Origin of the sequence: Microbacterium galbinum, assembly GCF_023091225.1 — a bacterium.
In the GTDB taxonomy this organism is placed as follows: Bacteria; Actinomycetota; Actinomycetes; order Actinomycetales; family Microbacteriaceae; genus Microbacterium; species Microbacterium galbinum.
In genome coordinates, this window is the sequence record NZ_JAHWXM010000001.1 from 114487 (window position 1) to 338948 (window position 224462).

Genomic DNA, 224462 nt, shown 5'->3' on the forward strand with positions numbered 1-224462 from the left:
CCCGTCGGGACGCCGTTGTCCACGCTTCTCTAGTAGAAACCGCGCGCAAGCGCACGAGAAATCAGGAGACCTGAGTGTCTGTCAAGATCGGTATCAACGGCTTCGGCCGTATCGGACGCAACTACTTCCGCGCGGCTCTCGCGCAGGGAGCAGACATCGAAATCGTCGCGGTCAACGACCTCACCGACAACAAGACCCTGGCGCACCTGCTGAAGTACGACTCGATCACCGGTCGCCTCGACGCCGAGGTGAGCTACGACGAGAACAGCATCACCGTCAACGGCAACGTCATCAAGGCTTTCGCCGAGCGCGACCCCGCCAACCTCCCGTGGGGCGAGCTGGGTGTCGACATCGTCATCGAGTCGACCGGCTTCTTCACCAAGGCGGAGCTCGCGAAGAAGCACATCGACGCCGGCGCCAAGAAGGTTCTCATCTCGGCTCCCGCCACGGGCGACGACGCGACCATCGTGATGGGCGTGAACGAGGACACCTACAACCCGGCGACCGACCACATCATCTCGAACGCCTCCTGCACCACGAACTGCCTCGCGCCGCTCGCCAAGGTGTTCAACGACGCGTTCGGCATCGAGACCGGCCTCATGACGACGGTCCACGCCTACACGGCCGACCAGAACCTGCAGGACGGCCCGCACAGCGACCTGCGCCGTGCTCGCGCGGCAGCGATCAACATCGTCCCGACCTCCACGGGTGCGGCGAAGGCCATCGGCCTGGTCCTCCCGGAGCTCAAGGGCAAGCTCGACGGCTTCGCGCTGCGCGTGCCGGTGCCGACCGGCTCGATCACCGACCTCACGATCACGACCAAGACCCCGGTCACGGTCGACGAGATCAAGGCCGCGTACAAGGCTGCCGCCGAGGGCCCCCTCAAGGGCATCCTCAAGTACACGGAGGACGAGATCGTCTCGAGCGACATCGTCACCGACCCGCACTCGTCGATCTTCGACGCCGGCCTGCTCCGCGTCATCGGCAACCAGGTCAAGCTCTCCAGCTGGTACGACAACGAGTGGGGCTACTCCAACCGTCTCGTCGACCTGACCGAGTACGTGGCAGAGCGTCTCTGAGCATCGCCCCGTGACTCTGCGCACCCTGGACTCACTGGGTTCGCTCGAGGGCAAGCGCGTCATCGTCCGTTGTGACCTGAACGTCCCCCTGCGGGACGGGGTCATAACGGACGATGGCCGTGTACGCGCCTCGTTGCCGACCCTCAACGCCCTCATCAACGCCGGCGCCCGCGTCGTCGTGTGCTCGCACCTCGGACGCCCCGACGGCGCGCCCGACCCCCAGTACAGCCTCGAGCCGGTCGCTCAGCGACTGTCCGAGCTGCTCGGCAAGCCGGTCGCCTTCGCGCGTGACACGGTCGGCGAGTCCGCGAAGGATGCCGTGGAGTCGCTCGAGAACGGCGACGTCGTCGTGATCGAGAACCTGCGTTTCAACCCGGGGGAGACCTCGAAGGACGACGCGACCCGTGCTGCGTTCGCGGCCGAGCTGGCGGAGCTGGGCGACGTCCTCGTCTCCGACGGCTTCGGTGTCGTGCACCGCAAGCAGGCGAGCGTCTACGACCTCGCAGAGATCCTGCCCTCGGCCGCCGGTCTGCTGATCGCGACCGAGCTCGACGTGCTCGATCGCCTCACGGAAAACCCCGAGCGCCCGTACGCGGTCGTGCTCGGCGGGTCGAAGGTCAGCGACAAGCTGGGCGTCATCTCGCACCTGCTGCCGCGCGTCGATCGGATCCTCGTCGGTGGCGGCATGCTGTTCACCTTCCTCAAGGCGCAGGGCCACGACGTGGCCTCGAGTCTTCTGGAAGAAGATCAGCTCGATACCGTACGCGGCTACATCGCCGAGGCCGAGAAGCGCGGCGTGGAGCTCGTGCTCCCGACCGACGTGGTCGTGGCTGCCTCGTTCTCCGCAGACGCGGCGCACGAGATCACGGCCGCCGATGCGATCGAGTCGACGGCGTTCGGTTCGTCGGGCATCGGCCTCGACATCGGTCCCGAGACCGCCGCACGGTTCGCGGAGGTCATCCGGGGATCGAAGACGGTGTTCTGGAACGGCCCGATGGGCGTGTTCGAGTTCCCCGCTTTCGCGAACGGTACGAAGACCGTCGCGCAGGCGTTGACCGAGGTGGACGGACTCAGCGTGGTCGGTGGGGGAGACTCCGCCGCGGCCGTGCGGCAGCTCGGATTCGCCGATGACCGCTTCGGCCACATCTCGACCGGCGGCGGCGCCAGCCTCGAGTTCCTCGAGGGAAAGAAACTACCCGGCCTGGAGGTGCTCGGATGGGCCTGAACGCCCGTACCCCGCTGATCGCGGGAAACTGGAAGATGAACCTCGACCACCTGCAGGCGGTCGCGTTCGTGCAGAAGCTGCACTGGACGCTGAAGGACGCCAAGCACGAGGATGGCTCCGTGGAGGTCGCGGTGTTCCCGCCCTTCACCGACATCCGCAGCGTGCAGACGCTGATCGACGCCGACAAGATCCCGTTCGCCCTGGGTGCGCAGGACGTCTCGGCTCACGACTCGGGTGCGTACACCGGTGAGATCTCCGGTGCGTTCCTCGCCAAGCTGGATGCGAAGTACGTCATCCTCGGCCACTCGGAGCGTCGTGAGTACCACGCTGAGACCGACGAGGTCGTCGCGGCCAAGGTGCAGGCGACGCTCAAGCACGGTCTGGTGCCGGTGATCTGCGTCGGCGAGACCGCGGAGGACCTCGAGAAGTTCGGGGCCAGCGCCGTTCCGGCCGGTCAGCTCGAGGTCGCGCTGCAGAACGTGCCGGCATCCGCCGACATCGTCGTGGCATATGAGCCCGTCTGGGCCATCGGCTCCGGACAGGCCGCGACGCCGCAGCAGGCGCAGGATGTCTGCGCCGCGCTGCGCGGTGTCATCGCGAAGGTCCTCGGCGACGATGCGGCCGCCCGCACGCGCATCCTCTACGGCGGTTCGGTGAAGTCCGCGAACATCGCGAGCTTCATGCGCGAGCCCGACGTCGATGGTGCACTGGTCGGCGGCGCGAGCCTCGTCGTGGACGAGTTCGCTGCGATCATCCGCTTCGAGAAGCACGTCGGAGTGTGAGTGCAGCGGGGCTTCGGCCCCGCTGCACCGTATACTTGACCGTTACGGGGGCACTCCTGCCCCAGCGAAAGGCTCTTCCTCGTGGCAATTCTCGAGTTCGTCCTGCAGGTCGTGCTGGGCATCACCAGCGTTCTGCTGACCCTTCTCATCCTTCTTCACAAGGGTCGCGGTGGCGGCCTCTCCGACATGTTCGGGGGAGGGATGTCCTCGGCTGTCGGCTCGTCCGGTCTCGCCGAGCGCAACCTGAACCGCTTCACGGTCGTTCTGGCATTGGCCTGGTTCGTGGCGATCGTCGCGCTGGGACTCATCACGAAGTTCGAGGTGATCTGATGGCTACCGGTGGCAACGCCATTCGTGGCACCCGCGTCGGCTCCGGCCCCATGGGCGAGCAGGACCACGGTTACCACGCCGACCGCATCGCGGTCTCGTACTGGGACGGCCTCGGCAACGAGACGGTTCGCTACTTCGCGGCTGGCCTGCCCGAAGAGGAGATTCCTGACACGATCGATCACCCGCAGTCCGGTCTGCCGGCCGGTCGCGATCGTGAGAACCCGCCTGCGCTGGCGAAGACGGAGCCGTACAAGACGCACCTCGCCTACGTGAAGGAGCGTCGCACCGACGAGGAGGCCGTCCAGCTCCTCGACGATGCGCTCACTCAGCTGCGCGAGCGTCGCGGGCAGTAGTTCCGCAGACAGACATCACGAAGCCCCCGCGATCGAATCGCGGGGGCTTCGTCGTCTCTCGCCCCGCGCCGCAGCGTCAGCGGCAACCGGCGGCCGCGGCGATGTAGCTCTCCGGCGGGTAGCCATAGGCCCAGACGCCGTTCGCATCATCGGAGAATCCCATGCTGATCGCCCAGGCGGTCGCCCACTTCTCGATGCTGTCCTGGGTGGAGGAGTCGTACATGTCCTCGCACTTCACGCTGATCGCGTGGCCGACCTCATGCGCGACGAGCGCCTTGCTCCGATCGGCAGGCCACTGCTCGGCGACCGAGTTCGACAGCAGGATCACGGAGCGGTCGGGCTCGTCCCACCACCAGGTCGTGTAGCCGCCCATGCTCCCGTTGTCGCCCGCGCCGTTCACGATCGGGGCCCAGTCGAACTCGAGCAGCACGCCCGGGGCGAGCGAACGAGCGAACGCCTCGATCTCGAGCCGGGCGCCGAGCAGCGGGCCGGCCTTCTCCGCCATCTCCGCATCCTGAGAGACGACGACCTGGGCGGCGGACGCCTGGAGAGCGGTGAAGCGAGCCACGGCATCCTCGTCGAGCGTCGTGAGCGGAGCGATGTCCTCGGCGGCCGTGCGCATCGAGATGATGTCGAGGTTCTTCGCGGAGAGGTGCGCGGCTTCGAAAGCGGGAACGGCGGCGGCGGCACCGGTGACGATCGTGCTGGCGGCGTCGACCATCGCGGCGTCGGCCTGCTCCACCACGGGGAGCTGCGCGTCGAGGTCGGTCAGGAGCGCGTCGGCGTCGTCGGCCTGCGAATCGAGAAGATCCGCGGTGCCGAACAGCTCCCAGAACCACCCCGGCTTCTCGCCGAGTCGCGGCGGGTCCTGCGCCGTCAGCTCCTGGGCGGTCGCGGTCTCGTCCTTCGCGTCGGCGATCGCCGTGGTGAGATCGTCGAGCGGGATGCCGTCCATCAACACGCCGGTGTCGGCAGCGATCAGCTGATCGGCGGAGGTGGTGGTCGCGGTCAGCCCGTCGACACCGGAGTCGAGCGCCGTGCGCGCAGAGATCGTGTCGGTGCGGATCGCCTGGTACGAATCGGCCGCATCATCGAAGCGGAGATTGGCGCCGATGTGAACCGTCGTGAACGCCCCGACGGCGAGGGCTGCTCCGACGATTCCGAAGACGAGGGCCTTCGGTGCGGAGCGGCGGCGACGGACGGCCGCCTCGGTTCGGCCGGAGAACCGGAACGGGAGATGGTGGTGGCCGTTCAGGGGGACAAGCCCGTTCGGAGGTCGATTCCCGTCGCTCACCGGCATCCCCCTCGTCGTGGCACCACGTGGATATGCCCTCGAGTCTAGGAGATGCCGCGGACGACGAAGGCCCTCGTCTCGCGACGAGGGCCTTCGTGATGTGGAGGGGCTGACGGGAATCGAACCCGCATCATTAGTTTGGAAGACTAAGGCTTTACCACTAAGCTACAGCCCCGGAAAACGAGCCCGGAAGCTCGGTTGCCGACTCATCGACTATACCGGACTCTGAGGCATGCTCCTGTCCGTTAGACTCGGTGGGGCTGAATCTGCGTGCGGATTCCCCGGGGCGTAGCTCAGTTTGGTAGAGCGCCCGCTTTGGGAGCGGGAGGTCGCAGGTTCAACTCCTGTCGCCCCGACACGGCCCCCAAGGCTCACGGCCGCGGTGCACCGCGGAAATCACAAGGAGACACACAAGCATGGCGAACAGCACCGTCGAGAAGCTGACCCCGACCCGGGTCAAGCTCACCATCACGGTCACCCCGGACGACCTCAAGCCGAGCATCGCTCACGCCTACGAGCACATCGCTCAGGACGTCCAGATCCCCGGCTTCCGCAAGGGCAAGGTCCCTGCTCCCATCATCGACCAGCGCGTCGGACGCGGTGCCGTCATCGAGCACGCGGTCAACGAGGGTCTCGACAAGTTCTTCCGCGAGGCGAGCGCCGAGCACAAGCTGCGCATCGTCGGTCGTCCGTCGGCCGACATCACCCAGTGGCCGAGCGAGAAGGACTTCTCCGGCGACCTGCTCGTCGACGTCGAGGTCGACGTGCGCCCCGAGATCGAGCTCCCCTCCTACGAGGGCATCACCCTCACGGTCGACGCCGTCGAGGCGGATGACGCCGCTCTCGATGCCGAGCTCGAGAACATGCGCGCGCGCTTCGGCACGCTGGTCCCCGTGGACCGCCCCGCAGCGAAGGGCGACTTCGTCGAGCTCGACCTGGTCGCCACCATCGACGGTGCCGAGATCGACCGCGCCGAGGGCGTGTCCTACGAGGTCGGCTCGGGCGAGCTGCTCGAGGGCATCGACGACGCGATCGAGTCGCTCACCGCCGGTGAGGACACCACCTTCCGTTCGGCTCTCGTGGGCGGCGACCACGCCGGTTCCGAGGCAGAGGTCGCCGTGACCGTCAAGGCCGTCAAGGAGCGCGAGCTCCCCGAGGCCGACGACGACTTCGCGCAGATCGCGAGCGAGTTCGACACGATCGCCGAGCTGCGTGCGAGCCTCGCCGAGCGCGTGTCGCAGCAGGGCGTCTTCACCCAGGGGTCGGCCGCGCGCGACAAGCTCGTCGAGACGCTGCTCGAGCAGATCGAGATTCCCGTTCCGCCGCAGCTCATCGAGGACGAGGTGCACAACCACCTCGAGGGCGAGAACCGCCTCGAGGACGACGTCCACCGTGCCGAGGTCACCGAGGCGAGCGAGAAGCAGTTCCGCACGCAGGTGCTGCTCGACACGATCGCCGAGCAGGCCGACGTGCAGGTCTCGCAGGAGGAGCTCAGCCAGTACCTCGTGCAGTCCGCTGCGCAGTACGGCATGGCCCCGCAGGAGTTCGTCGAGGCTCTGCAGTCGTCGAACCAGCTCCCCGCCCTCGTCGGAGAGGTCGCGCGCAACAAGGCGCTGGCGGTCGCCCTGGGCAAGGTCAAGGTCGTCGACACCAACGGCAAGCCGGTCGATCTGTCGGACTTCATCGTGACCGATGACGAGGCAGAAGCAGCGGAGGCCGAGGAGGCCCCCGCCGAGAAGAAGGCTCCGGCCAAGAAGGCTCCGGCGAAGAAGGCTCCCGCCAAGAAGGCGGCCGACGCCGACGCCGACGAGAAGCCGGCTGCGAAGAAGCCCGCCGCCAAGAAGGCTCCGGCCAAGAAGGCGGCCGACAAGGCCGAGTGATCTCACGATCACGATGAAAGGGGCGGATGCTGCGGCATCCGCCCCTTTCTCATCAGCGAAGGAGTAACCGATGGATGACTGGGACACGCGGATCGATGCCGTGTGGGCGGACGACGCCCTGACCGATGCGGAGCGAATCACGCGTATCGACGCCCTCGCGGCGGAGCGGAGCGACGACGATGCCCGTGCTCTGTTCGAGCGGGCGGGGGCCCGTGACTCCGCCGGTATCGAGGCGGAGGCCGAGGTGCTCTACCGACGTGCTCTCGCCGAAGGTCTCGACGAGGAGCATCGGCCCCAGGCCGTCATCCAGCTCGCGAGCACGCTGCGGAACCTCGGGCACACCGACGAGGCGCTGGACATGCTCCGGGCCGAGCGGGAGCGAGGCGGCGCGTTCGGCGATGCGGCGTCGGCCTTCTACGCCCTCGCACTGGTGTCGAGCGGCGATCCCGTGCGCGGCGCCGCCATCGCGCTGGAGGCGCTCGCGCCGCACCTGCCGCGGTACACGCGCTCGGTCACCGGATACGCACGCGAACTGGTCGATCCGCCACGCTGATATGCCGACGGCGAACAACGGCCTGGAGGCTGCGCGGTCGCCGGTAGATTCGAAGCACGAACACGGAAACAGGAGCTGAAATGGCTGCAGAACCCCTTGTCGCGACGAGCGTCTTCGACAGGCTGCTGAAGGATCGCATCATCTGGCTGGGCTCAGAGGTGCGTGACCAGAACGCCAACGAGATCTGCGCGAAGATCCTTCTTCTCGCCGCAGAGGACTCGGAAAAGGACATCTACCTCTACATCAACTCGCCCGGTGGCTCGATCACCGCGGGAATGGCGATCTACGACACGATGCAGTTCGTGCCGAACGACATCGTCACCGTCGGCATCGGCATGGCCGCTTCCATGGGGCAGCTGCTGCTCACCAGCGGCACCAAGGGCAAGCGCTACATCACCCCGAACGCACGTGTGCTGCTGCACCAGCCCCACGGCGGCTTCGGCGGAACCTCGAGCGACATCCAGACCCAGGCGCAGCTCATCCTCTCGATGAAGAAGCGCCTCGCCGAGATCACCGCCGGCCAGACGGGCAAGTCGGTCGAGCAGATCAACGCCGATGGCGACCGGGACCGCTGGTTCACGGCCGAGGAGGCGCTCGAGTACGGCTTCGTCGATCACATCCGCGAGCACGCCAGCGACGTCACCGGTGGCGGCGGCACGGCCGACGACGCCGCGTAATCCGGATTCGAAAGGACACCATGTACACGCCCACTTTCCAATCCGCAGGCAACCTGCCCTCCAGCCGCTACGTGCTCCCGCAGTTCGAGGAGCGCACGGCCTACGGCTTCAAGCGCCAGGACCCGTACAACAAGCTGTTCGAAGATCGCGTGATCTTCCTCGGCGTGCAGGTCGACGACGCATCCGCCGATGACGTGATGGCCCAGCTCCTCGTGCTCGAGAGCCAGGACTCCGAGCGCGACATCACGATGTACATCAACTCGCCCGGTGGCTCGTTCACCGCGATGACGGCGATCTACGACACGATGCAGTACGTCGCGCCGCAGATCCAGACCGTCGTCCTCGGCCAGGCGGCTTCCGCGGCATCCGTGCTGCTCGCGGCCGGCGCGCCGGGCAAGCGTCTCGCGCTTCCGAACGCTCGCGTTCTGATCCACCAGCCCGCGATGGGCGAGGCGGGCCAGGGGCAGGCGTCCGACATCGAGATCCAGGCGGCGGAGATCCTCCGCATGCGCACCTGGCTCGAAGAGACCATGGCGAAGCACACCGGCAAGCCGGTCGAGCAGATCAACCGCGACATCGATCGCGACAACATCCTCTCGGCCGAGCAGGCTCGGGAGTACGGGATCGTCGATCAGGTGCTCACCTCGCGCAAGCGCGCCTGAGTCACTCTCTTCGAAGGGGTGTCGGTCATCTGACCGACACCCCTTCGTCGTACCCGGCAGATGTGCGGACGGATGCCTCTCACTGCTCATATGAGCATGAGCGTGCACCAACGCGGGAAGCGTCGTACGCTGGATCACGGAAGGAGGATGCCGTGGAAGACGAACTGCTCATGGTCCGGGTCGCCGAGCTGTACTACGACGAGGACAAGACGCAAGACGAGATCGGCGGACTCCTCAAGATCTCGCGCTGGAAGGTCGGCCGTCTTCTGACCCAGGCGCGCGAGCGCGGCATCGTCCGCATCGAGATCATCCACCCGCGCGCCCGGCGTCTCGGCCTCGAGCGGGAAGTCGTCGAGCGCTTCGGATTGAGCGACGCGGTCGTGGTGCCCGCCCCCGAGGGCGATGACGGCACGCTGGAACGCGTCGCCCAAGCAGCGGCAGACTTCCTCACCGCGCTCCGTCCCGTTCCCCGCACGCTCGGAGTGAGCTGGGGGCGCACTCTCCGCGCGGTGGCCGAAGCTCTTCCCGACGGGTGGGCGAACGGCGTCACCGTCGTCCAGCTCAACGGGGGAGTGAGCCTGAACCGCCGCTCGGGCGGGGCCGCAGGGCTCGCCGTGACGATCGCGCAGCGCGCGAACGGGCAGGTGTCGCTGCTGCCGAGCCCCGCCATCCTCGAGCGCGTCGAGACCAAACAGGCGATCGAGTCCGATCGCACCGTCGCCGGCATCCTGGAGGAGGCCGCCGACGCGCAGGCCTTCCTGTTCACGGCCGGTCCGTGCGACGCCTCCTCGGCGCACGTCGAGAACGGCTACCTCAGCGCCGAAGACGTCGATGAGCTCGCCCGACGCGGAGCCGTCGGAGACGTGCTCGGCCGCTACGTCGATGCCGAGGGCAACATCGTCGACGCGAAGCTCGACGCCCGTACGGTCGGCGTGAGCCTCGACCGCCTGCGCGGAGCGAAGAAGGCGATCTTCGTCACCGCCGGCCCCGCGAAGCATGACATCGCCCGCACCGTCGTCACCAGCGGCCTGTGCGGGGTACTGGTGACAGATGAGACCACAGCACGAGCATTGTTGGAGGAACGATGACGACCAATGAACTGACCCGCAGAACGGCGGTGGACGTGCTCGGCGGAGATCCCGACGACGCGACGCTCCGCCGCTTCCTGCACGGCCTCCCCGGCGTCGACGCCGTCGGCCTCGAGCAGCGCGCCGCGGGCCTGGGCACGCGATCGATCAAGACGACGTCGAAGGCGTGGGCTCTCGACACGATCATCAAGCTGATCGACCTCACCACTCTCGAGGGGGCCGACACCCCCGGCAAGGTGCGTTCTCTGGTCGCCAAGGCCAAGAACCCGGATGCTGCGGACCCCACGACCCCGAAGGTCGCCGCGGTGTGCGTCTACGGCGACATGGTCGGAGACGCGGTGACCGCACTCGGTGCCCTGCACGGCGATCCCGACGAGGGGCTGATCTCGGTCGCCGCCGTCGCGACGGCGTTCCCGAGCGGCCGTTCGTCGCTCGAGATCAAGCTCGCCGACACGGCCGAGGCCGTCGCCGCCGGAGCCGACGAGATCGACATGGTCATCGACCGGGGAGCATTCCTCTCCGGGCGCTACGGGATCGTGTTCGACCAGATCGCGCGCGTGAAGGAAGCCTGCCGCCGCGAGGACGGCAGCTACGCCTCGCTCAAGGTCATCCTCGAGACCGGTGAGCTGAACACCTACGACAACATCAAGCGGGCGTCGTGGCTCGGCATCCTCGCGGGTGGCGACTTCATCAAAACCTCGACCGGAAAGGTGCAGCCGGCGGCGACTCTCCCGACGACGCTACTCATGCTCGAGACGGTGCGCGACTGGCACCGCGCGACCGGCGAGAGGATCGGTGTGAAGCCCGCCGGCGGCATCCGCTCCTCGAAGGACGCGATCAAGTATCTCGTCACCGTCGCCGAGACCGTGGGGGAGGAGTGGCTCCAGCCGCACCTGTTCCGCTTCGGCGCCTCGAGCCTCCTCAACGACGTGCTGCTGCAGCGTCAGAAGCTCACCACCGGCCACTACTCCGGCCCCGACTACGTCACGATCGACTGACTGGGATACGCAAAATGTCATTTCTGGAATACGCCCCCGCGCCGGAATCCACGGCGCTGCTGAACCTCAAGGACAGCTACGGCCTCTTCATCGACGGTGAGTTCGTCGACGGATCCGGCAACAGCTTCACCACCATCTCGCCCGCGACCGAGAAGCGCATCGCCGAGATCGCGACCGCGAGCGATGACGACGTCGACCGCGCCGTCGCCGCTGCACGCCGTGCCTACGAGAAGACGTGGTCGCGGATGAGCGGTCGCGACCGCGGCAAGTACCTCTTCCGCATCGCCCGCCTCGTGCAGGAGCGCGCCCGCGAGCTCGCCGTGGCCGAGAGCCTCGACAACGGCAAGCCGATCAAGGAGAGCCGTGACGTCGACGTGCCCCTGGTCGCCGCCTGGTTCTTCTACTACGCCGGGTGGGCCGACAAGCTCGATCACGCCGGCCTCGGCGCGAACCCGCGTGCGCTTGGCGTGGCCGGTCAGGTCATCCCGTGGAACTTCCCGCTGCTGATGCTCGCGTGGAAGCTCGCCCCTGCTCTCGCGGCAGGCAACACGGTCGTGCTGAAGCCCGCCGAGACGACGCCGCTCACCGCGCTGATCTTCGCGGAGATCCTGCAGCAGGCGGACCTGCCCGCCGGTGTCGTCAACATCATCACCGGTGCCGGGCCGACGGGCGCGGCCCTCGTGCGCCACCCCGACGTCGACAAGGTCGCCTTCACCGGTTCGACCGGCGTCGGCCGCGACATCGCGAAGGCGGTGGCCGGCACGAACAAGAAGCTCACGCTCGAACTCGGCGGCAAGGCCGCGAACATCGTGTTCGACGACGCGCCGATCGACCAGGCGGTCGAGGGGATCGTCAACGGCATCTTCTTCAACCAGGGGCACGTGTGCTGCGCCGGAAGCCGCCTGCTCGTGCAGGAGTCGATCCACGACGAGGTCATCGACCGGCTCAAGACGCGCCTGTCGACGCTGCGTCTGGGCGACCCGCTCGACAAGAACACCGACATCGGCGCCATCAACTCCGCAGCCCAGCTGGCACGCATCCGCGAGCTCAGCGACATCGGCGAGGCGGAGGGCGCCGAGCGCTGGACCGCGGACTGCGCGATCCCGGAGAAGGGCTTCTGGTTCGCCCCGACGATCTTCACCGGCGTCGAGGCCTCGCACCGCATCGCGCGTGACGAGGTGTTCGGCCCGGTGCTCTCGGTGCTGACCTTCCGCACGCCGGCCGAGGCGATCGCCAAGGCCAACAACACCCCTTACGGCCTCTCCGCGGGCATCTGGTCGGACAAGGGATCGCGCATCCTCGCCGTCGCCGACCGCCTGCGCGCGGGCGTGGTGTGGGCGAACACGTTCAACCGTTTCGACCCGTCGAGCCCGTTCGGCGGATACAAGGAGTCCGGTTACGGCCGCGAGGGCGGCCGCCAGGGTCTCACCGCCTACCTGAAGGGATCGGCAGCATGAGCAAGCGACTGACCGTGCCGAAGACGTACAAGCTGGCGATCGGCGGCGCCTTCCCGCGCAGCGAGTCGGGACGCACCTACGAGGTCGTCTCACCGAAGGGAGCCTTCCTCGCGAACGCGGCGCAGGGTTCGCGTAAGGACGCCAGGGATGCCGTCGTCGCGGCGCGTTCCGCGGTGAAGGGCTGGTCGGGCGCCACCGCGTACAACCGCGGCCAGGTGCTCTACCGCGTCGCAGAGGTGCTCGAGGGCCGTCGCGCGCAGTTCATCGATGAGATCGTCGCCCAGGAAGGGCTGTCGGCATCGGCCGCAGCCTCGCAGGTCGACGAGGCGATCGACCTCTGGGTCTGGTACGCGGGATGGTGCGACAAGTACGCGCAGGTCGCCGGCAACGCGAACCCCGTGGCGGGTCCGTACTTCAACATCACCGTTCCCGAGCCGACGGGTGTCGTCGCGATCGTCGCACCGCAGGACTCGGCGCTGCTCGGTCTCGTCTCGGTCGTGGCACCGGCGCTCGTCGCGGGCAACACGGTCGTCGTGATCGCGAGTGAGCGGCATCCGCTGTCGGCCATCAGCCTCGCCGAGGTGCTCGCGACCAGCGACGTGCCCGGCGGCGTGGTGAACGTGCTCACCGGCTCGCCGGCCGAGATCGCGCCGTGGCTCGCCTCGCATCAGGACGTGAACGCGCTCGACCTCGCGGGTGCCGGTGCGCTCGAGTGGGTCGACCTGCAGATCGCGGCCGCCGAGACGCTCAAGCGCGTGGTCGCGCCGGGTGAGGTCGTCGCCTCGCCCGAACGCATCGCGGCGTTCACCGAGGTCAAGACCGTGTGGCACACCAAGAGCATGATCTGATCCGACCTGATCCGATTTCTCGACGAAGGGCCGGTTCGCAGGATGCTGCGGGCCGGCCCTTCGTCGTGTCGAGCGCTCCGAACCGAGGCTCTCTGACACGGCCCCTGTCCCAATGCGTCCCGGTGTCCGATGCAGAGGTTAGGCTCGAAGCACGATCTCTGGATCCCCCATAGGAGGACGCGCATGGCCCGTATCGGTGAAAGCGCTGACCTGTTCAAGTGCTCGTTCTGCGGAAAGAGCCAGAAGCAGGTGCAGCAGCTCATCGCTGGCCCCGGTGTGTACATCTGCGACGAGTGCGTCGAGCTGTGCAACGAGATCATCGAGGAGCGGATGGCCGAGTCCTCCGCCGAGGGAGTGACGGACTTCGATCTGCCCAAGCCCCGCGAGATCTTCTCCTTCCTCGAGGAGTACGTCGTCGGTCAGGAGCCCGCTAAGAAGGCGCTCGCCGTCGCCGTCTACAACCACTACAAGCGCACCCGAGCGCACAGCACGCTGCAGCCGGCGGAGCAGAAGGCCGACGAGGTCGAGATCGCGAAGAGCAACATCATGCTCATCGGGCCGACCGGGTGCGGCAAGACCTATCTCGCGCAGACGCTCGCTAAGCGGCTCAACGTGCCGTTCGCCGTCGCCGATGCGACCGCGTTGACCGAGGCCGGCTACGTCGGTGAAGACGTCGAGAACATCCTCCTCAAGCTCATCCAGGCGGCGGACTACGACGTCAAGCGCGCCGAGCAGGGCATCATCTACATCGACGAGATCGACAAGGTGGCCCGCAAGGCCGAGAACCCGTCGATCACACGCGACGTCTCGGGCGAGGGCGTGCAGCAGGCGCTGCTCAAGATCCTCGAGGGCACGGTCGCCTCGGTCCCACCGCAGGGTGGACGCAAGCATCCGCACCAGGAGTTCCTGCAGATCGACACCACGAACGTCCTGTTCATCGTCGCCGGAGCGTTCGCGGGTCTCGAAGACATCGTCTCGGCACGCGTCGGCAAGCACGGCATCGGCTTCGGCGCCCCGCTGCATGACAAGGGCAAGGATCTCGATCTCTTCAGCGAGGTGCTGCCCGACGACCTGCACAAGTTCGGTCTGATCCCCGAGTTCATCGGCCGTCTGCCCGTGATCGCCTCGGTGTCTCCGCTCGACCAGGATGCCCTGATCGACATCCTCACCGGCCCGCGCAACGCGCTCGTGAAGCAGTACCAGCGCATGTTCGAGCTCGACGGCGTGCAGCTCGAATTCGAAGACGACGCGCTCCGCTCGATCGCCGACCTCGCCGTCGAGCGCAAGACCGGCGCTCGGGGCCTTCGCGCGATCCTCGAAGACGTGCTCGGTCCGATCATGTTCGAGATCCCCTCGGCCGAAGACGTCGCCAAGGTGATCGTGACCCGCGCCGCCGTCGATGAAGGCGCGCCTCCCACCATCGTGATGGAGCGCAAGCGCAAGAGCGCGTGACCTCGGACCGGGCGTCGTCGCCCGAACCCTGGGAGACCCGCCGGTCCGAAACCATCGTCTCCGATCGGTGGATCTCGGTGCGTGCCGATGACTGCGTCGATGCCCGAGGGCGGACGATCGCGCCGTACTACGTTCTCGAATACGGCGATTGGGTGTCCGTGCTCGCCATCGACACCGCCGGCGACGCCGTCATCGTCGAGGAGTATCGTCACGGGGCCGGCATCGTCGCGTGGGGCACGATCGGCGGTGGCGTAGCCGAGGGTGAAGACGTGGCCGTCGCAGCCGCCCGCGAACTCCGAGAGGAGACCGGATACGAGGCGGCGTCGATGATCGCGCTCGGTGCGACGTGGGCGAACTTCGGCAACCACACGAACCGCGTCCATCATTTCGTGGCGCTCGGCTGTCAACCGACGTCCGAGCAGTCGCTCGACGAGAACGAGGACATCAGAGTCCATGTGGTTCCGTTCGAGGGCCTCGCCGAGCACCTGCATCAGAGCTATCACCAGCTCACCTGGTACAAGGCGGAGGAGTTCCTCCGGACGACGGGACCTCAGGCGACCGGCAGGATGAGGTCGGTGCGCAGCTCTTCGGGATCCTCGGTCGGGTCGGAGACGTAGACCTCGATCCAGATCCCCCGGTGGTGCAGGCCCTCTGCGCCGGCTCTCTCGGCGAGGCCCATCCACGCCCGCCCGAGACCGTCGTACGATCCGATGTGCGTCGTCGCGGCGGCGTCGCCGGATGGAAGGGTGGACGCCTGCACCGACGCGCCGCTCGCGGTGATCAGTGGATCCGTCGGCGCTGTCGTGACGGGGAAGCCGAGTTCCAGGTCGAAAACGCCCATGGGGTCCCCGTGGTAGATCGCCACGGCGGGCCCCGCCGGCACGAGCGTGCCGTCGTGGAAGAAGGCGGCGATCGCGCCGTAGCCGGTGTCGAAGGCGTTGCGCAGGTCTGCGATGCGGATGCTCTCGTGCCGGATCACCGCCAGAGGAGCGGGATCGAGAGTGAGGCGCTCCATCGCGCCGAACGGGCTGTCGGGAAAGGCGTTCATGCCCACATCGTCGGGGCTTCCCGCGGAAACCGCAAGAGGCCCCTCCGCCGGTGGGCGGAGGGGCCTCTCACGATGACTGCAGGGCGTCAGTCCTCGAACGGGCGGGCGATGACCTCACCCGTCGCGGACTGCAGGACCTCCCAGCCGGCGTCGAGCTCGGCGATCGCACGCCCCTCGAGCCAGGTGAGTGTCCAGTGACCGGTGACTCCGCGCGACTCGACCTCGGCGATCGCGGGGCGGAGAGCCGCGGGAACCGATGCGGGAGCCTCGGAACCGGTGGCCCAGCGCGTGCCCAGCTGCATCAGGAAGCCTCGGTCGGTGCGAGCTCGATGGCGGTGACGGCGAAGGCATCCGCCTCCACGAACTCCAGCTCGGCGATCCGGCCCACGGCCCGCAGGTCGTCGGCGGCGGCTTCGAGAGCAACGAGCGTCGTGGCGGGCGCGGCGATCACCGCACGTGACACCGGAGTCTTCTGCGACGCCTTGGCCTCGGTCTTCGCACGGCGGATACCGATCAGCGCCTCGCTCGCGGCCGACAATACGGCGGTGTCGCCCTCGATGCCGAGAGCCTCGGGCCAGGCTGCGGTGTGCACCGAGCCCTCCTCGAACCACGACCAGGCCTCCTCGGTCGCGAACGACAGCACGGGCGCGAGCAGCCGCAGCAGGGTCGACAGGGCGAGGCGCAGCGCGAGGGCGGCGGATGCCTGCCCCACGTCGTTCTGGTTGTAGGCACGTTCCTTCACCAGCTCGAGGTAGTCATCGCAGAACGTCCAGAAGAACGCCTCGGTGATCTCGAGCGCACGGGCCTGGTCGTAGTTCTCGAACGCGGCGGTGGCCTCGGCGATCACTCCGTCGAGCGCGCTGAGCATCGAAGCGTCGAGGGCGTGCGTGACCTGAGCGCCCTCGGGCACCGGGAACGATAGCACGAACTTCGCCGCGTTCAGCACCTTGATCGCGAGACGACGACCGATCTTCACCTGCGTCGGGCTTTGCGGGTCGAAGGCGGCATCGGCGCCGAGGCGGCTCGATGCGGACCAGTAGCGCACGGCATCCGATCCGTGCGTCTCGAGGATGTCGGCGGGCGTGACCACATTGCCCTTGGACTTCGACATCTTCTTGCGGTCGGGGTCGACGATGAAACCGCTGATCGCGGCGTTGCGCCACGGCGAGCGGCCGTCTTCGAGCACGGATCGCAGCATGGTCGAGAAGAGCCAGGTGCGGATGATGTCCTGGCCCTGCGGGCGCAGGTCGAACGGGGCCGTGAGGTTCCACAGCTCCTCGTCGCGCTGCCAGCCGCCGGCGAGCTGCGGGGTGAGCGACGAGGTCGCCCAGGTGTCGAAGATGTCGGCCTCGGCGTCGAAGCCCCCCGCGACGCCGCGCTGGTCCTCGGTGTAACCGTCGGGCACGTCAGTGGTCGGGTCGATCGGAAGCGACGCGGCATCCGGCACGATCACGCGCTCGTAGTCGCGTTCGCCGTTCTCGTCGAGTCCGTACCAGAGCGGGATCGGCACGCCGAAGAAGCGCTGACGCGAAACGAGCCAGTCGCCCGTGAGTCCGCCGACCCAGTTCTCGTAGCGCACGCGCATGAAGTCCGGGTACCAGTTCAGCTCGGTGCCGTGCGAGAGCAGCTGCTCGCGCAGGTTGCCGTCGCGGGCGCCGTTGCGGATGTACCACTGGCGCGTCGACACGATCTCGAGCGGGCGGTCGCCCTTCTCGAAGAACTTCACCGCGTGGCTGAACGGCTTGCCGACCGCGGTCATGTCGCCGGTCTCCTGCAGCTTCTCGACGATCGCCTTGCGGGCGCTGAAGACCGTCTTGCCGGCGACCTCCTCGGCGTACCAGGCGCGGGCGTCGGCGTCGGCGACGGTCGAGGGCGCCTCCGGCAGGAAGCGACCGTCCAGGCCGATCGTGGTCATGTTCGGCAGCGACTCGCCGGCGGCGGTGCGCAGTTCGCGCCACCAGATGATGTCGGTCACGTCGCCGAAGGTGCAGACCATCGCGGCTCCCGTGCCCTTGTCGGGCTGAGCGAGGTGGTGACCGTGGATCTCGATCTCGGCGCCGAAGAAGGGCGTGCGCACCTTCGTGCCGATCAGGTGCTTGTGCGGGCCCTCGGGGTGCGTCACGATCGCGATGCATGCGGGGAGCAGTTCCGGGCGGGTGGTGTCGATGGCGATCGACCCCGATCCGTCCGCGAAGGGGAATTCGATCGTGTGATAGGCCGCCTGCTGCTCGCGGTCCTCGAGCTCGGCCTGCGCGATCGCGGATCGGAAGTCGATGTCCCAGAGCGTCGGCGCGAGGGCCTGATACGCCTCACCGCGCTCGATGTTGCGCAGGAAGGCGAGCTGGCTCTGGCGGATCGTGTCGTCCGAGATCGTGCGGTAGGTCTGCGTCCAGTCCACGCTCAGGCCGAGCTGGCGGAACAGCGCCTCGAACTGCTTCTCGTCCTCGAGGGTGAGGCGTTCGCACAACTCGATGAAGTTGCGGCGGCTGATCGGCAGCTGGTCGGCGGCACGGCTCGACTTGTTGTCGCCGCCCTCGAACGGGGGAGTGAAGTCGGGGGTGTACGGGAGCGACGGGTCGCAGCGCACTCCGTAGTAGTTCTGCACGCGGCGTTCGGTCGGGAGGCCGTTGTCGTCCCAGCCCATCGGGTAGAACACCGTCTTGCCGCGCATGCGCTCGAAGCGCGCCTTGACGTCGGTGTGCGTGTACGAGAACACGTGACCGATGTGCAGGCTGCCGGATGCCGTCGGCGGCGGGGTGTCGATCGAGTACACGCCGTCGCGGCCGGACTGCGCCGCCCGCAGGCGGTCGAACAGGTAGGTGCCCTGCTCCGCCCAGGCGGCATCCCACTTCGCTTCGAGACCTTCGAGTGCGGGCTTGTCGGGAATCTGGTTCTGCGCGATTTCGGAAGCAGGCATGAAGGGTCTCCTCGAGCGATGTATGCGGCACTGTGTGAGCGTGCCTGAGTGTGGGTGTGCCCACCAGTCTAGCGAGGGCGCACGCGAGCGGATGCCGTCGCAAATCGACCCAGTCCAAGAATCGGTCCTAGACTGATCCCACCCCCATTTTTCGTTCTGAGGAATCGTCATGCCCGCAGCATCCGTGCGCCGTCTTCTCCCCGCCGCGGCGATCGTCGCCGTGACCGCCCTGGCGCTCAGCGCCTGCGCCACCCCCGGTGGACAGGACGGTGACCGCGAGGTGGTGTGGTCGATCGAGGGCGCGAACCTCTCCGCCGGTCACATGGACCCGCAGGTCAGCCAGCTCGACGTGTCGGGCACGGTGCAGCGCGCGGTGCTCGACTCCCTCGTCTTCCAGGAGGAGGACGGCACGTTCTCCCCGTGGCTCGCGACCGACTGGACCGTGTCGGACGACAGCACGGAGTACACCTTCACGCTGCGCGACGACGTCACCTTCACCGACGGCGAGCCCTTCGACGCGGCGGCGGTCAAGGCGAACTTCGACCGCATCGTCGACCCGGAGACCGCATCCGCGCAGGCGGCGAGCATGCTCGGCGCCGACTTCTACGCGGGTACCGAGGTCGTCGACGACCACACGGTGACGGTGAGCTTCACCCAGCCCTACGCTCCCTTCCTGCAAGCGGCCAGCACGCCGCAGCTCGGGTTCTACTCGCCGGCCGTCCTCGCCGACTCCGCCGATCAGCTCAAGGCCGGTGGCCCCGGGATCACCGTCGGCACCGGGCCGTTCGAGCTCACCGAGTACACGCCCGACCAAGAGCTCGTGTACACGCGCAACGACGACTACGCCTGGGGTCCGCACGGCGAGGGAGCCCCGAAGTTCGAGACGCTGCGCGTCGAGATCCAGCCCGAGGCATCCGTCCGTGCGGGCGTCGTGACCAGCGGCGAGGCCGACCTCGCGAGCAACATCCCGCCGAACCTCGCCGGAGACCTCGGCGACGGTGTGAGCGTCGACTCCGTCGAGTACCCGGGCCTCCCGTACTCGCTCTACCTCAACGAGAAGTACGGCGTGTTCGCCGACGAGAAGGTGCGCCAGGCGTTCGCCCGCGGCATCGACATCGACCCCGCGGTCGAGGAGATCTTCTTCGGCCAGTTCCCCCGCGCCTGGAGCGTGTTGAGCTCGACGACGCCGGGTTACGACGCCGCCATCGAGGGCACCTGGGCTTTCGACCCCGACGAGGCGAACCGCCTCCTCGACGAAGCCGGCTGGACCGAGCGCGACACCGACGGCATCCGCATGAAGGACGGCGCGCGTCTCTCCGCACGCTGGATCGCCTGGACGCCGGTGCCCGACGACCGCGCGGCCCTCGCGAACGCGATCCAGTCCGACCTGAAGAAGATCGGCTTCGAGATCGAGCGTGAGGTGCTCGAGCCGGGCGCCTACAACGAGCAGTACGGACCGAAGACGTTCGACCTCACCGACTGGGGCTTCTCGGGCGTCGACCCCGACTTCCTGCGCGCGCACCTGCACACCGACGGATTCCAGAACGCCTCGCAAGTGACCGATCCCGAGGTCGACGGGCTGCTCGAGCAGGCCGTGGCCACCAGCGACCAGAACCAGCGCAATGCGATCTACACGCAGCTGCAGGAATGGAACGCCACCTACACGGCGATCGTGCCGCTCTACAGCCCGTCGGCGATCACCGCGGTCGGCGAGCGCATCGACGGACTCTCGTACGACCTCTACGGTCGGCCGCTGTTCTACGATGTGACGGTCGGCTGACCCGGGTCGACGCACGGCGGTGAGAGGAGAGCGGTGAAGGCTGCGCTCGCGAAGATCGCCGGTCTCGTCGCATCCGTGGTGGTCGTGCTGTGGGGCGCCGCGACGGTGGCGTTCCTGGCCTTCCGCGTGATCCCCGGCGATCCGGTGTCGGTGATGCTCGGCCCCCAGGCGCAGGTCAGCGAAGCGGTGAAGGACGGCATCCGAGAAGACCTCGGTCTGAACCGTCCACCGTTCGAGCAGTACGTCGACTATCTCGGCCGGCTGGTGCGCGGGGACCTGGGGGAGTCGTATCAGTTGCGGATGCCGGTGGCGGAGGTTATCGGTCGGCAGCTCGGGGCGACCCTGCAGCTCTCGGCGCTCGCATTGCTCATCGCCGTCGTGATCGCCCTCTCCGTCGCGCTGCTCGTGCGCGGGGAGACAGCGCGTGCGGTCGCGACGGGTGTCGAGCTGGTCGTGCTCTCGTCACCGGTGTTCTGGATCGGACTGGTGCTGTTGAGCGTGTTCGCGTTCGGCCTCGGTTGGTTCCCCGTGTCGGGCGCGCGCAACCCCGCCACCATCGTGCTTCCGGCGATCACGCTCGCCCTGCCCGTCGCGGCACTGCTCGGGCAGGTGCTGCGCGACGGCCTCGTGCAGGCCGAGCGGATGCCGTTCGCCGAGACCGTGCGCGCTCGGGGTGCGAGTGCGGGGTGGTTCACGCTGCGGCACGGTCTGCGCCATGGGGCAGCGGGAGCCGTGACGCTGACCGCCTACCTCACCGGATCGGTGCTCGGCGGGGCGGTGCTGGTCGAGACCGTCTTCGCGCGGCCGGGACTCGGACGGGTGACGCTCGCCGCGATCAGCGACCGCGACCTCCCCGTGATCTCGGGGATCATCCTGCTCAGTGCGCTCGTGTTCGTGATCGTGAACGTCATCGTGGAGCTGGTGCATCCGCTCATCGACCCGCGCGTGCGCGCGGTCGACCGTGGGGCGAGCCGATGAGCCGCGCGCAGCGGGGGCTGCTGTGGGCGGCCGTCGGGGTGCTGTGCCTCATCGCGTTCGCCGCCGCCTTTCCCGGAGTCCTCGCGACGCACGACCCCGTGCTCACCGATGTGCGGGGAGCATTGCTCCCGCCGAGTGCCGACCACCTCTTCGGCACGGACCAGAGCGGCCGCGACGTGTACTCCCGGGTCGTGTTCGGCGCCGCGCGTTCGGTCGGTATCGGGCTGCTCGCCACGGCGATCGCGCTGGTGGCCGGGCTCGCCATCGGAGCGGTCGCGGGTCTCGCACCCCGTTGGGTCGACGTGTCGCTGATGCGCGTGAACGACGTGCTCATGGCATTCCCCGAGTTCCTGGTCGCGCTCGTCGTGATCGCCGTGCTCGGGCCGGGGCCGGTGAACGTCGCGATCGCCGTGACGCTCGCCGCGGTGCCCGTGTACATCAGACTCGCCCGCGTGCAGACGCGCACCCTCCGCGTCGCCGAGCACGTGGAGGCCGCCCGCATCCTCGGCGTGCCGCGTCTGGTGGCGTTCTGGCGGCATGTCCTCCCCGGCGTGCTCGGATCGCTGAGCGTGCTGGCGACGATCGGCATCGGGTCGAGCATCCTCGCCGCCTCCGGACTCAGCTTCCTCGGGCTCGGCCCGGCGGAGCCGACACCGGAGTGGGGCCTCATGCTCGCGGGCGGTCGGAACGTGCTCGGTCAGGCCTGGTGGATCTCGGTGTTCCCCGGCATCGCCATCACCGTCACGGTGGTCGCGGCGACGATCGTCGGTCGCGTGCTGCGGGCGCGCGCGGAGGGGAACGGGCGATGAGCGAGAACAGCGTGCCGGTCATCGAGGTGGAGAGCCTGCGCATCACGATCGACGGTGCCGCGGTCGTGGACGGGGTGTCGCTCACCGTGGCACCCGGCGAGTGCGTCGCGATCGTGGGCGAGTCCGGGGCGGGGAAGTCTCTCACCGCCCGGGCGCTTCTCGGGCTCGCTCCCCGCCGAGCCGCCGTCACCGCCGACGCGATGCGCGTCGGCGGCACGGACGTGCGCGGCCTCGACGAGCGCGGATGGCGAAGCGTGCGCGGGGCGCGTGTCGCCCTGGTAGCTCAGGACGCCCTCGTGGCCCTCGACCCGCTGCAGCGCATCGGATCGGAGATCGCGGAGCCTCTGCGCCTGCACGCGCGGGCGGGCGGCGCACTGCGGGATCGGGTGCTCGCGCTGCTGCGCCGGGTCTGGATGCCGGACCCCGAGCGACGCGTGCGCCAGTATCCGCACGAACTCTCGGGCGGTCTGCGCCAGCGGGCGCTCATCGCCTCGGCGCTCGCCGCCGGGCCCGCCGCACTCATCGCCGATGAGCCGACCACGGCGCTCGACGCCACCGTGCAGGCGAAGATCCTCGGTCTGCTGAGGGAGATCGCGGATGCCAGTACCGCCGTTCTCTTCATCAGCCACGACTTCGCCGCCGTGCGCCTGCTCGCGGACCGGGTGCTGGTGATGCGCGACGGAGAGATCGTGGAGGAGGGCGCCGTCGCCGAGGTGCTCGAGGATCCGCAGCATCCGTACACGCGGCAACTCATCGCCGCGACCCTGCACGAGCCCCGTGAGGCGGGCGATGCCGGCGGTGAAACGGTCGCCTCGGTCGAGCGGGTCTCGGTAGCGTTCGCAGGGGTCCCCGCCGTCGTCGATGCCTCGTTCGACGTGCGCCAGGGAACGACACTCGGGATCGTCGGGGAATCCGGATCGGGCAAGACCACGCTCGCACGGGTGCTGTTGGGGGTGCAGGCGCCGGGTACCGGGAGCATCCGCTGGAACGGGGCGCACCGGGTGCAGTTCGTTCACCAGAATCCGCTCGGCGCCTTCGATCCGCGCTGGAGCGTCGGCCGTTCCCTGCACGAGGCGCTCGCGGCGGGCGGCGTACCGCGTGCCGAACGTCGGGAGCGCGTCTCGGCCCTTCTCGGTGAAGTCGATCTCGATCCGTCCTTCGCCCGGCGTCGCCCGTCGGAACTCTCCGGCGGGCAGAGGCAGCGCGCGGCGATCGCCCGCGCGCTCGCGGCGAATCCCGACGTGCTCGTGCTCGACGAGCCGGTCTCGGCGCTCGATCCCTCGGTGCGGGAGCGCGTGCTGCGTCTGCTCCACCGGCTGCAGCGCGAAAGGCGGTTGACGATGGTCTTCGTCTCCCACGACCTCGACGTCGTGGCAGCGGTCGCCGACGACGTCCTGGTGATGCAGGGCGGCCGGATCGTGGAGCAGGGGGCGGTCGCCGAGGTGTTCGCGGCTCCGCAGCATCCGTTCACCCGGGAGCTGCTCGCGGCGAGCGGCGTCCGCCGACCCTGATCGGGTCGCTCAGTCGGTGACGTGGATGCCGAGCCCCGCGGCGAACACAGGGGCGAGCTGCTGCACCTGGAAAGCCGTGAGCGTCGTGCCGCGCAGGCTGTTCGCGTCGAGGAAGGCAAGGGCGTCGAGTCCGCGCAGATCGACATCGGTCGCCCGCATGCCGCGGGTGTCGACCTCGTCGCTCGCCGAATCGGTGAAGCGCACCCGGGTGAGCTCCGCCTGGGGCATGTCGAGAGCGCGGATGCGGCATCCGATCACGTCGAGGTCTTCGACGCGGGCCGCTCCCAGGTTGAGGTAGTCGATGCGGAGATCGCGGAGTTCGAGCTCGGACACCCGGGTGGTGCTGAGATCGAGCGTGCCGATGCGGCCGCCGGTCACCCGCAGGCGGCGGATGCCGGCGCCGCGGAGCTTGACCGACGCGGCGCGGATGCCGGTGACGTCGACGTCGAGCACGGTGGCCCCCGTGAGGTCGATCGTGTCGGCATCCGCGGTCACGACGCACTGCTCGAGCGAGGCGTAGGCGAGGTCGGCGTCGCCTGCGAGCTCGATACGTGCGGCGATGAGGTCGGCGTTGCGCGCGGCGACGGCGGCGTCGAGGTGATCGGGGAGGTCGGGAGGCGAGACGCGAGGTGCGACGGGGGTCTCGGGGGAGCGGGCCATTCCTCGAGCGTAGGGCGGAGCGCCGACACTCACGGGATCCCGCAGGCCCGCCGGGGCGCGTACACTGGAAGCACGAGCATCGATCCGGCATCACCGGGGAGCTCTCGGAAGAACGGCCCGGCGACGGGCTCAGTAGAACCGAGCGGGGCAGGCCCGTCACAGCCGCAGTGAGAGTGGCGTGAACGCACCGAGAGGGGCGGGAACGCACGCGAGGTGGTACCGCGGCCCGGCAGGGTCGTCCTCGCAGGAGCATCCGCCACGACGACCACTGCGAGACACGATGACCTACCCGCGTTCCTCCTTCGGCCCCGCCGCCGACGCCTCCGTCGCGCCCAGCCCCCGCTTCCCCCGGATCGAGGAGGAGGTGCTCGAGTTCTGGAAGACGGACGACACCTTCCGCGCCTCGATCGAGCAGCGCGAGGGCTCGCCCGAGTGGGTGTTCTACGACGGCCCTCCGTTCGCCAACGGCCTGCCGCACTACGGCCACCTGCTCACCGGCTACGCCAAGGACGTGTTCCCGCGCTTCCAGACGATGACCGGTCACAAGGTCGACCGCGTGTTCGGGTGGGACACCCACGGGCTCCCCGCCGAGCTCGAGGCGATGAAGCAGCTCGGCATCACCGAGAAGAGCGAGATCGAGTCGATGGGCATCGACGTCTTCAACGACAAGGCGAAGAGCTCGGTGCTCGCCTACACGCGCGAGTGGCAGGACTACGTCACCCGCCAGGCCCGCTGGGTCGACTTCGACCGTGGGTACAAGACGCTCGACCTCGGGTACATGGAGAGCGTGCTCTGGGCGTTCAAGACCCTCTACGACAAGGGCCTCGCCTACGAGGGCTATCGCGTGCTCCCGTACTGCTGGCGTGACGAGACGCCGCTCAGCGCCCACGAGCTGCGTATGGACGACGACGTGTACCAGATGCGTCAGGACCCGTCCGTCACCGTCACCTTCCCCCTCACCGGGGCCAAGGCCGAGGCGCTCGGCCTCACCGCCGTGCGCGCCCTCGCGTGGACGACCACGCCGTGGACCCTCCCGACCAACCTCGCGCTCGCCGTGGGTCCCGACATCGAGTACGTCGTCGTGCCGGCCGGCCCGAACGGAGCGGCCGACGTGCACCAGGTCGCAGGCTCCGCGGATGCCGCGGTCGAGGCCTCCGCCCACCGCTACCTTCTCGCCCGCGAACTGCTCGGCGGCTACGCGAAGGATCTCGGCTACGAGAGCGCCGAGGAGGCGCTCGCCGCGGTCGAGGCATCCGTCCGCGGATCCGAGCTGCAGGACGTCACGTACGACCGGCTCTTCGACTACTACGCGGATGCCGAGGTCTGGGGCACCGAGAACTCCTGGCGCATCCTGGTCGACGACTACGTGACGACGAGCGACGGCACCGGCATCGTCCACCAGGCCCCGGCCTACGGTGAGGACGACCAGCGGGTCGCGGGTGCCGCCGGCATCCCCACGATCCTGTCGCTCGACGACGGCGGGCGCTTCCTGCCGAGCGTCACCGACGTCGCCGGTGAGCTCTGGATGGACGCGAACACCCCGCTCGTGCGCCTGGTGCGCGAGAACGGCCGCCTCGTGCGTCTGCAGAGCTACGAGCACTCGTACCCGCACTGCTGGCGCTGCCGGAACCCCCTGATCTACAAGGCCGTGTCGAGCTGGTTCATCCGCGTGACGGACATCAAGGACGACATGCTCGCGAACAACGAGCAGATCACCTGGGTGCCCGAGAACGTCAAGCAGGGACAGTTCGGCAAGTGGCTCGAGGGCGCGCGCGACTGGTCGATCAGCCGCAACCGCTACTGGGGATCGCCGATCCCGATCTGGAAGAGCGACGACCCCGAGTACCCGCGCGTCGACGCCTACGGTTCGCTCGAGGACCTCGAGCGCGACTTCGGTACGCTGCCGCGCAACCCCGAGGGTGAGATCGACCTGCACCGCCCGTACATCGACGACCTGACGCGTCCGAACCCCGACGACCCCACCGGCAACAGCACGATGCGCCGCATCGAGGACGTGTTCGACGTGTGGTTCGACTCGGGCTCGATGCCGTACGCCCAGGTGCACTACCCGTTCGAGAACCAGGAGTGGTTCGACACGCACGCACCCGCCGACTTCATCGTCGAGTACATCGGGCAGACCCGCGGGTGGTTCTACGTGATGCACGTGCTGTCGACCGCGCTGTTCGACCGCCCGGCATTCACCGGCGTCAGCTGCCACGGCATCGTGCTCGGCAGCGACGGCTACAAGATGTCGAAGTCGCTGCGCAACTACCCCGACGTCTCCGAGGTGCTCGATCGCGACGGTTCCGACGCGATGCGCTGGTTCCTCATGTCGAGCTCGGTGCTGCGCGGTGGCAACCTCGCGGTGACGGAGGAGGGCATCCGCTCGGGCGTGCGGGAGTTCCTGCTGCCGCTGTGGAACTCGTGGTACTTCTTCGCCACCTACGCGAATGCGTCGGGCGACGGGTACGAGGCGTCGTGGCGCACCGATTCGACCGACGTGCTCGACCGGTACATCCTCGCGCGCCTCGGTGACCTCGTGCGCGAGGTGCGCGCCGACCTCGAAGGACTCGACTCGACCACCGCAGCCGGTCGCCTGCGCGACTTCGCTGAGGTGCTGACGAACTGGTACATCCGCCGCTCGCGCGACCGCTTCTGGGTGGGTGTGAGCGAGGACCTGAAGAGCCGCGAGGCCTTCGACACTCTCTACACCGTGCTCGAGACGCTCACCCGCGTCGCCGCGCCCCTCGTGCCGCTCATCAGCGAGCGCGTCTGGCAGGGACTCACGGGCGGGCGCAGCGTTCACCTGCAGGACTGGCCGGATGCCGCGGCGTTCCCCGCCGCCGACGAGATCCGCGACGCGATGGATGCCGTCCGCGAACTCTCGAGCGTCGGCAACGCGCTGCGCAAGAAGGAGAAGCTGCGCGTGCGTCTTCCGCTCGCGCGCCTCACCGTCGTGTCGCCGCTCGCCTCGACGCTGGGGCAGTTCGAGGACATCCTGCGCGAGGAGCTGAACGTGAAGTCGGTGGAGCTGGTGGCACTCGCCGACACCACCGCCCACGAATACGGCATCGACCACCGCCTCAGCGTGAACGCGCGAGCGGCCGGACCGCGCCTCGGCAAAGAGGTGCAGAAGGCCATCCAGGCCGCGCGCTCCGGCGACTGGTCGGAGGTCGACGGTGTGGTCACGGCCGGAGGCATCGCCCTGGAACCGGCCGAGTACGAGCTGGTGCTCGAGACGACGGGTCGCCCCGAGGGCGAGGCCCTCGCGATCGTGCCCACCGGAGGCTTCGTGCTGCTCGACACGCAGACGACCCCGGAGCTCGAGGCCGAGGGGTTGGCGCGCGACGTGATCCGCGCCGTGCAGGAGACGCGCAAGAACGCCGGCTTCGACGTGAGCGACCGCATCCGCCTGGATCTGCGGTTCGCGAGCGAGGAGGACGCGGATGCCGTCGCCTCCGCCTTCGAGATCGCGGATGTGGCGGGGGAGACGCTGGCCGTCGAGCACTCGCTGCACCGGGAGGACCGACCCGTGGCAGGGGCCGAGTTCATCGCCGACATCGCGAAGGGCACGTACGCGAACCGTGCGGCCTTCACGATCGCCGTGTCCCGGATCGGCGGTGCCGCATGAGTGCTCGCGAACGGGCGGATGCCGTCTACGAGACCCTTCTGGGGCGCGCGGGGGAGCGCTGGGTGCAGCCGCGCAAGGAGCGCACCGCGCGCATCCTCGCCTTCCTCGACGACCCCCAGCGCACCTACCGCGTCGTGCACATCACCGGGACGAACGGTAAGACGTCGACCGCCCGGATGATCGAGAGTCTGCTGCGCGCGCACGGTCTGCGCACGGGACTCTTCACGAGTCCGCATCTGGAGCGTTTCACCGAGCGCATCATGATCGACGGCGAGCCGATCGACGACGCCGCCGTGGCCGACGCCTGGGACGAGATCGCCCCGTTCGTCGAGATCGTCGACGCCGAGCTCGAGGCCGCGGGCGACGCGCCGCTGACGTTCTTCGAGCTGCTGACGGTGCTCGCCTTCGTCGCCGTGGCGGATGCTCCGGTCGACGTGCTCGTGCTCGAAGTGGGCATGGGCGGCGAATGGGATTCGACCAACACGGCCGACGGCGACGTCGCCGTGTTCTCGCCCATCGACATCGATCATGCGGACCGCCTCGGCGACACGATCGCGAAGATCGCCGAGGTCAAGGCCGGCATCATCAAGGACGGCGCAGCCGTCGTCTCGGCGCAGCAGCCGGCCGAGGCAGCCGAGGTGCTGCGCCGAGTCGCCGCCGAGCGGGGAGCGACGATCGCCTTCGAGGGCGACGACTTCGGCCTCGCCGAGCAGAAGCTGGCGGTCGGCGGGCAACTGCTCACCATCCGCGGCCTGGCCGGCGATTACGTCGAGGAGTACCTGCCGATCTACGGCGCCCACCAGGGCCACAACGCCGCCCTCGCCGTCGCGGCGGTCGAGTCGCTCATCGGTGGAGCGGCGCAGCGGATCGCCGACGACATCATGTCGGAGGGTCTGCAGGGCGCCACGTCGCCCGGCCGCCTGCAGCTGCTGGGTGTCGCCCCGACCGTCGTCGTCGACGCCGCCCACAACCCGCACGGCGCGAAAGCGCTCGTGCAGGCGCTGGACGACAGCTTCGACTTCGACGAGTGGGGTGTGGTGCTCGGGGTCCTGGCCGACAAGGATGCCGCGGGCATCGTCGCGCAGCTCGCTCCTGCGGCGGCGCACGTCTTCGCCACGGCCCCCGACTCCGATCGCGCGTCGGACGCCGATGTGATCGCCGACCTCGTCGAGCAGACGGGACAGCGCGCCACCGTGCATCCGACCCTCGCCGATGCGGCCGATGCCGCGCGGGAGTGGGCCGCGTCCAACGACCGCCGAGCGGTCGTCATCGCCGGATCGGTCGTGCTCGCGGGCGAGGCGATCGCCCTCGCCGAGGAAGAGGACTGGAAATCCGGGTGGCGCGCATGACCTCCAGCGCCGCCGGCGGACGCGCTCCACGCCCGCCCCGTCCGCCTCGTACCCTCGTGCAGAAGCTCGCGCCGGTCGTGCTCGGCTTCGAGTCGATCGTCGTGTTCCTCGTCGGACTCACGATCTTCGGCCTGCGCTCGCTCCCGCCGGCCATCCCGCAGTGGTGGGGGATCGTGGGCGGCATCGTGATGGCGCTGGTCTGCATCGCCATCGCCGGGATGATCACCCGGCCCTGGGCCATCACCGCAGGGTGGATCGTGCAGGTCATCATCGCCCTGTCCGCGATCCTGGTTCCGTCCATCCTGTTCGTCGTCCTGATTTTCGGCGGCATGTGGGCGTATGCGACCATCAAGGGGGCGCGGGTGGATGCACAACGCCCGACCGAGCCCTCGACCGAGACTCAGACAGAGAGTGAATGACATGGCCACCGAAGAAACCCTCGTCCTCGTCAAGCCCGACGGCGTCGCTCGCGGCCTCACCGGCGCGATCCTCGCCCGCATCGAGGCGAAGGGCTACGCGCTCGTCGACATCCGCCTCGTCGAGCCCGACCGCGACCTGCTCGCCGCGCACTACGCCGAGCACGAGGGAAAGCCGTTCTATGAGCCGCTCCTCGAGTTCATGCTGTCGGGGCCGTCGGTCGCGATCCGCCTCGCCGGCAACCGCGTGATCGAGGGATTCCGTTCCCTCGCCGGCACGACCGACCCGACGACCGCAGCCCCCGGCACGATCCGCGGCGACTTCGGCCGCGACTGGGGCCTCAAGGTCCAGCAGAACCTCGTGCACGGCTCGGACAGCCCCGAGAGCGCCGCACGCGAGCTCGGCATCTGGTTCGACTGAGTCGCACTGCAGGAGAAAGGCCCGTCCGCTTCGGAAGCGTACGGGCCTTTCTCGTGCGCGGGTCGGATCAGAAAATGATCTTGGCCATCTCGCCCAGGAAGTCCAACCCCTGGAGCTGAGCGAGAAGGATGATGATGGCGTAGGCGACGATCGTCATCAGCGGGACCCACTGCATGAGCTTGTCTGCGCGCCCCTGAACCCGCTCGTTCTGGGAGAACGTCCCGTTTCGCGTGAGGTGGATCATCGTCGCGAAGAACGTCGGGATGGTGACTGCCCAGGTGACCATGCACCACGGGCAGAGAACGAAGAGGTCGTAGAGGCTCTGTCCGATCAGCCAGCAGACGAGGCCGAACGCGAAGGTGATTCCAGCGCCGAACGCGGCCCAGAACCAGCGGGGGAAGCGGGCTCCCGCAAGCACTGCGACCCCGACGACGAGCGGAGCCATCCAGCCTGTGAGTCCCATGATCGGATTGGGGAAGCCGAACACTGAGCCCTGCCAGGACTCGAGATTCTTGCTGCACTGGATGAAGGGGCTGAGATCGCACCCGAGCGCTTCGCTCGGGTTTTCGAGAAGTGTGAACTTTTCGACTGTGAGCTGGAAGGCGGCGAACCAGCCGATCACGCTCGCGATGATCAGCCAGACGGCGAAGATGACGGGGCGGGTGCGCTGCTCGCTCATCTGAGGATTATCTCAGCGACGGCTATGGATCGGGCGAGAACGGGGCCGGAGAAAATCTCCGGACGTGCACGGATGCCGCATTCTGCGGAACTTGGTGCGATAATGGCCTGTGACGCGATGAGCGGCCCAGCCGTGACACGTGTCGACGCAGACTTCGGGGCCCATGCCCCACGCGACCAGAGCTACGAGCCGGTCGCAGATCGAGTGAGTTCGCGGCACCCGCGGGTGCCGCATGAGTTTCGCGGAACACTCCGGTGATCCGCGCAGGGAGCAAGCCAGAGATGGCCGATGAGAACAATGACAACAACACCCCTACCCTCGACTTCCCGGCTGACGCCGCGGAAGAGCTGACGGAGTCCCCGACTCCCGAGGGCGAGACTCCGGAAGACGAGGCCCCGGCCGAGTCGGATGCTCCCGCAGAGGTCGCACAGGTCGAGGAGACCCTCGTGGCCGAGGACGAGTCCTCAGTCCCGGAAGAGTCCGCGGTCGAGGAGCCCTCGGCTGAGGAGAAGCCCGTGGCCGAGGAGCCCCCGGTCGAGGCGCCTGCCGCTCCCGAGGCACCTGCCGCTCCCGAGGAGCCCGCCGCGGTCACCGCCGTGTCGCTGGGTCTGCTCCCCGAGGTGTTCGTGTCGCAGGTCTCCACCCAGCTGCACTTCTACGCCCCCGAGATCGTGCCGCTGCCGGCACGCCCCGGTCGTGGCCCGGCTCCCGAGCGCGAGCTCGACGATGCCGACGGTGGTCGTCGCGGTCGCCGCCGTCGGGGCGGATCCGAGGGTGACGACCAGCGCGATGCTCCCCGTCAGCGCCAGCGCGTCGTCGAGTACATCACCGAGCCGAAGGCGATCAAGGGCTCCACGCGTCTCGAGGCCAAGAAGCAGCGCCGCCGTGACGGACGCGACGCCGGTCGCCGCCGTCCGGTCGTCACCGAGGCCGAGTTCCTCGCCCGCCGCGAATCCGTCGACCGCAAGATGGTCGTCCGATCGAAGAACGGCCGCACGCAGATCGGCGTCCTCGAGGACGGGGTCCTCGTCGAGCACTACGTCGCGCGCAACCAGGACGCCTCCCTCATCGGCAACGTCTACCTCGGTCGCGTGCAGAACGTGCTCCCGAGCATGGAGGCCGCCTTCGTCGACATCGGCCGTGGCCGCAACGCCGTGCTCTACTCCGGCGAGGTCGACTGGGACGGCGTCGAGACCGGCAACCAGCCCCGTCGTATCGAGCTCGCCCTCAAGCCGGGCGACCGCGTGCTCGTGCAGGTCACCAAGGACCCGGTCGGCCACAAGGGCGCCCGCCTGACCAGCCAGATCTCGCTCCCGGGCCGCTACCTCGTGTACGTCCCCGGCGGTTCGATGAACGGCATCAGCCGCAAGCTGCCCGACAACGAGCGCGCGCGTCTCAAGCGCATCCTCAAGGAGGTGCTGCCGGAGTCGTCCGGCGTCATCGTGCGCACGGCCGCGGAGGGCGCGACGGAGGACCAGCTCACGCGCGACGTGCAGCGTCTGACCTCGCAGTGGGAGCACATCCAGAAGCAGGTCGAGAGTCAGCAGGCTCCCGCGCTGCTGCACGCCGAACCCGACCTGCTCGTCAAGATCGTCCGCGACGTCTTCAACGAGGACTTCACGAAGATGCTCATCCAGGGCGAGGAGTCGCAGCGCACGATCCGCTCCTACCTCGAGAGCGTCGCCCCCGACCTCCTCGAGCGCGTCGAGTCGTACGAGGACGCCGCCGACCCCTTCGACGCGTTCCGGATCACGGAGCAGATCGAGAAGGCGCTCGACCGCAAGGTCTGGCTGCCGTCGGGCGGTTCGCTCGTGATCGACCGCACCGAGGCCATGACCGTCGTCGACGTCAACACCGGGAAGTTCGTCGGCTCCGGCGGCAACCTCGAGGAGACGGTCACCAAGAACAACCTCGAGGCCGCCGAGGAGATCGTCCGCCAGCTGCGTCTGCGCGACATCGGCGGCATCATCGTGGTCGACTTCATCGACATGGTGCTCGAGTCCAACCGCGACCTCGTGCTGCGCCGTCTCATCGAGTGCCTCAGCCGCGACCGCACCAAGCACCAGGTCGCCGAGGTCACCTCGCTCGGTCTCGTGCAGATGACCCGCAAGAAGCTCGGCCTCGGCCTCCTCGAGACCTTCAGCGAGGCGTGCGAGGTCTGCGCCGGACGCGGTGTGATCGTGCACCACGACCCCGTCGTCAAGCACCGCTCCAACGGAAACGGTGGCAACGGCAACGGGGGCAACGGCAACAACCAGAGCGGCCGCCGTCAGCGCGGTGGCAACGGTGGCGGACAGAGCCAGAGCGCCCCGCCCGCTGCGAACGTGACGCACAGCATCCCCGAGGGTGCGAAGTCGGCCCTCGCGCAGATCGCGGCATCCACGAAGGCTCCCGCCGAGGGTGCCGGCGACGTGGTCGTCGTCGACGAGGCGCCGGTCGAGGCGCCGGAGCGCGCGAAGAAGCCCCGCAAGAAGCGTGGGGCGGATCGCAAGCCCGCGCCGCGCAGCCAGGCCGAGCAGCTGCTCGACTCGGTGCTCGACGCCCTCCCGGAGCCGAAGGCGCCGGGACAGGGTCGTGGACGCCGTCGGGTCAGCACCGCGGCGCTCACCGGAACCCCGGTATCGGTGAACGGCGAGGCGTCAGCGCCGGTCGCGAGCGGGGATCCTGAGGCCTGAGGCGATCAGGCGTCGGACGAGCTCCTTGCCGCCGACGTGCTGGGCGCCGCCGGCGACGAGCCGGGGGATGCTCTCCTCCGGCACGTCGTAGTGGTCCAGGTCGAAGGCGCGCGGGGGGAGATCGTGGCTGAGCGCGAACGCGTGCAGCTCGTCGAGGCTCTCGTCGCTGACGAGGTGCGCCCACAGGCGTCCGTGCGCGGGCCAGAGCGGGTCGTCGACGAGAACGGTCATCCCGCAAGCCTATGACCGGACACACCCCTCGGCTCACTTTGCGAGTGGCTCCGGCATCCGGTAAAGTAGTCCCTTGGTGCGTATGCCGCGTCGTCCTCGTCGGTCGAAGCGGAGAGTCTTGCATTCGCACCCGTCGCCCCGCGGCGCATGCAAGCAACAGTCTTCCCGTGAGATTCTCGGAGCCGCGAGCTCCCCAACGAAACAGGTATGAAGTGGTTTACGCAGTAGTGCGCGCCGGTGGGCGGCAGGAGAAGGTCGAGGTCGGCACGATCGTTCAGCTCGACCGTGTGCAGGCTGCCCAGGGCGAGAAGATCGAGCTTGCCGCTGTGCTGCTCGTCGACGGCGCTACGGTGACCACCGACGCCGACAAGCTGGCCAAGGTCAAGGTCACCGCCGAGGTCATCGGCAACCTCCGCGGCCCGAAGATCATCATCCAGAAGTACAAGAACAAGACCGGCTACAAGAAGCGCCAGGGCCACCGTCAGGAGCTCACGCGCGTCAAGATCACCGGCATCAAGTAAGACCGAGGAGACCAGGACATGGCACACAAAAAGGGCGCAAGCTCCACCCGTAACGGTCGTGATTCCAACGCTCAGCGCCTCGGCGTCAAGCGCTTCGGCGGCCAGCAGGTCAACGCCGGCGAGATCATCGTCCGTCAGCGCGGCACCCACTTCCACCCCGGCGTGAACGTCGGCCGTGGCGGCGACGACACGCTGTTCGCGCTGTCCGCCGGTGCGGTGCAGTTCGGCGCGAAGGGCGGCCGCAAGGTCGTCAACATCGTCGCTGCAGGCGAGTAATCGCCGCACAGCAACAGACATCCGGTTCGGGGCGGGCTTCGGCTCGCCCCGTCCGTGTATCTGCCCACCGATTCCGATGGGCAACAGCTACCACCTGAGGAGACCGACACATGGTCACGTTCGTCGATACCGTGACGCTGCACCTGCGCGCGGGTAAGGGCGGCAACGGCTGTGTCTCGGTGCACCGCGAGAAGTTCAAGCCTCTCGGTGGCCCGGACGGCGGCAACGGCGGAGACGGCGGCGACATCGTCCTCGTCGCCGACCCGCAGACCGGCACGCTGCTCTCGTACCACCACTCTCCGCACCGCTCGTCGCCCAACGGCGGATTCGGCATGGGCGATCACCGTGCCGGGTTCATGGGGGAGGACCTCGAGCTTCCGGTGCCCGTCGGAACCGTCGTGAAGAACACCGACGGCGACGTGCTGATCGACATGATCATCCCGGGCGAGCGTTTCGTGGTGGCCAAGGGCGGCCTGGGCGGCCTGGGCAACGCTGCTCTCTCGTCGCCCAAGCGCAAGGCTCCGGGCTTCGCGCTGCTGGGTACGCCGGGGTACGAGGGCGATGTCGTCCTCGAACTCAAGACCGTCGCCGACGTGGCGCTCGTGGGATACCCCTCGGCCGGCAAGTCGAGCCTGATCGGCGCGATCTCGGCCGCACGGCCGAAGATCGCCGACTACCCGTTCACGACGCTGCACCCGAATCTCGGTGTCGTGCAGGCCGGCGACGCGCGCTACACCGTCGCCGATGTGCCCGGGTTGATCGAGGGCGCCAGCGAGGGGCGCGGTCTCGGACTGGAGTTCCTGCGCCACGTCGAGCGCTGCTCCGCGCTGCTGCACGTGCTCGATTGCGCCACGCTCGAGCCGGGGCGCGACCCGCTCTCCGATCTCGACGTCATCCTCGCCGAACTGGCCGCCTACGAGGTTCCCGAGGGACAGACCCCTCTGCTGGAGCGCCCGCAGTTCGTCGCCCTGAACAAGATCGACGTGCCCGAGGCTCGTGATCTCGCCGAGCTCGTCCGCCCCGATCTCGAGGAGCGCGGATTCCGCGTCTTCGAGATCTCCACCGTCTCGCACGAGGGTCTGCGTCCGCTGACCTTCGCTCTCGGTGAGCTCGTCGAGAAGGTGCGCGCCGAGCAGGCCGCCGTCGAGGTGCCCCGTGAGCGCGTCGTCATCCGTCCGCGCGGCTCCAAGAAGGAGTTCACGATCCGGGTCGAGGGCGGCACCTACGGCAACGTCTACCGCATCATCGGCGAGAAGCCCGTGCGGTGGGTGCAGCAGACCGACTTCCAGAACGAGGAGGCCGTCGGCTATCTCGCGGACCGGCTCGAGAAGCTGGGCGTCGAGGACGAGCTCTTCCGCCTCGGTGCGGTGCAGGGATCGACCGTCGTCATCGGCGAGGGCGACAGCATCGTCTTCGACTGGGAGCCGACGATGACCTCGGCCGCCGAACTCATGACGGCCCCGCGAGGGACCGACCCGCGTCTCGCGCCGAATGCGCGACGCACGACGTCGGAGCGTCGTGAGAACTACTACGAGCGAATGGATGCCAAGGCCGCGGCGCGCGCGGAGGTCGAGGCCCAGCGCCTCGCCGCCTATCGCGAAGAGGGCGAGTGACCGCACGCTCGCGTGCAGACCTCGCCACGGCTGCGCGCATCGTCGTCAAGGTCGGATCGTCGTCGATCAGCGGTGAGGCGTCCTGGCGTATCCCCGTCCTCGTCGAGGCCCTCGCGGCCGCGCACGGGCGGGGCGCCGAGGTCGTCCTCGTCTCGTCCGGTGCGATCGCGTCCGGCATCCCGTTCCTGCGTCTCGACGCCCGCCCCACCGATCTCGCGACCCAGCAGGCGGCCGCGGCCGTCGGTCAGAACATCCTGGTTTACCGGTACCAGGAGGCGCTGCGTCCGTTCGACATCGTCGCGGGCCAGGTGCTGCTGACGACCGGTGATCTCGAGAACCCCACCTCGCGCAGCAACGCCCGTCGCGCGATGGAGCGCCTTCTCGGGCTGCGCGTGCTCCCGATCGTCAACGAGAACGACACGGTGGCGACCCAGGAGATCCGTTTCGGCGACAACGACCGCCTGGGAGCCCTCGTCGCTCAGCTGATCGAAGCCGACGCTCTCGTGCTGCTCAGCGACATCGAGTCGCTCTACACGCGCCCGCCCTCCGATCCCGGTGCCGAGCCGATCGACGTGATCGCCGCGGATGCCGATCTGAGTGGACTCGAGTTCGGGGCGACGGTCGTGAACAGCGTCGGCACCGGGGGAGCGGCCACCAAGGTCTCCGCCGCCCGGCTTGCGGCCGCGTCGGGGATCGGCGTGCTCGTGACCAGTGCCGATCTGGTGGATCGGGCGCTCTCGGGTGCCGAGGTCGGCACCTGGTTCGAGCCCGCCGTCTGAGCGGGATCGGAGCGCCCTAGACTGGGCGGATGACCGATCAGACCCCGCAGGTGCGCCTCGAGCGCGCGAAGGAGGCGTCGCGCGCGACGGCCGCTCTGACCAGTGGCGACAAGGAGCGCGTTCTCGAGGAGATCGCCCTCGGACTCGAGCGCGACGCCGAGCGCATCATCGCCGCCAACGAGCTCGACATCGCGCGCGGAAACGAGAACGGGATCGGCGACTCGCTGATCGACCGTCTGCGCCTCGACGACAAGCGCGTCGCGGCTCTCGCCGCCGCCGTTCGCCAGGTCGCCGCGCTCCCGGACCCGGTGGGTCGCGTGGTGGGCGGGCATCGGATGCCGAACGGTGTCGCCCTCGAGCAGATCCGAGTGCCCTTCGGCGTGGTCGGCGCGATCTACGAAGCGCGGCCGAACGTCACGGTCGACATCGCCGCTCTCGCACTGCGTTCGGGAAACGCGGCCGTTCTCCGGGGCGGCAGCGCCGCGCGTGAGTCGAACACCGTTCTCGTCGAGGTCATGCGGGAGGCGCTGGTGCGATCGGGCGTCACCGCCGAGGCGATCCAGACCGTCGACGACTTCGGTCGGGACGGAGCCACGGCGCTCATGCACGGACGCGGCTACATCGACGTGCTCGTTCCGCGCGGGAGCGCAGGGCTCATCGAGACCGTCGTCACGGAATCGACCGTTCCGGTCATCGAGACGGGGGCCGGGAACGTGCACATCGTTCTCGACGAGTCGGCGCCGGACGACTGGGCCCGCGACATCGTGGTCAATGCGAAGGTGCAGAGGCCGAGCGTCTGCAACGCGGTCGAGACCGTGCTCGTACATCGTCAGGCGGCACCGCGTCTCGTGCCCCTCGTGGGCAGTGCGCTGCAGAGCGAGGGAGTGGCGATCCACGGCGACGACATGGTCGCCGGGCTCGTGTCGAACGTCATCCCGGCCACGGAGGAGGACTGGGCGACCGAGTACCTCAGCCTGGACATCGCGATCAAGGTGGTCGACGACCTCGACGAGGCCCTCGCGCACATCCGCCGCTACAGCACGGGTCACACCGAGTCGATCATCACGACCGACACCCGCAACGCCGAGCGTTTCCTCGCCGAGGTCGATTCCGCGGTCGTCATGGTCAACACCTCGACCCGCTTCACCGACGGCGGCGAGTTCGGCTTCGGGGCAGAGGTGGGTATCTCGACGCAGAAGCTGCATGCGCGGGGCCCGATGGGTCTCGCCGAACTCACGAGCACGAAATGGCTGGCGCGTGGGTCGGGGCAGACGCGCGGCTGAGGGATAGACTGGATGGCGCTGCACTGACTCAGGTCACGAAACGGAGAAACGATGAACCTCATCGCACAGGTCGCGATGGCCGCTGCGGAAACCGAGCACCACGGCAACGTTGCCCTCGAGACCGTGATCTTCGGTGTGATCGCCGCGACCATCTTCGCCTTCCTCGGTCTCGTGACGCTGTCGTACCGCAACGTCGCCAACCGTCACTCGGCCAAGGCCGAGGCCTGGGCTGCGAAGCACGGCAAGGACGGCCACGGCGCAGGGCACGGCCACTAAGGAACTATGAAGACCGTGACCTCGCGCGCTCCGCGCATCGGTGTGATGGGTGGAACGTTCGACCCGATCCACCACGGTCACCTCGTCGCCGCCAGTGAGGTCGCGCACTCCTTCGATCTCGACGAAGTGGTCTTCGTCCCGACCGGGCGCCCCTGGCAGAAGTCGGACGTAACCCCGAGCGAGCACCGCTACCTGATGACCGTGATCGCGACGGCATCGAACCCGCAGTTCACCGTCAGCCGCGTCGACGTCGATCGCGAAGGGCCGACGTACACGATCGACACCCTGCGGGATCTGAAACGGGACCGACCGGATGCGGAGCTCTTCTTCATCTCGGGAGCGGATGCCGTGGCGCAAATTCTCAGTTGGAGGGACCATGATGAGTTGTGGGAGTTGGCCCACTTCGTCGCGGTCTCCCGGCCAGGACACGTCCTGAGCACGGATGGCCTCCCGAGCGACAACGTCAGCCAGCTGGAGGTGCCGGCCCTGTCGATCTCGTCGACCGCCTGCCGAGAGCGGGTCCGGGACGACCAGCCGGTCTGGTATCTCGTTCCCGACGGGGTCGTCCAGTACATCGCGAAGCATCATCTGTATCGGAGCAAGTCATGACTACATCGGATCAGCACGGCCAGGGTCCGCTGACACGCAAGCAGTTGCGTGAGATCCGACTGACCGGATCGACGCCCGTCATCACCGACGAGGAGGCGGCTGCCGCGCCCGCGCAGACGCGGGAGCCCGACGCCGTCGTCGAGAAGCCCGCCGTCGAGAAGCCTGCCATCGAGAAGCCCGCCGCGCAGAAGCCCGCCGCGCAGAAGCCTGCTGAGCAGAAGCCCGCGCCCGTTGCTGAGGCTCCCGTTGCGGCGAAGCCCGCTCCCGTCGCCGAAGAAGCAGCCGCTCCCGCATCCGCGGCCGCCCCACTCACCCGCCGCCAGGCGCGTGACCAGGAGCGCGTGCGCACGGCCTCCGTTCCCGTCGTCGAACCCGAAGACGCCACGCCGCTCGCTCCGGTGGAGCCGCCGGCGCCGGTGGCACAGGAGCCGGAGCCGCAGGAGCAGCCCCCGGCCGATCGGACGCCGATCGTCTCCGCTGTGCCGGAGTTCTCGGCACCGGCCGCACCGGCCGTCTCGACCGACGACGACATCGATGAAGACGACGCGGAGGTCGCGATCACGCCCGTGAGCGCCGCCGGCGCGAGCGCATCCGTGGGTGAGATGCCTCTCGACGCGGCGGCCGAGGAGCCGCAGGAGGACGTCGACGACGTCGATGCCGTTCTGGGCCTCGACCAGGAACCCGCCCTCTCGGACACCGATGACGTGCTCGCCGACGTCGGAGACGATGACGAGGTCATCGCTCCCGATGAGCGCCCCACCGTGAACCCGGCGTTCGGGGCGTCCGTGATCGACAAGACGCAGAAGCCGTTCGCACCGTCGTTCGACGAGCTGCTCACGGTCGGCGATTCGAGCGGCTCTCAGCACACGTCTCCCAGCGCGCTGATCTTCACGCCCTCGCCGGGCGAGGGATCGCTCTCGGGACCGGTCGCATCGACCGGCGAGATCCTCGTCACCGGTTCCTACGAACTCCCGCGCGGCATCGGCTCCCAGGGTCACGCCCACGGCGTCGCCGACGGCAAGGACGTCGATGCCGTCCTCATCGACGGCGAACTGCCGCCCGCTTCTTCTCCCACGCCGATCGCCGCCAGCTCGGCGGTCAGCACCATCAAGCCCGCCGGCGAGGTCATCCGACCGCCCGTCCCCGAAAAGGGCAACAAACTCATGCTCATCCTTGCGATCGTTGCGGGTGGTCTCGCCCTCGCACTGGGCGTGGTCCTCGTCGTCGCCTTCACCACGAATGTGTTCTGATGCAATCACCTGAAACCGCTGAAGCCATGCTGCAGATCGCTGCCGCAGCCGCCGTCTCGAAGGGCGGTGAAGACCTCGTCGCGCTCAACGTCTCGGAGCCGCTTCCGCTCGTCGACATCTTCCTGCTCGTCACGGGAAACAGCGAGCGCAACGTCGCCGCGATCGCCGACGAGATCGAGGACCGTCTCATCGCGGAGGGGCACAAGCGTGTCCGCCGCGAGGGTCGCGCCGAGTCGCGCTGGGTCCTCATGGACTTCGGCGACCTGATCGTGCACGTCTTCCATCAGGAGGAGCGCGTGTACTACGGGCTCGAGCGCCTGTGGAAGGACTGCCCCGTCGTGCCGATCGACCTCCCGGAGCCCGTCGCGGGGGAGTGACCCCCCTGCCGCGCCCGCGAGTGCCGGGCGCGGCATCCTGCATCGATTCTGTCAAGGGTCTTCCCCGGCGGTATACCGGAGCGCACACTCTTTCTTAAGGGGAGAGAGTCTTGGAGGGTCGACATGACAGAGGATCCAGAACCGCGCTACGTGCTGCGTCGGATCACCCCGACCGAATGGGTGATCAACGACCAGCGCTTCCCTGCGAACGACCCGCGTCACATCGTCGCGTGCGTCTACGAATACGCCGAGACCGAGGTCGAGGTGGTGTGGGTGCGCGATCTGCCGCTCGCGATGCGCTATTCGAACGCCTTCGAGGTGCTCGCCGACGTCGAGCGCATGCACGGATCGAGCCGGGCCACCCGCCCGGTGCAGATTCCTCATCTCCCACCGTTGCTGGCCAACTGAGTCGGCATCCCGTAACGGGCGGATGCGATTGTTCGCACCCGCCCGTCGGACGTCTCGTTCACTCGCCCTCTGCGGCGATCCGATCGGCCTCGGCGCTGTCGACCTGCGTGCCGTCGATATCGGGATCGACCTCTTCCGCGCCGTCGACCTCGAGCGTGGGGACTCCGTCGCGATCATCGTCCGACTCGTCTCCGAGCGACGGGATCGGAGGGATCGGTGGGGGATTGGACATCGGATGCTCCTCTCGTCGGTGAGGGCCCCACGCTACGAGTGTGCGACCCCGGCTGGAGAGGCCGTTGACGAAGGCGTCCCAGGCGTGTACTTCTGCCGTCATCGTCAGATTTCGCGGGCCGGCACGTTGATATTCCGGGGAGAGAACGCGCGTTCCCGAGCGCGCCCCGGAGAGGAACGCACATGAAGCGTGCATCACGTCTTGGAACCGCAGCGATCGCGGCAATGGCGGCAGTGGCCGTGCTGTCTGGCTGTTCGGTCATCACCGACCTGGTCGGAGGGGGCAACGCGGTTCGCGATGCCGACAGCGCGGAGATCACGGAGGGCGGTGACCTCAGCGTCTTCACGCTCGAACTCGGCGACTGCTTCAACGACACGGTCGCAGAACAGGTCAGCGAGCTGCCCGTCGTGCCCTGCGCCGACCCGCACGACAACGAGGTCTACTACGAGCACGAGATGCCCGAGGGGGAGTTCCCGGGCGACGAAGCGATCTCGGCCGCGGCCGAGGAGAACTGCCTCGCGCAGTTCGAGAGCTTCGTCGGCATCGCCTACGCGGATTCGGTGTTCGAGTACAGCGCCCTCACGCCGAGCACGGGCGGCTGGGAGGACTACGACGACCGCCTGATCCAGTGCATCGTCTTCGACCCCAGCGCGCAGGTGCAGGGCTCGCTCCAGGGCGTCGCGCGCTGACGAGGAGGGGCGACGACCTCAGAGGGCGACCGCGAAGGAGGAATTCTCGCGTGTCGGCGTAATGAACCGGCTTCTGCGGCGTCTTCCTAGTGGGGCCGGACGGTGTGGACTCTTCCGGCTCGCACGATCACGAAGGAGTTCCATGTCCCCCACTGGAGTCGTCCCCCTGCCGTCCGCCGCATCTGCTCGGACCGGGATGGTCCGCGTCTCGCTCGTCGTCCGCGACGAGCGCGGGTTCACCCACTATTACGAAGAAGTCGAGACCACGGCGGATGCCGTACGCGATGCGTACGACCTCATGGCGCGCCGGTCCCCCGCCGTCGCCGGGTGACCGACGCCGGCGACGCACCGATCCGGCATCCGTCCTTCGGACTTTCGACGCACGTCGGATGCCCGGCCCACCCCGTGCCCCTAGCGTGAGGGGCACGGGAAGGGAGGTATCGCCGTGGAAGAGATCCGCCGCGAGGCGCTGGACGGGATCCAGCAGATGGAGCGAGAGCTCATCGTCCGCGATTTCGTGGCGGTGCTGAACGAGGGCGGCGTGGGCGAACTGCTGCCGTTCCTCACCGAGGACGTCGTTTACCGTCCTTCGCACAACCGGGGCGTGACGGGCCGCCGGGAGATGCTGGCGATGATCGAGGAGATCAGGTCGCGCTTCGCGGAATGGTCGACGGCGCTCGTCACCGTCGCGGTGGCAGGAGACACCGTGCTCACCGAGCAGGTGCTGCACCTGCGCCTCCCGGAGGGCGAGAGGTGCGAGGTGCTGGGGTTCGGGAGCTTCCGCCTCGACGGCTCGCGGATCTGCACCTGGCATCAGGTGCACGCCTGAGCGGGCACCGCGGCGTCAGGCGGTCTCGCGCTCCTCACTGGCGCTCGCATACCAGAGGCGCAGCGCGCTGCGGGAGTTGACGCCCGTCTTCGCGTAGAGGTGTCGGATGTGCGAGACCACGGTGTGCGGCGACATGAACAGCGCGTCGGCGATCTGCTGGGTCGTGGCCCCGAGCGCCACGCGCTCGATGACCTGGCGTTCGCGGGTCGAGAGAAGTTCGGGCGCCCCGCGCCGGGCCGGCCGGCGGCGGACACCCCGCGTGCGCAGCGCGCGCAGCACACGACTCGCGTCGCGCACGGCTCCGAGGGACTCGTAGATCTCCAGCGCTTCGTCGAGCGCTCGTCGTGCCTGCTGTTCGTCGCCGCCCACGAGGGGGCGCAGCTCCAGCACGCGGGCCAGCACCAGCGGACGCGACAGTCCGCGCAGGGCGGATGCTGCGGCGTCGAGTGCGGCGGGGTCTGCGCGGGTGCGTCCGACCACGGCATCGTGCACAGCGCGGGAGAAGACGCTGTCGGGGTTGAGCTCGCAGCGACGACTCGTGCGCTTCAGCACGGCGGCGATGGTCTCGTCGTCGTTCGTGCGCACGGCGAGGTCGGCGAGCACGATGTCGTCGGAGAAGTCCGACGGGGTCGTCATGGGAGGCACGGGAGCGTCGAGCCCTGCCCGGGCGAGAGCGCTGGCGGAGACCGCATCGTCGAGTCGCCCCTCATCGATGGCTTCGACGGCGAGGAGCCAGCGGCCGGCCTTCGTCACGGCCGTGCTCGTGGCGAGTGCCTCGACGATCGGCTTGGCCTGCGCGCGGATCTGCGCGTCGCCGGTGTGGAGAGAGATGCGGAAGAGCACGACCCCGGCCGTGGCGTTGGCGAAGTCTCCCAGCCCCAGCTCGGCGGACAGCGCGAGTACGGCCTCGGCCAGCACACGGGCCTCGTCGATCCGGCCACCGTCGTAGAGCACCCGGGTGCGCACCATCATCCAGAACGCCTCGGCCACCGCGCTGCCCGCTGCGCGTGCCTCGGACAGCCCGAGGTCGGCCAGCTGCAGGGCAAGCTCGGGATCGCCCATCGAGTTGTGCAGGAATGCGGGCCAGAGGCCTTCGGGGAGCCAGCGCGATGTGACGAGTCCGGCTTCCTCGGCGCGGCGGAGTGCGGCGTCGATGAGCTCCACCGCCCGATCGTGGTGGCCGCTGTTGAACTGATAGACCGAATCCGTCGCGTCGATGGTCGCCAGGGCGAGATGATCGGTCTCCGGATCGGCGACCTCCCGCGCGAGGGTGAGCGTCTGTTCCAGGCCGGCGAAGTCGGCGCGGTTCGCGCAGTTGAGCGCGCGGACGGCGAGGAGCTCGGCCCGAGTGCTGCGTGCGATTCCCCGGATGCCGAGCGCCTCGTCGCAGGTCGCGATCGCTCGATCGAACGAGAACTCGGTCTGGCGTCGGGCGACGGCCAGCAGAGCACGGGCGCGCAGATCGGCGGAGAGATAGGGGGCGAGGGCGGTCGTGACCGCCTGCGCCTCGTCGTGGCGGCCGTCGGTCCACACCAGCGGGAGGAGTTCGGCGGCGCGAACGACCAGTCGCGGGACGTGCAGCGCGAGGCGGATCGCTGCGGCCGCCAGATCGGCGGCGAACGCGGAGTCGGTCGCCGAGATGTCCCGAGCGGCCTCGGCGACCAGGACGAAGGAGTCCTCGTCGCCGGGCTCCGCCGCCTCGATCAGAGCGGGCGCGACAGCCGATGCCGGCTCGCCAGACGACAGGCGCACCCGCACGACCTCTCGGAGCAGCGCGGGGCGGATGGGTGGGGCGATCGACGCATCGGCCGCTTCCCGCAGGGTGTCGTGGGTGAAGGCGAGAGCCGCGCCGTCCCCGACGAGGATCGACTCCGCGAGAAGCTCGTCGACCGATGGCGCGGCGGCCGCTGCCGAGAGGTCCAGCACGCGGAGCGCGTCGCGCAGGCGGAACCTGCGTCCGAACAGACTCGCCACCTGCGCGAATCGCCGGGCGGCCGGTGAGATCGAGGAGAGTCGTTCGCGCGCGGCCGCACCGAACCTCGCCGGCACGGCGGCATCCACCGCGTCGACGGACCCCGCGTGTCGGGCCAGGAGGTGCTCCTCGCGGAGCCCGCGCACGAGTTCGACGACGAGGAGGGGAACGTTGGCCGTCTGGTCGAGTGCCGCACGCAGCACAGGACCGGGGGTACCACCGGCGATGTCGGCGGCGATCTCCGCCGATGCCGAGGAGTCGAGCGGAGCGAGCTCGATGACGAGACCCTCCGCGGCGATGTGCGCTGCCGCACGAGCATGCGCGGAAGGGAGGACGCCATCGCGTGCGGCGACGAGCCACGCGACGGGCTGGTCGGCGAGTCCGCGCACGAGCGCGATGAGCGTGGTCACGGATGCGGTGTCGAGCCACTGCAGGTCGTCGATGACGATAAGGAGAGGATGCTCGGCTGCGGCCTGCTCGAGACGGTCGAGCAGCAGACGGGTGACCCAGTACCGGTGCTCGCCGCCGGAGAGCACCGGCTTCAGATCGGCGGGCGTCAGCAGCGGGGAGGACCCGCGCAGCGACGCCTCGAGGAGGGCCGCGAGAGGCACGGTCGATTCGTCGACGTCCGGGGCGATGACCAGCGTGCGCCAGTCGGACACCGAAGCGCGGGCGAGCACTTCGGCGAGCAATCGCGTCTTACCGATGCCCGGCATGCCGCGCACCAGAACCGGACCGCCGGCGCCGTCGCGCACGGAGGTGAGCACGTCGAGGATGTCCGTCAGGGCGTCGTCGCGACCGCGGAGAGGAGCCGCGTGCGCCGCGGGGGAGCCGGCGAGGAGAGCGCGGTCGGATCCGACGGCTCCGCCATCGGATGTATCGTGCATGATCCGATTATGACGGATGCGCACGGCGAAGCTGATCACGCCGTCGAACGCACGCGGGGTCGCTCTCCGAGTGGCGGTCAGCCGTCCCCGAGAGCGGCGAGAACCTCCGGTCGCGGGGCGAAGAACACGGAGCCGGTGACGGCGGTGGAGAAATCGAGGAGGCGGTCGTGCAGTCCGGGCGGATCGCCGAGGAACATGCGCTCGAGCATCCGCTGGATGACGCTCAGATCGCGGGAGCATCCGAGGAAGTACGTGCCGAACTCATCATGGCCCGGGCGGCCGAACGGCATGTTGTCGCGCTGGATGTCGTGCTCGACCCCCTGTTCGTCGACGATCGTCGCCAGGGACTTGTGCGACTGCTGACCCGACGGTGCATCGTCGAGCTCGACGTTCTCGAGCTTCGTGCGCCCGATGATCGCCTCCTGCGTCTCGGTCGGCAGGGCACGCCAGGCGGCGAGAGGGTGCAGGTACTTCTGCGTGACGATGTACGAGCCACCGCGGTGCGCGGGGTCCTCGTCTCCGACCAGCACCGCTGCGTCGAGTTCGGCACCGATCGGATTCGCCGTCCCGTCGATGAATCCCAGGAGATCGCGCCGGTCGAAGGAGCGGAACCCCACGGTCTCGTCGACGACGCGGACGGCGTCGCCGAGCGACTCCAGCAGACGACGTTCGAACTCGAAGCAGACGTCGGCACGCTCGGCCCGGATATGGAAGAGCAGGTCTCCGGGGGTCGAGGGGGCGGTGTGGTGCGCGCCGACCACGGGGGTGAACGGGCGCAACTGAGCCGGACGGGGGAGTGCCGTGAGCTCGGCCCAGATCGCACTCCCGATCCCGACCGTGCACGTGAGCGCGGAATCGGAGTAGGGGAAGGCGAGGGACTTGATCGATCCGGCGAGGTCGGCGAGGACGTCTCGCACCCGATCGGCTGCGCCGGGAGCGACGTCGACGACGAGGAAGACGGCATTCGCCGTGAGGGGCGAAGCGACCGCCTGCACCGCACCCCGGGGGTCCTGATCCGTCATGCGCGCCGATCCTTCCCATGTGGATTGTGACAGCGCCAGTCTCGCGGAACGCGGAGTGCGGCGCATCCGACAGATGACGAACGGCCACGCGACAGCGGGGAGGGGATGTGCGCCCCCGGGGCGGGTGATGTGCGCTTCCTCGGGCGCGGGTAGCGTCGCAGACGCCCCACCCCCTCGACGACCGGAGCCCGCCCCGTGGACGATGCATCGACCTCTCTCGGAGAGTACCTCCGCGCCCGCCGCGCCGTCACCCAGCCCGAGGACGTAGGGATCGTTCCCACCCCCGGACGGCGGGTCACGGGCCTCCGTCGCGACGAGGTCGCCGCCTTGGCCGGGATCAGCAGGGAGTACTACCTGCGCTTGGAGCAGGGCCGCGGTGCCCGCCCCTCCGACCAGGTGCTCCTGTCGCTCTGCCGGGCGCTCCGGCTCGACCACGAGGCGACCGCCTACGCCTTCCGCCTCGTCTCGGGACGGCTGCACACCCCCGTTCCCGTTCCCCGGGACTCGGCCGACCGCATCGTGCGCGCGCTGTCCGCCTGGACGCACACCCCGGCGTACGTGACCGATCCGCACCGCGACATCGTCGCCGCCAACCCTCTCGCGACCGTGTTCGGGCACGGCGGTCTCTCTGCAGGCGGGAATCAGTTGCGTCATCTGTTCGTGCCCCGCATGAAGGAGACGCTGGTGGAGTGGGAGGCGATGAGCCGCGCAGCCGTCGCCACGCTGAGACGCGACGCCGTACCGCAGTCTCCTCGGTTGCGGGAGATCGTGGCCGAACTGTCGTCGGATCCCGACTTCGTGCGCATCTGGGCGCGGCACGACGTGTCCGGCCCCGAGGATGCCACGTTCCACATCCTCGTCGAGGGAGTGGGGGAGATCCCGGTGGACGCCCAGAACTTCGCGGTGCGCAGCATGCCCGGGTATCAGCTCACGGTGCTCTCGGCACCGCCGGGCGCCGTCACCGCCGCCGTGTTCGCCCGACTGGCCGATCAACTGCCCGGCGGAATCGGCGCCGATGCCGTGGAGGCGGCGCGATGACCATGAGCGGTGGGTGGGACGACGCGGGCCTCCCAGCGCTCGCCCTCGCTCCCGTAGCGTCGGGCGCGAGGCCCGACGACGCAGGCCGGGAGGAGCAGCATGACCATCACCCCGCGGCATCCGGAGGCGACCTCCTCACCGTACCCGGACGCGTGGCGGGCATGAACCTGCAGGACCTGGTCGACGAGCTCGCCGAGACACTCGACCGCTCGATCGTCATCAACGACCCCGCATTCCGCCCCATCGTCGCCAGCGCGCAGGGCGACGAGATCGACGAGCTCCGTGCACGTGCACTCCTGCGTCGGGTCACTCCACCGCGGGAACGGGCGTACGTCGAGAGCCTGCGCCTGACGCAGTCCCGGAGGCCGCGGACCGTGGACCTCGCGGAGTTCGGCGCCCATGAGCGCCTCGCGGTTCCGATCTGGTCGGACGACACCCTCCTGGGAATCCTGTGGCTCATCACCGGCGGACTGCCTCCGCTGCGCGAGGAGCAGTTCCGCGCCCTGGACGTGGCCGTCGACGTCGTACGCACCGTCCTCGCCGCCCAGACCGAGAACACCGCGCTCACGGCCCGAGACGGAGTGATGCGCTCGCTGCTGGCCGCCGACCCCATCGCCCGTCGCGATGCTCTGAGCATGGCGGTGCGCGCGCACGGCGTCACCCGCGACGCCGACACCCTCGTGCGGGCCGTCGCGATCGGCCACGACACGGGCGTCGTCCAGCGGGCCGCACTCGGCCGCGCCGTCGAGAGCGCCACTCGGTCCGCGCTCGTGCTGATCGGCGAGATCGGCGCGGCGCTGCTGTTCCTCGGCCGCCGCGGCGAGACCGAGCGCCTCGACGCCGCCGTCATCGCCGAGGCAGAGCGCGCGGGAGTGCTCCTGCGCGCCATCGGCGCGGCCGGGCTCTCCGACGCCGACAACGACCTGCATCCCGTCGCCGAGCGGGCCATCGCCACCGCCACCGTCGCAGAGCTCCTCCCGGAACTCGGCAGAAGCCTGCACGCCGATGACGTCGGTCCCTGGCTGCTGATCTCCGACGTCCTCACCGACCCCCGACGACTCTCCTGGTACTCGCCCGCCGCTTTCGCCCTCGTGCACGACGCCGACCCGCTGCGCCGGCAGACCGTCGAGGCGCTCCTCGACAACGCCGGGCACGTGCGACAGGTGTGCGAGGTGCTCCACATCCACCGCACGACGCTGTACTACCGGCTCGAGAACATGCCCCAGGTGGTGCGCGACGCCCTCGACGACGGCATGCAGCGCAGCGCCCTGCACCTCGGGCTCAAGCTCGCCGCCTACTGGGAGAATGCGGGTCACATCCGATGAGCGCTCACCGCATCGAGGTGACCACGAGCGACGGTGTCGTGCTCCGTGCCCACGACACCGGAGGTGACGGCGTCCCCCTGCTGCTCCTGCACGGCTGGTCGCAATCGCAGGAGATGTTCCGCCACCAGCTCACCGGCTTCGGCGCTCGCCGCGTGATCAGCTTCGACATGCGCGGGCACGGAGGCTCGGAGGCGCCGACCCACGGCTACCGCATCGCCCGCTTCGCCGCCGACCTGCGCGATGTGCTGGAGGCGCTCGCCGTGGATCGCGTCGATCTGCTCGGGTGGTCGATGGGTGCATCCGTCGCCTGGTCGTACCTCGAACTCTTCGGTGACGCGCGCGTGCGCTCCCTCGTCGTCGTCGACCAGCCCGCCGCGGTCATCGCGCAGTCCTGGATGAGCGAGGAGGAGCGCGTGCGGGCGGGGAGCATCCTGCCCGTCGACGGCCTCGTGGCCCTGGCCGATGCCGTTGCCGGTCCGGAGGGCGAGAGCGCGGTGCGGGCGTTCGTGCGCGGAATGTTCTCCGGCCCGGTGGACGAGGAGCTCTGGTCCTTCGTCATGAGCGAGGTCGCCCGCACGCCGCCGCATGCCGCGGTGCCCCTGCTCATCGATCACGGCACCCAGGATTGGCGTGACGTGGTGCGCGGAATCCGCGTCCCCACCCTCGTGATCGGATGCGACGGCAGCCATGTGCCCCCGGAGTCGCAGCGGTGGCTGGCGGAACGCATCCCCGGCGCTCGCGTGCACGTCTTCCCGCGCGACATCGCCTCCTCGCACTTCCCGTTCCTCGAGAACCCCGAGGCGTTCAACGCGGTCGTCGGTGCGTTCCTCCGCGAGGTCGAGCACGGCGCACTCGACAGTCGTCCAATGCACTGACGACAAGCGGTCGGAAAGGGCCGAGCCTCCTCTGCCGTAGCGTCGGGGAAGAGAGCCGGAGATCCGGCGCAAGGGAGTGTGAGATGGCCATCAAGCCCACGGTCGTGCTGGTGCACGGAGCGTTCTCGGACGGGGCGAGCTGGTCGCCGGTCGCGATGCGGCTCCTCGGCGAGGGCCTCGAGGTACGGGTGCCGGCGATCTCGAATCGGAGCCTCGCCGCGGATGCCGCGTACGTGCGCTCCTTCGTCGAACGGATCGATGGCCCGGTGCTGCTCGTCGGGCACTCGTACGGTGCCACGGTCGCGGGTGTCGCCGGCGATGCGGCGAACGTCCGCGGCCTCGTCTTCATCGAGGGGTACGTGCTCGAGGTGGGGGAGAGCGCGCAGGACGTGCACCGCCGCTTCCCGGACCCGGAGGCGATGCCGTACTTCGACGAGGCGGCCTATCCCGTGCCCGGAGAAGCCGATGCCGCGGAGATCTCGGTGAGGATCGAGGAGTTCCCCTTCCTCACGGCCCTCGGCATCCCCGCAGACGAGGCCGCCGTGCTCGCCGTCACCCAGCGCCCGCTCGACGCGGAGGTGCTGGCGGAACCCGCGACGGTCGCCGCCTGGCGCGACCGACCGTCGTGGGGCGTCGTGGCGACCGCCGACCGCCTCATCAACCCCGAGGCGGTGCGCTTCGGACTCGACCGGGCGGGCGTGCGCGAGCTCGTGGAACTGCCCGGTCCGCATCTCGTGCTGCACACCCACCCCGGCGATGTCGCCCGGCTGATCGTCGACGCCGCCGACGCCGTGCGCTGACAGAATGAGCGCTGTGACCGATATCGAAGCTCCTGCCGGCCGAGCGACCGGGTTCTGGGTCGTCGCCGTCGCCTTCCTGCTGGTGATGGCGTACTCGACCGTGCCGACGCCGCTGTATCCGCTGTACCAGCAGCTCGATGGATTCCCCGTGTCGGTGGTCACGGTGGTCTTCGCCGCCTACGCGGTCGGAGTGGTCGCGAGCCTGTTCCTGCTCGGTCACGTGAGCGACTGGATGGGGCGCCGGCGGATGCTGGTGATCGCCATCCTCGTCTCGGCGCTCTCCGCCGTGCTCTTCATGGTCTTCACCGACGTCGCCGGTCTCCTCGTCGCGCGCGTGGTGAACGGCGTGAGCATCGGCATCCTCACGGCGACCGCCACCGCGCACCTCGGCGAGCTGCGCGCTCGAGCCCGACCCGACGAGAACGCGATCGTCGCGGCGTCGGTGGCCGGCGGGGCCAACCTCGGGGGACTCGCGCTCGGGCCGCTCATCGGAGGGGTGTTCGCGGACTACCTCCCCGATCCGCTGCATCTGCCGCACACCGTGTTCGCGATCGTGCTGATCTGTCTGGCCATCGCCGTGGCGCTCGTGCCCGAGACTGTCGCGCCGCAGCACCGGCAGTACCGGCCGCAGCGGATCGCGGTTCCCGCGTCGTCGCGCGGAGCATTCGTGGCGGCGGGGTTCGCGGCCTTCGCCGGGTTCGCCCTCTTCGGCCTGTTCACCTCGCTCGCCCCGACACTGCTCGTCGGCACCTTCGGCGAGACCCGTCACCTCGTCGCCGGTGTCACGGTCTTCCTCGTCTTCGGCTCCGCGGCCGCCGCCCAGGTGCTCCTCGCCCGGGTGTCACGGCGCTCGCAACTGCTCTTCGCCGCACTCGCCTGCGGGATCGGTCTCGCGGCGATCGCGCTCGGCGCCGTGCTGCCGTCGTTCGTCCTGTTCCTGGTTGGTGGCGTGGTCGCCGGTGCGGGCGTGGGAGCGCTGTTCAAGTGCGCCCTGGCCACGGCATCCGAGATCGCCGAGCCGGGTCGTCGGGGCGAGACGCTCGCCGCGATCTTCCTGGTCGCCTACTGCGGTCTCGCCGTCCCGGTGCTGGCGATCGGTGCTGCCCTCACGGTGGTGCCGCAACTCGTCGTGCTGCTGGTCTTCGTCGTGCTCGTGGCGGTCGTCACGGTGGTGGCGGCGCTGCGGATGCGACGCATCGCGCGCTGAGCGCACTGCGCGGTGTGCGCAATGCGACGCTCAGGACGCGCGCTGCACCGCCGCGCGTAGGGCGTCCGGCAGCTCGGCCGTGCCGCCGTCGAGCCGCTCCCCGTTCAGGAAGAACGTGGGCGTGCCGTTCACGCCGCTGCGGATGCCGCTCTCCTCGTCCGCGCGGATGCGCGCCAGGTACCGCTGCTCCTGTACCGCCGCGCGCAGATCGGCGACGGGGAGGGCGAGCTTCGCGCAGATCTCGGCGTAGAGCGGCGATCCGAGTCGGGACTGGTTCTCGTACAGCAGGTCGTGCACCTCCCAGAAAGCGCCGTGCGATGCGGCGAACTCCGCCACGAATGCCGCATCGACCGCTTCGGGATGCATCTCGGCGAGCGGGAAGTTGCGGAACACGAAGCGCACGCGGTCGCCCAGTTCGGCGAGGAGATTCTTCACGACCGGGTACGCCTCGCCGCAGTAGGGGCACTGGTAGTCGCCGTATTCGACGAGCACGACGGGGGCGTCGTCCGGTCCGGTGCTGTGGTCGTCGGTCGAGACGGGAATGCGGAGCGAGGACATCATCCTCTCCTTCCATCCGGGGTGAGAGCGTCGAGCGCGTCCAGCACGCCGTCGACGCCGGGGTTGAGGGCGACGGGGGAGAGATAGCTCCAGGCGATCACGCCCGCCGCGTCGATCACGAAGAGGGCCCGACGGCTCTCACCGGTGCCGTCGTCGTAGGCGCCGTAGAGGCGGGAGACCGCGCCCTTCGGTTCGAAGTCGCTGAGGAGCGGGAAGTGCAGCCCGTGCGCGGAGGAGAACGCCTCGTGCGACCACACGTTGTCGACCGACACGGCGACGACCTGCGCGCGGCCCTCGTGGAGCATCGGCAGCGCGGCGTTGATGACGGAGAGTTCATCCCCGCACACCGGACTCCAGTCGGCGGGGTAGAAGGCGAGGACCACCGGCGCGCCGCGGAGTTCACCGAGTCGCAGCGACTGATCGGCGGTGACGCGCAGCGTGAAGTCGGGTGCCGTGGTCCCGGCGGTGAGGATCCGTTCGCGGCCCTCGGTCTCAGGGGTGTCTGTCATGGCTCCACTCTCCCTTCCTCCGGTGGCCGCCGGTTAGGGCGTGCGTCCGGACTCGACCAGACAGGTGTCGAGGAGGGATGTCACGGGGTCGGCGCGTTCTGAGAGGGATCGACCGCACCGTGCGCGGAGCGGGCGACGATGAGGAGGATGCCGAGGACCGCTGCGGCACCGACGATCGACGCGCATGACCACGCCCGATCGAGGGCGAATCCGATGCCGCCGCCGGCAGCGAACGCCACGAGCACCGAGGTGTAGGCCGCCGCCGGACGCAGGTGGGGCTCGCCGTCGGAGGCGATCGTCCTCCCCGCGGCTCGAGCGAGAAGGCTCGCGGCCATCTGAACCACCGAGGTGACGGCGATGTTGCCGTAGAGCATGCCGGTCTCGCGGTGGAAGGCATTGCCCTGCACGCCGGCGACGAAGCTGATCGCGCCGGCGATCCACTCCGGCCCCACCGCCCCCGTGCCGCTCGCGAGGGCGAGCGCGGCGAGCGCGATCACCTCGCACAGCAGCACCTCGACCGAGTACCCGCGCCCGGTTCGCGCTCGCCACAGCACGACGAGCGTGCAGAGGAACGAGCCGAGGGCGAACGACAGGACGGATGCCGCAGCCGCGAGCACCCTCGACGGGTCTCCCTCGGCCATGAAGTAGCCGATCGAGAGCAGATTGCCGGACTGCACGGTCGCGAAGGTGCCGATCTGCCCGAACGTCCAGGCATTGAGCAGGCCCGAGACCAGGGCGAGCGCGGCAGCGGCGGGCGCGCTCTCGAGCAGGGGATAGGGGCGGGGCGTGCGAACGGTCGATGACGACATGAAGACCTCCAGGGATGCCCCCATGCAAGCGCCGTGCGGGATCGACCCCGTCCGACGAGAGTCGAGAACCGATTCGTCACGGGGGTGTGTACCGGCGAGGGACCAAGGAGCAGACTCCTCGGTATCGTCCGGAACCATCACGAAGGAGCACCGCATGGACACGTCCGAGAACGCCGAGCTGGGGCACGAGGTCCCGTCACTCGGGAACCCCGACCTGCCGCAGGAGGGCGAGGTGAACATCGCCGACCGTCCGCAGAGCAACACCATGGGCGGGCCGCAGAACGAGGTCATCGAGTCGCAGTTCCCCAATCAGATGCACGCTCCGGCGACCGACATCAGCACGCAGCCGTTCTTCTGGTCGTCGTTCAACATCTCCCCGCGGCGCGTGCAGCGCGGCGGGTGGGCGCGGGAGCTCACGAAGCAGGACTTCCACATCTCCGACGAGATCGCCGGGGTGAACATGTACCTGGAGCCCGGCGGCATCCGCGAGCTGCACTGGCACCAGACCGCGGAATGGGCCGTGATGACCCGGGGCAAGGCGCGCGTCACGACGCTGAGCCGTTCGGGTCTTCCCGCCGTCGAGGACGTGGAGGAGGGCGACCTATGGTTCTTCCCGGCCGGCACCCCGCACTCCCTGCAGGGACTGGGTCCGGACGGCGCGGAGTTCGTGCTCGCGTTCGACGACGGCGACCAGTCCGAATCGAACACGCTGCTGCTCACCGACTGGTTCGCGCACACGCCTCCCGAGGTGCTCGCCAAGAACTTCGGCGTGGCGCAGGAGGTGTTCTCCGACATCCCGCTGCACAACCTCTGGATCTTCCCCGGTGACGAGCCGCCGGCCCTCGAGGTCGATCAGGCCGCCGCGGGCGTCGAGTGGGGCATGGAGCCGGTGATCTTCCGCCTCTCGCGGTCGAAGCCGTTCTACGAGAACTCGGGCGGGTCGATCCAGATCGCGGACTCCACCAACTACAAGTACTCGTCCACCGTCGCCGCGGCGCTCGTGACGGTCGAGCCCGGTTCGATGCGTGAACTGCACTGGCACCCGAACGCCGATGAATGGCAGTACTACCTGCGCGGCTCCGCCCGTATGACCGTGTTCAACACGGGGCCGCACGCCAACACGACCGACTTCCGCGCGGGCGATGTGGGCGTCGTGCGCAAGAACTTCGGTCACTACATCGAGAACACCGGTGATGACGTGCTGCAGTTCCTCGAGGTGTTCCGCACCGACAAGTACGAGGAGATCTCGCTCACGAACTGGCTCTCGCACGTTCCGCCGCAGCTCGTGTCTGCGCATCTCAACATCGACCCGGCGATCCTCACGACGTTCCCGCGCGGGGCGCAGGGGATCACCCCGCTGCGCTGAGCACCGGACGAAGGGGGCGGTGCGACCGAAAGGTCACACCGCCCCCTTCGTGTGCGTCGGGGAGGCGGGAAGGCGCCGACCCGCGCGGCGGCTCAGGAGCACAGCACCGAGGACGAGCATGTAGACCACCGCTCCGATCGCCGTGTCGCCGACGCGCGCGAGCACCGATTCCAGCAGGCGGTCACGGTCTCCACCCGTGACGAGCAGGAGCGCCATGGGCGTCACCAGCATCAATGCGAAGAGCAGATTGCGTCGCACCAGCGCCACGAAGCCGAACACGAGCACGCCGACGATCGTGAGCAGCGCCAGTCGCTCCGGTGTCCAGAGGAGGAAGAGCAGCGCGAGTGCGCCGCCCAGGGCGGTTCCGAGCACGCGCTGCGCCATCCTGATCGTGCCGCGGTGCACGTCGGCATCCTTCTGGAGGATGCCGAGCACCGCGAGCAGCACCCAGGCCGCGTGGTGCAGACCGAGCGCGGCGCTGACGAGCAGGGCGAGCAGGATCCCGATCGTGAGCCGTGCGAGGATGCGCGCCGACTCCGGCGTGAAGGTGAACGTCCAGCCATGATCCGCCGGGGCGAGGGCATCGCGTCGCCGCACCGCGGGGACGAGCAGCGGAGCGACGACCGCGGCATAGCCCGCGAGGATCCCGACGACGATCGTCGCCAGGACGACGCCGGGGTCCATCGCGGCCCCACCGGACGAGGCGGGCGCCGTGAGCTGCCCCATCGACCCCGTCGTCAGGACGGGGAAGATCGCTCCCGGCGGGCCGACATCGACGGCGAGGCTCAGGAAGGAGAACGCGATCGCGACAGCGCCGATCGCGAGCAGACTCGCGGTGAGGGAATCGCCGGTGAGGATTCCGAGCAGGGATCCCAGGACGAAGCCCGCCGCGATCACGGGGAGCTTGGCCGCGCGCTCGCGACGGCTGCGTCCGGAGAGGTACATGACGACGAGAGCGCCGAACGAGGCGAGCAGACCGAGCGATGCGGCGCCGGCGGCGGTGAACACGACGGCGGGCAGGACGACCGCGAGCATCGCCTGGGTCGCGGCGACCCAGGAACCGGGCGAGGGAGTGACGGCGGTGAGCTCGCGGAGCGTCCGGGAGGGCCCTCTCATGAGGGCGCGGCGGGGTAGGGTGGGGAGTGGTGCGCAGCGCCCGCATGATGGGCGCGGCGGGGAGTTGCGGCATCCGCCGTCTCGACCAGATGCTCGACCTCCACCGAGTTCGCGAGCGCGCCCGCCGTCTCGATCACCGTCTGGTCGTAGCGGGTCAGTCGTGCTCGGTGCTGCTGCAGGTGCTCGTCCCAGCTGCCGACACCGAAGGCCTCGACCCAGCCGCCGTCCTCGCGGTCCTGGTAGAGCGCCCAGGTGCGCGCGCCCGTGCGCCGCCGGCTATGCTCGACGAGGCGCATCTGAGCGCGGAAGGCATCGACGTTCTCGGGCGCGACGTCGTAGCGCACGAGAACGAGGGTGGGGCTCGTGCCATCGACGTCCACGGAGGCTTCGGCGAGAGGGAGCGCGAACGTCTCTCGCTTCTTGTCGGCGGTCTCGAGCAGCGGCCAGAAGAGCTGCGAGGCCGCGACCAGCAGCGTGACCACGCCCGCGGCGGCGGTCACCGCGGTGGCACCGACCCAGCCGGCGACCACACCGCTGAGAAGCCCGCCCGCCGCCATCGAGCCGTACAGCACCATCTGGTACACCGAGAGGCCCCGCGCCCGCACCCACACCGGCAGGAAAGATTGCACCGCGCCGTTCAGCGTTGCGACGACGCCGATCCACGCGGCACCGGCGAGGGCGAGAAGGGGCAGGGCGAGCACGATCGTCGGCGAGAGGGCGACGCCGATGGTGGCCGCGCCGAAGAGGACGGATGCCGCGAGCACCGTGCGGTTGGCTCCCCACGAACGGAACACGGGCATGAGGAAGGCCGCGCCGATCGATCCGACGCCGATCCCCGCCAGCAGCAGTCCGTAGCCGGCGGAGTCGAGCCCCAGCCGCTCGGTCGCGATGAGGGGGAGGAGCGCGTAGAGAACGCTGCCGGGCACGACGAACGCCCCGAGCCGCACGTACATGCGTCGTACGACGGCGGCGCGGGTGACGTAGCGGACTCCCGCGCGTGCCGCATCGACGAACCGCTCGGCCTGTCGCGCATCCGGACGGTAGGTGCGCCAGGTGACGAGCACGACGAGGAACGCGGCGAACGAGAGGAGGTTCATGCCGAACACGAAGGCGACGCCGAAACCCGACAGCAGTACTCCGGCGATCGCGGGACCGATCGCGCGGGCGATGTTGACCGAGACCGCGCTCAGCGACGCCGCCATCGGCACCAGCCGCACCGGCACGATCTCGGTCGCAAGGGCTTGGTACGCCGGCAACTGCACCGCGGTCGCCCCGCCGAGCAGGAGGGTGATGATCAGCAGCAGGTACGGCGTCATCTCGCCGGTCGCGGTGAGAGTCACCAGAGCAGCGCTCAGGAGGACCTGCAGCGTCTGCATCCAGATGAGCAGCGATCGGCGGTTCAGGAACTCCCCGAGCACCCCGGCCGGGATGCCGAGCAGCAGCACGGGCGCGGCGGATGCCGTCTGGATCAGGGCGATGAGCAGAGGATGCGTGTGCTGCTCGACCATGAACCACTGCGCACCGACGGTCTGCATCCAGGTGCCGATGTTGCTGACGAGCGCGGTGATCCAGAGTGCGCGGAAGATCGGGACGGCGAGCGGCGCCCAGATGCGGTCGTGCGCAGGATCGTTCGGGACGGGGCGGTCACCCGTCGCGGGCTTCGGTTCGGGCGGGCGGTCCATGCGCGTGCCGTCAGAGTCGCTCGGCGGTCGCGTCGAGCACGACCTTGCCGACGGTCGTCCCGCTCTCCAGCAGCGCATGCGCACGGCCGGCCTCGGCGAGCGGGAAGACGGCATCCACGGCGCCGCGGATCGCACCGCTGTCGACGAGCGGGAGGACGTCGCGGATGACACCGGAGACGATCGCGGCCTTCTGCGCGGCCGGGCGTGCGCGCAGGAGCGTGGCCGAGACGCTCGCCCGGCGCGACATCAGCTCCCACAGGTCGAGCGTCGTCGGCCCGGTCGTCCCTCCGATGATCACGAGGTGGCCGTCGAGGGCGAGGCTCTCGATGTTGCGCTCGAGGTACGGAGCGCCGACGATGTCGAGGATGGCGTCGGCGCCGCGTCCGTGCGTGGCGGCGAGCGTGGCCGCGGCGAAATCCTCATCGCGGTAATTGATGGCCACGTCTGCGCCGAACGTGCGGGCCGCCGCCGCCTTCGCGTCGCTGCCCGCCGTGGCGATGACTCTGGCGCCGATCGCCTTCGCCCACTGCACCGCGAACGAGCCGATCCCGCCCGCTCCGCCGTGCACGAGCACGGTCTGCCCGGCGGTGAGACCGGCGATCATGCCGAGATTGGAATACACCGTGCAGGCAACCTCGGGGAGACCCGCTGCCTCGACCATCGTGAGGGAGCGCGGCTTCGGCATGACCTGCGTCGCCGGCACGACGACCTCCTCGGCGTAGCCTCCCCCGGCGAGCAGGGCGCACACCTCGTCGCCGATGCTCCAGCCGTCGACATCCGCACCCACCGCGTCGATCACGCCGGCGCACTCGAGGCCGGGGCCTTCCGGTGCCCCCGGAGGGACCGGATAGTGGCCCCGGCGCTCGAGCAGGTCGGCGTTGTTGATCCCCGCCGCATGCACGCGGATGCGCACCTCGTGGGCGGCCGGTTCGGGCCGCGCGATCGGCACCAGACGCAGCACCTCGGGCGGGCCCGGGTGCGTGAAACGGATGGCGGAGGTCATGGGATGCCTTCTCTCGGATCGGGTGCGAGCGGGAACGCTCAGGCGGCGGCCGTGGCCGGGTTGCTCTTCGCGTACGCGATGATGCTCTGCGCGTAGTGCGGGGTCTCGAGCTCGCAGTGCTGACCGGAGGCCTTCTGGCGTGCCGCGGCGGCCTCTTCGAACGTCGCGCCGCTGGCCGTGATGAACTCGAGGAACTCCTCGGTCGGGTGCGAGGTGACGGTGTTGACGTAGCGCAGCTGGTCGCCCTCCAGCTGCTCCATGCCCAGCTCCCAGATCACCTGCGTGGTGGTCCAACCGGTCGGGGTGAGGATGTCGGAGATCGACACCATCTTGCAGTAGTGCTTGCTCGCGACCTCGTAGCGGTACTGCTGGATCACGAGGCCGGTGCCGATGACCTCGACGTTGATCGACATGGGCGTGCCGTCGTCGTCGACCGTGTAGCCGGCCGCCTTGTGGTCGCCGGGCGCGCAGCGCTGGTACTCGTGGGTGGGCAGGTTCTTGAGCCAGGACTCGATGTCGACGTCGTCGAAGTTGCCGGTCACATCGGAGGTGACGACGGCGTGGGAGAGCACCAGGTCGGAGCGGACGGTGACAGCCATGAGGGGATCCTTCGTTCGTGCCGGGTGGAGGGGAGAGCCACGCAGGATTCCCGGTGTCGTCCTTGCGTTCCTCCATCTCCCCACATCGCCCGGCACGGGGCATCCGACGAAGGACGGGGACTGCTTCGTCGGCTGTCGAGGCCCGCGTCAGACGGTCTCGGACCGCTTCTTGCGGAAGGGGCGAGCAGGCGTGTGCGGTCCGTCCCACACGGTGATGATTCCCCAGGCGACCGCGGCGAGCGGTACCGAGAGCACGGCGCCGACGATGCCGCCGAGGATCGTGCCCGCGGTCAGGGCCAGCAGGATGACGAGGGCATGCAGCTTGAGCGACCGCGCCATGACGACCGGCTGCAGGAAGTTGCCTTCGAGCTGGTTGACGAGCACCACGATGCCGACCACGATCAGCGCCGCCACCGGGCCGTGCGTCACGAGGGCCACGAGAGCGGCGAGGATGCCGGCGGCCGTCGCGCCGACCAGGGGGATGAAGGCGGTGAGGAAGACGATCACGGCGAGCGGGATCGCGAGCGGGATCTGCAGGATCGCGAGGCCGATGCCGATACCCAGCGCGTCGGCCGCGGCGACGATCGACGTGCCGCGGATGTAGCCGCCGAACACGTCGACGGTCTTGTCACCGATCCGGCGCGCCCGCTCGTAGCTCTCGCCGGTGAAGGGGCGCAGCAGGAACTCCCAGATGCGGGGGCCGTCCTTGAGGAAGAAGAACAGCACGACGATCATCAGCGCGAGGCCGGTGAAGAAGCTCGCGGTGGCCGAGACACCGGCCAGGGCGCCCTGACCGAACGAGGCGCTCGTGAGGAAGTCCTGCGCGTTGGCCCAGACATCGTCGAGGTCGATGGCCCCGAAGTCGAACGGGAGGGTGCCGAGCCAGTCGGTGACCTGTGCGATGCCGTCGGTGGCGGAGTCGACGAGGTCGTCCCACTGCGATCGCACGGTCAGCACGATCACCCAGACGACGCCGCCGAGCACGGCGAGGATGCCGATCAAGGCGATCCAGGTGGCGAGGATCGACGGCATCCCGCGACGGCGCATCAGGGCGACGAGCGGATGGATCGCACTCGCGAGGATCAGCGCGATCGTCACGGGGATGAAGACGAGAGAGAGCTGCGTGATCACGAGCACGCCGACGGCGACGAGAGCGAGCACGATCAGGGTCTGCAGGCTGCGGGTCGCGACGACACCGAACCCTCGGGACCAGAGCCCCGGCTCGGCGGGCTTCGGCATCTCCGGTCGTCGGAACAGTCCCATCGGTTTCCTCCCGTTCGCCGGCGCTCGCGCACCGTGAGTGTCCAACCTAGCAACCGCCCCTGACGCTCTGTGGCAGGTTGGAGGGATGAACACCTTTCCCGCTCACGAGACGAGGCCGGTTCGACGCACCCTGCTCGTCGGATTCGGCAAGCTCGGCGCCCGGCTGGCCCCCTCGTTGATCGCGGACGGGAGCGAGGTGTTCGCGCTTCGCCGCTCGGCATCCGACCTGCCCGCCGGCGTGATCGGTATCGAGGCAGACGTCGCATCGCCGTTGCCCGTCGAGCTTCCGGCGATCGATTCGCTGGTCGTCACCCTTCCGCCGGGAGAGGGGGTCGACGCGTACCGCGTAGCGCTCGGCCATATCGTCCGTGCGCTGCCGGCGATCCCGGAGCGCACGGTGTTCGTGTCCTCGACGGGCGTCTTCGCGGGCGAGGAGCCCGACCGTGTGCTGACGGAGCGCACGCTGCCGCACCCGCAGACCGAGCGCTCGAAGGCGATCCGCGATGGAGAGCTCGCCGCGCAGGAGCTGTTGTCTGCGGTCGTGCTCCGCCCTGCGGGCATCTACGGCCCGGGCAGGGACTTCTTGATCCGCCGCGTGCGGGATCACGCGGAGGTGGACTATCGGCGCTGGACCAACCGCATCCATGAGAGCGATCTCGTCCGCACGATCGACACGCTTCTGCGCATGGCCTCTCCACCCGTGCTCCTGCACGCCGTCGACGAAGAGCCGGTCCGGCTCGGCGAGGTCGTGACCTACATCGCCGATCTACTCGGTGTGGAGCCGCCGCCGGATGCCGGGGCTCACCGCGATTCGGGCCATGTGTTGGACGGTGCACTCCTTCGCAGGGTCGTCGGGCCGCTCGAGTTCCCGTCGTTCCGATCCGGGTACGACGCTATGCACGGGTGACGGAGGGGACGGACCGCACGCGGAACCACAGCGTCAACTCGGCCAGCGCCCGCCGAGCGGTCTCGGCATCCGCTCCCTCGTCGAGGTCGTCGAACGAATCCCGGTACCCCTCGGGGATGCCGCCGGAGAAATCGCGGAGGGGCCGGTAACCCATGGTCCAGTCGCTGAAGCGACGCTCCGCGATCCCGTCGCGCAGAAGGATCCGGAGGTCGTGGTGGCGATGGTCGCGACGGATCGTCTCGACGAGAAGATCGACGACGTCGGGCGCCCCCTCGAGGATCTGGATGAACCGCCCGTCGCGGTAGAGGAGCATGCCGGTGACACCTCTCTGCGTGTTCAGGCGTCGGCAGGTCGTGAGGAGGTCTTCGAGAGCGGAGCTGCGGAACGGCTGCGACGCGGTGCTCGTGTAGACGACGGAGATCAGGTCGGCGCTCATCTGTCACCTCCGACGAGTTCGTCGCCCGCGGTGGACAGGGGCGTGCTCGGCGTCGACGAGGCGGTGACGGCATCCGTCGCCTCGTGGAGCGACGCGAACGCGCCGATCTCCCGCGATCGCGCATCGAAAGCGGCGTACTGCCCGTCCGCCCGCCGGTCGACGTAACCGAGGAAGTCCCCACCGCGGCTGCCGACATGGAATCCGTCTTCGACGCACGCCCAGAGGACGTCGTCGGGGTGCTGATCAGGATCGTTCACAACGTGAACGTTAGGGCGTGCCGCCGACATCGTCTTCCCCCTTGCGCTCAGCACGCCCCGTACGGCAGGCAGAGTCGAAGCCCTCCTATGCTCCGCCGTCCGCGTCCGCGTCCGCCTCATCCTCGGGGGATGTGCCTTCCGGAGCGTCGGTGGTGAAGTCCGCGTCGGTGATGTTCCCTGCGGCGATGTCGGAATCCGGGCCGTCGTAGGTGCGCGGGTCGTCGGTCTCGGGCGAATCGGGGGTGCTCATCTGATCTCCTGTCTCGAGTGCGGGAGATCATCGTCCCGCCCGACGGTGTGACGGTCGAGATCGTTGACTTCGGGTCGTCGTTCGTGCTCGTCGCCGCACGACATCGCTCACGGCATCCGAACGACGACCCGCAGCGTCAGCGCTCGAACGACCCGGTGGATGCCTTCAGATCGGCGACGGTCGTCGCGCTCATCCGGCGCCCACGAGTCTCGCCGCCGAAGAAGACCGCGATCGCTCCCACGACGCAGGCCGCGACGATGAACAGCGAGACCGCCCAGGTCGCACCGCCGGTCGCCGCGACGAGGGCCACGGCGATCAGCGGTGTCGTGCCCGCGCTGACGGCACCGGCAAGTTCCCGCGAGAACGCGAGGCCCGTGAACCGAGCGCCGCCGGTGAAGAGCTCGGCGAAGTAGGCCGCCTGGGGGCCGAACATCGCGCCCACCCCGAGGCCCAGGCTCAGCACGATCGCCACGACGACCAGTGCCGGTGCCTCCCCGCCGCCGATGAGCCAGAAGTACGGGAACGCGAAGATCCCTGAGAAGACGATGCCGAACAGGATCACCGGACGTCGGCCGATCCGGTCGGAAAGGGCGCCGAACACGGGCAGCAGCACCATCGTCACGGCCGTGCCGATCGTCGTGGCGATGGGGCCGACGGATGCCGACAGCTGCAGGTTTCCGACCAGGTACGCGGTGATGAAGGCGAGGTTGATCGACGAGACGACGTTCTGGGGCAGTTGAGCGAGGAAGAGGGTGAGCATGCCGGTCTTCTCCTGCGCGAAGACGGTCCTCACCGGGGAGACGGGGGCGTGCTCGTCCGACTGCATCGCGACGAATGCGGGGCTCTCGGCGAGGCGGAGACGGATGATCAACGCCACGATCACGACGACGGCGCTGAGCAGAAACGGGATGCGCCAGCCCCAGGCGAGGAACTGATCCTCGGGCAGCTGGGTGACGACGGCGAAGACACCCGAAGCCATCAGCAGACCGAGGTAGACGCCGGCCGACGGCCAGGCGCCGTGCAGGCCGCGGCGTCGCGGGTCGGCGTGCTCGACCGAGAAGATGGCCGCCCCGCCGAACTCGGCTCCGGCACCGATGCCCTGCACGAGGCGGAGGACGATCAGCATGATCGGTGCCCAGATGCCGATCTGCTCGTAGGAGGGGGTGAGCCCCATCAGGAACGTCGCGACGCCCATGATCAGCAGTGTCAGCACGAGCACGCGCTTGCGGCCGAGGGTGTCGCCCATTCGGCCGAAGATGAGACCGCCCAGGGGACGGATGAGGTAACCGACAGCGAAGGTCGCGAAGGCGGCGAGCGTGGCCACGACGGGGTCGGAATTCACGAAGATGATCCGGTTGAAGACCAGCGCTGCGGCCGTGCCGTACAGGTAGAAGTCGTACCACTCGAGGGCCGAGCCGACGAGGGCTGCGGCGCCGACGCCGAGCATCGAGTTCTTCTTCGTGGGGGTGGTGGGGGAATCCGTGCGAGACATCGTCGTCCTTCGTGTCGTTGCCAGAGGGGGAGAGGGGTGGTCGTCATCGACTCAACGGAGATGGCACCTCCTTCCTGCGGCGCCGACCGCTCAGCCCGAGAAGGGCGATGACGTTCGGGAGCGGGCAGAGGAGTGAGACGGCGAGGTATCCGGTCCGGGGGACCCGCATCGACGATAGCGCCGCCGAGTGGCGTGGTCCGACCGGGGCGTGAGAGATCCGTAGCGGGGGGAGCGGCTCGGCGTTCATGGCAGATCCTGCATCGTTGCGAGGGGCATGGTGAGCCAAATCCTACAGGAAACAGGATCTATGCAGACTCTTTCGCGAGGATCGTTCCGTCGCTATCGTGGCGACGATGACATCCGTGATCCCTTTCCGTGAGCTTCCCGTCGACCTCGCCGACGTGCGTTATGCGTACGGTCCCGACAGTCAGCGGAGCGCCCGGACCGCCCCTGGCGAGGTCATCGAGTTCACGATCGACGAGAGCACCGTCTTCCCCGGAACCGTGCGACGATGCTGGATCCACGTGCCGAGCGCGTACGACGGTGAGCGCGATGCGGCACTGATGGTGTTCAACGATGGCTGGTGGTACTTGGATCCCGAGGGGGAGATTCGCGCCGGAACAGTGCTCGACAATCTGATCGAGCACGGGGAGATACCTGTGACCATCAGTCTCTTCATCGACCCCGGGGTCGTGCGCGACTCGGGACACCCGAAGAACCGCAACGTCGAGTACGACGCCTTCGACGGGCGTTACGCGACATTTCTGACGACGGAGGTTCTTCCGATCGTCGAATCGCGCTTCCGGATCTCCGTGGATCCGGGATGGCGCGGGATCTGCGGTGGCAGCTCGGGTGGGAACGCCGCGTTCACGGCCGCTTGGCAGCGGCCCGACGCGTTCTCGCGCGTCATCGCGTTCGTATCGAGCTTCGCCCAGATCCCCGGGGGCAATCCGTTTCCGCATCTGATCGCGACCGAGCCGCGGAGGAACGTGCGGTTCTTCCTTCAGGCGGCCCATCGTGACGACGGATGGGATCAGCCGCAGATGAATCAGCTCGCGGAGAATCTCGAGGTCACGGCCGCGCTTGCACGTGGGGGTTACGACTTCCGGCTCGTGCTGGGTGATGGCGGGCACAGCCCGAACCACGCGGGCGTCCTGCTGCCGGATGCGCTTCGCTGGCTCTGGCGTGATGCGATGCACGGCAGCATCCCTGAGGCGGCTGCGTTGTGACAGACATGCCGGACAAGAGCGGGGGTCTAGCGCGGTTCGGAACGGCAACCACGCGCCTGGTCGTCTTGCGGGGTGACTCGGCGTCGGGAAAGACGACGACGGCGCTGGCGTTACGTCGGCAACTCGGCGGACGCACCGCCCTGATCCATCAGGACTACTTCCGTCGTGAGCTCCTCTCCGACGCCGATCGAGGCTCGGTGTCCGCTGATGCTGCGCCGCTCATCTACGCAGTCGCGCGTGAGTCGATCGACCTCGGCTACGACGTGATCCTCGAAGGAGTGCTGAACCTGCGTGATTACGATTCGATGCTCGATCGGCTACGGCGGGATCACCCCGGCGTCACGCGCTTCTATCAGTTCGATGTGGGGTTCGAGGAGACGGTTCGGCGCCATGAGACGCGCGCGCTTCGAAGCGCGTTCGGCGCTGGCCAAATGCGCGAATGGTATGACGGGTGGGCTCCACTGACCGGGATCGACGAAGAGCGCGTCGGGCCGCACGAGTCGCCGGATGACATCGTCGCGAGGGTTCTCTGCGATCTGAGGGAGGCATGAGAAAAGCCCCGCTATCTCTCGCGGGGCTTCCCATCTTCGGTGGACCTGAGGGGACTCGAACCCCTGACCCCCTGCATGCCATGCAGGTGCGCTACCAGCTGCGCCACAGGCCCAGAATCGCTCCGGACTGACCGGGGCAACTCGAAAAGCGTACTACAGGTCGCGAGCTCAACACCAATCGGCGCGAGCCGCCCGGGCGCGTCGTGATGCGGAACAGGTACGAGAGCCCCGGGGGAACAACGGCGGGTGCCCGCACGTTCACGTCAGCGTGAGCATCCTCGACAGCATCGTGATCGGCGCGGGTCAGGCCGGACTGTCGGCGTCGTACCACCTGACGCGGCTCGGCATCTCGCACGTGGTGCTCGATTCCGACGCCGAGCCGGGCGGAGCCTGGCAGCACCGATGGGATGCCCTGACGATGCGCGACGTGCACGGGGTCGCAGAGCTCCCGGGCGACACTCCGCCCCCGCGTGACGGCCAGCGCGCGAACATCGTCGTCCCCGCCTACTTCGCCGCCTACGAGCGAACCCATGTCCTTCCGATCATCCGCCCCGTCACGGTCGATCGCGTGGACGACGAGGACGGCGTGCTCGTGACACGAGCAGGGGAGCGGGAGTGGCGCTCGCGCACCCTGGTGAACGCGACCGGCACCTGGACGCATCCGTTCCTGCCGCACTACCCGGGCATGGAGACGTTCCTCGGCGAGCAGCTGCACACGATCGATTACCCTGGCCCCGAGCACTTCCGAGGGAAGCGCGTTCTCGTGGTCGGGGGCGGGGCATCCGCTGTCCAGTTCCTCGGCGCGCTCGCCCCGATCACCGACACCCTCTGGGTGACGCGGCGCGAGCCGGTCTGGCGCACCGACGACTTCACGCCCGAGGCGGGCGCGGCTGCAGTCGCACTCGTCGAGCAGCGCGTCGCGCAGGGGCTGCCGCCGCAGAGCGTCGTGAGCGTCACCGGGCTCATGCTCCGCGAACAGGAGCGAGAAGCCGAGCGCCTGGGAGCATACTCTGCACGGCGACCCATGTTCACGCGTATCGAACCCGACGGCGTGCGCTGGGCCGACGGATCGTTCGAGCGAGTCGACGCGATCCTGTGGGCGACCGGGTTCCGGCCCGCGATCGGTCACCTCGCCCCGCTGCACCTGCGCAGCGCCGCGGGAGGCATCCAGCTCGATCGTGGCGGACGGGGAACGACGGCCGTCGCCGATCCCCGGATCCAGCTCGTGGGTTACGGGCCCTCGGCGAGCACGATCGGGGCGAACCGTGCAGGGCGCTCTGCCGCGACCGGAGTGCGGCGAGCGCTGGCGAACGTTCCCTCGATACGCTGAAGGCATGCTTCGCCTCGCACTGCTGATCGTTTGGTTGCTGCTCACCGCCTGGCTGGTGATCTGGACGGGCGAGGGGCTCTTCGGAATCGATCAGCGGCAGTCGATACTCCCTTTCGGGGGCGACAGCCTCGGTGCCCCGATCATGATCGGCGTGGCCTGGGGGCTTCTCCTCACCTTCGGGGGCGTGATGCTCGGCCCTGCCCGCCGACGACTCGCACGCGCGGGTGACGCACGGATCGGTATCGGACGCATCGTCGAGGTCGAGACCACGGGAACGACCATCAACGACGTGCCTCAGTACGACATCTTCCTCCGCGTGACCCCGACCGATGGCGACGACTTCGTGGCACAGCTGCGCACCCTCGTGCCGCTCGCCGACGTGGGGGCGCTGCAGGTCGGACAACCGTTCGCGGTGCGATACCGGCCCGGCGACCACGACGCCCTCGAACTCGTGGATCCGTCCGATCCGGCGGTGAGCGAGGCGTTGCTGCAATGGCGCATCGACCGCGGACTGATCGACCCGAGCCAGGTGCGGGCGCGCACGACCGGTACGCAGGTTCCGGCATCCGTTCTCGAGATCCGGCCCACCGGGCGCCGTCGTGAAGGCCAGTCCGAACTCGCGCTGCGGGTGCTGCTCGCGCCCGAGGGAGGGGAGACCTGGGAGGCCGACACCACGGTGTTCGTGTATCCGCAGGCGATCCCGCATCTGCAGGTCGGCGCCCCGATCTGGGCGTTCTATCGCCGGGAGGATCCGCAGACCGTGGCCGTGACGATCGAGAAGGAGGCCGGGCGATGAACCCCCTCGACACCCTGTTCTGGCTGCTGAACTTCCCTGCGTCCCACGCCTACGCGATGGTCTTCATCGCCGGCTTCTCGATCCTCGGGCTGTTCGCGATCTCGGCGAAACGCACGAGTCCGGGTGCGGCGCTGCGCCGTGTGCGGGAGCGCGAGGGTCTCCTCCCGGAGGGCGGCGCGACGCGCCGCGACATCGGCGGAACGACCGTGCGCGTGCTGTTCCGCATCCTCGCCTTCGTGATGCTCGCGAACCTCGTCATCGGCATCCTGAGCCTGACCGGTGTGCCGGTCACGCGCGCGTACATCTACGACAACGGCCGCCCGACCGTCGGAACGCTCGACGGCGACTGGGTCACCTTCACCACGGGCGACGGGGTGGAGTACACCCTCGAGAGCAACTTCTTCAGCCCGGCCGTCTTCCCCGATCGCGATGCGTACATACCGGGCGGTCAGGGTGTGGTCGTACGCTACCTTCCGAGCCATCCGCAAGCTTTCGTGATCGACAGCTCTCAGCTGCCGGAGTGAGGAGAATCGCATGTCCCGCATCATCGTCTTCGGAGGGCACGGCCGTATCGCCCTGCTGCTCGCCCCGCTCCTGGTCGCCCGCGGCGACGAGGTGACCGCCGTCATCCGCAACCCCCAGCACATCGCCGACGTCGAAGCCGCGGGCGCGCGTCCGCTCGTGGCCGACATCGAGTCGCTCGATGTCGCGGGGATCGCCGATCTGATCCGCGGTCAGGACGCGGTCGTCTGGTCGGCCGGCGCCGGTGGGGGAGACGCGCAGCGCACCTATGCGGTCGACCGCGATGCCGCGATCCGCTCGATGGACGCGGCCGAGGTCGCGGGAGTCCGCCGCTACGTGATGGTGTCGTGGATCGGCTCGACCGCCGACCACGGCGTGCCCGAGAGCGACGGCTTCTTCGCCTACGCCGATGCGAAGTGGGCGGCCGACGAGCACCTGCGCTCCACCGATCTCGACGGCACGATCCTCGGCCCCGGCACCCTCACGTTCGACGACCCGACCGGTCGCATCGTGCTCGACCCCGAGGGCAAGGGCGAGGTGTCGCGTGCGGATGTCGCCGCGGTCATCGCTGCCGCGCTCGTCGAGCCGTCGACGTTCGGGCGCACCATCCGGTTCGGCAACGGTTCGGCCGACGCCGCCCTGCCCATCGCCGAGGCTTTGAGCTGATCGGATGAGAGCGCTGCGTCGCTGGATGCTCGCGACCGTCGCCGCCCTCGCGGTGGCGGCGGTCGCGGCACCGGCGGCGGCGCAGACGCCATCGGATGATCCGCGGCCGACCGCTCTTCGTCTGCAGACGGATGCCGCGACCCCGGCGGCTCTCGGACCCGCTGCGCGCGCGGAGGCAGAGGTGCGCGGCATGAGCGTCGCCGAGCAGGCGGCGAGCGTCGTGATGGGACACATCCCGGTGGCGGATCCCGCGGCACTCCACGCGTACATGCAGCAGGGACTCGGCGGCTTCATCCTGATGGGCTCGAACATTCCCGCCACCGAGCCGGAACTGCGCGCGCTCACCTCCGCGTTGACGGTCGACGAGTCGCTTCCTCCGCTGATCGCGATCGACCAGGAGGGCGGAATCGTCTCGCGTCTGCCGTCCGACGCGTTCGCGGCATCGACGACTCTGAAGTCCGCGCCGGTGGAGGACACGACGGATGCCTTCACGGCACGGGCCTCACTGGTCGCCCGCGCCGGGGTCAATGTCAACTTCGGCACCGTCGCCGACGTCACCGCGGATTCCGCATCCTTCATCTACGGGCGGGCTCTCGGCACCGACCCGTCGTCGGCCTCGGAGCGCGTCGCGGCGGCGACGACGGCGCAGGAGGAGTTCCTCGCTTCGACCCTCAAGCACTTCCCGGGACACGGAGCGGCGGAGGGGGATTCGCATCACGCGATCCCGACGACGCCGATGTCGAAGGAGCAGTGGCGCACGGCCGACGAGCCCCCGTTCGCCGCCGGGATCGATGCGGGTGCCTCGCTGCTGATGTTCGGACACCTCGCCTACACCGCGGTCGATGCCGCGCCCGCGTCGATGTCGGCCGAGTGGCATCGGATCGCTCGCGAGGAACTCGGGTTCGACGGCGTCATGGTGACCGACGATCTGGGCATGCTGCTCTCGTCGGGCGACCCCGCCTACGCGGATCCGGTGGCGAACGGCGTCGCCGCGATCGCCGCGGGCAACGACCTCGTGCTCATGATCGCGGGGTCCACGCCCGAGACCGCCGGTCGAATGGTCGCGGGACTGGTCGCCGCCGTGGAGTCCGGCGACCTGCCGGCAGAGCGACTCGCCGATGCGGCGACGCGCGTCAGGGAGCTGCGCCTCGAGCTGGCCGCCGACACCGCCGACTGGTCGGTGTGCGAGGACTGCACGCCCGCCGGCTGAACTCGCCTTACGCGGCCGCGGTATCCGCATCGCCGAGCCACGCGTCGAGCAGCGCCGTGCGCAATGCCGCACCGCGGTCGGCGAAGACCCGCTGGCGGCGCACGTAGTCCGCCTTGCCCTCGCTCGTCTCGATCGGCACCGGCTCGACGTTCCAGGCCGAGAGGTCGTAGGGGGCGGCCTGCATGTCGAGCAGACGGATGTCGCGCGCGAGCTCGAACGCATCGAGCAGCAGGTCGCCGGGAACGAGGGGACCGAGCTTGGTCGCCCACTTGTAGAGGTCCATCCCCGCGTGCAGGCAGCCCGGCTGCTCGAACAGCGGCTGCTCCTCGCGCGTGAGCGCCGAGCGGTTGAGGGGCACGGCCTCGGGAGTGAAGAAGCGGAAGGCATCGAAGTGGGTGCAGCGCAGATCGTGCGCCTCGACCACCGCGTCGGTGCCCTCTCGTCCCAGCCGGAGCGGCACGGGATGGCGGTGCTCGTCCGCCTGGTAGACCATGGCCCACTCGTGCAGACCGAAGCAGCCGAACTGTCCGGGCCGTGAAGCGGTGCGGCGCAGCATCCGTTCGACGAGTCCCGCGAGTTCCGGCTTCTCGCGCGCGAAAGCCGGAGCGTCGGGCACGACGCTGCCGGGAGCCGATCCCGCGGCGTACCAACGCCAGCCCGCGCGTTCCGCAGCGTCGGCGAGCTCGACGCCCGCGCCGGGATGCCAGCGACGCACCTGCGCGGGCTTGTACGAGTAGTAGGTGAAGAGGAAGTCCCACACGGGGTGCTTCTCCCCGGCCGCGGCGCGCGAGCGGTGCTCGGCGGTCAGGGCGTCGGCGCGCTCCTGGTGGGCGTGCTCCCGCGCGCGCCAGTCGACCTCGTCCAGGGGGAGGGACATGTCAGTCCAGGATGCCGGCGTCGCCGAGCCGGTCGCGGAGTCCGGCGCCGTCCTCGGCGCTGACCCACGGCACGTCTTCGTCGCCGTGCGGCTCGGCATCCGTGCGCCCACCGGCGAGAACGGCCTCTGCGGGGAGCAGACGACGGATCGCCACGCCGGCGACGGACTCGGGATGCTCCTCGAGGAAGGTCGAGTAGATGGCCTCGTCATGCTGCCCGTCGTCGCCGATGAGCAGCCAGCGCACGTGCGGGAACTCGTCGGCGAGCCGACGCAGGTTGGTGAGCTTGTGCTCACGGCCGCTGCGGAACCAGCGGTCGTGCGTGGGGCCCCAGTCGGTGAGGAGCATGGAACCGGCGGGGAAGAGGTGGCGGCTCAGGAAGCGACGGAGCGTCGGCGCGATGTTCCATGCGCCGGTCGACAGGTACACCATCGGAGCGCCGGGGTGCTGGCGCAGCAACTGGTCGAGGAGCACTCCCATGCCGGGCACGGGGATGCGGGCGTGCTCGTCGAGCACGAAGGAGTTCCAGAACGCGATGAACGGACGCGGCAGAGCGGTCACCATCACGGTGTCGTCGACGTCGGAGACGACCCCGAACGTGGTGGACTCGCCGACGACGAAGGCGGTCGCCTCGACCGGCTCCTGCTCTTCCGTCGACACGCGGAACGTCTGCCATCCGGCGTCGAGATCCGCGTGGATCACGGCGTCCACGACGCCGCCGCGATCGGCGACGACCTGGTGAACCGTGTCGCCGACGTGCACCGAGACCTTCGCGAAGCTCACCGGGATCCCGACGAAGCTTCGCCAGCCGCGGATGCTCGCGAGCTCCCCATCCTTGCCGCGTCGCTGCGGCGGCACGATCAGGACGCGCCCGACGACGCGCACCCAGCCGGGTCCGCCATAGCCCGGGAACGGCACGACCGTCGCGGTGCGACCCCGCTTGCGCGCACGAACTTCACGCCACACATGGAAGCGGTGTTCGAGTCGGGCGAACCAGTGGATCCGGGGCGCCGGGGGTGCGGAAGCCATTGGCTCAGTCTTTCACGTCCGCCTCGGGTTCCGTGTCGTGGGCCTCGAGGTGGCGGGCTTCCGAGCGCTCGAGGAGCTTCTTGCCGAGGTAGACCACGACGAGGAAGACGACGATGATGCCGACGAAGATGTATCCGGCGTAGTGCACGCGATCGACCATCTCGTCGAAGGTCAGCGCGGCGAGAGAGGTGACACTGACGTACGCGACCGCCCAGATCACGCAGGCGGGAGCCGTCCACGCCAGGAAACGCCGGTACGAGTAGGCGCTCATGCCGACCGTGAGGGGCACGAGGGAGTGCAGCACGGGCAGGAATCGCGAGAGGAAGATCGCGATTCCACCGCGGCGTTGCAGATAGCGCTCGGCACGCACCCAGTTCTTCTCGCCGATCCGGCGCCCGAGCCACGACGTGCGGATGCGGGGGCCGAGCCAGCGACCCAGGGCGAAACCGATGCTCTCGCCGATCAGCGCGCCGATGACGACGGCGATCACCATCGCGGTCGCCTCGACCGGACCTCGGACGCCGATCGAGGCCATGATCACGACGGTGTCGCCGGGCACGATGAGTCCGATGAGGACGCTGGTCTCGAGCATGACGGCGACGCCGGCGATGAGAGTGCGGGTGACGGGGTCGATCGAACGGATGAATTCGAACAGCCAGGTCAAGAGGTCATCCACAGCACGAGAATACGGGAGCGGCCAGGTTCTAGGCTGACAAGGTGCCCCATCGTCCACCCGCTCGTCCCCTTTCCGTCTGGGTCGAGCCCATTGACGTCTTCCGTGTTCTCGACGCCTCGTCGCCGGAGGTGTTCTGGCTCGACGCGGGTCCCGATACGGCGAACGGGTGGAGCTTCGTCGGTGTCGGCGAACCGTCGGCGCTGCCCGCTGATGTGGCGCTCGGGGAGGTCCGCGGCGCTCCCGCCGACGGGGGAGCGGCCGACGATGAACGACCGCCGTTCCGCGGCGGATGGGTGGGTTGGCACGACTACGAGACCGGGGCGGCCGCGGCCGGTGCCCCGACCGACGGCGGCGACGCGGATGACCGGGCGTCGTGGATGCGTGTGCGGCGTTTCGCCGCGTTCGACCATGCGCGTCGGCGGGTGTGGGTGCAGACCGAGGGAGACTTCGCCGAGTGGGAGTCCTTCGTCGAGGAGGCGGCGGTCGCGGCATCCGCTCTTCCCGACCTGCCGAAGGCGCCGGTCGCCGGTGTCGTGGCCGAGGCCCGGCACGAACCGGCGGAGTACGCGAGCCTCATCGAGCGCTGCCGTGACCTGATCCGGCAAGGGATCGCGTATCAGCTCTGCCTCACGACGCGCTTCTCGGCTTCCGGTGTCGGCGATGCGGTCGCGGTCTACGCGCGACTGCGCGCCGCGACGCCCGCGCACCACGGAGGTTTCGTTCGGATCCAGGGGCGTGCGCTGCTGAGCGCGAGCCCCGAGCAGTTCCTCCTCGCCGCGGACGGCGTCATCCGCACGCGACCCATCAAGGGCACGCGGCCGCGATCCGCGGATCCGATCGAGGATGCCGCTCTCGCCGCCGAGCTCGCCGTCAACCCCAAGGAACGCGCCGAGAACGTCATGATCGTCGACCTCATGCGCAACGATCTCTCCCGCGTCTGCGTCGCAGGGTCCATCCGCGTGGAGGGGCTGTGGGTCGTGGAGAGCTATCCCGCGGTGCACCAGCTCGTGAGCACGGTCAGCGGCGCGCCGGCGCCCGGTGCGACCGTCGGTTCACTCCTCGACGCCGCATTCCCCGCGGGCAGCATGACCGGGGCCCCGAAGCTCTCGGCCATGACGCGCCTGCACGCGCTCGAAGGCGGCCCGCGCGGGATCTACGCCGGATGCTTCGGGTACATCGGAATCGACGGCGCCGTCGATCTCGCGATGGTCATCCGCAGCATCGTGATCGATGGCGAGCGGGCGACCGTCGGCGCCGGTGGCGGGATCACCTGGGGATCGGATGCCGCGGCCGAGGTCGCCGAGGTCGCGACCAAAGCGCGTGCGCCGCTCGCGGCGCTGGGCGCTGTCCTGCCCGGGGCCTGGGGTTCCGATATCCTGAACTGATCCCGATTTTCCTTTCAGATTGGTCGTGCGTTCGTTGTCTGAGAACCTGTCCACCGCTCCCGCCGAGGACGAGACGTCGTCGGCTCATGCCATCCAGGCCAAGTGGCAGAAGTACTGGGCGGAGAACGAGACGTTCCTCACCGGCGGTGATGACGACACGCGCCCCCGGCGTTACGTGCTCGCGATGTTCCCGTACCCGTCCGGCGACCTGCACATGGGGCACGCCGAGAACTACCTGTACTCCGACATCGTGGCGCGCTTCTGGCGTCACCGCGGGCACAACGTCCTGAACCCGATCGGGTGGGACTCCTTCGGGCTGCCCGCCGAGAACGCGGCGATCCGTCAGGGCGCCGACCCGCGCGAGTGGACGTATCAGAACATCGCGCAGCAGAAGGTCGGATTCCAGGCGTACGGCGTCTCGTTCGACTGGTCGCGCGTGCTGCACACGTCCGACCCCGAGTACTACCGCTGGAACCAGTGGCTGTTCCTGAAGATGCACGAGCGCGGTCTCGCCTACCGCAAGAAGAGCGCCGTCAACTGGTGCCCCAACGACCAGACGGTGCTGGCGAACGAGCAGGTCGTCGACGGTCGCTGCGACCGTTGCGGCTACGAGGTCGTCAAGAAGAAGCTGACGCAGTGGTACTTCCGCATCACCGACTATGCCGATCGTCTGCTCGACGACCTCAACCAGCTCGAGGGCTTCTGGCCGCACAAGGTGCTGCAGATGCAGCGCAACTGGATCGGCCGCTCGGTCGGCGCCGACGTCGACTTCCGTATCGAGGGCCGTGACGAGCCGGTCACCGTGTTCTCGACACGCCCCGACACGCTGCACGGTGCCACGTTCTTCGTCGTCGCGCCCGATTCCGACCTGGCCGCTGAGCTGGCGGCGGATGCTCCGGCCGAGGTGCGCGAGCGCTTCCAGACGTACCTCGAAGGGGTGCAGAAGGAGACCGACATCGCCCGCCAGGCGACGGATCGCCCCAAGACGGGCGTCTTCCTCGAGCGCTACGCGATCAACCCGGTCAACGGCGAGAAGCTGCCGATCTGGGCTGCCGACTACGTACTGGCCGACTACGGTCACGGTGCGGTCATGGCGGTTCCCGCGCACGACCAGCGCGACCTCGACTTCGCCCGCGCGTTCGACCTGCCGGTCAAGGTCGTCGTCGATACGACGGCGCCCATCACGGGAGCGATGCCGGTCATCGAGGTCGACGACGAGGGCGTGCCGATCGACACCGGCGCGCTCGACGACCAGAACCCCGCGTCGACGGGCATCGCGCTCACGGGTGAGGGGCGTCTGATCAACTCGGGCGAGCTCAACGGCCTGTCGAAGCGCAACGCGATCGCCCGCGCGATCGAGCAGCTCGAGGCATCGGGCACCGGTCGCGCCGCGAAGAACTACCGTCTGCGCGACTGGCTGATCTCGCGTCAGCGGTTCTGGGGAACGCCGATCCCGATGCTGCACGCCGAAGACGGCAGCATCATCCCGGTCGCGGAGGACAAGCTGCCGGTTCGTCTGCCGAGCATCGAGGGCCTCGATCTCAAGCCGAAGGGCACCTCGCCCCTGGGCGGTGCCGAGGGCTGGGTGCGCACGGTCGACCCGGCCACCGGTGAGCCCGTGCTGCGCGACCCCGACACGATGGACACCTTCGTCGACAGCTCGTGGTACTTCCTGCGCTTCCTGTCGCCGAACAGCGATCAGGTCGCCTTCGACCCGGCCCAGGCCGCACGATGGGCTCCGGTCGACTCCTACATCGGCGGGGTCGAGCACGCGATCCTGCACCTGCTGTACGCACGCTTCATCACGAAGGTGCTGTTCGACATGGGGCTGATCGACTTCACCGAGCCGTTCTCGAACCTGATCAACCAGGGCATGGTTCTGCTCGACGGCCAGAAGATGTCGAAGAGCAAGGGCAACCTCGTGCTCTTCCAGGAGGAGCTCGACGCGCACGGCGCCGACGCACTGCGCGTGGGCCTGGCGTTCGCGGGGCCCGTGGAAGACGACAAGGACTGGGCCGACGTCTCGACGACGGGTGCCCAGAAGTTCCTGTCGCGGGCGCTGCGCATCGCGCGCGAGGTCTCGAGCCCGGTCGACGTCGTCTTCGACGGTGGTGATGCGGCGCTGCGCCGCACGACGCACAAGCTCCTGTCCGAGGCCCCGGCGCTCGTCGAGCAGACCAAGTTCAACGTGCTCGTCGCCCGCCTGATGGAGCTGGTGAACACCATCCGCAAGACGATCGACAACGGTGCGAACGGTGCTGCCGACCCGGCGGTGCGCGAAGCCACCGAGACCGTCGCCGTGATGCTCGACCTCATCGCCCCGCACACGGCGGAGGAGATGTGGGAGATCCTCGGACACGAGCCCTCCGTGGGTCTCGTCACGTGGCGTTCGGCGAACCCGGCGCTGCTGGTCGAAGACACCATCACCGCCGTCGCGCAGGTCAACGGCAAGGTGCGCGCTCAGCTCGAGGTCTCCGCACGCATCGGCGAGGCGGAGCTCGAAACTCTCGCCCGCGGCGATGAGCGCGTGATCCGAGCGATCGGTGACAAGGAGATCGTCAAGGTCATCGTGCGCGCGCCCAAGATCGTGAGTTTCGTCGTCAAGGGCTGATCCGCTCGCTCGATCGAGACCGCCGTCCGGATGCCGGGCGGCGGTCTCGGCGTTCCGGCGGGTGTGGTTCTGCACGGCGCGCGATCGGTCGGAGTTATCCACTGCGCGCGGAAAGTGGCGCGGAGAGGCGGAATCGGGCGGCCTAGCGTGGGCGGATGCCGCCGACCGAAGCACTTCCCGACGAAGACCTGCCTGTGGATGCTGCGCTCGTGGATCCTCCGTTTGCGCCCCGGCGCCTGCGTCTGAGCATCGGAGCGGCGGTCGTGCTCGCCCTCGTCGTGCTCTCGGTCGCGGTCGGGCTCGGGATACTCCGCGGGCAGGCCGCGCCCGTCGAGACGGTGTCAATCGGAGACGAGTCGATCGGTGCGACCGATGCCGCGGGAGCAACCGCGCCGGGCGGGGAGCTCTACGTGCACGTCCTCGGCGCCGTCGAGAAGCCGGGCCTGTACGTGCTCGCGATCGATGCCCGGATCGTCGACGCCCTCGCTGCGGCCGGCGGCACGACCGAGGAGGCCGACCTCGCCGCGATCAACCTCGCCCGCATCGTGACCGACGGTGAGCAGGTGGTCGTGCCCGTCGTCGGCGCGGGCGCTCTCGTACCGGGTTCCGGGACGACTCCGGGCTCGGGGACGACGACTCCGGGCGACGACCGAATCGACCTGAACTCCGCGGATCAGGCGGCGCTCGAGACCCTTCCGCGCATCGGCCCCGCGCTGGCCGAGCGCATCATCTCGTGGCGCGACGAGAACGGGCGTTTCCAGACCGTCGACGACCTTCTCGCCGTGCCGGGCATCGGCGAGAAGCTGCTCGAGGGTCTGCGCGACGGCGTGCGGGTGTGAGGAGACGCGACCTCCGACTGCTGCCGATCGCCGGGGGAGCATGGGCCACGGGGCTGCTGTGCGTGTTCCTCCCGCAGATCGCGGGCGCGGTGGCTGCCTTCTGCGTGCTGGCCGCTGTCGTCGCCGGGGCAATCGTCGGGCGCTCCCGTGCGCGTGGCGTGGAGCGCGGGGGCCTCATGATCGTGGTGCTCGCGGCGGCGGCCGCGGTGGCGACGACAGCCTGCCTCGCGATGCCGGCACGCGAGGCGGTTCGTGAGCGAGAGGCGTATGCGGTCGACGTGGTCGCGGACGTGTCGTCGTCGGCGTCGGTCGGGAAGGACGGGCGTCTCTGGTTCGAGGCGCAGTCGAGCTCCGTCGGTTCGTCGGACGAGAAGGTGGCGGTCTCGGCGCCGGTGCGCATCGGTATCGAGCCGGACGAGGGCTTCGATCTCGGCGCGACGATCCGAGTGACGGGGCAGATGGAGGCGACGGATGCGGGCGAGCGCGCCACGGTCGTCGTCTTCGCGAGCGAGGCGGAGATCATGCGCCCGGCGTCGGGGGTCTTCGCTGTGGCCGCAGGTGCGCGCAGCGCGTTCATCGAGCGAGCGACGCGCCTGCCCGAGCCGGGTGCCGGGTTGCTGCCCGGTCTCGCCGTCGGTGACACCCGGGCGGTCTCCGACGCTCTGAACGACGACATGCGCACGAGCGGCCTCAGCCACCTCACGGCCGTCTCCGGCGCCAACTGCGCGATCGTGGTCGCGGCGGCGTTCTGGCTCGTGGCCCTGTGCGGGGGTGGGCGCCGTCTGCGGGTCTTCGTCGCCGCACTCGCACTGGCGGGGTTCGTGGTGCTGGTGACCCCCGAACCCAGTGTGATCCGCGCGGCGGTGATGGCCGGGGTCGCGATGCTCACGGTGCTCCTCGGGCGTCCGAGCGCGGGCGCGGGGATGCTCGCGCTGTGCGCGACCGGCATCCTCATCGCCGATCCGTGGCTGGCCGCGACGGCCGGGTTCGCCCTGTCGGTCGCGGCATCGGGAGCGCTCATCCTGCTGGCGCCTCCGCTCGCGCGCGGGCTCGCGCGGTGGATGCCGCAGCCGCTCGCTCTCGCGATCTCGGTGCCCCTCGCCGCTCAACTGGCCTGCGGTCCGATCATCGCGCTGTTCGCCGAGCAGCAGTCCCTGGTGGGGATCGCCGCCAACCTGCTCGCCGCTCCCGCGGCGCCGATCGCGACCGTGATCGGTCTTCTCGCCTGCCTCGCTGCCCCGATCCCGATGCTCGCCGATCTTCTCGCGGCATCCGCCTGGTTGCCGGCCGCGTGGATCTCGGTGACCGCGACGGTGAGCGCGCGATTGCCGCTCGCGCAGGCATCCCTGGTTCCCGGCATCGGCAGTGCCGTGCTCGTCGCGGTGCTCAGCGCCGCCCTGGGGATCATCGTGCGCGGGCGGCGAGGAACGAGCGGGGTCGGCGGCCGCCGAGGCCGGTGGTTCTCCTGGACGTACCGCATCGCGGCGGTGGTGCTCATCGTGGCGCTCTCGCTCGGCGGTGCGCATTTCGCTCTGCAGGGGCCGCTCGCGGCGATGGCGGCGCCATCCGGCTGGTCGATCGCGGCGTGCGACGTGGGGCAGGGGGATGCGCTGCTCGTGCGATCGGAAGGAGAAGTCGCACTGATCGACACCGGTCCGGAGCCGGGCCCGCTCGGCGACTGCCTGCGGTCGCTCGGCATCGACCGCATCGACCTCCTCGTGTTGACGCACTTCGATCTCGATCATGTCGGGGGAGCGGACGCCGTGCGCGGACGGGTCGACGCGGTGCTCCACGGACCCGTCGTCGAGGCGGAGGAACAGTTGATCCTCGACGGGCTGGGGGCCGGTGGTGCGACTGTCACCGAGGCGACAGCGGGGATGCGCGGCACGCTCGGTGCATCGACCTGGCGGGTGCTCTGGCCGCTCCGCGAGTCGGCGGTGTTCCCCTCCGGCAACGACGCGAGTGTCGTGATGGAGGTCTCCGGTGGTGGCGTGCCGCGCTCGCTCTACCTCGGCGACCTGTCGGCCGAAGCGCAGCGGATGCTCGCGCGCAACGCCCGTCTGGCGGGACCCTACGACGTGGTCAAGGTCGCCCATCACGGCAGTGCCGATCAGGATCCCGCGATCTACGAGACGATCCGTCCGGCGATCGCGGTCTTCAGCGCGGGCATCGACAACGACTACGGCCATCCGCGCGCGGAGACGCTCGACCTGCTCACGGCGGTCGGGGCGCACGTGCTGCGCACCGATCGACAGGGACGCATCCTGCTGGGGATCGACGACGACCGGATCGCGGTCTGGACGGAATCCGACGTCGGTGCCCGCGAGTAGGCTGGATCCATGGCAGCTCCGCGATCCTCTTCCCGCACCGCCGCCAAGCCGTCGAAGATCCCCCAGGTCTCCTGGCGAGAACCGCGTCCCGCCCCGCTCGTGCTGGTGTCCGGGCCCGAGGAGATCTGCGCCGAGCGTGCGATCGCCGGCATCCGCGACTATCTGCGCGCGGAGGACCCGGCCCTCGAGGTCAGCGACATCCGGGCCGACGACTACGCACCCGGCACCCTGCTTGCCATGACGTCGCCGTCGCTCTTCGGCGAGCCGCGGCTCGTGAGGGTCTCGGGCGTCGAGCGCTGCTCCGATGCCTTCCTGCAGGAGGCCGTGTCGTACCTCGACCAGCCGCAGGACGGTGCCACCGTGATCCTCCGGCACACCGGAGCCAGCGTGCGCGGTAAGAAGCTTCTCGACGCTCTGCGCGCCGGAACGGGGGAGGGCATCGAGATCGCCTGCCCCGCCATCAAGCGCGACGGTGACCGCGTCGATTTCGCCGCCGGTGAGTTCAAGGCCGCGAAGAAGCGCATCCAGCCCTCGGCGCTGCGGGCGCTCGTCTCGGCCTTCGCCGACGACCTCACCGAGCTCGCCGCCGCTTGCCAGCAGCTCATCGGCGATGTCGAGGGCGATGTGACCGACGACATCGTCACCAAGTACTACGGCGGCCGCGTCGAGGTCTCCGCCTTCGTCGTCGCCGACACGGCGATCGCCGGTCGCTACGGCGAGGCGCTCATCTCGCTGAGGCACGCGCTGTCGTCGGGCGCCGATCCGGTGCCGATGGTGGCGGCCTTCGCGATGAAGCTGCGCACCATGGCGCGTGTCGCGGGAAACCGGGAACCGAGCCGTCAGCTCGCCCAGCGCCTCGGCATGAAGGACTGGCAGGTCGATCGTGCACGACGCGATCTCGCCGGGTGGAACGAGCGCTCGCTCGGGCTCGCGATCCAGGCGACGGCACGGGCTGATGCCGAGGTGAAGGGCGCATCGCGCGACCCGATCTTCGCGCTCGAGCGCATGGTGACGGTCATCGCCACCCGTCGCCCGTTCGGCGAGGAGTAGTCCGCCACTCCGCTCCGTCGCCTCAGGGGAGAAGCCTGCACGCGTCACCGACACGAAGAAGGCCCGCCCCGCGAACGGGACGGGCCTTTCTCAGCGGTGCTGGCTCAGAGAGCGGCGACCGACTTGGCGATGGCCGACTTGCGGTTCGACGCCTGGTTCTTGTGCAGGACACCCTTGCTGACGGCCTTGTCGAGCTTGACGGCGGCCTTCTTGAGGGTGGCCTCGGCGGCTGCCTTGTCGCCTGCGGCGACGGCTGCCTTGGTCTGACGAACGAGGGTCTTGAGCTCGCTCTTCACGGCCTTGTTGCGCTCGTGAGCCTTCTCGTTGGTCTTGTTGCGCTTGATCTGCGACTTGATGTTTGCCACGTGTGGACGCTTTCTGTACAGGAGTGATTCGGAGTGCCGGCAGCAGAAGAGGGCTGCTGCACGACGGTCGTGAGGGAAGAACCCACACGCAAGCCAAGAAGCAACTCTACCAGCAGTCGAGCGGATCACGCGAAACGACGCCTCTCGGGTGGCGTCCGGAGTCCGACACGACGAGCCGATCGCGGAACTCGGTCGCGCGAAACGCGGTACCGGGTGCAGAATCAGGAGCACCCGACACAGACGCCAAGGAGCGACATGAGTTCTGCTTCCCGCGATACCGTTCTGCCCTCAGGTCTCCGCTGGTCCGCGGCGACGTCCGCCATCCAGATCGAAGGCTCTCCCTCCGACGGCGGGGGAGGACGCTCGATCTGGGACGATTTCGTCGATGTGCCGGGTGCGGTGCGAGACGCCTCGACGCCGCAACGCGCGTGCGACAGCTATCGGCATCCGGAGGCGGATGTCGCCCTGGTGGCGGACCTCGGCATCGACCGCTATCGCTTCTCGATTCCGTGGGCGCGGGTGCAGCCGGACGGGCGCGGCCCGGCCAGCACCGCCGCGCTCGATCACTACTCCCGCTTCGTCGATGCCCTGCTCGAGGTCGGCGCGACCCCGTTCCCGACGCTGTACCACTGGGAGATGCCGAGCGCGGTGGAGTCCGACGGCGGCTGGCTCGTCCGCGATACGGCCGAGCGCTTCGCGGACTATGCCGCGATCGTGGCGGATCGGCTCGGCGATCGGGTGACCCACTGGTACACGCTCAACGAACCGGCGATGACCACGCTGCAGGGGTACGGCACCGGGGCGCTCGCCCCCGCACGACCGCTGCTCTTCCACGCCCTGCCGACCGTCCACCATCAGCTCCTGGCGCACGCGTTCGCCGCCGAGGCGCTGCGTTCGCGGGGCGCGACGGCCGTCGGACTCGTCAACAACCACACCCGCGTGCTGCCGCTCACCACATCGCGGGAAGACCTCGTGGCGGCGACCATGTACGACACGCTCCACAACGGGCTGTTCAGCGAACCCCTGCTCGCGGGTGAGTACCCCGACCTCGAGGCGTTCGGCCTGCCGCCGATGCCCGTGCTCGACGGTGAACTCGCGCGCATCGCGGGGTCGATCGACTTCTACGGCATCAACTTCTACAACCCGACGACGGTGACCGCCGCCGATCCGGCGGGACCACTGCCGTTCGAGATCGTGCCGACGCCCGAGGCACCCGTCACCGGTTTCGGCCCGGAGTGGCCGATCGTGCCCGGGGCGCTCCGCGATCTGCTCATCGACCTCCATCGGCGGCATCCGCACATGCCACCGGTGATCATCGGCGAGAACGGCGCCTCGTTCCCCGAGCCCGACGACGCGGTCCGCGTCGACGACGCCGATCGCATCGACTACCTCGCCGATCACATCGCGGCGGTCGGCGAGGCGATGGCCGCGGGCGTTCCCGTCGAGGAGTACACGGTCTGGTCGCTCCTGGACAACTGGGAGTGGGCCGACGGATTCGCCCAGCGCTTCGGCCTCGTGCACGTCGATTTCACCACGGGGGAGCGCACACCCAAGGCTTCGTACGACTGGTACCGCGACGCCATCGCCCGCACGCGCACCGCAGTGGCGATCGAGCGGAGCGTGCAATGACCGCGGCGACGCGGGTCGGCGCGCGATGGATGTCGCTGTTCACCCTCGCCTGGCTCGCCATCTGGACCGTGCAGCTCACGCCCGTGCAGCTCCTCCTGCCGCTGCAGCTCGACACCCCCGAAGACGATTGGATCCGGGGAGTGGTCTCCTCGGGGCTCGTCCTCGGCATCGGCGGACTCGCGGGCATCGTCGCCGGACCGCTCGCCGGGGCGCTGTCGGATCGTGCTCGACCGGGGCGCCCTCGACGGCGTCCGTGGGCGCTGGCGGGGGTGTGGACGACCGCGGCCTTCCTGGTGCTCACCGGTTTCTCCGAGGGGCCCTGGGCGGTCGGCGGGGCGTGGGTCGGTGTATCGATCGGTGTCGCGGTGTCGTCGGCGGCCTTCACCGCGATGATCGCGGACCAACTGCCCACGACCCAGCGGGGCGCGGCATCCGCGGCCGTCGGGTCGAGTCAGGCCGTCGGGATCGTGCTGGGCGTCGGCCTCGTCGTTCTCCTCGGGCTCGACATCGTCTCGGGCTATCTGCTGCTCGCCGCCGTGATCGCGGCGGTCGGCACTGCGGTGGCCCTGCTGCTTCCCGATCCCTCCGCGTCGGAGGCCGTGCGGCCGACGACCCGCGACCGTCGGCCCCTCGCCTCGCTGCGCGATCGCGACTTCGCGTGGATGCTCGCCGGGCGCCTCGTGACCAACGTCGGCAATGCGTTGGGGACCGCGCTGTTCCTCTTCTTCCTGCTGCACGGACTCGGTCAGCCGTCGTCGACGGCGCAGGACAACCTGCTGCTGCTCATCGTCGTCTACACGCTGTTCGTGGTCGCGGCATCCGTTCTCACCGGCATCCTGTCGGACCGCACGGGCGACCGGCGCCGGCTCGCCGTGATCGCCACGGTGGTGCAGGCGGCATCCGGTGTGGCGATCGCGCTCGTGCCGACCTTCGAGATGACGATGGTCGCCGCCGCCCTCATGGGGCTCGGCTACGGCGCGTTCTCGACCGTCGGCCTCGCGTTCGCCGCCGATCTGCTGCCCGATGAGAAGGACCACGCCCGCGATCTCGGCATCGTGAACGTCACGGCCGCTCTCGGCCAGCTGATCGGTCCGGTGCTCGGGGCGGGACTCGTGGCGCTGGTGGGAGGATTCTGGCTCGTCTTCGCCGCCGCCGCGGTGCTGTCACTCGCAGGCGGAGTGCTCACCGGCCTCGCGAGGCAGCTGCAGAGGTCATGAGCTCTCGTTCTCGAGGGTCGCGATCGCGAGCTGCAGCACGGCGTTGAAGACGCGAGGTCGCATCGCCGTGACGAGATGCGTGGTGCGCGGTACCACGATGAGCTCGGCCTGGGGGGCCAGCGAGCAGAAGAGCGCCTCGTGGCGGCGCAGCTGGTCGTACTGGCCGTTGACGAACCAGAGCGGCAGTCGGATGCGGGCGACCGCCGCGGCGAGGTCGAGCGCCGCGAGGCTGCCCAGGGCGATGTCCTGCGCGTCGAGCGCGTAGCCGCCTGCGCCGAAGTCTTCGCGAGTATCCGGGGGGATCGTCGCGTCGAGCACACGATCCGAGAGCCAGCGTCCGCGGTCGGGTAGTGAATCCATCGCGCGCGCGAGCCAGCGATAGGCGGCGAGCCCGGCACCGACGGGCAACGCGGTGCACGACGCCGCGACGAGGCCCGCGACCGGTGTCGTCTCCCCGCCTCCGGTGTAGGCGAGAGACAGGATTCCGCCCATGGAGTGCCCGACCAGCAGCACCGGTCCGCGCGTCGCCGCATCGCGGACAGCGGCATCGATCGTGTGCAGGGCCTCGTGGAGCGTGAAGTCCTCGGCGATGCGCGTGCCGTGCCCCGGCAGGTCGACCGCGGTGTGCGCGTACCCCCGCGCGTCGAGGAACGCCTGTTGCGAACGCCACATGGTGGCCGACGTGCGGATGCCGTGCACGAAGACGATCTGGACGCTCACGCTCTCAGCCTAGGTGCGCAGCCCGCGCACCGCACGAGAAAGCGGGGCCGGTGGAAGACCACCGACCCCGCCTGCTCGTCGCGGGGTGCGTCAACGCGGTCCGGGGCAGTACTTGATGCACTTGATGGGCCAAGGACCCGCACCGCCCCCACCTCCGCCGTCACCGGGATGGGTGATGTCGACGACTGCACCTGCGGGGATCGCTGACCCCAGGGTGAGCATCGAAGCCGCCGCGACCCCGACGATCGAGTTCCGGACAGTCGTCTTCTTGTCTTTCAGCATGAGCGCCCTCCTTTGGACTCCGTCTGTGCGTGTGCGAGAAATTAATCCGAATGCGCAGCCTCGTCCAGGGGGGTTGCGCAGTGCGGATTCCCTGGGTAGACGCGTGTGGGGGCCGGCGATCTCTCGCCGACCCCCACACGATGGGTGAGTGCTAGATCACTTCTCCCAGCCCACGTTCTCGACGGGCAGGAGCCCGAAGAGGTCGAGACCCGTGTAGGTCTCGGGGGTGAGGTTGGCGAGTCCCTTGGTCACCGTGCGGATCTCGGGGCCGGAGTACAGCGGCAGGATGCCCCACGTCTCCTTGATGACCTCGGTCTCGACCTTGGTGCCCTCGGCGATCTGCTCCTCCGCGGTGGGGAGGTCGGCGACGCCCGCGATCTTCTCGTCGAGCTCCGGGGTGCCGGTGGCCGACAGGTTCAGGCCGCTGTCGGAGCAGTAGACCTGGCAGAAGTACGCGAAGCCGTAGGGGTCGCTCGACGAGAAGCCCATGAGGATGATGTCCCAGTCCTTCGTCGTCACCGTCGTCGAGAACTCCGAGCTCGGGCGCACGTCGACCGTGACCTCGACGCCGATCGCCTTGAGCTGCGCCTGGATGACCTTACCGCGGGTCTCGACGATGGGGTCGTCACCGAAGACGGGGAGGTTGACGGCGAGTCGCACGCCGTCCTTCTCGCGAACGCCGTCGCTGCCGGCGACCCATCCCGCCTCGTCCAGGATGCTGTTCGCCTCGTCGTCGTCGAACTTCCAGCCGGCCTCGCTCAGCGAGTCGACGTAGCCGTCCTGGAACGGGAAGAGGATGAGCGAGCCGGCCGGCTCCTCGGTGTAGCCCAGGCCGTTCCAGACGACCTCCTTGAGCTGCTCACGGTCGATCGCCTTCATGATCGCCTCGCGCACCTTGATGTCGGCGAGCTGCGGGCGCTCGGCGTTCAGCTGCATGAGGTTGGTGGCGGTGCGCTGGGCCTTGTAGGTGACGACGTCATCCATGTCGGCGACCTGCGCGAGGCGGTCGGACGTGCCGGTCGATGCCATGTTGATCTCGCCGGCCTTGAACGCGTTGATCTCGGCGGTATCGTCGAGCTGACGGAAGGTGACCTTGTCGAGCAGCGGCTTGTCGCCCCACCAGTCCGGGTTCGGCTCGAAGATGACCGTGCCGCCCTTGGGGTCGAACTCGGTCATCTCATAGGGGCCTGCACCCCAGTCGGGGTTCGCCTCGTTGAGGTAGCCCTCGTTGAAGAGCTCCGGCGTGTTGATGTTCGGGTTGACGAGGTGCCAGAACAGGCCGTTCGTCCAGGGGTAGACCTGGGTGAACGTCACGACGGCCTGGCGGTCGTCGGTGCCCTGCTCGACGCTCTCGATCAGCGAGTAACCGTCGGTGGAGTTGGGGACGTAGCCCTCATCCGTCGACCGCAGCGCCTTCCAGGTCTGCTCGTAGGCGGTCCAGTCGATCGGCGTCCCGTCGTTCCAGACGGCGTCGGGGTTGATCGTGTAGGTGACGACGGTCTTGTCGTCCACGACCTCGGTGGTCCAGTCGGTCAGGTAGTTCGGGTTGGCGTATGCCTCGCCCTCCGGCGTCATGAGGATCGTCTGAGGGTTGTACCACTCCCAGAGCGTCGCGGTGTCGACCGTGGCGTCGGAGTGGTTGGCGTTCATCTGCGGCGTGATCTCACCGATGGGGAAGGTGACCTCGCCGCCCTCCTGCAGATTCTCGCGGGGCTGCGGGTTGTAGTCCGCGCCCGTGACGGCTTCGGCTTCGCCGCCGTTGTCGGTGCTACCGCCGTCGCCGCCCGATGCGCAACCGCTCATGACGAGTGCGAGGGCGCCGCTGAGGGCGAGAGCGCCCAGCAGCTTCTGATGCCTTTTCATGGTTTGGTGCTCCTTCTTGTGCCGTGTCGGCCTGTGGGGATGGGGAGAGGTTAAGCCTGTCGTGCGTCGAGGTCGATTAATCGTTGTTAACCGTTACCGGAAGTGGCACGCGTTCATGTGCGCGGACGACGCACCCGTCAATGCGGGCACCTCGCCCTCGCACCGCGCCTGCTGCTCCGGCGCGAGCGTCGGGTAGAGGGGGCACCGGCTGACGAACGAGCAGCCGCGCACCTCCTCGGTCGGGCTGGGGAGATCGCCCGAGAGGACGATCCGCTCGCGCGCGCGCTCGATGTCGGGATCGGGAACGGGGATCGCCGACAGCAGTGCCTGCGTGTACGGATGCTGCGGATCGTCGAACACGCTGTCGACGTCGCCCTCCTCGACGAAGGCGCCGAGGTACATCACCGCGACGCGATCGGCGATGTGGCGGACGACGGCGAGGTCGTGCGCCACGAAGAGGTAGGAGATCCCGAGCTTCACCTTGAGCTCGTCGAGAAGGTTGATCACACCGGCCTGGATCGACACGTCGAGCGCCGAGACGGGCTCGTCGAGCACGATGATCTTGGGGTTGGTGGCGAGGGCGCGGGCGATTCCGATGCGCTGTCGCTGTCCACCCGAGAAGGCTCCGGGGAACCGATCCGAGTGCGCCGGATCGAGACCGACGAGATCCATGAGCTCGTCGACGCGGTTGTCGGCCTCGTCTCCCTTGACGCCGATGGCGTGCAGCGGTTCGGCGATGATGTCGGCGACGGTCATGCGCGGGTCGAGGGCGCCCATCGGGTCTTGGAACACGATCTGGATGTCGCGCCGCAGATGGCGCTCCTCGGCGCCGCGCTTGACGTCGGAGACGCTCTTGCCGCCGATGCGGATGTCGCCGTTCTCCTGCGGCACGAAGTCCATGATCTGCAGGAGGGTCGTGGACTTACCGCTGCCGGACTCCCCGACGATCGCCATCGTCTCACCCTTGCGCACGTCGAAGGTGACGCCCTTGACCGCGTGGACCGAACCCACGCGGCGCTTGACGAAGGCGCCCTTGAGCAGCGGGAACGTCTTGGTGAGATTGGTGACCTCGAGTGCGATCGGGCGTTCCTCCCGCGGGGTGCGGGTCAGCGCGCTCTCCGGGATCGGCGGCACGGGGTAGACGGGCAGCCCACCGAGCATGCCGCCGTCGTCGATCTCGTGCGATCGGATGCACGCGGCGCGGTGCTCGCTGGACGTGCTGGTCGGCACCGGGAGCAGTTCGGGCTCCGACGCGCGGCACGCGTCGATCGCGATCGGGCATCGGGCCGCGAACGGGCAGGCGTCCGGAAGGTCGATCAGCAGTGGGGGATTGCCGTGGATCGGGATGAGCGGTACCTTCTCGGCGGCGTCGACCCGGGGCATCGCGCCGAGGAGGCCGATCGAGTACGGCATCCGCGTGTGGTGGAAGAGCTCGCGCACCGGCGCCTGCTCGACGGCGCGTCCCGCGTACATGACGAGGACGTCGTCGGCTGTCTTGGCGACGACCCCCATATCGTGGGTGATGAGGATCACCGCGGCGCCGGTCTCGCGCTGCGCCGTGCCGAGCAGGTCGAGGATCTGCGCCTGGATCGTGACGTCGAGGGCGGTCGTGGGCTCGTCGGCGATGATCAGTTTGGGGTTGTTCGCCATGGCGATGGCGATGACCACGCGCTGGCGCATACCGCCCGAGAACTCGTGCGGGAACGCCTTCAGGCGCCGCTCCGGATTCGGGATGCCGACGAGACGGAGGAGCTCGATCGCGCGGGCCTGGGCCTCTTTCTTGCCCATGCTCTTGTGCACGGTGAGCGCTTCGACCAGCTGATCGCCGATCGTGAAGACGGGCGTCAGAGACGTGAGCGGATCCTGGAAGACCATCGACAGGCCGTTCCCACGGATCATCGACAGCTGGGCATCCGTCTTGCCGATCAGTTCCTGGCCGTCGAAGACGATCGATCCGTCGACCTTCGCGTTCTCGGTCAGCAGGCCCATGATCGCCAGCGAGGTGACGGACTTGCCCGAGCCGGACTCGCCCACGATGCTCAGCGTGCGGCCGGCTTCGAGGTCGAACGAGATGCCGCGCACCGCGTCGACGCGACCGGCCTCCGAGGGAAAACTGACGCGCAGGTCGCGGACGGAGAGGATGGGAGCGGTCATGCGCGGCCTCCCGCGGCAGAGGTCGGGTCGAGGGCATCGCGCAGACCGTCGGCGATCAGAGCCATCGAGATGGTGAGGAGGGTGAGCGCGGCCGCGGGGAAGTAGAACAGCCAGGGTGCGCTCGTGATGGTCGCCGAGCCGGAGCCGATGAGCGAGCCGAGAGACACGTCCGGCGCCTTCACACCGAAGCCGAGGAACGACAGGCTGGTCTCGGTCTGCACCGCGCCGACCACGCCGAGCGTGAAGTTGATGACCAGCAGCGATCCGATGTTGGGGAGCATGTGGCGCAGCACGATCCGGAATCCGGGCACGCCCATGTACTTCGCGGCGGAGATGTATTCGCGTTCGCGCAGGGAGAGGGAGAGCGTCCAGATCACGCGGGCGGGGAAGAACCAGTTGATCGCGATCATGATGACCGCGATGATCCGCCAATCGCCGCCGGCGCTGTTCGAGATCATCGCGAGGATGAGGAACGTCGGCACGACCATGAGGAAGTGGATGACGACGAGCACGCCGCGCTCGAACACGCCACCGAAGTACGCGGCTGCCGCGCCGATGAGCGCGGAGAGCACGGTCGTTCCGATCGACACGGCCAGGGCGATCATGAGCGACCGCTGCAGGCCGACGACGACCTGGGCGTAGAGGTCGTTGCCCGCGCCGTTCGTACCGAACCAGTGCTCGGCCGACGGGGGCTTCGTCAGTGCGAGGAAGTCCAGTTCGATGTGGTCGTACTGCTGGAAGAGGGGGCCGATCAGGGCGAACAGCACGATGAAGACGAAGATCACCGCGCCCGCGACGGCACCGCGGTTGCGCAGGAAGCGGCGACCGTAGAGTTCGAACTTCGACATCCGCTTGCGCGGTGTGCGCACCGGGGTCGCCGGCGGGTCGTCGCCGTGGCGGAGGGGATCGGAGAGGTCTGCGATGCTCATGGTTCAGCTCACCCGCACTCGTGGATCGAGGATGACCACGGCGATGTCCGAGAGGACGGCGCCGATCGCGGTCATCACTGCGCCGAAGGCCGCGACGGCGACGACGCCGTGGATGTCGTTCGTCGCGATGGTCTGTGTGAAGTACTTGCCCATGCCGTTCCAGCCGAAGATCGATTCGGTCAGGACGGCGCCGGTGAAGACCGCCGGGATGGAGAAGGCCACCTGGGTCGTCACGGGGATCAGCGAGGTGCGCAGCGCGTGGCGGCGGATCGCCTGGGACTTGGTCAACCCCTTGGCGCGCGCGGTGCGCACGTAGTCGGCGTTGATGTTGTCGAGCAGCAGCGAGCGCTGCAGGAAGTGGATGCCGGCGTAGCTGACGAGGATCAGCGCGATCGTCGGGAGTATCAGATGTTGCAGCGCATCGATGAGCACGGGGAAGAACCCGCTCACCCCCGGACTCGCTGCGCCCGTGACGAAGAAGATCCGCGTCCCGGTCGCGCTGTTCGCCTGGATCGCGAGCAGCACGATTCCCAGCGACGCGACGACGATCGGGATGTTCATCGTGATGATCGAGGTCGCCTGGCCGATCCGGTCGGCGAGCTTGTACTGGCGGGAGGCGGTGTAGACGCCGAGCGCGATGCCGATCACGGTGAACAGGATGGTGGCCCCGAGGACGAGTTCGGCGCTGACCCAGACCCGGTACGCGACCTGGTCGTTCACCGAGTCGCCCGTGGGGCTGAGCCCCCAGTTCCAGTGGAAGAGGATGTTGCTGAACCACGTCCACCAGCGCTCGAGGAGGGGGACCGTGTCGTCGAGGTTGCGGGGGCGGAGCAGCGCTTCGATCTGCTCCTCGTTGAGAGGGGGGCGGCGCCCGACGTAGTTGCTGCGCGGGTCCAGATAGAGCCAGGCGAGGAAGTACGTGAGGTTCGTCGCCACGACGATCATGAGCAGCCAGCCCAGTGCTCGACGCAGCAGGTACTTGATCAAGGTCGGTATCTCTCTCTTCACCAGAGCCGAACGGGATCACCGTTGCGGATCCGATCAATGTGCTTCACTCCGGACGCGCCTCTTCGCACGTTCCGGTATACCAAAAAGATGTTACGGGGTCGTTTCCTCCGTGGAACTCGGTTCCACGCCGGAGACCTGGGCGACGTTACCACCGGATCGGCGGAATCGGGCATTAGGCCTCCCTCACCGTAGAATCGACGCAACATGTCCCCACGCGCTCTCACTCCGCTTCAGCCTGCCGCGACGCCCGCGACGCAGATCCGAAATTTCTGCATCATCGCGCACATCGATCACGGCAAGTCGACCCTCGCCGACCGCATGCTGCAGATCACCGGTGTCGTCTCCGACCGAGACATGCGCGCTCAGTACCTGGACCGCATGGACATCGAGCGTGAGCGCGGCATCACGATCAAGAGCCAGGCCGTGCGCATGCCCTGGGAGATCGAGGGCGAGACGTTCGCGCTCAACATGATCGACACCCCGGGCCACGTCGACTTCACGTACGAGGTCTCCCGCTCGCTGGCCGCGTGCGAGGGAGCGATCCTGCTCGTCGACGCGGCGCAGGGCATCGAGGCGCAGACCCTCGCGAATCTCTACCTCGCGCTCGAGAACGATCTGCACATCATCCCGGTGCTGAACAAGATCGACCTCCCGGCCGCCGACCCCGACAAGTACGCCAAGGAGCTCGCTTCGCTCATCGGCGGCAAGCCGGAAGACGTCCTCCGCGTCTCCGGCAAGACCGGCGTCGGCGTCGAGGCGCTGCTCGATCGACTCGTCAAGGAGATCCCCGCTCCGGTGGGTGACGCGGATGCTCCGGCGCGCGCGATGATCTTCGACTCGGTCTACGACGCCTACCGCGGCGTGGTCACTTACGTCCGCATGGTCGACGGCAGTCTGTCGCCGCGCGAGCGCATCCAGATGATGTCGACCGGCGCGAACCACGAGGCGCTCGAAGTCGGCGTGTCGAGCCCCGAACCGATCCCGACCAAGGGACTCGGGGTCGGCGAGGTGGGGTACCTCATCACGGGCGTGAAGGATGTGCGACTGTCGAAGGTCGGTGACACCGTCACGTCGGCACGCAAGCCCGCGACCGACGCGCTGTCCGGATACACCGACCCCAAGCCGATGGTCTTCTCGGGCATCTATCCCATCGACGGCAGCGACTACGCCGAACTCCGCGAAGCCCTCGACAAGCTCAAGCTCTCGGATGCCTCCCTGCAGTACGAGCCGGAGACGTCGGTGGCTCTCGGTTTCGGTTTCCGCTGCGGCTTCCTCGGCCTGCTGCACCTCGAGATCATCACCGAGCGGCTCTCGCGCGAGTTCGGACTCGACCTCATCACCACGGCGCCGAGCGTGATCTACGAGGTGCTGACCTCCGACACCGGCGAGACCGTGACGGTCACGAATCCGAGTGAGTACCCCGACGGCCGCATCGGCTCCGTGTCGGAACCGATCGTCAAGACCGCGATCCTGCTCCCGAAGGACTACGTCGGCACGGTCATGGAGCTCTGCCAGTCGCGTCGCGGCTCGCTGCTCGGCATGGAGTACTTCTCGGAGGAGCGCGTCGAGCTGCGCTACATGATGCCGCTCGGCGAAATCGTCTTCGACTTCTTCGACCAGCTCAAGTCCAAGACGCAGGGCTATGCCTCGCTCGACTACGAGCCCGCGGGGCAGCAGGAGGCCGACCTCGTGAAGGTCGACATTCTGCTCCAGGGCGAGAAGGTTGACGCATTCAGCTCGATCGTCCACCGCGACAAGGCCTACGCCTACGGCACGATGATGGCCGAGCGTCTGCGCAAGCTCATCCCTCGCCAGCAGTTCGAGGTGCCGATCCAGGCGGCGATCGGTGCACGCATCATCGCTCGCGAGACGATCCGCGCCATCCGCAAGGACGTGCTCGCCAAGTGCTACGGCGGTGACATCACCCGCAAGCGCAAGCTCCTCGAGAAGCAGAAGGAGGGCAAGAAGCGCATGAAGATGGTCGGCCGCGTCGAGGTCCCCCAGGAGGCGTTCATCGCCGCGCTGTCGGGCGACGTCGAGGGCAAGGACAAGAAGTAGTGAGGCCGCTCCCGCCGTACACGCGCGGGATGACGCGGCATCCGATCGTCGACGTGCCGGCGGGGATGCGCCTGTCCGAGCGCAGCATCGCGGTCGCTCCGGAGGATCAGGATGCCGTGCGCACGCTGATCCGCTCCTGGGAGTTCAAGCGGCGGGCGGGTTTCGACGGCCCGGCGTCCGCGCCGGTCGCGAACGCCGAGGGCGTGCTGGCCAAGCGTGTGCTCGGTATTCGATTCTCCGAACCGATCCGGGTGGTGTGGGCGGATGAGCGGGGTTTCGGGTACGAGACGCGCCCGGGTCATCCGATCTACGGAGAGGAATCGTTCGTGCTCGACGACGGCGTGTTCACCGCCCGTTCGATCTCGCGCCCCGCGACCCTCGTGTGGTGGTTGCTGTCGCCCGCGCTGAGGCTGATCCAGCGCCGCACCCACGCGCGGTACACCCGCATCGTCGCCGCCGAGGCGCGCGAGTGGGGTGTTCGTCCAGGCAACCGCCAGTAGGCTGGATCTCATGCGGCGCGGGAACTTCCGAGACGACACGGTGGACTATGCGGCCGTGGGTGCCACCCACGCGCCCGATCTGATGCAGTACCCGCCGGAGCGCAGCTTCCCGGCGGAGGAGTCCTGGCGGATCGGATCCGGAGCGGAGCGGTTCCAGACCGCCGGCGAAGCTCTGCTGTCGTGGACGGCGCAGCGCGCGGCCGGCCTCGCGATCGAAGACGTGCGCCCCGCGCCCGGCCCGGCGTACGCGGGCGTGAGCTTCGATGCCGAGGGCAACCCGATCGCCCCCAGCAAGCGCGACGTCGAGCCCCGTTACGATGCCGAAGGGACTCCGTTCGTGGGCCCGGGCATGACGCTGCGCGTGCGCGGTCGTCTGTCGGGCATGCGCGCGGATGCCGAGTTGCGTGTGATCTCGGTCACCGAGGAGGCTCGACGCATCGGTTTCGTGCTCGGCACCGTCGGCGGCTCGGTCGTCAGCGGCGAGGAGTCCTTCGACGTCGACTGGCGCGAGGACAACGACGAGGTCTGGTTCACGGTGCGCGCGTTCGACGCCCCCAACTCCCTGCTCTACCGAACGGTGCCGCCGCTCGTGAAGCGTCGCCGTCGCGAGCTCTTCGCCCGCTATCTCCGGGCGATCTCCCCGCTCTACGCGACCCCCCTCTGATGGCGGGGCCCCTTCCTCTCGGCGATCCCGCACCGTCCGACGGCCGCCTGCCGGCCGATCTGCCGATCGATCCCTCGGTTCCCTTCTCGGCGTACCTCCACATCCCGTTCTGCCGCGTGCGGTGCGGATACTGCGACTTCAACACCTACACCTCGAGCGAACTGCGCGGCGCCCGTCAGGAGGACTACGCCTCCATGCTGCGCGCCGAGATCGATCTCGCGCGAAACGTGCTCGACGAGGCGGGCGCGCTGCGCCCGATGGACACGGTCTTCTTCGGCGGGGGAACACCCACGCTGCTCCCCGCCGGCGATCTCGCGCTGATGCTCGGCGCCGCGGTCTCGGCCTTCGGCCTCGCCGAGGGCGCGGAGGTCACGGTCGAGGCCAACCCCGACACCGTCACGCCGGAGGTCGCCCGCACGCTCGCGGATGCCGGCGTGACGCGTCTCTCGATCGGCATGCAGTCGGCGGTGCCGCACGTGCTCGCCGCGCTCGACCGCACGCACGACCCCGACAACGTGCGCACGGCCGTCGCCGCGGCGAAGGAGGCCGGGCTCGCGGTCAGCGTCGATCTGATCTACGGCGCGCCGGGCGAGTCCCTCGCCGACTGGGAGGCGTCGCTGGATGCGGCCCTCGAACTCGACTCCGATCACATCTCGGCCTACGCGCTCATCATCGAGGACGGCACGAAGCTCGCCCGCCAGATCCGGCGTGGCGAGGTGCCGACGCCCGACGACGATCTGCAGGCCGACATGTACGAGCTGGCCGATCGCCGCCTCGCCGCGGCGGGCTTCGAGTGGTACGAGGTGAGCAACTGGGCCCGCAGTGACGCGCAGCGCTCGCGTCACAATCTCGCCTACTGGCGGGGGAGCGACTGGTGGGGCTTCGGGCCGGGGGCGCACAGCCACGTCGCCGGACTCCGCTGGTGGAACGTCAAGCATCCGGCGGCGTACGCGCAGCGGCTTTCGGCATCCGATTCTCCGGCGGCCGGCACCGAGCGTCCGGACGAGGGCGCACGGATGCTCGAACGGGTGCTGCTGCAGAGCCGCCTCGTCGAGGGCATCGCGGTGGCCGACCTGCCGTCCGGCAATCGCGCGAACGTCGCGGGTCTCATCGCCGACGGCCTCGTCGACGCCCGCGCCGCGGTGCAGGGTCGGGTGCAGTTGACGCTGCGCGGACGGCTCCTGGCCGATGCCGTCGTGCGCGAGCTCACCGACTGACGCGGGAGCGAAGCGGTCAGCTCCGGGTCGGGAGCAGATCCATTCCGGCGGTGCGCCGCTGGGGGAGCGTGCCGCTCGTCGTGTCGAACACCCGTGTCGTGCGGTCGGCGCCGTACGCCGCCCAGCCGGGCGAACCTGTCGTGACGAAGGAGATCCAGGCGGCGTGCATCTCGTCGGCGAGAGCCTGGGGTGCATCGGCGCCCGCGAGGCGCTGCGCCTCGGCATCCGCCAGACGGTCGAAGACGAATCCGAGCTCGAGAGCGTGTGCGGCACGCAGGTCGCGCACCGGGCTCGGCCACGCGAACTCGTAGACGAAGGTGAGCGCGGGGCGGGCGCGCGCCGCGCGCGAGAGTGGCGCGCGCAGCATCACGTCGGTCGCCAACTGTCCGAAGATCTCGCCGGTGGAGGCCTTCGGGAACGCCTTCCGGTACTCCGATACGGCTCGGCGCGGGATTCCCAGGGCCAGACGTGCGATGAAGAGCTTGAGCGGGCGGATCTCGGCGAGGGTCTCGGGTGTGAACCAGAGCCGGTACTCATCGGTGTTGCTGCCGATGAGCAGCGGCGTGTCGATGGTCGGCAGGACCTCGTGAGGCGAGCGCGGAAGGCTGTCCGGATCGATCGCGAATTGGAACCCCGGCGCTCCGCCCAGCGGCGACGAGCCCGCGGACTGCGCGCGACGCGCCTCGAGCAGCTTCTCGGGAGGGACGGACGCGAACGACGCACGATCGGCGCGGATGCCGAGCCGCTTCGCGAGAACCGCGGTCACCCGCCCCGCCTTCTGCGGCGGTTGCGCCTCCAACGGGCCGGACTCGATGATCGCGCGCGCGACGAGGGTGCGGGAGTCGTCGCGCGCGAGAAGGCCCGCGACGATCGCGCCTCCGGCCGATTCCCCCATGAGGGTGATGCGTGCGGGGTCGCCGCCGAACGCGCCGATCTCGCGATGCACCCACTCGAGAGCTGCGGCCGCGTCCCGGAGGCCGAGATTGCGCGGGGCGTCGTCGAGCACCGAGAAACCCTCCGAGCCGAGGCGGTAGTTGATCGACACGAAGACGATCCCTGCGGCGGCGAAGCCGGCCCCGTCGTAGAGCGGAAGCGCCGCGGTGCCGCGCTCGAGCGCTCCGCCGTGGATCCACAGCAGCACCGGGGCGCGCTCGGCATCCGTCGGCGCCCAGACGTTGGCGGTCAGGATGTCGTCACCGTCGATCCTGAACGATCCGAGCAGCTCGCCGATCGCGCCGGGATACGGCGACTGCGGGGCCGTGGGCCCGAAGGCCGTGGCGGGACGCACGCCGGTCCACGGAGTCGCCGGCCGCGGTTCCCGGAACCGGTTCTCGCCGAAGGGAGGGGCGGCGTAGGGGATGCCGAGGAACCGGGATACCCCGCCCTCGCTCGATCCCTCGACGATTCCGGTGGACAGCTCGGCGGTGGGGGCGGTCATGGTCGTCATCCTAGGGCGGAGCCCGGACCTCCGACGAGACGAGCCGCGGGCGGGGTAGGATTGGCACTCTGAACGTCCGAGTGCCAACGGAAGGGAAGGGCGATGGTCACAGAGCGAGGACTCCAGGTTCTCCGCGCGATCGTGCAGGACTACGTCGAGACCCACGAACCCGTCGGCAGCCGTTCCATCGTCGACCGCCACTCCTTCGGGGTCTCCGCAGCCACGATCCGCAACGACATGGCGCTCCTCGAGGACGAGGAGCTCATCACCGCGCCGCACACCTCGTCGGGCCGCGTGCCCACCGACAAGGGGTACCGCGTCTTCGTCAATCATCTCGCCCAGCTGCGCCCGCTCTCGTCCGCTCAGCGAACGGCGATCGAGTCGTTCCTGGCGGCGCCGAGCGATCTCGACGACCTGATGGTGCGCACCGTGCGCGTGCTGACGCAGCTGACGGGTCAGGTCGCGCTCGCGCAGTACCCGTCGTTCGCCCGTGCGCACCTCACCCACATCGAACTCGTGCCGCTCGCCCCGACCCGCATGCTCGTCGTGCTCGTCACCGACGCCGGCGGCGTCTCGCAGCGGATGGCCCCGTTGCCGATCGAGATCGACGACGGTGATGCGATCATGCTCCGCGCGCGGCTCTCCGCCCTGCTCACGGGGCAGGCCGTCAGTGACGCGGCCGACCGTCTGCAGACGCTGCTGGCGGCGCCCGAGGCCGCTCCCGGCGATGCCGCACTGCGGGCTCTCGCCACCGTGATCGTCGACGAGCTGGGTACGTTCCGTCAGGAGCGCCTGGTGATGGCGGGGGCCGCGACGCTCGCGCGTCGCGAGCAGGACTTCCGCGGAAGCATCCATCCGCTGCTCGAGGCGATCGAGGAGCAGGTGACGCTCCTGCGGCTCATGAGCGAGATGGTCACCGACGAGCACGGCCTCGCGGCCAGCATCGGCACCGAGAACGCCCCGTTCGGGCTGGGCGAGGCGTCGATCGTCGCGAGCAACTACGCCGCCCCCAGCGGCACGGCGCGGGTCGGCGTGATGGGCCCGACGCGCATGGACTATCCGAGCAATCTCGCGGCGGCGCGGGCCGTGGCCCGCTACCTGACGCGGATGCTCGACGAAGACGAGACGAGCCGCTGAGCGGCCGTCGACGAAGAACAACGCAGAAAGGCGATCGTGGCGGACCATTATGAGGTTCTCGGGGTGTCCCGGGACGCTTCCACCGACGAGATCAAGAAGGCGTATCGGCGCCTCGCGCGTCAGCTGCACCCGGATGTGAATCCGGGCGAGGACGCGGCGGAGAAGTTCAAGCTCGTCACGCACGCGTACGACGTGCTCAGCGACGACGATTCCCGCCGCCGCTACGACATGGGCGGGGGAGACGGCGAGGCCGGGAACTTCGGCGGAGGGTTCGGCGGCTTCGGCGACATCTTCGAGACGTTCTTCGGCGCGGGACAGGGTGGTGGGCGTGCGCGCCCGCGTTCCCGCCGCGAACGGGGGCAGGACGCGCTGGTGCGGGTCACCCTCGACCTCGGCGACGTCGTCTTCGGTGCGCACCGCGACATCGAGGTCGACACCGCTGTGCTCTGCGAGACGTGCCAGGGTTCCTGCTGCCAGGAGGGCACGTCGCCCGTCACCTGCGACATCTGCGGCGGTTCCGGACACGTCCAGCGCACGGTGCGCAGCCTGCTCGGCAACGTCGTCACCTCGCAGCCCTGCGGCACGTGCGAGGGCTACGGCACGACCATCCCGTACCCGTGCGGTACCTGCGGCGGTCAGGGGCGCGTGCGCTCTCGTCGTACCGTCTCGCTCGACATCCCCGCCGGCGTCGAGACCGGCCTGCGCCTGCAGCTGCCCGGCTCCGGTGAGGTCGGCAAGGCCGGCGGCCCGAACGGCGACCTGTACGTCGAGGTCACGGTCAACCCGCACGCGGCGTTCAGCCGTGACGGAGACGACCTGCTCGCGACGCTCGAGGTATCGATGACCGATGCGATCCTCGGCACCGAGACCTCGATCCAGGGCCTCGACGGTGCGGTGGATCTCGAGGTGCGCGCGGGCGTGCAGTCCGGCGACGTGCTCACGATCAAGGGACGCGGCATCACGCCGCTCCGCGGTTCGCAGCGGGGCGACCTGCGCGTCGGCGTGCAGGTGGTGACTCCGACCAAGCTCGACTCCGCGCAGCGGGCGCTCATCGAGGACTTCGCGAAGAAGGCGAAGGCTCCGGCGCCCCAGCTGGCGCAGTTCCAGCAGGGTCTCTTCTCCAAGCTCCGCGACCGCTTCCGCACGCACTGAGCCATGGCGCTGCATTTCCTCGTCGAAACGTCGTCGGATGCCGAGCCCGGCGACCTCGTGTCGCTGACCGGTGCCGAGGCGAAGCATGCGGCGGTCGTCCGTCGCCTCCGTGTGGGGGAGCAGGTGACGATCGGTGACGGTCGGGGCGTCTGGCTCCAGGGCGTCGCCGAGGAGGTCGCTCCCGCACGAGTGGACGTGCGGATCTCCGATCGGGCCGTGCACCCGTCGCCGACCCCGCGCATCGTCCTCGCGCAGGCGCTCGCGAAGGGTGACCGCGACGAGCTCGCGGTGCAGGCCGCCTGCGAGCTGGGCGTCGACGAGATCGTGCCCTGGCAGGCGAGCCGGAGCGTCTCCCGCTGGGAGGGGCCCAAGGCCGTCAAGGGCCGTGAGCGGTGGGCGACGATCGTTCGCGAGGCCGCCAAACAGGCTCATCGGCCGTGGGTCCCCGAGGTCGCGGCTCCCGCGAGCACGGGGGAGCTGGCGACCCGTGCGAACGTGGAGCGCGTGTTGATCCTCGACCCGTCGGCGACGACCCGACTGTCGGAGATCACCGCGGACGACCGCGACATCGTGCTGGTCGTCGGACCCGAAGGTGGCGTCTCGGACGACGAGATCGCCCGGTTGACCGCGGCGGGCGCCGAGCGCGTGCTCTTGGGAGACACGGTGCTGCGCACCTCGACGGCCGGACCCGCGGCGATCGCGGTGCTCTCCGTCGCCCTCCGCCGCTGGTGAGCGCACCGCCGTGCCGGCGGACCCCGCCGCTAGACTGGGAACATGAGCGAACCCTCGATCTTCACGCGCATCCTGAACGGTGAGATCCCCGCAGAGGTCCTCGGTGAGACCGAACGCGTGTTCGCCATCCGTGACATCGCGCCCCAGGCTCCGGTCCACCTCCTGGTGATCCCGAAGACCGCGGAGTACCGCGACGTCGCCGAGATCGCGGCGGGTGACCCGACGCTGCTCGCCGAGATGGTCTCCTTCGCAAAGGAACTCGCCGCGCAGCACACCGACGACGGCGACTACCGCCTCGTCTTCAACTCCGGCCCGAACGCCGGACAGACCGTGTTCCACGTCCACGCCCACGTGCTGGGCGGGGGACTGAACGAGAAGAGTGTCGGTGCCTGAAAACCACGACCAGAGTCCTGAGATCCCGGAACGCCGCAGCGGAGCATCCGCTCCGGAGTCCGTCGAGAAGATCTACGCCGACGGCGTCGCGATGGTGCAGCTGCTCGGTCCGCAGGACCGGCTCCTGCGGATGCTCGAGAAGGAGCACCGCGATGTGCAGGTCCTCGTGCGCGGCAACGAGATCACGCTCAGCGGTTCGGCATCGGCGGTCGCCGCGGCGAAGACGCTCGTCGAGGAGCTGCTCCAGATGACCCGGGGCGGCGCCGATCTGGCTCCGAGCGACGTCACCAGCTCCGCCCGGATGCTCCGCGACGGGGGACCTCGTCCGAGCGAGGTGCTCGGCGAGGCGATCCTGTCGACCCGTGGCAAGGTCATCCGCCCGAAGACTCTCGGGCAGAAGGAGTACGTCGACGCGATCGAGGAGAACACGATCGTCTTCGGCATCGGTCCCGCCGGAACGGGCAAGACCTACCTGGCGATGGCCAAAGCGGTGCAGGCACTGCAGCGCAAGGAGGTCACGCGGATCATCCTCACCCGCCCCGCCGTCGAGGCGGGCGAGCGCCTGGGCTTCCTGCCCGGCACCCTGACCGACAAGATCGACCCCTACCTGCGACCGCTCTACGACGCGCTCAACGAGATGATGGACCCGGAGATCGTGCCGCGGCTCATGGCGACGGGAACGATCGAGGTCGCGCCTCTCGCCTACATGCGCGGTCGCACGCTCAACGACTCGTTCGTGGTGCTCGACGAGGCGCAGAACACCACCCCCGAGCAGATGAAGATGTTCCTGACGCGTCTCGGCTTCGGCACGAAGATGGTCGTCACCGGCGACATCACCCAGGTCGACCTCCCGCAGGGCTCGTCCGGTCTGCGCATGGTGACCCGCGTGCTCGGCGACATCGACGACATCCATTTCTCCCGACTGACCAGCGACGACGTGGTGCGCCACTCGCTCGTCGGCCGCATCGTCGACGCCTACAGCGAGTACGACGAGAAACGCACGGCGCAGCGGTTCGAGCGCGAGCAGGCCGCCGAGTTCGCGAACCGCGCCGATCGACGTGGCGCGCAACGACCCGGTCCCCGTGACCGCATGCCGAAACGAGGACTCTCATGATCGAGATCAACAACGAGTCGGCGATCGACGTCGACGAGACCGTGCTGCAGCGGTTGACCGACCACAACCTCGCTCAACTGCACGTGAGTGCGGATGCCGAGGTCGCGATCGTTCTCGTCGACGAGGGCGCCATGGAAGCGCTGCACGTGCAGTGGATGGACGAGCCCGGTCCCACCGACGTGCTCAGCTTCCCGATGGACGAACTGCGCCCCGGCACCGAGGATCGTCCGACCGCTCCCGGTCTGCTCGGAGACATCGTTCTCTGCCCGCAGGTCGCCGAGACTCAGGCCCAGGCCGCCGGGCACACCCTGATGGACGAGCTCATCCTGCTCACCACGCACGGCTTGCTCCACCTGCTCGGCTACGACCACGCCGAGCCCGATGAGGAGCGTGAGATGTTCGGCCTGCAGAAGGAGCTCATCCAGAGCTTCGCCGCGGCCGAGCGTCGGCGATGACTCTCGTCGCCGTCTCCCTCCTCGCCGCCGCCGTCCTCCTCGTCGCCTTCGGCGGCTTGATGTCGGCGATCGACGCCGCGTTCAGCGTGCGGTCGCGCGCCGACCTCGAGGAGATGGGCACCGAGGGGCGCAACGCCGCTCAGCTCGCGCGCATCGCCGCCGATCCCGACGCCCACGTCAACTCCGTCGCCTTCATCCGCGTGCTCGCCGAGGTGACGGCGGCCGTGCTCGTCACGGTCGCGTTCACCTCGCTGTTCGACAACATCTGGTGGGCGATGCTCGCCGCCGCCGTGCTCATGACCGGCATCACGTTCGTGCTGGTCGGTGCGAGCCCGCGCACGGTCGGACGTCACCGCGCCGACGGTCTGCTGCGTGCGAACGCCCCGATCGTGCGCGGCCTGCGCATCATCCTGGGCCCGATCGCGCAGGGGCTCGTCCTCCTCGGCAACCGCGTGACGCCGGGCGCCGGACGCAGCTCCTTCTCGTCCGAGGAGCAACTGCTCAGCATGGTCGACGAGGCGGCGTCGAACGACCTCATCGAGGCCGACGACCGCGACCTCATCCACTCCGTGTTCGACTTCACCGACCAGTTCGTGCGCGCCGTCATGGTGCCGCGCACCGAGATGGTCACCGTCGATGCCACGGCGTCGACCAGCGAGGCGATGGAACTCTTCCTCAACCGAGGGGTGTCGCGCATGCCCGTGGTCGACGACGAGGCGGACGACGTCGTGGGTGTGCTCTATCTCAAGGACCTCGTGCAGTTCGCCTACCGTGACGAGGGTGCCTGGCGCGGAGCGTCCATCCGCCCCATCTCGCGGCCTGCGACCTTCGTTCCCGAGTCCATGCGCGCCGAGACGCTCCTGCAGCAGATGAAGCGCGATGCGGTTCACGTCTGCCTGGTGATCGACGAGCACGGCGGGATCTCGGGACTCGTGACGCTCGAGGACCTCATCGAGGAACTCGTCGGCGAGATATCGGACGAGTACGATCGGGTATCCGCCGAATTCTTCGACCTGGGCGACGGGCGCTACCGCGTGAGCTCCCGCCTCTCGCTCGAGGACGTGGGCGATCTGTTCGGGCTCGAACTGGAGGACGAGGACGTCGACTCGATCGGCGGCCTCCTCGGCAAGGCGCTCGGGCAGGTTCCGCAGCCCGGTGCGACGGCCGTCGTCGACGGGCTCGTCCTGACGGGCGGCGCGTCCCGAGGACGCGGCAGAGGGATCGCCACGGTGTTCGTGGAGAGAGCAGCGCGTGGCGAGGATGCTGCGGACGACGAAGGAGAACGACACGATGACTGAGCAGAACCGAAGCGGGTTCGTGACCTTCGTCGGCCGACCGAACGTCGGGAAGTCGACTCTCACGAACGCCCTGGTCGGCGAGAAGATCGCGATCACCAGCGAGAAGCCGCAGACGACCCGGCGCGCGATCCGCGGCATCCTCAACCGCCCCGACGGCCAGCTCGTGATCGTCGACACCCCCGGCATCCACAAGCCGCGGACGCTCCTCGGCGAGCGTCTGAACGATCTCGTCGAGCAGGTGCTCGGCGACGTCGACGTGATCGGCTTCTGCGTCCCGGCCACCGAGAAGATCGGCCCGGGCGATCGGCGGATCGCCGCCTCGCTCGACGGATACCCGCGCGCGAAGAAGGTCGCGATCGTCACGAAGACGGATGCCGCGGGACGCGACGAGATCACCGAGCGCCTTCTCGAGGTCGATGCGCTGCGCGAGGACTGGGCGGCTGTGGTCCCGCTCTCGGCGCTCACGCGCGATCAGCTCGACGTGCTCTCGGATCAGATCCTGGCCCTCATGCCCACGGGGCCGGCACTGTACCCCGAGGGCATCACGACCGACGAGTCGCAGGACGACCGGATCGCGGAGTACATCCGCGAGGCCGCGCTCGAGGGCGTGCGCGACGAACTGCCGCACTCGATCGCGGTGGTCGTCGACGAGGTGGCCCCGCGTGAGGGCAGCGACCTCACCGATGTGCACGCATCGATCATCGTCGAGCGAGACAGTCAGAAGGCGATCATCATCGGGCACAAGGGCAAGCGCCTGCGTGACGTGGGTGCGCGCGCCCGCGCGCAGGTCGAGGAGCTCCTCGGCACCCGCGTGTTCCTCGCCCTCCACGTGAAGGTCGCGAAGGAGTGGCAGCGCGACCCGAAGCAGCTGGGCCGGCTCGGGTTCTGATATGACTTCCCGAGGGACTCAGGCGGCGTACGCGGGACCGCCACCCCCGAGCGCATGATCACCGGCAGCGACGACCCGAAATCGCTGCGGGACGAGGTCTTCTCCACGGTCTTCGACGCTCATTGGGCGGCGATCCGTCACCACATCGAAGGCGTCGTCGTCGATGACGGCGAGGTGACCCAGATCGTCTCGGAGGTCTTCGTGACGGCCTGGGCGCGACTGAATCCGCGCAAGCCGATGGGGCGCGTGTGGCTCCTGCGCGCCGCCGATCGTGCGCTGCGCGCGCGCTCGCACGGCGTGAGCACCCGGTCGAGCACGGCGGCGGCGGTGCACGAGGGGATCCGCGGTCCACGCGACGAGGCGGATGCGACCGAGCAGGCGGCCGTTCTGCGTGCTCTCTCTGTACTCCCGGTCCGCGAGAGGCGTATCATCGTGCTCACGTACTGGGATGGGTTGTCGGTGGGGGAGATCGCCGAACTCGCGCGGATCTCCGTGGCCCGTGTGCGCAAGACGTTGCTTCGCGCACAGGAACACGTGCGCGAAGCGCTGAGATCGGAGGGGGTGATCGTCGATGACTGACAGTGCTCTGCTCGAGCGCGTGCTCACCGACGCCGACCCGGCGCGCACACCGCGGGAATCCGCACCCGACCTGCGAGCCATCGCGTTGCGGGATCGGATCCTGCGCGATACGCGCGCCCCGCGCCAGCGCCGCGCGGTCGTCGCCGGATGGGCGTCGGGGCTCACCGTCGCTGCGGCATCCGCCGTCGTCGCGGTCGCCGTCATGGTTCCGCAGAACGCGGCCGTGGCCGGCACACCCCTCCCGCTCGAGTTCGATGCCGGCGGAACGGCCGCTCAGATCCTCGACGACGCGCAGGCCGCGCTCGCGACGAGCGACGGACCCACCGGAGCCGAACGCGCCGTCCAGTCCGCATCGTGGTCGTTCGCGGTGGACATGGGCACCCGCGAGACCGAGGTCGTGCCGCAGCTCGTGACGACGACCTGGAATCCGGATCTGTCCGGGCGAACGGTCGCGATCGAGGGCGTGCCTTACGATCCCGCGGATGCCGCCGCGAACGTCGGCTCCGAGATCTCGAGCAGCGGCGAGGTCGCGTGGGAGCTCGACATGGCGCCGGGCGAGTTCGCCGCCCCCGTCGTCGACATGCCCGCTGCCACGCCGGAGAACATGCGCGCGGTGCTCGAGGCCTACTGGCTGCCGAGCGATCCGACCGGCTTCGACGTCGTCGCCGCGATCAGCTCGGCCAAGGGGCAGTGGACGCTCACGAACGCCCAGGAGTCCGAGATGCTCGGCATCCTGGAGCAGGTGCCGGGGGTCGAGGCGCTGGGCACCTCGACCGATCGACTGGAGCGACCCGTGACCGCGCTGCGCGTCCCGTCACCGGACGGCACCTCGAGCGATGTCGTCCTGCTCTCCGCCGATACCGGGCGCATCGTCGGTGTCGAGCGCACCAACCTCCTCGACAACGAGGCGTTCGCCGCGGGCGCCATCATCTCGTACCAGCTCTGGGACATCGAAGGGATTCTGTGATGAGGTCTCCCCGTGCCGTGCTCTCGGCCCTGATCGTCGCCGGCCTGCTCGTGGTAGCCACTCCCGCTGCGGCTTCCGCCGCGACCGGGGGAGACGAGGTCGATCCGCAGATCGCGCAGATGCTCGACGAGATCCCCGGGGGCGTGCTGATCGACGCGCATCGCGCGGTCTGGCCGGCGCTCGACATGGAGGTCACGGTTCCGTCGGGCCCGGGTGGGCTCTTCGCCCGCGCCGCCGTGGGAAACTGCGCGTCCGGACGGATCTGCGCCTTCAGCGCCGGCTCGCTGTCGGGCACGAGCGTGTCCTGGGGCACGTGCGGAACGCTCACGGTGCCGAGCGGTTTCGTGCCCCGATCCCTCGCCAATGCCCGGAGCTCCGGCTACGCCCAGGCGCGCAACAGCGCGGGCGGCGTGCTCGCGACGGCGAACGCCGGTGGATGGGCGAACGTCGGCGGGACGGCGAAGACGGTCCGCTGCGTCCTCTGAGTCCATCGTCCTGCTAGGACGCGTCGAACTCGTTCAGAGCGGGGAGGACGATGACCGTGCCGTCACCGTACTCCGCGTCGACCGCCCGCTGGAGCTGTCCGTCGTCCCAGACGACCTGCACCCAGACGTAGCCGCGCTCGGTCCAGAGGGTCAGCGCGTCGCTGCCGAGGCGTGAGCTCAGATCGTCCTGGATCTCCGTCAGCTCGGCGGCGGTCGCATCTCCCTCGATGCCTCCGGTCGGATCGTCGGGTCGCACCGGGTCGTACAGGGCCAGCAGCACGGGCGGGTCGGTGACGGTGATGCTCTCCCCGTCGTACCGTCCGGTCACCGCGTAGGCGCCCCAGGTCGTGTTACCGCTGGTCTCGCTCCCGTCGACGCCGTCCCAGCTCCATCCGATGAGCGGAACACCCGTGCACTGCGGCGGGTACGACTCGGCGACGCCGCCGAGGCACAGTTGCACCTCTCCGTCGACGTCGAGCACCGTGCCGGTGCCGCGCACGCGTCCCGTCGGCGGCTCGGTGACGATGCCTGAGAAGTCCTGCACCTGAGGGTCGGCGCTGCTCGTCGGTGACCCACCCGCGCCGGGACCCGTCGCGCAGGCGGCCAGGGTCGACGCGAGCGCCGTCGCGAGGGCAGCGGGCCAGAGGAGAAGGCGACGCAGTGGTGTGCTCATACCCACCAGTGTCGTCGAGACGGCGTTCGTCTCACGTGCACGGCGGACGGGGCATCCTGCTAGCATGACCACATGCCTTTCGGCGGTCTGCTTCTTCTTAGCTGCCGCGACGAGTCCTAAGAGCTAGGGCCTTCCTCGTCGCGGCGCTTGTGTTGGCCCGTACATTCTGACGAAGAGAAGAAGCCCATCATGCAGAACACGCAGCGCCCCTCCGGGATGCCGATCCACAAGTACCGGCCGTTCCACGAGCAGATCACCGTCGACCTCCCGGACCGCACCTGGCCCGATGCCCGCATCACGACCGCGCCGCGCTGGTGCGCCGTCGACCTCCGTGACGGCAACCAGGCTCTCATCGACCCGATGTCGCCCGAGCGCAAGCGCGTGATGTTCGAGCTCCTGGTGAACATGGGATACAAGGAGATCGAGGTCGGCTTCCCGTCGGCCAGCCAGACGGACTTCGATTTCGTCCGCCAGTTGATCGAAGAGAACCTGATCCCCGACGACGTCACGATCCAGGTGCTGACCCAGGCGCGCGAGCACCTGATCGAGCGCACCTACGAGTCGATCGCCGGTGCCAAGCAGGCCATCGTCCACCTGTACAACTCGACGAGCGTGCTGCAGCGCGAGGTCGTCTTCCGCACCGACAAGCAGGGCATCATCGACATCGCCCTCGAGGGTGCACGACTCTGCCGCGAGTTCGAGAAGCGCATCCCCGAGACGCAGGTCTACTACGAGTACTCGCCCGAGAGCTACACGGGTACCGAACTCGAGTTCGCCGCCGACATCTGCAACCAGGTGATCGAGGTCTTCGAGCCGACGCCCGACCGCAAGGTCATCATCAACCTGCCCGCCACGGTCGAGATGGCATCGCCGAACGTGTACGCCGACTCGATCGAGTGGATGAGCCGGCACCTGAACCACCGCGAGAACGTGATCCTCTCGCTGCACCCGCACAACGATCGCGGGACCGCGATCGCCGCGGCCGAGCTCGGCTACATGGCCGGTGCCGACCGCATCGAGGGATGCCTCTTCGGCAACGGCGAGCGCACCGGAAACGTCGACATCGTCGCACTCGGCATCAACCTGTTCACGCAGGGGATCGACCCGCAGATCGACTTCAGCGACATCGACCAGGTCAAGCGCACGGTCGAGTACTGCAACCAGCTGCCGGTGCCCGAGCGCAGCCCCTGGGCGGGAGACCTGGTCTTCACCGCGTTCAGCGGGTCGCACCAGGACGCGATCAAGAAGGGCTTCGAGGCCATGGCCGTGCGGGCCGACGCCGAGGGCGTCACGGTCGACGACATCGAATGGGCGGTGCCCTACCTGCCGGTCGATCCGAAGGATCTGGGTCGTTCCTACGAGGCCGTCATCCGCGTCAACTCGCAGTCCGGAAAGGGTGGCGTCGCCTACCTGCTGAAGGCCGACCACGCGATCGACCTGCCGCGCAAGCTGCAGATCGAGTTCTCCGGCGTCGTGCAGACGAAGACGGATGCCGAGGGCGGTGAGGTCACGAGCGACCAGATCTGGTCGATCTTCAACGACGAGTACCTGCCGGCCGCATCGAGCGAGGACAAGTGGGGGCGCTTCGAACTGCTCGCCACGCAGACCCGCAGCGACATGTCGGGTGACGTGGTGCTCGACGTCACTCTCCGTGACGACGACCAGCAGGTGGCTGTCGCGGGGAACGGCAACGGACCGATCGCCGCCTTCATCGAGGTGCTGCGCGCACAGGGCTTCGACATCACGCTCTACGACTACGTCGAGCACGCTCTCAGCGCCGGCGGCGACGCGCAGGCCGCAGCCTATGTCGAGCTGCAGATCGGCGATCAGCGCCTGTGGGGCGTCGGCATCGACGGCGACATCTCGACCGCGTCGCTCAAGGCCATCGTGTCGGGTGTGAACCGCTCGATCCGCGCTCGGCAGGGCGAGCTCGCCGCCGTCTGAGCGGCTTCGTGACGCGACCCTTCGTCTCGTCGCTCCGCTCCTCGCTCAGGGACCGGTTTCAGGCCGGTTCCTGAGCGAGCGGAGTTCGCGGTCGGGGCCGGTTCCTGGGCGAGCGGAGTTCGCAGTCGGGCCCGGTTCCTGAGCGAGCGGAGCGAGACGAAGGGCGCTTCCCGGCCCCCTTCCGCGCATGGGGGTCACTGCGCTGCCCGCAGGACTTCGCGCCTCGACGAGGTCCGCCGTCTCCATCACGAGGCGTGGCTGGGCGGCATGAGTCTCGGAGGAGGACTCGCACTGCGTGACACGCAACTTCGCCTGGAAGAGGAGGGGCGGGACCTCGAGGCTCGTCTGATCGAGCTCGGCGAGGACCCGTCGGACGGGAAGCGGAGACTGCTCTGGAGGATGTCCGGCGCGCCACCCGAAGATCCGAGATGGCGTATGGCCGTGATGCCGGTGGGCGTTGACGGACCACGAGCGCGCGAATGCGTCAGCGAGGCCTCAGGGCTTGACGATCGGGATCGCCCCGGTCTCGGCGGCGACCTTGCGGCGGTAGAGGCGCCGTTGCTCGGGCAACGAGACGTCGAAGCTGACCGCGAGCACGCGGATCACCGCGGTGACGGCGATGCCGATGACCGCCGCGAGGGGGATCGACATGCCCAGGGCGTGCGCGATGACGATGAATGCGCATCCGCCACCGGCGGCCACGGCGTACAGCGAGCCGACGTGCATGATCGCGGTCGGCAGGCCCATGAGCATGTCGCGCAGCACGCTGCCGCCGACCGCTGCGCAGACGCCGATGAAGACGGCGGGAACCTCGGGGATGCCGAGGGCGAGGGCTTTGCTCGTGCCGAAAGCGCCGAACATGCCGATGACGATCGCGTCGAGCCCGACGATCACCTTGTTCAGACGTGTGAAGAGCCCGGCGAGCAGCATTCCGAAGAGCGCGGCCCCGGTCGCCGTCACGAGATACCACTGGTTCTGCAGTGTCGCCGGGGTCTGCCCGAGCAGGATGTCGCGGATGAGACCGCCACCCATCCCGATCATGATCCCGATGATCGCGACGCCGAGCCAGTCGAGGCGTCGCTGACCCTGGAAACCGGAGGCGAACAGGGCTCCCTGGACGCCGCCGAGCCCCACGCCCAGCAGATCCGCCCAGAACGGGATGATGAAGAGCGGTTCCGTCACCCGTCCATTGTCTCGCACGGAGGATAATCGAGGGATGCCCACCTATCGAGACGAAGCGGTGATCCTGCGCACCCACAAGCTGGGGGAGGCGGATCGCATCGTCACGATGCTGTCGCGGCAGCACGGCAAGATCCGCGCGGTCGCGAAGGGTGTGCGGCGCACGTCGTCGAAGTTCGGCTCGCGGCTCGAGCCGTTCATGGTCGCGGACGTGCAGCTCTATCAGGGGCGCTCGCTCGACATCGTGCAGCAGGCGGAGTCGCTCGGCTCCTACGGCGCCGACATCGTCGCGCACTACGAGCGTTTCACCGCTGCCAACGCGATGGTCGAGACGGCAGATCGGTTGAGCGATGCCGAGGCGACTCCCGATCAGTACCTGCTGCTCGTCGGCGGTCTGCGCGCGCTGTCACGAGGTGAACACGCCCCCCGCAGCATCCTCGATTCCTACCTCCTGCGCGTCATGGCCCTGTCGGGGTGGGCGCCCTCATTCGGCGAGTGCGCCCGATGCGGTACTCCCGGCCCGCACTCGACCTTCGTCGTTCAATTGGGTGGCCTGGTGTGCACGTCGTGCGCGCCGGCGGGCAGCCCGCGCATCGGCGAGAAGGCGCTGGGCCTGCTGCGCGCACTCATGGCGGGCGAGTGGGATGCCGTCGACGCGGCGTCCGCCGCCGACACCGCCGCCGCATCGGGCCTCATCAGCGCCTACGCCCAATGGCACCTCGAGCGCGGCATCCGCTCGCTCGCGCACGTATCCGACATCCCCGGAGGAGCACGGTGACCCCGAAGCCCTATACGCACAAGGACGCCGTCGCGTACCGTCCCCTCGACTGGACGGGGGTGCACCCGCCGGCGTTCCGCGCGGTGCCCGAGCACGTGGCGATCGTCATGGACGGCAACGGGCGCTGGGCGAACCGTCGGGGACTGAGCCGCGTCGAGGGCCACAAGGCCGGCGAGGAGGTGCTCCTCGATGTCGTCGCCGGTGCCATCCAGGCCGGGGTCAAGCACCTCTCGGTCTATGCTTTCTCGACCGAGAACTGGGCACGCTCGCCCGAGGAGGTGCGCTTCCTCATGGGATACAACCGCGACGTGCTGCACCGGCGCCGCGATCAGCTCAACGAGTGGGGTGTGCGCGTGCGCTGGGCGGGGCGCAAGCCGCGGCTGTGGGGCAGCGTCATCAAGGAGCTGCAGTACGCCGAGCAGCTGACGCGCGGCAACGACGTCCTGACGCTCACGATGTGCGTGAACTACGGCGGACGCGTGGAACTCGTCGATGCGATGCGCTCGATCGCGGCGGATGTCGCGGCCGGCCGGGTGAAGCCGAACGCGATCACCGAGAAGATGATCCGTCGCAACCTCTACGTGCCGGACATGCCGGACGTCGACCTGTTCCTGCGCAGCTCGGGTGAGCAGCGCACGTCGAACTTCCTGCTCTGGGAGTCGGCCTACGCCGAGATGGTCTTCCTCGACACGCTGTGGCCGGACTTCTCCCGCGAGGAGCTCTGGCGGGCGATCGGGATCTACCTGTCCCGCGACCGACGCTTCGGCGGCGCGATCGACGCGCCCGACGCCTCGGCCTGAGCGCGGAGCCACCGTTCCGCCTCGCGCGGATGCCGCAGACGCACGATCGTGAGATGCGGGAACGCGGCGGCGGCCACGGGCATCCGCTCCGTCCATTTGTCGAGCGTCGCGATCTGCCAGGCGAGGATGCTCTCCTCGGGCGAACCGCGGAACATGCGCCAGATCGGCTTCTCGACGTTGCCGTTCCACATCTTGGTGCGCAGGATGCTGCGACCGATCGTGCGACGCAGCAGTCGCGAGCGCACGACTCGGTAGGGGTAGTCGAGCCAGATCACGAGCTCCGCGCGCGGGGCGAGGATCCGGTCGGTGCCCTTGCTCGTGTACTGCCACTCGGTGACCCACCGGTCCTCGGACGCGAAGGCCCGGACGTCGTCGAGGAACCCCGGCCGCGGGGTCCAGTCCGGGCCGTGGAACAGCCCGTCCATCTCGACGTGGCGCAGCCCCCAGAGCCGAGCGACACGGCCGGCGAGGGTCGTCTTGCCCGAACCCGTGACCCCCGCCACCAGCACGCGCTGCGGCACCCGGGGGAGCGGATCGTCGGCGGACAGCATCCGTCGATCCTAGCGACGCCGGAATACGGGGTGAAGTAATGGGGTTGGAAGAGGGTGTGAGCGAACCCATCTCCATCGACATCTGGTCCGACATCGCCTGCCCGTGGTGCTACATCGGCAAGCGCAACCTCGAGAAGGGGCTCGAAGCCGTCGCCGGTGATGACGACGCCCCGCAGGTGAACGTCACCTTCCACTCGTTCGAACTCTCGCCCGACACCCCCGTCGACTTCGACGGCGACGAGATCGACTTCCTCGCAGGGCACAAGGGCATGCCGCGCGACCAGGTCGAGCAGATGCTCGCCAACGTCACCGGCGTCGCCGAGAAGGCGGGCCTCCAGTACCGCTTCGATCTGCTGCAGCACACGAACACCGTGAAGGCGCACGAGCTGCTGCACTTCGCCAAGGCGCACGGCCTCCAGCACGAGCTGGAAGAGCGACTGATGTCGGCCTACTTCACCGAGGGCAAGCACGTCGGTCGCATCGACGACCTCGTCGCGCTCGCGGTGGAGGTCGGACTCGACGCCGACGCCGCGCGGCAGGCGCTCGAGACCGAGCAGTACCTTCCCGCCGTCCGTCAGGACCAGGCGCAGGCGCGCGCCTACGGCATCCAGGGTGTGCCGTTCTTCGTGATCGACGGGCAGTACGGGATCAGCGGCGCGCAGCCGCCGGCCGCATTCGAGAACGTGCTGCGCGACCTGTGGTCCAAGCGCGGAGACGCCGAGCTCGAGGGCGACGCGGAGGCCGAAGCCGCCGCCGTCTAACGCGTGAGCGCGCCTTCGATGGCGCTCACGATCGCGGGGTCGTCCGGCTTCTGCTTCGGCCGGAACCGGAGGACCTCGCCGTCGGGCAGCACCAGGAACTTCTCGAAGTTCCACTCCACGCGTCCGGCCTTGCCGTTCGCGTCGGGCGTCTCCTTGAGAGCCTTGAAGAGTTCGGCGGCGTTCCGGCCGTTGACCTTCACCTTGTCGTTCACCGGGAAGGTGACGCCGTAGGTGGTCGAACAGAACTCCGTGATCTGCTCCACGGAACCGGGCTCCTGCAGGAACTGGTTGCTCGGGAAGCCCACCACGCTGAAGCCGCGATCACCGTACAGACGCTGCAACTCCTCGAGCTGCTCGTACTGCGGGGTGAGTCCGCACTTCGACGCGACGTTCACCACCAGCAGCACATCGGCGCCGAGGTCATCGAGAGTCTTCTCGTTGCCCTGCGCATCGGTGAAGGGGATCGAACGGAGCGCGGAATCGGTCATACTCCACAGCTTAGGTCGATGGGGCACCACAGGCTCCGCGTCTGGGAGAATGGTCAGGACATGACTCTCGCCACCGCATCCGCGCGCACGCTTCGCATCGGTCCCATCGACCTCGACGTGCCGGTGGTCCTCGCGCCCATGGCCGGGATCACGAACACCGCCTTCCGTCGTCTGTGCCGTGAGTACGGTGCCGGCCTCTACGTCAGCGAGATGATCACCTCGCGCGCGCTCGTCGAGCGCAACGAGACGACGATGCGTCTGATCCGCCATCACGAGAGCGAGACGCCCCGGTCGATCCAGCTCTACGGCGTCGACCCGAAGACCATCGCCGAGGCCGTGCGGATCATCGTCGCCGAGGATCACGCCGATCACATCGACCTGAACTTCGGTTGCCCCGTCCCCAAGGTGACGCGCAAGGGCGGGGGAGCGGCCCTTCCCTGGAAGAGCTCGCTCTTCAGCGACATCGTCACGCAGGCCGTCAAGGCTGCGGGCGACGTGCCGCTCACGGTGAAGATGCGCAAGGGCATCGATCCCGACCACCTCACGTTCCTCGACGCCGGGCGCGCAGCCGAAGACGCGGGTGTCGCCGCGGTCGCCCTGCACGCCCGCACCGCCAGCGAGTTCTATTCGGGCAACGCCGACTGGAACGCGATCGGCGAGCTCAAGCAGGCCGTCACCAGCATCCCGGTGCTCGGCAACGGCGACATCTGGTCGGCCGACGACGCCGTGCGCATGATGGCCGAGACCGACTGCGACGGAGTGGTCGTCGGACGCGGATGCCTCGGCCGCCCCTGGCTCTTCGGCGAACTGGCCGCCGCCTTCGGCGCCGAGAGCCACCCGGTCGACGCGACCCTCGGATTCGTGGCCGACGCCTTCCGCCGGCATGCCGAGCTGCTGGTCGAGTTCTTCGAGGACGAGGACCGCGGGTGCCGCGACGTTCGCAAGCACGTGGCCTGGTACTTCAAGGGGTACCCGGTGGGAGGCGACATCCGCACCGGACTCGCGACGGCGTCGAGCCTCGCCGAGATCGATGACCTGCTCGGACGCCTCGATCACACCGCGCCCTACCCCGGAGCGGATGCCGAGGGCCAGCGCGGACGCGCCGGCCGTCCCAAGCGCCCGGCGCTTCCGGACAAGTGGCTCGACTCGCGCGAGATCGCCGCGTCGGCCTCGGAGATGATGCGCGGAGCAGAGATCGAGAACAGCGGTGGGTGACGCGGTCACACCGGCGCGCGCACCTCGCGGCGACGGATACGACGCGCGCGACGCCGAGCGCTTCTTCGCCGAGACCCATCGTTCGGAGCGCGACGACTTCGCCCGCGACCGGGCCCGCGTCCTGCACTCGGCGGCCCTGCGCCGCCTCGCCGCCAAGACGCAGGTGCTGAGCCCCGCGAGCACGGCCGACTTCGCCCGCAACCGCCTCACCCACTCGCTCGAGGTGGCGCAGGTGGGGCGGGAACTCGCCACCGCTCTGGGGGTCTCGGCCGACGTCGTCGACACCGCCTGCCTCAGTCACGATCTCGGGCATCCGCCCTTCGGCCACAACGGTGAGCGTGCGCTCAACGAATGGGCGGCCGACATCGGCGGATTCGAGGGTAACGCGCAGTCGCTGCGCATCCTCACCCGTCTCGAGGCGAAGGTGCTCGACGACGACGAGCGCTCCGTCGGACTCAACCTCACGCGCGCGAGTCTCGACGCCACGTGCAAGTACCCGTGGACGGTCGACAGCCCGGTGCCCGACCCCGGTGGCCGGCTCAAGTTCGGCGTGTACCCCGAGGACGAGGCGGTCTTCCGCTGGATGCGCGAGGGTGCGCCCGGGCGTCTGCGCTGCATCGAGGCCGAGATCATGGATCTCTCCGACGACATCGGCTACTCGGTGCACGACTTCGAGGATGCGATCGTCAACGGCTACCTCGACGTCGCCCAGCTCTCGGATCCGGCAGAGCACGAGGCCCTGCTCGGACGCATCCAGCAGTGGGTGGGGTACGACTTCACGCGCGAGGAGCTGGCCGACGCGCTCTACCGTCTCTCGTCGCAGTCGATGTGGCTCTCTTCGTTCGACCGCAGCCGCCAGTCGCTCGCGCGTCTGAAGAACCTGACGAGCGACCTGATCGGGCGCTTCGCCCGCGCGGCCGTCTCGGCGACCCGCGAGGCCTACGGCAGCAAGGCCCTGGTGCGCTACAACGCACACGTCGTCGTGCCGCGCGTGGTCGAGGCCGAGATCGCCGTGCTCAAGGGCATCATGGGCCAGGCCATCGTGACGATCGAGGCGCGCAAGGGCGTCTACAAGGAGCAGCGCCGGGTGCTCACCCGTCTCGCAGACGCACTCTGGCAGACCGACACGCTGTGGTCGGCCGGTGCCGATGTGCTCGAACCGGCGTTCGCCGCGGACTTCCACGACGCCGACACCGACGATCAGCGCGCCCGCGTCATCGTCGACCAGATCGCCAGCCTCACCGACCAGAGCGCGATCGACTGGCACAACCGCCTCGTGGGCGAGATCGACCCGGCCGAGGTCGGCATCTGGACCCCCCGTCACGCACGCCCCGGGGCGCGCGCGCACGCCGAGAGGTCGACCGTCGTCGAAGGGGCCCGCTGATGCCCCGCATCCGGCAGGCCGACGTCGACGAGGTCAAGTCGCGCACGAACATCGCCGACATCGTGGGGGAGCGCGTCGCGCTGAAATCCGCCGGTGTGGGATCGCTCAAGGGACTCTGCCCGTTCCACGACGAGAAGAGCCCGAGCTTCCACGTGCGCCCGCAGGTGGGGTACTACCACTGCTTCGGCTGCGGCGAGTCGGGAGACGTCTACTCGTTCCTGCGCGAGATGGATCACGTGAGCTTCACCGAGGCGGTGGAGCGGCTCGCCGGCCGCATCGGCTACACCCTCCACTACGAGGACGGCGGTGCTGCTCCCGAGACGAGCGGTCGGAGCCGGCTCTACGCCGCGAACACCGCGGCGGCCGAGTTCTTCCGGGCGCAGCTGCTGTCGGCGGATGCCGAGGCGGGGCGACGGTTCCTGGGCGAGCGAGGCTTCGACGCGGGTGCCGCCGCGCACTTCGGCGTGGGCTTCGCGCCGCGCGGATGGGACGGCATGCTCAAGGCGCTGACGGCCCAGGGCTTCACGCGCGAGGAGCTGAGCACCGCGGGCCTGGTCTCCACCGGGCAGCGCGGCGTGTACGACCGATTCCGCGGGCGCCTGGTCTGGCCGATCCGCGATGTGTCGGGCCAGACGATCGGGTTCGGCGCGCGCAAGCTCTTCGACGACGACCAGGGGCCGAAGTACCTCAACACCCCCGAGACGCCGATCTACAAGAAGGCGCAGGTGCTCTACGGTCTCGATCTCGCCAAGCGCGACATCTCCCGCGGAGATCCGCGGCGCGTCGTGGTCGTCGAGGGATACACCGATGTCATGGCGTGCCATCTCGCCGGCCTCACGACGGCGGTGGCGACCTGTGGAACCGCCTTCGGCGCCGAGCACATCAAGGTGCTGCGCCGGGTGATGGGCGACGACAACGCCTCGGGTGAGGTCGTGTTCACGTTCGACGGCGACGAGGCGGGGCAGAAGGCGGCGCTGCGCGCGTTCACCGAGGACGACCGCTTCAACGCGCAGACGTTCGTGGCCGTGGCGCCCGACAGCCTCGACCCCTGCGACCTGCGGCTGCAGCGCGGTGATGCCGCCGTGCGCGGCCTCATGGACGCCAAGGTGCCGATGTTCGAGTTCGCGATCGATCGCAAGCTCGCCGGCTTCGACCTGGCGACGGTGGAGGGGCGTGTCGGTGCTCTGCGCGCGGCCGCCCCGATCGTGGCCGAGATCCGCGATCGCCTGCTGCGTCCCGGGTACGAGCGCGTGCTCGCCCGCCGTCTGGGCATGGATCCGACCGAGGTGCACACCGAAGTGGAGCGCTCGGCGCGGGGCGGCTCGCAGAGTGCCCCGTCGCGGCGAGAGACGGTACCGTCCGGCGGGGGTGAGGGAGCGGCATCCGGAATCGCACCGGTCACGCTCGCGAGCCTGCCGCGCTCGGCCGATGTCGCCGTGGAGCGCGATGCGCTGATGGGAGCGCTGCAGTACGGTCACCAGATCGACCAGCCGCTGCTCTCGCGGGCGCTCGGCGCCCCCCTGCGCACCCCGGCCCTCGATGCCGTGCGCGAGGCCGTGGCCGCCGCTGCCGACCGCACGCGGGCGGGGTGGGCGACGGATGCCGTCAACAGCGTGCGCGAGCCGTACCGCACGCTCGCGGGCGAACTGCTCATGATGCCCTTCCCCGCGCGCAACGAGGAGGGCGCCGTGGCCAGCACCACCGATCTCGCGCGACGCCTCATCATGCGGCAGCTCGAGAGCGAGAAGCAGGAGCTCCTGGGCGCGGTCCAACGGGTGCCCGCCGACTCCGACGGCGGTCGTGCGCTCCGCATGCGATTGCGCGACATCGACATCGAGCGTCAGCGGTTCGTCGAGTCGTAACCCCCCACGGCCGTCGGGGGAGGGCAGGATGGGATGCATGTCCCGCAGGCACGCCTCCACCCACGCCATCGACTGCTCCGATCTGGTCATCGACCGGATCGGGCACGGCTCTCCGACGCGTGCGGTGGACGGCGTCTCGTTCTCGCTCGCCCCGGGCGCGCTCCTCTGCATCGCCGGTCCTACGGGGTCGGGTAAGTCGAGCCTCGTGGCGGCGCTGGCCGGATCCACCGATCCCTCGGTGAAGGTCGTCGGCGGGCGCGCGGAGGTCTGCGGCGTCGATGCGCGGCGTCCCGGGCGCAAGCACCGCGTGCTCACGTACCGCACGGGTTTCGTGCCGCAGGGAGCCGGCGCCGATCTTCCGCCCCGGCTCACGGTCAACGAGGTGATCGCCGAACCCATCCTGATGCGCGAGAAGCGCGTGAACAGCAAGGCGCTCTCGATTCGCGTCGCCACGCTGCTCGACGAGCTGCATCTGCCGCTCGGCACCGCGGCGAAGTTCCCCTACGAGCTGAGCGCGGGAATGCGCCAGCGCGTCGCGATCGCCCGTTCGTTCGTGCTCGAACCGCAGGTGCTCATCGCCGACGAGATCCTCGCGAACCTCGATCTCGAGGTGCGTCCGGTGGTCTTCGATGCGATCACGCGCCGCCGTAAGGAGCAGTCGATGGCGGCTCTGCTCGTCACGAACGACGCCGACTTCATCCGTGAGCTCAACGCCGAGACGCTCATGCTGCGCGCCGGGCACGTGGTCGCGCGGGGGGTCGGGAAGGACCTGCTCTGGGTGCCGAACGCAGAGGCGGATTCCCGGCGCTGAGCGCGACACGCCCGAGAGCGCGATAACCGCCTCCGGTGTCACGTGCACCGCTCGGAGTTTGCTAAGCTTGTCGAGTTGCCCGCGCAGCGGCGCACATTCCTCGGTAGCTCAATTGGCAGAGCAGCCGGCTGTTAACCGGCAGGTTCTTGGTTCGAGTCCAAGCCGGGGAGCCAATGAAAAGCCCCTCTTCGGAGGGGCTTTTCCCTTTTCTCGGCCGGCCCTCCTCGATCGCCGCTCGGGCGTTCGGCGACGGCGTCCGGCCGCTCTCGCGTGCGCTCGGGGAATACGAGGGGTAGAGTGGCGTTGCATCTAATACCCCCAGGGGGTATCCACGAACACTGCGAAGGAGTTCCCATGAGCGACACCACCGCCGACTACCGGGTGACCGGGATGACCTGCGGCCACTGCGAGATGTCGGTCCGCGAGGAGGTCGAGCAGATCGAGGGCGTCGAGATCGTCGACGTCAGCGCGCAGACCGGCATGCTGCGCATCACCGCTGCGGACGTCGACGATGCGCAGATCCTCTCGGCCGTATCCGAGGCCGGGTACTCGGCCGTCCGCGTCTGATGACCGCCGGGGCGATCGGCGTCGACCTCGAGATCGGCGGGATGACGTGCGCGTCGTGCGCGACGCGGATCGAGAAGAAGCTGAATCGGCTCGACGGGGTGACCGCCACGGTCAACTACGCGACCGAGAAGGCGTCGGTCGCGGCGCCGGAGGGCTACGACCCGGCCGTCCTGATCGCCGAGATCGAGAAAGCCGGGTACACGGCGGCGCTGCCCGCCCGCGCCCAGGATGCCGAACCCGATGCCGCGGGCGACCCCGAGCTCGACGGCCTGCGCACCCGGCTCTGGGTCTCCGTGGCGCTGACCGTCCCCGTCATCGCGATGGCGATGATCCCGGCGCTGCAGTTCACGTACTGGCAGTGGGCCTCGTTGACGCTCGCGGCTCCCGTCGTGGTGTGGGGCGGGTGGCCGTTCCACCGGGCGGCCTGGGTGAACCTCCGACACGGTGCGGCGACCATGGACACGCTCGTGTCGATGGGAACGATCGCGGCATTCCTCTGGTCGCTCTACGCGCTGTTCTTCGGCATGGCGGGCATGCCGGGTATGACCCATCCGTTCGAATTCGTCCTGACGCCGTCCGACGGCGCCGATGCGATCTACCTCGAGGTCGCGGCGGGCGTGACGATGTTCATCCTCGCCGGTCGCTACTTCGAGAAGCGGTCGAAGCGTCGCGCGGGAGCGGCGCTGCGCGCTCTGCTGGAGCTCGGAGCGAAGGACGTCGCGGTGCTCCGGGGAGGTGTCGAGCAACGCGTCCCGGCGGACGATCTACGGATCGGTGACGAGTTCGTGGTGCGCCCCGGTGAGAAGATCGCGACCGACGGCATCGTCGTCTCGGGTACATCGGCCGTCGACGCCTCGATGATGACGGGCGAGTCCGTGCCCGTCGAGGTCGCCGTGGGAGACTCCGTCACCGGCGCGACCATGAACGCCGGCGGCCGCCTCGTCGTCCGGGCGACACGGATCGGGGCCGACACCCAGCTCGCGCAGATGGCGCGACTGGTGGAGGAGGCGCAGACCGGGAAGGCCGAGGTGCAGCGCCTGGCCGATCGCATCTCGGGTGTCTTCGTGCCGATCGTTCTGGTGATCGCGCTCGGCACGCTCGTCACCTGGTTCGCCGTCGGTGCCTCGGCCACGATGGCGTTCACGGCGGCCGTCGCGGTGCTGGTCATCTCCTGCCCGTGCGCCCTCGGCCTGGCGACGCCGACCGCCCTGCTCGTGGGTACCGGTCGCGGAGCCCAGCTGGGGATCCTCATCAAGGGCCCTGAAGTACTCGAATCCACGCGCGCGGTCGACACGGTCGTGCTCGACAAGACGGGAACGGTCACCCGGGGCGCGATGAGCCTCGTGGACGTGATCGTCGAGCCGGGAGCGGATCGCACACGACTGCTCCGCCTCGCCGGTGCCCTCGAGGCCGCCTCCGAGCATCCGATCGGACGGGCGATCGCGCGGGCGGCGGAGGCCGAAGCCGGGACGCTTCCGGCGGTCGACGGCTTCGTCAACCACCCGGGTATCGGAGTGGAGGGCGTCGTGGACGGGCATCGTGTGCGCGTCGGCCGCGCGACGATGTTCGCCGGAGCGACGAGCACGCGCGACCACTCCATCCACGGTTCCCATGAGGAGGCGGGGCGCACGGTCGTGACGGTCGGCTGGGACGGAGCGGTCCGAGGCGTGCTCGTCGTGGCGGATGCCGTGCGGCCGACGAGCGCCGCAGCGGTCGAGCAGCTGAAGGCGCTCGGCCTCACCCCGGTGCTGCTGACGGGCGACAACGCGGCCGTCGCGCGTCATATCGCTCGCGAGGTCGGCATCGACGAGGTCATCGCCGAGGTGCTCCCCGCGCAGAAGGCCGCGGTCGTCGCGCGGCTGCAGAGCGAGGGACGAACGGTCGCGATGGTCGGCGACGGCGTCAACGATGCGCCTGCGCTCGCGCGTGCCGACCTCGGCATCGCGATGGGAACGGGAACGGATGCCGCGATCGAGGCATCCGACATCACGCTGGTCCGCGGGGATCTGCGCAGCGCCGTCGACGCGATCCGCCTGTCGCGCCGCACCCTGCGCACGATCCGGACGAACCTGTTCTGGGCCTTCGCGTACAACGTGGCGGCGATCCCTGTCGCCGCCCTCGGACTGCTGAACCCGATGCTGGCCGGCGCCGCGATGGCGTTGTCGAGCGTGTTCGTGGTCGGCAACAGTCTGCGCCTGCGAGGATTCCGCAGTGGCGCACGCGACGAGCGGAGAGATCGATGAGCGAGACGCATCCACACGCGCACCGGGAGCACGAGCACGAGGTGCCACCCCACGGAGGCCAGGCGAAAGTCGACGACCATTCCGGACACCCCGAGCACGCCGGACACTCCGGCCACGCCGGTCATTCCGGCCACGGCGACCACGTGGGCCAGTTCCGGCGACTCTTCTGGATCAACCTGGTGCTCGCGGTCCCCGTCGTGCTGCTCTCCCCGATGTTCGCGATGATCATCGGCTACGAGATCCCCGACGGCCCGGTGCGTTTCGTCGCCCCGGTGATCGGTTCGGTGATGTACGTGTGGGGCGGCAGGCCGTTCCTCCAGGGCGCCGTCGGCGAACTGCGCGCGCGACGCCCCGGCATGATGCTGTTGATCGCCCTCGCGATCACGGTCGCCTTCTTCGCCTCGTGGGGAGCGACGCTCGGGGTGCTGCATCACGAGCTGGAGTTCTGGTGGGAGCTCGCCCTCCTCATCGTCATCATGCTGCTCGGTCACTGGATCGAGATGCGCTCACTCGCGCAGACGACGTCGGCACTCGACTCGCTGGCCGCGCTCCTGCCCGACGAGGCCGAACGCATCGAGGGCGAGCGCACCGTGCGCGTGCCGCCCGACGAACTCCGCGTGGGCGACCTCGTCGTCGTGCGTCCTGGCGCACGGGTACCCGCCGACGGCCGGATCGTCGACGGCAGCGCGGCGATGGACGAGTCGATGATCACCGGGGAGTCGCGTCCCCTGACCCGTACGCCCGGTGACATCGTCACGGCGGGCACGGTGGCGACCGACTCGGGCCTCCGCGTCGAGATCACGGCGGTCGGTGACGACACGGCGCTGGCCGGCATCCGTCGACTCGTCGAGGATGCGCAGAACTCGACCTCGCACGCTCAGCGGCTCGCCGACCGTGCGGCGGCGCTGCTCTTCTGGTTCGCCCTGATCTCGGCGGCGGTGACCGCCGTGGTGTGGTCGGCCGTCGGCGACGTCGATGCCGCCGTCGTGCGCTCGATCACGGTCCTCGTGATCGCCTGCCCGCACGCGCTGGGTCTGGCGATCCCGCTCGTGGTCTCGATCGCGACCGAGCGGGCCGCTCGCGCGGGCATCCTGGTGAAGGACCGGTTGGCGCTCGAGCGCATGCGCACCGTCGACACGGTGCTGTTCGACAAGACCGGAACGCTGACGCGCGGCGAGCCGGTCGTCACCGACATCGCGGCGGCCGACGGAGTCGATCCGGCCCGTGTGCTCGCACTGGCGGCGTCGGCGGAGGGTGACAGCGAGCACCCCCTGGCCCGGGCGATCGTCCGCGCGGCGGAGGAGCGTGGACTCGACTCCCCGTCGGCCGTCGGCTTCTCGTCGTCGCCGGCGGTCGGGGTCCGGGCGACCGTCGACGGTGCCGATGTGCGCGTGGGCGGTCCGAAACTGCTCGATGAGATCGGAGCGCACGAGCTGCCCGTCGCCGAGACGTGGCGGGCGACGGGCGCGATCATCCTGCACGCGGTGGTCGACGGTACGGTGATCGGCGCGTTCGCGCTGGCCGATGAGGTGCGCGCCGAGTCCCGTACCGCGGTCGACGACCTGCGTCGTCGCGGCGTGGAGGTCGTCATGATCACCGGAGATGCGCAGGCGGTCGCGGATGCCGTCGCCGCGGAGCTCGGCATCCGACGTGTGTTCGCGGGGGTGCGTCCGGAGGACAAGTCGGCGAAGGTCGCGGAGCTGCAGCGGGAGGGCAGGATCGTCGCGATGGTGGGCGACGGCGTGAACGATGCTCCCGCGCTGGCACAGGCGGACGTCGGGATCGCGATCGGCGCGGGCACCGACGTGGCGATCGCTTCGGCCGGGGTGATCCTGGCCAGCTCCGATCCCCGCGCCGTCATGTCCGTGATCGAGCTGTCGCGTGCGACCTACCGCAAGATGTCGCAGAACCTCTGGTGGGCGGCCGGATACAACCTGCTCTCCGTGCCTCTGGCCGCGGGTGTGCTGGCGCCGATCGGGTTCGTGCTGCCGATGTCGGTGGGTGCGGTGCTGATGTCGCTGTCGACGGTCGTCGCCGCGCTCAACGCCCAGCTCCTGCGCCGGTTCGACCTCCGACCCGACGACCGCGACGTTCTAGCGGGAAGCTCCCGCGAGCGTGCCGGTCACGGGGCCTGAGGGGTCGAAGATCACGCACTGGATGGTCCGGTCGTCGTGCTCGTCCCACGAGGTCTCGCTCGGGATGAGGGGGAACACCTCGAACACCGACTCGGCCTTCTCGAGACCGATGAACGCCGTGTAGGGCTCTCCGATGCACTCCATGCTCGCCGCGTCGATGTCGGTCTCCGAGAAGTCGCCGTCGGGCATGGTGATCTCGTGGAAGACCTCCTGGTCGTGCGGCTCCGTGCAGGGCACCACGTCGATGTCTTCGCGCAGCCCGCTGGGGGCGTCCATCATGCAGTCGCCGAGCTCGAGGGCGACGATGTCGATGGTGGCCTCCTCCGTTACCTGACCCGTCCCGGAATCGCGTTCGCGTTCGTCCGAACTGCTGCATCCGAGCAGGGTGAGCGAGAAAGTCGCCGTGAGTGCGAGCGCGGCGAGGCCGCGGTGTGTACGCCGGGTCATGTGCGCCCTCAGCCTTCCAGGTCGTCGACGCCGGGCAGCCAGCTGGCGCCGGGACGGCCCCAGCCGCGCTTACGGGCGATCTTCTGCGCGGTCTTCCAGTCGCCGTCCGACAGGCGGTCAACGTAGAGGATGCCGTCGAGGTGGTCGAACTCGTGCTGCATGATGCGTGCGCGCCATCCGTCGACCGCGATCGACGCCGGTGCGCCCTCGAGGTCGATGCCGGTGACCCGGACGTGCTCGGAGCGGCGCAGCGGGAAGCGCTCGCCCGGGAACGACAGGCATCCCTCGGACTCCAGGTCGGGATCGGGGGAGCCGGGCTCGATCGGAGTGATCCAGAGCTCGGGATTGATGATCACGCCGCGCCAGGGCTGATCGTCGTCATCGACGTACGAGTAGGTGTAGATGCGCAGGGCGACGCCGACCTGCGGTGCGGCCAAGCCGACACCCGGAGCGATGTCCATCGTCTCGAACATGTCGGCGACGAGGGTGCGGATCTCATCGGTGATCTCGTCGACGGGAGAAGCGGGGGAGTGCAGGACGGGGTCGCCCATGATGCGAATCGGAAGTACAGCCACGTCACAACCCTACTGGGCGCACTGCGACGGGTAGGGTCGTAGGGTGAGCGCAGGGGTGTGGAAGTGAACTCGGTAGAAGACGTCGGCGAGCAGCTCGTCGGTGTCTTCCAGAACCCCGGGCTGCTCCTCGGCATCCCGCTCGCGCTGGCCGGTGCGGTGTTCATGTCGCTCGGCGCGCAGTACCAGCACCGCGGCGTCGAGAAGGTCGAGCGCCTGAGCGGTTCGCAGGGGACGTCGGGCCTCAGCTTCGACCAGCTCCGCCGGCTGCTCACACGCCCCTCCTGGATCATCGGCACCCTGATGCTGGGCCTGGCGATCGTTTGCCAGCTCGCCGCTCTCGTGCGCGCTCCGCTCATGGTCGTGCAGCCGCTCGGCGCCATCGCGCTGGTGATCACGACACTGCTGAACGCCCGCATCTCCGGGCACTCGCCGACGAAGAAGTCCATCACCGCGATCATCTGCTGTGTCGGCGGCATCTTCCTGTTCGTCTTCTTCGCCGCGCTGTTCGCCACCGAGCGCGAGGTGCAGGATCGCGAACTGTTCGTGATCCTCGCCATTCTCCTCGTCGTGATCATCGTGCTCGGCGCCTGCTGGCTCGTATTGCGGCACCGCATGCGCGCCCTGTTCTACGTGATCGGCGCCGGTGTGCTCTACGGCTTCGTCGCCACCCTGGCGAAGGTCGTCATCAAGCGCATCGAGGCGGGGCAGTTCGAGTGGATCACCGCGATCTGCGTCATCGCCCTCGTCGCGGCCGCGGCGGTCGGGGCGTACTTCGTGCAGACCGCCTACAGCTCCGGCCCGCCCGACCTCGTCATCGCCGGCCTCACGGTCGTCGACCCGCTCATCGCCGTGCTCATCGGAATGGTGATCCTCGGCGAGGCGGCCGCTGCACCGCCTTGGGCGCTCGTGATCTACGGCGTCGCCGGAGCCATCGCGGTCTACGGCGTGGTCAATCTCGCCCGCTACCACCCGCAGGTGCTCAGCGAGAGCCAGGAGATCGGCATCACGCGCGGCAGCGACGGCGGCACCGCAACGACGAACCCCGGCGCCGAGCAGGCACCGGGGTCCGAGGGGACGGATCGTCCGTAGAGCGGTTCTCGGTCCGCCCGATCAGTAAGCCTGATCGATGAGATCCGGCGAGACCTCGGAGGCCGCGGCCTCGTCGACGAAGAACACCGTGCGCTTGCGCCCGCGGGCACCGGCGACCGGAACACTCGTGTAGCTCGCACCGGCGAGGGCCAAGCCCAGCGCCGACGCCTTGTCGGCGCCCGTGAGCACCAGCCAGACGCGCTTCGAGGTGTTGATGACCGGACGCGTCAGCGTGACGCGCTCGGGCGGAGGCTTCGGCGAGTTGCGTACGGGGAGAGCGGCCGCATCCGTCACCGTGACCTCTTCGCGGTCAGGGAAGAGCGAGGCGATGTGTCCGTCGGGCCCGACCCCCAGGAAGCACACGGCGAACGCGGGCCACGGGTTCTCGTCGGTGCCGAAGCGCGCGAGCTCGGCGGCGTACGCGGCCGCCGCCTCGTCGAGGGTGAGGCCGTCATCGGAGCCGGCGACCTCGTGGATGTTCTCGGGCGGTACCGGGATGTGGTCGAGCAGCGCGTTGCGCGACTGGAGTGCGTTGCGATCGGCGTCGTCGCGCGGCACGAAGCGCTCGTCGCCCCACCAGAAGTGCACGAGCGACCAGTCGATCGACGCGGCCCGCGGGTCCTCGCGCGTCGCCGTCAGGACCGCGCCGCCCATCGAACCGCCTGTGAGGGCGACGTGGGCGACGCGACCGTTGACGGTACGGGCGCGCAGGCGCGTCAGGAAACGATCGGCGACCCGTGCGGCCACGTCGGTGGGGGTGGCCTCGACCACGACCCGCTTCTCTGCGGACGTTGCGTCGCTCACGTCGTCACTCTCCTGTCTCGGGCGGGCCCAGCTTCTCCCAGCCCTCGGTGATCACTCGACCGTACAGGAGGTCGGGATCCAGGCGGCGCAGCTCCTCGGCGAGGCATTCGCGAAGGGTGCGCCGGGGAAGGTGCAGGTCGTGGTTCGGCTGATCGGGCTGCGTGAGCTGGGCGACGCCGGGCGACGGGCGCTCGAGCAGGATGTCGCCCGACTCGCGGGTCAGCCGCACGGAACGGATGCCGTCGTGCCAGATCTCCGGCTGTTCGGAGAACCAGCGGACCGGAACCTCGAGAGCGAGCTGCAGCCAGGCGGCCAGCAGCGCGGTCGACGGGGAGGCGGCGGCGCCGCGGACCTCGATCGCGGTGATCGGCTCGAACGGCGGCTGATCGAGCACGGCCGCGAGCTGCTCGCGCCAGTGCGTCAGACGGGTCCACGCGAGGTCGGTGTCACCCGGGGCGTGGGTCTTGCCGAGCAGCGCGAGGCGGTCGCGCACGTCGTGCGCGGTCGCGGCATCCGTGATCCGGCGCTGGGCGATCCGGCCCAGCGGCGACGACGACGGCGAGGTCGGTGCCTCTTCCGGCCACCAGGCCACGACCGGAGCATCCGGCAGCAGCAGGCCCGTGATGAGGCTCTCCTCGTTGCTCGCGGCGTCGCCGTAAGCGTGTAGGACGACGACCTCGCTCGCTCCGGCATCCCCGCCGACGCGGATCTGGGCGTCGAGACGGGACTCGCCCTCGCCCGTGGTGAGCACGATGACGCGCATCGGGTGCTCGCGCGATGCGTCGTTGGCCGCATCGATGGCCGCCTCGGCGACGCCGTTGCGGGCCGAGATCACGAGGGTCAGCACGCGGCCGAGGGCGACGGCGCCGCCCTCTTCGCGCACCTTCACGAGCTGCTTGGCGACCTGGCTGACGGTCGTGTCGGGAAGGTCGATGATCACGGTCGTCTCCAGACTCGTCCGTCGCGGGCAAGCAGGGCATCGGCGGATGCCGGACCCCACGAACCGGGTGCGTACTGCTCAACCGGGCCGCCCTCGGACGCCCAGAACTTCTCGACGGGGTCGAGGATCTTCCACGAGAGCTCGACCTCCTCGTGCCGCGGGAACAGCGGCGGATCGCCCAGCAGGACGTCGAGGATGAGGCGCTCGTAGGCCTCGGGGCTGGCCTCGGTGAAGGCGTGGCCGTATCCGAAGTCCATCGTCACATCGCGCACGTTCGACCCGCTGCCCGGCACCTTCGAGCCGAAGCGGATCGTGACGCCCTCGTCGGGCTGCACGCGGATGACCAGTGCGTTCTGACCGAGCTCCGAGGCGTTGCCGCGTCCGAACAGGTGCTGCGGAGCGCGGTTGAAGACCACGGCGATCTCGGTGACGCGGCGGCCCAGACGCTTGCCGGTGCGCAGGTAGAACGGCACACCCGACCAGCGGCGCGTGTCGATCTCGAGCTTGATCGCGGCGTAGGTCTCGGTGGTCGACTCGGGGTTCATGCCTTCCTCGTCCAGGAAGCCGGTGACCTTCTCGCCGCCCTGCCATCCACCCGCGTACTGGCCGCGCGCGGTCGCCTGCGAGAGGTCGTCCGGTACGTGCACCGCCGCGAGGACCTTCTCCTTCTCGGCGCGCAGGTGCTCGGCGGAGAGGCTGATGGGCTCCTCCATCGCGGTGAGCGCGAGCAGCTGGAGCAGATGGTTCTGGATGACGTCGCGCGCGGCGCCGATCCCGTCGTAGTACCCCGCGCGCCCGCCGACGCCGATGTCCTCGGCCATCGTGATCTGCACGTGGTCGACGTAGTTGCGGTTCCAGATCGGCTCGTAGAGCTCGTTGGCGAAGCGCAGAGCGAGGATGTTCTGCACCGTCTCCTTGCCCAGGTAGTGGTCGATGCGGAAGATCGAGTCGGCCGGGAACGCGACCTCGAGCGCGGCGTTGAGCGCACGCGCGGAGTCCAGGTCATGCCCGAACGGCTTCTCGATCACCACGCGCCGCCAGCGCGAATCCTCGTCGGCATCCTCCCCGACCAGTCCCGAGTCCTTCAGCTGCTTCGCGACGAGCGGGAAGTCCTTCGGCGGGATCGACAGGTAGTAGGCGTGGTTGCCCATGGTGCCGCGTTCGACGTCGAGCTGGTCGACGGTGTCCTTCAGCTTCTGGAACGACTCGGGGTTGTCGAACTCGCCCGAGACGAACCGGATGCCCTGCAGCAGCTGCGCCCACGTCTCCTCACGGAACGGCGTGCGCGCGTGCTGCTTGACGGCCTCGTAGACGACCTGGGCGAAGTCCTGGTCCTCCCAATCGCGTCGGGCGAACCCGACGAGTGCGAAGCCGGGCGGGAGCAGACCGCGGTTGGCGAGGTCGTAGACCGCCGGCATGAGCTTCTTGCGAGACAGATCTCCGGTGACGCCGAAGATCACCAGGGCGCTGGGCCCGGCAATCCTGTTGAGACGGCGGTCATCGGGATCGCGCAGCGGGTTGTGCCCGCGCGAGAGGGGAACAGACATCGGTGAGGGATTCTCCTGCTGACTACTTCTGTGCGGCTTCGAAGAGGGTGAGCACGTCGGCCGACGAGTCGGTGATCGTCAGGGAGACGACGGGGCGACCGTGCTCGGCCAGGACTGCGGCGTCGCCGGCAGCCTGAGCCTCGATGAGCTGGCCGAACGTGAACGGTCGCTCCGGGATCTCGAGATCGACATCGGTGCGCTCGAGGATCTGCAGGAAGACGCCCTGGGCGGGGCCTCCCTTGTGGTACTGACCCGTGGAGTGCAGGAAACGCGGTCCCCAGCCGAACGTCGTCGGGCGACCGGAATCGGCGGCGACGAGCTCGCGGAGACCCTGCAGCTGCGGGACCTCGAGGCGGTTGACGTAGGCCTGGATCGAGACGTAGCCGTCTTCGGCGAGCTGCGCCCACAGGGCGTCCAGCACGCCTTCGACGGTGCCCGAGACGGCGAGAGCCGGGTCGGACACGCGCACCTCGACGCCGTTCTCGGTGAACGCCGGAGCGGTCGGCTCCGGGCGCGCGTCGAGTAGACCGCGGGCCGCGACCTTCGCCGACTCGACGTCGGGCTGGTCGAACGGGTTGATCCGCAGCAGGTGGCCGGCGATCGCGGTGGCGTACTCCCAGACGATGAGCTGCGCGCCGAGCGAGCCGCTGACGAGGATCTCGCCCTCGTGACGCTCGTGCAGGTGGAACTCGTTGGCGTCGTCGACGAGACGGACGATCTGGAGGTCGGCGGGCTTGGAATCGAGCTCGGGGGAGACCGGCAGCAGGACCACGGGGAGGATTCCCGTGCCGTCCTTGCCCGTGGACTCGGCGATCAACTGCTCAATCCAGTCCGGCAGGCCCTTGATGTGGGTGCCGTCGGTGATGAGGCCGAGCTTGTCGCGGCGGGGATTGGTCGCGGCGATGGCCGCGCCGAGGCGCAGTGCGGGGTTCTCGGCCGAGTCGACCGCGACCTCGAGCAGCGAGGCCTCGGCCTCGTTCAGGAGCTCGTCGATGTCGACGCCCGCGAGGCCGGACGGCACGAGGCCGAACGCGGTCAGCGCGGAGTAGCGTCCGCCGACGTTCGGGTCGGCGTTGAACACGCGGTAGCCGGTCTCGCGCGCCGAGACGTCGAGCGGGGAGCCCGGGTCGGTGACGATGACGATGCGCTCCAGCGGGTCGATGCCGAGGTCGCGGAAGGCGGCCTCGAACGTACGGCGCTGGGAGTCGGTCTCGACGGTCGAGCCCGACTTCGAGGAGACGACGAGCACGGTGTCGGCGAGTCCTTCGTCGAGGGCCGCGAGCACCTGGCCCGGTGCCGTCGAGTCGAGGATCGTGAGCGGCTTGCCCGCGGTCTGAGCGATCACCTCGGGGGCGAGCGACGATCCGCCCATGCCCGCGAGGACGACGCGGTCGACGCCCTTCGAGGCGAGCTGTTCGCGGAGTGCGACGATCTCGTCGACGAGCGGACGCGAGACCGAGACGGCCTCGACCCAGCCCAGACGGATGGAGGCCTCGGCCTCGGCCGCCGGGCCCCAGAGGGTCGGGTCTCCGCCGGTGATCCGCGAGGCGACCAGGTCGCGCACGAGTGCGGGGACAACCTCGTCGATCGCGACGCGAGCGTCGCCGGAGGCGTGGATGCCGAAGGTCATCGCTGTGCCTCCAGCGTCTCGGCGACCTGTGCGAGCAGGTCGTGCCAGGAGTCGATGAACTTCGCGACGCCCTCGTCCTCCAGCACCTGGGTGACGTCGACGAGGTCGATTCCGACCTCCGCCAGCGCGTCGAAGACGGCGTGCGCCTCGGCGTAACCGCCCGTGATGGTGTCACCGGTGACGACGGCGTGGTCGAAGGTCGCCTCGAGCGTCTTCTCCGGCATCGTGTTCACGACGCCGGCCGCGACGAGCTCGGTCACGTAGAGCGTGTCGGGCAGCGAGGGGTCCTTGACGCCGGTGGAGGCCCAGAGCGGGCGCTGCAGGTTCGCGCCGGCGGCGAGGAGATCCTGCGCGCGCTTCTCGGCGAACTTCTTCTCGAACAGCTCGTAGGCCAGACGCGCGTTGGCTAGGCCGGCCTTGCTCTTGAGGGCCTTCGCCTGGTCGGTGCCGATCGCGTCGAGGCGCTTGTCGGTCTCGGTGTCGACGCGCGACACGAAGAACGAGGCGACCGAGTGGATGCCGGCGAGGTCGATGTCCGCCGCCTGCGCGCGCTCGAGGCCCGCGAGGTAGGCGTCGATGACCTCTTCGTAGCGCTCGAGGCTGAAGATCAGGGTGACGTTGACGCTGATGCCCGCGGCGATCGCCTCGGTGATCGCCGGCAGGCCCGCCTTCGTCGCGGGGATCTTGACGAGGAGGTTGGGGCGGTCGATCTTGCTCCACAGCTCCTTGGCCGATGCGACGGTGCCGTCGGTGTCATGAGCGAGGTCGGGGGAGACCTCGATCGACACGCGGCCGTCGACGTGGTTCGAGGCCTCCCACACCGGACGGAACACGTCGAGTGCGGCGGCGACGTCCTGCGTGGTGGCCGCGAACACGGCCTCCTCGGCGGAGGCGCCGGAGGCGGCGAGCTCGGTGACCTGGGCGTCGTAAGACGTGTTGCTCTTGTCGGTGAGCGCGTTCGCGAAGATCGTCGGGTTCGTGGTGACACCGACGACGTTGCGCGTCTCGATCAGCTCGGCGAGGTTGCCGGAGGAGATGCGGGTGCGCGAGAGGTCGTCGAGCCAGATGCTGACGCCGGCGGCGGCGAGCTGTGCGGTGGGGGTGCTCATGCGTTCTCCTTGGTGCTGTGTGCGGCGATGGTCTCGCGAGCGGCCGCGATCACGGCCTCCGTGGTGATACCGAACTTCTGGAACAGGGTCTTGTAGTCGGCGGATGCGCCGAAGTGGTCGATGCCGACCGAGCGTCCGCGGTCGCCGACGATGCCGCGCCACGTGAGCACGGAGCCGGCCTCGACCGACACGCGCGCGGTGACGGCGGCGGGGAGCACGCTCTCGCGGTAGGCCTCGTCCTGCTCGTCGAACCACTCGAGCGAGGGGGCCGACACGACGCGCACGCCGATTCCCTCGGAGGCGAGTGCGGCGCGGGCCTCGACGGCGAGCTGCACCTCGGATCCGGTGGCGACGATGATGACGTCGGGCGTGCCGTTCGCGGCTTCCGCCAGCACGTAGGCACCGCGGGCGGTGCGGTCGGCCGAGGCGAAGACCTCGCCTTCCGCGTCACCCTCGCCGCGCTCGAACACCGGGATGTTCTGACGGGTGAGGGCGATGCCGGCCGGACCCGCCTGGCGACGCAGGATCTCGAGCCAGGCGGCCGAGGTCTCGTTCGCGTCGGCGGGGCGCACCACCGCGAGGTTCGGGATGGCGCGCAGGGTCGCGAGCTGCTCGATCGGCTGGTGCGTGGGTCCGTCCTCGCCGAGCGCGACGGAGTCGTGGGTCCAGACGAAGACGCTGGGCACGTTCATGAGCGCGGCCAGACGCACGGCGGGGCGCATGTAGTCGCTGAAGATGAGGAACGTACCGCCGAAGGCGCGCGTCTTCCCGTGCAGCACGATGCCGTTGACGATCGCGCCCATGGCGTGCTCGCGGATGCCGAAGTGCAGCACGCGGCCGTACGGGCTGCCCGACCACTCGTGGGTGGACCACTCGGCCGGGATGAACGACGGGGCGCCCTTGATCGTCGTGAGGTTCGACTCGGCGAGGTCGGCCGATCCGCCCCAGAGCTCGGGGAGCTCGGCGGCGAGCGCGTTGATGACCTGGCCGGAGGCCGCACGGGTCGAGACGTCCTTGCCGGCCTCGAAGACCGGCAGGGCGTTCTGGATGTCGGCGGGCAGTTCGCCCGCCTCGAGACGGTCGAGGAGCTGCTTGCGCTCGGGGTTCGCCGCGGCCCAGGCGTCGAAGGACTCCTGCCACTCGGCACGGATGCCGGCGGCGCGGTCGGCGAGACCGCGGGTGTGGGCGATGACGTCGTCGGCGACGACGAACGTCTCCTCGGCGTCGAAGCCGAGGACCTTCTTGGTGGCGGCGAGCTCGTCGGCGCCGAGCGCCGAACCGTGGATCTTGCCGGAGTTCTGCTTGCCGGGCGACGGCCAGCCGATGATCGTCTTGAGGATGATGAGCGAGGGCTTGGAGGTCTCGCCCTTCGCGGCGTCGATGGCCGCGTTCAGCTCGGCGACGTCCTCGACGTACTCGCCGGTCTTCTTCCAGTCGACCGTCTGCACCTGCCAGCCGTAAGCCTCGTAGCGCTTCGCGACGTCTTCCGTGAAGGCGACGTTGGTGTCGTCCTCGATGGAGATCTGGTTCGAGTCGTAGATGGCGATGAGGTTGCCGAGCTGCTGGTGGCCCGCGAGCGAGGACGCCTCGCTCGTCACGCCTTCCTGCAGGTCGCCGTCACCGGCGATGACGTAGACGAAGTGGTCGAACGGGCTGGTGCCCGCTGCCGCCTCGGGGTCGAACAGGCCGCGCTCGTAGCGGGCGGCGTAGGCGAAGCCCACGGCCGACGCGAGGCCCTGGCCCAGGGGACCGGTGGTGATCTCGACGCCCTTGGTGTGACCGTACTCGGGGTGTCCCGGCGTGAGCGAGCCCCAGGTGCGGAGCGCCTTCAGGTCGTCGAGCTCGAGGCCGAAGCCGCCGAGGTAGAGCTGCACGTACTGCGTGAGCGAGGAGTGTCCGACCGAGAGGATGAAGCGGTCGCGACCGAGCCAGTCGGTGTCGGTCGGGTCGTGCCGCAGCACGCGCTGGTAGAGGAGGTAGGCGGCAGGAGCGAGGCTCATGGCCGTGCCGGGATGCCCGTTTCCGACCTTCTCCACGGCGTCCGCCGCCAGGAGGCGAGCGGTGTCCACCGCGCGCCGATCGATCTCATCCCACTGCAATTCCGACACGTTCATGCCCTTTCCGACAGTTTCGAGGGCGCCCGTATTCCCTGCGCCTCCGCATCGTCACGGAGAGTGTGCACAGCGCCGGGCGCGAGTGTTTTCAGCATAGCGGGGTGGGTCCGACCCCAGACCCCGTCTTACGCTCCGAGTCCGCCCCGCCGCGTGCCCTAGACTGGAAGGGTTGTCATGACGCGTGTGGAGGAGGCGATCGAGATCTCGACGATGTCTGATCAGACCGTGGGGAAGCGGTCCATCGGTCGCACGGTGAAGGCGTACGTCGCCCTCACCAAGCCGCGCGTCCTCGAGCTGCTCCTCGTGTCGACCGTGCCGGTGATGTTCCTGGCGTACGGCGGCATGCCCGATCTGTGGCTGGTGCTGGCGACCGTGATCGGCGGCGCGATGAGCGCCGGCTCCGCCGCGGCGTTCAACATGTACCTCGACCGCGACATCGACGCGCACATGCACCGCACCGAGAACCGCCCGCTCGTGACGGGCGAGGTCACGCCGCGCGGCGCGCTGGTGTTCTCCTGGACCCTCGCGGTGCTCTCGACGGTCTGGCTGCTGGTCACCACGAACTGGCTCGCGGCCGCTCTCTCGGCCTTCGCGATCTTCTTCTACGTCGTGATCTACACGATGCTCCTCAAGCGCCGGACCGAGCAGAACATCGTCTGGGGCGGGATCGCCGGGTGCTTCCCGGTGCTGATCGGCTGGGCGGCCGTGACCGGATCGCTCGACTGGCCCGCGTTAATCCTGTTCCTGCTGATCTTCCTGTGGACGCCGCCGCACTACTGGCCGCTGTCGATGAAGTACCGTGATGACTACGACGACGTCGACGTGCCCATGCTCGGCGTGACGCGCAACGCCTCGCAGGTCGGACTCCAGGTCATCCTCTACGCCTGGGCGACGCTGGCCTGTTCTCTGTTGCTGGTGCCGATCGCGAACATGGGCCTCGTCTACACGGTGTCGGCCCTGGTCTTCGGCGGATGGTTCGTCTACGAGTCGCACCGCCTGTACAACCGTGCGGTGCGGGGGACCGAGGCGCGGCCGATGCGAGTCTTCCACGCCTCGATCACCTACTTGACGTTGATCTTCGTCGCGGTCGCGGTCGACCCGCTGCTGCCCTTCTGATCGTCGGTCTCGGCATCCGCCTCGACGTCGTCGTTCACCGGAGTGCCGAGGGCCTCATCCGCTGAGGTCTCGTCGACGGCCGTGACCGTCGCGTCGCCCACCGGAGCAGTCGTGTCGTCGACCTCGGCCGTCCAGTCGATCGGCTCGACGACGACGGGCGTCGCCGCGGGGATCAGCGACTGCACGGCGACGAGGGCGACGGCGAGGAGGATGCCGAGCACGCCCGCGCCGAGCAGTGCGGAGCCCACGACGACCAGCGACTGACCGACGTAGACGTCGACGCCCGTCGCGGTGTTGTCGAGGAGCGTCGTGGTCATCGTCCCGATCTGCCCGGAGATGAGCCACCCACCCACCGCGGTCGAGGCGAGTGCGAGCACGAGGAGCAGCCAGAATCCGATGCTGCGTGTCAGTGACTTGTTCATGCCGACCACGATCACGGACGCGCTGATGACTCCGGTATGCGCAGCCTATGGATCGGCTGTCCGCGGACTCTGAGACGTCCGATCAGCCGGCGGAGGGGGTCCTGACCTCGTCGGCGACCGGGCGCTTCAGCTTCAGCACGACGACGGTGTAGGTCGCTGCCGAGAGCGAGGCGAGCACCATGTGGATGCCGACCAGCAGAGGCGGGAGTCCCGCGCGCGCCTGCCAGACCCCGACGCCGACCTGGATCGCGATGGCCAGGACCAGGACGACGAGCCACTTCCGCGGCGGGAGGCGCAGCGCCCAGGCGGCGATCGTCAGGGCGAGCACCAGAGCGGCGAGGATGTACCCGGGCCAGGAGTGCACGTGCGCGAGCACGGTCGCGTCGAATCCGTGCCGCAGCACATCCTGGTCGCCGGAGTGCGGGCCGGATCCGGTCGTCAGTACGCCGAACAGGATGGTGACCGCGAGAGCCAGCCCGGTGACGTGGCTGAGGATCATGAACCAGGTCGGCACCGCGCGCTCGCGCGGTCCCGGAGCCGCGTACAGGCGCACCAGGAATGCGGCCGTGACGCACACCAGGAGCAGGGACGACGTGTAGTGGAATCCGACGATGAACGGGTTCAGGCCGGTGAGCACCGTGATGCCGCCGACGAGCGCCTGCGCCATGACGCCGGCGAACACGACCCAGGCCAGGACGAGGAGATCGCGGCGCGCCGAGGTGCGACGCGTCGTGTGGATCGCGGCGGCGATCACCGCGAGGAGCAGGACTGCGGATGCCACGGGGAACGCGGGCACCGGAACGCCGGTGAGGGTGACGAGAGCGAACGCGGCCGCGGCCGCCACGATGCCGCCCGCCGCATAGCGGAGCGCGCGGAAGACCGAGCGCGATCCGTCGGTCAGGTGCAGCACGAGCAGCACGACCACCAGCGCGATGACGCCCACGACGCCGGTCATCAGCCGGTTGCCGAACTCGATCGCGCCGTGGATGCCCTGGTCCGCCAAAATCGGCACGAGGGACTCCGGTGTGCAGAGCGGCCACTCCGAGCATCCGAGTCCGGAGCCCGTCAGGCGCACGGCCCCACCCGTCCCGATGATGATCGTCTCGGTGAGGAACGACAGCCACGCGAACACGCGGAGGACGCGTCCCCACGGCGAAGTGAATGCTGCGGGTCGCAGATCGAGCTCCGCGGCGGTGGTGCGGGCGGGCGTGGCGGTGTCGGGCATGGGGCCTCCGGCGCGCTTCGCGCAGGACGGGCGGCCCGTCCGCGAAGCGGAGCCTGTAGAATCGGATTGTTGCGATGCGCGCTCGAGGGCGCGGAAGCATCGATAACAGTTTAGGCGCGAAGGATGCGCCGGTGATGAGGGCCCACCAGCGGCACCCGCTCCCCGCAGACTCGACGGGGATCAGGTGTGTCGGGGCGGATGACACCGTTGAGGCCCAATGAGGAGAGTGTGATGTCGGATGTGCTGATCGACCGCCCGGAGCTCGATGGCCTGGGGGTGTACGAGTTCGGCTGGCACGACGCTGACGCCGCCGGCGCCGTCGCGAAACGCGGGATCTCCGAAGAGGTCGTCCGCGGTATCTCGGCGCTCAAGAGCGAACCCGAATGGATGCTGAAGACCCGGCTCAAGGGCTATCAGCTGTTCGGCCGCAAGCCGATGCCGACCTGGGGCGCCGACCTCAGCGACATCGACTTCGACAACATCAAGTACTTCGTGCGCTCGACCGAGAAGCAGGCGCAGTCGTGGGAGGACCTCCCCGCCGAGATCCGCGAGACCTACGAGCGCCTCGGCATCCCGGAGGCCGAGCGCCAGCGTCTCGTCGCCGGCGTCGCCGCGCAGTACGAGTCCGAGGTCGTCTACCACCAGATCCGCGAGGACCTGGAGCAGCAGGGCGTCATCTTCATGGACACCGACACCGCTCTCCGCGAGCACCCCGAGTTCTTCGAGGAGTACTTCGGCTCGGTCATCCCCGCCGGCGACAACAAGTTCGCCGCCCTCAACACGGCCGTCTGGTCGGGCGGCTCCTTCGTCTACGTCCCCAAGGGCGTGCACGTCGAGATCCCGCTCCAGGCGTACTTCCGCATCAACACCGAGAACATGGGGCAGTTCGAGCGCACCCTGATCATCGCGGACGAGGACAGCTACGTGCACTACATCGAGGGCTGCACGGCCCCGATCTACAAGTCCGACTCCCTGCACTCGGCCGTCGTCGAGATCATCGTGAAGAAGAACGCCCGCGTTCGGTACACGACGATCCAGAACTGGTCGAACAACGTCTACAACCTCGTCACCAAGCGCGCGGTCGCGCACGAGGGGGCGACGATGGAGTGGGTCGACGGCAACATCGGCTCGAAGGTGACGATGAAGTACCCGTCGATCTACCTCATGGGCGAGCACGCCAAGGGCGAGACGCTCTCGGTCGCCTTCGCCGGCCCCGGCCAGCACCAGGATGCCGGCGCGAAGATGATCCACATGGCTCCGTACACGCAGTCGTCGATCGTCTCGAAGTCGATCGCCCGTGGCGGCGGTCGTGCGGGATATCGCGGCGAGGTCCGCGTCGATGCGAACGCCCACCACTCGGCGAACACCGTGCGATGCGACGCGCTGCTCGTCGACACCAAGTCGCGCTCCGACACCTACCCGGCGATCGACATCCGCGTCGACGACGTGCAGCTCGGTCACGAGGCCACCGTCTCCAAGGTCAGCGAGGAGCAGCTCTTCTACCTGCAGTCGCGCGGCATGCCGGAGGACGAGGCCATGGCGATGATCGTGCGCGGCTTCATCGAGCCGATCGCGCGCGAGCTGCCGATGGAGTACGCGATGGAGTTGAACAAGCTCATCGAGATGGGCATGGAAGGATCGGTCGGCTGAGATGACCTCCCAGACGACGACGCCCACGGCGTCGCATTATTCGAGCGCGCACGTCGACCCGGCGGCGCAGGTGGCGGACGCCGGCTTCGTGCCGGTGCAGACCCGCTCCGAACGCCCGCACTCCTTCGAGCCCGCCGATTTCGGCGTGCCGACGGGGCGCGAGGTGAACTGGAAGCACACCCCTGTCGCGAAGCTGACGGCGCTCTTCGAGACCGCCGCGCAGAACGACGGCGTCGCCTACGAGTTCTCCGCCGGCGAGCAGTACCTCGCGGCACCGCTCGCGATCGGCGCGGCTCCTCGCGGCGAGTTCTTCCGCGGCGAGGACATCACCGGCGCGGTTGCCTGGCAGGGTGCCACGGAGGCGATGCACATCCGCATCCCGCGTGAGGAAGAGGTCGCGGAGCCGATCCTCCTCACCATCGAGGGTCGCGGTGCCGAGAAGCGCGCCGACGCCCACATCGTGATCGAGGCTCTCGAGCACAGCTCGGCGACCGTCGTGCTGAACCACATCGGTGCCGCGCAGTACGCGCAGAACGTCGAGATCATCGCCCGCGCCGGGTCGCGTCTCACCGTGGTGACCCTCCAGCAGTGGCAGGATGCCGCGGTGCACACGTCGGCGCATCAGGCCCGTGTCGATGCGGATGCCGTGCTCAAGCACTTCGTCATCAGCTTCGGTGGCGGTGTGGTGCGCGTGAACCCCAACGTGGAGCTCGCGGGTGCAGGCTCGGAGGGCTACCTCTACGGTCTGTCGTACGCCGACGCCGGCCAGCACCTCGAGAGCCAGGTCTACCTGCACCACAAGGGCCCGCACACCAAGGGCGACGTCCTGTACAAGGGCGCGCTGCAGGGCGAGAGCGCCCACAGCGTCTGGATCGGCGATGTGCTGATCGGCCCGGATGCCACCGGCACCGACTCCTACGAGGCGAACCGCAACCTCGTGCTCACCGAGGGCGCCCGCGCCGACTCGATCCCGAACCTCGAGATCGAGACGGGCGACATCCTCGGCGCCGGACACGCGAGCGCGACGGGTCGTTTCGACGACGAGCAGCTCTTCTACCTGCAGGCTCGTGGTATCACCGAGGAGGAGGCACGCCGTCTCGTCGTGCTCGGCTTCCTCACCGACATCGTCCAGCGCCTCGGCATCCCGGCGCTCGAGTCCGAACTCCTCGCTGCGATCGAGGCGGAGCTCGCGGCGGTATCGGCATGAGCGCTCAGCGCGTCTGCGGTGTCGCGGAGCTCGAGCAGGACATGCCGATCCGCGTCGAGCCCGATGGCGTCCCGATCACCGTGATCAAGGACGGCGAGGGCGTGATCCACGCGATCGGCGACACCTGCACCCACGGCGACATCTCGCTCTCCGAGGGCTTCGTCGAAGGTGACACGGTCGAGTGCTGGGCCCACGGCTCGGCATTCTCCCTGCTCACCGGCAAGCCCCAGAACCTCCCTGCTTACGAGCCCGTCCCCGTCTACGTCGTCGAGATCGACGGCGACGACGTGCTCATCGACCCGACTGTGACGAAGGAAATCTGAATGTCTGTTCTCGAGATCCGCGACCTCCACGTGACGGTCGAGACCGAGGCGGGGGCCACCCCGATCCTCAACGGAATCACCCTGACCATGAACACGGGTGAGACCCACGCCATCATGGGCCCCAACGGCTCGGGCAAGTCCACGCTGGCCTACACGATCGCCGGCCACCCCAAGTACACCGTCACCGGTGGTTCGATCACCTTCGACGGTGAGGACGTGCTCGAGATGAGCGTCGACGAGCGTGCACGCGCCGGTCTGTTCCTCGCGATGCAGTACCCCGTCGAGATCCCCGGCGTGACGGTCACCAACTTCCTGCGCACCGCCAAGACCGCGCTCGACGGCGAAGCCCCCGCGATCCGCGCGTGGACAAAGGACGTCAAGGCGGCCATGGCGAACCTGCGCATGGACCCGAAGTTCGCTCAGCGCAACGTCAACGAGGGGTTCTCCGGCGGCGAGAAGAAGCGTCACGAGATCCTCCAGCTCGAGGTCCTGCAGCCGAAGTTCGCGATCCTCGACGAGACCGACTCCGGCCTCGACGTCGACGCGCTGAAGATCGTCTCCGAGGGCGTCAACCGCGCCAAGGAGGCCACCGGCCTCGGCGTGCTCCTCATCACGCACTACACGCGCATCCTCCGCTACATCCGCCCCGACTTCGTGCACGTGGTCGTCGCCGGCAAGATCGTGGAAGAGGGCGGCCCCGAGCTCGCCGACCGGCTGGAAGACGAGGGATACGACCGTTTCCTCGACCCCGCCGCTCCCATCGAGGCGTAGGCTGACCGCATGACCGCGACCGCGACGCTGACCGACGAGAAGTACGACGAGGTCACCGAGGCTCTGAAGGACGTCATGGATCCCGAGCTCGGGATCAACGTCGTCGACCTCGGACTCATCTACGACCTGGCGTGGGATGACGAGAACGACGCTCTCGTCATCCACATGACGCTGACGAGCGCCGGATGCCCGCTGACGGACGTGCTCGAGGAGCAGACCGCGCAGGCCCTGGACAAGGTCGTCGACCGCTTCCGCATCAACTGGGTATGGATGCCGCCGTGGGGTCCCGAGCGGATCACCGACGACGGCCGCGACATGATGCGAGCACTCGGCTTCGCCATCTGATGCTCGAGGTGAAGGCGCTGCCTCTCTCCGAGCTGCGCCGACGCACGAGCGAGAAATGGCGCGAGTACCCCGAGGACGTCCTGCCGCTGTTCGTGGCGGAGACGGATTTCCCGCTCGCACCGGAGATCACGGCGTCGCTCCAGCGTGCGCTCGATCTCGGTGACACGGGGTACATCGCGTCGCGGACTCCCCTGAAGGAGGCCTACGCGGCGTTCGCCGAGCGCAGGTTCGGGTGGGCGCCCGACCCGTCGCTCATGCGCAGCACGGCGGATGTGAGCATGGGGATCGTCGAGATCCTCCGCCGGGTCACCCAACCGGGGGAGCGCGTCGTCGTCACCCCTCCGGTGTACCCGCCCTTCTACGACCTCGTCGCGGAGGCCGGCGCGGAGGTCGAGCGCGTGCCCCTGCGCGACACCGGTACGCGCTGGGAACTCGATCTCGACGGCATCCGGGCGGCTTTCGACGACGGCGCCACCGCCATCCTGCTCTGCAACCCGCACAACCCGACCGGAACGGTGCACGATCGCGACGCCCTGGCAGCCCTCGCGGATCTCGCCGCCGAGTTCGGTGCGGCGGTGGTCTCCGACGAGATCCACGCACCGCTCGCGCAGCCCGGCACGGGATTCACTCCGTTCCTCGCCGTGAACGATGCCGCCCGCCGGGTCGGCTATGCCGTGGTCAGTGCGAGCAAGGCGTTCAATCTCGCCGGCCTCAAGTGCGCGCTCATGGTGGCAGCCGATGAGACGACGTACGCCGTGCTGCGCGACCTGCCCATCGAGGTGGTCTGGCGCACGGGACAGTTCGGTCTGATCGCTGCCGTCGCCGCATTCTCGGAAGAGAGCGACCCCTGGCTCGACGGTCTGCTCCGCACGCTCGACCAGAACCGCATCCTTCTCGAGGATCTCCTCGTGCGGCATCTTCCGGGGGCGCGTTACCGCCTGCCGGATGCCGGATACCTCGCCTGGATCGACCTGCGACCCCTGGGGTGGGGCGACAATCCCTCGCGACGCATCCTGCGCGAGGCCAAGGTCGCCCTCCACAACGGTTCGGCGTTCGGCGACGAGGGCACGGGGTTCGCGCGCCTGAACTTCGGCACGAGTCCCGAGATCCTCACCGAGGCCATCGAGCGCATCGCGGCGCTCGTCGGGCGATGACGGCCCCGTCGCCCGTCGCGTCGATCTGGGACCGGAGCCGCATCTGGGTCACGACCGGCGCGATCGCGCTGATCTTCCTCGCCGCGATCGAGGCCCTTGCGGTGACGACGGTGATGCCGATCGTCAGCGAGGCCCTCGACGGCGGAGCGCTGTATGCGGTCGCCTTCTCGGGTACCCTCGCGACCGGTGTCATCGGCATGGTCGCCGCGGGCGCCTGGTCGGACGCCCGCGGGCCGCGGGGTGCGCTCTACGTCGCGGTCACGCTGTTCCTGGTGGGACTCCTGATCTCGGGCTTCGCCGTCACGATGCACCAGTTCCTCGTCGGGCGACTCGTGCAGGGGCTGGGCGCCGGTGGCCAGACCGTCGCGCTCTACGTCGTCGTCGCGCGGCTGTATCCGCCGCACCTGCACGGGCGGATCTTCGCGGCGTTCGCCGCGGCCTGGGTCGTGCCGTCGATGATCGGCCCCTTCCTCGCCGGAGCGGTGGCCGAGCACATCGATTGGCGTTGGACGTTCCTCGGGGTCGCCGTGCTCACCGGTATCGCGTTCACGGTGATCGCGGTGCGCCTGAGCGGAGTCGATCTCGGCCACGGTGAGCCGCAGGACCGGCGGACGATCGCGGCCCGACTGCTGCTCGCGGTCGTCGTCGCCGTTCTCGCCGTCGTGATCGGCTTCACCGCCGACATGGTGCCGCAGGTGCGCTGGCCGGTCGCGATCGGCGCGCTGGCGGTCATCGGCATCGCCATCCTCCCGCTGCTGCCCCGAGGTGCGCTCCGGGCCGGACGGGGGCTGCCGAGCGTCGTGCTCATGCGCGGCATCGTCGCCGGTGCCTTCTTCGCCGCGGAGGCGTACATCCCGTACCTGCTCATGGAGCGCTTCGAATTCACGGCGACCTGGGCCGGCATCGCCCTCATGTTCGCCGCGCTCGCGTGGGCCGGGGCATCCGCGCTGCAGGGGAAGTACGGCGAACGGCTCGGAAACCACCGCATCACCATGATCAGCCTCTCGCTGCTGCTGGTGGCCCTGCTGTGCGTGCTCCTCGCCGCCCTGTTCGGGATCTCGCCGCTCGTGGTCGTGATCGGATGGGGCCTCGCCGGCGGCGGAATGGGCCTGCTGTACCCACGGCTGACCGTGCTCACGCTCGCGTACTCCGATGAGAGCAACCAGGGGTTCAACTCCTCGGCACTCTCGATCTCGGACTCGACGGGCTCGGCGGTCACGATCGCCTTCGCCGGTCTCGCCGTCGCGACGCTCGGAGGCGGAGCGAGCACGTTCTGGGTCGTGTTCGTGTTCTGCCTCGCGCTCGTCGGGGCAGCGGCGATCCCGGGTCTCAGGCTCGGGCACGCGGCCGAACGCTCCTGAGAGCCGACCAGGGGATCCATCGGCCGTGTACCGGCGCAGCCGCGAGGCGGAGAGCGACGACGAGCAGGCCGACCGCGATCATCGCCGTGACGGGTGTCGTGCCGGTCACGAGCAGCAGCACCACGCCGATCAGACCGCTCAGCACCGAGAGCGCGATGCGCCGGGTCGCGTCGGTCGGCATCGGCGGACGACGCGTCTCGATGCGTGTGAACGGGACGGCCACGAGGGCGGTGAGCGTCAGTGCCGTCGCGAGCCAGAGCGGACGATCCGCCCACCACGCGGCGCTTCCCGCCACCGGGAGCGTGCTGCCGTCGCTGATCGCGACGATCGCCGTCACGCCCGCCATGGCGAGCAGTACCGGCATGTGCCAGAGGTAGATCGTCATCGTCCGTCGGCCGACGAATCCGCTCACGGCCGCGGCAAGAGGGCGAGCGCTGAGGGCGGACAGACGGGGGCGGTTCAGCGACAGGGCGCAGGTGTGCACGATACCGACGAGGATCAGCGCGGAGGTCGGCGGGTTGATGTGCGCGATCAGGTCGGGGGAGCAGAGGCCGGTGGCGAAACCGAGAAAGAGGGTGAGCGCTGCGCCCATGCCGATGCGCGCCCGGGTGCGGCGGGGCAGGGAGTCGATGCTGCCGTCGGCGAGGAAGAACCCGATCTGCTGGAGCGCGAGCCAGACGAACGCCAGGTTGAGGAACCCTAGGGCGTCGACTCCGCTGATCGCCCTCGCCGCGTCGACGGCGGCTGCGGCTGCGACCAGCCCGGCGAGGATCAGGAGCGGCCGAGTCCGGTGCAGGTGCACGAGCGCGGGCAGGAGTGCCTGGCACAGCAGGAAGACCGCGAGGAACCACAGCGGCTGCCCGTACCGGTAGCCCGCGACGGCGATGAGGTCCGCGGGGACCCCGAAAAGCGTCAATGCCCACAGTGCGACGCCGATCACGGCGATCGTGACCACGGCGGGCCGCAGCAGTCGATGCACCCGCCCCGCGATGAAGCTCCGCGCGTCGCGCCCGCGGGCGACCGCCGAACGGTAGGCGAGCAGTCCGGAGAACCCGCCGATGACGAAGAACAGGGGCATGACCTGGAGCGCCCAGCTGACGGGCACGATCCACCACGTGCCGGTGCTGGCGTTGTCGAAGGCGGGGCGTCCGTCGACCACGGAGACGCCGACCATGATCGCGTGCAGCAGCACCACGCCGATCACGCAGAGCGAGCGGACGAGGTCGATGCCGGTGTCGCGGGTGCCGCGAGCCTCGGCGCTCGGGATGTCTCGGACGGGGGGTGCCTGCACGATGGCCATGAATCCTCCTTGGGAACGGTCTTCCCGGAGGTTATGGACGCGGTGCGGCGGAGGGCATCACCCCGCGGTGCCGTTCGACCCCGTACCGAGGGGTGAGGCGCCGCCGTCGCTGAGGGTACGGTCAGGAGGGCACGGTCAGGACGGCTCGACGAGTCCGGTGTCGTACGCCAGGATCACCGCGTGCACACGGTCGCGGAGTCCGAGCTTCGCGAGCACCTTGCCGACGTGCGTCTTGACCGTCTGCTCGGCGATGAAGAGTTCGGCGGCGATCTCGCCGTTGGACCGCCCGCGGCCGATCAGCACGAGCACCTCGCGCTCACGGTCGGTGAGCCCGGCGAGGGCGGAAGCCGCGCGGGGCGTACGGGGGCGACGTCCGGCGAACTGCGCGATCACCCGGCGGGTCACGCTCGGGGCGAGCAGCGCGTCGCCCCCGGCGACGACGCGCACGGCGTGCACCAGTTCCTCCGGGAGCGCATCCTTGAGCAGGAACCCGCTCGCCCCCGCCTCGAGGGCGTCGTAGACGTAGTCGTCGATGTCGAAGGTGGTGAGCATGAGGATGCGGGGCACATGCGCCGCGGGGTACGAGGAGCCGAGGATGCGGCGGGTCGCCTCGATCCCGTCGAGGTCGGGCATCCGCACGTCCATGAGGATCACGTCGGGGTCGAGCCGTGCGGCGAGCGACACGGCTTCGGTTCCCGTGGAAGCCTGACCGGTGACGCGGATGCCGTCGTGCGCGTCGAGGAGCGCGGCGAAGCCTGCGCGCACCATGGCCTGGTCGTCGGCGATGAGGACGCTGATGGTCACGGGTTCTCCTTCGGAGGGGCGGATGCCGGGGACGGCAAATCGTCGCGCCCTCCGGCCAAGGGGAGGGCGGCCTCGACGAGCCAGGCGCCGTCGGGAGCGGGGCCCGCCGAGAGACTGCCGCCGAGCACCTCGGCGCGCTCGCGCATTCCACGCAGGCCGTGCCCGGCGCCGCGATCCTGCGCCTCAGCGGGGGCGGCGTTGCGCACGCGGATGCGGAGAATGCCGGCATCCGCCTGCAGCTGAACGGTCACCGCGTTGCCGGACGCATGCCGCACCGCGTTGCTGAGGCTCTCCTGCACGATCCGGTAGGCCGCGATCTGGACCGCCGGGGGAGCGGATGTCGCGGCATCCATTCCCACGAGCGAGAGACCGGCGTCGACGCCGGCGCGGCGGATGGTGTCGACCAGCGCGGGGATGTCGTCGATGCCGTTCTGCGGAGCGAGTTCCACGGCCTGATCCTCGGTGCGCAGCACCCCGAGCATCCGTCGCATCTCGCTCAGCGACGTGCGCGCGGTCGCGGCGATGTCGTCGAACTCGGCCGCGGCGGTGTCGTCGATCGATGGCAGGCGGTATCGCGCCGTCGACGCCTGCACCTGGATGACCGACATGCTGTGCGCGATGACGTCGTGGAGTTCGCGGGCGATCCGGGTGCGTTCCTCGATCAAGGCGCGCCGCGACTCCTCGAGGGCGGAATGCTCGCGCTCGCGCGTGAGCTCGACGCCGATGCGCAGGCGGCTCGCGATCAGCAGCGCGAGGAGGAAAGCGGCCGCGGCGACGGACGCGGTGACGATGAGATCGGCCGTCGCGGTCGCCGCGACGTTCGCCGTCTCGATGATGTCGGGGCGCAGCAGCGGGGCGGTGAGCGATGCGACGAGCGCGAGCACGAGGAGGAGGAGTCCCGGCCGCGCCCCGTGGATACCGGTGACGAGCCCGACGAGGCCGACGAACGCGAGCGTGGCGGGGACCGACCACGGCCAAGGCGCGGTCGCAGCGAGGGCAGTGTCGGTGACGAGCGGGACGATGAGGACCGCCGTGCAGAACACCACGATCGCCGTGCGCGGGCGGGCGATCGAGAGGGGGAGGGCGCCGCAGACCGCAGCGCCGAGCAGGAACGCCAGTGCGACCGGGGTTCCGTAGAGGGCGGCGTGGACCGGGACGAACACCGAGTACAGGCCGACGGTCACCGTCCAGAGGCCGACGAACGCGATCGTCCGCCGGGAGTGACGGGGAGCACGTCGGACACGGGTCATGATCTTCATCCTGCCAGGTGGGCGGGCGCGCTCCGGCGGTGTCGGACGGCAGACACGCGGTCGATCACGATGCCGATCAGCAGGGCGATGACGATGCCGACGCCGGCGCTCAGGAGCGGCTGATCCTTGATCCAGCTGCCGGCGAGCAGACCGATCGCGAGACTGAGCGCACTCCAGCTCGCGCCCGCGACGAGGCTGAGCGGCAGGAACCGTCGCCAGGGGAAGCGCAGGGCCCCGGCCGTCATGTTCACCGCCACACGACCGACCGGGATGTAGCGGGCGCCGAGGATCAGCGCGGCGCTGCGGGTCTCCAGCGCGCGCTCGGCATGGGCGAACGCGGCGCGGACGCGCGGCCGTCGCATCCAGCCCGCGCGGGACGTACCGAGACGCCGACCGATGAGGAACGCGATGTTGTCGCCCAGTGCGGCGCCGAGCGCAGCCACGACGCCGAGGAGGAGCAGATTCGTGCCTCCGCCCGAGACCGACGCGGCCGCGGCGGCGACGAGCACCGTCTCGCTCGGCACGGGAGGGAAGAAGCCGTCGAGCACCGTGACGGCGAAGAGCACGAGCACGAGCCACGGCGAGGCCACGGCCTGGAGAATGAGGTCATTGATCACGTCCACCCTCGAACGTTACGAACCGGGTGGCAGGACGGTCATCCCTCTGCGGTATCGACCGCGTCACACCGGGGAGTGATCTTCCTGGGATGGCCGTCCCGTCGGGGCGCTTATACTGGGAGGCTGGCCGCTCGGCCACCTTCCTCCCGAACGAACGGACATCCCGCTGTGCTTGCCGTGCACGAACTCGAGATCCGCGTGGGCGCTCGCCTCCTGATGGAGAACGTGTCGTTCCGCGTGGGCGACGGTGACAAGATCGGTCTCGTCGGCCGCAACGGAGCGGGCAAGACCACCCTCACCAAGGTGCTCGCCGGCGACGTCCTGCCCTCCGGCGGCAGCGTGACGCGTTCGGGGGAGCTCGGCTATCTGCCGCAGGACCCGCGCTCGGGCAACCCGGAGGACCTGGCGCGCACGCGCATCCTCGACGCCCGTGGTCTCGGCCAGCTCAATCTCGGCATGACCGAGGCGTCGCTCGCGATGGGATCGGACGACCCCGCCGTCGCTGCGAAGGCCATGAAGCGCTACGCGGCGCTGACCGAGCAGTTCGAGGCGCAGGGCGGCTACGCCGCCGAGGCGCAGGCGGCATCCATCGCCCACAACCTCTCGCTTCCCGACCGCATCCTCGACCAGCCGCTGTCGACGCTGTCGGGTGGTCAGCGTCGTCGCATCGAGCTCGCCCGCATCCTCTTCTCGGATGCCGAGACGATGATCCTCGACGAGCCGACCAACCACCTCGACGCCGACAGCGTGGTGTGGCTGCGCGAGTTCCTCAAGACGTACAAGGGCGGGCTGATCGTGATCAGCCACGACGTCGAACTGGTCGGCGAGACCGTCAACCGCGTGTTCTACCTCGATGCCAACCGCCAGGTCATCGACACGTACAACATGAACTGGAAGAACTACCTGCGTCAGCGCGTGGCCGACGAAGAGCGCCGCAAGAAGGAGCGCGCCAACGCCGAGAAGAAGGCGACGACGCTGCAGCTGCAGGCTGCTCGCTTCGGGGCGAAGGCGTCGAAGGCCGCGGCCGCGCACCAGATGGTCGCGCGCGCCGAGAAGCTCCTCGCCGGACTCGACGACGTGCGGCAGCAGGACCGGGTCGCGAAGCTGCGCTTCCCGAAGCCCGCGCCCTGCGGCAAGACGCCCCTCATGGCGTCGGGGCTGTCGAAGTCGTACGGTTCGCTCGAGATCTTCACCGACGTCGACCTGGCGATCGATCGCGGTTCGAAGGTCGTCGTGCTGGGTCTGAACGGTGCCGGCAAGACGACGCTCCTGCGAATGCTCGCGGGCGTCGATCAGCCCGACACGGGACAGCTCGAGCCCGGCCACGGCCTCAAGGTCGGGTACTACGCGCAGGAGCACGAGAACCTCGACGTGAATCGTTCGGTGCTCGAGAACATGGTCTCGGCGGCCCCGCACATCACCGAGACGGAAGCGCGCCGCGTGCTCGGCTCCTTCCTGTTCACGGGGGACGACGTGCTGAAGCCGGCGGGTGTGCTCTCCGGTGGGGAGAAGACCCGTCTCTCGCTCGCGACCCTCGTCGTGTCGTCGGCGAACCTGCTGCTTCTCGACGAGCCCACGAACAACCTCGACCCCGCGTCGCGCGAGGAGATCCTCGACGCCCTCGCGCACTACGAGGGGGCCGTCGTGCTGGTCTCGCACGACCCGGGCGCCGTGCAGTCGCTGAATCCCGAGCGTGTGCTCATCCTCCCGGACGGCGTGGAGGACATCTGGAACCAGGAGTACCAGGACCTGATCGAGCTCGCCTGACGCGAGCGCGAGGGATCGGTGGCATAGTCGAGAGCATGCCGACCCCGCCGAGCACGATCTCCTCCTGGTTGCGGGCGCAACCCACTCTGATCGGCGACGCGCCGGTCTGGGACGCGACACTGCTGCCCGATTCTCCGCTCGAGCTGTTCCGCGACTGGATCGGCGCGGCCGTGGATGCCGGAGTGCCCGAGCCTCACGTGGCGACGCTGGCGACGGTCGGCCCCGACGGCATCCCGGATGCGCGGGCGCTGATCCTCAAGGACGTCGACGAACGGGGTTGGGCGTTCGCCGGTCCTCGAGCGTCGCGCAAGGGTGATCAGCTGTCGGCGCATCCTGCTGCCGCGCTCAATTTCTGGTGGCAGCCCCTGGTGCGTGCGGTCCGCGTGCGCGGGCGGGTCGTCGAAGCCGCGAGGGAGGAGAGCGCCGCCGATCTCTCCGCGCGCTCGGCTGCCGCCCGCGCGGGAATCGAGCCGGGTGGCTGGGTGCTGTGGCGCCTCGTGCCCGAACGCATCGAGTTCTGGCAGGGCTCGCAGGATCGTCGGCACACCCGCGTCGTCTACGAGCGCGACGGCCGCGCATGGGGACGAACGGATGCCGGGGCGGCGGGGAGCTGACCTCAGCGGGCGTCGAGAAGTTCGTCCTCGACGTCGGCGTCCTTGTCACGGCGACGCTTCTCCTTGACGGGGGCCGGTCGGCCCTCGACCTCCTCGCGGTGCTTCACGATCTCGGTGCGGATGATGTAGCCGATGAAGATGAAACCCATGATCGCGAAGAGGATCCACTGGATCGCGTATGACAGGTGGGGCCCCGGATCGTCGGTGGGAGACGTGAAGCCTCCGAGCGGCGTACCCGCGGGATCTTCGCTGATCAGCTGTCCGTAGGCGGCGGTGATGACATCGCCCTCCACGAGGCCGGCGATCGTCGGCAGGTTGATGGTCGGCACCTGCCCTTCGGGGGCACCGCGCCCGGAGGCCGGGACCTGCTCGCTCGGGCGGAGTCGCGCGACGACCTCGACGGTGCCGCTCGGGGCCTCGGGAACCGCATCCGGGGTGTCGCCGTCGCCCGGGGGGACCCAGCCGCGGTCGACGATGAACACGCGACCGTCGACGTCACGGAACGGCACGAGGACCTCGAAGGCGCTGGTGCCGCCGTGCGGACGGTTGCGCACGAGCAGTTGCTGGTCGGAGAGGTACTCGCCGCGGAGCAGCACCGGATGCCACTCATCACCGGGCTGGAGGAGGTCGTCGTCGCCGATCAGGTCTCCGAGCGGGACCGGGTCGGCATCGTAGTTCTGCTCGACCAGTTCGATCTGCTCGGCGCGGGACTCGTTCCTCTCGAACTGCCAGTTGGAGAGGAACGCGCAGGCGACCGCGAAGCCGATCGCGATGAGGACGTAGACCATCCAACGGGTCAGGCGCTTGCTCACGCGGGTACTCCGTTTCGGACGGTCACCGGGAAGTCGCGGGCCGCCAGGTAGTCGTGCAGGTAGTCCACGTGCTCGTCGCACGCCAGCCAGATCTTCTCGCGGTCCGCAGCGTGGATGCGCGGATTGCGCCAGACGACCTGCTTCGTCGCCGCGCTCCGGCAGCCGGCGCGCGAGCAGGTGAGATCGGTCACGTGCGATCCTGCGGCTTCTCGTGGATCGTGATGATGCCGGGAGCTTCCTCGATCGGCTCCGGGGCGACCGCCGGTGTCGCCTCGATCTCCTGCCGAGGGGACTCCGCCCCCGATTCGGTGCTGTCGCTGCCGGCGTTCGCGAAGACCACGGCGATGTACGGGAGCACCGCGGCCGCGGCGGCGAAGACCCATGTGTACCAGCCGTAAGGCTGCACGAAGACCATGAGGCCGAAGCACACGATGCGGATCGTCATCGTGATCGCATAGCGGCGCACGCGGTGATCGGACTCGGCTGCCGGCGACTGCGGCAGAGAGGTCACGGCGGGGACGGTGCGCTTGCGGTTCACGATGCCTCCAGCCTACGCCGGTGGGCGGGGGCGGGAGCGCGTTCGTGCAGCGATCAGCTGTTGTAGAGGAAGGGGAGGGTGAACGCTCCGAACGCGAGGAGGCTGATGAGCGAGATCGCGATCGTCAGTACGCCGATACCGAGCACGACGTACCCCAGGATGAGACCGGCGAACGCCATTCCGCGTCCGCCGACGGTCGGGTCGTTCTTCGTCTTCTTCAGCGCCATGTGCCCGGTGATCACCGCGGCGATGGACGCGAGCGCCGGGAGGAAGAGCCAGCTGAACAGAAGGCTCACGATGCCGCAGACGAGCGAGGTGATCGCGAGTCCGCTGGTCGGACGCGGTGCCGGGTAGACGGGATACGGATTCTGCGCGTAGCCGTACGGCTGGTGGGGTGCGCCGTAGCCGGGCTGGACCGGCGGTTGCGGCTGCCCGTAGCCGGGGGCGGCAGGTGCGCCGTAGACGGGAGCGGCTCCCGGGTACGCCTGGGTGGGCTGCACGGGAGGGGCGGGCGGCGGAGTGTACGGCGTTCCGCCGGCTGGAGGGGGAGTGGTGTTGTCGCTCACGCGGAGACCCTTTCGTCGAGATCAGGCTCCCAGCCCGCTGCGCGGGTGTCAAACGCCGCGCGCCCGACTCGGGGGAGCATCCTCGGTAGGATCGGTGTCGGTTCGGATGCCGGATCGTCGTGAACAGCGGGAGTGAATGAACATGAGTGAGCAGCGCGTCGTCCTCGTCACCGGAGGCAACCGGGGCATCGGCCGATCGATCGCCGAGCGATTCGTGCGCGAGGGCTATCGAGTCGCCGTCACCGCGCGCAGCGGCGAGGGCCCCGACGGCACGCTCACGGTGCGCGCGGATGTGACGGATGCCGCCGCGATCGACGCCGCGTTCACCGAGGTCGAGGAGAAGCTCGGCCCGATCGAGATCGTCGTGGCGAACGCCGGCATCACCAAGGACACCCTGCTCCTGCGCATGAGCGAGGACGACTTCGACAGCGTCATCGCCACCAACCTGGGGGGCACCTTCCGCGTGGTCAAGCGCGCGTCGAAGGGGATGCTGCGTGCCCGCTTCGGCCGCGTCATCCTGATCTCGAGCGTCGTCGGGCTGTACGGCTCGGCCGGCCAGATCAACTACTCGGCGTCGAAGAGCGCCCTCGTCGGTTTCGCACGTTCGCTGACGCGCGAACTCGGCAGCCGCGGCATCACGGCCAACGTCGTCGCTCCCGGCTTCATCGAGACCGACATGACCGCCGAGCTGCCCGAAGACACCCAGAAGCAGTACAAGGCCAACATCCCCGCGGGACGATTCGCGAGCCCCGACGAGGTCGCGGGCGTCGTGACCTGGCTCGCGGGTGACGACGCGGCGTACATCTCGGGCGCCGTCATCCCCGTCGACGGCGGCCTCGGGATGGGCCACTGACGCCCGTCGCGCTGATCTCCCCTCGATTCTCCGAGCGGCCCCGCCGCTGACCGCGCCCCGACGGTCGGTCAGCGGGCGACGACGGTCGGTCAGCGGGCGACGGCGGCGAGGATCAGTTCGCCGAGACGCTGGGGCACCGTGAACTGCGGCCAGTGGCCGGAGCCGACTCGCACGACCTCGACGTCGTCGATCGCGCTGTACTCGTCGCCGTAGGGACCCCAGTCGGAGATCTCCGACTCGAGCGTCTCCTGGTCGAGTCCGCCCATCAGCATCGTCACCGGTACTCCGAAGCGCGCATCGCCCTCGAAGGCGATCGCGTCGGTCGGCACGCGCGCGGGGACGCTCTTCGCGGTCGGCGCGGTGCGCGCACGCGTGTCGGCATCGAGATCGAACACGTCTTCATCGGGGAAGAAGTCCCATCCCGGGAACGGCACGACACCGTCGACGACCTCGAACTCGCTGATGCCGTGACCGGGCGGCGGCGGAACGGTGTCGACGAAGACCACGCGGGAGACGCGGTCGGCGCGGGCGTTCGCCGCGCCCCAGGCCACGTTTCCCCCGCCGCTGTGTCCGACGACGACCACCCGCTCTCCGGGGAGCTCGTCGATCTTCTGCGTGACGGCGTCGACCCAGTCGGCGATGCCGATGTCGGCGGATCGGGTCGCGGGTGCTCCGACGCCCGGCAGGGTCAGAGGGTGCACGCGATGGCCCGCGCGCGTCAGCACGGGTGTCACGTCGTTCCAGCTCTCGGCATCGAGCCACAGGCCCGGGATGAGGATGATGTCCATGGGCCGACGTTAGCGCCGGCCTCCGACATCCGCGAGGGGGTCGCAGAACACCGCCGTACCCCGCGGGGCCGATCAGGGGAGAAGAGCGATGACCTCGGCGAGGTCCTGCGGTCCGACCACGAGGCTCGCCGCGTTGCGCACGGCGGGCTTGGCGTTGAAAGCGAGTCCGAGGCCGGCCGCCGCCATCATCTTCAAGTCGTTCGCCCCGTCTCCGATCGCGATCGTCGCGTGCCGGGCGACACCCAGCTCGGCGGCCCACTCGAGGAGCGACTCGGCTTTGGCTGCGGCGTCGACGATCGCGCCCTCGACCTCGCCGGTCAGCGCCCCGTCGGCCACGCGGAGCCGATTGGCCCGCCAGCGATCGACGCCGAGGGTCGGGGCCACGTCGTCGAGGATCTCGTGGAATCCTCCGGACACGACGCCCACGACTCCGCCGCGTGCGTGCACCGCGGCGGTCAGCTCGCGCACGCCCGGCGTGGGCTCGATGCGCGCGAGAACGCGGGGGAAGGCATCGACCGAGACGCCGCGGAGCGCCGCGACACGGGTGCGCAGGCTCTCGGCGAAGTCGACCTCGCCGCGCATCGCGGCCTCGGTCGCGGCCTGCACCTCGTCGCGGCGCCCGGCCTCGTCGGCGAGCAGCTCGATCACCTCGTTGCGGATGAGGGTCGAATCGGCATCGAGGACGACGAGGAAGCGCGCAGGGGTCACGACGTCGAGCCTACCGAGCGCGGACGTTGCCGCCGGACGGATGTCGCTCAGCGCTCGATGTACAGTCCCTTGCCGACAACCGTGATGCCTGTCTCGGTGACCGTGAACCCGCGGGCGAGATCGCGTTCCCGATCGACGCCGACGGTCGCACCGTCGGCGAGCACCACGTTCTTGTCGAGGATCGCCCGATGCACGCGGGATCCGGCTCCGACGTGCACGTGGTCGAACACGACGGAATCGGTGATCGTGGATCCGCCCCCGGCGAGAGTCCACGGACCCACCACGCTGCGTTCGAGGTGCGTTCCCGACAGCACGGACCCCAGCGAGACGATCGAATCGATCGCGTTGCCGATGCGGCCGACCGAGTCGCGCACGAACTTCGCGGGGGGCGAGTTCACGGTCTGCGAGTGGATCGGCCAGTCGGTGTTGTACAGGTTGAACACGGGCAGGGTCGAGATCAGGTCCATGTGGGCGTCGAAGAACGACTCGATCGTTCCGACGTCGCGCCAGTAGGAGCGATCACGCGGCGAGGAACCGGGCACCTCGTTGCGCTTCATGTCGTAGACACCGGCCTCGCCGCGCCCGACGAAGTAGGGGATGATGTCGCCGCCCATGTCGTGGCCGGAGGTCGGGGACTCGCCGTCGGTCTCGACGGCCGCGATCAGAGCGTCGGCGTCGAAGACGTAGTTGCCCATCGAGGCGAGCACCTCGTGCGGTGCGTCCGGCAGACCGGTGGCATCGGTCGGCTTCTCGAGGAACGCACGGATCCGGCCCTGATCCTCGGGATCGGTGTCGATGACGCCGAACTGCGACGCGAGAGCGAGGGGCTGGCGGATGCCGGCGACGGTGGCCTTCGCGCCCGAGGCGATGTGCGCGTCGATCATCTGCCGGAAGTCCATGCGGTAGACGTGGTCCGCGCCGATCACGACGACGATGTCGGGCTTCTCGTCGTTGAGCAGGTTCATGCTCTGCAGGATCGCGTCGGCCGAGCCCGAGAACCACCGCTTGCCGAGGCGCTGCTGCGCCGGAACGGAGGTGACGTACGAGTCGAGCAGCGCCGACATGCGCCACGTCTGCGAGATGTGGCGGTCGAGGCTGTGCGACTTGTACTGCGTGAGCACGACGACCTGCCGCAGGCCCGAGTTGATGAGGTTCGAGATCGCGAAGTCGATCAATCGGTACTGTCCGCCGAAGGGCACCGCGGGTTTCGCGCGATCGGCCGTGAGCGGCATGAGTCGCTTGCCCTCGCCGCCGGCGAGGATGATGCCGAAGATCTTCTTTGGAGCGGACATGGCTCCACCTTAGGTGCGATCCGGCCCGCTGTACTAGCGTTCAGACATGCGAGTCGAAATGATCACGAAGGAGTATCCGCCGGAGATCTACGGCGGTGCCGGGGTGCACGTGGCCGAGCTCGTGGCGGCGCTCCGCGAAAGCATCGACGTGAGCGTCCGCGCCTTCGGTGCGCCGCGCGACGAGCGGGGTACTGCCGCCTACTCCACGCCCTCCGAACTCGCCTCCGCGAACGCCGCGCTGCAGACGCTCGGAACGGATCTCGAGATCGTCGCCGCGATCGAGAGCGCCGACGTCGTGCACAGTCACACCTGGTACGCGAACTTCGCGGGACACCTCGCCGCGCAGCTGCACGGCATCCCGCACGTGCTCACCGCGCACAGCCTCGAGCCGCTGCGCCCGTGGAAGGCCGAACAGCTCGGCGGCGGCTACGCCGTGTCGAGCGGCATCGAGAAGCTCGCCTACGAGAACGCCGCGGCCGTGATCGCCGTGAGCGCGGGCATGCGGGCGGACATCCTGCGCAGCTACCCGCAGGTCGACCCCGCAAAGGTCCGGGTGATCCACAACGGGATCGACGTCGAACGCTGGCGCCCCGTGCACAACCCGGAGTTCCTCGCATCCGTCGGCATGGACCCGAACCGTCCGTCGGTGGTCTTCGTCGGGCGCATCACCCGCCAGAAGGGACTCCCGTATCTGCTGCAGGCCGCGCGGCTGCTACCGCCCGAGGTGCAGTTGATCCTCTGCGCCGGAGCTCCCGACACCCCCGAGATCATGGCCGAGGTGCAGGAGGGCGTGCGGTTGCTCCAGCAGACCCGCGAGGGCGTGATCTGGATCGAGCGGATGCTGCCGCGCGACGAGCTCTCGGCGATCCTCACCGCCGCCACGACCTTCGTGTGCCCCTCGGTGTACGAGCCGCTGGGCATCGTCAACCTCGAGGCCATGGCCTGCGGTGCGGCCGTGGTCGGCACCGCGACCGGAGGCATCCCCGAAGTGGTCGCCGACCGCGTGACGGGTCGCCTCGTGCCGATCGAGCAGGTGCAGGACGGCACAGGTACCCCGGTCGACCCCGATCGGTACGTCGCCGACCTCGCGGCCGTGCTCACCGAGGTGGCCATGGATCCGGCGCAGGCGCGGGTCTACGGCGACGCCGGACGGGACCGGGCCACGCGCGAGTTCAGCTGGTCGTCGATCGCCGACGCGACCCGCGCGCTCTACGCGGAGCTCACCGCCTGAGCCGATAGGCTGGTCGCATGCCGATCGCTCTGGATTTCACCGATGTCGTCGTGCGCCGCGACGGGCGAAACATCATCGACCACGTGACCTGGCAGGTCGCGGACGACCAGCGCTGGGTGGTCCTCGGACCCAACGGCGCGGGCAAGACCACGCTGCTGCAGCTCGCCGACACGCTGATGCACCCGACCTCGGGAACCGTGACGGTGCTGGGCGAGACCCTCGGTCGCACCGATGTGTTCGAGGTGCGCCCGCGCATCGGCTTCGCCTCGTCGGCGATGGCCAAGCGCGTTCCGCGCGACGAGACCGTGCTCAACACCGTGCTCACCGCCGCGTACTCCGTGCTCGGGCGCTGGAACGAGGACTACGAGGACATCGACGAGCGCCGCGCGCTGCGCGTGCTGGGGGAGTGGAAGCTCGACCACCTCGCCGATCGCACCTTCGGCACTCTCAGCGACGGCGAGCAGAAGCGCGTCCAGATCGCCCGCGCCGTGATGACCGACCCCGAACTCCTCCTGCTCGACGAGCCGACCGCCTCGCTCGACCTCGGCTCGCGCGAGGAGCTCCTCGCCCTGCTCAGCGGCTACGCCTCGTCGCCGACGACTCCGGCCATGCTCATGGTCACGCACCACGTCGAGGAGATCCCGGTGGGCTTCACGCACGTCATGCTGCTGCGCGAAGGGCGCGTGGTCTCGGCCGGTCCGATCCGCGAGACGCTCACGGCCGAAGCGCTCACCGAAGCGTTCGGCATGCCGATCACGCTCAGCAGCGAGGACGGACGCTACGCGGCTCGCGCGGCATCCTGATCCGTCATCTGATAAGATCGACCCTTGGTGCACTCTGCACCGCAGACTTCCCTCGTCCCTGGCACAATCCAGGGCAGCAACTAAGGAATCCCATGAAGACTGACATCCACCCCGAGTACAAGGCAGTCGTGTTCCGCGACCTCGGTTCGGGCGAGACCTTCCTCACCCGCTCCACCGTCTCGAGCGACAAGACCATCGAGCTGGACGGCGTGGAGTACCCCGTCATCGACGTCGAGATCTCCTCGGCCTCGCACCCGTTCTACACGGGCAAGCAGCGCATCATGGACTCGGCCGGCCGCGTCGAGAAGTTCAACCAGCGCTTCAAGGGCTTCGGCGGATCGTCCAAGTAAGGACCCCCGCCTCGAAGGCCCCGTTCTCTTCGGAGAGCGGGGCCTTCGTCGTTCTCGCGACGACGTGCGTTCACGTCGTCGGCATCCGCCGAGCGACGGACATGCTCAGCGGATGCGTCGACCGTGCGCGAGGTCGATGAGACGGCTGAGCACGGGGCCCGATCGCAGCCCGTTGTGCTCGTGCTCGCTCGTCTGCCACAGGTGGACGCCCGGCAGCAGCTTCGCGGTCTCGAGCGAGAACTCGTAGGGCACGTACACGTCGTTCACATAGACGGCGGCGGCGCCGGTCGCCTCGGACGCGGCGATCGCCGAGGCGTCGTACACCGAGGGCCACTCGAACTCGGCGAGCTCGAGGGCGACGTCCCGCCAGGGCTGGAAGGCCGGCACCGTCTCGGTCCATTCGCGGCGGATGTGCTCGCCGGTGAACAGCGTCGGGTCGTCGCGGAAGTCCGCGGGCTCGGTGCGCTCGGCCGACCACCGCGTGGCGTGGCCATCGGCGTAGCTGGACTCGTGGAAGGCGAAGTAGAGCGGGTTGCGTCCGCCGTAGGGCATCGCATTCATGAGGTCGTAGCGGAACGCGTTCTTCGTCGGATCCGATTCGAGAAGCGACCACACCGTCTGCCATCCGGCATCCGTTCCGAGGGCCGACCCGAAGGACCGGAGGCGGGAGACCGAGACGACCTCGCCGTCGGGGAGCACGATGTCACCGGCGGCCGCACGATCGACCAGGCGCCGCATCGCGTCGCGGTGCTCGGGAAAGCGCCGGTAGTAGCGCTCCGAGGCATCGCGCATCTTGTCGTAGCAGAGGGCGTAGACGTCGTCGGGGTGACGTCCGATCGCGCTCAACCCTCCCGTGATGAACACGTCGGTCAGGGAGTCGGCGTCGGTGGAGAGGTAGGCGAGGGTCGTGAAGCCGCCGAAGGACTGGCCGAGCACGCTCCACTGCTCGGCGCCGAGGTGCTGGCGCATCGCCTCGCAGTCGCGCACGATCGCGTCGGCCCGCAGGTGCGTGAGGTGCTCGGCGAGGACCGAGGAACCGAGTGCCAGGTCGCCATCGGAGACGGGCGTCGAGCGCCCCGTGCCGCGCTGATCGAGCAGCACGACCTGATAGTGCGCGAGTGCCTCGTCGAGCCAGGCCGGCGAGGTGGCGGCGTGGAACGGGCGGGGCGCCTCGCTGCCCGGGCCGCCCTGGAGGAACACCAGGTAGGGGAGCGTCTCGCCGCCGGGACGCGAGACGACGGCGGCGAACACGTCGATGGTGCGGTTGTCGGCGGGATCACCCCAGACGAGGGGGACGGTGAGCGTGTGCTCTTCGACGGTCAGATCCAGCAGGCGGCGCACGACGGTAGTCACGTCTTCGATCCTATCGAGCAGCGGTCCGCGGCGAAGGCGCAGCCGGCGCTACATCACGTTGCCGATGTAGGAGTACTTGACGAACACCTCGGCGGCGATGCCGGCCTCCTCGAGCACCCCCTGCACGGCGCTCATCATGTAGTTCGAGTCCCAGCCCATGTAGAGGTGGTGGCCGTCGGTGAGTTCGTCCCACTGCCCCTTCCAGGCCATGCCGTCGTAGATGGGGCCGCCGTGCGCTGCCGAGTACGACAGGGCGGCGGCACGGGTGTCGGTCCAGGCGCGACGCAGGACGCGGTTGAAGAGATGCTTGACGTCGTACACCTCCCACCGCTCGCCGCGGTACTCGACGTAGTCGAACTCGCGCTCCCAACCGGCGGGCCAGCCGCGACGGCGGACGGCGTCGAGGATCGGGGTCAGTCCGTCGTCGTCGATCTCGGGCAGGGCCGGCCGCGCCCAGACTTGCAGCAGCTCGGCGGTGAGGCGCACGGTGCGGGCCGTGATCGCCGCGGTGTTCCACTGGTCGATGGCATCCAGCTCCCGAGTCGCGGCGACGCTGCTCCGCGCGTAGGCATCCGCGCGCTTGACCGGGAACGACGCGCCGAAGACGCTCTCGGTGAGGTGCTGTTCCAGCAGCGTCAGGTTGCCCAGCGTCGGGGCGAGCGCGCGGTGGCTGTTCTGCTCGTCCTCGCTGTACTCGCTCCACGTGCGCGCCCCGTCACCCGACCACGCGTCGCCGGGGACGGTGGGCACGATGTGCTCGACGTCGAACTCGAGGGGATCCTCGACGCCTTCGAGACGGCCGAGCACGTAGGCGGCGTAGGGGAGCTCGCTGTACTTCAGCACCGCGCTGACCCGCTCGTCGGAGGGGGTGATGCGTGCGAATGCGCGAGCCAGCGCCTCCCGCCCCTGCGAGCGGGCGCGGCAGAGCCGGGCGACCAGGCGCTCGTTGGGCAGGTTCACGAGGGTGCGGCGCAGGTAGAGCGCCTGGATCCATTCGAGAGTCTCGATCAGTTCGTCGCGCTCGATGACCCCGCGGGAGTGGTCGCTGTAGGCGCTGAGCACGAGCGGGTAGGCCGCGCGACCGAAGGTGTTCACGAAGCGCAGCTGTCGGGCGATCTCCGGATCGCTCTCGAGCGAGGGGTCGAGGAGGATGCCGTAGATCTCGGCGTAGTGGCGCCAGACCTCGGCATCCGCCTGCAGCCGCTCCGCATCGACCCGGGGGAACGAGTGGCGGAAGGCGCTGTAGACGCCGTGCTCGCCGTTCGCCGCGAGTTCGCGCCCGGTCGTCATCACGAGGTAGTGCCGCCAGAAGGCGCCGATCGTCTCACCCGTGTGGCGTTCGATCGGCAGCCAGAAGCGGGCCTCCACATCGAGCTGCTCGGCGTGGGTGAGCCCCATCAGGATGTAGTTGTGGATGAGCTCGTGGTCGCGCAGGGGTTCACCCGTCGAGTTCAGGCTCTCGAAGATCTGCTGCGCGTTCGCCTGCGCGCCGAGCGTGATCGACACGTGCTCGAGTCGCTGCAGCCCTCGCCAGATGCGTGCCACCTCGTCGGCGTGCACCTGACTTCGGAAGAACGCGTAGTTGTCATCGAAGCGGGATTCCCGGTCGGCGTCGTCGCGCCGATCGAGCACGACCGATTCGTACAGCCCGGCCCAGGCGTCGTGCGGGCGCAGCTTGGTGCGGGACGAATCGTCGGCGCGCACGAGAACCCTTTCGAGCTCGGCGGCGAGCTGCGGGTCGGTGCCTCGCACGCTGTGGTGCAGAGCGGCGATGAGGAGGGTGAGCGTCGTGATGCGCTGCTGCCCGTCGATGAGGATCAGGTCGTCGTCGGTCGCGCCGTCCTGCGCGGAGAGGATCGAGCCGATGAAGTGACGGTGGGATTCGTCGGCGTCCGCCACGGAGCGGATGTCGGAGAGCAGTCTCTCGCACCCGCCGATGTCCCACCGGTACTGCCGCTGGTACACGGGGACGACGATGGTGGTCGACCCCGCCGCGAGCCACTCGATCGTGTTGACTGCTGTCGCCTCGACGTTGGTGGCGGTGCTCATACTGGTGTCTCGTCCTCCCGTAGCGCGCGATGTCGAGGGTGAACCCGGCACCGTTTTCAGTCTATTCGGTTATTCACGGCCGCCTCCGAAGCGTACGCACGGCTCGCTGTTAGGCTTGCCTTATCAGGGCCTGTTAAAACGTGCTGGCCCCCGATGAAAGGAACATGACTCGATCATGGGATACATCAAGTCCAAAGCGCTGGAGGAGAAGGGCTTCGTCGTCCTCGACAGCTACAACCAGGAACTCGACCCCAAAGAGTGGCTGGACATCGAGTACAACGACTGGAAGTCCTCGGGCGACACGCGATTCGCGCCGCTCGCCAGCGCCTTCGGAGACATCGAGTGCAACGGCTTCTGGAACCACAAGCCGCCGCGCACCGACAAGGACGGCGTCTGGATCGATTCGCAGACCGCCAAGGCCCCGAACCTCACGCGCCGCGCGCAGGAGCCCGGTGCCAACGTCGGGCGCTGCCGGGTCATCGAGCTGCAGCCGACCCCGTACGGCGACTGCCTCTACAACCTGCACCAGGATGACAACAACCGTCTGAACCCGGACGGCACGGGCTGGGTCGTGCGCGGCTTCTTCAACCTCACCGACGACAAGGACAGCTACTTCGTCCTGCGCGAGAACCGCACCGACCCGAGCATCGAGTACCGCATCGCGCTTCCGGCCGGCGCGCAGCTCATCGTCGACACGCAGCGCCTGTGGCACGCCGCGACGCACAACGGCACCGAGCCGCGTTACTGCCTCATCACCTCGTGGACGTCGGGTCCCGAGCTCGACGCGTACATCGAGAAGTACCACGGCACCGATGACGTTCCCAACGTCGAGGTTCCGCAGGAGGTGCTCGAGCACGGCTACGCCGAGCAGGCCCGCAAGGATGCCGCGCGCGCCGCGTACTACGCCGCCAAGGGCCAGCAGGTCAAGCAGGCGATGAGCGAGGCCTGATCCTCTGCACCTCGGAGACCCGTCTCCACGAAAGGCCCCGGTCGTCGCGACCGGGGCCTTTCCCGTGGAATCACATGCTTGTGATTTCCGGGATCGTGGGCGAGAATGGGCGCATAACCGCATATCGTCGCTGATTTCAGTTCAGGTCGTTGGGGAAGACGCACCTGATGAAACGGAGAGATCATGGCGACGGCTTACGCACGCGGAGTGGTGTACATCCACTCGGCGCCTCGCGCGCTCTGCCCGCACCTCGAGTGGGCGGTGGGTCGCGCTATCGGGCGTGCGGTGAACTTCGACTGGGCCGACCAGCCCGTGCTCGACGGCGCGCGCCGCGCCGAGTTCTACTGGGATGGCCCGGTGGGCACCGGCGCCGCTCTCGCGACCGCGATCCGCGGGTGGGAGCACCTGCGTTTCGAGGTGACCGAGGATCCGACTCCCCGTAGCGACGGTGGACGCTGGCTGCACACCCCGGACCTCGGAATCCACTACGCCCAGACGGATGCCGCCGGCAACATCGTCATCGGCGAGGATCGCATCCGGTATGCGATGGAGATCGCCGCCGGCAGCGCGCTCGAGCTGCAGCGCGAGCTCGACGTCGCCCTCGGCTCCGCGTGGGACGACGAGCTCGAGCCGTTCCGGCACGCGAGCGACGACGCCCGCGTCGTGTGGCTGCACAAGGTCGGCTGACATGCCGCCGACACACAGACCTGGAGCGCGGGAGGCGTGAGTATCGGATGCCGGTGATTCGTCCCGGACGCTGAGAAGACGTCCCCCGCTCCATAGACGAAGACCCCGCCCCTGTTCGCAGCGGCGGGGTCTTCGTCGTCGGAGGTGCCGTCGTCGGAGAGCCGGCGGCCCGGTCAGATCACCGCGGCGTGGCGGAGGTCGTCGCCGTGGGAAGCCGCCCCGCCCTGCACATGCGCCCAGGACTCGGCGACGCGCGTCATCGCCTCGGCCGTCCGCTCCGGGGGCAGCGTGATGGGGATGCGCAGCCGGCGCTCCAGCACGCCTCCGGTGGTGAACCGAGGCCCGGGCGGCAGGATGAGCTGCCGCTCGCGCGCCGCGAGCGACAGCGCCGTCGAGACCGGAACTTCGAGATCGACCCACGCCGAGAGGCCGCCCGGCGTCGACGGCATCCGGATGCCGGGAAGCGCGGCGAGTCCCGCCTCGACCGCCGCGCGTCCTGCCCGCAAGCGCGTGCGCACGTGTGCGGTGAGGGCCGGCATGTCGGCGAGCAGCTCGACGGCGATGCACTGCTCGAGCAGGGCCGTGCCGAGCTCGAACGAGGGGCGCACCGCGAGGAGTCGAGTGATGAGGGACCGTTCGGCGCGGATCCAGCCGATGCGCATGCCGCCCCAGGCGATCTTCGACATCGAGCCGACGGTCACGACGCGGGGGTCGTACGCCGCCATCGGTGTGGGCGCCCACCCGCGGTCGATGTCGAGTTCCGTGGTCGTCTCGTCGACGATCAGCGTGGTCCCGGCGCTGCGCGCGGTGGCGACGAGGCGCGATCGTTCGTCATCGGGGAGCGTCGCGCCCGTCGGGTTGTGGAAGTCCGGGATCAGGTAGGCGAGATGCGGGCGTACGCTCAGGAGCGTCTCGGCGAGGTGTCGTGCGTCCCAGCCCTCGACGTCGACGGGGGTCGGCACCAGGCGGTAGCCGTGACGATGAAGCGCCTCGAGCGCGTGTGGGAAGGTCGGTTGCTCGACGAGCGCGCGCTCTCCCCGTCGTCCGATCGTCGCGAGCACCAGGTTGAGGGCGTTCAGAGCGCCCGAGGTGATCATGATCTCGTCGGCCGAGGTCTCGACGCCGCGCTCGGAGAAGCGAGCAGCGACGGCCTCGCGGAGCTCGGGGAGGCCGCGCAACGAATAGCCGCTCGTGCCCCGCATCGCGGCGAGGCGCGGGAGGGAGCGCACGGTGGCGTCGTACAGGCCGGGGGTGGAGTCCATCGAGGCGATCGACAGGTCGATGGCCGAGTCGTCGTCGGTCGGGATGGTCACGATATCGGCGTGCGGAAGGGTGATGCGGGTGCTCCCGCCGTGCAGCCGGGCGACATAGCCCTCTGCCTCGAGGAGCCCGTACGCGCGGGTGATCGTCGACCGGGAGCGGCGCAACTCCAGTGCGAGCGCACGTTCGCTCGGAAGCCGCTCGCCGACGGTCAGGCGACCGTCGAGCACGAGCGCGCGGATCTGGTCGGCGAGGGCGGACGCCGTGGCGCCGGCGGCGTTCTGCGCTCCGAGCTGTTCGACGAGTCGTGATCCCATGTCTCCAGCATGGCGCAGAAGTGGACTGATTTCTGCAGGCCACTTCTGGGGGAGTGGACTCGGATTCGGAGCGTGACCGGCATCCACCATGGAGAGATGCACCTGCGCTCCGTCTTCCTGCCCGTCACCGCCACGAGTCGGCGCGACCTCGTCGAGCGCCTCGGGCAGCTCGTGCTCGGTCTCTTCCTCTACGGCGTGGCGCTCGGGTTCATGGTGCGGGGCGGGATCGGCGTCGCTCCCTGGGATGTCCTCGCACTCGGCGTCTCGGGGAGTTCGGGCATCGGCTACGGCACCGTGACCGTGCTCGTCTCGATCGTCGTGCTGCTGCTGTGGATCCCTCTGCGGCAGCGAGTCGGCCTCGGCACGCTGCTGAACGCACTGATGGTCGGCCCCGCCGCCGACCTCACGCTGCTCGTGCTGCCCGCTCCGCCGACCGTCTGGATCGGAGCGCCGATGTTCATCTTCGGTCTGCTGCTGCTCGCCTTCGCGACAGGACTCTACATCGCTGCCGACTTCGGCCCGGGACCGCGCGACGGACTCATGACCGGACTCGTGCGCCGCACCGGCTGGAAGGTGTGGATCGTGCGGACGCTGATCGAGGGGAGCGTCCTGCTGGTCGGGTTCGCGCTCGGTGGTCCGGTCGGCGTGGGCACGGTGCTCTTCGCCTTCGGCGTTGGTCCGCTGATCGGCTGGTTCCTGCCGCGAATCACCCGGATGCGCGTGGCACGTTCTCAGCGGCTCGCCCCGCCCGCGGCGTCCGTCGCCATCTGACGCGAACTCTCGACCTACGAGAACGGCCCCCGGAATGATCTTCCGGGGGCCGTCGTCGTGTGCGGGACTCAGTCGTTGTCGGCCGCTGCGAACACCGCAACGGCGTTGTGACCGCCGAAGCCGAAGGAGTTGCTGATCGCGTACTGCGGGCCGTCACCCAGCGGCGTCGGCTCGCCGGAGAGGCGGAACGGCACGGCGGGGTCGGGCTCGGTCATGTTGATGGTGGGCGGGGCGACGCGGTCGCGCAGCGCGAGCAGCGAGAAGATCGCCTCGAGTGCGCCGGTGCCGCCGAGCAGGTGACCGGTCGATGCCTTGGTCGCCGACACGGGGATCTCGTCGATCCGGTCGCCGAAGACCTTCTTGAGCGCGACGTACTCGTTCGGGTCTCCGACCGGGGTCGACGTCGCGTGCGCGTTGATGTGCGTGACCTGATCGGCGGTGATCCCCGCCTCCTCGAGCGCCTGGGTGACGGCGCGCGCCGCTCCCGTGCCCTCGGGGTCGTTGCCGGTGATGTGGTAGGCGTCGGCCGTCACGCCGCCGCCGAGCACGTAGCCGTAGATCTTCGCACCGCGAGCCTTCGCGTGCTCCTCGGTCTCGAGGATGAGCGCTGCCGCACCCTCGCCCATGACGAAGCCGTCACGGTCGATCGCGCCGGGACGGGAAGCGGTCGCGGGGTCGTCGTTGCGACGCGACAGGGCCTGCGCCGAGGCGAAGGAGGCCATCGTGATCGGGTGGATCGCCGATTCGGTGCCACCGGCGATGACGACGTCGGCCAGCCCCTCCTGCAGGTGGTGGAACGCGTGGATGATCGACTCGGTGCTCGAGGCGCAGGCGCTCACGACGGTCTGCGCGTAGGCGCGGGCGCCGAACTGGAGCGAGAGGTTGCCGGCCGCGGCGTTGGGCATGAGCATCGGGACGGTGAGCGGCATGACGCGGCGGGGTCCCTTCTCACGCAGGGTGTCCCATGCGTCGAGGAGGGTCCAGAGACCGCCGATGCCGGTGGCGAAGTCGATGCCGAGGCGTTCGGGGGCGACCTCGGGGGAGCCCGCGTCGGCCCAGGCCTCACGGGCGGCGATCAGGGCGAACTGGGAAGAAGGGTCGAGGCGCTTGGCCTCATGGCGCGGGAGGACTTCCTCGGGCCGCACGATCGCCTCGGCGGCGAAGGCGACGGGTAGCTCGTACTGGGCGACCCAGTCGTGCTCGAGTGCGCGGGTGCCGGAGGCACCTGCGAGGAGGTTGGTCCAGTTCTCCGGAGCTGTCCCGCCGATGGCGGACGTGGCGCCGATGCCGGTGACGACGATGCGCTTGGTCATGGTGTGGTTCCTTGTCGGACGGGATTCAGAGCAGGGTGGGGCAGGACGGAGGATGCCACGCCCCGACGGTGCGGGGGTGGCATCCCTCGTGGATTACTCCTGGCCCGCGACGATGAAGTTGACGGCGTCGCCGACGGTCTTCAGGTTCTTGACCTCGTCGTCGGGGATGGTGACGCCGAACTTCTCCTCGGCGTTGACGACGATCGTCATCATCGAGATCGAGTCGATGTCGAGGTCGTCGGTAAACGACTTCTCGAGAGCGACCTCGGAGGCGTTGATGCCGGTCTCGTCGGTGATGAGCTCTGCGAGGCCGGCGAGGACCTCATCGTTGGTGAAAGCCATGTGGTCTTCCTCTTTCTTACGGGTTGTTTTCGGAACCGTGGAACAGTCTAGGGAAAGTCGGGCCCCGGTCAGGGGAGCACGACGACCTGAGCCGCGAACACGAGGCCCGCGCCGAAGCCGATCTGCAGGGCGAGACCGCCCGAGAGCTCGGGGTGCTCGGCCATCAGACGGTGGCTGGCCAGCGGGATCGATGCGGCCGAGGTGTTGCCCGTCGTCTCGATGTCGCGGGCGATCACCGTGGTCTCCGGGAGCTTCAGCTGCTTGGCGAATTCGTCGATGATGCGCATGTTCGCCTGGTGGGGGATGAAGGCGGCGATGTCGGATGCCTCGACGCCGGCGCGGTCCAGCGCCTCGCGGGCGACCTTCGCCATCTCCCAGACCGCCCAGCGGAACACCGTCTGACCTTCCTGGCGGAGGGTCGGCCACGGCACCTCGCCGTCGCGGAACTGCGTCAGGGTGCCGTTCATGCCCACGGCATCCGCCTTCGAGCCGTCGGAACCCCACACTGCGGGCGCGATGCCGGGGGTGTCGCTCGGGCCGATCACGGCGGCGCCCGCGCCGTCACCGAGCAGGAACGAGATGCTCCGATCGGCGGGATCGACGATGTCGGACAGCTTCTCGGCGCCGATCACCAGCGCGTAGCGGGCGGCACCCGCTTTGATGAGGGCATCGGCCTGGGCCACGGCGTAGGCGTATCCCGCGCAGGCGGCGTTGATGTCGTAGGCCGCTGCGGGGTTCGCGCCCACGCGGTCGGCGACGATCGCCGAGACCGACGGGGACTGCTTCGGGTTGCTGATGGTCGCGACGATGACGAGGTCGATCTGGTCGGCCGGGATCCCGGCCTTCTCGATCGCCTCGGCGGCGGCTTCGGACGCGAGGTCGATCGCGTCGGTGCCCTTGTCGGCGCGCGCACGCGTGATGATGCCGGTGCGCTGGCGGATCCACTCGTCGCTCGAGTCGATCGGACCGATCAGGTCGTCGTTGGGGACGGCGTTCTCGCCGCGCGCGGCACCGTACGAGTAGATGCGGGTGAAAGCGGGGCCCGTGGCCTGCGTCAGGGTGGCGCTCATGCGGCTTCTCCGTTCAGCAGCGCGACGGCCGCATCGAGGTCTTCGGGGGTCTTGACGGCGACGCTCGGAACGCCGCGCAGACCGCGCTTGGCGAGTCCGGTGAGCGCACCGGCGGGAGCGAGCTCGATCAGGCCGGTGATGCCCTGATCGGCGAACGACGCCATGCAGAGGTCCCAGCGCACGGGCGACGAGACCTGGTCGACCAGGTAGTCGAGAGCCTGCGCGCCGCGGGTGACGACCGATCCGTCGCGGTTCGTCCAGAGGGCCAGCGTCGGGTCGGCGGGGGTGACCTCGGCGACGGCGTCCCGCAGCACGGCCACGGCGGGAGCCATGAAGGTGGTGTGGAAGGCACCGGCCACCTGCAGCGGGATCACCCGAGTGCCCTTGACCGGCTCTGCGGCGAGGGCCTCGAGTGCGGGGAGCTCGCCCGCGACGACGATCTGGCCGCCGCCGTTGTAGTTCGCAGGCGACAGACCGAGGTCGTCGAGTCGGGCGAGGACGGCCGCCTCATCGCCACCGAGGACCGCGCTCATGCCCGTGGGGGTCTGCGCCGCGGCATCCGCCATCGCCCGTCCGCGGATGCCGACCAGGCGCATGCCCGTCTCGGCATCGATCACGTCGCTGCCCACCAGGGCGGCGATCTCGCCGACCGAGTGGCCGGCGATGCCGTCGGCCCGGCGCCCGGCGCGGGCGTTCAGGGCGTCGGCCGCGATGAGCGATGCGGCCACGATCAGCGGCTGCGCGATGCGCGTGTCCCGGATGGTGTCGGCATCCGATTCTGTGCCGTGGAGGCGGAGATCGACCTCTGCTGCGTCCGAGTACGACGCGAGGCGCTCGGCCACCCCGTCGAGTTCGAGCCAAGGGGCGAGGAAACCGGGGGTCTGCGAGCCCTGACCAGGGCATACGACGACAATCACATCCCCAGTCTGCCAATGATCGAAGGCAAGCGGTGGATGATTCATCACAAGATTCCGAAGAACGCTTGTGTGTGGCGCACAGCGCCGCGGGAAACGCGGGTCAGCGCGGCACCCGACGCTGCGACGGGCGGCGTCGGGACTGGTCGGCGGCGCCGATCGAACCGAGGATCAGGGCCGTCTGCAGGATCAACGCCTCGCGCGGGCCCGTGGCATCCCAGCCGATGACCTCGCTGACGCGCTTGAGTCGGTAGCGCACGGTGTTCGGATGCACGAAGAGCTCGCGGGCCGTCGCCTCGAGCGAGCGGCCGTTGTCGAGATAGCTCCAGAGCGTCGTGACCAGGTCGGTCGAATGCGCCTGCAGCGGGCGGTAGATCCGCTCGATGAGCGTCTGCTTGGCCAGCGGATCACCGGCGAGTGCCCGCTCCGGAAGCAGATCGTCGGCCTCGACCGGACGCGGGGCGCTGCGCCAGGCGCGGGCGACCGCGAAACCGGCGAGTGCCGCGCGGGCGCTCTGGCTGGCGTCGACGAGCGCGACGACGGCGGGACCGAGCACGACGTAGCCCGGGCCGAACGAGGGCTCCAGTCGAGACGCGATCTCGAGGAACGTGAGCTCGTCGTCCTCGGTCTCCTGCTCTTCGTCACGGGCGCGGCCGAGAACGAGGACGAGTCGTGACCCCTGCACGCCGATCAGTACGTCGACCGCCAGCTTGCGGGCGGTGCGCCGCACCTGGTCGACGTCGAACTGCGGGGGAGTCGTGCCCACGAGCACGGCGACCTCACCATGACCGTGCCACCCGAGAGCGGCGATCCGGCTGGGGAGCTCCTCGTCGGCCTCGCCCGTGAGGATCGAGTCGACCACGAGCGCCTCGAGTCGGGCATCCCAGAGTCCCCGGGCCTCGGCCGCGCGAGCGTAGACGTCGGCGGCCGCGAAGGCGACATCGCGCGAGTAGAGCAGGATCGCCTCGCGGATGTTCTCACCCTTGCCGGCGACCCGCTCCTCGGTGACCTCGACGGTCACGCGGATCAGCTGCAGGGTCTGCTGCAGACTCACGCTGCGCAGCAGCTCCCGCGGGGCGGCGGCGAAGATGTCGGCCGCGATCCACGGCGTCGAGGTGGGGTCGTCGTACCACTGGATGAACGACGTGATGCCCGCCTGGGCCACCAGCCCGACCGCAGAGCGGCGGGCTGGTGGCATGTCGGCGTACCAGGGCAGCGTGTCTTCCAGGCGCTTGATCGTCACCGAGGCGATGTCACCGGAGATCCGGCGCAGCCAGGCGAGGGTCGCGGCCTTGTCCATGCCGGCGGGAGACGAACCTGTCACCGATGACTCAGCTTTCGCCACCCGCGTTGCCGCTGGTTCCGGCGTTGACATCGTGAAGGCTGTACTTCGCGATGGCCTGCGCGGCCAGCGAGCGGTCGACGACGCCGTCCTCGGCGAGCGACTGCAGAGTGCGCACCACGATCGACGGGCCGTCGATCTTGAAGAAGCGACGTGCCGCGGCGCGGGTGTCGGAGAAACCGAAGCCATCGGCGCCGAGCGTCGCGAAACGCTGCGGGACCCACGGGCGGATCTGGTCCTGGACGGCGTGCATGAAGTCGCTCACCGCGATGACCGGACCGTCGGCGCCCTGCAGCTTCTGGGTGAGGTAAGCCGTGCGGGGCTCCTCCTCCGGGTGCAGGAAGTTGTGCTCGTCGGCGGCGAGGCCGTCGCGGCGCAGCTCGGTCCAGGAGGTGACCGACCAGACATCGGCGATCACGCCCCAGTCGTTCTTCAGCAGTTCCTGCGCTTCGAGGGCCCAGGGGAGTCCGACGCCCGAGGCGAAGAGCTGGGCGCGGTGGCCCTCGCCCTCGCCGACCGAGATGCGGTGGATGCCGCGCACGATGCCGTCGACGTCTACGTTCTCGGGCTCGGCGGGCATCACGATGGGCTCGTTGTAGAGCGTGATGTAGTACATCACGTTGGGGTCCTCGTGCTCGCCGCCGTACATGCGCTCGATACCCGACCGCACGATGTGCGCGATCTCGTAGCCGTACGCGGGGTCGTACGAGATCGTCGCGGGGTTGGTCGCGGCCAACAGGTGCGAGTGCCCGTCGGCGTGCTGCAGGCCCTCACCCGTCAGGGTGGTGCGACCGGCGGTGGCGCCCATGATGAAACCGCGTGCCATCTGGTCGCCCGCGGCCCACTGGGCGTCGCCCGTGCGCTGGAAACCGAACATCGAGTAGAAGAGGTAGATCGGGATCAGCGGCTCGCCGTGCGTGGCGTACGACGTGCCGGCAGCGGTGAACGCCGCGAGGGCGCCCGCCTCGTTGATGCCGACGTGCACGATCTGGCCCTGCGGGCTCTCCTTGTAGGCGAGGAGGAGCTCGCGGTCGACCGAGGTGTAGTGCTGGCCGTTCGGGTTGTAGATCTTCGCCGTCGGGAAGTACGCGTCCATACCGAAGGTGCGTGCCTCGTCGGGGATGATCGGCACGATACGGTGGCCGAAGTCCTTCGAGCGCAGCAGGTCCTTCAGCAGTCGGACGAACGCCATGGTCGTGGCGATCTCCTGCGTGCCGGAGCCCTTCTTCGGGAGCGCGTAGGCGGTGTCGTCGGGCAGCGAGAGACCGACGTGCGTCGAACGACGCTCGGGCAGGAAGCCGCCGAGGTTGTTGCGGCGCTCCAGCATGTACTGGATGGTCTCGTCCTGGGGGCCCGGGTTGTAGTACGGGGGCAGGTACGGGTTCTCCTCGAGCTGCGCGTCCGTGATCGGGATGTGCATGGCGTCGCGGAACGTCTTGAGGTTGTCCAGCGTCATCTTCTTCATCTGGTGGGTCGCGTTGCGGCCCTCGAAGTGCGGACCGAGGCCGTAGCCCTTGACGGTCTTCGCGAGGATGACGGTGGGCTTGCCCTTGTGCTCGGTCGCGGCCTTGAACGCGGCGTAGACCTTGCGGTAGTCGTGGCCACCGCGCTTGAGGTTCCAGATGTCGTCGTCGGAGTAGTTCTCGACGAGAGCGGCGGCGCGCTCGTCGCGTCCGAAGAAGTGCTCGCGTATGTATCCGCCGGACTCGGCCTTGAACGTCTGGAAGTCGCCGTCGGGCGTGACGTTCATGAGGTTGAGCAGCGCACCCTCGGTGTCGCGGGCGAGGAGGTCGTCCCACTCACGGCCCCAGACGACCTTGATGACGTTCCAGCCGGCACCGCGGAAGAACGACTCGAGCTCCTGCACGATCTTGCCGTTGCCGCGCACCGGGCCGTCGAGACGCTGGAGGTTGCAGTTGACGACGAAGGTCAGGTTGTCGAGTCCCTCGTTGGCCGCGACCTGGAGCTGTCCGCGGCTCTCGACCTCGTCCATCTCGCCGTCGCCGAGGAAGGCCCAGACGTGCGACTGCGAGGTGTCCTTGATGCCGCGGTTCTCGAGGTACTTGTTCGACATCGCCTGGTAGATCGCGTTGATCGGGCCGAGACCCATCGACACGGTCGGGAACTGCCAGTACTCCGGCATCAGGCGCGGGTGCGGGTAGGAGGGCAGGCCGTGCGGGGCGTGCGACTTCTCCTGGCGGAAGCCGTCGAGCTGGTCCTCGCTCAGTCGGCCCTCGAGGAAGGAGCGGGCGTAGGTGCCGGGCGAGGCGTGGCCCTGGATGAAGATCTGGTCGGCGCCGCCGGGGTTGTCGGCACCCTTGAAGAAGTGGTTGAAGCCCACCTCGTAGAGCGCGGCCGACGACGCGTAGGTCGAGATGTGCCCGCCGACGCTGATGCCGGGACGCTGGGCGCGGTGCACCGTGATGGCGGCGTTCCAGCGGATCCACGCGCGGTAGCGGCGCTCCACCTCTTCATCACCGGGGAACTCGGGCTCGTTCTCGGGTGCGATCGTGTTGATGTAGTCGGTGGTCGGAACCATCGGCACGCCCAGGTGCAGCTCCTTCGAGCGCTTCAGCAGGCTGAGCATGATCTCGCGCCCACGGCCGTGGCCCTTGGCATCGACGAGCTCATCGAGCGACTGCTGCCACTCACCCGTCTCTTCCGGGTCGCTGTCGAGAGAGTCCTGAGAGTACGGATCCTGGTCGTGGACGGTCACGGGGAGCCTTTCGTCAAGCTGGCAGGTCATGCCAAGGAAACGGGAAGCGACGCGGGCAGCCTTGTCGGCTGTGCACAACGCGCGCCGTCCTCAGCCTAGCCCTCTTCCACCATGCGGGTGCGCATCCGCATACGGATACACTGGACGCACCAGGGCCTTTAGCTCAGCTGGTAGAGCGCCACGTTTACACCGTGGATGTCGTCGGTTCGATCCCGGCAGGGCCCACCTACAAATCACTGGGATCTGCCGAACCTGGCTTCAGGTGGCATTCCGTGCGCGGCCCCCGGCGGCCCCCTGAGCATCTCGCCATCGATCGGGGCGCTGATCAACGACCGTTGGTGCGTGGGCAGGCGCGCCGTAGCGGGATCACATCAACGACGCCCGCGTCTGTGGTTCATTCCCGATCGGTGTGATGAACGCTTCGCCGCACGGTGAGGGTCAGGGCGGTGCCGTCAGGCGAGGTCGAGGTGACGGCGATCTTCCCGCCGTGTCGGGTAATGGTGTCTTGTACGAGTGCGAGGCCGATTCCGAAGCCCGTGCGGGCGTTGCCGCCGCCGTCGACAGCGTCTGAGGAGCGGGCGAAGCGGTCGAAGATGCGGTGCGGGTCGATCCCTTGGATGCCGGGTCCGTGGTCGATCACGGTGATAGCAACGGTCCGGCGGTCTGCTTGCGCAACGAGCTCCACGATGCCGGGCGGTGAATGCTTGACGGCGTTGTCGAGGAGAGCGATGAGGCTGCGTCGAAGGCTTGCTTCGGGGATCTCGACGGAGACGTCCGGGGAGGTGGCTGTCGCGACGATCCTGATGCCGTGCTGTTGGGCGATCACGGTCATTGCTGACGCTGCGGACGCCATGGTGTCGTTGACTGAGGACGTGGGGTCTCCGTCGACAGGCGTGATGTCGATGGAGTCGAGGAGGTCCGTGACGACGGCATTGAGGTTCCTTGAATCGTCGCGCAGTTCGGTGATGATGTCGGCGTTCGGGTCGTTGGGGCCGGATGTGCGCTGGAGGACCTGTAGGCGTGCGTCGAGGATGGCGAGCGGTGTGCGGAGTTCGTGCGAGGCGTCGGCGACGAAGCGGCGCTGACGTTGGAGCGCATCGATGAGGGGTGAGACCGCTCGACGAGTGGCGATGAGCGCGATGGTACCGGCGAAAATGATCGCGACGATGCCGACGATGACCGCCCCGATCACGATGTCAACGCCTTCGATGTCGATCGTGGTCTCCTGCCCTCCGGGTGAGAACAGATGGTCGGGGGGAATCTGGCTGAAGACGATGAGCAGCGCGGCGATCAAGACACCGATGACGAGAATCGAGACTGCGACGGCGATCCAGATTCCGACCCGTCTCGCGGCGACTCGGACCAATCGGGTATCCGCGTCGGCGGTTCCGCGGTCGCGACTCACAGCTGCCCCAGTCGATACCCGCGCCCGCGCACTGTGGTGACGATGTCGATGTCGGTCTTACGACGAAGGTAGTGGACGTACGTGTCGACGGTCCCGGGGGTGTCGGTGGGGGAGAACACGGATTCGAGGATGTCTTCGCGGCTGAACGTCCGGTCGGGGTGGGCGGCGAGCAGCGTCAGCAACTTCGTCTCCCGGTCGGTGAGAATGATTCGTCCGTCGTATGGGGAGTAGATGGCTCGGGATTCCGGGTAGAACTCCCATCCGCCGATTCGGACGAACGGGCCCTCGCCGTTGGAGACTCGGCGGATCGCGCGCAGCCGTGCGAAGAGTTCGTCGAATTCGAACGGCTTGACCAGGTAGTCGTTGGCTCCGGCGTCGAGGCCGCGCACTTTGTCGTGCACGCTGCCGAGGGCTGTGAGGATGAGCATGGGGGTGGCGCTGTTGTCCCGTCGGAGGGTCTCGACGATGGAGATGCCGTCGATCGTCGGGAGGCGGCGGTCGACGATCATCGCGTCGTATCGCTGTTCCTGGGCATCGCTGAGGGCCTCTTCACCGTCAGTGAATAGGGTGACGTCGTACACCTCGTCGAGTACCCGGGCGATCAGCGGACCCAGCTGCGGGTCATCCTCCACGAGCAGGAGACGCGGTCGGTTGACGGACGGCATCGCTGCTCCCTTCTCGGTCACGAATCTCCTTTTGTCATTCCAGAATCCACCACACGGGTCAGAGCAGCCACCTCTTCTCGTCGCTGCGGGTGCAAGAGGCGACTGTTCCTCATCAGCGCTCCCAGACACAGACACCAAACAGAGACCAACAAGAGCGACCCGAGCACGTCAGAGGGGTAGTGCGCTCCAAGGTACATCCGCGACCACGCCGTCGTCAGCGCGACCACGGCTGCCACCACGATCGCCGCTGCCCGATATCGCCACCCGGCGAGCATCACCACCGTGCTCATCCCGAGCGCGGTCGCGAACGCCGTATGCCCGCTGGGATAGCTGAAAGAGGTGGGCTCCACGAGAATCGGATGCGCGAGCAGCGACATGTCCAGTCGGGGCCGCTGGATGATCACCTTGATGACGTCAGCGGCAGCCCACGGGATCGCGATCAGGAGAGCCATACGCAGGGCGGTCCACCACGACCGCCCGACCATGCCCGCGATCACGACCGCCAGTACAGCCACGAGAACCGCGAATCGCGGCCCGAAGACGACGTCGATGAATTGGGCGATCGCATCGAGCGCGGGGGCATGGAAGCCGTTGACCGCGACCACGGCGTTCGTCTCGGCGTTGGTGAGGGACGGGTTGCCGCTGACGATGAGGCCGAGGGCTTCGATCGTGGCAAACATCGCGCCCGCGATGAGCCAGAGTGCAAGCGGCGGGAAGCGTCGTACAGGGGTCATGCGCTTCACTCTCCTCAGCAGGTGCTAAGAAATCTCTCAGAATGATCGGCACCCTCGGATGACTCGGTTTTCTTGGTGGTTTCTTACAGGCGGCGGAGGAGTGTGTGGTTCGACGGGCACCTTGCCTGGAAAGGAACGAAGCCATGCTCACGAAGAAGAAGCTCATGATCGGCAGCGGGATCGGAGCGACGGCGATAGTCATCGTGGTCGGCGGACTCGCATTGAATCTCCCCGCTCAAGCCGCCACACCGACGTCCCCGATGTCGTCCCACTCCACGACGGCGAACGACGACGGGGAGACCAACGATGACGGCCCCGGTGCCGCAGACACCGACGCCGAGACCAACGACGATGCTCCCGGTGCCACGGACTCCGACACCGAGACGAACGATGACGCCTCCGGTGCAACGGATGCGGAGACCGATGACGACGGTCCCGGCGCTGCGGACACCGACGTCGAGACTAACGACGATGGTGATGCTTCCTCCGGAAACTGATATCGCTGAAGGGAGGGGCCGGGCGTGCATCGCGTTCGGCCCCTTCGCCTTGTGCGGCGCGGCTCAGGCCGCCTTGGTCATTCGAGCGTGGCAAGCAGGGCCGACAGTGCGGTCTTCTCGTCTACGGTGTCGGGTGCTTTCGCTCGCACCGCCGTCAGCGCTGTATCGATCTGCCCGTCGATGTACGTCCATCCCGTGTCATCGAGAGGTTGCAGCGTTGATTGGGAGTCGTCCCATGCCTTTTCCAAATCGGTGATCCGTGCAGCGGCGGCCTTCTGCTTCCCTGCTTGGATCATGGAGAGAGTGTCTGCCGTGATGGTGCGGAACTCAGCTATGGGCGCTGCCGGGAACTTCGCTGTGGCGGAGGTTCCTGGAGGCAGTGTGACCGATGTTGCCGGGCCTTCGCCTTCGCTGGCGGGCGCTGCCGAGTGGGGCTGTGCGGCTGCCCAGGCGAGGAGCGCGATAGTCAGCAGAGCCACGACGGTGTAGAAGCCGAGGACCCGCCGCTCGCTCGTCTTTGTGGTGGGAGTCGTCAGCGGTCTCGTCTCGATGACGTCTGCTCGGGTGAGGGTGAGATAGATCACCGTCGCGAGGATCGCGACCAGGAAGATCACGCTGGTGAGCGCGACGCCCAGACCGAGCCCCTGCTGGTCGGACGGCAGCCCGAACCAGTCGCCGAGGTTTGCGCCCAGCGGACGTGTCAGGATGTAGGCGAGCCAGAACGCCAGGACCGCATTGCCACCCATCCGCCATCCGACGACGACGGCGACGATCAGGCCCGCAGGCAGCAGCACCGACACCCCCGGACCCCAGCCGGTCAGTTCCAGGATCCAGTCGCCCGCCGCCGTGCCGAGGGCGAAGGTCACCAGAATCGCGAGCCAATAGAACAGCTCCCGCGGCGTGGTCGTGATGCTGTGGATCGAAAGTGTTCGCTGACTGAACCACCACACCCCGAACACGATAGCCAACAGTCCCGCGAACACCGCCGTGCTCACCGCGAGCGGAACCCCGAGGCTGTCGGTGAGGATGTCGGTGTAGAGGGTGCCCGTCACGCTCACCACAACCACCGTGAGCCAGTACACGAACGGCACGTACCTCCGCAGCAGCAGTTGCCATCCGAGTACGACCGCGAACACCGCCGTGAAGATCAGCGCCGTGCTCTCGAGCCCCACACCCAGTGACATGTTGATCCAGTCGGCGAAACTCTCGCCCACAGTGGTGCACAGGATCTTGATGATCCAGAACCACAGCGTGATCTCGGGAACCTTGCTCAGCATCTCGCGGCGAACCCATGGTCTGGCCGCTCTCATCGTTGTAGTCACGAAACGGAGGCTACGAAGCCGCTTCTAAGACCCCTCTGAGAAACCATGACGGATTCTGTCAAGAACGATCGCACGATCCTCGTCCCACTCGAGGTGGGTGAGGGTGCCGATCGTGAGCGTCGCGCTCCCGCCCGCGCGCAGATACGTCAGCAGAGTGCGACCGCACCCGCGGCAGAGCAGGATCATGCCGGTGTCGTCGAGTTCAGCGACAGCATCCGCCACCACCGCGGCGCGCAGGCAGTGCGTGCATCGCGCTCGCGCGCCGGTCATGTCCCTGCCGAAGATCTCGAGCAGATACCCGCCGGCGGCGTTGCCGTCGACGCGCCGGACGGTCCGGGGTTCGGGAGTGTGTTCCATCAGGCTCCTCCGAAGCGCTCGGTGCGGATGCGGTCGGGCGGATGCCCCGCCGCGACGAGGAGATCGGCGACGGCCTCGACGAAACCGGTCGGCCCGCATACATAGACCGACGGCTGCAGCGACGGCGGATGGGTCGACGAGAGGATGGTCGCAGCATCCACCCGACCGGCGGCACGTGCGAAGCCGGGCGGAGCGACGCGCGAATAGGCCCAGTCGACGACGAGGCCGTTGCCGGTGAGGCGGTCGATGTCGTCGAGGTAGAAGGCATCCGACGCCGAGCGCACGGCGTACAGCAGCCGCATGGGCGCGCTGCTGCCGGAACGCTCGTGTGCACGGGCGATGGCGATGAGGGGAACGATGCCCGATCCGCCGGCGATCAGCTGAACGGGTTCGGGGCGATCGGGGGTCCAGACGAAGTAGCCGCCGATCGGTCCGCGGATCTCCAATTGATCGCCGGGCCGCACGTCTTCGACCAGGTAGGGGGAGACCTCGCCGTCGGGAACCTCGTCGACCGCGAGTTCGAGAACCTCGCCGGGGCCGGAGGAGGCGAGCGAGTAGGACCGCACGGCCTGGTATCCGTCCTCGGCTGTGAGGCGCACGTCCACGTGCTGCCCGGCGAGATTGCCCGGCCAGCCGTCGACCTGCAGTCCGAGGATGCGCCCGTGGCTTCCGGCGCCGCGTGTCGTGACGACGGTCGCCGGGCGCCACAGCGGTGCGGTCGTCACCAGTACCGTTCCTCCTTCCAGGGGTCGCCGTGCATGTTGTAGCCGTTCTGCTCCCAGAATCCCGGTGCGTCCTGCTCGCGCAGGTTCAGCCCGTGCACCCACTTCGCCGACTTCCAGAAGTAGAGGTGCGGAACGAGCAGGCGTGCGGGTCCGCCGTGTTCGGGGGCGAGGGGCTCGCCGTCGAACTCCAGCGCGATCCATGCGCGCCCTCCGACGAGGTCGTCGCGGGAGAGGTTGGTCGTGTATCCGCCGTAGGAGAAGACCTCGGCGAATGCCGCATCGTCGCCGACTGCGTCGAGGAGGCGTTCGACCGCGACGCCGCGCCACTTCGTGCCGAGCTTGGACCAGCGGGTCACGCAGTGGATGTCGGTGGTGACCGTCTCGATCGGGAGCGCGTGCAGCTCCTCCCACGTCCAGGTGTGCCGAATCCCGTCGCGACCGACGACGACGAACTCCCAGGACTCGGTCGGGATCCGGGGCGTCGGCCCGGCCGACAGAACGGGGAAGTCCTCGGTCAAATACTGGCCGGGAGGGAGCCGCTCATCGGACTCTCGTCTGCGCGCTCCGAATCCGCGGGAGATCACACTCATGCTCGCCTGCCTTCGCTCGTGTGGGGTCATTCAAGCGGATGGGCGACGGTCGCGCTACGACATCTGTCGAACGTCCGCGCATCGCCCTGAGTGGCGAAGTGGATCCGACACTCCTGCGAAATCAATTATTTACTTGTCTACGTGTAAAACCTGCTAGCTTCACACGTAAATCAGTTGATAACTCAAGGAGCCACGTTGCTGCAGGATTCTGCTTCCTCTGCTGTCTCCGGATCGCGCGCGACGGCCCCGGCCGCCGCCGAGCGGCTCGCGCGCGACAACATGGCGCTGGCCACGTTCCTCGCGCTGGAGAAGGCCCGCACGGCGGAGCACGTCGACCTCGACGACCTCATGTCGGCCGCTCGACTCGGGCTCGCCCGCGCGGCGATGACCTACGAACCCGAGCGCGGCATCCCCTTCGGCGCCTTCGCCCGCACGCAGATCACCTGGGCGATGCTCTCGGAGATGCGTCGAGCCGACCCCGCCGGGGAGCGCGGGCGCGACAAGATCGAGCTCATCCGCGCCGCCGGCGACGCCGTGCTTGCCCGCACCGGCCGTGCCGGCACACCCGCCGAGGTCGCGAAGGAAGCGGGTCTCGACATCGCGGCGGTCGTCGAGATGCTGCACCTGGATGCGATGGTGCGCACGGCCACGAGCTTCGAGGAGCACTTCGATCCCGAATCGGGTCGACAGGCGGTCGATCTCACGGACAGCATCGTGCTCCCCGAGTTCGCCGCGGAGCAGAACGAGACGCGTGACATGGTCGTGCGCGTGCTCGATGCGCTGCCGGACGCGATGCGCCGGGTGATCCGCGGGATCTACCTCGACGATCGCATGGTCAAGGACCTCGCCGACGAGATGGAGGTGAGCCACGCCTACGTGTCGAAGCTGCGCTCGCGCGGTCTCGCTCTCATGCGTGAGGCGATGGAGGCCTGGGAGCAGGGGACCGCCGGCGACCGCACCAGCCCCGCGAAGGCCGAGTTCTTCGGAGCGCTCTTCGGATCGGAGAAGCCCGCGAGCGCGCACCGCAGCGAAGACCTCCTGCCTGCGATCTGACTTTCCCGTCGGTCACCGGTTACGGACCGCGCGAGCTGTCGCGAATGTGGGATGTGCAGGTCCACGGATGGACCCGCTTCCAGTCCCATAACCACGGAGGATACTCATGGGTCTTCAGATCGCAACCAACGTCAGCGCGCTCAACTCATACCGCAACCTGTCGAGCAACCAGAACGACGTCTCGAAGTCGCTCGAGAAGCTCTCGAGCGGCCTGCGCATCAACCGCGCAGCCGATGACGCCGCCGGCCTCGCCATCTCCGAGGGCCTGCGCTCGCAGGTCAACGGCCTGAACGTCGCAGCCCGCAACGCTCAGGACGGCATCTCGGTCATCCAGACCGCAGAAGGCCAGCTCACCGAGGTCCACTCCATCCTGCAGCGCGTGCGCGACCTCGCGGTGCAGGCCGGTAACGACTCGAACAACGCGGACTCGCGCAAGGCGATCACCACCGAGGTGACGCAGCTCGTGGACGAACTCGACCGCATCGCCGAGAGCGCCAACTTCAACGGCATCCAGCTGCTCGACGGCACCGCCGGCGCGGCGGGCAACGGTGTGCTGAGCTTCCAGGTCGGCGCCGACGGTTCCGCCTCGAGCCAGATCACCGTGAACCTTGGCACGGCGAACATCGCCACGCTGGCGGCAGACCTGCGCGACGACATCCTCACCACTGCGGATGGCTTCGCCAACCCGACCGTCGCCGCCGCGACGATCGACACGGTCGACGCCGCGATCAAGAGCGTCTCGTCGGCCCGCGCCGACCTCGGTGCGGTGCAGAACCGCTTCGAGTCGACGATCAACTCGCTGCAGGTCTCGGCCGAGAACCTCTCGGCGGCCAAGAGCCGCATCGCCGACACCGACATGGCGGCCGAGATGGTCAAGTACACGGCTGCGAACATCCTGCAGCAGGCGGGCACCGCGATGCTCGCGCAGGCGAACCAGTCCGGCCAGGGCGTTCTCCAGCTGCTCCGTTGAGCCGCCGCGCCTGAGGCGCACCGGGCGCCCGGGCGGGGGACACTCCGCCCGGGCGCCTTCCCCTAAGACCTGCGACACGCCCCGAGGGAAGGCATCCGAGGATGAAACTGGACGGATTGGTCTCCGGACTGAAGACCGGCGAGCTCATCGACGCGCTCATGGACGTGTCGGCGATCCCGAAGAAGCTGATCACCACCAAGATCACCGACCGCACCTCGATCATCACGAACCTGCAGTCGTTGAACACCTCGCTGCAGGCGCTGGTCGAGAAGGCCAAGACCGCGGCGTCCGCCACCTCGCTGGCCGCCTTCACCGCAACGTCGTCGTCCGAGAGCGTCACCGTGAACGCGGGGCCGAAAGCGAGCGCATTCTCGACGAGCATCGTCGTCGACGCCGTCGCCACCGCGCACTCGGTCGTCACCGCAGCTGCGGGCGCGGATTCCTGGGGAGGAGCGTTCACGCTGGTGGCCGCCGACGGCACCCGCACCGAGATCGCGCCCGCCGGTGCATCGCCCCACGATCTCGCCAAAGCCATCAACGCCGCGAAGGCGGGGGTGACGGCGACCGTCGTGCCCGCCGGGACGGATGCCGACGGCGCGCCGCTCTCGCGCATCCAACTGAACGCCGCAGAGACCGGTGCCGAGAACACCTTCACGCTGCACCGCGGCAACGGCGACGATCTCGACGCGGGCACCGCGATCGACCTCGGCACGGAGCCGGGAGCCGCCGTGCTGACGGCCGGTGCCGACGCCCGCATCCGCCTCTTCGCGGGGACCTCGGCCGAGCAGGTGCTGACGAGCGCGAGCAACACGATCACCGTCGGCGACGACGTCACCGTCACGGTCACGAAGCCCAGCGCCGACCCGGTCACGGTCACCGTCGCCCTCGATGCGAAGGCGCAGACGGCCACGGCCGAGGCGTTCATCAAGGAGATCGCCGGTCTCCTCACCCGCATCGACAACGGTTCGAAGGCCACGGTCGGCGCGGTGGGGGAGAAGACCACCCTCGGTGTGTTCACCGGCGACAGCACCGTGCGCAACCTCCGCACAGCCCTGGCCAACGCCGTGCAGCACCCGATCGACGGGGTCTCGCCCTCGAGCATCGGCATCTCGATCAACGAGAAGGGTGTGCTGTCGTTCGACGCCGAGAAGTTCGCCCAGGCACTCGCCGACGATCCCGAGAAGACCCAGGAGCTGTTCTCGGGCGTCGCCGGTCGCCTCGAAGGTGTGGCCGACACCTACTCCGACAAGTACGACGGTCTGCTCACGCAGCGCATCACCGGGCAGGAGTCCGAGGTCAAGACCCTCAAGACGCAGGTCGAGCGGTGGGACGTCCGTCTCGAACAGCGTCGGGCGACCCTGGAGCGCACGTACTCGCAGCTCGAGGTGCAGCTGTCGAAGCTCGAATCCCAGTCGTCGTGGCTCACCGGGCAGCTCGCCGCCCTCACCGCCACCAAGTCCTGATCGCCGAGGAGAGACAAGCGATGCCCCTGACATCTCTGGAACGCGCCAAGCAGCAGTACCTCGAGCAGCAGGTCGCCTCGGCCTCGCCCGAGCGTCTGCTCACCCTGCTGTACGACCGTCTGCTCGTCGACATCGATCGAGCCGGTGCCGCGCAGGATGTCGAGGACTGGGCGGCCGCGGGCACCCACCTCACCCACGCCCAGCAGATCGTCGCCGAGTTGAGCGGGTCGCTCACCGACGCCTGGGACGGCGCGGCCGACCTGCGCGCGGTGTACACCTACGTCACCGGTCGCCTGATCACCGCGAACATCGCCCGCGATCGGCTGGCCACGGCGGAGTGCCGCGAACTCGTCGCGCCGCTCCGCGAAGCGTGGCACCAGGCCGCAGCGGTGACCTCGGCCGCGGCTCCCGCCCCGGCATCCGCGCTGGGCTGAGTCGCATGACCGACAACCTCGCGTCGTGGCTGGCCGTGCTCGATACGTTCGAGCGGGCGCTCGATGCCGCCGACGACCAGCTCGACCCGACCTTCGAGCCGCCTCCCGGACCCGTGCCCGAAGAGCTGCGCGAACGCGCGGAGGCGGTGCTGGCGCGTCAGCAGATGATGATCCGCGGACTCACCGCCTCGCGGGCGAACGTGGCGCGTGAACTCGCCGCGCTCCGTCGGGTGCCGACGGGGTCGCCCGACGCTCCCGCCTACCTCGACGTCGAAGGATGAGCGGCGGCGGTTACGCCGACACCGCACTGTCGCGATAGTCGGCCACGAGCACGGATCGCTCGACGCAGGCCACGGATCGGCTTCTCCACCACACATCCGGGGTGCCGCCGTGCTCGAATCCGTAACCTCCTCCGCGCTGATCAGCGCGCTCGACGGTCTGGCGCTGCGCCAGCGTTCCATCGCCGAGAACATCGCGAACGTCAACACGCCGGGCTACCAGGCGAAGCGGGTGCAGTTCGAGGACGAGCTGCGTCGCGCGGTCGACGGCGGATCGGGGTCGGTCGCCGCGACCGTCGAGCGCTCGCTCGAGCCCACCCGCCTGAACGGCAACAATGTGAACCTCGACACCGAGACGCTGTCGAACATCGACACCGTGCTCCGGTTCCAGTTCGCCAGCCAGGCGATCGGCGGCCAGGCGGCCTCGATCACCAAGGCGATCGGCCAGGCATCCGCATGACCTTCGACGCGATCGGCATCGCCGGCACCGGACTGAACGTGCACCGCAAATGGCTCGACGCGCTCAGCGACAACATCGCGAACGTCAACACCGCCACACCCGCCGGTGAAGAGGCGTTCCGGGAGAAGTTCGTCACGGTGCAGGCGGGTACCGAGAGCCCGGGCGTCTTCGTCGCCGGGGTCGTCGAATCGGAGGCCGAGGCGAAGCTCGTCTACGACCCCGAGCATCCGTATGCCAACGAGGACGGGTACGTCCAGTACCCGAACGTCGAACTCGGCGACCAGATGAGCATGCTGATCCTCGCCCAGCGCGGCTACGAGGCGAACGCCGCCGTCGTCGACCGCGCCAAGACCACCTACGAGGCCGCCCTGCAGATCGGACGCAACTGATGTCGACCCCCATCGACGCGATCTCCGCCACAGGCGTCAGCCCGATGTCGGCACTCAGCTTCGAATCCGGTGCCGACGGCACCGGATCGTCCGCCTCGGCGGGCGCCTTCGCGACCTCGATGTCCGGCGCGATCGAGAACCTGCAGCAGTTGCAGTCGACCTCGAACGAGCTCGCCGTGCAGGCCGTCACCGGTGACCTGCAGGACATCCACCAGGCCATGATCGCCTCCGCCCGCGCCGGCGTGACGCTCGACCTCGTGGTCGCGATCCGTGACCGCAGCGTCTCGGCGTTCAACGAGATCATGCGGATGCAGGCCTGATCATGCCGAAGGTGATCACGAACTCCTTCGAACGCGTGAAGCTGATCGTCTCGGGCTTCAGCGTCGCTCAGCGCACGATCGCGATCATCGGCGTCGCTCTGCTGGTGATGGGGGCCGTCGCGCTCGGCGCCTGGCTCACCAAGCCGCAGATGAGCCCGCTCTTCACCGGACTCAGCGCCGGCGACGCCTCGGCGGTCGTCGACCAGCTCAAGTCGGCGGGCGTCGGCTACGAGCTCGCCGAGGGCGGCGCCACGATCCTCGTGCCCGATGACCAGGTCTACGCGCAGCGGCTGGCGGCAGCATCCGCCGGCCTCCCGGGCGACACGAGCGAGGGCTACACCCTGCTCGACAAGATGGGCGTCACCGCGAGCGAGTTCCAGCAGTCGGTGACCTACAAGCGCGCGATCGAGGGCGAGCTCGCGAGCACGATCGGCGCGATGGACGGAATCAGCACGGCGTCGGTGCAGCTGGCCATCCCCGAGGAGAGCGTGTTCGTCTCGGAGCAGCAGACCCCCACCGCATCGGTGTTCGTGAAGACCCGCAACGGGTCGACGCTCAGCGACGAGAAGATCGAGGCGATCATCCACCTCACGAGCGCGTCGGTTCCGGGCATGACGCCGGAGGACGTCGCGGTCACCGACCAGAACGGCACGGTGCTCTCGGCCGTCGGCTCGGGCGTGGCCGGCAACTCGTCGAAGCAGGCGACCGAGCACGAGGCCCGGGTGGCGGCGTCGGTGAACCGGATGCTGGAGACGATCGTCGGCCCGGGGAACGCGACCGTGACGGTCTCGGCGGACGTCGCGAACTCGACCTCCGAGCGCATGGACGAGACCTATTCCGCTCCCGAGGGCGATCTGAGCGCCTCGGAGCAGACGAAGACCGAGACCTACACCGGCGGGCAGGGCGGGGGCACCGGTGTGCTCGGCCCCGACAACATCGCGGTGCCCAACGGTGCGGACGGCGACGGCGCGTACGAGTTCGAGGAGACCTCGCGCAACAACGCCGTCAACAAGTCGACCGAGAAGACGATCACCCCCGCCGGCGAGGTGACCCGGCAGACCGTGAGCATCGCGCTCAACCGCGGCACCGTGACCGGCGTGACCGCGGCGCAGATCGAGACCCTCGTCGCCTCGGCCGCCGGCATCGACGTCGAGCGCGGCGACACGATCGCCGTCGAGTTCGTGGAGTTCGCCGGCGCCGGCGCGAACGCCGCGCAGACCGCACTGGCGGCGGCCGAGGCCGAGCAGGCCGCGCAGTTCCAGCAGGAGCTCGTGCGGTCGGCGATCATCGGCGGCTCGATCCTGCTCGCCGTGATCATCCTCGTCGTCTTCCTGTCGATCCGCCTGCGCATGAAGCGTCGCATCGCCTACACCGACGAGGGCCCGATCGAGTACCTCGCGACCCTGACCGAGAGCGAGGAGCAGAAGCTCAAGTCGCTCAAGGGTCTGCAGGACCGCGAGGCCCTGACGGCACCGCTGCTGCCGCAGGTCTCACCGACGCTGCTCGACGTCGAGGAGGAGCCCGAGCGGGAGCAGATCCTCGTCGAGCGTCGTCGCCGTGAGATCGACGACATCGCCCGCCGCGAACCCCAAGCCACCGCTACCGCGCTGGCGAGCCTGATGGACGAGTCGACCGTATGAGCATGCAGATCGAATCCCCGGATGCCCCGACCGAGCAGATCACGGAGGCCGTCGTCGCCGCGTCCGGTCAGGCGATCGCTCCGATGAGCGGACTGCGGCAGGCGGCCATCGTGCTCCTGAACATGGACCGCGAGGCGAGCGCCGAGGTGCTCCGTCTTCTCGGCGAGGACCGGTCGGAGCTGCTCGCCGCGGAGCTCACGCAGCTCGGCGGCGTCGATCTCGCCGCCACGGCCCGCGCTCTCGCCGCCTTCACCCGCATCGCGACGGGCGGATCGGTGCCCTCGCGCGGCGGGCAGGAGCTCGCGACCGGACTGCTGGAGACCGCCTTCGGCCGGGAGAAGGCGGTCGGGATGGTCGGCAGGGTGATGTCGCAGGGCGCGGTGTCGTTCGACTTCCTGAACGCGGCCGATCCCGCCCAGCTCGCCACGATCCTCGAGGGAGAGCTGCCGACCACGGTCGCGGTCGTGCTCGCGAACCTGCGGGCGGATCGTGCCGCCGCCGTGCTCGCCGCCCTGCAGGATCCGCTGCGCACCGACGTCGCGCAGGCGATCGCCACGATGGGCACCGCCACGCAGGAGGCCATCTCGATCGTCGCCGACTCCCTGCGCTCGCGCACCGGGGTCTTCGCGATGCGCGACAATCACGAGTCCATCGGCGGCGTGCAGCCCCTGGTCGAGATCATCAGCCGCTCCGACACCGCGCTCGAGAAGTCGCTGCTGGCGAGCCTCGAGGGACGCGACCTCGCCCTGGCCGAGGACATCCGCAGCCGCATGGTGACGTTCGCCGACTTCACGCGTCTCGAGGACCGGGATGCGCAGCGCGTGCTGCGCGGGATCGATCTGCGGGTCCTGGCTCTCGCTCTCAAGGGGGCGGACGAGCAGATCGCTCTCAAGGTCACGAGCAACATGACCGAGCGGAACAAGGAGAACCTCGCCGAGGAAGCACGGGTGCTCGGATCGGTGCGCGTGCGTCAGGTCGACGAGGCGCGGGCCGAGGTCGTGCGCATCATCCGCGAGCTCGAGGCGGCGGAGGAGATCACGATCTCCCGCGAGGACGAGGACGAGCTGATCGAATGACGCTCTCCGACACCGCCTTCACCCCGCTCGTCGTGCCGCGCGTGGGGGAGACCCCGACCGACGTGCGCGACGAGGCCGCTCGGGCGCGCACGCGCGGCTATGCGGAAGGGTTCGCGGAGGGGCGCCGGATCGCGCTCGACGAGGCGCGGGCGCAGCGGGCCGCCGAGGCCGAGCGGCTCCAGCAGGAGCGCGATGCGCAGGCGGTGCGGTACGAGAGCGCCCTGACCGCACTCGACGATGCGCGATCGGCGGTGGTGGATCGCGTCCGGACGACCAGCGCTCTCTCGGCGGACCGAATCGAGGAGCTCGCGGTGGAGCTCGCGGCCGCGATCCTCGGCGCGGAGCTGTCGGACCCGGCGCGCTCGGCCGCGCACGCGCTCCGCAGGGCCCTCGCCGAGATGCCCGTGGACCGGTGGACGCGCGTCGCCGTGCATCCACGGGACGGCGAGATCCTGCGCGCGGATGCGGATGCCGTGGCCGCGTTGCACGGCGTCGAGATGATCGACGATGCGTCCCTATCGCCCGGTGGCGCCATCGTGCAGATCGCCGATGGCGCGGTCGACGTGCGCGTCGCGGAGGCACTGCGTCGGGCGAGCGATGCCCTGAGCGGCGGAGACCGCGATGACGATGGCGATCGCGAGGCTCTCGCATGAGTGCGCGCACGGCGTCGTGGGAGCGCGTGCTCCAGGCCGCGCGCCCCGAGCGATCGGGCACGGTGAAGTCCGTGCTCGGCCTCGGAGCGGAGGTCGTGGGCATCGATGCCGCGGTCGGCGACCGCGTGCGGATCGACGTGGCGGACGGACGCCGCGTGGATGCCGAGGTCGTCGCCGTCGATGGCGGATCGGCGCGGTGCATGCCGCTCGGACCGCTGGACGGGATCACCGCGCGGGCCCGCGTGCTGCACACCGGCGAGCGCCTGCGCGTGCCGACCGGTCGCTCACTGCTCGGGCGGGTGCTCGACGGTCTCGGCCGCCCGATCGACGGGAAGGGGCCGCTCGGCCGCGACACCGCGTTCGCCCCGCTCGATCACGAGGCTCCGAGCATCCTGAACCGTCAGCGGATCGACCGCCAGCTCGGACTGGGCGTCCGCGTGCTCGACACGCTGACCCCGGTCGGCACGGGACAGCGCCTCGGTCTGTTCGCAGGATCGGGGGTGGGCAAGTCATCGCTGATGTCGATGATCGCCCGCGGCTCGACGGCCGACGTCACCGTGATCGCTCTGGTGGGTGAGCGCGGTCGAGAGGTGCGGGAGTTCCTCGAGGACGACCTCGGGCCCGAGGGCCTGGCGCGTTCGGTGGTGGTCGTCGCGACCTCCGACCAGCCGGCGATGGTGCGCATGCGCTCGGCGTTCGTCGCCACCCGCATCGCCGAGGGCTTCCGGGCGGAGGGGAACGACGTCGTGCTCATGATGGACTCCCTCACGCGTGTCGCGATGGCTCAGCGTGAGATCGGGCTGAGCGCAGGCGAGCCACCGGCGACCCGCGGGTATCCACCGTCGACCTTCTCCGTTCTCGCCCGCCTGCTCGAACGTGCCGGCACGGGGCCGGTCGGATCCGTCACCGGCCTGTACACCGTGCTCGTCGACGGGGACGACCACAACGAGCCGATCGCCGACGCGGCCCGCGGCATCCTCGACGGCCACGTCGTGCTCGACCGCGCCCTCGCGGTGCGCGGCCACTTCCCGGCCGTCGATGCGCTGGGGTCGATCTCGCGCGTCGTCTCGAAGATCACGACCTCCGAGCAGCGCGCGCATGCGGTGGCGCTGCGCAGCGTGCTCGCCGCGCGTCGCAGCGCGAACGACCTCATCGACATCGGTGCGTACCGGCCAGGGGCGAATCCACTGGTCGATGCCGCCCTCGCGAACGAGCAGGCCATCGCCGCGTTCCTGACGCAGCGCATGGACGATCTGACCACAACCGAGGATTCCTGGCGGCTCCTCGCCGCCCTCACCACCGAGTTCGGAGGACTGACGCCATGACGTTCCCCCTCGCCGGCCTCCTGCGCGTGCGCGATGCGCAGGAGCGCGTCGCCGCGGAGCAGTTGTCCCGCACATCATCCGCGCGGCTGCAGGCCGAGACCGCCGAACAGGGAGCGGTCGTGAGTCTCGCCGAGATCAGCGCACAGGTCGACGATGCGCCGACCCTGCTCGCGATGGCCGCGGCTCGTGCCGCCGGCCGCAGTGCCCTGAGCGACGTGCAGGCGCTCACCGAGATGCGCCGTGCCGAGGAGGCGGAGGCGAAGGCGGCCCACGTCGAGGCCCGCCGCGAGCTCCGCGGCCTCGAACGCCTCGAGGACGCCCACCGGGTCGAGAGCGCCCGGATCGCGCAGCACGCGGAGCAGACGGCTCTCGACGAGATCGCCGTCGTGCGCAGCCGGCGCGAGGAGCGCACCGCATGAGGGCGGGGATCGCCGCGGGAACGGCGTCATCCGACCCGTTCGCCGCGCTCGTCGCCGGGGGCGCGGCCCCGACCGGACGCGGGACGCCCGCGGAGACGAGGTCGTTCGGGGCCGCGCTGGAACTCGCGGAACGGATGCTCGACGCCCCCACCGGCACGGACGGATCGGTGCGCCTCGCGCCGACCGTGACGACGGAGCTCGCGGCCGCTCCGAGTGCCGGAGAGCACGCCACGGATGCGACGGAGTCGGCGCCGGACGAGACATCGGTGAGTGCGGTCCCCGTCGACGCCGTCGCGATGATCAGCGCGATGGCTCCGACTCCGGCTCCGACGCCGGCCCCGACCGCGGTTCTCGCCGATGCGCCGACGGTCACGACGTTCGCCGCCGATGATGGATCGACGCCAGGAACGACGGAGACCGCTTCCGCCTCCCGCTCCGACGCGACGGCCGACGACGGGATCGATTCCACGCTCTTCGCGCCGCCGACGTCGGCGGCGGGGGGAGAGGATGCCGATGCCCCGCTCGACCGCGCCGCAGCTCCCGCTCGCGCATCCGCGGCCCCGGCCCCCACCGTTTCCGTGCCGTCGACGGGCCCGTCGTCCGCCGCTGGGCCGGTGCACGGTGCCCCGCGGGTCATGACTGCTCCGACGACCCTCACTCCCGCGCCTGCCGCGACGCGGGTGGAGGCATCCGCTCCTCCCGCCGCTGCGCCGTCCGCACCATCGTCGACCGGGGCATCCGGGGTCACGGCGGCTGCCGCACCTGCGCCCAGCACCGTCGCAGACCCCTCGGATCGGCCCGCCGGCCCCGCGGCCGCGACGCCGTCCGCCCCGGTCGTCGCACCCGCGGCGAGCGCGTCGGCACCCGCCGTCGCGGTCGTCTCGCCGCCGGAGCCCCCGGCATCCGCCCGATCCGTCGCCACCCAGGTGTCCCCGGTCGTCGTCAACATTGCCCAGCGCCCGGCCGGCAGCCACCAACTCACGATGACGGTGAGCCCCGACACCCTCGGCCCCGTGACCGTGCGGGCGCACATCGGCCAGAACGGGGACGTGCGCGTCGAACTCGTCGGAGCGACCGACGCCGGGCGCGAAGCGCTGCGCGCGATCGTCTCCGATCTGCGTCGTGACCTCGCCGCCGTCCTGCCCCACGCGAACCTCTCGCTCACCTCGTCATCCGCATCGTCGACGGATGCCGGAGGTTCCGATCGGTTCGCGCAGCCCGGAGCCGATCCCGGCGCCGGGGGACAGGCGGGCGACAGGCGCGACAGCGGCCCCGTGGTCGCCCCGGGTCTTCGTGCCGATGCGCCCGATCGACGTTCCGTCCCGACTTCCGCCCTCGCCGTCGCCGGCGCGGGTCTCGACACCTTCGCCTGAGAGGACACCCCGTGACCGTCGACGCCGTGAGCGCACCCACCGCGATCCACACCGGAAGCACCACCGATCCCGCCGCCCGAAAGCAGGTGCTCGACGGCGAGGTCTTCCTCAAGCTGCTCGTCACCCAGCTCACCCACCAGGACCCCTCGAGTCCGATGGACACCAACGAGATGATCTCGCAGACCACGCAGCTCGCCATGATGGAGCAGCTCACGGCCCTCGCCGACAACGGCGCCGAGGCCTTCGCACTCGACATGCGCCAGGCCGCCGCCGCCCTCATCGGGCAGGAGGCGAGCTACGAGGACGCCGACGGCAAGGCCGTCACCGGCGTCGTCACGAAGGTCTCGTTCGACGGCCCCGTGCCGCAGGTGACCATCGGCGACAAGACCATCGCACTCGACGCCATCACGGGCGTCGCCACCCCGACCGCACCGACCACCTGACACACAGGAAGAGATAGAACACCATGCTCCGCTCGCTCTACTCCGGCATCTCCGGACTCCGCTCGCACCAGACCATGCTCGACGTGACCGGAAACAACATCGCCAACGTCAACACCGCGGGCTTCAAGGGCTCGTCCGTGGTCTTCCAGGACTCCCTCTCGCAGCTCATCGGCAACGCCGGCATCCCCGACGACCAGGTCGGCGGGCGCAACCCCGCGCAGGTCGGTCTCGGGGTGCAGGTCGCGGGCGTGCGCACCAACTTCGCCCAGGGTTCCGCACAGGCCACCGGGCGCGGCGGCGACCTCATGATCTCGGGCGACGGCTTCTTCGCCGTGCGCGCGGGCGGCGAGACGCTGTACACCCGTGCGGGAGGATTCTCGTTCGACCCGACCGGCAAGATGGTCACCGCGGACGGGGCGATCGTGCAGGGCTGGTCGGCGCAGAACGGCGTCGTCAACACCGGCCAGGCCGTCGGCAACATCGTGCTGCCCCTCGATGCCGTGTCGCCCGCTCGCGCCACGACCGGAGCGACGGTCACCGGGAACCTGCCCTCGACCGCCGCCGCCGGTGACGAGGTCGTGCGCGACGTCACGGTCTTCGACGCCCAGGGCACGCCGACCACGCTGAGCCTCACGTTCACCCGCACGGCCGCGGGCTGGGACGTCTCCGAGCCCGTGAGCGGCGCGACGGGCGCCCTCGCGTTCACGGACGGCAAGCAGACGGGCCCGGGGCTCACCCTCACCGCGGGCGCCGTGACCGTCGACCTCACCGCGGTCACCGGGTACGCGAGCCTGTCGACGGTCGCCGTCACCGATCAGAACGGCGCAGCAGCCGGCACGCTCAAGTCGTACAGCATCACGGGCGACGGATCGATCGTCGGCACGTTCAGCAACGGCGCGACCCAGACCCTCGGCAAGATCGCGATGGCGACGTTCGCCAACCCTGAGGGGCTCGAGAAGGCCGGCGGATCGTCGTACCGCCTGTCGGTCAACTCGGGCCCCGCGCAGATCGGCGAGGCGGGCCAGGCCGGATTCGGCAGCCTCGTCTCCGGCGCGCTCGAGATGAGCAATGTGGATCTCTCGCAGGAGTTCACGAACCTGATCGTCGCGCAGCGCGGCTTCCAGGCGAACGCCCGCATCATCACCACGAGCGACGAGGTGCTGCAGGAGCTCACCCAGCTCAAGCGCTGATCCCGCATCGCACGTGGCCCGCCCTGGTTACCCGGGGCGGGCCACGTCGCGATAGTCGGGGCTGAACCGCCTCTCACCCGACGCCCCTCGCCCGGAGACTCCTCGATGATCATCGTCACCCGCCTCGACCGCACACGGTTCGCGGTGAACCCCGATCTCATCGAGCGCGTGTACTCGTCGCCCGACACGACCCTGCACATGATCGACGGCGGGGTGTACGTGGTCGAGGAGAGCCTCGACACGGTCGTCGAGCTGATCGTCGCCTATCGTGCCCGCGTGCTCGACGCCGCCCAGGCGCTCGGCCGGAAGTCGGGGGACTGACGGTGGATCCCGCATTCCTCATCGGCGTCGTCCTCGCGTTCGGCGCTCTCGTCGCGATGATCACCATGGAGGGCGCGAGCTTCGAGGCGCTGCTCATCCCGGCACCGATGATCCTCGTGCTGGGCTCGACGATCGGCGTGGGCATCGCCAGCCACACGCTGCGCGACACGCGCCTGGCCGTGCAGAGCCTGGGCCGGATGGTGCGCGGGCCCCGCTCAACGCCCGAAGCCGTGATCCCGTTCCTCGTCGGCTACGCCGAGAAGGCCCGCGGCGACGGCCTGCTGGCCCTCGAGCAGGAGCTCGATTCGGCTCCCGACCAGTTCACCCGGCAGGCGCTCCAGGCACTCGCCGACGGGACGGATGCCGACGACCTGCGCCTCATGATGGACGACGAGATCACGGCTGCCTCGTCGCGGACGCGGATCGCCGCGAAGTTCTTCTCGTCGCTCGGCGGCTACGCGCCCACGATCGGCATCGTCGGCACGGTGGTGTCGCTGACCCACGTGCTCGAGAAGCTCGACGAGCCCGACCACCTGGGTCCGATGATCGCGGCGGCGTTCGTCGCGACGCTGTGGGGGCTCCTCTCGGCCAACTTCATCTGGAACCCGATCGCCGGGCGCCTGAACCGCATCGGGGCCGTCGAGCTCGAGCGCATGATGATCGTCAGCGAGGGGATGCTCGCCATCCAGGCCGGCAGCGCGCCGCATCTGCTGCAGGAGCGCCTCGAGGCGCTGTCGACCGTCAAGCCGAAGCGACGGGCTCCGAAGGCGACGAAGGGCGCGGAGGCGCAGGGCTCGGAGGAGGTCCTGTGAGCACGGCCCGCCGCGCGGGCGGGCGCGGCCACGAGGACGAATCGCACGACGAGCCGGACGAGCGCTGGGCCGTGTCGTACGCCGACATGGTCACGGTGCTGATGTGCCTGTTCATCGTGCTGTTCGCCGTCTCGAACGTCGACAAGACCAAGTTCGAGCTGCTGGCGAACAGCCTCGCGACCGGCTTCGGGCAGGAGGAGACGACCACGGGCGGTGCCGACATCTCCGAGGGGCTGGTGATCCCGCCGGAGATGCTCGACGAGGAGGGCGAGCCCGACCTCACCCAGCGCGCTGCGGCGGAGTACGAGTCGCTCGAGGAACTGCGGGAGCGCATGCGGGCCTCGCTCGCCGCCCAGGGGCTGCAGGACACGGTCGAGTTCGTGATCGACGACCGGGGGCTCAAGGTCGGTCTGGTCGGCGCGGAGACGTTCTTCGGCGACAACAGCACGGATCTCTCGGCCAAGGCCGACGCCGTGCTCGACGCGATCGGCGACGTGCTGACGACCGTCGACAATCAGGTGAGCGTCGAGGGGCATGCCGATCGGCGTCTCTCGGCCGCGCCCTTCCCGACGAACTGGGAGCTGTCGGGAGGTCGCGCCACGCAGGTGGCGCGCTTCCTGGTCGAGCACGAACTCGTCGGCGGTGCGCGGGTGAAGGCGACCGCGTTCTCCGACACGCGTCCGCTCGTCGAGGGCGACAGCCCGGAGGCGCTCGCGAGCAACCGACGGGTCGACATCGTCGTCGAGTCCACCGAGGAAGACCAGGTGCGGGCGTTGCTCCCCGCACTCGCCGACGCGGCCGGGAAGGGCTGAGACGTGTCCACCATCTCCGAGGAGACCGCCATGACCGCGCACGCCGTGCCGGACGACCCCGCCGGGCGCCATCCGGCGTACGACTTCGGTCGCCCCGCGCAGCTCGGGCGCGACAGCATCCGCCGGCTGGAGGCGTCGTTCGAGTCCTTCGCCCGCCTGTGGTCGTCGCAGCTGACCGCGAAGATCCGCGTGCGCACGCACCTCACCCTCGACGACGTCGAACTCGTGTCGTACGAGGAGTACGCGCAGACGCTGCCGAGCACCACGGCCATGGTCGCCGGCGCCTTCGCCGATCGCGACGAGCCGTGCGTCGTGCAGTTCGGGCTCGACAGCGCGCTGCTCTGGGTCGTGCAGATGATGGGAGGGCGCAGCACCTCCCTCCCGGATGCCCGCACGTTCACGCCGATCGAGCTCGCCCTGGTGCGCAACCTCATGGAGGGCACGTTCGAGCACCTGTCCGCGAGCCTCGGTCCGCTGCTTCCCGGCGAGCCCGTCTTCGGCGGTGTGCACTACAACCCGCAGTACCTCCAGGTCATCTCGGCGTCGGCCGCCGTGATCGTCGCCCGATACACGATGCGCCTGGGCGACACACGCACGGTCGCCTCGATCATGCTGCCGGCCTCCGCGGTCGTCGACCATCTCGCCGAGGCGGGGGCGGATGCCGCGGCGACGCGCGGCGCGGGTCATACGCGCGACCAGGTGCACAGCACTCCGCTCGAGATCACGCTGCGTCTCGCTCCGATCACGATCGGAGCGGGGGAGGTGCTCGACCTCGCCCCGGGCGATCTGCTGCGCCTGCCCCACCCCGAGACGATGCCCTACGAACTGATGGCGGGCGACACACCAATAGCGCGCGCGACGCCCGGCAGCCGCGGATCGCGCCTCGCCTGCACGATCACGACCACCCACGAGGAGAACCACTGATGAGCACCTTCCACGAGACCGCCATCGCCGCGGCGATCGCCGGCAAGCTGCCGTTCGGCTTCCCCGTCATCCCGACGCCGTCGACCGACCCCGGCGCGGTGGGAGAGGCGATCGCCGTGACCTTCACCGGCACACCGGGGGCACGGCTCGCCATCCAGGTCATCGATCCCGCGCAGCTGGAGGACGGATCGAAGAAGGCCGATCTCGCCGACCGGCTGCATCCGATCTTCGAGGCGGCGTCGATCGTGCTCGGGCCCGGGGCTCTCGGCTCCGGGGAGACCGTCGCGGCGACCGAGGTGTTCGCCGCTCCGGGTACGCAGGTGTTCGACCTGGTCGATTCGACCGGTGCGATCGCCGCGCGCGCCTCGGTGCGCATCGACGGCGACCGTACGGGCTCGGGCTCCACGGGACCGCAGCGCATCAATCGCATCGCCGGCGTCGAGATGGAGCTCGTGGTCGAGATCGGCCGCACGCGGATGCCGGTGCGCGACGTCCTCGCGCTCGAGCCGGGCAACGTGGTCGAGCTCGACCGTGCCGCGGGCTCTCCCGCCGACATCAAGCTCAACGGGCGTCTGATCGGTCATGGCACCGTGGTCGTGGCCGACGGCGACTTCGCGATCCGCGTCGAACGCATCCTCGACGGCGCCGAGAGCGTCTGAACATGGACGACGTCCTCGTCGCGCTGCGGATGATCGTGGCCCTGGCCGCGGTGCTCGGGTTGCTGCTGTTCCTCAGCCGACGTCTGCAGAAGGCCGGTGCGAAGGGCGGAAGCCCGCTGGACGGACTCCTGCCGAAGAAGCTCGGGCGGCTGTCCGTGCTCCGTCCGCCGCGATCCTCGGCGTCGAAGTCCGCGCGGCCGCGTCCCGAGAAGATCACCGTCGTCGCCCGCACAGGGATCGGTGCCAAGGCGCAGCTGGTGGTGGCCGAGTTCGGGGGCATCCGCTACGTGCTCGGCGTCACCGAGGGCGGTGTGAGCGTGGTCGACACGCAGGAGGCTCCGGCCGAGATCGACGAGACGATCGACGACGAGACGATCGACGACGAGCGCGGCGACGACACGGAGCGCCCGCCGCTCACCTCCGTCGCCTGATCGGCGTGCTCGCCCCTTCGCGCGGTTACGCGGGAGAACCCCTGTCGCGATAGTCGCGTGTGAGCACGGATCGCTCGTCCCCCTGGCTACGGATCGGCCACGACACCCATCTTCGGAGTGCCGCCGTGCCCGCATCAGCCCTCGCCGCCGCGCCGATGGCGCACGCGCGGCGAGCCCGCGGTCGGATCGGGGTCCTCGCCGCCGTCGTCCTCGTGCTCGTGGCGGTGTTCGTGCTCTGGGGCGCCGCGGGCGCCCACGCCGCGGCATCCGTCGTCCCCGCACAGTCGGGAGACGGCGAGGGAGTGACGATCAACGGCATCAACGGCACGCCGTCCGACAGCATCGTGACGCTGCTCGGCATCACGGTGCTCAGCGTGGCACCCGCGCTGCTGCTGATGATGTCGAGCTTCACGAAGATCTTCGTGGTGCTCGCCCTCACCCGCAACGCCCTGTCGCTGCCGTCGATCCCGCCGAACCAGGTGCTCGCCGGCCTCAGCCTCTTCCTGACCCTGTTCATCATGTGGCCGGTGCTCACCGACATCAACACGGTCGCCGTCGCGCCGTTCACCGAGGGGCAGATCGACTTCGGCCGGGCGTTCGAACTCGCCCAGGAACCGCTGCGGCAGTGGATGCTCGCCTACACGCGTGAAGAGGACATCGCGCTGATGCACCGCGCCGCGCAGATGGACAACCCCAGCGACCCGTCCAGCATCCCCCTGCAGACGCTCGTGCCCGCATTCATGCTCAGCGAGCTGCGCGCGGCCTTCCTCATCGGCTTCATCATCTTCGTGCCGTTCCTCGTCATCGACCTCGTCGTCGCGAGCGCCCTGATGTCGATGGGCATGATGATGCTCCCGCCCGTCATGATCTCGCTGCCGTTCAAGATCCTGCTGTTCCTGCTCATCGACGGGTGGGGGATGGTCATCACCGCCCTCGTGCAGTCCTACGCCGGAGGTGGGGGATGAATCCCGAAGCGGTCATCGACATCGGCCAGGCGGCGCTCATCCTCGCGGCGAAGCTGTGCGCCCCGCTCCTGATCACGGCACTCGTGGTCGGCTTCGCGATCTCGTTGCTGCAGTCCATCACCCAGGTGCAGGAGATGACGATCTCCTTCGTGCCCAAGCTCGTGGCGGTCGGAATCGCGCTGCTGGTGAGCGGGCACTGGATGATCTCCGAGATGATCGCGTTCTCGAACGAGCTGTTCGCACGCATACCGTCGCTGCTGAACGGCGGCTGATGCACATCCCGATCGATTTCACCTGGCTCGAGGCGACGGCTCTGGCCTGTGTGCGGATCACGGCGTTCCTCGTGATCGCGCCCCCGTTCAGCCACGGCACGGTGCCGATGCGCATTCGCGCCATGCTCGGCGCAGGTCTCGCGCTGGCGGTGTCACCGGTCGTCACCGCGGGTTACGAGCGTCTGGACACCGGAGGATTCCTGCTCGCACTGGTCGGGCAGGCCCTCACGGGCGCGCTTCTCGGCTTCCTCGTGATGGTGCTCTTCAGCGCGATCCAGAGCTCCGGCTACCTCGTCGACACCTTCGGCGGCTTCCAGCTCGCGCAGGCCTTCGACCCCGGCATGGCCGTGAACGGCGCCCAGTTCACCCGCCTGTTCCAGATGACCGCGATCGTGCTGCTGTTCGCCTCCGACGGCTACCAGCTCGTTCTCGGCGGACTCTTCCGCTCGTTCGACGCGGTGCCGGTCACGGGGATGATCGATCTCGCCCATCCCGCCGAAGCGCTCGTGGGGGCGGCGGGGCAGATGATGCTCAGCGCCGTGCAGATCGCCGGCCCCCTGCTGATCGTGCTCTTCCTCGCCGATGTCGGACTCGGCCTCGTGACCCGCGTCGCCCCGGCCCTCAACGCCTTCGCGATGGGCTTCCCGATCAAGATCGGGCTCACCCTCCTGCTCGTGGGCTTCGTGTACGCGGCGCTCCCCGGCGTGGTCGCGGCGATCGCCGACGACGCCGCCCGGCTGCTCCTGGAGGTGACCCGATGAGCGAGACCGATACCGGAGAACGCACCGAGAAGGCGACCGATCGTCGCCTGAAGGAGGCGCGGAAGAAGGGCCAGATCGGTCGCAGCCAGGACTTCACGGCCTGGGTCTGCATCGCGGCGGCGGCGATCATGTCGCTCCCGGCGATCGCCTCGGCGACCCAGGTGCTCACCGAGCTCTTCCTGCGGGTGGCGCCGGTGGCGGGTCATCCGACCGCCGACGCCGCGGTCGAGGTGCTGGGGGCGGCGTTGACGTCGATGGGCGGCATCCTGCTGCCGATGCTGGTCGTCGTGCTGCTCGCGACGACCGCGACCGCCGTCGCACAGGGCGGCATCCACCTGCGCGGTGTGACGATGCGCACCGAGCAGTTCAACCTCGTCACCGGGCTGAAGCGCGTCGTCGGACGGCAGGCGCTCTGGGAGGGTGCGAAGGCGCTGCTCAAGACGACGGCCATCGGTCTCGCGCTGTGGATCGTGGTGTCCGGCCTGGTCCCCGTGCTCATGGCCAGCGGCAGCCACAACATCACCTGGCTCCTCGAGCAGGCGGCCGGGGGAGTGATGGCCCTCCTGCAGGTCGCCGTCGTCGTCGGCATCCTGCTCGCCGCCATCGACGTCGCCGTCGTGCTGCGCCGCAACCGCAAGCACACGCACATGACGAAGAAGGAGGCGAAGGACGAGCACAAGAAGAGCGAGGGCGACCCGCTCGTGCGTTCGCAGCGGCGATCGCGCCAGATCGCCCTCAGTCGCAACCGCATGATCGCGGCGGTCGGCGACAGCGACGTCGTGCTCGTCAACCCCACCCACGTCGCCGTCGCGCTGCGGTACGAGCCCGGGAAGTCCGCCCCGCGCGTCGTCGCGAAGGGCGTCGGCATCGTGGCGCAGAAGATCCGCGAGCGGGCCGAGGAGTCGGGGGTGCCGCTGGTGCGTGACATCCCGCTCGCCCGCGCCCTGCATGCGGCCTGCGAGATCGGCCGCGAGATCCCCGAGGAGCTCTACACCGCGGTGGCCCAGGTGCTGGCGTTCATCGAGCACCTCAAGCGGCGCGGCTCGGCGCGCGGTACCCACACCATGCCGTTCGCGAGCACCCGCGACCGCGGGCTCTGACCCGAACCCCAGACACGGAAAACGAGAAGGTAGGACGCATGATCGGTCAGCTGCTGTCGAAGGGAGCCGTCCCCGTCGGGGTGGTCGGGATCATCCTCCTGCTCATCGTGCCGATCCCGACGCCACTGCTCGACGTGCTCATCGTCGTGAACATCTCGTTCGCGCTCCTGATCCTGCTCACGGCCATGTTCGTGAAGAAGCCGCTGGACTTCTCGGTGTTCCCGAGCCTGCTGCTCGTCGCCACGCTGTTCCGCCTCGGACTCAACGTGGCGTCCACGCGCCTGGTGCTCAGTGAGGCGCACGCGGGCCAGGTGATCCAGGCGTTCGGGCAGATCACGATCAGCGGTTCGCTCGTGATCGGTGCGGTGATCTTCCTGATCCTCACCGTCATCCAATTCGTGGTGGTCACCAAGGGCGCGGAGCGCGTCGCGGAGGTCGGCGCGCGCTTCACCCTCGACGCGATGCCCGGCAAGCAGATGGCGATCGACGCCGACCTCAACGCCGGGCTCATCACCGACGCCGAGGCGCGCAGGCGCCGGGCCGAGGTCGCCGCGGAGGCCGACTTCTACGGGGCGATGGACGGCGCGTCGAAGTTCGTCAAGGGCGATGCCATCGCCGGCATCGTGATCGTCGTCATCAACTTCGTCGGCGGCATCATCATCGGGATGGCGCAGCACGGCATGGAGATGGGGGAGGCGCTCGAGACGTACAGCATCCTGACCATCGGCGACGGGCTCGTGACGCAGATCCCCGCGCTGCTGATGGCGGTGTCGACGGGCATGATCGTCACGCGTGAGAACGTCGAGGCAGAGATGGGGCAGGCCGCGGCGCGACAGCTGCTGCAGTCGCGCAACGCGCTCGTCATCACCGGGCTGGCGGCGGTCGCGATGGGATTCATCCCCGGGATGCCGCTGCTCGTGTTCGCGAGCATCGGCGCCGTGCTGCTCTTCGCCGCGTCGCGCGTGAAGGCGAGCGAGGATCGGGATGCCGCGCGCGAGGCCGATGCGCTGGAGCGGGAAGCCGCCGAGGCCGGTGCGGAGGGACCGGACGACCTCATGGACCGGATGCGGGTGCACGCGCTCGAGATCTCGCTCTCCACCGACATCGTCGACCTCGCCGCCGGTGGCTCGGGGGATCTGCTCACCCGGGTCAAGTCCCTCCGTCGCAAGCTCGCCCTCGACATCGGCATCCTCATGCCTCCCGTGCGCACCCGCGACAACATCGATCTGCCGGCGCAGACCTACGCGATCCTCATCGCCGGTGTCGAGGTCGGTCGCGGAGCCGTGCCCCGCGGTCACGTGCTGGCGATCGGCACGGGGCTCGAGCAGCTCCCCGGCGAGGCCGTGGTCGACCCGGTGTTCGGGCTCGAGGGCAAGTGGGTGCCGGCCGAGATGTCGCACGCGGCCGACATGGCGGGGGCGACGGTGATCGATCGCGCGAGCGTCATCATCACCCACCTGTCCGACATCGTGCAGAGTCAGGCGCACCGCCTCCTCTCGCTCGAAGACGTGCGCCAACTGACCGAGCACCTGAAGCAGACGAGCCCCACGACGGTCGAGGAGCTCACTCCCGCGGTGCTCTCGCTGGCGGCGATCCAGCGCGTGCTCGCCGGACTGCTGGCGGAGCGCGTGCCGATCAACGACCTCGCGCGCATCTACGAGGCGCTCGTGCTCCGGGGAAAGACGTCGACCGAGATCCCCGGACTCATCGATGCCGCCCGTGCGGCGCTCGGACCCGCGATCGCCGCACGTTTCGCCGAGGACGGGCGCATCCGGGTCGTCATGTTCGATCCCATGCTGGAGCAGCAGATGCTCGAGGGAATGCGCGTCGTCGACGGCAATCCCCAGATCGTTCTCACGCCGGAGGCGACGCTGCAGGTGCTCGAAAGCGTGCGCCGCACGGTGTCGGAGCTCACGCAGGCGGGGCCCGAACCGGTGCTCGTCTGCGCGCCGTCGCTGCGTCAGGCCGTGCGGCGGATGCTCGCACCGCAGGTCGAGTCTCTCCCCGTGCTCTCCTACGACGAGGCCGGGGCGGCGGGTCACGCGACCGACGTCGTCGGGGTCGTGCGCATCGCTCCGTCCGCTCTCCCCAGCGCGGCGGGCTGATCTGCAGATTCCGCTCGTTTACGAGGGCATGTACTACCTTGGGGAAGAGGATGGCGCGAGTGCGCCGCAGCCAGGGAAGGCGGACGGACATGCTGGTTCTGACGAGGCGCGCGAACGAGAGCATCGTGATCGGCGACGACATCACGGTGACGATCCTGGCGGTCACCCCGAGCGGCGTCCGGGTCGGGATCGACGCCCCTCGCGACACCCGCATCAACCGTGCGGAGATCGTGCTCGCGGTCGGCGATGCCAACCAGCAGGCGGTGCAGACCGCGGGTGACGAGTCGGCGGAGAGCGCGCTCCTCGGTGCCCTGCGACGCTTGAGTGGAGCTTCCTGACGGGTGTCAATGGGGAGTTCTCCCCATCCGTGTCGAGTTACTCGCCTCCGCGATGTCGCGATAGTCGTAGATGTGACGGGGATTCCCGTCATCGACGACCCGACCCGACGAGGTGACGCCCTGTGGCCGCTCACGACCTGAGCATGCACCTGCTGCGCGAGCGCGAGCTGCTCGAGACGCTGCTGTTCAAACTGGACGAGCAGCAGATGCTGCTCGCGACCGGCCGCAACCGGTGGATCCGGCACGCGTCGACCGAGATCGAGCGCGTGCTCGCCGCCATGCCGACCGTCGCGCTCTCGCGTGATGCACTCGTCGTGGCCGTGGCCGACGAGTGGGGTGCACCCGAGGCGACGACTCTGCGGCAGCTGATCGCCGCGGCGCCCTCCGACGGATGGCGGGAGGTGCTCGAGGGTCACCTCTCCGCGATGACCGCGCTGGCCGAGGAGATCGAGCAGATGAAGCAGGTCAACGAGCAGCGTCTGCGCACGGCGATCCGCGTGACCCAGGAGACCATCGCCGGGCTCGGCGAGCCGACCGGCGAGTACACGCCCAGCGGCGACGTCGTCCGCGGCGGCGACGCCCGACTTCTCGACACCCGGATGTGAGGTGACCATGTCTTCGTTCTCAGGTCTTCGTCTGGCGGAATCCGCCCTCTCCGCCGCCCGCGCGGGGATGACCGTGACGGGTCAGAACATCGCCAATCAGACGACCACCGGGTACACCCGGCAGAGGGTCGATCAGGCTCCGCTCTCCGGCGTGGGTCAGACCGGACTGTGGAAGAGCGGCCTCGGCATCGGCGGAGGCGTCTCCGTCACCGGTGTCGCACGCCTCGGGGATGCCGTGCTCGACGCGCGGGTGCGCGATGCCCTCTCGACCTCCGGATTCTGGAGCGCGCGGGCGACCGCGGCCGCCCGCGCCGAGAGCACGATGGCGGAGCCGACCGCGGACGGCCTCGCCGCGAACCTCGACCGCTTCTGGGCCGGATGGTCGGATCTCGCGAACACCCCGGAACCGGCGGCGGCGCAGGTCGTGCTCACCAACGCTCAGGTGCTCGTCGGCCAGATCGCGGCGGGCTATCAGGCCGTCGCGGGCCAGTGGGGTGATCTGCGCGGACAGGTCGATCGCGATATCGCCGACGTGAACGCGGTGGCGGGTCAGGTCGCGACGCTGAACGGTCAGATCCGCGACGCGCTGCACGCCGGACGCAACGCCAACGAACTGATCGATCAGCGGAATGTGCTCGCCCAGCAGTTGTCCTCGGCGATCGGGGCGACGGGCGTCGTCGAGTCGGACGGCACTCTCACCCTCCGTGTCGACGGGAATGCGCTGGTCTCGGGCGACAGCAGCCGATCGCTCCAGGTGAGCGGTCCGCGCGAGATCTCGGATGCCGGTCGGATCGTCGTGTCGTGGGCCGATCGGCCGGACGTTCCCGTCGCCGTCGGCGGCGGCGTGATCGGCGGCACCATCAGCGCGCTCGCCCCGGCGGCGGACGGTGGCACGCTCGCCGGCGTCGCCGCCGCGTACAACGACACCGCAGCCGCCCTCGCCGCGGCGGTCAACGACGTGCACCGCACCGGGGTGACCGCCGGCGGCGCGGCCGGGGGCGACTTCTTCGCCCTCGACACGACGGGGCCCGCGGCGCTCGGACTGAGCGTCGTGCCCACCGGGCTCGATCAGCTCGCGCTGGCGGCGCCGGGAGCCGGAGCGAAGGACACCACGATCGCCGACCGCATCAGTGCTCTCGGTGCCTCCGCCACGGGGCCGAGCAAGACCTGGGCGACGTTCGTCACCGGTTTCGCGGTCGCGGTCGCCGGTGATCTGCAGCGGGCCGACATCGCCGACATGGGCGCCGTGGCCGCGGTCACCGCGCAGCAGTCGAACGCCTCGGTCGACGGCGACGAGGAGACCATCAACCTGCTGACCTACCAGACCGCCTACCAGGCCGCCGCCCGCGTGCTGACGGCGATGGACGAGGCGCTGGACCTGCTCATCAACCGCACCGGCCTGGTCGGCCGCTGACCCGGGAGTCGACCATGATCGGACGCATCACGAGCAGCACCATGACGCAGCAGTCGCTGCGCACGCTGCAGACCAACCTCGCGGACCGCGAGCGCCTGCAGAATCAGGCCGCCTCGCAGCGCGCCTTTCGCTCACCGAGCGAGGATCCCGCCGCCGCGGCGACGACGCTCGGCGTGCACGGCGAACAGGCGCGGGTCGCACAGTTCGCACGGAATCTGAGCGACGGTATGGCCTGGGTCACCACGGTCGACACGGCGCTCGGAGCGAGCACCGACCTGCTCAACCGGGCCCGCGATCTGACGGCGCAGGGAGCGAACTCCGGGGCGCTGAGCCCGACGGCGAGGGAATCCATCGCGCAGGAGCTCGAGACGATCAGCGCGGAGCTGCTCGCTCAGGCGAACACGACGGTGCTGGGCCGCAGCGTCTTCGCCGGGACCGGCGATGCCGGTGCCGCGTTCGACCCCGACACCTTCGCGTTCCACGGCAGCCCGGGAGACGGCGTGCAGCGACGTATCAGCGACAACGAGACGGTTCGCGTCGACTTCGACGGCTCGCAGGCCTTCGGCGAGGGAGCGAACAGCGCTTTCGCGCTTCTGAGGGACATCGCGGCCGAACTGCGCAGCGGCGCGAACGTCGGCCCGCGCCTCGACGACATCGACGCGCGCCTGAAGGGCGTCATCGCCGCGCGCGGCACGACCGGTGCCCGGCAGGTGCAGATCGAGCGCGCGGCTTCGCAGAACCTCGCCACCTCCACCGACCTCGAGGCGCGTCGTGCCGAGGTCGAGAACGTCGACAGCCTCGAGGTCCTCGTACGGTTGCAGTCAGCCGAGCTCGTCTTCCAATCCGCCCTGCAGGTGACCGCCAAGTCGCTGCAGACCAACCTCCTGGAGTTCCTGCGATGACCGCGACGACCGCCCGAGCGAACATCGAGTCGGCAGCCCGCGTGATCGAGTTCACCTCGCCGATGCTCGGCCTGGCCCCGCACACGACGTTCACCCTCGAGAGCATCGAGGGGGCCGACGGTCTGTACGCGCTCCGGGCGACGGATGCCGAGGTGCGCCTGTTCGTGGTAGAGGCGCCGTTCGTCGATCGTGCGTACGCGCCGAAGGTTCCGGCATCCGTCCGCGCCGAGATCGGAGCATCCGCGGACGATGCGCTCCGGATGCTGGTCGTGGCCAACCCCGGGGACGAGGGTGTGCACGTGAATCTGCGCGCGCCGATCGTCGTCCACCCCGGAAACGGGCGCGCGGTGCAGGTGATCCTCGAGGATCAGACCTACCCGATCCGTTCGCTTCTCGGCGGACGGTGACGGATGGTCGATCTTCGCTCTCGTACGCACGGTCCCGGTGCGACGAAGGGGGTCAACCTCGTGGTCCTCGCCTACGATGACCGCCTCATCGTCGGCGACGATGCAGACGGCGCCGTCCACCACCTCGATGCGCGGGTGCACCCCGGCGACCGTCGGGCACCGGGGCAGACCGAACTCGCACTCGTCCCCTCGAAGGAGGAGTCGTCCGATGCGGAGTTCGAGAACTCGGCCCGGTACACCGCGGCCCAACTCGCCGCGATCGCCGAGGCCGCCGGCGAGAACACCGCGTCGCTGCTCGATGCGCGCGGGACGGTCGTTGGCCGCGCCTACGGTGTGAAGGCTGATCTGCTGATCAACGACGGCGACGTGGTGGTGAACACCAAGACGCTCGAGCCGACCGAGCTCTCGGTGAGCGCCGACGAACGCGGCCTCGACATCCGTACGCAGATCGACATGTCGACCGCCGCCGCACGCTCGGCCCGAGAAATCGCGAAAACACGGAAGAATCAGGTGAAACCGGAGTTCACCGCGTATACCAAGGAAGAGGCACTATCCTCTGAGGGGTAAGGGCTGGGGCCTCGCTGATCCCGGTTCGTCGCAGGGGGGCCTTCGACGAATCACCGGTGCAGCTGTCAGGGGCGCAGCGCAAGACGCTCGGCGACGAGCGAACACACCAGGGGACGGTACAGAGCATGAGCACATCCAAGACGCTCGAGGCCAATCGCGTGAGCAAGCGCGAATTCGTACAGCGATTCGCGCGACGCGGAGGGATCTCGGTCTTCGCCGCTCAGACGGCGTACAACGCGATGATCGACGAACTCCTCGATCTCGTCAGCCAGGGCAACACCGTCACCCTCACCAACTTCGGCAAGTTCTATCCGCAGACCCACAAGGGACACCGCGTGCAGTTCGGCAAGGACGAGGGCACCGGCGAGGTCACCGACTACACGGTGCTGAAGTTCTCCGCGACCCGCGAGGTCAATCGTCGCGTCAAGGTCACCGACTGACCGACGTCACCGACTGAACGACACGGGCCCGGACGTCAGAGTCCGAATCCGTAGGTCGCCGGGGCGACGAGCGCGAGGCTGACGGTCGTCGGATAGACCTCCGGTTCCTCGTCGTCGTCACCGAGCAGATCGAGTCGATCGATCGGCACGAAGATGCTGCCGTCGGGTTCGAAGATCAGGTCGCGCGGCACGAACGACGCGAAGAGCGAACGGGTGCCGTTGCGCAGCTCGAACGTGCGCCCGACGTCTCCGCGTTCGAACAGGTTCATCTCGACCTCGTCGAACCAGACCTTGCCGTCGGGGAAGCGCGCCTCGATGCGATACGTGCCGGGCTCGACCGATTTGATGTTGAGATCGTCGACGATCTCGGCGAACAGCGTGTCGGGCTGCTGCAGCTCGAAGGCGATCGCCCGCAGATGGTCGTAGTTCAGCCGCGCCCGCCGCGAGAACAACGCCACGTTCTCGATTTCGTCGGGGTGCGCGTTCGGTGCCTGATCGAGAAGGTACTGCCGCACCTCGTCGGGACCCGGATAGTCGAAGCGCAGGTGGTAGTGGAACCGGCCGGGGCGGTTGACCAGATAGGTGCTCACGTCGGCGATCGCGTTCACCGAGAGGCAGTAGACGCGCTTCACCGAGGAGAGTCCGTCGAACAGCGACAGGAACTGGTTCTGCCGATTCAACCCGTCGGTGATTCCTCGGCGGCCCGCCGGGAAGATCTTCTCGAACTCGTCGAAGACGATGAGGCACTCGTCGAGGCTGTCGAGGAATTCCACGATGCCGTCGTGGTCCTCGGAGACGACCACCACGGGAAGGCCCTGCTCGCGCGCGGCCTCGGCTACCATGCGCAGGAACAGCGACTTGCCGATGCCCTTGTCGCCGGAGAGCATGACCCCGAGGCTGCGGTCGGAGAGAGCGTAGGAGCGGAAGATCTTGGCGACTTTGCGATCGCGGCCGCCGTAGACGCGCTCCGCTCCGACGGTCAGATCATCGATGCGCACGAGGCTGAAGCCCTCTTTCGAGGTGAAGCTGACCCGATAGGTCCCCAGGGGGAACGCCTGGTGGGTGCGCACGGCGTCGTCGTAGACCCGCACGTGACCGCCGGTCTCGATGTAAGTGCTGGCCACACCCTCCTCCTTCGCTCCCCGATGGTCGATCGGTGGGGTTTCGTGGCTCGCTCGGTGACTCGCTCTGCCCGCGGTGGGCGGAGCGGCACGGATGGAGCACGAGGTTCCGACGAGTAGGGGAGTCACGCAGGAACCGGAGGACGAGCGGTGGGGGATCCGCCCGGGATACCATTTCACGTCTCTGGGCCGGACGACAAGCGAGAAACGGCGTGTCGGGGCCGAAATCCCTTCGTTTACGTGCACTCGGGTCGCTCGACAGGGTGCGCGCGAACCGTCAGCCGGCGAATCGCGGCACCCAGCAGGTGACTCGGCGGCGGTAGTCGGCGTAGTCGTCGCCGAACCGCTCCGCGAGATCGGCTTCCTCGATCGGACGCACGGCGGTGTTCCACACCAGCGAGCCGCACAGCGCATAGACGACGACCAGCCAGGAGCCGAGCATCAACCCGACCGCGACGCCCTGTGCGATGCCGGCGACGGCCATCGGGTTGCGCACGAAGCGGTACGGACCGGCGATGACGAGACGGCGCGCCATCTCGGAGGGGAGCGGCGTGCCCTCGCCGAGGAGCGACATCGTGATCGCCGACCAGAGGCCCAGAGCGGTCGCGGCGAGGAACAGCGCGACACCGGTCAGACGGAGCGCGAGAGGCAGCTCGAGATGAAGCCCCCACCGAGCCTCGACCATGGCGATGAGCAGAGGGAGGAGCCCGAGGAACACGCCCCAGAAGAACAGGGTCTGAAGTCCCGTGCGCGCCATCACCCGGGCACGCCCCTGGGCGCGGGAGGTACGGAAGGCGAACGGTCCACGGGCGATCCACTCGAAGGGCGCCCGGCCGACGATGATCACGATGCCGGCGGCGAGACTCCCCACCGCGGCGGTCACCATGAGCAGCGCACCCCACCCGGCCAGACCGGTGACGGTCGCGTGCACGACCATCCCGCCCGCCACGAGCACGGTCCAGGCGGTGACGACCCAGACCGCCGCCCGCACGCCGCACGCGGCGAGCGCCGACCCTCCGACGAAGAGAGGGATGTCGGCGATCGCGATCGGGAGAACGGGGAGTCCGTCGAGCGTCGCCGTGCGGATCACGGGGATCAGGAGCACTCCGAGCCACCAGCATCCGCCGGCCACGGCCTGCAGTGCGAAGTACGCGCGTGCCGCCGGGGGAGCGATGCGGATGCCGGCGAACACCGCCCCATGCTATCCACCCGGCCACCTGCCACACTGGGCGGATGGAGATCATCGAGAACTCGAAGCTCACGGTCGTCGGCGCGGGCAGCGTCGGGTCGAGCGTGGCCTATGCAGCGCTGATCCGCGGGTCCGCGCGGCACATCGCCCTCTACGACATCGCGACCGAGAAGGTCGAGGCCGAGGTGCTCGACCTCGCGCACGGCACGCAGTTCACGGGAACGAGCGACATCATCGGCGGCAGCGACGTCTCCGTCGCCGCAGGCTCGCACGTGGTCGTGATCACCGCCGGGGCGAAGCAGAAGCCCGGTCAGACGCGGATCGAGCTCGCGGACGTGAACGCGGGGATCATCCGACGCATGATGCCGCAACTCCTCGAGGTGGCCCCGAACGCCGTGTACGTGATCGTCACCAATCCCTGTGACGTGCTCACCGTCATCGCCCAGCAGGAGACGGGTCTGCCGCCCGAGCGCATCTTCGCGTCCGGTACCGTGCTGGACACCTCGCGGCTGCGCTGGAAGCTGGCGCAGCGAGCGGGCGTCTCGACGGCGAGCGTGCATGCGCACATCGTGGGCGAGCACGGCGACACCGAGTTCCCCCTGTGGTCGCGGGCAACGATCGGAACAGTGCCGATCCTCGAATGGGAGACCCCCGAGCATCCCCGTTTCACGCTCGCCGAGCTCGACGAGATCGCCGTCGACGTCCGCGACGCGGCCTACAAGGTCATCCGCGGCAAAGGAGCGACGAACTACGCGATCGGTCTCTCGAGCGCACGCATCGTCGAGGCGATCCTGCACGACGAGCACGCGGTGATGCCGGTGAGCACGGTGCTCGACGACTTCCACGGGATCGACGGCGTCGCACTCTCGGTGCCGTCGATCGTCAGCGCCTCGGGTGCCGTGCCGATCCGGAACACGTCGTTCTCCGACTCGGAGCTGGCATTGCTGCGCGGATCCGCCGACGCGCTCCGCTCGGCCGCGGCGACCCTGCGCTCCTGACCGTATCCGCCCCCGGAAATGAGAGCGGCCGGGGCACCGGGGCCGGTGCCCCGGCCGCTCTCATTTCCCGTGCGGGTCGGTGCTGTTGAGTGCGGCGACCACCTGCGCGTAGTCCCCGCGTGCCTCGCCGTAGCGGAGGAACTTCACTCGCTCGACCTGCACCTCCGAGGCGTCGGGCCGGGATTCGAGCAGTGTCATGGCCTCCGCGATGAACTCGTCGAGCGGCATCGCCGCGTCGTTCTCGGCGTGTCCGGGCATGAGGTCGGTGCGCACGGCCGGGGGCTCGAGCTCGATGACCGAGACGCTCGATCCCTCGAACTGGAGACGCAGCGATTCGCTGAGCATGTGGATCGCCGCCTTGCTCGCGTTGTACGTCGGCGTGACCCGCAGCGGAGCGAAGGCGAGCCCGGAGGACACCGTCATGATCGTGGCGTCGGGCATACGGCGCAGGTGCTCGACGAACGCCGCGATGAGGCGGATCGGCCCCAGGACGTTCGTGGTGACGATCTCCTCGGCCGTGGCGAGGAAACCGTCCGGCGTGCGCCAGTCCTCCGTGCGCATGATGCCCGCCATCGTCACGAGCACGTTGAGGGAGGGATGCTCGGCGAGCACCGTGCGGGCGGCGTTCTCGATGCTCCCGGCATCCGCGGTGTCGATCCGCACGGTGCCGAGATCCGGGCGCTCGGCGGCGATCGCCTCCAGACGGTCGGTGCGCCGGCCGCCGACGATCACGGTGTTGCCGCGATCGCGCAGGGCGAGGGCGAGCGCGAGGCCGATGCCGCTCGTCGCTCCGGGGATGAAGATGGTGTTTCCGCTGATGTTCATGCGTCCAGCCTCCGCCGATCGCATGGACCGCTCCAGAGACGGCTGATCCAGGGAGCGACGATCCCTGGATCGGGTCGGCGACTCGCGGGATACTCGGGGGGTGGATCGTGATGCGCTGGCCGACTTCCTCCTCCGTCGCCGGGAGGCGTTGACCCCCGACGACGTGGGGTTGTCGCCGGGGCCGCGTCGGCGTACGGCCGGGCTGCGCCGCGAGGAGGTCGCTCAGCTCGCGACGATGTCAACGGACTACTACACGCGCCTCGAGCAGCGCCGTGGACCGCAGCCCAGCGCGCAGATCCTCTCATCGCTCGCTCGTGCGCTCCGGCTCAGCGAAGACGAGCGCGACTACCTCTATCGCTTGTGCGGCTACAGCGCCCCCGATCGCGCGCACGTCACGGAGTACGTGCGCCCCGGCATCCTGCGCGTACTCGACCGCCTCCACGACACCCCGGCGTTCGTGGTCTCGGTCCTCGACGAGGTGCTCGTGCAGAACGACGCCGCTCGGGCCCTCCTCGGCGACGCCAGCGCGCTGACGGGACTCGAACGCAGCGGCATCTACCGGTGGTTCGCGATGCCCGAGACCGAGCGGCGGCGCTATCCCGAGGCCGACCACGCCCGCCAGAGCCGCGCCATGGTGGCCTCGTTGCGCGCCGCGCACGGCGTGATGGGGGCGCGATCGCGGGCCGGCGAGATCGCCGGAGAACTCTCGGCGCGCAGCGACGAGTTCATCGGGCTCTGGGAGAACCACGAGGTGAGCAGGCGCTTCGAGCAGCACAAGACGATGATCCATCCCGAGCTCGGGGAGATCGAGGTCGACTGTCAGGCGCTGTTCACCGAGGACGAGTCCCAGGCGCTCATCGTGCTCACCGCGGCGCCGGGCAGCGAGGCGGCGAGCAAGCTCGAGTTCCTGCGCGTGCTGGGGACGCAGAAGGTCTGATCCTCGGTCAGGACTCCTCGTGGTGCGCGGGATCGGCGTCGAAGAGTCGCCCGTCCGCACGCCCGAGGCCCGTGATCGCCAGCACCTCCGCCTCGTCGAGCGCGACCTCGGCGGCGGCGAGGTTCGCGACCTGGTGCTCGAGCGACGAGGCCTTCGGGATCGAGACCGTGCCGCGGGCGACGTGCCAGGCGAGCACCGTCTGTGCCGGGGTGATGCCGTGCGAGGCGGCGACCTCGCGGATCACGTCTTCGTCGAGCAGTTCCTTCGCGCGGCCGAGCGGGCTCCACGCCTCGGTGAGGATGCCGTGCTCCCGGTGGTACGCGAGCTGCTCGCTCTGCGGGAAGTAGGGGTGCACCTCGATCTGGTTCACGACGGGACGCACCCCGGTCTCGCGCTCGATGCGCTCGAGGTGCTCGGGCAGGAAGTTCGAGACGCCGATCTGGCGCACGACCCCGCGCTGCTGGGCGTCGACGAGCGCCGCCCACGCCTGCACGTACTCGTCCTGGCTCGGGTTGGGCCAGTGGATGAGGTGCAGGTCGGTGATGTCGAGGCCGAGACGCGACCGGCTCTCCTCGATGCTCGCCCGGGCCTTCTCGGCGGGGTGATGGCGACCGGGAAGTTTCGTGGTGACGATGATCTCGTCGCGATCGACGTCGGATGCCGCGACCCCGCGTCCGACGGAACCCTCGTTCTCGTAGTTGAAGGCGGAGTCGATGAGGCGGTACCCGGCACCGATGGCGCCGGTCACGGCATCCGCCCCGGCATCGCCGTTGAGCGCGTACGTCCCCAGGCCGATCGCCGGCAGGGCGAATCCGTTGTGGGCGGTGAACGTGGGGATGGCGGGCTGAGTGCTCACGGTGCTCCTTCTCGGTCGGTGTCTCGAGCGTACGCTGGAGGGATGACACCCGAGGCGGAGATGGCGCCGCATGACGCCGCGATCACGGATTCCGCCCGGTGCCCCTGCGGATCGGGTGACCTCTTCGGCGGATGCTGCGGTCCGATCCTTCGGGCCGAGACCACCGCCCCGACGGCCGAGCGGCTGATGCGGTCGCGCTACACGGCGTTCGTGATCGGCAACGTCGCCCACCTGCGCGCGACCTGGCACGCCTCCACGCGACCGGCATCGATCGAGATCGAACCGGACCTGCGCTGGCGGCGACTCGTGGTGCTCGACCGGGAGGCGGGCGGCCCCTTCGATCGCGACGGGGTCGTGGAGTTCGCGGCGCACTGGCTCCAGAACGGAGCCCGTGGCGTGCTGCACGAACGCAGCAGGTTCGTGCGCGAGGAGCGCCGGTGGCTGTACGTCGACGGCGACCTGCTGTGATGGCGGCCCCCGCCAGACGATAGATTGGACAGCGTGAACGCCAGCTCCGAACATCAGCGCATCCTGCTCGACATCGCCGACCTCGACCGGCGCATCGCGCAGGCCGATCGTGCCCGCACCCATCCCTCGCAGGCCGCGCGCATCAACGAGCTGGTGGCGATCCGGCAGGAGCAGCTGCGCGAGCTCACCGCGCTCACCGGCACCCGCGACGACGCACGCACCGAACTGACCCGTCTCGAGTCCGACGTGAAGCTCGTCGAGCAGCGCCGGGCACGCGACGCCGAGCGTCTCGCGGTCGCGACCGACCCCAAGCAGGCGCAGGCCCTCGAGCACGAGATCGCGAGTCTCACCCGCCGCCAGAGCGACCTCGAAGACGCCGAGCTCGACGTCATGGGGCGGGTCGAAGAAGCCGAGTCCGCGGTCGCCGCTCAGCAGGCGCTCATCGACATCACGACCGCCGAGGGCTCGACGCTCAGCGCGCAGGGCAAGGCCGACGTCGCCGCCGCTGCCGAGCTCGGCGTTCAACTCGCCCGCGATCGTGCAGCCGTGGCCGAGAGCATCCCCGCGCCGCTGCTGGCCGAGTACACGCGTCGCGCCGCGAACAGTGCGGGTGCGGCCCTGCTGACCCGTGGCACGTGCGAGGGGTGCCGCATGATGCTCCCCAGCACCGACATCGCCGAGATCCGTCGCGCCGCCGAGGACGCGGTCGTGTACTGCCCCGAATGCGGCTGCATCCTGGTGCGCACGGAGGAATCGGGACTGTGATGCACGCGGCGCCCTCGTCGTGAGTGCGTCGCCCGCATCGTCCGAGCGACGCATTCTGCTGGTCGCCGACGGAGGCGGCGCATACGTCGCCGTCGATCTCGATGCCGCAGACGTCGAGATCAGCCGAGAGAGACTGAGCGAGCGCGATCTGCCGGGCTGGGTGGCCGAGTCCGAGCAGCGCGACGCGCCGCGCTGGGTGATCCGCAGCGCGCGCGAGACCTATGCACCGCTGCTCGCCGACGGCGTGCGGGTCGGACGCACCCATGACCTGGTCCTGTGCCACGCGATCCTCCGCGACACGGCATCCGTCCCGCACCCTCTGGAGCCGTCGGAGGACTGGGTGCGCCGCGAGGCGCCCGATGCGGCACCCGGGCTGTTCGATCTCTTCGACACGGACTCGACGCGCGCGGATCCGGTCGCCGACGCCCTGGAGCAGTACCGCGCGCAGCGCCGGGTGATCGCCGCGGCATCCGATGGCCGGCTCGCCCTGCTCTGCGCCGCGGAATCCGCCGGCGGCCTGGTGGCCGAGGAGATGCGCGCGGCGGGGGTGCCCTGGAACGAGGGCGTGCACGACGAGATCCTCACCGAGACGCTCGGCGCTCGATCGCTCGCCGGCGGGCTCCCGGCGAAGATGGTCGCGCTCGGCGAACAGGTGCGCGCGATCCTCGGCGACGCCACCCTCCATCTCGACAGCCAGCCGAAGCTCCTGCGGGCGCTGCATCGTTCCGGGGTCCCCGTCGAGTCGACGAGCAAATGGGAGCTCGCGCAGTACGAGCACCCGGTCGTCGAACCGCTCCTGGCCTACAAGAAGATGTCGCGTCTGCTCAGCGCCAACGGGTGGGTCTGGCTCGCCGACTGGGTGCACCGCGGGCGGTTCCGCCCGGTTTACATCCCCGGTGGCGTCGTGACCGGGCGCTGGGCATCGGCCGGCGGGGGAGCGCTGCAACTGCCGCGCAGTCTGCGCCCCGCCGTACGGGCGGACCCCGGGTGGACCCTCGTGGTCGCCGATGTCGCCCAGCTCGAGCCGCGCATGCTCGCGGCGATGGCCTCGGATGCCGCGATGGCGCGTGCGGCGCAGGGCACCGATCTGTACGCCGGAGTCGTCGACTCGGGCGCGGTGGCGACACGCGAAGAGGCCAAGTACGCCGTGCTCGGTGCCATGTACGGTGCGACGACGGGCGACAGCGGCCGGCTCGTGCCGCGACTGCGCAAGGTCTACCCGCGAGCGATGGCGCTCGTCGATGCCGCCGCACGCGCGGGGGAGGACGGCGGGGTGGTCTCGACCTGGCTCGGACGCTCGTCGCCGAAGCCGTCTCCCGAGTGGGCGGCGCTCCAGTCCGCGGCCACCGGAGCGGACGTCGACGCGGCGCTGGTCGCGCAGGCGCGGCGCAGCGCTCGCGACTGGGGGCGTTTCACCCGCAACTTCGTGGTGCAGGGCACTGCGGCGGAGTGGTCGCTGATCTGGCTCGCCGAGATCCGTCATCGGTTGCGCGGCCTGCCGCCCGCTGCGACACCGGCCACGGCATCCGGCCCCTTCGCGGAGGCCGCGCACCTCGCGTTCTTCCTGCACGACGAGGTGATCCTGCACGTCCCCGTCGAGCTCGCGGATGCCGCCGCCGACGCCGTGCGCGAGGCGGCGGCCGTCGCGACCGCACGCCTGTTCGGTTCGTTCCCGATCGACGTGCCACTGGATCTGCGCATCACCGAGTCCGCCGAGAAATGAGGCGCGGCCGGGCGTCGTAGACTGGCAGATGCGAATGGGTCGACTGGACGGTCGCGTGGCGGGCAACCGCACCGAGGAACGTCCGGGCTCCACAGGGCAGGGCGGTGGGTAACACCCACCCGGAGTGATCCGCGAGACAGTGCCACAGAGAGCAGACCGCCCCCGGTTCGCCGGGGGTAAGGGTGAAAGGGTGGTGTAAGAGACCACCGGGGGACATGGTGACATGTCCCGCCAGGTAAACCTCGCCCGGAGCAAGGTCAGACAGAGGATGTTGACGCGGCTCGCCGAGTCCTCGGGTAGACCGCTGGAGCGGCACGGCAACGTGTCGCCGAGAGAGATGGCCGTCGAAGGGGCGAAGAACCCCGGAACAGAACCCGGCGTACAGGTCGGCCCATTCGCCTCGACGTGAAAGGCCCGGTGACCATCAGGTCACCGGGCCTTTTCGCGGTCTCGAGGGTGTCAGTCGCCCGCGAGCGAGGCTGCACCGATGATGCCGGAGTTGTTGCGGTGGATCGCCGGGACGATCGGGGTCTTCAGGTCGAGGAGCGGGAGGAAGTCGCCCGCGTTCTTCGACACCCCGCCGCCGACCACGAACAGGTCGGGGCTGAAGAGGAACTCGATGTGCGAGTAGAACGCCTGCAGGCGCTCGGCCCATTCGGCCCAGGTGAGCCCCTCGCGCTCGCGCGCCGAGGTCGCGGCCCACTGCTCGACGGACTCGTACTCGCGGAAGTTGAGGTGCCCGAGCTCGGTGTTGGGCAGCAGTACGCCGTCGTTGATGAAGGCCGAGCCGATGCCGGTGCCGAGGGTCGTGAGCAGGGTGAATCCGCGCACGTCGCGGGCCGCACCGTGCCGCGCCTCGGCGACGCCGGCGGCATCCGCATCGTTCACGAACACGATGTTGCGGCCGAGGCCGTCGCGGAAGAAGCGCTCCGCGTCGAAGTCGACCCACTCCTTCGAGACGTTGGCGGCCGACAGCGTCTTGCCGCGCTTTACGATGGCCGGGAAGGCCACGCCGAGGGGAAGGGTCGACTCGTGCACGTCGAGGGTCTTCAGCACCGTCTGCACGGCCTGCAGCACGTCGCCGGGAGCCGCGCCCTCGGGCGTGGGCACCCGTACCCGATCGGACGCCATCGTGCCGTGCTCGAGGTCGACGATTCCTGCCTTGATTCCGGTACCGCCGATGTCGACGCCGATCGCTTTTGCCATGACCCACAGCATAGCGACAGGCGTTCGCGCCAGTAGGATCGATGACATCAGACGACGAAGGGACGGGCCATGTCGGACGGCGAACACAAGTACTGGTACAACCTCGAGACCAAGCAGGTCGAATTCGGGATGATCTCGCAGTCGATCGACCGCGTGGGCCCGTTCGACACCGAGGCCGAGGCCGCGAACGCACCCGAGACGCTGAAGGCGCGCTCCCGCGCCTGGGCCGATGAAGAAGCGGCCGAATCCGGCTGGGACGAAGGAAAGGGCTGAGGCTCCGCACGATATGGACAAGCAGAGAGACTTCGTCCTCCGGACGATCGAGGAGCGCGGCGTCAAGTTCGTCCGCCTGTGGTTCACCGACGTCATCGGCACGCTCAAATCGGTCGCCATCGCGCCGGCCGAGGTCGAGGGCGCGTTCGCCGAGGGCATCGGCTTCGACGGCTCGGCCATCGAGGGGCTCACGCGCAGCCATGAGTCCGATCTGCTCGCGCAGCCCGATCCGACGACGTTCCAGACTCTGCCGTGGCGGGGCGAGATCGACCCGACCGCCCGCATGTTCTGCGACCTGACGACGCCCGACGGCCAGCCCGCGGTCGCCGACCCGCGCCACGTGCTCAAGCGCACGCTCGCGAAGGCGGCGGATGCCGGGTTCACGTTCTACACGCACCCCGAGATCGAGTTCTACCTGCTCAAGTCGTCGCAGTACGGTCCGGAGGGACCGGTTCCGGTCGACTCCGCAGGGTACTTCGACAACGTGCCCGGTGGCACGGCGCACGACTTCCGTCGTCGTTCGGTGCGGATGCTCGAAGACCTCGGCATCTCGGTCGAGTTCAGCCACCACGAGGGCGGACCCGGTCAGAACGAGATCGACCTGCGCTACGCGGACGCCCTCACCACCGCCGACAACGTGATGACGTTCCGCACGGTGATCAAGGAGGTGGCGATCGAGCAGGGCGTGTACGCGACCTTCATGCCGAAGCCCCTCAGCGGCCACCCGGGCAGTGGCATGCACACGCACATGTCGCTGTTCGAGGGCGACCAGAACGCGTTCTACGAAGAGGGCGCGAAGTACCAGCTCTCGAAGACCGGGCGTCACTTCATCGCCGGCCTCCTGCGCCACGCGAACGAGATCTCGGCCGTCACGAACCAGTTCGTCAACTCGTACAAGCGCCTGTGGGGCGGCGACGAGGCCCCGAGCTTCGTCACGTGGGGGCACGCCAACCGCTCCGCGCTCGTGCGCGTGCCGATGTACAAGCCCAACAAGGGGCAGTCGTCGCGCGTCGAGTACCGCGCGCTGGACTCCGCCGCGAACCCGTACCTGGCGTACGCGCTCATGCTGGCCGCCGGCCTCAAGGGCATCGAGGACGAGTACGAGCTCCCGCCCGAGGCCGAGGACAACGTGTGGTCGCTCAGCGACGCCGAGCGCCGCGCGCTGGGCTACTCGTCGCTGCCCGCGAGCCTCGACCACGCCCTCGAGTACATGGAGGACTCCGAGCTCGTCGCCGAGACGCTGGGCGAGCAGGTGTTCAACTACGTGCTGCTCAACAAGCGCAAGGAGTGGGAGGCGTACCGCGGCCAGGTCACGCCGCTCGAGCTGAAGAACAACCTCGAGCTGCTCTGAGCCGTGCGCATGGCCCGTCCGGACGATTCCTTCTCGCTGTCCGCGCTGGCTCGACTCGGATTCGATGAGCTCGGCGAGGCCGCGGAGGCCCTCGCCGAGCTCGCCGAACTGCTCGGTCGCTCGCGTGCCGAGCTGCTGACGGGGGCGGATGCCGCCGATCCCGACGCGGCCGTGCGCGGGATGCTGCGGGTGGCGCGACGCGATCCCGAGCCGTTGGCGGCCCTGCTCGACGGCGGAGACACCCAGCGCCGTACCTGGCGGGTGTTCGGGGCATCCGAGGGGTTGGCGGACTTCTTCCTCCGCAACCCCGCGGAGCTCTCGGTGCTCGCCGACGAGGTCGATGCGTTGCCGACCGCCGACGAGCTCACCCGGGCGATGCTCGCCGGTGTCGGCGCCGTCGACGGCTTCGCGCGGTCCGGCGGTGACGACGAGGTCGTGGCGCTCCGGGTCGCCTACCGCCGCAGCCTCGCGGCGATCGCGGCCTACGATCTGACCCGGACCGCACCGGTCGAGGCTCTCGCCGATGTGGCGGCGGCGCTGGCGGACGCGGCCGGTGCGGCGCTCGAGGCCTCGCTGGCCGTGGCGCGCAGTCGATTGCGCGAGACCGTCGATCAGCGCGAGGTGGCGGCCGTCCGCCTCTCGATCATCGGCATGGGCAAGGCCGGTGCGCGGGAGCTCAACTACGTCAGCGACGTCGACGTGATCTTCGTCGGCGGCACGGCCGATGAGGAGATCGTCTCCGAGTCGCGTGCGATCGATCTGGCGACGAAGCTCGCCCGCGAGACCATGCGCGGCCTGAGCGGCATCGAGAAGGAGCCGCCTCTCTGGGAGGTCGACGCGAACCTGCGGCCGGAGGGCAAGCAGGGTGCTCTGGTCCGCTCGCTCGGATCCCATCTGGCCTATTACGACCGCTGGGCGAAAAGCTGGGAGTTCCAGGCCCTGCTGAAGGCGCGGCCCCTCGCCGGCGATCCGGAGCTGGGGGCGGAGTACATCGGCGCCGTGCAGCCGAAGATCTGGTCGAGCGCGGCCCGCGAGGACTTCGTCGACAGCGTGCAGCGCATGCGCGAGCGCGTCAAGGAGCACATCGATCCGGAGGATGCCCCGTACCAGCTCAAGCTCGGCGAGGGCGGACTGCGTGACATCGAGTTCACCGTCCAGCTGCTGCAACTGGTGCATGGACTCACGGACGCCACCCTGCGCACCCGTGGCACCCTCGAGAGTTTGGAGGCCCTCGTCGAGGGCGGGTACATCGGGCGGGTCGAGGCGACGACCTTCGCCGACGACTACCGGGTCCTGCGACTGATGGAGCACCGGCTCCAGCTCAAGGAGCTCAGCCGCACCCACCTCCTGCCGCGGACGCCCGCGGGACTCCGGGTCCTCGCGCGCAGCACGGCGCTGGCCGACAGCGGTGACGGCATCTGGGCGCGCTGGGAGAGCGTGCGACGCGAAGTGCGCGAGATCCACACGCGACTCTTCTACCGTCCCCTCCTCAGCGCGGTCGCCGCGTTGCCCGAGGGCGAGCGCTCCCTGTCGACCGCGCAGGCGCACGATCGTCTGGCGGCGATCGGCTTCCGCGATCCGGCGGGCGCGTTGCGCCACATCGGCGCGCTCACGAGCGGACTCAGCCGCAAGGCCACGATCCAGCGCCACCTCATGCCGGTGATGGTGCGATGGTTCGCCGACGGCACCGATCCCGATTACGGCCTGATCGCGTTCCGCCGCATCAGCGAGCGCCTGGGCAACACGCACTGGTTCCTCCGGATGCTGCGGGACTCCTCGGGGGCGGCCGAGAGCCTCACCCGGATCCTCTCGACGTCGCGGTACATCGGCGAGCTCATGGAGTGGATCCCGGAGTCCGTGGCGTGGCTCGACAGCACCGAGTCCCTGCGTCCGCGCGGCGGCGCCGCGCTGTCGGAGGAGGCCAGGGCGATCCAGACACGGCACGAGACGATCGGCGACGCGCTGCGTGCCGTGCGCGCGCTGCGGCGTCGCGAGCTGCTGCGCACTGCGATGGGCGGGGTGCTCGACGTCCTGACGATCGAGGACGTCGCGACCGCTCTCACCGACATCACCGAGGCGACCATCCAGGCCGCGCTGCGTGCGGTGCTGCGCGAGGTCGTGCCGACCGAAGACGATGCGCTCGACTTCGCGGTGATCGCCATGGGCCGGTTCGGGGGAGCGGAGCTGGGCTTCGGATCGGATGCCGACATCCTCTACGTGTACGCGGCGAACGGCGTCGATCCCGACCGCGCGCAGACGCTCGCGACGAAGATCGTCGCCGGTCTCCGTGAACAGGTCACCGACCATCGGCTTCCGCTCGATCTCGACGCGGGACTGCGCCCGGAGGGTCGCAACGGTCCGGTGGTGCGATCGATCGAGGCGTATGCCGAGTACTACCGCCGCTGGTCGCTGTCGTGGGAGGCGCAGGCGCTCCTTCGGGCGCGTGGCGTCGCCGGCAGCGCCAAGCTGATCGCGCGCTTCACAGAGCTCGCCGACACGATCCGCTACCCCGCGTCGATCGATCTGCAGGGCACCCGCGAGATCAAGCGCATCAAAGCGCGCGTCGAGGGGGAGAGGCTTCCCCAGGGGGCCGATCCGCGTCGCCACCTCAAGCTCGGCCCCGGGACGCTCAGCGATGTGGAGTGGCTCGTACAGCTGCTCCAGTTGCAGCACGCCCACGCCGTGCCGGGCCTGCGTACGACGTCGACGTTGGGAGCGCTCGGCGCGGCGGTCGATGCCGGACTCCTCCCGGCCGAGGCCGCCGATCGCCTCCGTGAGGCCTGGTTGCTGTCGAGCCGTCTGCGTTCGGCGATCACGATCCTCACCGGAACGACCAGCGACGTGCTCCCCGCGGATCGCCGCGAGCTCGACGGGATCGCGCGGATCCTCGGCTATCCCGACCGCTCGGCCACCGAGCTCGAGGAGGAGTACCTGGGCGTCACTCGACGCGCCCGCAAGGCGTTCGAGCAGGAGTTCTACGGCTAGACCCGTGTCGACTTGCGGCGAGACGCGTTCGGCCCCAGGCTTGGCCTCATGAGCGTCTCGAGCATCGGCATCGTGTGGAATCCGTCCAAGATCGACGGAGACGAGGTGCGCGCCGCGGTCGACGAGGTCTTCGGAACGGATGCCCCGATCCGGTGGTGGGAGACGAGCATCGACGATCCGGGGCGCGGGATGGCCGCGGAGGCCGTCGCGGACGGGTGCGAGGTGGTCGTAGCGGTGGGCGGTGACGGGACGGTCCGTGCCGTCGCTGAAGCCCTGGCCGGCACGGAGGTCGCTCTGGGGATCGTTCCGCAGGGGACCGGCAACCTGCTCGCTCGCAACCTCGGAGTGCCGCTGACCGGTATGGTCGCGGCCCTCGAGCGCGTGCGCGATGCCACTCCGCAGCACATCGACCTGGGCTGGGTGGAGTTCAACGGCGAGACTCGCGCGTTCGCCGTCATGGTGGGGTTCGGGATCGATGCGCAGATGCTGGTCGAGACGAACGACGACCTCAAGGACCGGGCGGGATGGCTCGCGTACGTCGAAGCCATGGGGCGCGCGCTGGCGGGCACCGAGATGACCGACATCACCGTGACCGTGGATGATCGCGAACCCGAGGAGGTGCGCGGGCACACGATGCTCATCGGCAACTGCGGCATGCTCCAGGGCGGACTCCGCCTGCTCCCCGATGCGCAGCTCGACGACGGGTTGCTCGACATCCTCCTCATCAGCTCGGAGGGCGCGCTCCAGTGGATGAACACCCTGCGTTCGGTGGTATGGGACAACGGCATCCGGCGGCTGCTCACCGGTGGCGACGAGGCGGTCAGCACCGATTCGGCGCAGCATCTCGCCGTCGAGAGGATCGCGGTCTCGCTCGCCCAGCCGCTCGTCTTCGAGATCGACGGTGAGGAGATGGGCGAGATCACTCAGTTCGCGGTGCGGGTGCAGCCGGGCGCTCTCACGGTGCGGTGAGCGCCGGCGGCACCTGCTTGCGGTCCTGAGCGGGGAACACGACCTTCTGCACGATGATGATGATGCTCGCCGCCACGGGGATCGCGACCAGGGCTCCGAGGATACCGCCGAGCGCACCGCCGGCGACGGCGGCGATCACGACGAGCGCGCCGGGGACGGCGACGGCCTTGTTCATGATGCGCGGGGAGAGCACGTAGGCCTCGACCTGCATGTACACCAGGTAGTAGATGATGGCGATGAGCGCGGTCACGGGGCTGATGAACAGGCAGATCAGCGAGTTGATGATCGACGCGGCCAGGGTGCCCACCAGCGGGATCATCGATCCGATGAAGGCGATGAGGGCGAGCAGTGCCGGCACTGGCGCACCGATGATGCTGAGGAAGATCAGGCTCAGGATGCCGTTGACGAGGGCGAGGCTCGCCTGACCCATGACGTAGCGCCCGACGGCGCCGGAGACGTCTTCCAGCAGGCCGCTGAACGTGTCGCGCTGGTAGGCGGGCACGAAGCGCGTCGCGACCTTCTTCATGCTGCGCAGCGAGGCCATGAAGTAGAGGGTGAGGATGAGCACGATCGTCACGCCCGTGAAGCCGCCGGCGATACCCGCGCCGACCGCGAACACCCCGCCGCTGATGTTGAGGATGTTGCCGGGATCCTGCACGAAGCTCAGAACCCCCTGGGCCGCGTCTTCGAACGTCGATCCGAACTGCGCCGTCACGTCCTTGAACCAGGCGCTGGCCATGAAGTCCTCGACCATCTGCGGGCCGTCGTTGACGAGGTTGGTGATCTGCTCCACGAGGATCGGGACGATCGCGAGGATGATGCCCGCGAAGGCGAGCACCACGACGGCGACGACGATCGCGACGGCGGCGGGCCGCGGGAGCTTGCGCTCGATGAACGAGACGATGGGGTCGAGTCCGAGGGCGAGGAAGATCGCGACGCCGATGTAGACGAACACCGTCGCCAGCTGACCGACCATCCCGCCGATCGCGAGGGCCACCAGAACGCCGAGTGCGCCGAGCAGTCCGAACATGAAGGGATTCGTGCGGGCCGCGGCCGTGACCGAGCTGACCTGCCGCGAGGTGCGGCCCGTCGCGGGGCCCGATTCGATGGTCTCGGTCCTCGTGACTGATTTCCTGCGGCGCATGATGGATCCCCTCGTAGTGCAGACCTCTCAGTTGACCACCGCGTCCGACCCGGGTCAAGCAAGGACACGCGGGCTTGCGCGGGCCACTGTTCTGTGCCTGTGAATGGCGGGTCAGCGCAGGATGCCGCGGTGCCGGGCTTCCGATACCGCGGCCGTGCGCGACGTCGCGTCGAGCTTCGTGTAGATGTGCGCGAGATGCGACTTGACCGTCGTCTCACTCACGAAGAGCTCGCTCGCGATCTCGGTGTTGGTGCGGCCGGCTTCGACGAGTTCGAGCACCTGGATCTCGCGCGCGCTCAGGCTCGCCTTCGGGGCGCGCATCCGCTGCAGCAGCCGTGTGGCGATCACGGGCGCGAGTGCGCTCTCCCCGGCCGCGGCCGCACGGACCGCCGCGGAGAGCTCATGCGGCGGCGCGTCCTTCAGCAGGTAGCCGCTCGCGCCCGCCTCCACCGCTCCGAGGATGTCGGCGTCGGAGTCGTAGTTCGTGAGGACGAGCACGTAGGGCGGTGCGTCGAGTGCCCGGATCCTCCGCGTGGCCTCGGCACCGGATCCGGCCGTTCCCGCGCCGAACTGCAGATCCATGAGCACGACATCGGGGTTCGCGCGTTCCGCGACGGCGACGGCCTCGTCGGGGGTCGAGGCTTCCGCTATGACCTCGATGTCGTCGTCGAGAGCGAACAGGGCGACCAGTCCGGCGCGGACGATGGGATGGTCGTCGACGACCAGGAGCCGGATCATGCGCGGCCCTCGAGAGCCAAGGAGACGCGCAGCGTGGTCCCCGTACCCGGGAGGGAACGG

The 224462-nt window shown here is 69.2% G+C and carries 228 protein-coding genes, 5 tRNA genes and 1 other RNA gene (1 of these 234 running past the window's edge); 151 read left to right on the forward strand and 83 right to left on the reverse strand.

The genetic code is table 11. The features are described 5' to 3' along the window. Positions 1 to 74: 74 nt before the first annotated feature. From gap to KZC52_RS00570, 5 genes are all read left to right on the forward strand, one after another. Complete coding sequence (gene gap / locus KZC52_RS00550; RefSeq protein ID WP_247622129.1) at positions 75 to 1079, forward strand: type I glyceraldehyde-3-phosphate dehydrogenase; 1005 nt, start codon at positions 75 to 77, stop codon at positions 1077 to 1079. Positions 1080 to 1089: 10 nt separating this feature from the next. Further along, a complete protein-coding gene (locus KZC52_RS00555; RefSeq protein ID WP_247622130.1) occupies positions 1090 to 2304 on the forward strand; it encodes a phosphoglycerate kinase in 1215 nt (404 codons plus the stop codon). Beyond that, positions 2295 to 3086 (forward strand): triose-phosphate isomerase, encoded by a 792-nt coding sequence (tpiA, locus tag KZC52_RS00560; protein ID WP_247622131.1) that lies wholly within the window; start codon positions 2295 to 2297, stop codon positions 3084 to 3086. Before KZC52_RS00555 ends, tpiA begins: the two co-directional genes overlap by 10 nt. A gap of 81 nt (positions 3087 to 3167) precedes the next feature. Next, positions 3168 to 3416: a preprotein translocase subunit SecG gene (secG, locus tag KZC52_RS00565; protein ID WP_247622132.1), complete on the forward strand. Its 249-nt coding sequence runs from the start codon at positions 3168 to 3170 to the stop codon at positions 3414 to 3416. After that, positions 3416 to 3769, forward strand: coding sequence for an RNA polymerase-binding protein RbpA (locus KZC52_RS00570; protein ID WP_247622133.1), 354 nt, complete (start codon positions 3416 to 3418; stop codon positions 3767 to 3769). The genes secG and KZC52_RS00570 overlap by 1 nt, the downstream gene beginning before the upstream one ends. Positions 3770 to 3845: 76 nt before the next feature. On the opposite strand, the gene KZC52_RS00575 is transcribed toward KZC52_RS00570, so the two are convergent. Both KZC52_RS00575 and KZC52_RS00580 read right to left on the reverse strand, forming a co-directional pair. Then, positions 3846 to 5063, reverse strand: coding sequence for a hypothetical protein (locus KZC52_RS00575; protein ID WP_247622134.1), 1218 nt, complete (start codon positions 5061 to 5063; stop codon positions 3846 to 3848). 101 nt (positions 5064 to 5164) lie between these two features. Next, a tRNA-Gly gene (locus KZC52_RS00580) sits at positions 5165 to 5238 on the reverse strand. A gap of 107 nt (positions 5239 to 5345) precedes the next feature. On the opposite strand from KZC52_RS00580, the gene KZC52_RS00585 reads away from it, so the two are divergent. From KZC52_RS00585 to KZC52_RS00635, 11 genes are all read left to right on the forward strand, one after another. Beyond that, a tRNA-Pro gene (locus KZC52_RS00585) sits at positions 5346 to 5419 on the forward strand. A gap of 60 nt (positions 5420 to 5479) precedes the next feature. Next, positions 5480 to 6943, forward strand: a complete 1464-nt coding sequence (gene tig / locus KZC52_RS00590) for a trigger factor (protein WP_247622135.1) — start codon at positions 5480 to 5482, stop codon at positions 6941 to 6943. Positions 6944 to 7013: 70 nt separating this feature from the next. Then, the gene (locus tag KZC52_RS00595; protein ID WP_247622136.1) at positions 7014 to 7496 is read left to right on the forward strand and encodes a tetratricopeptide repeat protein; all 483 of its coding nucleotides are present in this window, start codon (positions 7014 to 7016) and stop codon (positions 7494 to 7496) included. Positions 7497 to 7576: 80 nt separating this feature from the next. Then, positions 7577 to 8173: an ATP-dependent Clp protease proteolytic subunit gene (locus KZC52_RS00600; RefSeq protein ID WP_247622137.1), complete on the forward strand. Its 597-nt coding sequence runs from the start codon at positions 7577 to 7579 to the stop codon at positions 8171 to 8173. A gap of 20 nt (positions 8174 to 8193) precedes the next feature. Then, complete coding sequence (locus tag KZC52_RS00605) at positions 8194 to 8835, forward strand: ATP-dependent Clp protease proteolytic subunit (protein ID WP_247622138.1); 642 nt, start codon at positions 8194 to 8196, stop codon at positions 8833 to 8835. 152 nt (positions 8836 to 8987) lie between these two features. Further along, positions 8988 to 9923, forward strand: coding sequence for a sugar-binding transcriptional regulator (locus KZC52_RS00610; protein WP_247622139.1), 936 nt, complete (start codon positions 8988 to 8990; stop codon positions 9921 to 9923). Further along, on the forward strand, positions 9920 to 10921 hold the full coding sequence (gene deoC, locus KZC52_RS00615; RefSeq protein ID WP_247622140.1) for a deoxyribose-phosphate aldolase: 1002 nt from the start codon (positions 9920 to 9922) through the stop codon (positions 10919 to 10921). The genes KZC52_RS00610 and deoC overlap by 4 nt, the downstream gene beginning before the upstream one ends. 14 nt (positions 10922 to 10935) lie before the next feature. After that, positions 10936 to 12378 (forward strand): aldehyde dehydrogenase family protein, encoded by a 1443-nt coding sequence (locus tag KZC52_RS00620; protein WP_247622141.1) that lies wholly within the window; start codon positions 10936 to 10938, stop codon positions 12376 to 12378. Then, positions 12375 to 13226 (forward strand): aldehyde dehydrogenase family protein, encoded by an 852-nt coding sequence (locus tag KZC52_RS00625; RefSeq protein ID WP_247622142.1) that lies wholly within the window; start codon positions 12375 to 12377, stop codon positions 13224 to 13226. Before KZC52_RS00620 ends, KZC52_RS00625 begins: the two co-directional genes overlap by 4 nt. Before the next feature lie 183 nt (positions 13227 to 13409). Further along, on the forward strand, positions 13410 to 14678 hold the full coding sequence (clpX, locus tag KZC52_RS00630; protein WP_247622143.1) for an ATP-dependent Clp protease ATP-binding subunit ClpX: 1269 nt from the start codon (positions 13410 to 13412) through the stop codon (positions 14676 to 14678). Continuing rightward, on the forward strand, positions 14675 to 15295 hold the full coding sequence (locus tag KZC52_RS00635; RefSeq protein ID WP_247622144.1) for an NUDIX hydrolase: 621 nt from the start codon (positions 14675 to 14677) through the stop codon (positions 15293 to 15295). The genes clpX and KZC52_RS00635 overlap by 4 nt, the downstream gene beginning before the upstream one ends. Here the strand turns inward: KZC52_RS00635 and KZC52_RS00640 are convergent. The 3 genes from KZC52_RS00640 to valS all read right to left on the reverse strand — a co-directional run bounded on the left by KZC52_RS00640 (position 15229) and on the right by valS (position 18643). Beyond that, a complete protein-coding gene (locus tag KZC52_RS00640) occupies positions 15229 to 15726 on the reverse strand; it encodes a GyrI-like domain-containing protein (RefSeq protein WP_247622145.1) in 498 nt (165 codons plus the stop codon). The two genes, KZC52_RS00635 and KZC52_RS00640, sit on opposite strands and share 67 nt — an antisense overlap. An 86-nt stretch (positions 15727 to 15812) precedes the next feature. Beyond that, on the reverse strand, positions 15813 to 16028 hold the full coding sequence (locus tag KZC52_RS00645) for a hypothetical protein (protein WP_247622146.1): 216 nt from the start codon (positions 16026 to 16028) through the stop codon (positions 15813 to 15815). Then, a complete protein-coding gene (gene valS / locus KZC52_RS00650; protein WP_247622147.1) occupies positions 16028 to 18643 on the reverse strand; it encodes a valine--tRNA ligase in 2616 nt (871 codons plus the stop codon). The genes KZC52_RS00645 and valS overlap by 1 nt, the downstream gene beginning before the upstream one ends. Positions 18644 to 18812: 169 nt before the next feature. Between valS and KZC52_RS00655 the strand changes: the two genes are divergently transcribed. From KZC52_RS00655 to KZC52_RS00670, 4 genes are read left to right on the forward strand one after another with little or no spacing between them, the layout of a single operon-like run. Continuing rightward, positions 18813 to 20423 (forward strand): ABC transporter substrate-binding protein, encoded by a 1611-nt coding sequence (locus KZC52_RS00655; protein WP_247622148.1) that lies wholly within the window; start codon positions 18813 to 18815, stop codon positions 20421 to 20423. Between the two features lie 33 nt (positions 20424 to 20456). Beyond that, a complete protein-coding gene (locus KZC52_RS00660; RefSeq protein WP_247622149.1) occupies positions 20457 to 21401 on the forward strand; it encodes an ABC transporter permease in 945 nt (314 codons plus the stop codon). Then, the gene (locus tag KZC52_RS00665) at positions 21398 to 22210 is read left to right on the forward strand and encodes an ABC transporter permease (RefSeq protein WP_247622150.1); all 813 of its coding nucleotides are present in this window, start codon (positions 21398 to 21400) and stop codon (positions 22208 to 22210) included. Before KZC52_RS00660 ends, KZC52_RS00665 begins: the two co-directional genes overlap by 4 nt. Then, entirely contained in the window at positions 22207 to 23721 is a 1515-nt protein-coding gene (locus KZC52_RS00670) for an ATP-binding cassette domain-containing protein (protein WP_247622151.1), read from the forward strand. Before KZC52_RS00665 ends, KZC52_RS00670 begins: the two co-directional genes overlap by 4 nt. A gap of 9 nt (positions 23722 to 23730) precedes the next feature. Here KZC52_RS00670 and KZC52_RS00675 read toward each other — a convergent pair whose 3' ends face one another. Further along, entirely contained in the window at positions 23731 to 24381 is a 651-nt protein-coding gene (locus KZC52_RS00675) for a pentapeptide repeat-containing protein (RefSeq protein ID WP_247622152.1), read from the reverse strand. A 280-nt stretch (positions 24382 to 24661) separates the two neighbouring features. Between KZC52_RS00675 and ileS the strand changes: the two genes are divergently transcribed. The 4 genes from ileS to ndk are packed head-to-tail and all read left to right on the forward strand — an operon-like array spanning position 24662 to position 30198. Beyond that, entirely contained in the window at positions 24662 to 28012 is a 3351-nt protein-coding gene (ileS, locus tag KZC52_RS00680; protein WP_247622153.1) for an isoleucine--tRNA ligase, read from the forward strand. Further along, positions 28009 to 29361 (forward strand): bifunctional folylpolyglutamate synthase/dihydrofolate synthase, encoded by a 1353-nt coding sequence (locus KZC52_RS00685; RefSeq protein WP_247622154.1) that lies wholly within the window; start codon positions 28009 to 28011, stop codon positions 29359 to 29361. Before ileS ends, KZC52_RS00685 begins: the two co-directional genes overlap by 4 nt. Next, positions 29358 to 29780, forward strand: a complete 423-nt coding sequence (locus KZC52_RS00690; protein WP_247622155.1) for a DUF4233 domain-containing protein — start codon at positions 29358 to 29360, stop codon at positions 29778 to 29780. Before KZC52_RS00685 ends, KZC52_RS00690 begins: the two co-directional genes overlap by 4 nt. A gap of 1 nt (position 29781) precedes the next feature. After that, positions 29782 to 30198, forward strand: coding sequence for a nucleoside-diphosphate kinase (gene ndk, locus KZC52_RS00695; RefSeq protein ID WP_067120383.1), 417 nt, complete (start codon positions 29782 to 29784; stop codon positions 30196 to 30198). Positions 30199 to 30265: 67 nt separating this feature from the next. On the opposite strand, the gene KZC52_RS00700 is transcribed toward ndk, so the two are convergent. After that, positions 30266 to 30877: a vitamin K epoxide reductase family protein gene (locus tag KZC52_RS00700; RefSeq protein ID WP_247622156.1), complete on the reverse strand. Its 612-nt coding sequence runs from the start codon at positions 30875 to 30877 to the stop codon at positions 30266 to 30268. Positions 30878 to 31158: 281 nt separating this feature from the next. Here KZC52_RS00700 and KZC52_RS00705 point away from each other — a divergent pair, with 281 nt between their 5' ends. Continuing rightward, positions 31159 to 33552: an Rne/Rng family ribonuclease gene (locus KZC52_RS00705; RefSeq protein ID WP_247622157.1), complete on the forward strand. Its 2394-nt coding sequence runs from the start codon at positions 31159 to 31161 to the stop codon at positions 33550 to 33552. On the opposite strand, the gene KZC52_RS00710 is transcribed toward KZC52_RS00705, so the two are convergent. Beyond that, positions 33517 to 33783, reverse strand: a complete 267-nt coding sequence (locus KZC52_RS00710; RefSeq protein ID WP_247622158.1) for a DUF4031 domain-containing protein — start codon at positions 33781 to 33783, stop codon at positions 33517 to 33519. The two genes, KZC52_RS00705 and KZC52_RS00710, sit on opposite strands and share 36 nt — an antisense overlap. Positions 33784 to 33995: 212 nt before the next feature. Here KZC52_RS00710 and rplU point away from each other — a divergent pair, with 212 nt between their 5' ends. The 10 genes from rplU to KZC52_RS00760 all read left to right on the forward strand — a co-directional run bounded on the left by rplU (position 33996) and on the right by KZC52_RS00760 (position 41175). Then, positions 33996 to 34304 carry a 50S ribosomal protein L21 gene (rplU, locus tag KZC52_RS00715; RefSeq protein ID WP_247622159.1) on the forward strand — a complete coding sequence of 103 codons (309 nt, stop codon included), beginning with the start codon at positions 33996 to 33998 and terminating at the stop codon, positions 34302 to 34304. 18 nt (positions 34305 to 34322) lie between these two features. After that, positions 34323 to 34580 (forward strand): 50S ribosomal protein L27, encoded by a 258-nt coding sequence (gene rpmA / locus KZC52_RS00720; protein WP_247622160.1) that lies wholly within the window; start codon positions 34323 to 34325, stop codon positions 34578 to 34580. 110 nt (positions 34581 to 34690) lie between these two features. Continuing rightward, on the forward strand, positions 34691 to 36193 hold the full coding sequence (gene obgE, locus KZC52_RS00725) for a GTPase ObgE (protein WP_247622161.1): 1503 nt from the start codon (positions 34691 to 34693) through the stop codon (positions 36191 to 36193). Continuing rightward, positions 36190 to 36972: a glutamate 5-kinase gene (gene proB, locus KZC52_RS00730; protein WP_247622162.1), complete on the forward strand. Its 783-nt coding sequence runs from the start codon at positions 36190 to 36192 to the stop codon at positions 36970 to 36972. Before obgE ends, proB begins: the two co-directional genes overlap by 4 nt. Before the next feature lie 29 nt (positions 36973 to 37001). After that, entirely contained in the window at positions 37002 to 38255 is a 1254-nt protein-coding gene (locus KZC52_RS00735; RefSeq protein ID WP_247622163.1) for a glutamate-5-semialdehyde dehydrogenase, read from the forward strand. A gap of 51 nt (positions 38256 to 38306) precedes the next feature. After that, positions 38307 to 38531 (forward strand): hypothetical protein, encoded by a 225-nt coding sequence (locus KZC52_RS00740; RefSeq protein ID WP_247622164.1) that lies wholly within the window; start codon positions 38307 to 38309, stop codon positions 38529 to 38531. A 6-nt stretch (positions 38532 to 38537) separates the two neighbouring features. Then, positions 38538 to 39140 carry a nicotinate-nucleotide adenylyltransferase gene (nadD, locus tag KZC52_RS00745; protein ID WP_247622165.1) on the forward strand — a complete coding sequence of 201 codons (603 nt, stop codon included), beginning with the start codon at positions 38538 to 38540 and terminating at the stop codon, positions 39138 to 39140. Then, positions 39137 to 40390: a hypothetical protein gene (locus KZC52_RS00750; protein ID WP_247622166.1), complete on the forward strand. Its 1254-nt coding sequence runs from the start codon at positions 39137 to 39139 to the stop codon at positions 40388 to 40390. Before nadD ends, KZC52_RS00750 begins: the two co-directional genes overlap by 4 nt. Then, on the forward strand, positions 40390 to 40767 hold the full coding sequence (gene rsfS, locus KZC52_RS00755) for a ribosome silencing factor (protein WP_336640150.1): 378 nt from the start codon (positions 40390 to 40392) through the stop codon (positions 40765 to 40767). Before KZC52_RS00750 ends, rsfS begins: the two co-directional genes overlap by 1 nt. Before the next feature lie 123 nt (positions 40768 to 40890). Beyond that, positions 40891 to 41175 (forward strand): hypothetical protein, encoded by a 285-nt coding sequence (locus KZC52_RS00760; protein WP_247622168.1) that lies wholly within the window; start codon positions 40891 to 40893, stop codon positions 41173 to 41175. 58 nt (positions 41176 to 41233) lie between these two features. Here KZC52_RS00760 and KZC52_RS00765 read toward each other — a convergent pair whose 3' ends face one another. After that, positions 41234 to 41407 carry a hypothetical protein gene (locus KZC52_RS00765; protein WP_247622169.1) on the reverse strand — a complete coding sequence of 58 codons (174 nt, stop codon included), beginning with the start codon at positions 41405 to 41407 and terminating at the stop codon, positions 41234 to 41236. 182 nt (positions 41408 to 41589) lie between these two features. On the opposite strand from KZC52_RS00765, the gene KZC52_RS00770 reads away from it, so the two are divergent. From KZC52_RS00770 to KZC52_RS00780, 3 genes are all read left to right on the forward strand, one after another. Further along, positions 41590 to 42096, forward strand: a complete 507-nt coding sequence (locus KZC52_RS00770) for a septum formation family protein (protein WP_247622170.1) — start codon at positions 41590 to 41592, stop codon at positions 42094 to 42096. 142 nt (positions 42097 to 42238) lie between these two features. Next, positions 42239 to 42427: a hypothetical protein gene (locus tag KZC52_RS00775; RefSeq protein WP_247622171.1), complete on the forward strand. Its 189-nt coding sequence runs from the start codon at positions 42239 to 42241 to the stop codon at positions 42425 to 42427. A gap of 114 nt (positions 42428 to 42541) precedes the next feature. Then, a complete protein-coding gene (locus KZC52_RS00780; protein WP_247622172.1) occupies positions 42542 to 42925 on the forward strand; it encodes a nuclear transport factor 2 family protein in 384 nt (127 codons plus the stop codon). A gap of 15 nt (positions 42926 to 42940) precedes the next feature. Here the strand turns inward: KZC52_RS00780 and KZC52_RS00785 are convergent, their stop codons facing one another. Together KZC52_RS00785 and KZC52_RS00790 are read right to left on the reverse strand one after the other, a co-directional pair. Next, positions 42941 to 45784, reverse strand: coding sequence for a helix-turn-helix transcriptional regulator (locus KZC52_RS00785; RefSeq protein ID WP_247622173.1), 2844 nt, complete (start codon positions 45782 to 45784; stop codon positions 42941 to 42943). 77 nt (positions 45785 to 45861) lie between these two features. Then, on the reverse strand, positions 45862 to 46806 hold the full coding sequence (locus tag KZC52_RS00790) for a Dyp-type peroxidase (RefSeq protein ID WP_247622174.1): 945 nt from the start codon (positions 46804 to 46806) through the stop codon (positions 45862 to 45864). A gap of 195 nt (positions 46807 to 47001) precedes the next feature. On the opposite strand from KZC52_RS00790, the gene KZC52_RS17505 reads away from it, so the two are divergent. From KZC52_RS17505 to KZC52_RS00815, 5 genes are all read left to right on the forward strand, one after another. Then, entirely contained in the window at positions 47002 to 47844 is an 843-nt protein-coding gene (locus KZC52_RS17505) for a helix-turn-helix domain-containing protein (protein WP_247622175.1), read from the forward strand. Beyond that, a complete protein-coding gene (locus KZC52_RS00800; RefSeq protein WP_247622176.1) occupies positions 47841 to 49169 on the forward strand; it encodes a PucR family transcriptional regulator in 1329 nt (442 codons plus the stop codon). The genes KZC52_RS17505 and KZC52_RS00800 overlap by 4 nt, the downstream gene beginning before the upstream one ends. Beyond that, positions 49166 to 50044: an alpha/beta fold hydrolase gene (locus KZC52_RS00805; RefSeq protein ID WP_247622177.1), complete on the forward strand. Its 879-nt coding sequence runs from the start codon at positions 49166 to 49168 to the stop codon at positions 50042 to 50044. The genes KZC52_RS00800 and KZC52_RS00805 overlap by 4 nt, the downstream gene beginning before the upstream one ends. 83 nt (positions 50045 to 50127) lie before the next feature. Continuing rightward, positions 50128 to 50844: an alpha/beta hydrolase gene (locus KZC52_RS00810; protein ID WP_247622178.1), complete on the forward strand. Its 717-nt coding sequence runs from the start codon at positions 50128 to 50130 to the stop codon at positions 50842 to 50844. A gap of 4 nt (positions 50845 to 50848) precedes the next feature. Then, complete coding sequence (locus tag KZC52_RS00815; protein ID WP_281731213.1) at positions 50849 to 52051, forward strand: MFS transporter; 1203 nt, start codon at positions 50849 to 50851, stop codon at positions 52049 to 52051. 30 nt (positions 52052 to 52081) lie between these two features. Here KZC52_RS00815 and KZC52_RS00820 read toward each other — a convergent pair whose 3' ends face one another. The 3 genes from KZC52_RS00820 to KZC52_RS00830 all read right to left on the reverse strand — a co-directional run bounded on the left by KZC52_RS00820 (position 52082) and on the right by KZC52_RS00830 (position 53951). Further along, positions 52082 to 52609, reverse strand: coding sequence for a DsbA family protein (locus KZC52_RS00820; RefSeq protein ID WP_247622180.1), 528 nt, complete (start codon positions 52607 to 52609; stop codon positions 52082 to 52084). Further along, on the reverse strand, positions 52609 to 53118 hold the full coding sequence (locus tag KZC52_RS00825; RefSeq protein WP_247622181.1) for a redoxin domain-containing protein: 510 nt from the start codon (positions 53116 to 53118) through the stop codon (positions 52609 to 52611). The genes KZC52_RS00820 and KZC52_RS00825 overlap by 1 nt, the downstream gene beginning before the upstream one ends. A gap of 80 nt (positions 53119 to 53198) precedes the next feature. Further along, complete coding sequence (locus KZC52_RS00830; RefSeq protein ID WP_247622182.1) at positions 53199 to 53951, reverse strand: YoaK family protein; 753 nt, start codon at positions 53949 to 53951, stop codon at positions 53199 to 53201. A 130-nt stretch (positions 53952 to 54081) separates the two neighbouring features. On the opposite strand from KZC52_RS00830, the gene KZC52_RS00835 reads away from it, so the two are divergent. Further along, a complete protein-coding gene (locus tag KZC52_RS00835; RefSeq protein ID WP_247622183.1) occupies positions 54082 to 55293 on the forward strand; it encodes a cupin domain-containing protein in 1212 nt (403 codons plus the stop codon). A 33-nt stretch (positions 55294 to 55326) separates the two neighbouring features. Here KZC52_RS00835 and KZC52_RS00840 read toward each other — a convergent pair whose 3' ends face one another. From KZC52_RS00840 to KZC52_RS00860, 5 genes are all read right to left on the reverse strand, one after another. Beyond that, complete coding sequence (locus tag KZC52_RS00840) at positions 55327 to 56409, reverse strand: FUSC family protein (protein ID WP_247622184.1); 1083 nt, start codon at positions 56407 to 56409, stop codon at positions 55327 to 55329. Continuing rightward, positions 56406 to 58091, reverse strand: a complete 1686-nt coding sequence (locus KZC52_RS00845) for an MFS transporter (RefSeq protein WP_247622185.1) — start codon at positions 58089 to 58091, stop codon at positions 56406 to 56408. Before KZC52_RS00845 ends, KZC52_RS00840 begins: the two co-directional genes overlap by 4 nt. 10 nt (positions 58092 to 58101) lie before the next feature. Next, the gene (locus tag KZC52_RS00850; protein ID WP_247622186.1) at positions 58102 to 59094 is read right to left on the reverse strand and encodes an NAD(P)H-quinone oxidoreductase; all 993 of its coding nucleotides are present in this window, start codon (positions 59092 to 59094) and stop codon (positions 58102 to 58104) included. Positions 59095 to 59132: 38 nt separating this feature from the next. Next, on the reverse strand, positions 59133 to 59693 hold the full coding sequence (locus KZC52_RS00855; protein WP_247622187.1) for a hypothetical protein: 561 nt from the start codon (positions 59691 to 59693) through the stop codon (positions 59133 to 59135). 147 nt (positions 59694 to 59840) lie between these two features. Further along, on the reverse strand, positions 59841 to 60956 hold the full coding sequence (locus tag KZC52_RS00860) for an AI-2E family transporter (RefSeq protein WP_247622188.1): 1116 nt from the start codon (positions 60954 to 60956) through the stop codon (positions 59841 to 59843). 85 nt (positions 60957 to 61041) lie between these two features. Here KZC52_RS00860 and KZC52_RS00865 point away from each other — a divergent pair, with 85 nt between their 5' ends. Continuing rightward, on the forward strand, positions 61042 to 61863 hold the full coding sequence (locus KZC52_RS00865; RefSeq protein ID WP_247622189.1) for a Rossmann-fold NAD(P)-binding domain-containing protein: 822 nt from the start codon (positions 61042 to 61044) through the stop codon (positions 61861 to 61863). On the opposite strand, the gene KZC52_RS00870 is transcribed toward KZC52_RS00865, so the two are convergent. From KZC52_RS00870 to KZC52_RS00885, 4 genes are all read right to left on the reverse strand, one after another. Further along, entirely contained in the window at positions 61850 to 62299 is a 450-nt protein-coding gene (locus KZC52_RS00870) for a BLUF domain-containing protein (protein ID WP_247622190.1), read from the reverse strand. The genes KZC52_RS00865 and KZC52_RS00870 overlap by 14 nt on opposite strands. Then, positions 62296 to 62556 (reverse strand): hypothetical protein, encoded by a 261-nt coding sequence (locus tag KZC52_RS00875; protein ID WP_247622191.1) that lies wholly within the window; start codon positions 62554 to 62556, stop codon positions 62296 to 62298. Before KZC52_RS00875 ends, KZC52_RS00870 begins: the two co-directional genes overlap by 4 nt. A gap of 85 nt (positions 62557 to 62641) precedes the next feature. Further along, complete coding sequence (locus KZC52_RS00880; protein WP_247622192.1) at positions 62642 to 62806, reverse strand: hypothetical protein; 165 nt, start codon at positions 62804 to 62806, stop codon at positions 62642 to 62644. 136 nt (positions 62807 to 62942) lie between these two features. Next, entirely contained in the window at positions 62943 to 64298 is a 1356-nt protein-coding gene (locus tag KZC52_RS00885; RefSeq protein ID WP_247622193.1) for an MFS transporter, read from the reverse strand. Between the two features lie 353 nt (positions 64299 to 64651). Here KZC52_RS00885 and KZC52_RS00890 point away from each other — a divergent pair, with 353 nt between their 5' ends. Continuing rightward, positions 64652 to 65527: an alpha/beta hydrolase gene (locus tag KZC52_RS00890; RefSeq protein WP_247622194.1), complete on the forward strand. Its 876-nt coding sequence runs from the start codon at positions 64652 to 64654 to the stop codon at positions 65525 to 65527. A 5-nt stretch (positions 65528 to 65532) separates the two neighbouring features. Beyond that, the gene (locus KZC52_RS00895) at positions 65533 to 66078 is read left to right on the forward strand and encodes an AAA family ATPase (RefSeq protein WP_247622195.1); all 546 of its coding nucleotides are present in this window, start codon (positions 65533 to 65535) and stop codon (positions 66076 to 66078) included. Between the two features lie 40 nt (positions 66079 to 66118). Here KZC52_RS00895 and KZC52_RS00900 read toward each other — a convergent pair. After that, positions 66119 to 66191, reverse strand: a tRNA-Ala gene (locus KZC52_RS00900). A gap of 155 nt (positions 66192 to 66346) precedes the next feature. Between KZC52_RS00900 and KZC52_RS00905 the strand changes: the two genes are divergently transcribed. The 5 genes from KZC52_RS00905 to KZC52_RS00925 are packed head-to-tail and all read left to right on the forward strand — an operon-like array spanning position 66347 to position 70602. After that, positions 66347 to 67408: an NAD(P)-binding domain-containing protein gene (locus KZC52_RS00905; RefSeq protein ID WP_247622196.1), complete on the forward strand. Its 1062-nt coding sequence runs from the start codon at positions 66347 to 66349 to the stop codon at positions 67406 to 67408. Positions 67409 to 67412: 4 nt separating this feature from the next. Next, entirely contained in the window at positions 67413 to 68204 is a 792-nt protein-coding gene (locus KZC52_RS00910; protein WP_247622197.1) for a hypothetical protein, read from the forward strand. Further along, a complete protein-coding gene (locus tag KZC52_RS00915; RefSeq protein ID WP_247622198.1) occupies positions 68201 to 68728 on the forward strand; it encodes a hypothetical protein in 528 nt (175 codons plus the stop codon). Before KZC52_RS00910 ends, KZC52_RS00915 begins: the two co-directional genes overlap by 4 nt. Positions 68729 to 68738: 10 nt before the next feature. Next, positions 68739 to 69392, forward strand: coding sequence for an SDR family oxidoreductase (locus KZC52_RS00920; protein WP_247622199.1), 654 nt, complete (start codon positions 68739 to 68741; stop codon positions 69390 to 69392). 4 nt (positions 69393 to 69396) lie between these two features. Then, positions 69397 to 70602 (forward strand): glycoside hydrolase family 3 N-terminal domain-containing protein, encoded by a 1206-nt coding sequence (locus KZC52_RS00925; RefSeq protein WP_247622200.1) that lies wholly within the window; start codon positions 69397 to 69399, stop codon positions 70600 to 70602. Positions 70603 to 70609: 7 nt separating this feature from the next. On the opposite strand, the gene KZC52_RS00930 is transcribed toward KZC52_RS00925, so the two are convergent. The 3 genes from KZC52_RS00930 to KZC52_RS00940 are packed head-to-tail and all read right to left on the reverse strand — an operon-like array spanning position 70610 to position 73182. Next, complete coding sequence (locus KZC52_RS00930) at positions 70610 to 71479, reverse strand: 3-methyladenine DNA glycosylase (RefSeq protein WP_247622201.1); 870 nt, start codon at positions 71477 to 71479, stop codon at positions 70610 to 70612. Between the two features lies 1 nt (position 71480). Continuing rightward, positions 71481 to 72506, reverse strand: coding sequence for an App1 family protein phosphatidate phosphatase (locus KZC52_RS00935; RefSeq protein ID WP_247622202.1), 1026 nt, complete (start codon positions 72504 to 72506; stop codon positions 71481 to 71483). A gap of 4 nt (positions 72507 to 72510) precedes the next feature. Further along, positions 72511 to 73182: a DedA family protein gene (locus KZC52_RS00940; RefSeq protein WP_247622203.1), complete on the reverse strand. Its 672-nt coding sequence runs from the start codon at positions 73180 to 73182 to the stop codon at positions 72511 to 72513. Between the two features lie 41 nt (positions 73183 to 73223). Here KZC52_RS00940 and KZC52_RS00945 point away from each other — a divergent pair, with 41 nt between their 5' ends. The 5 genes from KZC52_RS00945 (at position 73224) to holA (ending at position 81397) form a co-directional block, all read left to right on the forward strand. Then, entirely contained in the window at positions 73224 to 74567 is a 1344-nt protein-coding gene (locus KZC52_RS00945) for an anthranilate synthase component I family protein (protein ID WP_247622204.1), read from the forward strand. 25 nt (positions 74568 to 74592) lie between these two features. Beyond that, positions 74593 to 77178, forward strand: a complete 2586-nt coding sequence (leuS, locus tag KZC52_RS00950; RefSeq protein ID WP_247622205.1) for a leucine--tRNA ligase — start codon at positions 74593 to 74595, stop codon at positions 77176 to 77178. Positions 77179 to 77333: 155 nt separating this feature from the next. Beyond that, complete coding sequence (locus KZC52_RS00955; protein ID WP_247622206.1) at positions 77334 to 78017, forward strand: ComEA family DNA-binding protein; 684 nt, start codon at positions 77334 to 77336, stop codon at positions 78015 to 78017. Continuing rightward, positions 78014 to 80347 carry a ComEC/Rec2 family competence protein gene (locus tag KZC52_RS00960; RefSeq protein WP_247622207.1) on the forward strand — a complete coding sequence of 778 codons (2334 nt, stop codon included), beginning with the start codon at positions 78014 to 78016 and terminating at the stop codon, positions 80345 to 80347. Before KZC52_RS00955 ends, KZC52_RS00960 begins: the two co-directional genes overlap by 4 nt. Positions 80348 to 80356: 9 nt before the next feature. Beyond that, positions 80357 to 81397, forward strand: coding sequence for a DNA polymerase III subunit delta (holA, locus tag KZC52_RS00965; RefSeq protein WP_247622208.1), 1041 nt, complete (start codon positions 80357 to 80359; stop codon positions 81395 to 81397). Positions 81398 to 81501: 104 nt separating this feature from the next. Here the strand turns inward: holA and rpsT are convergent, their stop codons facing one another. Continuing rightward, on the reverse strand, positions 81502 to 81762 hold the full coding sequence (gene rpsT / locus KZC52_RS00970) for a 30S ribosomal protein S20 (protein ID WP_247622209.1): 261 nt from the start codon (positions 81760 to 81762) through the stop codon (positions 81502 to 81504). A 255-nt stretch (positions 81763 to 82017) separates the two neighbouring features. Here rpsT and KZC52_RS00975 point away from each other — a divergent pair, with 255 nt between their 5' ends. Together KZC52_RS00975 and KZC52_RS00980 are read left to right on the forward strand one after the other, a co-directional pair. Continuing rightward, positions 82018 to 83391: a glycoside hydrolase family 1 protein gene (locus KZC52_RS00975; protein WP_247622210.1), complete on the forward strand. Its 1374-nt coding sequence runs from the start codon at positions 82018 to 82020 to the stop codon at positions 83389 to 83391. Then, a complete protein-coding gene (locus tag KZC52_RS00980) occupies positions 83388 to 84608 on the forward strand; it encodes an MFS transporter (protein ID WP_247622211.1) in 1221 nt (406 codons plus the stop codon). Before KZC52_RS00975 ends, KZC52_RS00980 begins: the two co-directional genes overlap by 4 nt. Here the strand turns inward: KZC52_RS00980 and KZC52_RS00985 are convergent. The 5 genes from KZC52_RS00985 to KZC52_RS01005 all read right to left on the reverse strand — a co-directional run bounded on the left by KZC52_RS00985 (position 84603) and on the right by KZC52_RS01005 (position 91543). Beyond that, on the reverse strand, positions 84603 to 85328 hold the full coding sequence (locus KZC52_RS00985) for an alpha/beta fold hydrolase (protein WP_247622212.1): 726 nt from the start codon (positions 85326 to 85328) through the stop codon (positions 84603 to 84605). The two genes, KZC52_RS00980 and KZC52_RS00985, sit on opposite strands and share 6 nt — an antisense overlap. A 438-nt stretch (positions 85329 to 85766) precedes the next feature. Beyond that, positions 85767 to 87473 carry an ABC transporter family substrate-binding protein gene (locus KZC52_RS00990; protein WP_247622213.1) on the reverse strand — a complete coding sequence of 569 codons (1707 nt, stop codon included), beginning with the start codon at positions 87471 to 87473 and terminating at the stop codon, positions 85767 to 85769. Positions 87474 to 87566: 93 nt separating this feature from the next. Beyond that, positions 87567 to 89627 carry an ABC transporter ATP-binding protein gene (locus KZC52_RS00995; protein WP_247622214.1) on the reverse strand — a complete coding sequence of 687 codons (2061 nt, stop codon included), beginning with the start codon at positions 89625 to 89627 and terminating at the stop codon, positions 87567 to 87569. Next, entirely contained in the window at positions 89624 to 90556 is a 933-nt protein-coding gene (locus KZC52_RS01000) for an ABC transporter permease (RefSeq protein ID WP_247622215.1), read from the reverse strand. The genes KZC52_RS00995 and KZC52_RS01000 overlap by 4 nt, the downstream gene beginning before the upstream one ends. Before the next feature lie 3 nt (positions 90557 to 90559). Then, the gene (locus tag KZC52_RS01005; RefSeq protein ID WP_247622216.1) at positions 90560 to 91543 is read right to left on the reverse strand and encodes an ABC transporter permease; all 984 of its coding nucleotides are present in this window, start codon (positions 91541 to 91543) and stop codon (positions 90560 to 90562) included. A gap of 225 nt (positions 91544 to 91768) precedes the next feature. Here KZC52_RS01005 and lepA point away from each other — a divergent pair, with 225 nt between their 5' ends. The 4 genes from lepA to hemW are packed head-to-tail and all read left to right on the forward strand — an operon-like array spanning position 91769 to position 96003. Continuing rightward, positions 91769 to 93622: a translation elongation factor 4 gene (lepA, locus tag KZC52_RS01010; protein ID WP_247622217.1), complete on the forward strand. Its 1854-nt coding sequence runs from the start codon at positions 91769 to 91771 to the stop codon at positions 93620 to 93622. A 29-nt stretch (positions 93623 to 93651) separates the two neighbouring features. Next, a complete protein-coding gene (locus tag KZC52_RS01015) occupies positions 93652 to 94122 on the forward strand; it encodes a DUF1990 family protein (RefSeq protein ID WP_247622218.1) in 471 nt (156 codons plus the stop codon). Between the two features lie 10 nt (positions 94123 to 94132). Continuing rightward, positions 94133 to 94786: a DUF1990 domain-containing protein gene (locus KZC52_RS01020; protein ID WP_247622219.1), complete on the forward strand. Its 654-nt coding sequence runs from the start codon at positions 94133 to 94135 to the stop codon at positions 94784 to 94786. Continuing rightward, a complete protein-coding gene (gene hemW / locus KZC52_RS01025; RefSeq protein WP_247622220.1) occupies positions 94786 to 96003 on the forward strand; it encodes a radical SAM family heme chaperone HemW in 1218 nt (405 codons plus the stop codon). Before KZC52_RS01020 ends, hemW begins: the two co-directional genes overlap by 1 nt. A gap of 16 nt (positions 96004 to 96019) precedes the next feature. Here hemW and KZC52_RS01030 read toward each other — a convergent pair whose 3' ends face one another. Beyond that, complete coding sequence (locus KZC52_RS01030) at positions 96020 to 97441, reverse strand: carboxylesterase/lipase family protein (protein WP_247622221.1); 1422 nt, start codon at positions 97439 to 97441, stop codon at positions 96020 to 96022. A 102-nt stretch (positions 97442 to 97543) separates the two neighbouring features. Here KZC52_RS01030 and hrcA point away from each other — a divergent pair, with 102 nt between their 5' ends. The 11 genes from hrcA (at position 97544) to KZC52_RS01085 (ending at position 106642) form a co-directional block, all read left to right on the forward strand. Then, positions 97544 to 98578, forward strand: a complete 1035-nt coding sequence (hrcA, locus tag KZC52_RS01035; RefSeq protein WP_247622222.1) for a heat-inducible transcriptional repressor HrcA — start codon at positions 97544 to 97546, stop codon at positions 98576 to 98578. Positions 98579 to 98614: 36 nt separating this feature from the next. Beyond that, positions 98615 to 99730, forward strand: a complete 1116-nt coding sequence (dnaJ, locus tag KZC52_RS01040; protein WP_247622223.1) for a molecular chaperone DnaJ — start codon at positions 98615 to 98617, stop codon at positions 99728 to 99730. A gap of 3 nt (positions 99731 to 99733) precedes the next feature. Further along, positions 99734 to 100462, forward strand: a complete 729-nt coding sequence (locus KZC52_RS01045) for a 16S rRNA (uracil(1498)-N(3))-methyltransferase (RefSeq protein ID WP_247622224.1) — start codon at positions 99734 to 99736, stop codon at positions 100460 to 100462. Between the two features lie 42 nt (positions 100463 to 100504). Continuing rightward, a complete protein-coding gene (locus tag KZC52_RS01050; RefSeq protein WP_247622225.1) occupies positions 100505 to 100855 on the forward strand; it encodes a histidine triad nucleotide-binding protein in 351 nt (116 codons plus the stop codon). Positions 100856 to 100946: 91 nt separating this feature from the next. Then, complete coding sequence (locus KZC52_RS01055; RefSeq protein WP_247624677.1) at positions 100947 to 101969, forward strand: PhoH family protein; 1023 nt, start codon at positions 100947 to 100949, stop codon at positions 101967 to 101969. Next, on the forward strand, positions 101966 to 102424 hold the full coding sequence (gene ybeY, locus KZC52_RS01060; protein ID WP_247622226.1) for an rRNA maturation RNase YbeY: 459 nt from the start codon (positions 101966 to 101968) through the stop codon (positions 102422 to 102424). Before KZC52_RS01055 ends, ybeY begins: the two co-directional genes overlap by 4 nt. Continuing rightward, positions 102421 to 103722, forward strand: a complete 1302-nt coding sequence (locus KZC52_RS01065; protein WP_247622227.1) for a hemolysin family protein — start codon at positions 102421 to 102423, stop codon at positions 103720 to 103722. Before ybeY ends, KZC52_RS01065 begins: the two co-directional genes overlap by 4 nt. Beyond that, on the forward strand, positions 103715 to 104611 hold the full coding sequence (gene era, locus KZC52_RS01070) for a GTPase Era (RefSeq protein ID WP_247622228.1): 897 nt from the start codon (positions 103715 to 103717) through the stop codon (positions 104609 to 104611). The genes KZC52_RS01065 and era overlap by 8 nt, the downstream gene beginning before the upstream one ends. Before the next feature lie 54 nt (positions 104612 to 104665). Beyond that, the gene (locus KZC52_RS01075) at positions 104666 to 105190 is read left to right on the forward strand and encodes a sigma-70 family RNA polymerase sigma factor (RefSeq protein WP_247622229.1); all 525 of its coding nucleotides are present in this window, start codon (positions 104666 to 104668) and stop codon (positions 105188 to 105190) included. After that, complete coding sequence (locus KZC52_RS01080) at positions 105183 to 106157, forward strand: hypothetical protein (RefSeq protein WP_247622230.1); 975 nt, start codon at positions 105183 to 105185, stop codon at positions 106155 to 106157. Before KZC52_RS01075 ends, KZC52_RS01080 begins: the two co-directional genes overlap by 8 nt. Beyond that, positions 106157 to 106642 (forward strand): hypothetical protein, encoded by a 486-nt coding sequence (locus tag KZC52_RS01085; protein WP_247622231.1) that lies wholly within the window; start codon positions 106157 to 106159, stop codon positions 106640 to 106642. Before KZC52_RS01080 ends, KZC52_RS01085 begins: the two co-directional genes overlap by 1 nt. A gap of 13 nt (positions 106643 to 106655) precedes the next feature. On the opposite strand, the gene KZC52_RS01090 is transcribed toward KZC52_RS01085, so the two are convergent. Further along, a complete protein-coding gene (locus tag KZC52_RS01090; RefSeq protein ID WP_247622232.1) occupies positions 106656 to 107315 on the reverse strand; it encodes a hypothetical protein in 660 nt (219 codons plus the stop codon). A 189-nt stretch (positions 107316 to 107504) separates the two neighbouring features. Between KZC52_RS01090 and leuA the strand changes: the two genes are divergently transcribed. Beyond that, positions 107505 to 109259, forward strand: a complete 1755-nt coding sequence (leuA, locus tag KZC52_RS01095) for a 2-isopropylmalate synthase (protein ID WP_247622233.1) — start codon at positions 107505 to 107507, stop codon at positions 109257 to 109259. A gap of 495 nt (positions 109260 to 109754) precedes the next feature. Here leuA and KZC52_RS01100 read toward each other — a convergent pair whose 3' ends face one another. Beyond that, positions 109755 to 110441: a trimeric intracellular cation channel family protein gene (locus KZC52_RS01100; RefSeq protein ID WP_247622234.1), complete on the reverse strand. Its 687-nt coding sequence runs from the start codon at positions 110439 to 110441 to the stop codon at positions 109755 to 109757. A 34-nt stretch (positions 110442 to 110475) separates the two neighbouring features. Between KZC52_RS01100 and recO the strand changes: the two genes are divergently transcribed. Together recO and KZC52_RS01110 are read left to right on the forward strand one after the other, a co-directional pair. Continuing rightward, positions 110476 to 111216 carry a DNA repair protein RecO gene (recO, locus tag KZC52_RS01105; protein WP_247622235.1) on the forward strand — a complete coding sequence of 247 codons (741 nt, stop codon included), beginning with the start codon at positions 110476 to 110478 and terminating at the stop codon, positions 111214 to 111216. Continuing rightward, positions 111213 to 112016, forward strand: a complete 804-nt coding sequence (locus KZC52_RS01110; protein WP_247622236.1) for an isoprenyl transferase — start codon at positions 111213 to 111215, stop codon at positions 112014 to 112016. The genes recO and KZC52_RS01110 overlap by 4 nt, the downstream gene beginning before the upstream one ends. Here the strand turns inward: KZC52_RS01110 and KZC52_RS01115 are convergent. Further along, complete coding sequence (locus tag KZC52_RS01115; protein WP_247622237.1) at positions 111956 to 112567, reverse strand: P-loop NTPase family protein; 612 nt, start codon at positions 112565 to 112567, stop codon at positions 111956 to 111958. The two genes, KZC52_RS01110 and KZC52_RS01115, sit on opposite strands and share 61 nt — an antisense overlap. Before the next feature lie 56 nt (positions 112568 to 112623). Between KZC52_RS01115 and KZC52_RS01120 the strand changes: the two genes are divergently transcribed. Continuing rightward, entirely contained in the window at positions 112624 to 113328 is a 705-nt protein-coding gene (locus KZC52_RS01120; protein WP_247622238.1) for a DsbA family oxidoreductase, read from the forward strand. On the opposite strand, the gene KZC52_RS01125 is transcribed toward KZC52_RS01120, so the two are convergent. Continuing rightward, positions 113325 to 113816: a glutathione peroxidase gene (locus KZC52_RS01125; RefSeq protein WP_247622239.1), complete on the reverse strand. Its 492-nt coding sequence runs from the start codon at positions 113814 to 113816 to the stop codon at positions 113325 to 113327. The genes KZC52_RS01120 and KZC52_RS01125 overlap by 4 nt on opposite strands. Before the next feature lie 60 nt (positions 113817 to 113876). Here KZC52_RS01125 and dusB point away from each other — a divergent pair, with 60 nt between their 5' ends. The 8 genes from dusB to KZC52_RS01165 all read left to right on the forward strand — a co-directional run bounded on the left by dusB (position 113877) and on the right by KZC52_RS01165 (position 124033). Then, a complete protein-coding gene (dusB, locus tag KZC52_RS01130) occupies positions 113877 to 115031 on the forward strand; it encodes a tRNA dihydrouridine synthase DusB (protein WP_247622240.1) in 1155 nt (384 codons plus the stop codon). Further along, positions 115024 to 116415, forward strand: coding sequence for a deoxyguanosinetriphosphate triphosphohydrolase (locus KZC52_RS01135; protein ID WP_247622241.1), 1392 nt, complete (start codon positions 115024 to 115026; stop codon positions 116413 to 116415). Before dusB ends, KZC52_RS01135 begins: the two co-directional genes overlap by 8 nt. After that, positions 116415 to 118277, forward strand: a complete 1863-nt coding sequence (gene dnaG, locus KZC52_RS01140) for a DNA primase (protein WP_247622242.1) — start codon at positions 116415 to 116417, stop codon at positions 118275 to 118277. The genes KZC52_RS01135 and dnaG overlap by 1 nt, the downstream gene beginning before the upstream one ends. Positions 118278 to 118314: 37 nt before the next feature. Next, the gene (locus KZC52_RS01145; RefSeq protein ID WP_247622243.1) at positions 118315 to 119088 is read left to right on the forward strand and encodes an ATP-binding cassette domain-containing protein; all 774 of its coding nucleotides are present in this window, start codon (positions 118315 to 118317) and stop codon (positions 119086 to 119088) included. Between the two features lie 97 nt (positions 119089 to 119185). Further along, positions 119186 to 119261, forward strand: a tRNA-Asn gene (locus tag KZC52_RS01150). A gap of 181 nt (positions 119262 to 119442) precedes the next feature. After that, positions 119443 to 119655, forward strand: coding sequence for a heavy-metal-associated domain-containing protein (locus KZC52_RS01155; protein ID WP_247622244.1), 213 nt, complete (start codon positions 119443 to 119445; stop codon positions 119653 to 119655). Continuing rightward, positions 119655 to 121898, forward strand: coding sequence for a heavy metal translocating P-type ATPase (locus tag KZC52_RS01160; RefSeq protein ID WP_247622245.1), 2244 nt, complete (start codon positions 119655 to 119657; stop codon positions 121896 to 121898). The genes KZC52_RS01155 and KZC52_RS01160 overlap by 1 nt, the downstream gene beginning before the upstream one ends. Then, positions 121895 to 124033 carry a heavy metal translocating P-type ATPase gene (locus KZC52_RS01165; protein ID WP_247622246.1) on the forward strand — a complete coding sequence of 713 codons (2139 nt, stop codon included), beginning with the start codon at positions 121895 to 121897 and terminating at the stop codon, positions 124031 to 124033. The genes KZC52_RS01160 and KZC52_RS01165 overlap by 4 nt, the downstream gene beginning before the upstream one ends. Here KZC52_RS01165 and KZC52_RS01170 read toward each other — a convergent pair. Continuing rightward, positions 123992 to 124480 carry a hypothetical protein gene (locus KZC52_RS01170; RefSeq protein WP_247622247.1) on the reverse strand — a complete coding sequence of 163 codons (489 nt, stop codon included), beginning with the start codon at positions 124478 to 124480 and terminating at the stop codon, positions 123992 to 123994. The two genes, KZC52_RS01165 and KZC52_RS01170, sit on opposite strands and share 42 nt — an antisense overlap. A gap of 8 nt (positions 124481 to 124488) precedes the next feature. Beyond that, positions 124489 to 125055 (reverse strand): peptide deformylase, encoded by a 567-nt coding sequence (def, locus tag KZC52_RS01175; protein ID WP_247622248.1) that lies wholly within the window; start codon positions 125053 to 125055, stop codon positions 124489 to 124491. A gap of 57 nt (positions 125056 to 125112) precedes the next feature. Here def and KZC52_RS01180 point away from each other — a divergent pair, with 57 nt between their 5' ends. Further along, positions 125113 to 126144, forward strand: coding sequence for a DMT family transporter (locus tag KZC52_RS01180; RefSeq protein ID WP_372491547.1), 1032 nt, complete (start codon positions 125113 to 125115; stop codon positions 126142 to 126144). Positions 126145 to 126165: 21 nt separating this feature from the next. On the opposite strand, the gene pgl is transcribed toward KZC52_RS01180, so the two are convergent. The 6 genes from pgl to tkt are packed head-to-tail and all read right to left on the reverse strand — an operon-like array spanning position 126166 to position 134282. Further along, complete coding sequence (gene pgl / locus KZC52_RS01185; RefSeq protein ID WP_247622250.1) at positions 126166 to 126948, reverse strand: 6-phosphogluconolactonase; 783 nt, start codon at positions 126946 to 126948, stop codon at positions 126166 to 126168. A 4-nt stretch (positions 126949 to 126952) separates the two neighbouring features. Further along, the gene (locus tag KZC52_RS01190) at positions 126953 to 127888 is read right to left on the reverse strand and encodes a glucose-6-phosphate dehydrogenase assembly protein OpcA (RefSeq protein WP_247622251.1); all 936 of its coding nucleotides are present in this window, start codon (positions 127886 to 127888) and stop codon (positions 126953 to 126955) included. Continuing rightward, positions 127885 to 129435 (reverse strand): glucose-6-phosphate dehydrogenase, encoded by a 1551-nt coding sequence (gene zwf / locus KZC52_RS01195; protein ID WP_247622252.1) that lies wholly within the window; start codon positions 129433 to 129435, stop codon positions 127885 to 127887. The genes KZC52_RS01190 and zwf overlap by 4 nt, the downstream gene beginning before the upstream one ends. Before the next feature lie 22 nt (positions 129436 to 129457). Further along, the gene (locus KZC52_RS01200) at positions 129458 to 131065 is read right to left on the reverse strand and encodes a glucose-6-phosphate isomerase (RefSeq protein ID WP_247622253.1); all 1608 of its coding nucleotides are present in this window, start codon (positions 131063 to 131065) and stop codon (positions 129458 to 129460) included. Continuing rightward, positions 131062 to 132174 (reverse strand): transaldolase, encoded by a 1113-nt coding sequence (tal, locus tag KZC52_RS01205; protein ID WP_247622254.1) that lies wholly within the window; start codon positions 132172 to 132174, stop codon positions 131062 to 131064. Before tal ends, KZC52_RS01200 begins: the two co-directional genes overlap by 4 nt. Continuing rightward, positions 132171 to 134282, reverse strand: a complete 2112-nt coding sequence (gene tkt / locus KZC52_RS01210) for a transketolase (protein WP_247624678.1) — start codon at positions 134280 to 134282, stop codon at positions 132171 to 132173. Before tkt ends, tal begins: the two co-directional genes overlap by 4 nt. Before the next feature lie 216 nt (positions 134283 to 134498). Here tkt and KZC52_RS01215 point away from each other — a divergent pair, with 216 nt between their 5' ends. Next, positions 134499 to 135404, forward strand: a complete 906-nt coding sequence (locus KZC52_RS01215; protein WP_372491577.1) for a heme o synthase — start codon at positions 134499 to 134501, stop codon at positions 135402 to 135404. Here the strand turns inward: KZC52_RS01215 and KZC52_RS01220 are convergent. Both KZC52_RS01220 and KZC52_RS01225 read right to left on the reverse strand, forming a co-directional pair. Continuing rightward, entirely contained in the window at positions 135350 to 135826 is a 477-nt protein-coding gene (locus tag KZC52_RS01220) for a hypothetical protein (protein WP_247622255.1), read from the reverse strand. The genes KZC52_RS01215 and KZC52_RS01220 overlap by 55 nt on opposite strands. An 82-nt stretch (positions 135827 to 135908) precedes the next feature. Then, entirely contained in the window at positions 135909 to 137051 is a 1143-nt protein-coding gene (locus KZC52_RS01225; protein WP_247622256.1) for a COX15/CtaA family protein, read from the reverse strand. A 231-nt stretch (positions 137052 to 137282) separates the two neighbouring features. Here KZC52_RS01225 and sufB point away from each other — a divergent pair, with 231 nt between their 5' ends. From sufB to KZC52_RS01260, 7 genes are read left to right on the forward strand one after another with little or no spacing between them, the layout of a single operon-like run. Beyond that, positions 137283 to 138701, forward strand: a complete 1419-nt coding sequence (sufB, locus tag KZC52_RS01230; protein WP_247622257.1) for a Fe-S cluster assembly protein SufB — start codon at positions 137283 to 137285, stop codon at positions 138699 to 138701. Position 138702: 1 nt separating this feature from the next. Then, on the forward strand, positions 138703 to 139908 hold the full coding sequence (gene sufD / locus KZC52_RS01235; RefSeq protein WP_247622258.1) for a Fe-S cluster assembly protein SufD: 1206 nt from the start codon (positions 138703 to 138705) through the stop codon (positions 139906 to 139908). Beyond that, on the forward strand, positions 139905 to 140231 hold the full coding sequence (locus KZC52_RS01240; protein WP_247622259.1) for a non-heme iron oxygenase ferredoxin subunit: 327 nt from the start codon (positions 139905 to 139907) through the stop codon (positions 140229 to 140231). The genes sufD and KZC52_RS01240 overlap by 4 nt, the downstream gene beginning before the upstream one ends. Next, positions 140232 to 141002: a Fe-S cluster assembly ATPase SufC gene (gene sufC, locus KZC52_RS01245; RefSeq protein WP_247622260.1), complete on the forward strand. Its 771-nt coding sequence runs from the start codon at positions 140232 to 140234 to the stop codon at positions 141000 to 141002. Positions 141003 to 141011: 9 nt separating this feature from the next. Further along, positions 141012 to 141347: a metal-sulfur cluster assembly factor gene (locus KZC52_RS01250; RefSeq protein ID WP_247622261.1), complete on the forward strand. Its 336-nt coding sequence runs from the start codon at positions 141012 to 141014 to the stop codon at positions 141345 to 141347. Further along, positions 141347 to 142501 (forward strand): MalY/PatB family protein, encoded by a 1155-nt coding sequence (locus KZC52_RS01255; RefSeq protein ID WP_247622262.1) that lies wholly within the window; start codon positions 141347 to 141349, stop codon positions 142499 to 142501. Before KZC52_RS01250 ends, KZC52_RS01255 begins: the two co-directional genes overlap by 1 nt. Then, positions 142498 to 143862: an MFS transporter gene (locus tag KZC52_RS01260; RefSeq protein ID WP_247622263.1), complete on the forward strand. Its 1365-nt coding sequence runs from the start codon at positions 142498 to 142500 to the stop codon at positions 143860 to 143862. The genes KZC52_RS01255 and KZC52_RS01260 overlap by 4 nt, the downstream gene beginning before the upstream one ends. Here the strand turns inward: KZC52_RS01260 and KZC52_RS01265 are convergent. The 4 genes from KZC52_RS01265 to KZC52_RS01280 form a co-directional block, all read right to left on the reverse strand. Further along, on the reverse strand, positions 143831 to 145162 hold the full coding sequence (locus tag KZC52_RS01265; RefSeq protein WP_247622264.1) for an acyltransferase family protein: 1332 nt from the start codon (positions 145160 to 145162) through the stop codon (positions 143831 to 143833). The two genes, KZC52_RS01260 and KZC52_RS01265, sit on opposite strands and share 32 nt — an antisense overlap. 135 nt (positions 145163 to 145297) lie before the next feature. After that, positions 145298 to 145966 carry a response regulator gene (locus KZC52_RS01270; protein ID WP_247622265.1) on the reverse strand — a complete coding sequence of 223 codons (669 nt, stop codon included), beginning with the start codon at positions 145964 to 145966 and terminating at the stop codon, positions 145298 to 145300. Further along, complete coding sequence (locus KZC52_RS01275; protein WP_247622266.1) at positions 145963 to 147216, reverse strand: sensor histidine kinase; 1254 nt, start codon at positions 147214 to 147216, stop codon at positions 145963 to 145965. Before KZC52_RS01275 ends, KZC52_RS01270 begins: the two co-directional genes overlap by 4 nt. Before the next feature lie 5 nt (positions 147217 to 147221). Further along, positions 147222 to 147839 carry a DedA family protein gene (locus KZC52_RS01280; protein WP_247622267.1) on the reverse strand — a complete coding sequence of 206 codons (618 nt, stop codon included), beginning with the start codon at positions 147837 to 147839 and terminating at the stop codon, positions 147222 to 147224. A 162-nt stretch (positions 147840 to 148001) separates the two neighbouring features. On the opposite strand from KZC52_RS01280, the gene KZC52_RS01285 reads away from it, so the two are divergent. Further along, entirely contained in the window at positions 148002 to 149600 is a 1599-nt protein-coding gene (locus tag KZC52_RS01285) for an ABC-F family ATP-binding cassette domain-containing protein (protein ID WP_247622268.1), read from the forward strand. Positions 149601 to 149635: 35 nt separating this feature from the next. Continuing rightward, positions 149636 to 150214 (forward strand): pyridoxamine 5'-phosphate oxidase family protein, encoded by a 579-nt coding sequence (locus KZC52_RS01290; protein WP_247622269.1) that lies wholly within the window; start codon positions 149636 to 149638, stop codon positions 150212 to 150214. Positions 150215 to 150216: 2 nt separating this feature from the next. Here KZC52_RS01290 and KZC52_RS01295 read toward each other — a convergent pair whose 3' ends face one another. The 4 genes from KZC52_RS01295 to KZC52_RS17510 are packed head-to-tail and all read right to left on the reverse strand — an operon-like array spanning position 150217 to position 152130. Beyond that, complete coding sequence (locus tag KZC52_RS01295) at positions 150217 to 151026, reverse strand: SURF1 family cytochrome oxidase biogenesis protein (RefSeq protein ID WP_247622270.1); 810 nt, start codon at positions 151024 to 151026, stop codon at positions 150217 to 150219. Continuing rightward, a complete protein-coding gene (locus KZC52_RS01300; RefSeq protein WP_247622271.1) occupies positions 151023 to 151217 on the reverse strand; it encodes a hypothetical protein in 195 nt (64 codons plus the stop codon). Before KZC52_RS01300 ends, KZC52_RS01295 begins: the two co-directional genes overlap by 4 nt. Then, a complete protein-coding gene (locus tag KZC52_RS01305; RefSeq protein WP_247622272.1) occupies positions 151214 to 151564 on the reverse strand; it encodes a DUF3099 domain-containing protein in 351 nt (116 codons plus the stop codon). The genes KZC52_RS01300 and KZC52_RS01305 overlap by 4 nt, the downstream gene beginning before the upstream one ends. A gap of 53 nt (positions 151565 to 151617) precedes the next feature. Further along, entirely contained in the window at positions 151618 to 152130 is a 513-nt protein-coding gene (locus KZC52_RS17510) for a DUF4190 domain-containing protein (RefSeq protein WP_247622273.1), read from the reverse strand. Between the two features lie 142 nt (positions 152131 to 152272). Here KZC52_RS17510 and KZC52_RS01315 point away from each other — a divergent pair, with 142 nt between their 5' ends. Next, positions 152273 to 152983, forward strand: a complete 711-nt coding sequence (locus KZC52_RS01315) for a beta-ketoacyl-ACP reductase (protein ID WP_247622274.1) — start codon at positions 152273 to 152275, stop codon at positions 152981 to 152983. Between the two features lie 89 nt (positions 152984 to 153072). On the opposite strand, the gene KZC52_RS01320 is transcribed toward KZC52_RS01315, so the two are convergent. The 3 genes from KZC52_RS01320 to glgC form a co-directional block, all read right to left on the reverse strand. After that, positions 153073 to 153771 (reverse strand): alpha/beta fold hydrolase, encoded by a 699-nt coding sequence (locus tag KZC52_RS01320; RefSeq protein ID WP_247622275.1) that lies wholly within the window; start codon positions 153769 to 153771, stop codon positions 153073 to 153075. A gap of 72 nt (positions 153772 to 153843) precedes the next feature. Then, positions 153844 to 154479, reverse strand: a complete 636-nt coding sequence (gene serB / locus KZC52_RS01325) for a phosphoserine phosphatase SerB (RefSeq protein WP_247622276.1) — start codon at positions 154477 to 154479, stop codon at positions 153844 to 153846. Positions 154480 to 154526: 47 nt separating this feature from the next. Next, complete coding sequence (glgC, locus tag KZC52_RS01330; RefSeq protein ID WP_247622277.1) at positions 154527 to 155771, reverse strand: glucose-1-phosphate adenylyltransferase; 1245 nt, start codon at positions 155769 to 155771, stop codon at positions 154527 to 154529. 46 nt (positions 155772 to 155817) lie between these two features. On the opposite strand from glgC, the gene glgA reads away from it, so the two are divergent. The 3 genes from glgA (at position 155818) to KZC52_RS01345 (ending at position 158155) form a co-directional block, all read left to right on the forward strand. After that, a complete protein-coding gene (glgA, locus tag KZC52_RS01335; RefSeq protein WP_247622278.1) occupies positions 155818 to 157002 on the forward strand; it encodes a glycogen synthase in 1185 nt (394 codons plus the stop codon). A 17-nt stretch (positions 157003 to 157019) separates the two neighbouring features. After that, positions 157020 to 157805, forward strand: a complete 786-nt coding sequence (locus KZC52_RS01340; RefSeq protein WP_247622279.1) for an ABC transporter ATP-binding protein — start codon at positions 157020 to 157022, stop codon at positions 157803 to 157805. Positions 157806 to 157897: 92 nt separating this feature from the next. Continuing rightward, positions 157898 to 158155, forward strand: a complete 258-nt coding sequence (locus tag KZC52_RS01345) for a type B 50S ribosomal protein L31 (protein ID WP_021200734.1) — start codon at positions 157898 to 157900, stop codon at positions 158153 to 158155. Between the two features lie 105 nt (positions 158156 to 158260). Here the strand turns inward: KZC52_RS01345 and KZC52_RS01350 are convergent, their stop codons facing one another. Beyond that, on the reverse strand, positions 158261 to 159508 hold the full coding sequence (locus tag KZC52_RS01350) for an alpha/beta fold hydrolase (RefSeq protein WP_247622280.1): 1248 nt from the start codon (positions 159506 to 159508) through the stop codon (positions 158261 to 158263). 48 nt (positions 159509 to 159556) lie between these two features. Further along, positions 159557 to 161557, reverse strand: coding sequence for a DUF262 domain-containing protein (locus KZC52_RS01355; protein WP_247622281.1), 2001 nt, complete (start codon positions 161555 to 161557; stop codon positions 159557 to 159559). 175 nt (positions 161558 to 161732) lie between these two features. On the opposite strand from KZC52_RS01355, the gene KZC52_RS01360 reads away from it, so the two are divergent. After that, positions 161733 to 162506, forward strand: a complete 774-nt coding sequence (locus KZC52_RS01360; RefSeq protein WP_247622282.1) for a hypothetical protein — start codon at positions 161733 to 161735, stop codon at positions 162504 to 162506. 183 nt (positions 162507 to 162689) lie between these two features. Then, on the forward strand, positions 162690 to 163193 hold the full coding sequence (locus KZC52_RS01365; RefSeq protein ID WP_247622283.1) for a DUF3145 domain-containing protein: 504 nt from the start codon (positions 162690 to 162692) through the stop codon (positions 163191 to 163193). Positions 163194 to 163366: 173 nt separating this feature from the next. On the opposite strand, the gene yczR is transcribed toward KZC52_RS01365, so the two are convergent. Continuing rightward, a complete protein-coding gene (yczR, locus tag KZC52_RS01370; protein ID WP_247622284.1) occupies positions 163367 to 164770 on the reverse strand; it encodes a MocR-like transcription factor YczR in 1404 nt (467 codons plus the stop codon). 96 nt (positions 164771 to 164866) lie between these two features. Between yczR and yczE the strand changes: the two genes are divergently transcribed. Beyond that, the gene (yczE, locus tag KZC52_RS01375) at positions 164867 to 165541 is read left to right on the forward strand and encodes a membrane protein YczE (protein ID WP_247622285.1); all 675 of its coding nucleotides are present in this window, start codon (positions 164867 to 164869) and stop codon (positions 165539 to 165541) included. A gap of 68 nt (positions 165542 to 165609) precedes the next feature. Here yczE and KZC52_RS01380 read toward each other — a convergent pair whose 3' ends face one another. From KZC52_RS01380 to aceE, 6 genes are all read right to left on the reverse strand, one after another. Further along, positions 165610 to 166854: a beta-ketoacyl-[acyl-carrier-protein] synthase family protein gene (locus KZC52_RS01380; protein WP_247622286.1), complete on the reverse strand. Its 1245-nt coding sequence runs from the start codon at positions 166852 to 166854 to the stop codon at positions 165610 to 165612. Positions 166855 to 166947: 93 nt separating this feature from the next. Further along, the gene (locus KZC52_RS01385; protein ID WP_017202249.1) at positions 166948 to 167196 is read right to left on the reverse strand and encodes an acyl carrier protein; all 249 of its coding nucleotides are present in this window, start codon (positions 167194 to 167196) and stop codon (positions 166948 to 166950) included. A gap of 68 nt (positions 167197 to 167264) precedes the next feature. Beyond that, positions 167265 to 168266 carry a beta-ketoacyl-ACP synthase III gene (locus tag KZC52_RS01390; protein WP_247622287.1) on the reverse strand — a complete coding sequence of 334 codons (1002 nt, stop codon included), beginning with the start codon at positions 168264 to 168266 and terminating at the stop codon, positions 167265 to 167267. Further along, a complete protein-coding gene (locus KZC52_RS01395; RefSeq protein WP_247622288.1) occupies positions 168263 to 169183 on the reverse strand; it encodes an ACP S-malonyltransferase in 921 nt (306 codons plus the stop codon). Before KZC52_RS01395 ends, KZC52_RS01390 begins: the two co-directional genes overlap by 4 nt. Positions 169184 to 169283: 100 nt before the next feature. Then, positions 169284 to 170480: a PucR family transcriptional regulator gene (locus KZC52_RS01400; protein ID WP_247624680.1), complete on the reverse strand. Its 1197-nt coding sequence runs from the start codon at positions 170478 to 170480 to the stop codon at positions 169284 to 169286. 31 nt (positions 170481 to 170511) lie between these two features. Next, a complete protein-coding gene (gene aceE, locus KZC52_RS01405; RefSeq protein ID WP_247622289.1) occupies positions 170512 to 173238 on the reverse strand; it encodes a pyruvate dehydrogenase (acetyl-transferring), homodimeric type in 2727 nt (908 codons plus the stop codon). 152 nt (positions 173239 to 173390) lie between these two features. On the opposite strand from aceE, the gene KZC52_RS01410 reads away from it, so the two are divergent. Next, positions 173391 to 173463, forward strand: a tRNA-Val gene (locus KZC52_RS01410). 169 nt (positions 173464 to 173632) lie between these two features. Here the strand turns inward: KZC52_RS01410 and KZC52_RS01415 are convergent. Genes KZC52_RS01415 through KZC52_RS01425 form a run of 3 tightly spaced genes read right to left on the reverse strand, consistent with a single transcriptional unit; the run spans position 173633 to position 176042 of the window. Then, a complete protein-coding gene (locus KZC52_RS01415) occupies positions 173633 to 174643 on the reverse strand; it encodes a sensor histidine kinase (RefSeq protein ID WP_247622290.1) in 1011 nt (336 codons plus the stop codon). After that, positions 174640 to 175308 carry a response regulator transcription factor gene (locus KZC52_RS01420; RefSeq protein ID WP_247624681.1) on the reverse strand — a complete coding sequence of 223 codons (669 nt, stop codon included), beginning with the start codon at positions 175306 to 175308 and terminating at the stop codon, positions 174640 to 174642. The genes KZC52_RS01415 and KZC52_RS01420 overlap by 4 nt, the downstream gene beginning before the upstream one ends. A 17-nt stretch (positions 175309 to 175325) precedes the next feature. Continuing rightward, positions 175326 to 176042 (reverse strand): phosphatase PAP2 family protein, encoded by a 717-nt coding sequence (locus tag KZC52_RS01425; protein ID WP_247622291.1) that lies wholly within the window; start codon positions 176040 to 176042, stop codon positions 175326 to 175328. A gap of 143 nt (positions 176043 to 176185) precedes the next feature. Here KZC52_RS01425 and KZC52_RS01430 point away from each other — a divergent pair, with 143 nt between their 5' ends. Continuing rightward, entirely contained in the window at positions 176186 to 176539 is a 354-nt protein-coding gene (locus KZC52_RS01430) for an MSCRAMM family adhesin SdrC (protein ID WP_247622292.1), read from the forward strand. Positions 176540 to 176616: 77 nt separating this feature from the next. Here the strand turns inward: KZC52_RS01430 and KZC52_RS01435 are convergent, their stop codons facing one another. The 4 genes from KZC52_RS01435 to KZC52_RS01450 all read right to left on the reverse strand — a co-directional run bounded on the left by KZC52_RS01435 (position 176617) and on the right by KZC52_RS01450 (position 179533). Next, positions 176617 to 177816, reverse strand: coding sequence for a COG4705 family protein (locus tag KZC52_RS01435; protein ID WP_247622293.1), 1200 nt, complete (start codon positions 177814 to 177816; stop codon positions 176617 to 176619). 69 nt (positions 177817 to 177885) lie between these two features. Further along, positions 177886 to 178218 (reverse strand): DUF6510 family protein, encoded by a 333-nt coding sequence (locus KZC52_RS01440; RefSeq protein ID WP_247622294.1) that lies wholly within the window; start codon positions 178216 to 178218, stop codon positions 177886 to 177888. Beyond that, on the reverse strand, positions 178218 to 178943 hold the full coding sequence (locus KZC52_RS01445) for an FAD-binding oxidoreductase (protein WP_247622295.1): 726 nt from the start codon (positions 178941 to 178943) through the stop codon (positions 178218 to 178220). The genes KZC52_RS01440 and KZC52_RS01445 overlap by 1 nt, the downstream gene beginning before the upstream one ends. Continuing rightward, entirely contained in the window at positions 178940 to 179533 is a 594-nt protein-coding gene (locus KZC52_RS01450) for a sulfite oxidase-like oxidoreductase (protein WP_247622296.1), read from the reverse strand. Before KZC52_RS01450 ends, KZC52_RS01445 begins: the two co-directional genes overlap by 4 nt. 195 nt (positions 179534 to 179728) lie before the next feature. Between KZC52_RS01450 and KZC52_RS01455 the strand changes: the two genes are divergently transcribed. The 34 genes from KZC52_RS01455 to KZC52_RS01620 all read left to right on the forward strand — a co-directional run bounded on the left by KZC52_RS01455 (position 179729) and on the right by KZC52_RS01620 (position 206854). Beyond that, positions 179729 to 180586, forward strand: coding sequence for a sigma-70 family RNA polymerase sigma factor (locus tag KZC52_RS01455; RefSeq protein ID WP_247622297.1), 858 nt, complete (start codon positions 179729 to 179731; stop codon positions 180584 to 180586). A 106-nt stretch (positions 180587 to 180692) separates the two neighbouring features. Further along, positions 180693 to 181556 carry a flagellin N-terminal helical domain-containing protein gene (locus KZC52_RS01460; RefSeq protein ID WP_247622298.1) on the forward strand — a complete coding sequence of 288 codons (864 nt, stop codon included), beginning with the start codon at positions 180693 to 180695 and terminating at the stop codon, positions 181554 to 181556. A gap of 101 nt (positions 181557 to 181657) precedes the next feature. After that, on the forward strand, positions 181658 to 183019 hold the full coding sequence (gene fliD / locus KZC52_RS01465) for a flagellar filament capping protein FliD (protein ID WP_247622299.1): 1362 nt from the start codon (positions 181658 to 181660) through the stop codon (positions 183017 to 183019). A 20-nt stretch (positions 183020 to 183039) separates the two neighbouring features. Continuing rightward, on the forward strand, positions 183040 to 183453 hold the full coding sequence (gene fliS, locus KZC52_RS01470) for a flagellar export chaperone FliS (protein ID WP_308194245.1): 414 nt from the start codon (positions 183040 to 183042) through the stop codon (positions 183451 to 183453). A gap of 5 nt (positions 183454 to 183458) precedes the next feature. Further along, positions 183459 to 183734: a hypothetical protein gene (locus tag KZC52_RS01475; RefSeq protein WP_247622300.1), complete on the forward strand. Its 276-nt coding sequence runs from the start codon at positions 183459 to 183461 to the stop codon at positions 183732 to 183734. A 109-nt stretch (positions 183735 to 183843) separates the two neighbouring features. Next, positions 183844 to 184191 (forward strand): flagellar basal body rod protein FlgB, encoded by a 348-nt coding sequence (locus tag KZC52_RS01480; protein WP_247622301.1) that lies wholly within the window; start codon positions 183844 to 183846, stop codon positions 184189 to 184191. After that, the gene (locus KZC52_RS01485) at positions 184188 to 184580 is read left to right on the forward strand and encodes a flagellar basal body rod protein FlgC (RefSeq protein WP_247622302.1); all 393 of its coding nucleotides are present in this window, start codon (positions 184188 to 184190) and stop codon (positions 184578 to 184580) included. The genes KZC52_RS01480 and KZC52_RS01485 overlap by 4 nt, the downstream gene beginning before the upstream one ends. A gap of 44 nt (positions 184581 to 184624) precedes the next feature. Then, the gene (fliE, locus tag KZC52_RS01490; RefSeq protein ID WP_247624683.1) at positions 184625 to 184900 is read left to right on the forward strand and encodes a flagellar hook-basal body complex protein FliE; all 276 of its coding nucleotides are present in this window, start codon (positions 184625 to 184627) and stop codon (positions 184898 to 184900) included. Positions 184901 to 184902: 2 nt separating this feature from the next. Then, a complete protein-coding gene (gene fliF / locus KZC52_RS01495) occupies positions 184903 to 186540 on the forward strand; it encodes a flagellar basal-body MS-ring/collar protein FliF (protein WP_247622303.1) in 1638 nt (545 codons plus the stop codon). Then, positions 186537 to 187616 carry a flagellar motor switch protein FliG gene (locus KZC52_RS01500; RefSeq protein ID WP_247622304.1) on the forward strand — a complete coding sequence of 360 codons (1080 nt, stop codon included), beginning with the start codon at positions 186537 to 186539 and terminating at the stop codon, positions 187614 to 187616. The genes fliF and KZC52_RS01500 overlap by 4 nt, the downstream gene beginning before the upstream one ends. After that, positions 187613 to 188269, forward strand: coding sequence for a FliH/SctL family protein (locus tag KZC52_RS01505; protein ID WP_247622305.1), 657 nt, complete (start codon positions 187613 to 187615; stop codon positions 188267 to 188269). The genes KZC52_RS01500 and KZC52_RS01505 overlap by 4 nt, the downstream gene beginning before the upstream one ends. Further along, positions 188266 to 189594, forward strand: coding sequence for a FliI/YscN family ATPase (locus KZC52_RS01510; protein WP_247622306.1), 1329 nt, complete (start codon positions 188266 to 188268; stop codon positions 189592 to 189594). Before KZC52_RS01505 ends, KZC52_RS01510 begins: the two co-directional genes overlap by 4 nt. After that, positions 189591 to 190013: a hypothetical protein gene (locus KZC52_RS01515; protein WP_247622307.1), complete on the forward strand. Its 423-nt coding sequence runs from the start codon at positions 189591 to 189593 to the stop codon at positions 190011 to 190013. The genes KZC52_RS01510 and KZC52_RS01515 overlap by 4 nt, the downstream gene beginning before the upstream one ends. Next, entirely contained in the window at positions 190010 to 191386 is a 1377-nt protein-coding gene (locus KZC52_RS01520) for a flagellar hook-length control protein FliK (protein ID WP_247622308.1), read from the forward strand. Before KZC52_RS01515 ends, KZC52_RS01520 begins: the two co-directional genes overlap by 4 nt. Before the next feature lie 11 nt (positions 191387 to 191397). Further along, positions 191398 to 191829 carry a flagellar hook capping FlgD N-terminal domain-containing protein gene (locus KZC52_RS01525; protein ID WP_247622309.1) on the forward strand — a complete coding sequence of 144 codons (432 nt, stop codon included), beginning with the start codon at positions 191398 to 191400 and terminating at the stop codon, positions 191827 to 191829. 23 nt (positions 191830 to 191852) lie between these two features. After that, complete coding sequence (locus KZC52_RS01530; protein WP_247622310.1) at positions 191853 to 193019, forward strand: flagellar hook protein FlgE; 1167 nt, start codon at positions 191853 to 191855, stop codon at positions 193017 to 193019. A 105-nt stretch (positions 193020 to 193124) separates the two neighbouring features. Then, positions 193125 to 193340 carry a flagellar FlbD family protein gene (locus KZC52_RS01535; RefSeq protein ID WP_247622311.1) on the forward strand — a complete coding sequence of 72 codons (216 nt, stop codon included), beginning with the start codon at positions 193125 to 193127 and terminating at the stop codon, positions 193338 to 193340. A gap of 2 nt (positions 193341 to 193342) precedes the next feature. Further along, entirely contained in the window at positions 193343 to 194152 is an 810-nt protein-coding gene (locus KZC52_RS01540; RefSeq protein WP_247622312.1) for a motility protein A, read from the forward strand. After that, positions 194149 to 194964: an OmpA/MotB family protein gene (locus KZC52_RS01545; protein ID WP_247622313.1), complete on the forward strand. Its 816-nt coding sequence runs from the start codon at positions 194149 to 194151 to the stop codon at positions 194962 to 194964. The genes KZC52_RS01540 and KZC52_RS01545 overlap by 4 nt, the downstream gene beginning before the upstream one ends. A gap of 3 nt (positions 194965 to 194967) precedes the next feature. Further along, positions 194968 to 195888: a flagellar motor switch protein FliM gene (locus KZC52_RS01550; RefSeq protein ID WP_247622314.1), complete on the forward strand. Its 921-nt coding sequence runs from the start codon at positions 194968 to 194970 to the stop codon at positions 195886 to 195888. Beyond that, positions 195888 to 196547, forward strand: coding sequence for a FliM/FliN family flagellar motor switch protein (locus KZC52_RS01555; protein WP_247622315.1), 660 nt, complete (start codon positions 195888 to 195890; stop codon positions 196545 to 196547). Before KZC52_RS01550 ends, KZC52_RS01555 begins: the two co-directional genes overlap by 1 nt. 2 nt (positions 196548 to 196549) lie before the next feature. Then, the gene (locus tag KZC52_RS01560; RefSeq protein WP_247622316.1) at positions 196550 to 196978 is read left to right on the forward strand and encodes a flagellar biosynthetic protein FliO; all 429 of its coding nucleotides are present in this window, start codon (positions 196550 to 196552) and stop codon (positions 196976 to 196978) included. A gap of 155 nt (positions 196979 to 197133) precedes the next feature. Beyond that, positions 197134 to 197943: a flagellar type III secretion system pore protein FliP gene (fliP, locus tag KZC52_RS01565; protein WP_247624684.1), complete on the forward strand. Its 810-nt coding sequence runs from the start codon at positions 197134 to 197136 to the stop codon at positions 197941 to 197943. Next, on the forward strand, positions 197940 to 198215 hold the full coding sequence (gene fliQ, locus KZC52_RS01570) for a flagellar biosynthesis protein FliQ (RefSeq protein ID WP_247622317.1): 276 nt from the start codon (positions 197940 to 197942) through the stop codon (positions 198213 to 198215). Before fliP ends, fliQ begins: the two co-directional genes overlap by 4 nt. Next, positions 198215 to 198976, forward strand: a complete 762-nt coding sequence (locus tag KZC52_RS01575; protein ID WP_247622318.1) for a flagellar biosynthetic protein FliR — start codon at positions 198215 to 198217, stop codon at positions 198974 to 198976. The genes fliQ and KZC52_RS01575 overlap by 1 nt, the downstream gene beginning before the upstream one ends. Further along, positions 198973 to 200076 (forward strand): EscU/YscU/HrcU family type III secretion system export apparatus switch protein, encoded by a 1104-nt coding sequence (locus KZC52_RS01580; protein ID WP_247622319.1) that lies wholly within the window; start codon positions 198973 to 198975, stop codon positions 200074 to 200076. The genes KZC52_RS01575 and KZC52_RS01580 overlap by 4 nt, the downstream gene beginning before the upstream one ends. 38 nt (positions 200077 to 200114) lie before the next feature. Further along, the gene (locus tag KZC52_RS01585) at positions 200115 to 202181 is read left to right on the forward strand and encodes a flagellar biosynthesis protein FlhA (RefSeq protein WP_247622320.1); all 2067 of its coding nucleotides are present in this window, start codon (positions 200115 to 200117) and stop codon (positions 202179 to 202181) included. An 89-nt stretch (positions 202182 to 202270) separates the two neighbouring features. Further along, entirely contained in the window at positions 202271 to 202519 is a 249-nt protein-coding gene (csrA, locus tag KZC52_RS01590) for a carbon storage regulator CsrA (protein ID WP_247622321.1), read from the forward strand. Between the two features lie 122 nt (positions 202520 to 202641). Next, entirely contained in the window at positions 202642 to 203124 is a 483-nt protein-coding gene (locus KZC52_RS01595) for a flagellar protein FlgN (protein ID WP_247622322.1), read from the forward strand. 7 nt (positions 203125 to 203131) lie between these two features. Then, the gene (flgK, locus tag KZC52_RS01600) at positions 203132 to 204538 is read left to right on the forward strand and encodes a flagellar hook-associated protein FlgK (protein WP_247622323.1); all 1407 of its coding nucleotides are present in this window, start codon (positions 203132 to 203134) and stop codon (positions 204536 to 204538) included. Between the two features lie 14 nt (positions 204539 to 204552). Further along, positions 204553 to 205440: a flagellar hook-associated protein FlgL gene (gene flgL / locus KZC52_RS01605; protein WP_247622324.1), complete on the forward strand. Its 888-nt coding sequence runs from the start codon at positions 204553 to 204555 to the stop codon at positions 205438 to 205440. Further along, the gene (locus KZC52_RS01610) at positions 205437 to 205847 is read left to right on the forward strand and encodes a flagellar assembly protein FliW (protein ID WP_247622325.1); all 411 of its coding nucleotides are present in this window, start codon (positions 205437 to 205439) and stop codon (positions 205845 to 205847) included. The genes flgL and KZC52_RS01610 overlap by 4 nt, the downstream gene beginning before the upstream one ends. A 3-nt stretch (positions 205848 to 205850) precedes the next feature. Then, entirely contained in the window at positions 205851 to 206414 is a 564-nt protein-coding gene (locus tag KZC52_RS01615; RefSeq protein ID WP_247622326.1) for a hypothetical protein, read from the forward strand. A gap of 125 nt (positions 206415 to 206539) precedes the next feature. After that, complete coding sequence (locus KZC52_RS01620; RefSeq protein ID WP_247622327.1) at positions 206540 to 206854, forward strand: HU family DNA-binding protein; 315 nt, start codon at positions 206540 to 206542, stop codon at positions 206852 to 206854. Between the two features lie 35 nt (positions 206855 to 206889). Here the strand turns inward: KZC52_RS01620 and KZC52_RS01625 are convergent, their stop codons facing one another. Beyond that, positions 206890 to 207978 (reverse strand): AAA family ATPase, encoded by a 1089-nt coding sequence (locus KZC52_RS01625; protein WP_247622328.1) that lies wholly within the window; start codon positions 207976 to 207978, stop codon positions 206890 to 206892. 274 nt (positions 207979 to 208252) lie between these two features. Further along, positions 208253 to 209167 carry a methyltransferase family protein gene (locus tag KZC52_RS01630; RefSeq protein WP_247622329.1) on the reverse strand — a complete coding sequence of 305 codons (915 nt, stop codon included), beginning with the start codon at positions 209165 to 209167 and terminating at the stop codon, positions 208253 to 208255. Positions 209168 to 209208: 41 nt separating this feature from the next. Between KZC52_RS01630 and KZC52_RS01635 the strand changes: the two genes are divergently transcribed. Next, positions 209209 to 210162, forward strand: a complete 954-nt coding sequence (locus KZC52_RS01635; RefSeq protein ID WP_247622330.1) for an L-lactate dehydrogenase — start codon at positions 209209 to 209211, stop codon at positions 210160 to 210162. Between the two features lie 60 nt (positions 210163 to 210222). On the opposite strand, the gene KZC52_RS01640 is transcribed toward KZC52_RS01635, so the two are convergent. Then, entirely contained in the window at positions 210223 to 210987 is a 765-nt protein-coding gene (locus KZC52_RS01640; RefSeq protein WP_247622331.1) for an SDR family oxidoreductase, read from the reverse strand. Positions 210988 to 211087: 100 nt separating this feature from the next. On the opposite strand from KZC52_RS01640, the gene KZC52_RS01645 reads away from it, so the two are divergent. Then, complete coding sequence (locus KZC52_RS01645; protein ID WP_247622332.1) at positions 211088 to 211924, forward strand: helix-turn-helix transcriptional regulator; 837 nt, start codon at positions 211088 to 211090, stop codon at positions 211922 to 211924. A gap of 7 nt (positions 211925 to 211931) precedes the next feature. Here the strand turns inward: KZC52_RS01645 and KZC52_RS01650 are convergent, their stop codons facing one another. After that, positions 211932 to 212780, reverse strand: coding sequence for an aldo/keto reductase (locus KZC52_RS01650; RefSeq protein WP_247622333.1), 849 nt, complete (start codon positions 212778 to 212780; stop codon positions 211932 to 211934). Positions 212781 to 212822: 42 nt separating this feature from the next. Between KZC52_RS01650 and KZC52_RS01655 the strand changes: the two genes are divergently transcribed. The 4 genes from KZC52_RS01655 (at position 212823) to rnpB (ending at position 216134) form a co-directional block, all read left to right on the forward strand. Beyond that, positions 212823 to 213248: a YchJ family protein gene (locus KZC52_RS01655; RefSeq protein WP_247622334.1), complete on the forward strand. Its 426-nt coding sequence runs from the start codon at positions 212823 to 212825 to the stop codon at positions 213246 to 213248. Between the two features lie 33 nt (positions 213249 to 213281). Continuing rightward, positions 213282 to 214013, forward strand: a complete 732-nt coding sequence (locus tag KZC52_RS01660; protein WP_247622335.1) for a zinc ribbon domain-containing protein — start codon at positions 213282 to 213284, stop codon at positions 214011 to 214013. A gap of 19 nt (positions 214014 to 214032) precedes the next feature. Continuing rightward, complete coding sequence (locus tag KZC52_RS01665; protein WP_247622336.1) at positions 214033 to 215736, forward strand: bifunctional 3'-5' exonuclease/DNA polymerase; 1704 nt, start codon at positions 214033 to 214035, stop codon at positions 215734 to 215736. 35 nt (positions 215737 to 215771) lie between these two features. Next, positions 215772 to 216134, forward strand: an RNA gene (gene rnpB / locus KZC52_RS01670) — RNase P RNA component class A. Between the two features lie 61 nt (positions 216135 to 216195). Here the strand turns inward: rnpB and ppgK are convergent. Further along, positions 216196 to 216942, reverse strand: a complete 747-nt coding sequence (gene ppgK, locus KZC52_RS01675) for a polyphosphate--glucose phosphotransferase (protein WP_247622337.1) — start codon at positions 216940 to 216942, stop codon at positions 216196 to 216198. A gap of 69 nt (positions 216943 to 217011) precedes the next feature. Here ppgK and KZC52_RS01680 point away from each other — a divergent pair, with 69 nt between their 5' ends. Genes KZC52_RS01680 through KZC52_RS01695 form a run of 4 tightly spaced genes read left to right on the forward strand, consistent with a single transcriptional unit; the run spans position 217012 to position 222520 of the window. Continuing rightward, positions 217012 to 217215 (forward strand): SPOR domain-containing protein, encoded by a 204-nt coding sequence (locus tag KZC52_RS01680; RefSeq protein WP_247622338.1) that lies wholly within the window; start codon positions 217012 to 217014, stop codon positions 217213 to 217215. A 13-nt stretch (positions 217216 to 217228) separates the two neighbouring features. Then, positions 217229 to 218566, forward strand: a complete 1338-nt coding sequence (glnA, locus tag KZC52_RS01685; RefSeq protein WP_247622339.1) for a type I glutamate--ammonia ligase — start codon at positions 217229 to 217231, stop codon at positions 218564 to 218566. Positions 218567 to 218575: 9 nt separating this feature from the next. After that, positions 218576 to 221551 (forward strand): bifunctional [glutamine synthetase] adenylyltransferase/[glutamine synthetase]-adenylyl-L-tyrosine phosphorylase, encoded by a 2976-nt coding sequence (locus tag KZC52_RS01690; protein WP_247622340.1) that lies wholly within the window; start codon positions 218576 to 218578, stop codon positions 221549 to 221551. Between the two features lie 48 nt (positions 221552 to 221599). Then, a complete protein-coding gene (locus tag KZC52_RS01695) occupies positions 221600 to 222520 on the forward strand; it encodes a diacylglycerol/lipid kinase family protein (protein ID WP_247622341.1) in 921 nt (306 codons plus the stop codon). Here the strand turns inward: KZC52_RS01695 and KZC52_RS01700 are convergent. Then, positions 222507 to 223550: an AI-2E family transporter gene (locus KZC52_RS01700; protein WP_247622342.1), complete on the reverse strand. Its 1044-nt coding sequence runs from the start codon at positions 223548 to 223550 to the stop codon at positions 222507 to 222509. The genes KZC52_RS01695 and KZC52_RS01700 overlap by 14 nt on opposite strands. Between KZC52_RS01700 and KZC52_RS01705 the strand changes: the two genes are divergently transcribed. After that, complete coding sequence (locus tag KZC52_RS01705; RefSeq protein ID WP_247622343.1) at positions 223549 to 223767, forward strand: hypothetical protein; 219 nt, start codon at positions 223549 to 223551, stop codon at positions 223765 to 223767. The two genes, KZC52_RS01700 and KZC52_RS01705, sit on opposite strands and share 2 nt — an antisense overlap. A gap of 8 nt (positions 223768 to 223775) precedes the next feature. Here the strand turns inward: KZC52_RS01705 and KZC52_RS01710 are convergent, their stop codons facing one another. Together KZC52_RS01710 and KZC52_RS01715 are read right to left on the reverse strand one after the other, a co-directional pair. Then, positions 223776 to 224402 carry a response regulator transcription factor gene (locus KZC52_RS01710; protein WP_247622344.1) on the reverse strand — a complete coding sequence of 209 codons (627 nt, stop codon included), beginning with the start codon at positions 224400 to 224402 and terminating at the stop codon, positions 223776 to 223778. Then, on the reverse strand, positions 224399 to 224462 hold the 3' end of the coding sequence (locus KZC52_RS01715) for a sensor histidine kinase (RefSeq protein WP_247622345.1). It continues 1118 nt past the right edge of the window; 64 of the gene's 1182 nt are visible here — the last part of the coding sequence; the start codon falls outside the window, past its right edge; its stop codon occupies positions 224399 to 224401. The genes KZC52_RS01710 and KZC52_RS01715 overlap by 4 nt, the downstream gene beginning before the upstream one ends.

Coding starts and splice junctions, on each gene's coding strand:
- KZC52_RS00625 (WP_247622142.1), top strand. CDS start 12,375: ATGAGCAAGCGACTGACCGTGCCGAAGACGTACAAGCTGGCGATCGGC.
- flgK (WP_247622323.1), top strand. CDS start 203,132: ATGTCTTCGTTCTCAGGTCTTCGTCTGGCGGAATCCGCCCTCTCCGCC.
- KZC52_RS01400 (WP_247624680.1), bottom strand. CDS start 170,480: ATGGACAAGGCCGCGACCCTCGCCTGGCTGCGCCGGATCTCCGGTGAC.
- KZC52_RS01610 (WP_247622325.1), top strand. CDS start 205,437: ATGACCGCGACGACCGCCCGAGCGAACATCGAGTCGGCAGCCCGCGTG.
- KZC52_RS00825 (WP_247622181.1), bottom strand. CDS start 53,118: ATGACAGACACCCCTGAGACCGAGGGCCGCGAACGGATCCTCACCGCC.
- KZC52_RS00685 (WP_247622154.1), top strand. CDS start 28,009: ATGAGTGCTCGCGAACGGGCGGATGCCGTCTACGAGACCCTTCTGGGG.
- era (WP_247622228.1), top strand. CDS start 103,715: ATGACTGAGCAGAACCGAAGCGGGTTCGTGACCTTCGTCGGCCGACCG.
- KZC52_RS01500 (WP_247622304.1), top strand. CDS start 186,537: ATGAGCATGCAGATCGAATCCCCGGATGCCCCGACCGAGCAGATCACG.
- yczE (WP_247622285.1), top strand. CDS start 164,867: ATGCACCTGCGCTCCGTCTTCCTGCCCGTCACCGCCACGAGTCGGCGC.
- KZC52_RS00840 (WP_247622184.1), bottom strand. CDS start 56,409: ATGAGAGGGCCCTCCCGGACGCTCCGCGAGCTCACCGCCGTCACTCCC.
- KZC52_RS01425 (WP_247622291.1), bottom strand. CDS start 176,042: ATGACCCCTGTACGACGCTTCCCGCCGCTTGCACTCTGGCTCATCGCG.
- clpX (WP_247622143.1), top strand. CDS start 13,410: ATGGCCCGTATCGGTGAAAGCGCTGACCTGTTCAAGTGCTCGTTCTGC.
- flgL (WP_247622324.1), top strand. CDS start 204,553: ATGATCGGACGCATCACGAGCAGCACCATGACGCAGCAGTCGCTGCGC.
- KZC52_RS01215 (WP_372491577.1), top strand. CDS start 134,499: ATGTCTGATCAGACCGTGGGGAAGCGGTCCATCGGTCGCACGGTGAAG.
- dnaG (WP_247622242.1), top strand. CDS start 116,415: ATGCCCCGCATCCGGCAGGCCGACGTCGACGAGGTCAAGTCGCGCACG.
- KZC52_RS01485 (WP_247622302.1), top strand. CDS start 184,188: ATGACCTTCGACGCGATCGGCATCGCCGGCACCGGACTGAACGTGCAC.
- ppgK (WP_247622337.1), bottom strand. CDS start 216,942: ATGGCAAAAGCGATCGGCGTCGACATCGGCGGTACCGGAATCAAGGCA.
- KZC52_RS01680 (WP_247622338.1), top strand. CDS start 217,012: ATGTCGGACGGCGAACACAAGTACTGGTACAACCTCGAGACCAAGCAG.
- KZC52_RS01065 (WP_247622227.1), top strand. CDS start 102,421: ATGACTCTCGTCGCCGTCTCCCTCCTCGCCGCCGCCGTCCTCCTCGTC.
- fliF (WP_247622303.1), top strand. CDS start 184,903: ATGCCGAAGGTGATCACGAACTCCTTCGAACGCGTGAAGCTGATCGTC.
- KZC52_RS00930 (WP_247622201.1), bottom strand. CDS start 71,479: ATGTCCCTCCCCCTGGACGAGGTCGACTGGCGCGCGCGGGAGCACGCC.
- KZC52_RS00920 (WP_247622199.1), top strand. CDS start 68,739: ATGTCCCGCATCATCGTCTTCGGAGGGCACGGCCGTATCGCCCTGCTG.
- KZC52_RS01385 (WP_017202249.1), bottom strand. CDS start 167,196: ATGGCTTTCACCAACGATGAGGTCCTCGCCGGCCTCGCAGAGCTCATC.
- KZC52_RS00810 (WP_247622178.1), top strand. CDS start 50,128: ATGGCCATCAAGCCCACGGTCGTGCTGGTGCACGGAGCGTTCTCGGAC.
- holA (WP_247622208.1), top strand. CDS start 80,357: ATGGCAGCTCCGCGATCCTCTTCCCGCACCGCCGCCAAGCCGTCGAAG.
- KZC52_RS01700 (WP_247622342.1), bottom strand. CDS start 223,550: ATGTTCGGACTGCTCGGCGCACTCGGCGTTCTGGTGGCCCTCGCGATC.
- KZC52_RS00790 (WP_247622174.1), bottom strand. CDS start 46,806: ATGACGGATCAGGACCCCCGGGGTGCGGTGCAGGCGGTCGCTTCGCCC.
- KZC52_RS01580 (WP_247622319.1), top strand. CDS start 198,973: ATGAGCGAGACCGATACCGGAGAACGCACCGAGAAGGCGACCGATCGT.
- KZC52_RS01585 (WP_247622320.1), top strand. CDS start 200,115: ATGATCGGTCAGCTGCTGTCGAAGGGAGCCGTCCCCGTCGGGGTGGTC.
- KZC52_RS00890 (WP_247622194.1), top strand. CDS start 64,652: ATGACATCCGTGATCCCTTTCCGTGAGCTTCCCGTCGACCTCGCCGAC.
- KZC52_RS01420 (WP_247624681.1), bottom strand. CDS start 175,308: ATGCCGTCCGTCAACCGACCGCGTCTCCTGCTCGTGGAGGATGACCCG.
- csrA (WP_247622321.1), top strand. CDS start 202,271: ATGCTGGTTCTGACGAGGCGCGCGAACGAGAGCATCGTGATCGGCGAC.
- KZC52_RS01250 (WP_247622261.1), top strand. CDS start 141,012: ATGACCGCGACCGCGACGCTGACCGACGAGAAGTACGACGAGGTCACC.
- KZC52_RS01055 (WP_247624677.1), top strand. CDS start 100,947: ATGGTGCAGCTGCTCGGTCCGCAGGACCGGCTCCTGCGGATGCTCGAG.
- KZC52_RS01165 (WP_247622246.1), top strand. CDS start 121,895: ATGAGCGAGACGCATCCACACGCGCACCGGGAGCACGAGCACGAGGTG.
- KZC52_RS01220 (WP_247622255.1), bottom strand. CDS start 135,826: ATGAACAAGTCACTGACACGCAGCATCGGATTCTGGCTGCTCCTCGTG.
- KZC52_RS01535 (WP_247622311.1), top strand. CDS start 193,125: ATGATCATCGTCACCCGCCTCGACCGCACACGGTTCGCGGTGAACCCC.
- rsfS (WP_336640150.1), top strand. CDS start 40,390: ATGCAATCACCTGAAACCGCTGAAGCCATGCTGCAGATCGCTGCCGCA.
- KZC52_RS01160 (WP_247622245.1), top strand. CDS start 119,655: ATGACCGCCGGGGCGATCGGCGTCGACCTCGAGATCGGCGGGATGACG.
- KZC52_RS01505 (WP_247622305.1), top strand. CDS start 187,613: ATGACGCTCTCCGACACCGCCTTCACCCCGCTCGTCGTGCCGCGCGTG.
- KZC52_RS00835 (WP_247622183.1), top strand. CDS start 54,082: ATGGACACGTCCGAGAACGCCGAGCTGGGGCACGAGGTCCCGTCACTC.
- KZC52_RS00770 (WP_247622170.1), top strand. CDS start 41,590: ATGAAGCGTGCATCACGTCTTGGAACCGCAGCGATCGCGGCAATGGCG.
- KZC52_RS00800 (WP_247622176.1), top strand. CDS start 47,841: ATGACCATGAGCGGTGGGTGGGACGACGCGGGCCTCCCAGCGCTCGCC.
- KZC52_RS01255 (WP_247622262.1), top strand. CDS start 141,347: ATGCTCGAGGTGAAGGCGCTGCCTCTCTCCGAGCTGCGCCGACGCACG.
- KZC52_RS00655 (WP_247622148.1), top strand. CDS start 18,813: ATGCCCGCAGCATCCGTGCGCCGTCTTCTCCCCGCCGCGGCGATCGTC.
- KZC52_RS01695 (WP_247622341.1), top strand. CDS start 221,600: ATGAGCGTCTCGAGCATCGGCATCGTGTGGAATCCGTCCAAGATCGAC.
- KZC52_RS00880 (WP_247622192.1), bottom strand. CDS start 62,806: ATGAGCACCCCCGATTCGCCCGAGACCGACGACCCGCGCACCTACGAC.
- KZC52_RS01435 (WP_247622293.1), bottom strand. CDS start 177,816: ATGCTGAGCAAGGTTCCCGAGATCACGCTGTGGTTCTGGATCATCAAG.
- KZC52_RS01265 (WP_247622264.1), bottom strand. CDS start 145,162: ATGGCCATCGTGCAGGCACCCCCCGTCCGAGACATCCCGAGCGCCGAG.
- sufB (WP_247622257.1), top strand. CDS start 137,283: ATGTCGGATGTGCTGATCGACCGCCCGGAGCTCGATGGCCTGGGGGTG.
- rpmA (WP_247622160.1), top strand. CDS start 34,323: ATGGCACACAAAAAGGGCGCAAGCTCCACCCGTAACGGTCGTGATTCC.
- KZC52_RS01710 (WP_247622344.1), bottom strand. CDS start 224,402: ATGATCCGGCTCCTGGTCGTCGACGACCATCCCATCGTCCGCGCCGGA.
- KZC52_RS00815 (WP_281731213.1), top strand. CDS start 50,849: ATGAGCGCTGTGACCGATATCGAAGCTCCTGCCGGCCGAGCGACCGGG.
- KZC52_RS00605 (WP_247622138.1), top strand. CDS start 8,194: ATGTACACGCCCACTTTCCAATCCGCAGGCAACCTGCCCTCCAGCCGC.
- KZC52_RS00700 (WP_247622156.1), bottom strand. CDS start 30,877: ATGAGCGAGCAGCGCACCCGCCCCGTCATCTTCGCCGTCTGGCTGATC.
- KZC52_RS01475 (WP_247622300.1), top strand. CDS start 183,459: ATGACCGACAACCTCGCGTCGTGGCTGGCCGTGCTCGATACGTTCGAG.
- KZC52_RS01340 (WP_247622279.1), top strand. CDS start 157,020: ATGCCGATCGCTCTGGATTTCACCGATGTCGTCGTGCGCCGCGACGGG.
- KZC52_RS00895 (WP_247622195.1), top strand. CDS start 65,533: ATGCCGGACAAGAGCGGGGGTCTAGCGCGGTTCGGAACGGCAACCACG.
- KZC52_RS00990 (WP_247622213.1), bottom strand. CDS start 87,473: ATGAAAAGGCATCAGAAGCTGCTGGGCGCTCTCGCCCTCAGCGGCGCC.
- KZC52_RS00670 (WP_247622151.1), top strand. CDS start 22,207: ATGAGCGAGAACAGCGTGCCGGTCATCGAGGTGGAGAGCCTGCGCATC.
- KZC52_RS01080 (WP_247622230.1), top strand. CDS start 105,183: ATGACTGACAGTGCTCTGCTCGAGCGCGTGCTCACCGACGCCGACCCG.
- KZC52_RS00885 (WP_247622193.1), bottom strand. CDS start 64,298: ATGTCTCGCACGGATTCCCCCACCACCCCCACGAAGAAGAACTCGATG.
- fliP (WP_247624684.1), top strand. CDS start 197,134: ATGGCGCACGCGCGGCGAGCCCGCGGTCGGATCGGGGTCCTCGCCGCC.
- glgC (WP_247622277.1), bottom strand. CDS start 155,771: ATGTCCGCTCCAAAGAAGATCTTCGGCATCATCCTCGCCGGCGGCGAG.
- KZC52_RS01380 (WP_247622286.1), bottom strand. CDS start 166,854: ATGACCAAGCGCATCGTCGTCACCGGCATCGGCGCCACGTCCGCCATC.
- nadD (WP_247622165.1), top strand. CDS start 38,538: ATGAAGACCGTGACCTCGCGCGCTCCGCGCATCGGTGTGATGGGTGGA.
- KZC52_RS00995 (WP_247622214.1), bottom strand. CDS start 89,627: ATGACCGCTCCCATCCTCTCCGTCCGCGACCTGCGCGTCAGTTTTCCC.
- KZC52_RS01315 (WP_247622274.1), top strand. CDS start 152,273: ATGAGTGAGCAGCGCGTCGTCCTCGTCACCGGAGGCAACCGGGGCATC.
- KZC52_RS01655 (WP_247622334.1), top strand. CDS start 212,823: ATGACACCCGAGGCGGAGATGGCGCCGCATGACGCCGCGATCACGGAT.
- KZC52_RS00620 (WP_247622141.1), top strand. CDS start 10,936: ATGTCATTTCTGGAATACGCCCCCGCGCCGGAATCCACGGCGCTGCTG.
- KZC52_RS01225 (WP_247622256.1), bottom strand. CDS start 137,051: ATGCCCGACACCGCCACGCCCGCCCGCACCACCGCCGCGGAGCTCGAT.
- KZC52_RS01510 (WP_247622306.1), top strand. CDS start 188,266: ATGAGTGCGCGCACGGCGTCGTGGGAGCGCGTGCTCCAGGCCGCGCGC.
- KZC52_RS01520 (WP_247622308.1), top strand. CDS start 190,010: ATGAGGGCGGGGATCGCCGCGGGAACGGCGTCATCCGACCCGTTCGCC.
- KZC52_RS01355 (WP_247622281.1), bottom strand. CDS start 161,557: ATGAGCACCGCCACCAACGTCGAGGCGACAGCAGTCAACACGATCGAG.
- KZC52_RS00830 (WP_247622182.1), bottom strand. CDS start 53,951: ATGGGGGCATCCCTGGAGGTCTTCATGTCGTCATCGACCGTTCGCACG.
- tal (WP_247622254.1), bottom strand. CDS start 132,174: ATGAGCACCCCCACCGCACAGCTCGCCGCCGCCGGCGTCAGCATCTGG.
- KZC52_RS01320 (WP_247622275.1), bottom strand. CDS start 153,771: ATGGACATCATCCTCATCCCGGGCCTGTGGCTCGATGCCGAGAGCTGG.
- KZC52_RS00910 (WP_247622197.1), top strand. CDS start 67,413: ATGCTTCGCCTCGCACTGCTGATCGTTTGGTTGCTGCTCACCGCCTGG.
- ndk (WP_067120383.1), top strand. CDS start 29,782: ATGGCCACCGAAGAAACCCTCGTCCTCGTCAAGCCCGACGGCGTCGCT.
- KZC52_RS01450 (WP_247622296.1), bottom strand. CDS start 179,533: ATGAGTGTGATCTCCCGCGGATTCGGAGCGCGCAGACGAGAGTCCGAT.
- KZC52_RS00675 (WP_247622152.1), bottom strand. CDS start 24,381: ATGGCCCGCTCCCCCGAGACCCCCGTCGCACCTCGCGTCTCGCCTCCC.
- fliE (WP_247624683.1), top strand. CDS start 184,625: ATGTCGGCACTCAGCTTCGAATCCGGTGCCGACGGCACCGGATCGTCC.
- tpiA (WP_247622131.1), top strand. CDS start 2,295: ATGGGCCTGAACGCCCGTACCCCGCTGATCGCGGGAAACTGGAAGATG.
- lepA (WP_247622217.1), top strand. CDS start 91,769: ATGTCCCCACGCGCTCTCACTCCGCTTCAGCCTGCCGCGACGCCCGCG.
- KZC52_RS01085 (WP_247622231.1), top strand. CDS start 106,157: ATGAGGTCTCCCCGTGCCGTGCTCTCGGCCCTGATCGTCGCCGGCCTG.
- KZC52_RS01390 (WP_247622287.1), bottom strand. CDS start 168,266: ATGAGCGCCACCCTGACGCAGGCCACGGGCCCCGCTTTCACCCGCATC.
- KZC52_RS00855 (WP_247622187.1), bottom strand. CDS start 59,693: ATGGCTGTCACCGTCCGCTCCGACCTGGTGCTCTCCCACGCCGTCGTC.
- KZC52_RS00975 (WP_247622210.1), top strand. CDS start 82,018: ATGAGTTCTGCTTCCCGCGATACCGTTCTGCCCTCAGGTCTCCGCTGG.
- KZC52_RS00600 (WP_247622137.1), top strand. CDS start 7,577: ATGGCTGCAGAACCCCTTGTCGCGACGAGCGTCTTCGACAGGCTGCTG.
- valS (WP_247622147.1), bottom strand. CDS start 18,643: ATGCCTGCTTCCGAAATCGCGCAGAACCAGATTCCCGACAAGCCCGCA.
- KZC52_RS01615 (WP_247622326.1), top strand. CDS start 205,851: ATGGTCGATCTTCGCTCTCGTACGCACGGTCCCGGTGCGACGAAGGGG.
- KZC52_RS01090 (WP_247622232.1), bottom strand. CDS start 107,315: ATGAGCACACCACTGCGTCGCCTTCTCCTCTGGCCCGCTGCCCTCGCG.
- obgE (WP_247622161.1), top strand. CDS start 34,691: ATGGTCACGTTCGTCGATACCGTGACGCTGCACCTGCGCGCGGGTAAG.
- KZC52_RS00690 (WP_247622155.1), top strand. CDS start 29,358: ATGACCTCCAGCGCCGCCGGCGGACGCGCTCCACGCCCGCCCCGTCCG.
- KZC52_RS01620 (WP_247622327.1), top strand. CDS start 206,540: ATGAGCACATCCAAGACGCTCGAGGCCAATCGCGTGAGCAAGCGCGAA.
- recO (WP_247622235.1), top strand. CDS start 110,476: ATGCCCACCTATCGAGACGAAGCGGTGATCCTGCGCACCCACAAGCTG.
- zwf (WP_247622252.1), bottom strand. CDS start 129,435: ATGTCTGTTCCCCTCTCGCGCGGGCACAACCCGCTGCGCGATCCCGAT.
- KZC52_RS01440 (WP_247622294.1), bottom strand. CDS start 178,218: ATGGAACACACTCCCGAACCCCGGACCGTCCGGCGCGTCGACGGCAAC.
- yczR (WP_247622284.1), bottom strand. CDS start 164,770: ATGGGATCACGACTCGTCGAACAGCTCGGAGCGCAGAACGCCGCCGGC.
- KZC52_RS00775 (WP_247622171.1), top strand. CDS start 42,239: ATGTCCCCCACTGGAGTCGTCCCCCTGCCGTCCGCCGCATCTGCTCGG.
- KZC52_RS01045 (WP_247622224.1), top strand. CDS start 99,734: ATGGCGCTGCATTTCCTCGTCGAAACGTCGTCGGATGCCGAGCCCGGC.
- KZC52_RS00980 (WP_247622211.1), top strand. CDS start 83,388: ATGACCGCGGCGACGCGGGTCGGCGCGCGATGGATGTCGCTGTTCACC.
- sufD (WP_247622258.1), top strand. CDS start 138,703: ATGACCTCCCAGACGACGACGCCCACGGCGTCGCATTATTCGAGCGCG.
- KZC52_RS01020 (WP_247622219.1), top strand. CDS start 94,133: ATGCGGCGCGGGAACTTCCGAGACGACACGGTGGACTATGCGGCCGTG.
- KZC52_RS01530 (WP_247622310.1), top strand. CDS start 191,853: ATGCTCCGCTCGCTCTACTCCGGCATCTCCGGACTCCGCTCGCACCAG.
- KZC52_RS01050 (WP_247622225.1), top strand. CDS start 100,505: ATGAGCGAACCCTCGATCTTCACGCGCATCCTGAACGGTGAGATCCCC.
- KZC52_RS01170 (WP_247622247.1), bottom strand. CDS start 124,480: ATGACCCGGCGTACACACCGCGGCCTCGCCGCGCTCGCACTCACGGCG.
- leuA (WP_247622233.1), top strand. CDS start 107,505: ATGCAGAACACGCAGCGCCCCTCCGGGATGCCGATCCACAAGTACCGG.
- hrcA (WP_247622222.1), top strand. CDS start 97,544: ATGGTCACAGAGCGAGGACTCCAGGTTCTCCGCGCGATCGTGCAGGAC.
- KZC52_RS01705 (WP_247622343.1), top strand. CDS start 223,549: ATGAAGGGATTCGTGCGGGCCGCGGCCGTGACCGAGCTGACCTGCCGC.
- KZC52_RS00925 (WP_247622200.1), top strand. CDS start 69,397: ATGAGAGCGCTGCGTCGCTGGATGCTCGCGACCGTCGCCGCCCTCGCG.
- KZC52_RS00915 (WP_247622198.1), top strand. CDS start 68,201: ATGAACCCCCTCGACACCCTGTTCTGGCTGCTGAACTTCCCTGCGTCC.
- KZC52_RS00570 (WP_247622133.1), top strand. CDS start 3,416: ATGGCTACCGGTGGCAACGCCATTCGTGGCACCCGCGTCGGCTCCGGC.
- KZC52_RS01290 (WP_247622269.1), top strand. CDS start 149,636: ATGCCGACCCCGCCGAGCACGATCTCCTCCTGGTTGCGGGCGCAACCC.
- glgA (WP_247622278.1), top strand. CDS start 155,818: ATGCGAGTCGAAATGATCACGAAGGAGTATCCGCCGGAGATCTACGGC.
- KZC52_RS00955 (WP_247622206.1), top strand. CDS start 77,334: ATGCCGCCGACCGAAGCACTTCCCGACGAAGACCTGCCTGTGGATGCT.
- fliQ (WP_247622317.1), top strand. CDS start 197,940: ATGAATCCCGAAGCGGTCATCGACATCGGCCAGGCGGCGCTCATCCTC.
- KZC52_RS01125 (WP_247622239.1), bottom strand. CDS start 113,816: ATGACCGATTCCGCGCTCCGTTCGATCCCCTTCACCGATGCGCAGGGC.
- dusB (WP_247622240.1), top strand. CDS start 113,877: ATGACTCTCGCCACCGCATCCGCGCGCACGCTTCGCATCGGTCCCATC.
- KZC52_RS01155 (WP_247622244.1), top strand. CDS start 119,443: ATGAGCGACACCACCGCCGACTACCGGGTGACCGGGATGACCTGCGGC.
- KZC52_RS00870 (WP_247622190.1), bottom strand. CDS start 62,299: ATGAGCGCCGACCTGATCTCCGTCGTCTACACGAGCACCGCGTCGCAG.
- KZC52_RS00865 (WP_247622189.1), top strand. CDS start 61,042: ATGAACACCTTTCCCGCTCACGAGACGAGGCCGGTTCGACGCACCCTG.
- deoC (WP_247622140.1), top strand. CDS start 9,920: ATGACGACCAATGAACTGACCCGCAGAACGGCGGTGGACGTGCTCGGC.
- KZC52_RS00765 (WP_247622169.1), bottom strand. CDS start 41,407: ATGTCCAATCCCCCACCGATCCCTCCGATCCCGTCGCTCGGAGACGAG.
- KZC52_RS00705 (WP_247622157.1), top strand. CDS start 31,159: ATGGCCGATGAGAACAATGACAACAACACCCCTACCCTCGACTTCCCG.
- hemW (WP_247622220.1), top strand. CDS start 94,786: ATGGCGGGGCCCCTTCCTCTCGGCGATCCCGCACCGTCCGACGGCCGC.
- KZC52_RS01460 (WP_247622298.1), top strand. CDS start 180,693: ATGGGTCTTCAGATCGCAACCAACGTCAGCGCGCTCAACTCATACCGC.
- KZC52_RS01345 (WP_021200734.1), top strand. CDS start 157,898: ATGAAGACTGACATCCACCCCGAGTACAAGGCAGTCGTGTTCCGCGAC.
- KZC52_RS01690 (WP_247622340.1), top strand. CDS start 218,576: ATGGCCCGTCCGGACGATTCCTTCTCGCTGTCCGCGCTGGCTCGACTC.
- KZC52_RS01360 (WP_247622282.1), top strand. CDS start 161,733: ATGGGATACATCAAGTCCAAAGCGCTGGAGGAGAAGGGCTTCGTCGTC.
- KZC52_RS00735 (WP_247622163.1), top strand. CDS start 37,002: ATGACCGATCAGACCCCGCAGGTGCGCCTCGAGCGCGCGAAGGAGGCG.
- KZC52_RS01365 (WP_247622283.1), top strand. CDS start 162,690: ATGGCGACGGCTTACGCACGCGGAGTGGTGTACATCCACTCGGCGCCT.
- KZC52_RS01575 (WP_247622318.1), top strand. CDS start 198,215: ATGCACATCCCGATCGATTTCACCTGGCTCGAGGCGACGGCTCTGGCC.
- KZC52_RS01075 (WP_247622229.1), top strand. CDS start 104,666: ATGATCACCGGCAGCGACGACCCGAAATCGCTGCGGGACGAGGTCTTC.
- KZC52_RS00640 (WP_247622145.1), bottom strand. CDS start 15,726: ATGAACGCCTTTCCCGACAGCCCGTTCGGCGCGATGGAGCGCCTCACT.
- KZC52_RS00740 (WP_247622164.1), top strand. CDS start 38,307: ATGAACCTCATCGCACAGGTCGCGATGGCCGCTGCGGAAACCGAGCAC.
- glnA (WP_247622339.1), top strand. CDS start 217,229: ATGGACAAGCAGAGAGACTTCGTCCTCCGGACGATCGAGGAGCGCGGC.
- KZC52_RS00850 (WP_247622186.1), bottom strand. CDS start 59,094: ATGACCTCCGCCATCCGTTTCACGCACCCGGGCCCGCCCGAGGTGCTG.
- fliD (WP_247622299.1), top strand. CDS start 181,658: ATGAAACTGGACGGATTGGTCTCCGGACTGAAGACCGGCGAGCTCATC.
- KZC52_RS01640 (WP_247622331.1), bottom strand. CDS start 210,987: ATGAACATCAGCGGAAACACCATCTTCATCCCCGGAGCGACGAGCGGC.
- KZC52_RS01430 (WP_247622292.1), top strand. CDS start 176,186: ATGCTCACGAAGAAGAAGCTCATGATCGGCAGCGGGATCGGAGCGACG.
- KZC52_RS01115 (WP_247622237.1), bottom strand. CDS start 112,567: ATGCTGTCCGCCGACGATCCGCTCCCCCGGGTGCCGCAGCGCGTGCTG.
- KZC52_RS01015 (WP_247622218.1), top strand. CDS start 93,652: ATGACGCGGCATCCGATCGTCGACGTGCCGGCGGGGATGCGCCTGTCC.
- KZC52_RS01635 (WP_247622330.1), top strand. CDS start 209,209: ATGGAGATCATCGAGAACTCGAAGCTCACGGTCGTCGGCGCGGGCAGC.
- KZC52_RS00935 (WP_247622202.1), bottom strand. CDS start 72,506: ATGGCTTCCGCACCCCCGGCGCCCCGGATCCACTGGTTCGCCCGACTC.
- KZC52_RS00665 (WP_247622150.1), top strand. CDS start 21,398: ATGAGCCGCGCGCAGCGGGGGCTGCTGTGGGCGGCCGTCGGGGTGCTG.
- sufC (WP_247622260.1), top strand. CDS start 140,232: ATGTCTGTTCTCGAGATCCGCGACCTCCACGTGACGGTCGAGACCGAG.
- ileS (WP_247622153.1), top strand. CDS start 24,662: ATGACCTACCCGCGTTCCTCCTTCGGCCCCGCCGCCGACGCCTCCGTC.
- KZC52_RS01240 (WP_247622259.1), top strand. CDS start 139,905: ATGAGCGCTCAGCGCGTCTGCGGTGTCGCGGAGCTCGAGCAGGACATG.
- KZC52_RS00805 (WP_247622177.1), top strand. CDS start 49,166: ATGAGCGCTCACCGCATCGAGGTGACCACGAGCGACGGTGTCGTGCTC.
- ybeY (WP_247622226.1), top strand. CDS start 101,966: ATGATCGAGATCAACAACGAGTCGGCGATCGACGTCGACGAGACCGTG.
- KZC52_RS01030 (WP_247622221.1), bottom strand. CDS start 97,441: ATGACCGCCCCCACCGCCGAGCTGTCCACCGGAATCGTCGAGGGATCG.
- KZC52_RS00845 (WP_247622185.1), bottom strand. CDS start 58,091: ATGGACCGCCCGCCCGAACCGAAGCCCGCGACGGGTGACCGCCCCGTC.
- KZC52_RS00820 (WP_247622180.1), bottom strand. CDS start 52,609: ATGTCCTCGCTCCGCATTCCCGTCTCGACCGACGACCACAGCACCGGA.
- KZC52_RS00645 (WP_247622146.1), bottom strand. CDS start 16,028: ATGCAGCTGGGCACGCGCTGGGCCACCGGTTCCGAGGCTCCCGCATCG.
- KZC52_RS01260 (WP_247622263.1), top strand. CDS start 142,498: ATGACGGCCCCGTCGCCCGTCGCGTCGATCTGGGACCGGAGCCGCATC.
- KZC52_RS00595 (WP_247622136.1), top strand. CDS start 7,014: ATGGATGACTGGGACACGCGGATCGATGCCGTGTGGGCGGACGACGCC.
- KZC52_RS00710 (WP_247622158.1), bottom strand. CDS start 33,783: ATGACCGTTCTCGTCGACGACCCGCTCTGGCCCGCGCACGGACGCCTG.
- KZC52_RS01200 (WP_247622253.1), bottom strand. CDS start 131,065: ATGACCTTCGGCATCCACGCCTCCGGCGACGCTCGCGTCGCGATCGAC.
- KZC52_RS01275 (WP_247622266.1), bottom strand. CDS start 147,216: ATGACCCGTGTCCGACGTGCTCCCCGTCACTCCCGGCGGACGATCGCG.
- KZC52_RS01515 (WP_247622307.1), top strand. CDS start 189,591: ATGACGTTCCCCCTCGCCGGCCTCCTGCGCGTGCGCGATGCGCAGGAG.
- KZC52_RS00785 (WP_247622173.1), bottom strand. CDS start 45,784: ATGCACGATACATCCGATGGCGGAGCCGTCGGATCCGACCGCGCTCTC.
- KZC52_RS01555 (WP_247622315.1), top strand. CDS start 195,888: ATGAGCACCTTCCACGAGACCGCCATCGCCGCGGCGATCGCCGGCAAG.
- fliS (WP_308194245.1), top strand. CDS start 183,040: ATGCCCCTGACATCTCTGGAACGCGCCAAGCAGCAGTACCTCGAGCAG.
- KZC52_RS01145 (WP_247622243.1), top strand. CDS start 118,315: ATGTCCCGCAGGCACGCCTCCACCCACGCCATCGACTGCTCCGATCTG.
- KZC52_RS00860 (WP_247622188.1), bottom strand. CDS start 60,956: ATGGGACTGTTCCGACGACCGGAGATGCCGAAGCCCGCCGAGCCGGGG.
- KZC52_RS01000 (WP_247622215.1), bottom strand. CDS start 90,556: ATGAGCATCGCAGACCTCTCCGATCCCCTCCGCCACGGCGACGACCCG.
- KZC52_RS01560 (WP_247622316.1), top strand. CDS start 196,550: ATGGACGACGTCCTCGTCGCGCTGCGGATGATCGTGGCCCTGGCCGCG.
- tig (WP_247622135.1), top strand. CDS start 5,480: ATGGCGAACAGCACCGTCGAGAAGCTGACCCCGACCCGGGTCAAGCTC.
- KZC52_RS00750 (WP_247622166.1), top strand. CDS start 39,137: ATGACTACATCGGATCAGCACGGCCAGGGTCCGCTGACACGCAAGCAG.
- KZC52_RS00760 (WP_247622168.1), top strand. CDS start 40,891: ATGACAGAGGATCCAGAACCGCGCTACGTGCTGCGTCGGATCACCCCG.